The organism is Duganella sp. S19_KUP01_CR8 (assembly GCF_036688705.1).
Classification (GTDB): domain Bacteria; phylum Pseudomonadota; class Gammaproteobacteria; order Burkholderiales; family Burkholderiaceae_D; genus Rugamonas.
In genome coordinates, this window is sequence record NZ_JAQQPR010000006.1 from 1 (window position 1) to 227,809 (window position 227,809).

Sequence of the window (227,809 nt, forward strand, 5' to 3'; positions counted from 1 at the left end):
CATTTGAGCATGAGCTCGGCTACACAGCCGAGCTCATGCTCAAATGGGGGACCTGACCCCGGGTTGCTTTAAAGCCTGGAAGGCCGCTGTCTGGCACGGCACTTGCATCACATTGGGCTCTCCTCAACCACCGGAAAGCCCGTCATGGATCGCCACCAAGTCACCCAAAAAATCCTGTCCGTCAAAGTCGCCAAGCAGCTGCGCTGGGCCGAGCTCGCCGCCGAATTCGGCCAGAGCAAGGAGTGGACCACCGCCGCGCTGCTGGGCCAGATGACTTTCAGCCGCGTCCAGGCCGACAAGGCGCAGGCGCTGTTCGGCCTGACCGACGAAGAGGCGGCGTGGCTGCAGATCGTGCCGTACAAGGGCTCGCTGCCGACCGCGGTGCCGACCGACCCGCTGATCTACCGCTGGTACGAGATCGTCAGCGTCTACGGCACCACCATCAAGGAATTGATACACGAGGAGTTCGGCGACGGCATCATGAGCGCGATCGACTTCTCGATGGACATCCAGCGCGAAGCCGATCCCAAGGGCGACCGCGTGCAGGTGGTCCTGAGCGGCAAATTCCTGCCCTACAAATCATACTGACGGGCATTGCGGCGCGCGGCGTTAAAAACCGGTTTGCAGCGACAGATACAGGCCGTGCTGCTTTTTCGGATTGAAGACGGTGATGTCGCCCAGCTGCGCGTACGCCGCCGTCAGCGAGACATGCTTGTTCGGGAACCAGGCGACGAAGGCGTCGTAATACGCCTTCTCGTTGTCCACGCCCAGATTGTGCGGCTTGCGGCGGTACTCGGCGCCCAGCGCCAGCTTGCGGTTGACCAGGTAGGCCACCGACATTTCCGGCATCAATCGCATGCTGTCGCCCTTGTCCCCACCAAAGCCCAGCAACCCCATCTGATTGGCGCGGGTCGCCCGCAGCGTGCCGTTTAGCAGCAGGCTCTGCTCGAACAGGATCTTGGTGGCCGCCACGTAGTAGTCGTAGCCATGGTCGTCCTTGGCGCCCAGCTGCTTCACATTGGTCACGCCCAGCGCGCCCAGCCCGCCGATCCCCTTGTTGCGCTTGTACAGGATGCCGACCGCCACCTGCGGCATCCAGCTGTCCTGCTCGTAGACGGCGTCGCCCGCCACCTTCAGCTTCACGCCCAGGATGTCCTGCTTGATGTTGAGCTGGTTCAGCGGCGCCAGGCTGCCCTTGAATTCCTGCGTGGCCAGCGACAGCTCCAGCCGGTCGGCGATGCCCACCGCCACGCCGTAGCTGTTGAGCTTGTAGTCCTGGGTGTCGATGTAGGTGTAGTGCGCGTTGGCGCCCCAGCTGTCGCGCGTGCCATAGCCGCTGATCAGCGCCCACGGCGTGATGCCGCCGCCGCCAGCGCCTTCGACCTGGCTGACGCCGCCGGTGGCGAGGAACTTGCCCATCTCCGGCCTGGCCTGCGCGGCCGTGGTCGTGGTCACGATGGCGCGCTGCATCGGCGCCAGCTTGGCGATCAGCTTGTTCGATACGCTGCTGGGCACGTTGTTCCGCTCCATCGCGATCTGCAAGTCCTCGGTCAGCGCGTTGAACATCGCGTTGGTGATCTTCAAATCCTGGTGCACGGTGGCCATGTCGCGCACGGTGCCGACGCCGTCCATCGTCTTGTCGCGGTATTTGCCGGTGTACTTGCACGGGCCGCCGGCGAACTCGCAGAACTGCTCCTGCAGCCGCACGTTGAGCTGCGCCATGTCGAAGTCGGCAAAGTTGTCCTTGATGCGCGGATCGGCCAGCACCATGGGGATGAAGGTATCGACGATCCTCTTGATGCCCTCCTTGCCGCCGAGGCCGACGTAGGTGGCGTCATCGGTGTAAGGCGTTTGCGCGGCGGCCAGCGACGAGGCCAATAGCAGGCCGAGCACGGCCATCCTGGAGAATGTCATCATCTCGGGTCCTTAAGCGTGTATGCCCAACGCCAATTTAGCAGTTATTTCGGGTACAGAACCATCTGTGTGCAGCGGAACAACGCTATCGTCTTACCAGTCGCCTTGTTGGTGACGATGGCGTCCCACACCTGCGTGGTGCGGCCCAGGTGCACCACCTTCGCGGTCGCGACCACGACGCCGTCGCGCGCCGTGCCCAGGTGGTTCGATTTCAATTCGATGGTGGTGAAACTGTTCGCGCCTTCCGGCAGGTGCGAGAAGCAGGCGTAGCCGCAGGCGGTGTCGGCCAGGGTCACCACGCTGCCGGCGTGCAGGAAGCCGTTCGGCGCCAGGTGTTGCGGCGTGACGGCGAACTCGGCGACGATCTCGCCTTCGCCCACGCCGGTGATGACGATGCCCAGGTGATCGGGCAGCGTGCCCTTGCCGAACTGGTTGAAGTATTCCGGGTTGAACTTGCTGGCGTCCATGACTGCCTTTCGCGAATGGGGCTCACGCCCGACATCCGCGATGATAGCAACTTTCCCCCTACATCACCCGGACCCAGTTGCCCTTGTACAGGATCGGTCCGGTCGGCCCCTTGGGATCCGGCGAGCCGCCCTTCGGCTCCAGCGTGACCGCCAGCAGCGCCACGTCGTCGCCGACGGCCTTGCTGGTCATCGCCAGCTTGACCTCGCCACGCTCGTTCAGCAAGCCCAGCGAGCGCGGATTGCCCGACTTCGGCACCGCCCACAGTTCCAGCGATTTGTCGCCCGGCACCGCCGCCGCGCCGACCACCCGCACCGTCATCGCCTGGTGGCGGCTGTCGCCGGTCAGCAGCAGCGCGGTCTGCGCCTTGTCGTCGGTCAGCGTGGCCACGTAGTCGAGCTGCGGCGCCTGCAAGGTGCGCACGCCGATCGTCACCACCAGCAAGGCCGCGACGGCGGTCGACACCACGCCCAGCGAACGCCAGAACGTCAGCGAGTCGTTGCGCCAGAACTGCCACGCCGCATGCGCGCGCGGCAGGTTCAGGCGGCGCTCGATGCCCAGCCACACCTGCTTGCGCGGCTGCCGTGCGGTGGAGAACTCGGCCAGCGGCACCAGCCGGTCCTGCCATTCGACCACGATGCGGCGCAGCGCGGCGTCGTTGTGCATCTGTCCTTCGAAGCGGCGGCGCGCGCCGCCCTTGAGCGTGCCCAGCACGTATTCCGCCGCCAGCTTGTCGCGCAGCGGAGCGTTGTCGCGGAGGTTCATGCGCGCTCTCCCTTGGCCAGGCAAGTCTTCAGCTTGTCGAGGCTGCGGCGTATCCAGGTCTTGACGGTGCCGATCGGCAGCGCCATCTGCTGCGCCACTTCGCTGTGCGACAGGTCATGGAAAAAAGCCAGGCCCAACACCTGCCGGTGCAGCCCTTCCAGCGCCGACATGCAATAGGCCAGCGCCTTGGCGTCGCGGCTCATTTCCAGCGCCTCGATGGGCGTGGCTCCGGGATCGTGCAGTGCATTGATAACCTCGCTGTCAAACTGTTCGCCGTCGATTTCGGTGGTCACATCGCTGCGGCGCAGCAGATCGAAAGCCTTGTTGCGGACGATGGTCGTCATCCAGGTCATGGGTGCGGCCAAATGGCTTTGATAGGTGCCGGCGTTGTTCCAGATCGCGACGAAACTTTCTTGCAGCACCTCTTCGGCCAGTTCGCGCTTGACCAATATACGCAGCGCGAAGCCAAACAGTTTCGCTGAAGTCGCATCGTAGAGCGAACGAAATGCGACGGCGTCGCGTTTGGCCGCACCTTGCAGCCAGATGCGCAGCTGCTGGGGATCGAGAGTATTCGCGTCTGACACTGCGGGCCTTGGGGAAGTGGAGAAAAGTAGCAAGCGTGAGAAAAATACCATATCGCGCATGCGCGCGACCACTTATTTATTTTGAATCCGACCGCCACGCCGCTGCGTACATGGCTCATCGAAAACGCAACGCGGGAGCATAGTGATGATCAAGAGCGGTATCGCCGGACTGGTCACCGCCATCGCGGCCGGCGCCTGCGCCGCCGAAACGAGCGGTGACGGCGCGCCGGCCGCGCGCGTCGTCGTGCTGGCGCACTACGACAACGCGGTCGGCACCTCGGACGCGGCCAGCCAGGGCACGGTCACGTCCAGCCTGATCGCCAGCCGGCCGGCGCTGCGCACCGGCGAGCTGCTGGAATTCGTGCCCGGCATGATCGTCACCCAGCACAGCGGCGACGGCAAGGCCAACCAGTACTTCCTGCGCGGCTTCAACCTCGACCACGGCACCGACTTCGCCACCTACGTCGACGCCATGCCGGTCAATATGCGCAGCAACGCCCACGGCCAGGGCTATTCGGACCTGAACTTCCTGATCCCGGAGCTGGTGCAGCGCATCGACTACAAGAAGGGCAGCTACTTCGCCGACGAAGGCGATTTCTCATCGGCCGGCGCAGCCCACATCCGGCTCGCCGACCGGCTGGCGCAAGGTTCCGCCAGCCTGACGCTGGGCAGCTACGGCTACCAGCGCGGCGTGCTGGCAGACTCGCTGGCGGCGGCCGGCGGCACGCTGCTGTACGGCCTGGAACTGAGCCGCAACAACGGTCCGTGGCAGACGCCGGAACAGGTGCGCAAGGCCAGCGGCACGCTGCGCTACACGCGCGGCGACGCGCAGGACGGCTACAGCATCACCGCCATGGCCTACCGCAACCGCTGGAACGCCACCGACCAGCTGCCGCAGCGCGCCGTGGACGACGGCCGCCTGGACCGCTACGGCAGCGCCGATCCGAGCGACGGCGGCGACACCTCGCGCACCAGCCTTGCATGGGCTATGCACCAGCGCCGCGAGGGCAGCATCACCGAAGCGTCGGCCTATCTGGTGCGCTCCAGCCTGGACCTGTACAGCGACTTTACCTATCTGCTCAACGACCCGGTCAACGGCGACCAGTTCCAGCAAAGCGAGCGCCGCACGATGGCCGGCTTCAATGCGAGCCAAACCTGGGTCAGCCAGCTAGCCGGTGTGAACATGCGCAACAAATTCGGCGTGCAGACGCGCAACGACCACATCGCGCCGCTCGGCCTGTACCGCACGGTCGCGCGCCGGCCCATCGCCACCGTCAGCGAAGACCGCGTCAACCAGGCCAGCGCCGGCCTGTATTGGGAAAACACCAGCTACTGGTCGCCGGCTTTCCGCAGCATCGCCGGGCTGCGCTATGACGCCTACCGTTTCAACGTCAACGGCAGCCGCGCCGAAGCGCACAAGGCGTCGCCCAAGCTGTCGCTGATCTTCGGCCCGTGGAACCGGACCGAGTACTTCGTCAACTACGGCGCCGGCTTCCACAGCAACGACGCACGCGGCGTGCTCAAGGCCGCCGATCCGGCCACGCCGCTGGTGGGCACGCGCGGCGCCGAGCTGGGCTTGCGCAGCGAGTGGTTGCCCGGCCTGCAAAGTTCCATGTCGCTGTGGACGCTCGATATCGATTCCGAACTGGTGTTCGCCGGCGACAGCGGCGACACCGAGGCCAGCCGCCCCAGCCGCCGCCGCGGCATCGAGTGGAGCAACCACTACGTCGCCGCGCCATGGCTGCTGTTCGATCTCGACCTGTCGGCCTCGCGCGCGCGCTATCGCCGCAACGACCCGGCCGGCAACTACGTGCCGGAGGCGCTGGACAAGGTGGCGTCGTTCGGCGTGACGGTCAAGGACATCGGCCGCTGGTCCGGCGGCTTCGAGCTGCGCTACTTCGGTCCGCGTCCGCTGATCGAGGACAACAGCGTGCGCTCGGCCGCCACCACGCTGGCCTACGGCCGCATCAGCTACCAGCTGGACCGCAAGACCAGGCTGACGCTGGACGGCTTCAACCTGTTCAACCGCCGCGCCAGCGACATCGATTACTACTACGCGTCGCGCTTGCCGGGCGAGCCGGCAGAAGGCGTCAGCGGCGTGCACGTCCATCCGGTCGAGCCGCGCACGCTGCGGCTGACATTGAGCAGGAATTTTTAAGCGATAAATCTTATCTAATTTGAATCCGGCGCGCGGCCAGCACCGTATATCAAGACGCAGTACCTGGCAAATCAACCTATTGGGGGAGAAAACGAAATGCAAACTATCGTCAAACACGCGATGCGCGCGGCCGTCATCGGCGCCGTGGCAAGCGCATTCGCACCAGCGGCCATGGCGTCCAGCCACCGCGAAGCGCCGTTCGTCGCGCAGAGTCCTAAGGTCGACGGCACCGATTTCTACATGTTCCGCAGCTATGAAAGCGGCCGCGCCGGCTTCGTCACCCTGATCGCCAACTACATCCCGCTGCAGGATGCCTACGGCGGCCCGAACTACTTCGCCATGGACCCGAACGCGCTGTACGAGATACACATCGACAACAACGGCGACGCCAAGGAAGACCTGACCTTCCAGTTCCGCTTCAACAACGCCAACAAGGACACCAAGCTCACCGTCGGCGGCAAGCAGGTATCGATACCGCTGGTGATCAACGGCGGCGCCATCGCCGGTCCCAACGCGGCCGGCGCCAACGTGCGCGAAACCTACACCGTGAGCGTGGTGCGCGGCGACCGCCGCACCGGCACCAAGGCCTACGTCAGCAACGCGGCCGACGGCGTCATCACCTTCGACAAGCCACTCGACAACATCGGCAACAAGTCGATACCGAACTACGCGGCCTATGCCGCCGCCCACATGTACAACATCAACATCCCCGGCTGCAGCACGCCGGCGCGCATGTTCGTCGGCCAGCGCAAGGACCCGTTCGTGGTCAACCTCGGCGAGACCTTCGACCTGGTGAACATCAAGGCCCCGGCCACCGAGTTCAACGCCAATGCCGAGAAGGCCGCCAGGGACGACCTGGACGACAAGAACGTCACCTCGATCGAACTGGAAGTCGCCGCCTCCTGCCTGACCGCGGCCGGCAGCACCGATCCCGTGATCGGCGGCTGGACCACGGCCAGCGTGCGCCAGGCGCGCCTGCTGAATCCGACGCCGAATGCCAGCTCGCCATCGAAGGAGGGCGGCGCCTGGACCCAGGTATCGCGCCTCGGCATGCCGCTGGTGAATGAAGTCGTCATCGGCCTGAAGGACAAGGACACCTTCAACAGCAGCAAGCCTTCCGGCGATGCGCAGTTCGCGACCTACGTCACCAATCCAACGCTGCCGGCGCTGATTGAAATCCTGTACGGCAGCGCCGGCGCCAAGGCGCCGACCAACTTCCCGCGCAACGACCTGGTGGCGACCTTCCTCACCGGCGTCAAAGGCCTGAACCAGCCGGCCACCGTGGTCGCTTCGGAGATGCTGCGCCTGAACACCTCGACGCCGGCCGTCGCGATGGGCGCGCAGAACCGCCTGGGCGTGATCGGCGGCGACAATGCCGGCTTCCCCAACGGCCGCCGTCCCGGCGACGACGTGGTCGATATCGCGCTGCGCGTGGTGATGGGCAAACTGTGCACGCTGAACCTGGGCTGCGCGCCCGCCGACGCGGCAGCCGGCGGCCTGCACTTCACCGACGGCGCCTACCTGGACGACAGCTTCTTCACCGCCGCCTTCCCGTACCTGAAGACGCCGATCGCCGGTTCGCCGCAAACCTCGGGCATCACGTCCGCCCGGAGCAAGCCATGAAGTACCTCGGCCTGATTGCGCTGCTGGTGCTCAGCGCATGCGGGGGCAGCACCCACTACGAAGACCACACGCCGGTCACGCCGCCGCCGCCACCGCCGCCGGTGGTGACGCTCGATGCGTTCTACACGGCGATACTGGCCATCATCGGCGATGGCAGCGAAACCTCCACCGAGCCGATGGCGACAGATAGCGTGGTCGCCACCGCGCCGGAGGATACGGAACCGGTCGCATACAAGTAAGCCATGCAGCACAAGGGCGGGCGCAATATGGTCCGCCCTTTCCGCCGTTTTGAGGTCATCATGAAGAAACCATTATTTGCGCTGCTGTTGTCGTGCTTCGCCGCTGCGGCGCAGGCGGCGCCATACATACCCGCCACCGGGCAGCAGGTCGTCGAGACGCTGCCGCGCCGTGGCGACCCGGTGCAGCAGGAACTGCGCCGCATGCGCAGTGAATTGAACGCGCGCCCCAACGATATGGCATTGGCCACCAGCCTAGCCACGCGCTACATCGGCCTTGCCCGCAGCGAGACCGATCCACGCTACCTCGGCTACGCACAGGCGGCGCTGGCGCCGTGGTGGTGGCTGTCGTCGCCGCCGGCGCCGGTGCGCCTGCTGCGCGCCACGCTGCTGCAAAGTACCCACCAGTTCAAGCCGGCGATGGACGATCTGAAGGCCGTGCTGGCGGCCGATCCGCACAATGCGCAGGCATGGCTGACACAGGCCACCGTGCAAACCGTGCAAGGCGACTACGCCGGCGCCACCGCCAGCTGCGCCCACCTGTCGGCGATGTCGATAGAACTGATCACCATCACCTGCATCGCCAACGTCGGTGCGGCGACCGGGCGCTCCTTGAAGAGCGAACAGCTGCTGGACCTGACGCTGGAACGCAGCAGCAACGCGCCGGCCGAGCTTCAGGTGTGGGCACTGACGCTGTTGGCGGAGATGGCGCAACGGCGCGGCGCGGCCGACATCGCCGAGGCGCGCTACCAACGCGCGCTGGCGCTCAGCCCGCGCGACAGCTACCTGCTGGGCGCCTATGCCGATTTCCTGCTGGAGCAGCGGCGCGCGAACGAAGCCGCCACGCTGCTGAAGGACCAGACCCGCATCGACGCGCTACTGCTGCGTCGCGCACTGGCGTTGCAGCAGCAGCAGCAGAGTAACGCCGCACGCGTAGCCCTGGCTTCGGACGTGAAGAAACTGGCGGCCCGCTTCGACGCCGCCGCCCAACGCGGCGACACCGTACATCAGCGCGAACAGGCGCGCTTCGAACTGATGCTGCGCCACGATCCGGCCGCCGCGCTGACGCTGGCGCGCAGGAACTGGGCGGTGCAAAAGGAAGCGGCCGACATCCGCATCTATCTGGAATCGGCGCTGCAGGCGCGCGACGCCAACGCCGCCAAGCCGGTGCTGGACTGGGTCGCGCTGAATCACACCGAGGACGTGGCCGCAACGCGCCTGATCCGCCAACTGCAAGCGGGGACATGATGAAACGCCTGCTGCTATTTTTTGCGCTGCTGTGCGGCGCGGCGCTGCCCGCCTATGCGCACAAGCCCAGCGACAGCTATCTGTCGCTGGAGGTGCAGGGTGAACGCATCACCGGCCAGTGGGACATCGCGCTGCGCGACCTGGATTTCGCCATCGGTCTAGACCAGGATGGCGACGGCAAGCTGACGTGGGACGAGATCCGCGCGCGGCACGCGACGATCGCGGCGTATGCGCTGGAGCGCTTGGGCATCGCCACCGACCAAGGCGCCTGCCGCATCGACACCGACCAGCAGCTGGTCGACGATCACACCGACGGCGCCTACAGCGTGCTGCGTTTTCATGCGGCCTGCCCCGGTCCGGTAACGGCGCTGATCATCAACTACCAGCTGTTCGCCGATCTCGATCCGCAGCACAAAGGCTTGCTGCGCTTGACGCGCGACGGCGCGACGTCCACCGCGATTTTCGATCCCGCGCATGCGCGCCAGACCTTGTCGCTGACATCGCCGGACCGCTGGCGGCAATTCGGCGCCTACGTGAAGGACGGCGTGTGGCATATCTGGATAGGCTACGACCACATCCTGTTCCTGCTGTCGCTGCTGCTGCCGGCGGTGATGCTGGGCGCGCGCGGCACGCCGTCGGCCAGCCTGCGCGAGTCCTTCATCGACGTGCTGAAAGTGGTGACGGCCTTCACGCTGGCGCACTCGCTGACCTTGACGCTGGCCAGCCTGTCGCTGATATCGCTGCCATCGCGCTGGGTGGAATCGGCGATTGCGGCGTCGGTGGTGCTGGCGGCGCTGAACAACATCTATCCGCTGTTCCGCGGCCGGCGGCCGGTGGCGGCGTTCGGGTTTGGGCTGATCCACGGCTTCGGCTTCGCCAGCGTGCTGATCGACCTGGGCCTGCCGCAGGGCGCCTTGCTGACCAGTTTATTCGGCTTCAACCTGGGCGTGGAGATCGGCCAGCTGTGCATCGTCGCCGCCTTCCTGCCACTGGCGTTCGCGCTGCGCGGCACCTGGTTCTACCGCCGCCTGCTGACCGGCGGCTCGGCGGTGATCGCGCTGGTGGCGGTGGTGTGGCTGGCCGAACGCGCGTTCGACCTGAAGCTGATCAGCGCCTGACTCACCGCCAGCAGCATGAGTCAGACCATCTCGACGAGATCGGAATAGCCCGCCAAAACGCGATCGGCGGTCAACAGTTTCATCGTTTCACACATGGCCTGGGCAACCAGCATGCGGTCAAAGGGGTCGTGATGAATGGTCGGGAAGCGGTGCGTCGAAATCCTCGGCGATCCAGATCTTCCCCTTCATAGAGCCGAATTTGCGGTGGGGGGTGGGTTTGTCGATAGCGACCAATCGCGCAACCGGGTTGCCGTTCTTAGCAAGGAGAATCTCTTCTCCATTCTTGGCAGCATCAATCAGATTTGCAAGTTGATTGCCCGCCAGATCAATTTCAATGGTTGGCATGTTCACCTCCAGAGGAATTTTTACTCTAGACCTGCTACACCTTGAAGGCAAGCGCTTGTTGTGAACTTCTTGAGCTAAAAAAAAAGGTAAGTCCTCTTTCAAGGACTTACCTTTCGCAATCTCAAGAACCTGTTGATTTCTTTATACAGCGGCGGCCAGCACGTTGTGCGCCTGCTCGTCCGCGTGGTAAGAGCTGCGGACCATGGCGCCGACGGCGGCGTGCTTGAAGCCCATTTTGTAGGCTTCCGCTTCGAACATCTTGAACACGTCCGGGTGCACGTAGCGGCGCACCGGCAGGTGGCTGTTCGACGGCGCCAGGTACTGGCCGATGGTCAGCATGTCGATGTTGTGCTCGCGCATGTCGCGCATCACTTGCAGGATCTCTTCGTCGGTCTCGCCCAGTCCGACCATGATGCCGGACTTGGTCTTCACCGCAGGGTACAGCTCCTTGAATTCCTTCAGCAGCTGCAAGGAGTGCATGTAGTCCGAACCCGGACGCGCTTCCTTGTACAGGCGCGGCACGGTTTCCAGGTTGTGGTTCATCACGTCCGGCAGGCCATCCTTGAAGATGTCCAGCGCCTTTTGCAGGCGGCCGCGGAAGTCCGGCACCAGCACTTCGATCTGGGTCTTCGGCGACAGCGCGCGGGTGTGCTGGATGCACTCGACGAAGTGGCCGGCGCCGCCGTCACGCAAGTCGTCGCGGTCGACCGAGGTGATCACCACGTAGCTCAAACGCAGCTCGGCGATGGTCTTCGACAGGTTGAACGGCTCTTCCTTGTCCAGCGGATCCGGACGGCCGTGGCCGACGTCGCAGAACGGGCAGCGGCGGGTGCACTTGTCGCCCATGATCATGAAGGTCGCGGTGCCCTTGCCGAAGCATTCGCCGATGTTCGGGCAGCTCGCTTCTTCGCACACGGTCACCAGCTTGTTCTCGCGCAGGATGTCCTTGATCTCGTAGAAACGAGTCGACGCCGAGGCCGCCTTAACGCGGATCCAGTCCGGCTTTTTCAGGCGCTCGACTTGCTCGATCGGCACGATCTTGATCGGGATGCGCGCGGTCTTGCTGGCGCCTTTTTGCTTTTCGCTTGGGTTGTAAGCCGGGGCAACGCTGGTGGTGGTTTCAGAAGTCATTTGGCTGCGTGCCCTCGCGGGCAAAGTTTGGTTATTCGTGTACTGCGGGTTCGGCCACATGCGCCAGCACGCTGATCAGCTCATCGGCCAGCTGCTGTTGCACGTCGGACAACACGGCGGTCGCGCCGACGGTGCGCATATCGGTCGTTTCCAACCCGGCATAGCCGCAAGGATTAATCCAGGAAAACGGGGCCAGATCCATCGCCACATTCAGCGACAGCCCATGATAGGTGCAACCGTTGCCGCGCACTTTCAAGCCGAGCGCGGCGATTTTGGCGCCTTGTTTCGGTCCGCCGGCCATGTAGATGCCCGGCGCGCCGTCAACGCGCTCACCGACGAGATTATACGCGCCTAAGACGTTGATGATCGCCTGCTCGATTTTATTGACGAATTGCCGGGCGTACAGCTTGCCGCCCGGCTTGTTGCGGCGCAGGTCCATCAGCATGTAGATCACCACTTGGCCGGGGCCGTGGAAGGTGACTTCGCCGCCGCGGTCGGTCTGCACCACCGGGATGGTATCCGCGCCCGCCAGCAGGTGGCCGCGGTCGGCGCCCAGGCCCAGTGTGAACACGGGCGGATGCTCGACGATCCACAGTTCGTCGCGGGTGTCCGGCGTGCGCGCGTCGGTGAAGGCGCGCATCGCGGCGAAAGTGCTGTCGTAGTCGGCGAGGCCGAGGTGGCGTATCAGCGCCGGCTCGGTTGGGGTAGGAGACGTCATGCCGCCATTATAAATCAGCCCGCCGATCGGGGCTGGAACCCGCAACCGGTCGGGGTCTGACCCCGCGGGGCCAGACCCCAGGCTGGCGGGGTTAGCCCGGCTGGTGACGCTCCAGCCACTGCTGGATGGACGGCCGCTGCCACTGGCCGGCGGCGTAGTCCTTGAGCTTTTGCGGCACCTCGTCGCCGTTCAGGATCAGGCGGTTCAGCATCAGCGTCAAGTCGACGTCGGCCAGCGACCAGCTGTCGAACAGGTTGGGGCGGCCTTCCTGCACCAGCTGGCTGGCGGCGTGGATCAGTTTGTCGGCGGCGGCCTGGCCGGCTGCCGTCAGCGGCTGGCAAGCCTTGCCAAAAAATACAGTTTCCGTGTCCCGCTCGGCGCGCACCGGCAGCAGGTCGCTGCGCAGCCAGGCCTGGATCTGCCGCGCCTGGGCGCGCTGGCGCCGGTCTTTCGGGTACAGCGCGATGTATTCCGGCGCCGGGAAGCTCTCTTCCAGGTATTCGGTGATGGCGGTCGACTCGGTCAACACAAAATCTCCCTCAACCAGCGCCGGCACGCGGGCGGTCAGCGCGCGCGCCGTGTAGGCGCTTTGTTTTTGCTGGCCGGCTTCCAGGTCCACGGTCTTGACGGTGAATGGCAAGCCTTTTTCGGTCAGCGCAACAAAGGCCGACAAAGCGTAAGGGCTGGTGAAAAGGCTGTCGACGTACAGTTCAAATGGCATGATGGCTCCGGCTAGAGTAGATTTATTCACATGGTAAGCCTTGCCGTAGCGCCTGTATAACGTTATATTTTCGTGATTCTAGCTAATTTTATTCACATAGTTATCCACAGCATGCCGACCTGATGAGCGCTAGCCGCCGCCTGCCCAATTTTTCCGCACTGCGCGCCTTCGAGGCGGCGGCACGCCACGAGAACTTCTCGCGGGCGGCGGAAGAGTTGCATCTGACGCATGGCGCGATCAGCCATCAGGTGCGCGCTTTGGAGGAGGAATTGGGCCGGCCGCTGTTCGTGCGCCACGGCCGACAGGTGAAAATAACTAGCGATGCGCTGAAATTTGCCCAGTTTTTAGGCAAATCCTTTGCCGATATCACCGCCGCGGCCGACGCCATGCGGGCTTCCAGCGTCAACCAGCGGCTGACCATTTCATCGATTCCATCGTTTGCCGCGCGCTGGCTGGCGCCCCGGCTGGGCCGGTTTATCGACCTGTATCCGGATATCGAGGTGGTGCTGCAATCGAGCGGCCAGTTGCAGGACCTGGCGCGCGACGGCATCGATGTCGGCATCCGCTTCGGGCGCGGCAACTACCCGGGGCTGGTGGTGCAGCGGCTGATGGGCGACGTCTACTATCCCGTAGTGAGTCCCCACTATCGCGGTGGGCAGCAACCGGCCTCACCGCATGAGTTGCGCCAGCACACGCTGCTGCGCTCGGTGGAGCCGTGGTCGCCATGGCTGCGCGCGGCCGGGGTCGACATGGCCGAACCGGCCGGCGGCTTGATGTTCGAGGATTTGTCGATGCTGATACGCTCCGCCGCCGACGGCAACGGGGTGGCGCTGGTGCGCCATGTGGTGGCGATGCAGGAGATCGCCTCCGGGCAACTGCTGCGGCTGTTCGATACCGCAACGCCGTGCCCGGACGAGTACTTTTTCGTGTCGCCGCCCGGCGCGGCCGGCAGGCCGCAGGTGCAGGCGTTCCGCGACTGGCTGCTGGAGGAGATCGCCGTCTTCCAGCGCCAGCAAGCCTGACGTCGTCATTCCCGCGCAGGCGGGAATCCATACTTAGCCGGCTAAGCCAGCGTTCTATGGGTTCCCGCCTGCGCGGGAAGTCGTTTCCCCCAGTGGGGGGAACGACGGCGTTCATTACATGACGATTTTGACCATCGGGTGAGCCGACAGCTCGTTATACAACGCGTCGAGCTGCTCGCGGCTGATGGCGCGGATGGTCACGGTCAGGCCGGTGTAATTGCCCTTGGGCGAAGGACGCACTTCCATTTTGCCTTCATGGAAATCCTTGTCGTGCTTTTGCACCACCAGCACGATGGTCGGGGCGAAATCGATATGAGTCGGGCCCATCACCTTGATCGGGAAGTCGCTCGGGTACTCGATGAGGGACTCTGACGGCGGGATCGCTTGCATATTCATTCCAATCAAAAAAGAAAACCGGCGGCGTCAACGCGACGCCACCGGCCTCTATTGTAGCCAATTCAGCGCAGGCTTACGCTTTGCCCAGCGCCAGAGTGGCCGCTTCCTGCGGCGCGGCCAGCTGCGCCGGCTGCTGGCCGGACAGCCGCTGCAAGCGCGCCAGCGCCGATTCGTTGGCGACGCCAGGCTGGCCGACCGACTTGCGGATCGCCTCCAGCTCGGCGGCCTGCTCGTACGGACGCTGGCCGATGTCGGTGACGATCTTCATGCCGGCCGCCTCGTTGCTGATGGCCTGGGCGCGGCGGGTCAGCGCGTTCAGCGCGCTGGAATTGCCGCGCATGCCGGACAGGCCGGCCAGCTGGCTCTGGCGCTCGGCGCGCAGGTTCTGCAGATCCTGCTGGGCGCGGGCCGAGGCCAAGGCCTGCATCGCCTTCTTCGCCGCCGAATCGAACTCGGCCAGCTGCCTGGACAGCGCATCGACGATGGTTTGCAGTTCGTCCATGTACTGGCGGGCGTCGGCTTCCTCCTGCAATTCCTGCGGCATGCGCGCCTTGTTGCCTTCCAGCTCGTCGCAGAACAGGGTGATGGTCGCCTCCGAGATCTTGCCGGCGGCCAGGCGGTCGGCCAGGGTGCCGGCCGCCTGCTCGTCGGTGGCGATCAGCTGGCGCAGCTTGACCACGTCGGCCGCTTCCTTGTCGAAGGAGCTGCGGGCGGCGGCCAGTTTTTGCGCGGTCTGGCGCAGGCTGTCGGCCAGCCGGTCGCGGTCGGCCTCGGTGGCCGTTTCCGGATCAAAATTGGCGATCGCTTCGGAAACACGGTCGCCCAGCGCGCCAAAATGTTTGGAAATCAAGCGCGCGGTCAAACCCCAGCCATTCAAGTTGCTCATGTCAGTCGTCCTTAAAAAGTTGCGCGTCATTGAATAACGACGCGTTGCTGCTCAACCGGGATACCAATGACGAAGTCGACATGGATCCCGCGTTTTGATGCATCGCCGTTCACGCTGTTGATGATTTCAGTCGTGATCAGCAAATATTCGTTGCCGCCGCTGCGCAGCTGGCGCACATACGGCATGAAGTACATTTCCTGGCGCAGGCCGGTGCGGCCGCTGGCGTCGTCCAGCCGGGTCTCGGTGCCGGAGAACGGCGTGACGAACTCGGCGTTCGGGTCGCCGGCGTCGCGCCAGTAGTCGACGCCGTCGCGCTCGCCGAACACCAGGTCGAGATCGGCCTCGTCCAGCCCGACATCGCCCAGCTGCTCGCGCCACAGCGTGTAGCTGCGGTCGCCCAGGCCGGCGCCGGCCAGGCCCATGTAGGCTTCCTGGTCTTCCACCGTTTCCGGGATTACCCGGGCCAGCTGGGTGCAATACATCACTTCGGCCACCTGGCCCTGCGCGTCCTGGTACACCTGCAGGAACTTCTCTTTCGACTCCCGGTCACCGGTGTCCAGGTAATAGCGGTACAGGCCGCCGTTCTGCTTGAGCCGGATCTGCGACACCGCCACGATGCGGTTGTCGCCTTCGTCCGGCAGGGCGATCAGCGAGCCTTCACCGGCGGCGCGCAGCAGCGGCGATTGCTGCAACTGGATCACGCTGCCGATGCGCGCGCCCAGCGGCAAGCCCTGGTCCGTGCGCGGCGCCTCGGCCCCGCCCAGCTTGGCAGCGCCATTGCGCAGGTAGTTGTATGCATCCGACCAGCCCATCTCAATTCCTTTCAAATGAATAATTCGTCGCGTTTCCGGACCGCAGGCGGCGCAGCTTGCGCACCGTGTACACCAGCGCCCACGCCATCACGCTCAGCACGCCCAGCCAGACCAGCCAGCGCGCCACCGTGGCCAGGAAGGACGGCGCAGGGGCTGGCGCTTGGGCGGCCGGGACCGGATCACCCAGTCCCGGCATGCCGTTGACCATGCCGGCCTGGACGGCGGCGTTGTCTGCCGGGGCCGGGGCCGGGCTGCCGGCGGCGGGCGCCGTTGTGGTCGGGTACGACACCGGCTGATGGCTCTGGCTCATCGCCCGTCCCAGCATGAAGCCCAGCACGCCATGCATCAGGCCGTTACTTGGCTGCTGCACGATGACCGGCGCCTGCTGGTACACCGGCGGCGCCTGATACACCGGCGACGGCTGCGACCGCGAAACCGTATCGCTTAGTGGCGGCGGCGGCGGCGTGGTCGGCGCGGCGGCGGCGGCCCGGCGCGCGTCCAGCGTTTTCAGGGCGTTGGCCTGGGCCGCGCTCTGGTCCAGGTCGCGCGAGGCGGCCGAGGTGTTGCGCGGCGTGGCCGAGGCCGGCGAGCCTGGCGCCTTGCCGAAGGCGCCGGGACCGCTCTGGCGATTGGCCGGCGGCGCGACCGGCGAGCTCCGCGTGGAGTTGTTCTTTTGTGAAGAAAATCCACTTTTATACGACGACGATGTGCCAGAATGTGAAGACGGACGCGCCTCCGCCAGCCCATCGGTGCCTAGCGCAAGGCACAGCGTCAGTAACAGCGCAGTATGGAAGGACTTCATGATGTCGTTTCGTAAAGAAGTTGAATGAAAATCAGCATAGCGCCGCGCGTCGGCGACTGCATCGGTAATAAAAGGCTAGCTTCACCATGACACGCAAATATCTGGACATGAATCAACACGACGCGCTCTACAAAGTGGCGCGCAGCTATCCCGGCGGCATCGACGCGCTGGCGCAGGCGATGGGCATCTCGGTCAACGTCCTGCGCAACAAGCTGGCGCCGACCATCGCCTCGCACTACCCTTCGTTCGAGGAAGTCTCGGCGGTGGTGGACCTGTGCCACCAGGCCGGCGTGGCCGACGCCCACCTGCCGCTGCACGCGCTGCTGGTGCGCCACGGCATGGCGGCCTTCGTCGTGCCGTCTCCGGAAAAGATCGGCGACGACGACCTGTCGCAGACCGTGTGCAAGGTGATGAGCCAGGTGGGGGCGGTGGCGGAAGCGGTATCGACCGCGCTGCTGGACGGCAAGGTCACGGCGGCCGAGGCCGACCTGATCGAACGCGAATTCCAGGGCGCGCTGTCGGCGCTGGGCGAATGGCGGGCGCGGCTGCGCCTGAAGGCGGAGCAGGGCTAAGCCGCCGCGCCAAAAAAAAGCCAGCCCGAGGGCTGGCGAAAAACTATTCTCTGATCGGAAATTGGGAAAAATCCGGAAAATAGTTGGGGCAAAGGGGAACAGTCTCGATGGTCCTGCGTGGCGGATGCTGCCATCCTTGTTCTCACGCTTCCCACCGGGTTTATCAATAATGCAACATTATACATTGCAACAGATAAAGTCCATCCGAATGTGATGAACTGCTGTTTTGGCTCCCTGAACGACCTATTTCCCGGATCAGACGGTTACTCGCGGTTTTGATGCCGGCTGTCGCCGCGGTCCTTTCCTTCCTCCTTGCGGCGTTCCTGCTGCTTGTCGCGGCCGCTGTCGCGGTTGTCACGTGGTTGCGGCTGAGCCTGCGGCTGAGGTTGCGGCTGCGGACGTTGCTGGACCTGCTGCTGGATCGGCTGCTGCACCTGCGGCTGGATTTGCGGCTGCGGACGCTGCGGCTGGATCGGCTGCTGTGGTTGTTGCGGCATTTGCGGCTGCACCTGCTGCTGAGGTTGCTGCACCTGATGCCGCTCTTCCTGCTGCCGGTACGGACGGCGATTGTCATCCCTATCGCGCTCGTAGCGCTCACGGTTGGCCGGGAACGGCGTCGGCACGGTGGGCGCCGCCACCGGCGCCGCCGTGATCGGCGGATTGGGTTTCTGGATATTCGGCGTCACCGTGATCGGCGGATTGGCCTGCTGGATCGTCGGCGCCGGCGCCAGCACCGGATTGGCTTGCTGGATATACGGCGTGCCCGGCGTCTGGTTCGGCCGGCCGTGCGTCCGCACATCGATGCGTACATCGCCCGGCTGGATGGTTTGCGGCGGCGCGTCGGGATGGCCGAACTGGCCAGGCGCCAGCGTCGTGGTCTGCGTCCGGCCCGGCAGCACGGACGCCGGCTGCGGCACCGACGGCGCAGTCAACACCCGCGCCGGACGATCCGGGCGGCCATCATGGTCGCGGTCTTGCCAGCCACGGCGGTTGGTGTCCAGCGTGCGCGCGATGGACGGTTGCGGCGGCGCCACCGGCGCGGCGGTCGCCGCCAGACTGGCCGCCGGTATCACCTGCTGGCCACGCGGCACCTGCACGCTGCGGTGACGGCCTTCAAACTGATCGCGCGGCAGCACGGTCAGGCCGTCGCGCCGCTCCACCTGGCCGGGCACGCTTGTGCGCGGCTCGAAAGGCTTGCCGTTGTGGGTCCAGCCCAGGCGCCGCTCGTGATCGGACGACACCCGGTAATTCGGCACGTAACGCTCGCGCGGCGACAGCGGGAACCAGCCCAGGCCGGGACGATGGTCGCGCGAGAAATGCTCGCCGCCGACCCAGCCCACCAGCGCCGGCGCCCACACCGGACGCCCGGCAGGCCGTCCCGGCGCCCAGCACCAGCGGCGGTTGACCATCACCCAGCGCCCGTAGTGCGAGGGTGCATAGCCCCAGGGCGCGTTGTCGACCCAGGTCCAGCCCCACGGCGCCAGCCAGATCCAGCGGCCGTCGCGATAGGGCGCCCAGTCGATCGCCACATTGCGCGGGGTCCACAGCGCGCCGTATTCGACGTTCTCGGTCCAGCTGCCGTTGCGGTCCAGTTCCTCGTAGCCGGTCATGCCGGTGGAAACAAAGCGGCTGCTCACCACGGCCTCGGCGGCGCGGTCGCGCTCGTCGGACCAGACATCGAAGCCGTCGCGCCGGGCCACGCTGGTGCTGACATCCACGCTGCTGACGTCGACATGGCGGCCGGGGCTGACCGTCACCGACGAGCCGGCGCCGTCCACCCGCGCGCTGCCGGCCAGCACGCTGATCTGGCTGGTGTCGGCGACGCGCTCGGCGTCGATCCGCACCAGGCCGGGTTCGAGCAGGGTGATGCGCGCCTGCGGCGTGCTCAATTCAAAATCGCGCAGCAGCTCCGGGCTGCGCACGCGGATGCTGACGCTGCCATAATTCAGGCGCAGGTGCAGCAGGTCGTCGTCCAGGTCGATGATTTCCAGGTCGGAGTCGCCATCCAGCCGCACCGCCGTCGAGCCGACGCGGAATTCGGTGCGGGCGCCGCTGGCCGTGGTCAGGTGGCTGGCGCCGGTGACCGGCCAGTTCAGCGACGCGGCCATGGGCTCGTCGTCGCCGACCAGCGTGACCTGGCCCTGCACTGCGGAAATGCGGCCGACCATGGCGGGCGGGTCCGCCAGTGCGAACGAACTGAAGCCGGCCAGGGCGGCCAGCACGGCGATTTGGATCAACTTGCGACTCATGACGGCGTCTCCTTGTTTATTTATTATTTAACGCTGCGGCAAGGAATTCGACTACCGGGCTTACACCGCGTTACACATCTCAGGCAAATCAGGCACTTGCGCCGCCCCGCTTGACGAAGAACAAGGCCGCGCCGACCGCCATCAGCAAGCCGCCGAACACCCGGTTCTGCTTCTTGACGGCGCCGGCGTCGCGGAAATAGCGCTGCATGGACGAGGCCAGGAAGGCGTAGCTGTGCATTACCACCAGGTCGATGCAGCACATGGTGGCCGCCAGGATCAGCAGTTGCGGCAACAGCGGCGCGCCCTGGGTTATAAACTGCGGCAACACCGCCACCATGAAAATAATGCCCTTGGGATTGGTGGCATTGGTCAGGAAGCCGGTCAGGAAGCGTTTTTTGGCGCTCGGCACCATCACTTCCGCGCGGTCCTGCTCGGCGCTGATGCTGACCTTGGCGCGCCACTGGCTCAGGCCCAGGTAAATCAGGTACAACGCGCCCACCGTCTTGACCACGCTGAACGCCACTTCCGAAGCCAGCAGCAAGGAGCCGACGCCGGCGCCGGCGATGAAGAAAATCATCATCAAGCCGCTCTGCAGGCCGAGGATGGTGGCGGTGGTGCGGCGCACGCCGAACGACAGGCCGTGCGACATCGACAGCACCGCGCCCGAGCCGGGCGAGACGGCGATGATGCAGGCGGCGATGAAAAAGGTGATCCAGGTGGCAAAGCTCATGATTATCCCGTGCGGTCAGCCGCAGCACCGTGCTGCGGGGCAGAATACATTGTAGCGGCGTTGGCGGCTCGCCGCCCGGCCCGTCATCGGTTAATATTGCTTATCAACCAAGGAATCCATATGACCCAACCTCCGCAGGAGCACCGCTAATGGCCGGTACCAGTCTGCTGGCGCTGATCGACGACATCGCCACCATCCTCGACGACGTCGCCCTGATGAGCAAGATGGCGGCCAAGAAAACCGCCGGCGTGCTCGGCGACGACCTGGCCCTGAACGCCCAGCAAGTGGCCGGCGTGCGCGCCGACCGCGAACTGCCGGTGGTGTGGGCGGTGGCGGTCGGCTCGCTGAAAAACAAGGCCATCCTGGTGCCGGCCGCGCTGGCGATCAGCGCTTTCGCGCCGTGGGGCATCACGCCGCTGCTGATGATCGGCGGCCTGTACCTGTGCTTCGAAGGCTTCGAGAAAATCGCCCACAACGTGCTGCACAAGGGCGAGGAAGACCAGCACCTGGGCGAACTGGCCGACGCCGTCAGCGATCCCGACGTCGACCTGGTGGCGCTGGAAAAGGACAAGATCCAGGGCGCGATCCGCACCGACTTCATCCTCTCGGCCGAGATCATCGTCATCGCGCTGGGCACGGTGGCCGAGGCCAGCTTCCTGCAACAGGTGACGGTGGTGGTCGGCATCGCGCTGGTGATGACGGTGGGCGTGTACGGCATCGTGGCCGGCATCGTCAAGATGGACGATGCCGGCCTCTACCTGAGCCAGCGCGGCGGCAGCGCGGTGCGCGCGCTGGGCCGCGTGCTGCTGGCGGCGGCGCCCAAGCTGATGAAGCTGTTGTCGGTGGTGGGCACGGCGGCCATGTTCATGGTCGGCGGCGGCATCCTGACCCACGGCCTGCCCGGCGCCCACGACCTGATCCACCACGCCGCCGAAGCGGTCGCCACGGTGCCGACGGTGGGACCGCTGCTGGCCTGGGCCACGCCGGTCACGCTGGACGCGCTGGCCGGCATCGTCGCCGGCGCGCTGGCGCTGGCGCTGGTGATGCTGGGCGGAAAACTATTAAAACTATTTAAACAGAAAAAATAAGTCGCCCAGCACGGAACTCCCTGCCACCTTTTCGCTCAAACAGCGAAGGAGGACAAGCATGGAACAAATGCAGCGACATCTGCGCATGGCGCTGGACGCCGCGCGCATGATGATCTGGGATTCCGAGCTGTCGGACGGCAAGGTCATCGACAGCTCGGTCAAGTGGTTTGGCGACGGCACCAGTCTGCTGGGCCTGCCGGTCGGCGACCAGACGCAGTCGTTCTCCAATTTTCTGCAATGCGTCCATCCCGAAGACCGCAGCCAGCTGCTCGAGACCATGCAGGACGCGGTCGACCAGGGCACCGGCTATGAAGTCGAGTACCGGGTGCTGTGGCCGGACGGCAGCCGCCACTGGCTGGCCGCCAAGGCCCATGTGTTCTGCGACGAGCAGCAGCGGCCGGTCGGCACGCTGGGCATCGTCTGGGACATCACCGAGCGCAAGGAAAACGAACAGGCCACGTCGCGCCAGCGCGAGCTGGCCGCCGTCACGCTGCGCTCGATCGGCGAGGGCGTGATCACCACCAACGCCGAGGGCGAAACCGACTACCTGAACTACATCGCCGAACAGCTGACCGGCTGGACGCTGGACCAGGCGCGCGGCCTGCACATCGCCGCCACGCTCAAGCTGATCGACGACGCCGGCGCGCCCATCCCGGAACACGTGGCGCTGCAATGCCTGCGGCTCAGGCAGGCGATCGGCATGTCGTCGCAAAACCAGCTGGTCACGCGCGAGGGACGCCACATCGCGGTGGAGGAATCGGCCGCGCCGATCTGGTCCGACAGCGGCGAATTGCTGGGCGCGGTGGTGGTGTTTCGCGACGTCAGCCACGAGCGCAAGCTCAGCAAGCAGCTGTCGTGGAACGCCAGCCACGACACGCTCACCGGCCTGATCAACCGGCGTGAATTCGAAGTGCAGATCGCCGCCGTGCTGCACAACGCCAAGGAGGAAAACCATGTGCACGCGCTGCTGTACATGGACCTGGACCAGTTCAAGATCGTCAACGACACCTGCGGCCACACCGCCGGCGACCTGCTACTGCAACTGCTGGCCAAGATGCTGCAAACGCAGATGCGCGACAGCGACATCCTGGCCCGCCTCGGCGGCGACGAACTGGGCGTGCTGCTGCCGCACTGCCCGCCCGACCAGGCGCTGCTGATCGCCGACCAGCTGCGCCAATCGATCAAGAACTTCCGCTTCGTGTGGGACCACCACACCTTCGAGCTGGGCGTCAGCATCGGTCTGGTCGAAATCAACCACCACAGCAAGTCCATGACCGAGCTGCTGATCGCCGCCGACCAGGCCTGCTACCTGGCCAAGGAGCGCGGCCGCAACCGCGTGCACCTGTACCAGGACTCGGACTTGCGGCTGGCCCGCCGCCAGGGCGAGATGCAGTGGGTGTCGCGCCTGAACGAAGCCTTCGAGCACCAGTACTTCCGGCTGTACGCCCAGCCCATCGTCGGCCTCGGCCAGCATCAAGAGACGCACGACGAAGTGCTGATCCGCATCCAGCCCGCCAGGGGCGAGCTGATCCTGCCGGGCGCCTTCATCCCCGCCGCCGAGCGCTACGACATGATGACGGCGATCGACCGCTGGGTGATACGCGCCGTCTGCCGCTACGTGCAACGCACGCGCAGCAGCGCGGGCGAACAGCCGCCGGCGCCGGCCCAGTACTCGGTCAACCTGTCGGGCAGCTCGCTGAGCGACGAGGGTCTGCACGACTACATCATCGAGCAGTTCGCCGAGCACGGCATCGCGCCCGAGCAGATCTGCTTTGAAATCACCGAGACCGCCGTGATCGCCAACCTGATCAAGGCGCAGGATTTCATGGCCGGGCTGAAGGCGCTGGGCTGCCGCTTTTCGCTGGACGACTTCGGCAGCGGCCTGTCCTCGTTCGCCTACCTGAAGGCGCTGCCGGTGGACTTCCTCAAGATCGACGGCGTGTTCATCCGCGACATCGCCAACAACGCCATCAACCGCGCCATGGTCAAGGCCATCAACGAGGTCGGCCACGTGATGGGCATCTGCACCGTGGCTGAATACGTCGAGGACGAGCCGACCCTGGCCGTGGTGCGCGAGCTGGGTCTGGACTATGCCCAGGGCTACGCGGTCGGCACGCTGCGGCCGTTGACGGCCTAGGCGTCTACACCGCCAGCTCGGCCTGCAGTGGCGTGCCCAAAGCGCGCAGCGCGATATTGAAATCATCCAGGCCCAGCTCGGCACTGGCGGTGGCCACGCAGCGCGTGCGGCCGCCACCGGCGCTGGTGTGCGGCGCCAGTTCGGCCAGCACGCTGTCGGCCGGATCGAGGAATTGCACATCCGGCGCGGCCGCCACGAAGAAGGGCTTGAGCCACGGCAGGTGGGTGGACGACATCGTCATCACATCCACCTGCGGATGGGCGGCGCGCAGCTCGGCGATGAAACCGCTGATGGTGGCCTGGGTTTCCTGGAGCCTGTGGACAAAGGCGAAGTTTTCCACAAGCTCCACCAGCGCCGAGGCGTTCACCAGCAGCACCTCGCCATCGCCGCGATGGGCGTCCGCATAGGCCTGCATGGCGGCGCTCTCCACCATCGAACGCACGCCCAGCACCGCCACCCGGCCGCTGGCCGAGCGCCGCACCGCCTCCGCCACCGGCGGGAAGATGCCAATCACCGGCACCGACACCGCCGCCCGCAACGGCTCCAGCACCACCACGCTGGGCGCGTTGGACGCCAGCACCACCGCCACGCAACCCTGCGCCTGCAAATATTCGGTAGCACTTTGCACCACGTTCAGCAACTGCTGCGGCGTTTTCGCGCCGTAGGGGAAACTGGCGCGGTCGGCGAAATACACGATGTCCTGCGCCGGGAAGGCCGCCCGCACGCGTTCGACGATGGCGTAGCTGCCGATGCCGGCGTCAAAAATTCCTATAGGGCGTTGCAGTTCCATGATTTCCTTTGCTATCCCAATCTGGGGAATTTTGATCCACATCAATAAAATTGCGCGTCGGACTACGTAAACTGGTCGGGTCAATTGCGATAGAGCAATAATTCGATCGGAGTCCCAACATGCGCAACAACCAGCCCGTCAGCAACCGTGAAGTGGAAGTCCTGGACGACCAGGCCATCGTCTCAAAAACTGACTTAAATGGCAATATTGTCTATGTAAATCCCTACTTCACGCAAATCAGCGGATTCAGCGAGGCGGAGCTGCTGGGCGCGCCGCAAAACATCGTGCGCCATCCCGACATGCCGACCGAAGCCTTCGCCGACCTGTGGGACTCGATCAAGGGCGGCACGCCGTGGACCGGCATCGTCAAGAACCGCTGCAAAAACGGCGACTACTACTGGGTGCGCGCCAACGTCACGCCGATCCGCGAAAGCGGCAAGACCACCGGCTATATGTCGGTGCGGGTCAAGCCCGAGCGCGGCCAAATCGAAAAAGCCGAACAGGCCTACCGCGCCATCCGCGAAGGCGGCAAGCACGGCATCCGCATCAAGAACGGCCAGCTGATCCGCTCCGGCGCCGGCACGCTATTGTCGCGCCTGGGCCATGTGTCGCTGGCGATGCGCATCTGGCTGGCCACCAGCGTGGTCAACGTGCTGCAAGTGATCGTCTGCGCGGCCGCGCTGATGGGCGGCGGCGGCAACAGCTACGGCATCTTCGGCGCCACCTTCGTCGGCCTGCTGATCAACGTCTTCCTGTGGTACACCATGCGTTCCTCGGTGCTGCAACCGCTGGAGCGCGCACTGCACGGCGCCCGCGCCATCGCCGCCGGCGACCTGTCCTGCTCGTTCGAGACCGAGTCCACCGACGAAGTGGGCCAGCTGCTGCGCGCCCTGCAGCAAATGAACAGCAACCTGATCGCCACCATCCGCGACGTCCGCAACAACGTCGAGACCATGGCCGTGGCCACCCGCCAGATCGCCGCCGGCAATGCCGACCTGTCCGGCCGCACCGAGGCGCAGGCCGCCAGCCTGGAGGAGACCGCCTCCAGCGTCGAGCAGTTCTCGGCCACCGTCAAGCAGAACGCCGACAACTCGGCGCAGGCCAACCAGCTGGCGCAGAACGCCTCCAACGTCGCGGTGCAGGGCGGCGAGATCGTCGCCGACGTCATCGCCACCATGGACGAGATCAACAGCTCCTCGCGCAAGATCGTCGACATCATCGGCCTGATCGAAGGGATCGCCTTCCAGACCAACATCCTGGCGCTGAACGCGGCGGTCGAAGCGGCCCGCGCCGGCGAGCAGGGACGCGGTTTCGCGGTGGTCGCCGGCGAGGTGCGCAACCTGGCCCAGCGCAGCGCCACCGCCGCCAAGGACATCAAGAACCTGATCAACGTTTCGGTCGGCAAGGTCAGCGACGGCATGGTGCAGGTCGACCGCGCCGGCGCCACCATGAAGGAAGTGGTGGCCTCGGTGCAGCAGGTGACGGCCATCATGCACGATATCTCGGTGGCCTCGCACGAGCAGAGCATCGGCGTCGACCAGGTCAACGCCGCCATCGCCCACATGGACCAGGTCACGCAGCAGAATGCCGCGCTGGTCGAGGAAGCGGCCGCCGCCACCGCCAGCCTGGCGCTGGAGGCGGGCGGCCTGACGCAGGCGGTCAGCCTGTTCAAATTCGGCAGCACCCGCAAGGTGCGCGCGCTGCGCGCGCCGGCCCGTCAACCCCAAACCATGAAACGCCTCGCGGCCTGACAATGAATACCACTGAGAACCACACCGGCGGCGCATTCCCCAACGTCGAATTCGACGCCGCCATCATCGGCAAGCTGAGCCAATCCGGCCCGCGCTACACCTCGTACCCAACGGCCGACCGCTTCCAGCAAGACTTCGGCTACGGCCAGTTCCTGGAGGCGGTGGCAGGCTTGCGCATGCGCCGCAGCCGGCGGCCCTTGTCCTTGTACATCCACATCCCGTTCTGCGACACCATCTGCTACTACTGCGGCTGCAACAAGATCGTCACCAAGGACCACGGCAAGGCCGCCACCTACCTCGGCTACCTGAAGCAGGAAATCGACATGCAGGGCCGCCTGTTCGCCGGCATGGGCCAGATCGAACAGTTGCACTTCGGCGGCGGCACGCCAACCTACCTGAGCGACCGCCAGATGGGCGACCTGATGGCGCACTTGCACGCCAACTTCCAGTTCGCGCCGGACGCCCAGGGCGAGTATTCGATCGAGATCGATCCGCGCACCGTCAGCGTCGAACGGGTGCATTCGCTGCGCGCGCAGGGCTTCAACCGCATCAGCCTGGGCGTGCAGGATTTCGATCCGGAGGTGCAGAAGGCCGTCAACCGCATCCAGCCGGAGGCGGAAACCCGTGCCGTGATGGACGCCGCGCGCGATGCCGGCTTCCGCTCCATCAGCATCGACCTGATCTACGGCCTGCCGAAGCAAAGCATGGCCAGCATGGAGCAAACGCTGGACAAGGTGATCGCCGCCGATCCCGACCGCATCGCGCTGTACAACTACGCGCACATGCCGCACCTGTTCAAGCCGCAGCGCCGCATTGCCGACGCCGACCTGCCGACGCCGGCCGTCAAGCTGGACTTGCTGGCCTTGTGCATCCGCCGCTTGTGCGCGGCCGGCTACGTCTACATCGGCATGGACCATTTCGCCAAGCCGGAAGACGAGCTGGCGGTGGCGCAGCGCCAGGGCCGTTTGCAGCGCAACTTCCAGGGCTATTCGACGCGCGCCGAGGCCGAGCTGATTTCCTGCGGCGTGTCGGCCATCAGCGCGGTCGGCGCCACCTACAGCCAGAACGAGAAAACGCTGGAGGCGTACTACGAAAAACTCGACGAAGGCAAGCTGCCGGTCACGCGCGGCATCAAGCTCGATACCGACGACCTGCTGCGCCGCATCGTGATCCAGAAGCTGATGTGCAATTTCGAACTGTCGATCGCCTCGATCGAGCAGGCTTACCCGATCCGCTTCCCGCAGTACTTCGCCGCCGAGCTGGAAAAATTGAAAGCCTTCGAGGACGACGGCCTGGTGGAGATCGACCCGGAATGGATTTCCGTGACGCCGAAAGGCCGCCTGCTGATACGCAATATCTGCATGGTGTTCGACCGCTACCTGAGCCTGCCGCGCGCCGACGGCCCGCAGCCGCTGCGCTATTCGAAAACGATATGAACGCCTTGCAGTTATTGCCGGTGATGGTGGTGGGGCTGGCAGGCAGCGTCCACTGCATCGGCATGTGCGGCGGCATCGTCGGCGCGCTGTCGGTGAGCACAGCGCCACCGCTGCGCAATGTGATACCGATCGCCGCCGTCCGCGGCAGCGCCTTGCCGCGCGTGCTGTCGTACAACGCCGGCCGCATCGCCAGCTACATGGCGGCCGGCGCGCTGGCGGGCGGCCTGGCCGGCGGTGCGCGCAGCATCGCCTCGCTGGCGGGCCTGCAACTGGGCTTCTATTGGCTGGCCAACCTGATGTTGGTGGCGCTGGGCCTGTACCTGATGGACGCCTGGCGTGGCCTGGCCTTGCTGGAGCAGGGCGGGCGCGTGCTGTGGCAGCGTGCGCAGCCGGTGATCGCGCCGATGATGAAATCGCTGATGCCGGCCAACCGTCCGCACCAGGCTTTCGCGCTGGGCCTGCTGTGGGGCTGGCTGCCGTGCGGCATGGTCTACAGCGTGCTGCTGACCGCGATGCTGAGCGGCTCGGCCAGCGACGGCGCCGCCGTCATGCTGGCCTTCGGCCTGGGCACGCTGCCGATGCTGACAGGCCTCGGACTGCTAGGCGCCCGCCTGCAACGCGCGCTGCAACAACGCCGCGTGCGCATCGCCTGCGGCCTGCTGGTGCTGGCCTTTGGCCTGCTGGGCTTGGCGCGCGCGGCCGGCGGCATCGCTCCCGACTGGATGGATACTTTATGCCTGACTCCACATCAATAAGCCGCACATTACTCGCGAGCGACAGCGTCTGCTACCACTGCGGCCTGCCGCTGCCGGCCACCGTCAATCCAGCGTGGACCGTGCACATCGCCGGCGCCGCGCACACCATGTGCTGCCCTGGCTGCGCGGCGGTGGCGCAAACCATTGTCGACCTGGGCCAGGAGTCCTACTACCGCGAACGCTCCGCCTTTGCGGCCAGCGCCGAGGGCGCGGAGATGCTGCCGCCGGAACTGCGCCTGTACGACAACGCCGACCCGCGCTTCGCTCTCGATGAAGACAGCCGCGAAACCACGCTGGCGGTCGAAGGCATCCGCTGCGCCGCCTGCGTGTGGCTGATCGAACAGCGGCTGGCCAAGCTGCCCGGCGTCGACAGCGCCCAGCTCAACGTCGCCACCGAGCGCCTGTACGTGCGCTGGCGCCAGGACGCCTGCCAGCCCGGCGACATCCTGGCCGCGCTGCACGCGATCGGCTATGCCGCTTATCCCTACGACGCCCAGCGCCACGGCGAGCAGCAGCGCAAGGCCGCCAAAACGCTGGGCCGCCAGCTGTTCGTGGCCGGCCTGTCGATGATGCAGGTGATGATGTACGTGGCGCCGGCCTACCTGGCCGAGTCCGGCACGCTGGACGACAGCATGGCCGCGCTGATGCGCTGGGCCAGCCTGTTGCTGACCTTGCCGGCCATCTGCTACTCGGCGCAGCCGTTCTGGCGCGGCGCCTGGGCCAGCCTGCGGGCGCGCGCGCCGGGCATGGACGTGCCGGTGGCGCTGGGCATCGCCGCCGCGTTCGGCGGCAGCGTCGGGGCCACCGTGCGCGGCCAGGGCGAAGTGTATTTCGATTCGGTGACGATGTTCATCTTCCTGCTGCTGTGCAGCCGCTACCTGGAGCTGCGCGCGCGCCGCAAGGCCGGCGCCGCGCTGGAGCGCCTGCAGCACGCGTTGCCGGCCTCGGCCACGCTGCTGGCGGATTACCCGGACAGCCACGCGGCCACCCTGGTCAAGGCCGCCGCGCTGGCGGTGGACGACGTCATCATGATCAAGCCGGGCGAGGCGGTGGCGGCCGACTGCGTCATCGTCGACGGCCGTACCGTGCTCGACCTGTCGCTGCTCAGCGGCGAGAGCGCGCCGGTGGCCAAGGACGTCGGCGACGCGCTGCCGGGCGGCGCCATCAACGCCGGTGCGGTGATCCTGGCGCGCGTGAGCCGGCTGGCGCTGGACAGCACCATGTCCCAGCTGGTCAAGCTGATCGACCGCGCTGGCCGCGACAAGCCGCGCATCGCGCAATGGGCCGACCAGGTGGCCGGCTGGTTCGTGCTGGCGCTGCTGCTGCTGGCGCTGGCCACCTTCGGGTTCTGGTACTGGCTGGACGGCGACAGCGCCGCGCGCGCCTGGCCGATCGCGATCGCTGTGCTGGTGGTGTCCTGCCCGTGCGCGCTGTCGCTGGCCACGCCGACCGCGCTGGCCGCCGCCACCGACCGCCTGCTGCGGCAAGGCGTCCTGATCACCGGCCCGCAAACGCTGGAGACCTTGCACCGCGCCACCCACGTGGTGTTCGACAAGACCGGCACGCTGACCTACGGCCGGCCGATGCTGCAAGAGATCCAGCAACTGGGCTTGATGCAGCCCGACTTCTGCCTGCAGGTGGCGGCCGCGCTGGACGCCGGCAGCGCCCATCCGCTGGCGCGCGCCATCGTCAACGCGGCGGCGGCGGCCCACGACGGCGCGCGCGCCGACTGGCAGCCGGTGGTGGCGGTCGAAGCGCCCGGCCGCGGCATCGAAGGCGTGCTGCACAACCGCCTGTACCGGCTGGGCAATGCCGGCTTCGTGGCCGAACTCAGCGGCACGGCGCCGCCGCACGACGCCGGCAGCGGCGTGACCCCGGTCTACCTCGGCGTCGACGGCCAGTGGCTGGCCTGCTTCCACCTGCTCGACGGCCTGCGGCCGGACGCCCAGGCCACGGTCGATTATTTCCGCCAGGCCGGCAAGACCGTGGTGCTGCTCAGCGGCGACCACGACCGGCTGGCGCGCGAGGTCGGCGACCGGCTCGGCATCCATACCACCATCGGCGGCTACCTGCCCGATGAAAAACTGGCCTTCGTCAAGCGCCTGCAACAGAAGGGCGCGGTGGTGGCGATGGTGGGCGACGGCATCAACGACGCCGCCGTGCTCAGCGCGGCCGACGTCTCGTTCGCGATGGGCGCCGGCGCCGCGCTGGCGCAAGCCCATGCGGACGCGGTGCTGCTGTGCGGCCGCCTGGACGCGGTGGCCGACAGCGCCCGCGTGGCGGCCCGCACCATGCGCGTGATCCGCCAGAACCTGGCCTGGGCCAGCGTCTACAACGCGGTGGCGATCCCGGCGGCGGCGCTGGGCTGGCTCAACCCGTGGCTGTCCGGCGTCGGCATGGCGCTCAGCTCGGCCGTGGTGGTGGCCAACGCGCTGCGCCTCAGAAGGGGAACATGATGGAAGCGCTCTACCTGCTCATTCCGCTCAGCGTGCTGCTGGTGTTCGCCGCACTGTGGATTTTCTTTTCCGCCTCGGACGGCGGCCAGTTCGACGATCTGGTCGGCCCGGCGCTGCGCGTGCTGCAGGACGACGACAAGCCGCCAGTGGAATGAGCTGATCCGGGAAATTTTGATTCACATCAAGGATTTTTGAGTCTCGCAAACGTAACCTTTGATACACATCATCAAAGCGTTCTTGGGAGAACTTCAAGTGGACCTTGCACAGAACTACAACTACAAGATTGTGAAACAATTCGCAATCGCCACCGTGGTCTGGGGTATCGTCGGCATGCTGGTAGGCGTCATCATCGCCGCCCAGCTGGCATGGCCGGCGCTGAACCTGGACATTCCATGGTTGACCTATGGCCGCCTGCGGCCCCTGCATACCAATGCCGTCATCTTTGCGTTCGGCATCAGCGGACTGTTCGCCACCTCGTACTACGTTGTGCAGCGCACCTGCCAGGTGCGGCTGTTCTCGGACAAGCTGGCCGCCTTCACCTTCTGGGGCTGGCAGGCGGTGATCCTCAGCGCCGTCGTCACGCTGCCGATGGGCCTGACGCGCGGCAAGGAATACGCCGAGCTGGAATGGCCGATCGCGCTGCTGATCGCGGTGGTGTGGATCGCCTACGCGGTGGTGTTCTTCGGCACTCTTTTAACGCGCAAGGTCAAGCACGTCTACGTCGCCAACTGGTTCTTCGCCGGCTACATCATCGCCGTCACCATCCTGCACGTGGTCAACGCCGCCGCCATGCCGGCCACGCTGTTCAAATCGTACTCCGCCTATTCGGGCGTGCAGGACGCCATGATCCAGTGGTGGTACGGCCACAACGCGGTCGGCTTCATCCTGACCGCCGGCTACCTGGGCATGGTGTACTACTTCATTCCGAAGCAGGCCGAGCGTCCGGTGTACTCGTACCGCCTGTCGATCGTGCACTTCTGGGCGCTGATCTTCACCTATATGTGGGCCGGCCCGCACCACCTGCACTACACCGCGCTGCCGGACTGGACGCAATCGATCGGCATGGTGTTCTCGCTGATCCTGCTGGCGCCTAGCTGGGGCGGCATGATCAACGGCATCATGACGTTGTCGGGCGCCTGGCACAAGCTGCGCACCGACCCGATTTTGAAATTCATGATCGTCTCGCTGTCGTTCTACGGCATGGCCACCTTCGAAGGCCCGATGATGTCGATCAAGACCGTCAACGCACTGTCGCACTACACCGACTGGGGTATCGCCCACGTCCACGGCGGCGCGCTGGGCTGGGTCGGCTTCATCACCATGGGCTCGATCTACTACCTGCTGCCGCGCCTGGCCGGCCAGCAAAAAATGTATAGCACCAAGCTGATCGACCTGCACTTCTGGGTCGCCACCATCGGCATCGTGCTGTACATCGCCGCGATGTGGATCGCCGGCGTGATGCAGGGCTTGATGTGGCGCGCGGTCAATCCGGACGGCACGCTGACCTACACCTTTGTCGAAGGCGTCAAAGCCACCTATCCGTACTACGTGGTGCGCTTCTTCGGCGGCCTGCTGTACCTGAGCGGCATGTGCGTGATGGGCTACAACACCTGGATGACCTTGCGTAACCGCGAAACCGCCGTGGCGCGCATTCCCGCGCTTGCCGCCGGCCACGCCTGATATCGGAGCTGAGCATGAAATTTTCACATGATTGGATTGAAAGAAACCCCTGGCTGCTGATCGCGCTGGTGACGCTGGTGGTCAGCGTCGGCGGTGCCGTCGAGATCGTGCCGCTGTTCTTCCAGAAGTCCACCACCGAGCCGATCGCCGGCCTGAAACCGTACTCGCCGCTGCGCCTGGCCGGCCGCGACATCTACGTGCGCGAAGGCTGCTACAACTGCCACTCGCAGATGATACGGCCGTTCCGCGCCGAGACTGAACGCTACGGCCACTACTCGGTCGCCGGCGAGTTCGTCTACGACCGGCCGTTCCAGTGGGGCTCCAAGCGCACCGGGCCCGACCTGGCGCGCGTGGGCGGCCGCTACAGCGACGAATGGCACCGCACCCACCTGGCCAATCCGCGCGACGTGGTACCGGAATCGAATATGCCGAACTACCCGTGGCTGGCGCAGACCGCGCTGGCGCCGGAAGGCATCGTGCCGAAGATGAAGGCTCTGAAGCGCCTCGGCGATCCCTACACCGACGCCGAGATCGCCGCCGCCCCGGCCGAGTTGAAAGACAAGACCGAAGAAGACGCCCTGATCGCCTACCTGCAAGGCCTGGGCACATTAATCAAGACGAGGAACTAGCATGGCTATCGAGAACCTGTTTGACCGCGCCAGCAGCGTGATGACGGTGATTTCCTTCATCACTTTCGCCGGCATCCTGTGGTGGGCTTTCATCAGCAACAAGGAAGCCGATTTCGCCGAGGCGGCACAGCTGCCGTTCGACGACGAGGAGAACCGTCATGGCTGATTTCACCAACGGCTTCTGGGACATGTACATCGTGGTGCTGACCCTGCTCGGCATCGCCGGCTGCGGCATCCTGCTGTACTCGCAATCCAAGATCAAGGGCAAGGCCGGCGAAACCACCGGCCACGTCTGGGACGAAGACTTGAGCGAGCTGAACACGCCGATGCCGCGCTGGTGGATGTGGCTGTTCTACATCACCATCGTGTTCGCGCTGGTCTACCTGGTGCTGTATCCGGGCCTGGGCAGCTACGCCGGCAAGCTGGGCTGGAAATCCTCGGGCCAGTACCAGGCCGAGCTGAAGCAGGCCGACACCGACTACGGTCCGCTGTTCGCGCAATACCAGAAGCAGGACCTGAAGGCGGTGGCGGCCGATCCCAAGGCGCACGCCATCGGCGAACGCCTGTTCCTGACCTACTGCGCGCAGTGCCACGGCTCGGACGCGCGCGGCAACAAGGGCTTCCCCAACCTGACCGACAAGGACTGGCTGTTCGGCGGCACTCCCGAGACCATCAAGGAAACCATCCTGCACGGCCGCACCGGCGTGATGCCGGCCATGGGCGCCGCGCTGGGCTCGGACAAGGAAGTGGAGAACGTCGCCCATTACGTGCTGAGCCTGTCCGGCGCGACCGCCGATCCGATCAAGGCGGTGTTCGGCAAGGACAAGTTCGGCGCCTGCATGGCTTGCCACAGCGCCGGCGGCACCGGCAACCAGGCCATCGGCGCGCCCAACCTGACCGACAAGATCTGGCTGTTCGGCGGCAGCGCCGAGACCATCATGGAAACCATCCGCAAGGGTCGCAGCACCACCATGCCGGCGTTCGACGACTTCCTCGGCGACGCCAAGGTGCATGTGCTGGCCGCCTACGTGTGGAGCTTGTCGAACGACGTCAAGCAGGTTGAAACAGCACCGGTCACGGCAGCAAAATGAACGATCCTGCACCACAAGTCATCAAGATGTATGCGGCGCGCGAGGAGATCTATCCGCGTGAAACCTCGGGCCGCTACGCCCGCCTGCGCTGGCTGTGTGTCTGGCTGACGCAACTGGCGTTCTACTGCACCCCGTGGATGCAGTGGAACGGCCGCCAGGCCCTGCTGTTCGACCTGGTGGCGCGCAAGTTCTACATCTTCGGCCTGGTCTTGTGGCCGCAGGACTTCATCTACCTGGCGGCGCTGCTGATCATCTGCGCCTACCTGCTGTTCCTGGCCACCGCGGTGGCCGGGCGGGTGTGGTGCGGCTTCGCCTGCCCGCAAACGGTTTATACCGAAATCTTCCTGTGGATAGAACGCCAGATCGAAGGCAAGCGCAGCGCCCGCATCGCGCTGGACCGGCAGCCGCCGTCGGCCGCCAAGTTTGCCAAAAAGGGCGCCAAGCACCTGGCCTGGGGCACGGTGGCGTTGTGGACCGGCTTCACTTTTGTTGGCTACTTCACGCCGATCAAATTCCTCGGCAACGAGGTGCTGACCTTGAGCTTCGGACCGTGGGAATGGTTCTGGGTGCTGTTCTACAGCCTGGCCACCTACGGCAACGCCGGCTGGCTGCGCGAGCAGGTGTGCAAGTACATGTGCCCGTACGCCCGCTTCCAGAGCTCGATGTTCGACCGCGACACGCTGATCATCACCTACGACACCGAGCGCGGCGAACCGCGCGTGCCGCTGTCGAAGCGCGAGGAAGTCAACGGCGGTTCCTGCATCGATTGCAGCCTGTGCGTGCAGGTCTGCCCGACCGGCATCGACATCCGCAAGGGCCTGCAGTACGAGTGCATCGGCTGCGCCGCCTGCGTCGACGCCTGCAACGGCGTGATGGACAAGATCGGCCAGCCGCACGGCCTGATCCGCTACAGCACCGAGCGCGCGCTGCTGATGCATTACACGCCGACCGAGATCCGCCAGCGCACGCTGCGCCCCCGGGTGAAGATCTACGCCGCCATCCTGGCGCTGATCGTGGTGGCGGTCGGCACGGCGCTGTGGCTGCGCACGCCGCTCAAGCTGGACGTGATCCGCGACCGCGGCGCCATGGGGCGCGAGGTGGAAGAGGGCATGATCGAAAACGTCTACCGCTTGCAGATCATGAACACCACCGAGCAGGCGCACACCTACCGCATCCAGGTCAGCGGCATGGCCACGCTGGCGCAGGTGACGCCCGACCTGGTGCGGCTGGAGGGCACCGAGACCAAGGCTTATCCGATCCGCCTGCGCAGCGCGCACGGCGCCGGCAACCCGGGCTCGAACAAGATCGAGATTGAACTGACCGCAGTCGACCAGCCGTCGCTGCACGTGAAGGAACATGCGGTGTTTTTCGTGCCGCGCTAAGGGGACGCAGATGAGTGTATCGATGATGACGCAGGCGCCGTGGTGGAAGCAGCGCTGGCCGTGGCTGTTGATGCTGGGCCCGGCCGTGGTGGTGGTGGCCGGTACCTACACCGGCTGGCTGGCCTACTCGCGCCAGGACGCGCTGGTGGTGGGCGACTACTACAAGCAGGGCAAGGCCATCAACCAGGACTTGCGGCGCGACCGCCTGGCTTCGTCACTGGGCTTGTCGGCGGAGATAGGCTATGACGCCACGCAGGGCACGCTGAACGGCCAGCTGCGCCGCACCGTCAGCGACCAGGGCAAGACCGAACGGCTGTTCGTGCACCTGTCGCATGCGACGCAGCCGGAAAAGGATATCCAGCTGGTGGTGCAGCCGGATGAGTTCGGCGTATTCCAGATCAACCTGCCGATGCTGGAGCGCAGCCGCTGGGTGGTGCTGGTCGAGGGCGAGAAGCGCGACTGGCGGCTGGCCGGCACTTGGAGCTGGCCGGCGCAACGCCAGGTGACGCTGCAGGCGGACTTGCCCACGCCGGCCGATAATTAGTCATTCCCGCGCAGGCGGGAATCCATACGCCGCATGCGCCGCCAACTCAGCATGGGTTCCGCATCGGCGGACCGCCGCCTGCGCGGGAACGACATGTTTCAGGCGCAGGTCTGGGTGCCGGCGGTGATCGCCTTCAGCGTCGCCGGTTGCAGCAGCTCGATCTCGCGGTTACTCACGCGCAGCAAGCCTTCCTTCTTGAACCTGGACAGCAAGCGGCTGATGCTCTCGATCGTCAGGCCGAGATAGTTGCCGATCTCCTCGCGCGACATGCGCAGCTGGAAGGTGTGCGGCGAATAGCCGCGCGTCTCGTAGCGCGACGACAGGTTGACCAGGAAGGCGGCAAAACGCTGGGTCGCCTGCATATTCCCCAACAACAGCATCACGCTTTGCTCGCGCGTGATTTCCTGGCTCATCATGCGGTGGAAGTGGCGCAGCAAGGTTGGCATATCGGCCAGCAGCTGCTGCAGGCTGTCGAAGGGAATCTCGCACACTTCGCTGTCTTCCAGCGCCACGGCGGTGCAATGGTGCAGGTCGGTGCTGATGGCGTCCATGCCCAGCAATTCGCCGGCCATCTGGAAGCCGGTGATCTGCTCGACGCCGTCGCGGTTGACCTGGTAGGTCTTGAAATGGCCCAGCCGTATCGCAAACAGGCTCTGGAAAGCGTCGCCGACGCGGAACAGCGGGGCGCCGCGCGCCACCTTGCGGCGGCGGCCGATGATCTGGTCCAGCCGGTCCATATCGTTGTTGTCCAGCCCCATCGGCAAGCACAACTGGTGCATGCTGCACGTCGCGCAACTGGCCTTGAGGTTTTCGATGCTGGCGCCGGGCAGGACCAGCGACGGAAGTTCTCGTATCATGGCGCCATTGTAGACCTTTGGCCGTCATTTCCGGCCAATGCCGCAGTTAGCCGATCAGGTATTCGCGCGCCATTTTGCGCGCCCGGTGCAGCCGGCTCTTGACGGCGGCGCTGCTCTGGCCGACGTCGGCGGCGATCTCGGCGATCGACATTTCTGCGAAATCGCGCAACAGCACCACCTGCAGATAATCGGCCGGCAAGGACTCCAGCGCGTTGACCAGTTCCAGCCGCAGGCCGGCCGTGTCCTGGCTGGCCAGCCATTGCTCGGCGCGCTCGTCGTCCCAGGGGTCGTGGCCGAGCGCGGCGCGCCCCAGGCGGTGGCACTCGCGCTTGACGACCTGGAACAGCCAGCCGGAAAACGCCGCCAGCATGCGCACCGACGACAGCCGCCGCGACAGCACCAGCAAGGCCTCCTGCACGGCGTCGTCGACGTCGCCGACCAGGCAGTTGCGCTGGGCGTAGCGGCGGATGTCGGGCTGGCACAGCCGCAGCAGCTGCGCCAGCGCCGCCGGATCGCCGCGATGGGCGGCGTCAAGCACCGGTAAGTGTTGTGTTGCCAGGCTCATAGTCCCCCAGATTGTTTGGCCGCCTGAGCCTTATCGAGCCGGCGGCCGACCAGCGCGCACATCGGGCAAAAGCCGAACAGGCCGGAGGCGACGATGCCCGACGCCGACGCCGCCAGCACCAGCCCCCACAGTCCGCCCAGCATGGCGATGCCGGCCCAGGCCGCGATCACGCCGGCCGCCACGCGCAGCGCGCGTTCCCAGTTCGGTACGTTTTTGACATAAAACATAGTGCACTCCAATTCGTCGCAGAGGAAGTCCCTCGCCAGCTAAGAGGCGGGAAGCGGCCGTTTGGATTCGCGCAGCGGTCGAATTATCACAAATTATTTAAAATATTTATCTTGCACACGATTAAATTGCGAGCTATAGTTCAACACATCAAGTAGCACACTACTTGATCGCTAACTACTCAACCACAAGGACATCATCATGAAACGCACTCTGATCGCTACCGCTCTGCTGGCCTCCGCACTGGGCGCCCACGCCGCCGCCCCTGCTACCGACACCACCGTCGTACTGGTACACGGCGCCTTCGCCGACGGTTCCAGCTGGGACAAGATCATCCCGCTGCTGCAAGCCAAGGGCCTGAAGGTCGTAGCCGTGCAGAACCCGCTGACCTCGCTGGCCGACGACGTCGCCGCGACCCAGCGCGTGGTCGATGCGCAGACCGGCAACGTCGTGCTGGTGGGCCACTCGTGGGGCGGCACCGTCATCACCCAGGCCGGCACCAGCGACAAAATCAAGGCGCTGGTGTATGTGGCGGCGTTCGCGCCGTCCGAAGGCGAAGCCTCGGCCAACCTGGGCAAGGATTACGCCGTGCCACCAGGCATCGCCACCCTGCAGGCCGACGCCGCCGGCTACCTGTGGCTGCCGACCGACTCGGTCGCCAGGAACTTCGCCCAGGACGTGCCGCCGGCCACCGCCGCGCTGATCGCCGCCACCCAGGGCCCGATCAATTCCAAGGCATTCGGCGACGTCACCACCGTGGCGGCCTGGAAAACCAAGCCCAACTACTACATCGCCGCCGCCAACGACCGCATGATCGCGCCGGCGCTGCAACAGGCGTTTGCCAGGAAGCTGAACGCCACCACCGTCACGCTGAAAACCAGCCACGTGCCGATGTTGTCGCAGCCGGCCAAGGTGGCGGAAGTGATCATTGCTGCTGCCCAGCGTTAATCCTGTTGCCAAGGCCGGGCTTTGATAGGAGAATTTGCTGTCTATTTGGCATTTCTCCGATTCCCTGCCCGACCTCGCCTCCAAGGACGAAATGAAGTCTCCCGGCATCAAGGCTAAAGTTGCGCTGGCCACCAGTATCACCTCGGTCCTGATGATCGCGCTGGTGACCGTGGTGCAGACCCACCGCATGCAGGACGACTTCACCAAAGTGCTGTTCACGCAGCAGACGGCACTGATCAACCGCACCGCCGAAGAACTGGACGACAAGCTGCTGATGCTGCTCGATATCATCAGCGTGTCGGCACGCAACCAACCGCCCGCCATCGCCCGCTCCGCCAGCCAGCTGCGCGCCTACTACCAGGACCGCGCGGTGCTGGCGCTGTTCGACGACCTGCTGGTGCTCAGCCCGCAAGGCATGATCATTGCCGACCTGCCGGAAGTGCCAAACCGGGTCGGCATCGACGCCGCCGACCGCGACTACTTCAAGACGGTGATGCGCACCCGCAAGCCACTGATCACCGAACCGCTGCTCGGCCGCGCCGGCAAGCAACCCATCGTGCAGATGGTGGCGCCGGTGCTGGACGCGCGCGGCGAGGTGGTGTGCGTGCTGGTGGGCGTGCTGCGCCTGTACAAGGACAATCTGCTGGGCCACCTGCGCAACGCCAAGGTCGGCCGCACCGGCTACTACTTCGCGCTGACCCGCGGCCCGACGCCGGTGTATGTGCTGCATCCCGACCTGAGCCGCATACTGCAGCCGCGCCAGCCCCACGCCAACGCCGCCACCACGCGCGCGCTGGAGCAGGATTTCGAAGGCACGGTCGACAGCGTCAACGGCGCCGGCAAGCGCACCCTCAACAGCTACAAGACGCTGAAATCGGTGGACTGGGTGCTGGCGGCGTCGTTGCCGGCCGAGGAAGCGTTCGAACCCTTCAACGGCGTGCTGTACCGGCTGGCGCTGTGGAGCGCCCTGGCCTCGCTGGCGGCCGCCGCGCTGATCGGCTGGGTCACCTTGCGGTTGCTGGCGCCGCTGATCAAGCTGCGCGACGCCATCGTCGCGCTGCGCGACAACCCCAGCCGCTTCACGCCGCTGCCCACCCACGCGCAGGACGAGGTCGGCCAGCTGACCAGCGCCTTCAACGACCTGATGCGCGAACGGCTGGCGGCCGACGCCCGCCTGCAAAGCCTGGTGGAGTTCGCGCCCAACGCCATCGTGGTGGTCGGCGTCGACGGCCGCATCGAAACCTTCAACCGCGAAGGCGAGCGCTGCTTCGGCTACGAGCGCGCGGCGGTGCTGGGCCAGCCGCTGGAGATGCTGGTGCCGGAGCGCCTGCGCGGCCAGCATGCGGCCCACCGCGTCAAGTTCTTTGCCGACCGCCTCAGCGCCGAGCCGGTGCGCATGGGCGACGGCACGGTGCTGTACGGCCTGCGCCGGGACGGCAGCGAATTCCCGATCGAAGTCAACCTGAGCGCGGTGCGCACCGACCAGGGCACCAAGGTGCTGGCGGTGATTTCCGACATCACCGAGCGCCACCGGCTGCGGCTGGAGGTGGAGGCGCGCGCCGCCGAGCTGGAGAGCGAACGCGACCGCGCCGAGGCCGCCAACCGCGCCAAGAGCGAGTTCGTGGCCAATATGAGCCACGAAATCCGCACGCCGATGAACGCGGTGCTGGGCATGGTCTACCTGCTCGGCAATACGCCGCTGACGCCGCAGCAGCGCAAATACCTGAGCATGGTGCGGGTGTCGGGCCAGTCGCTGCTGGGCATCCTCAACGACGTGCTGGATTTTTCCAAGATCGAGGCGCGCCACATGGAGCTGTCGCCGGTGGAATTCGCGCTGGACGACACCATGAACTCGCTGGCCACCTTGATGACCATGAACGCCGGCGACAAGGAGCTGGAGCTGGCAATCAGCGTCGACCCGGCGGTGCCGCGCCAGCTGCGCGGCGACGCCATGCGCCTGCAGCAAATCCTGGTCAACCTGGCCGGCAACGCGATCAAGTTCACCGAGCACGGCGAGGTGGTGGTCAGCATCGAGCTCAGCGCGCGCGACGCCGACCACGCGCTGCTGCGCTTCGAGGTGCGCGACACCGGCATGGGCATGACCGAATCCCAGCTGGCGCAGCTGTTCCAGGCCTTCTCGCAGGGCGACCAGAGCATTACGCGGCGCTTCGGCGGCACCGGCCTGGGGCTGGCCATCACCAAGCGCCTGATCGAGCTGATGGGCGGACAGATCGCCGTCCACAGCGAGCAGGGCCAGGGCACCCGGTTCTGGTTCAGCCTGCCGTTCGAGGTGCTGCCAGAGCTGCCGGACGAGCGCCGCAAGCCGGCGCTGGGCAATCTGCGCCTGCTGGTGGCCGACGACAACCGCACCAGCCGCGAAGTGATCGCCAAGCTGATCCGGGCTTGGGGCTGGCATGCCGACGAGGTCGATTCCGGCGCGGCCGCGCTACACCGCTACCGCCAGAGCCAGCAGGCCAACCAGGTCTACGACGTGGTGTTGGCCGACTGGCACATGCCCGGCATGGACGGCCTGGCCACGGCCAAGGGCATCCGCGAGGCGGCCGGCGGCGGCAAGCAGCCTATCGTGGTGATGGTCAACGCCTTCGCCCGCGACCATGCGGAGGAAATCTCCAACGCGCCGGAAGCCGACGTGGTGCTGGTCAAGCCGATCACCAGCTCCAACCTGTTCGACGCGCTGCACCAGGCGCTGGCGGCCAAGAGCGACGGCCTGCCGCAGCCGGTGGCCGATCCGGGCATCGCCGGCAGCCTGGCCGGCAGCCATTTCCTGCTGGTGGAAGATAATGCGCTAAATCAAGTTGTGGCGCGCGGCATCCTCGAACACGCGGGCGCGACGCTGGATGTGGTGGGCGACGGCCGCCAGGCGGTCGAGCTGTTGCGCGCCGGCGCCAGCCACTACGACCTGGTGCTGATGGACATGCAGATGCCGGTGATGGACGGTTTTACCGCCACCCGCATCCTGCGCCAGCAGCTGGGCCTGACGCTGCCCATCATTGCCATGACGGCCGGCGTGCTCGGCTCGGAGCGCCATCGCAGCGAGGAGGCCGGCATCACCGATTTCATTCCCAAGCCGATCGAGGTCGACGAAATGCTGGCGGTGCTGCTGCGCCACCTGCCGGGCCAGGCGCCAGCGGCGCCGCCGGCCACCGACGATTTGCTGGCCGCCATGGCCGCCGCCGCACCTGCACCTGCACCTGCACCTGCGCCGGCGCCGGCGTCGGCGCCGTCGATTCTCGAGCCGGCTCCCGAGCCGATACGGGTCCCAACGCCGCCGACGCCGGTCCCGGCCGCCGCCATGCCGGCCGGCGAGGCCGCCATCTTCAATATGGACAGCCTGATGCGCGTGATGGGCAAGGACGCCAAGGGCCGCGCCGTGATGCTCAAGATGGTGCGCGGCGCCATCGACACCGGCATGGAACCGGCCGACCAGGCCGGCCAGGCGCTGCAGGAAGGGCGGCTGCGCGACGCCGCCCGCCTGTTCCACAGCCTGCGCGGCGCGGTCGGCGTGCTGGGCGCCAAGCGCCTGATCCAGGCCACCGTCGAGGCGGAAAACGCCATCAACGAGCAGCGCGACGACGAACTCGAGCAGCGCTATCAAACCGTCCGCGCCGAGCTGGAGCAGACGCTGGCCCGCGCCCGCGCCTGGCTGGACGCCGAACAGTCCTAGACTCCCGCCGCTTCACATTGGTAACAATTTGCGTCCCCAGCCCAGCCCGGGGCGCCGCAGCTTTTCGCATAGCGAAACGCTATTGATAATAATTCGCATTTACATACGTTCACTTCATTGTTACAATCCTCCGCATGAAATCGCCATGATCCGGCAGCCAGACGCAAGAAAGCAGCAGCCCAGCGCAGCCAGCCGCCTACATTCTCGGAAGAAAGATGCAAATGATTAAGAGTCGCAAACACGCGCAATCGCGCTTCAATCAACAGATGAGCGCGGCATTGGCCGTGATGCTGCTGCCAGTCGCCGCCCATGCGGCCGACGCCGGCACCGACCCGGTGATCGTGGCCGGCAGCAACCAGACCTTGCAGGAAGTGCGCGTCAAGGGCGACGTCATCAACGACTTCAAGGCCGACAAGGCTACCTCCGCCAAGTACACCGAGAAACTGGTCGACACCGCCCAGTCGCTGACCGTCATCAAGAAAGAGCTGATCGAACAGCAGGGCGCCGTAACGCTGACCGAAGCGCTGCGCAACACCCCGGGCGTGGGCGCCTTCTTCCTGGGCGAGAACGGCAGCACCACCACCGGCGACGGCATCTACATGCGCGGCTTCGACGCCTCCGGCAGCATCTACGTGGACGGCGTGCGCGACGTCGGCTCGATCTCGCGCGACACCTTCAACATCGAACAGATCGACGTGCTCAAGGGCCCGGCCGGCACCGACAACGGCCGCAGCTCGCCGACCGGCGCCATCAACCTGGTCAGCAAGAAGCCCCTGCTGGAAGACGCCTACATGGGCTCGGTCACGGTCGGCAGCGGCAGCCAGAAGCGCGTCAGCGCCGACCTGAACAAGGTGATCAACGCCGACACCGGCACCGCCTTCCGCCTGAACCTGCTCGACCAGGACAGCGGCAATCCGGCGCGCGACGTGGTCAACAACAAGCGCTGGGCGATCGCGCCGTCGGTGGCCTTCGGCCTGAACGGCCCGACCCGCGTCTACCTGAACTACCTGCACGTCGACCAGAACAACATCCCCGACGGCGGCGTGCTGACCATCGGCCTGCCGGGCTGGACCCCGCCGGCGCCGGTCGTCATCAAGGCGGCCACCGCCACCACCCCGGCCGTGCTGGGTCCGAGCTTCGACTTCATGGCCGGCGCCAAGCCGGTCGATCCGAAGAACTTCTACGGTTCGGTGCTGGACTTCGACAAGGTCAAGGCCGACATGTTCACCGCCCGCATCGAGCATGACTTCGCCGGCGGCGCCAAGCTGCAAAGCACCACCCGCTATGGCCGCACCAAGCAGGACTACCTGCTGACCTCGTTCATGTCGACCGGCGCCAACCTGCGCAACGTCGTGGCCGGCTCCAATCCGGACAGCTGGATGATGGCGCGCACCAACCTGAACTACAAAGACCAGCTGAACGAAATCATCACCAACCAGACCACCGTCACCGCCGACTTCGACGGCGGCGCGCTCAAGCACACCGTGGTGGCTGGCCTGGAACTGATCAACGAGAAGCAGGTCAACTACACCAACGTCAACGCGCCGGGCGCGACCGGCCTGCCGCTGGTCAGCATCTACCATCCGGATTCCAGCCAGCCGGTCACGGCCTCGCAGGTCAGCCTGGTGCGCAACGGCGCCCGCGGCGACGGCAGCACCACCACCGAAAGCGTGTACCTGTTCGACACCGCCAAGCTGGGCGACAAGTGGATCTTCAACGCCGGCGTGCGTCTCGACCACTACAACACCAGCTACAACGGCGTGACGGTGCAGGCCGCGGCCACGCCGCAGACCATCCCGGTCGGCACCTTGCTGGCCAACTCGCTGACGGCCTCGGACAACCTGCTCAACGGCAAACTGTCGGCGCTGTACAAGCCGACCGCCGACAGCAGCGTCTACGCGCTGGTGGCGACCTCGAAAGCGCCGCCGGGCGGCACCAACTTCACCTTGAGCTCGGCCGCCAACAGCTCGGCCAACCCGAACTACGATCCGCAAATCACCACCAACTACGAGTTCGGCACCAAGTGGGACCTGCTGAAGCAGAAGCTGTCGCTGTCGGCCGCGGCCTACCGCACCGACGTGCGCAACGAGATCGAAGTCGACCCGAACAACGCGGCCAACTTCTTCCAGACCGGCAAGAAGCGCGTGCAGGGTATCGAGCTGGGCGTGACCGGCGAACTCATGCGCAGCTGGCTGATCAGCGCGGGCTACACCCGCATGTCGACCCAGGTGGTGTCCGGCAAGGTGGTGACCGCCTCCGGCGACAACCTGCTGAGCTACACGCCTAAACAGGCGTTCACGCTGTGGACCTCGTACACGCTGCCGATGGGCCTGCAGATCGGCGGTGGCGCCCGCTTCAGCGACAAGCTGATGCGCGGCACCGACGGCGCGGTCGGCACCCCGGCCTACGCCGATTCGTACTGGGTGTATGACGCCATGGCTTCGTATCCGGTCAACAAGCATGTCGACCTGCGCCTGAACGTCTACAACCTGGCCGACAAGCAGTATGTGCAGGCGATCAACAAGTCGGGCTACCGCTACACCCCGGGCGCGCCGCGCTCGGCCAGCCTGACCGCCAACTTCAAGTTCTAAGCGCCAACGCCGGCATCCGGCATCGCGCACAGGCCCCGCCCATTCCGGCGGGGCCTTTTTTTTGAGGAGAGTTTTCCATGATGCTGCACATCCCCGGCGTATTGAGCCGCGAACAAGTGGCCGCCATGCGGCGCCGGCTGGACCAGACCGACTGGGTCGACGGCCGTACCACGGTCGGTGCCCAGGGCGCGCTGGTCAAGCAGAACCGCCAGCTGGCCGAGGGCTCGGCGCTGGCGCAGGAACTGGGCGCGGAAGTGCTGGCGGCGCTGGCGGCCAGTCCGCTGTTCTTTGCGGCCGCGCTGCCGCTGCGCACCTGTCCGCCGCTGTTCAACAGCTACGCCGGCGGCGAGCACTACGGCGCCCATGTCGATGGCGCGCTGCGGCGCGTGGCCGCCACCGGGCAATGGCTGCGCACCGACGTGTCGTCGACCTTGTTCCTCAGCGATCCCGAGGACTACGACGGCGGCGAGCTGATCGTCACCGACGCGTATGGCGAACATGAAGTCAAGCTGCCGGCCGGGGACTTGATCGTGTATCCGTCAACCAGCGTGCACCGGGTCGAGCCGGTCACGCGCGGGGCGCGGGTCTGTTCCTTCTTCTGGACCCAGAGCATGGTGCGCGACGATATGCGGCGCAGCCTGCTGCTGGAGCTGGACCAGAACATCCAGAGCCTGCGCGCGCGCCTGGGCGACTGCCCGGAACTGGTCGGCCTGACCGGGCACTACCACAACCTGCTGCGGCAGTGGAGCGAGGTCTAGGCCGGGCTCAAGCGGCGGCGGCGGCCTGGGCTTGCGCCTTGGCCTCGGCCAGCGCGTAATGGCGCTCGATGCGCGCGCCCAGCGGGCGCATCAGGGACATCAGCAGGAAGACAAAGTTGGCCTTGCCCGGCGCCGCATAGCTGATGACGACGGCCAGCGCGGCGATCAGCATCACGCCCCAGCTGCGCGCCATGGTGGCGCGATACACGCCCAGCGACATCGGATGCGCGCACAAGCCGGGATGGCGGTAAATGTAGCGCGCCAGCAGCAGCGTGGACACGCTGAGCCAGATCATCACGCCGGAATACAGCGCCTGCCCGGTGGTCGACGCGAACTGGCCGTTGACCGCCGATGCGAACGGCAGCAACGCGGCGCTGGCCAGGCCGAGGATGGTCATCCACAACAAGCCCTGGTCGGCGTGGCGCACGTAGCTGAACAGGCGGTGGTTGGCGATCCAGAATATCGCCAACACGAAAAAGCTGATCAGCCACGAGATCAGGTTGGGGATCAGGCCCACCAGCGCGCCTTGCAGCGCCGCTTCGCTGTTCAGGTGGGCATGTTCGGGCAGGCGCAACTCGATCACCAGCAAGGTCATGGCGACGGCGAAAATGCCGTCCACCAGGGCTTCGATACGGTGTTTGCTCAGCTGCGGCTGGCCGTCATGGCTCAGATCTGTCATCGGTGATCCCGTTGTGAATTGAACAGCGGCCATTTTTGCCGCGAAATGCGGAAATTGCAACCTTCAGCGCTTGGCCAGGCGGGTCGCGTGGTAGCGGTCGATCCGCCAGGCGTCGCCTTCACGCTTGAAGACCGCCGTTTCCAGAGAGCCGTACGGGGTTTGCGCGCCATCGCTGGCGATCCAGACGGCGTCGTTGCTGACCGTGGTCCAGGCGACATCGCCCTGGGCCTGGGTGCGGAAGCCGTGCAGGCCGGCCCGTTGCCGGCCCAGCGCGGCGCTGGACCTCAGCAGCGCCATGACAGCGGCCTTGTCCAGGATACGGTCCTGCTCGATCATCAGGAATTCCGCCGTCAGCCCGGCATCGACCGCGCCCCAGTCGTGGAGCTCCAGCGCGCGATGCCAATCCGTCAGGGCCGCCTCGGCGGCGCGGGTGTCAGACTCCAGGGTATGCATGGTCATTCCTCTCTAGCAAATGGGGACGGCATAGTCGCGCTTGCGCTGAAAGGTTAGCATGGACACCAGCGTTCAGCTCGGTTATCGTGGTAAAAGATCAACATCCACTCCGAGGAAAACCATGCATATTTCGCAGACTGTGCGCTCCGCCTTGACCCTGCTTGCCACCCTGCTGTGCGCCGGCTGCGTCGCCATCGTGCCGCAGTCCGGCCCGGCGCCATCCAGCACCAACGCCAACGCCGGCGGCGCGCCGTTTTGCCAGGGCTCGACTGACGGCAAGTCGATCGCCTGCGGCAGCGCCGCCGCCTTCTGCCAGAAATCGTCCGACGGCAACGCGGTCGCCTGCGGCGGCAAGGCCAGTTTCTGCGAGACCTCGTCCGACGGCAAGCAGGTCGCCTGCGGCGGCGCGGCGCCGTTCTGCGCCAAATCGAAGGATGGCGGCAACGTGGCCTGCGGCGGCGCCGCGCCGTTCTGCGAAAAATCGGCGAATGGCCTGAACGTCGCCTGCGGCGGCAAGGCGCCGTTCTGCGAGACCTCGGCCGACGGCCACAAGGTTGCCTGCGGCGGCGCGGCGCCGTTCTGCCAGGTTTCGCGCGACGGTTCGTCGGTGGCTTGCGGCGGCCAGTAACGCCGCCATGGCGATTTGCCTGTGCGCCGGCGCGGCGAGAACCGCACTCGAAAAGAACGACTACGCGGCGGCAATCAGCGGCGATCAATCCGCCCGACACCTTCGACGACGATCCCATGTACGCAGCGATGCGCAAGTTCAAGGGCAGGACAAGAAGCAGGCGATCGTCGACATCCTCAACGCCAAAGACTTCGAACGCCTGCTGGCCGACCGCGGCTACCAACGGCCGCAATAACGGCGCCTTACGTCAGCAGGGCGGTCGCGTCGACGATCGCCAGGCCCGGCATTGACGAGTATGCGCGCACCCCGGCCTCCACTTGCGTAGCCGCCATGGGCCGGGCAAAGAAGTAGCCTTGTGCCTGATCGCAGCAGGTCGACCTCAGAAAATCAGCGTCGTCGCTGTCTTCAACGCCTTCAGCCACCGTTTCCATCCCCAGCTGCCTGGCCAATCCGAGGCTGGCCAGAAAAATGGCGCGCAGTGTTTCGTTATGGCGCGCGCCATGGACAAAGCCGCGGTCTATCTTCAGTTCGTCGAAAGGCAGATCACGCAACTGGGCCAGCGACGAGTGACCGGTGCCGAAATCGTCGATCGACAAGCGGAACCGCCTCAGGCGCAAGCGGGTCAGAATTTCAAGCGGCGCGCGCAGGTCTTTCATCAACTGGCTTTCCGTCACCTCCAATATGATGGATGCAGGTTGCAATCCCTTCAAGCGAGCCTGCTCTGAGACAAAATCGGGAAAGTCCAATGCCGTCAGGTTATCCATGGAGACATTGACGGCGACACTCAGCTCCAACCCCGCCGCACGCCAGGTTGCGGCGTCGGTGAAAGCCTGCACCAGCACGGCGCGTGTCAAGGCGTCAATCAGACCGTATGATTCCGCCTCGGGGATAAATTGTTCCGGGTAGACCAACCCGTCCAATGGGTGTCGCCAGCGAACCAGGGTTTCAACCCCAGTGACCTGACCGGTGGACAGAGATACCTTGGGCTGGTAATGATTAATCAGTTCGCCGTTTTGTATGCCCTGATGCAGTTCGACGGCGCCATAGCTCTTGCGGGCCGCCGGCCGCCAGGTGCTGTTGGCGGTGTCCGCCTTGTTCAGGGCGGCGTCGAGCAGGGCGGGTGAGACCGGTTTGCTAAAACTGCCCAGGACGTCAATCCGGTGCGCCTTGACCAGCGCATGGGCCGACTTCAGGGTGCGCTCGCTCTCTCCGCTGACCAAAATGAGGCGGCCTGTGTAACCACGATCCACAATCTCGCGCACGAACTCGACGCCATCCATGCCAGGCATATTGAGATCGACAAGTATCACCGACGGCGAGGTGCGGGCGTCATCCAGCGTGCCCAGGGCTTCCTGGCCGCTGGCGCAGGTCGCCACCTGTTGAAAGCCGAGGTTGGCCAGCACGGTCGCGTGCAGATTGCGCGTGAAAGCGTCATCGTCCAGCACAAGAATTTTGCAGGTGGTCCGGTCCATCGTGTCACTCCCCCGTTAAGCTTGCGGCGTTGATCATGAGGGTACCCTCAGCTGGCGTGTAGCGCTTTCGCTTCCACTCCCGTGGACAAACGCGAAACCTTGGAATACAGCCTGTCGCGGTCGAACGGTTTGACGGCAAAGTCAGCCGCCCCGGACTTGAGGCACTGCACCACCACCGCCCCCTCGCTCTTGGCCGACATCATCATGACCGGCACTCTGGCAAGCTGCGGTATGAAGCGTATGCGCTTCAGCGTCTCCAGACCGTCCATGTCCGGCATCATCACGTCCATCAGGATGAGGTCGGGCCGCTCCTTGCGCACACTGCTCAACGCTTCGGCGCCACTGGCGGCGAAAACCAGCCGGTAGCTCTGATTGCCCAGAATGTTGGCGATGATCTTGTGCTGGAAGTCGTCGTCGTCCACGACCAGCACGACCGGCTTGACCTTTTCCGCCATGGCCGAGAGCGCGCGCACCGATTCCAGCGGCGCCGCGCATTGACTGGTGAGGCTTTTGGTCCATTGGCCGATCGGTCGCACCGAGTCGCGCACGCTGTTGAAGCGCGCGGCGATGTCCTCTTCCTTGAAACGCGCCAGTTCCCGCTCCATGCTTTCCACCGTATCGACCGGCACCGCATGGGCAGTTGCCGCCTGGCTCAGTTGCCGGGACCAGCCGTCCACCACGGCATTGATCTCGCGCTCGGCGTGCTCGACCGCCTGCTCGGTGACGCTGACTTGATTCAAGCCGGCCGCCATGTACTGCTGCAGCAGACCTTCAAGCTCGCCCAGGCGCCGCGCCTGGGCGGCGAATTCCGCCAGCGAAGGACCGTCGTTGTTAAATTTGCTCAACTCGCGATACGCCAGGTGTATCGCCATGGACAGGCGCGGCGCGTCGTAGTTCATGGGCCAGAACAGCACGTAGTCGTCAAAATGCTGCTGCAGGCACAACTTGGCGACGCGATAAACATCGTCCTTGCCGCACAGGATGATGGTGCGGTGCGGTTGCAGGCTCAATCTGGCGCAGTGGCGGTAAAGGCCGAGGTAAAAACGCTCGGCCGATTCCAGTGTCTTGAAGGCCAGCACCAGGACGTCGGGCAGGTGTTGCTCGAAGTCGGCGGCGGCCTTTTCCTCCACGGTGGAAGTGCTGATCCGGCTGAAGTCCTTTGCCAGCAGCCGCTTCACGAGATCGGCATCGGAGGCGTTGTCGGAGGCGACCAGAATGCTAGGATTGATGGTATGCATGATTTTGAATGACATCAGGTTTGTGATTCATCGCCAGCCGCCAACACGCCGGCCAGATAGCTGTCCACCAGCTGCATTTCGGTCTGAAAACAACTCCATGCCCTGGCCAGATCGTCCGCGGCGTCGGCAGTACCTGCCCGTTCGATGTCCTCGCAATGGTCGGCCAGCCTGAGGGCGCCCACGCTGCGCGCCGACGACTTCAGGTTGTGGGCGCCGGCGGCGGCCTTGCACAGGTCGCCCTGCGCGCGGGCATCGCCAATCTCGCTGGCAATTTTGGTCGCGCTGGCGCGGAAATGATGCAGGAAATCCATGACAACCCCGGCGTCTGTCCCCACCATTTTGCGCAATACGTCAACGTCCACCGGAAGGGCGCTATCCTGCGGGAGGTCGGGGCCGGCCTGGACCGCCATGTGGCCATGCGCCTTGGGCAACCAGCTCTCCAGCATGGTCTGCAATTCGGCAAGGGGGGCGGGCTTGCTCATGAAGTCGTCCATGCCGGCCGCCTTACAGCGCTCGCGCTCGTCTTTCAGCGCGTTGGCCGTCAGCGCGATGATCGGGAAATGCCGCCCGGGGGATTCCGCAGCGCGTATGGCGGCTGTCAGTTGGTAACCGTTCATCGCGGGCATGTGCAGGTCGGTCAGCAGCAAGGAATAGTCACCACTTAGCCAGCGGGCCAGCGCTTGCTCCCCGTTGCGCGTCAAGTCGGCGGCAAAACCCAGCAGGGTGAGTTGTTGTTCGATGACCTTCTGGTTGATGTCGTTGTCCTCGGCAACCAGAATCAAGCGGCCCTCACGGCGCGCCTGTTCGCGTGTAGGCGCCTCGAGTGGCTCTGGCAACGGCGCCGGCGATGCGAGGCCGCCGTCGTCCTCGGCGGCGCGTCCGGCAGCGATGGCCACCGCGCGCAACAGACCGGCGCGGGTGAGGACATTGGCATCCACCGACACGCGGTCGGCGTCTATGCTCTGGGAATAGCGATTCGGACCGTGGCCGATGACCACGAAACGGACATCCACTTCAGGGCGGGTGCGCGCCACCGCCCGCAGCTGCTCCAGCGAGGTCGGCGCCTCCGCGGTCGTATTGACGATCCAGACCCACAGTCCGGCCGGCAGCGTGGGTAACAAGGCTTGCGCAGCCGCGAGGCCAGCCACCTGGCTGGTATCGGCGCCGGCATCGGTCAGATAGGCCCGGAAGCCGTCGGACAAGGCATCGCCATCGCCGATGAGCAGGCACGACAGCCCCGCCAGCGCATCTTGTCCGGCATGTTCGTCGGGATCCGGGCCCAACGCGAATGGCAGGCGCACGGAAAAGGTGGAGCCGTTGCCGGGCGCGCTGTGGACCGTGATGGCGCCGCCCATCAACTCCACCAGGCTATGGGCGATGGCCAGGCCCAGTCCGGAACCGCCGTAGCGCCGGGTGGTGGAGACATCGGCCTGGGTAAAGGCGGCGAACAGGCGGGACATGGTTTCCTGCGTCATGCCTATGCCGTTGTCCACCACCTGGAATTCGACGTCCACCCGCCCGGGCTCGCGCGCCACCAGCATGGCCCGCACCGCCACGTGGCCCGCGTTGACCGTACCGGCGGAAAATTTGATGGCGTTGTTGATCAGGTTGATCAGAACCTGGCGCAGCCGCAGCTGATCGCCCAGCACCTGGCGGGGAATGGCCGGATCGATGAACAAGGTCAGCTCCACCCGCTGCTTTTCCGCCAGGCAGTTGAGCATGGCGCAGACTTTTTCCACCACGTCGGCCACGGCGATGGGCTCGCTCTCGGTTTCCAGCCGCCCCGCTTCGATCTTGGAAAAATCGAGGATGTCGTCAATGACGCCCAGCAGCGAGAACGCCGACTCGCGGATCAGATCGACCATGGCCAGCTGGTGCGCCTTCAGCCTGGAGCGCGCCAGCAGATCGATCATGCAGATCACGCCATTCATCGGCGTGCGGATTTCATGGCTCATGGCGGCGAAAAAATCCGATTTGGCCTGGGCGGTGCGGCGCTCACGCAGGTCGTCCATGCAGACGTGGGCGAACGTCTCGCCGTCACTGTTGACCAGGCTGACGGAGACATCGACCGGAATCTCCTGACCATCGTTGTGGCGCACGCCGCTCTCGAAGCGCAGCGAACCGCGTTCGCGCAACTGCTGCCAGCGTTGAGGCCAGCGCGTCTCTTCGCTTTGGATGTCGAGGTCGCTCATGCACATCCGCAGCACCTGCCGGCGATCCAGGCCCAGCAGCCGACAGGCGGCTGCGTTGGCGTCGTGAAAGGCGCCGTCGGGCCCCACCAGGAATAGCGCATCGTTGGCCTGTTCGACGGCATGGCGGGTGAGCAGCAGTTGGCGCTGCGCCTGCTCGCGCTCGCTCACGTCGCAGGCAGAAGGGATCAGCCACTGCACGCGCCCGTCGGGGCCATGCAGCGGCTGCAGCGAAAAGTCCATGGCGAGCGTGTGGCCTTCGCTGGTGGTGATGCGGGCGTCGAAACGCACGGACTCGCCGCGCGACGCCGTTGCCAGCGCCTCTTGCAGTCTCCGCCGCGACGCCTCGCAGCCCTGCCACCAGGGCGTCGCGTCGAAGCGTTGGCCGAGCACCTGCTCCGGCGTGCTGCCGATGCTCCGCAGCGACGCATGGTTGGCGTAGCGCAGAACGCCGTCGGCGTCGAGCAGCCCGGCGAACACTGATGGCCCGAGTCGATCCAGCACGTCGCGCAGCGCGCGTTCGGCGACGGGTGGCACATCGCCGGGCGCGAGCAGGGGCTCCGAGGCATCGCGGCAAGGGATACGCTGATCTGTGGTGAGCTTTTCCATGCAGACAGTTTGCCCGGCAAACTGCGCCGTCTGCGTGAGCAGTTGCGGACCTGGATGACCGGATCAGATCGCCGGATGCGAGCCGGCATGGGCGCGCACCGCGTCGTCGACCAGCCGTGCCAGGGTGCGCGTGGCGCGCTCGATCGACGCGTCCCAGCGTTGACCGCAGGTCAGCCGGATGTGGCGCTGGAACTCGGCGCGCGCGGAAAACATGGGCCCAGGCGCTATGCTGATCCCTTGCGCCAGCGCGGCGCGGTACAGGGCCATGGCGTCTACCCCGATGGGCAATTCGACCCACAGGAAGTAGCCGCCGGCCGGGAGCACGACTTGAGTTCCGTCAGGAAAGTGCCGGGTAACGGCCTCGAACAGGCTGGCGCGCTGGGCCCGCAAGGACAGGCGCAGGCTACGCAGGTGGTGGTCATAACCGCCTTCCTGCAGGTACTCGGCCAGCGCGGCCTGAACCGGGATCGATCCCGACAGGCTGGTCATCACCTTCAGCCGCTGAACTTCGTGCGTCCACCGGCCGGGCACGGCCCAGCCGACCCGATAGCCCGGCGCCAGGCACTTCGAGAACGACGAACAGTGCAGCACCAGACCGCGGCGGTCGAACGCCTTGGCGGGCAGCGGCGCCACCTTGCCGTCGTAGAGCTCTGAATAGACGTCGTCTTCGATCAGCGGCAGGTCGTGGCGCGCGAGCAGTTCGACCAGGTCGCGCTTTTTCGCGTCGGGCATCAGGCTGCCGAGCGGATTCTGGAAGGTCGTCATCAGCCAGCACGCCTTCGGGCGATACAGCTCGATGACCTGCGCCAGGCGGCCGAGATCGATGCCCTCGCGCACATGGGTCGGCACCTCGATGGCATGCAGGCCCAAATGCTGGAGGGCTTGCAGCGCAATGTAAAAGGTGGGGGACTCGACCACCACCGCGTCGCCCGGCCGCGTCAGCGCGCCCAGGCAGAGGTTCAAGGCCTCCATCGCGCCGTTGGTCAGCACGACCTCGTCGGCGTCCACGGCCATGCCCTGGCGCAGGTAGCGCTTGGCGATCTCGCGCCTGAGCGACAGGTTGCCCGGCGGCAGGTCGTCGACCATGTTCCAGGGTTCAAGTCGGCGCGTGCTCGATATCAGCGCGCTCCGCAAGCGGTCGAGAGGGAACAGGGCCGGGTTCAGGAAAGCGGAACCGAATGGCACGATGTCGCGCGCGCGCGCAGAGCCGAGGATCGTGCAGATCAAGTCGTTGACCTCGACGGGCTGGATTCCAGGCTTGGGCTCGGAGGTTCGTGGCTCCGGCAGCGGCACGCCGTTGGCGCGCGCGGCGACGAAGTAGCCCGACCGTGGCACCGCGCGGATCAGGCCGCGGGACTCGAGCAGGTAGTAAGCCTGGAACACCGTGCTGGGGCTCATGCGCCGGCTGGCACAAGTCTGGCGAACGGAGGGCAAGCGGTCCCCCGGGCGCAGCACCCCGGCAGCGATTTGCTGCTGGAGTTCCTGAGCCAGAGTTTCGAACCTCGAAGAGGCGGCGGGTAGGTGGGTAGGCATGGGGTCTGCACCACGCCTCAGTCGACTGCCGGCTGGATAGAGGAGCACCGCCTCAGTCTACGGCATTCTTGTCGAAATGCAAGCTAGACTGGCGTTACCGGATGTAGATGAAAAATAGAAGCGTTTGTCGAATTTGCGAATATGCAGCTAAGTATTTGATTAAGTTACATTTTCACAAACTAAGAAGCGCTTTTATCGCCAGCAAGTACCTCTATTTTTTGCAAATTTCATTGTTTTTCGGTTGAGGGAAATAAAAGCGTTTCCGGCAGCATGACTAGCGCCTTCTCAGCCGGTTGCTCCCCTCGTGCACTCTAGCGCCTTTTCACATGCAAAATCCGTGTATCGCAATCGCTGCAGCGGCCAACCTTAGCCGTTCGGCTAATTCATTGACTCTGAGATAATTTGTTGGCATGTTCTCGCTACGGGACGAACCTCATTTGAGTTCGTCTACCTGGGACGTGACCTATAGCAAGAACAAAAATCTGTACGCCCCTGTTATCCCCTCAACATATCTCGCGAGGATTGGTTGGACAATTTATACGGCATCATCAAAGCAGTAAAACCGAGGCGTGTACTGCTGACGTCATATACCTTTTCGGCAAATTGGTTCGAATCAACGCTGTACCCGTTACTGAGACAAGACGACTGCGAAGCCATCGTCGTAATGATCGATTCTCGCGAGGCTTTGTACAGCATCGACAATACCAAAAGCCAGTTTGGTGGCAGTCGATATAGGGTGGTTAGTGCGACTGGAGCACCCGGCGGTATCTTTCATCCCAAATTGGCATACCTGGAAACCGCCGGAGGTGACATCTTGGTGGTCAATAGCGGAAATCTCACTGCCGCAGGCCAAGGCGGCCAATTGGAGGTGCTCGACGCAGTTAGCGCCACTACTGAGCCGGAGGTATTCGAAGAATTCAGCCAGTTTCTGGAACAAGTTGCTGAAGTCGCCAATTTGGCCAAGGGGACGGAGTACCAGGCAGTAACCTATTTTTCGAAGCGAGCGCTGACGCAGTCACAGGTTCACCCTCGTCAAGCAGGTACCACGCGTACGGCATATCTTGTGTCTAGCTTGGGTACAGCCGCTGGGGAGAAATTGATTCAGTTAGTCAAGAAGTTCGTTCCGGTGCCCGAAAAGTTGACGGTGCTGTCTCCTTATCATGACAAGGATGTAAATGCGACACGTAAGTTGCAGCGTGAGATTCGGGCTAAGACACTTCAATATGCTTTAGGTCAAACCATCAAGGGAGAATTCTTGGCCCCCTTCGCAAAGGATATTAAGTCGGACCCTCCGAAGCATTTTGTGACCCCAAGGCTCAAAGCCGACGAAGGCAATACGCGGCCATTGCACGCAAAGTGGTTCAATGTATGCAATAAAGCAGGTGCGAACGTTTCGATGACAGGTTCTGTCAATGCCACCTATCAAAGCCTTTGGCGCACGGCTAACGTTGAGCTGGCTCTTGCTCGCGTCAGCACGGAAGAGCACGCGCCAATATGGAAGGCCGCCAAAGGTAAGATTGTTTACGAACCATGTGAATTCCCTGCGCCGCTCGCATCCGCGGAAACAATCCTATGCAAGGCAAGCCTGAGCTCAAGTTCCAATCTGGAAATTGAATTCGGACCTCAGCCGGACGCTAAGCCGTTGCGCATTCGCCTATTCCAAGGACAGACGACACATTTTGAGGAAGGCCAAATTCCATATGTGAATGGAACCTTTCGGTTGCGATTGAACAGCAGCGTCATGAAATCGCTGAAAGACGGTGCACTATGGGTGGAGGTAACAGGAACGAATGTCGCAGGTGAACCATTCCTTTGCCAATCTTGGGTTAACGTCGAGCAGGAGCTAAAGTACCGGCCAGCAGACGTGGATGTGGAGAAAGCAGTCAATCGTTTGGAGCAAGGAGACGGCACGTACGATCCAGAGGATGAATATCTTGTGCTGGCTGCAGTTCATTTGGCGCTAACTGGGCGACGGCTCAGCAAGCAAGGCAGGCTCACGCGAAGAGGCGCTAAAGACATGGCGTCTGAAGACAGCGCTGAAATCACTAAATCGGAACTAGAGGAGAGCCATAATTCTCGCGGCAACCTCGGCGGCCATGAGGGAGACTCACGACTAACGCGGATGCTACTGGCACTATCAAAATTTATTAACGAAAAAGAGGTCGGGATTGATGTTGCGGGGGATGAAGATGGGCCGATACCTACCGAGGACGAGGAGAACGAGAACGTTGTAGACAACGATGCACCGGCCGAGACCCAAGTAGATAGACGAATAAAAAAGAACAGAGCCGATGCTCACGAAAGAGTACGGCTAGCCCATGAGTCATTAAAGGTAGTCATCGACAAAACCCTGAAGTCTGCGCTGCCGGACGCCAAGGCCAGGTGGCTACTTCCCTATTTGTTGGGGCTAGAGCTACGAAGGCATTTTCCAGAAAGGCATTCCAGCGTTATGGCTGCGGGCGCAAGTTCCGGTACCGTCTTGATTCAAGCTCTCCAACGGTACGCTGGGGTCCAATTAACGCAGGTAAGCAAACACGAACTGTTGCCGGCCTTTGCTTGCGCTGGTGCCGCCGCTTGCCTCGCTTTCGGTCGACACGGCATTGTTGCCCCATACCACACGATACTGAGCATTCTTGAAGAATTCGCTGGCCACACGATCACATTTACCGATTTACAAGCGTTTCATGCGCAAGATTTTCCAGGGAATGGCTATCTAATATTGAAGGCCTACGACTGGAGCGAATTGTTGCAGGAGATGCTCAAAATTGCGCAGGCGCCGCGGCTTGCTGACCGTATTGATGATTTGCTTCGTTATGGTCTAGGAGCTTTGAAAACGCCACCCACCGCGTTGACGCCGGCCGAAATTGACTTCATCACGGGATTAAAGGAAACGCCAAATGGTCAGTTCAAGAAGTATTCGATTGTTCACGAGCTCGACCTCACAGATATCCATTCTCCCGGGTGCCCACAATGCCACGTGATACTTGCTAAACAACAGGCAACTAGATTGAGAGACAAGCACATCGCGGTATGCGAAGCAATTTGCCGCCGCCCGATTATCGCCCGCACCAAGTTGACGGTCTCCCATCAATTTCACGAACAAAGCCACGCCTTCATTACGCCACAAAAACAGGGAGAAAATTAATGAAGGGCTTTGAATTTGTACGACCGACCTTCAACGCGGTGGTGAGTTCGACCCAAGCAGGCGATTTTCTGGGTATGAGTGCTGTAGGTGAGCGCCTGTATGGTCGAATTTTCCCTGGTCTGAACAATAACGTTCGGCATATACGCGCGTACTCGGCTATTTGCTGGACAGTTGACTACGCCGTTACGCAAGCCACGTCTGGCGGCAGGAAAGCGACCGTAGTTTCTGAGCTGGCCCATGCCACAACGATACTGCTGGACAAAGTACAGTTACTGTTGACTTGGCAAGCCTGGCGTGACCAAGTGAAGATGGTGCCGGGCCTAAGCGCGTTTGAGGACGACAAAAACAAATGGGACTTGACCCTTGACGGCTGGAGCGTCAAAACGACGTTTATGAACCCTCTGTACTACCTACCGGGGCTCGTGAACGGAATTGGGCTTATCGGACGTGGAGTGAAGGAAACGAAGGGCACGTTCTCGTGCACACCCGCAGGTAGGCTGCTGGCCAACGCCTTTGACAAAGAGACGAAAAAATTGGAGCCAGCCGTTTTGCGATGGCTCAAGTCGACTGACGACATTACCTGCACCAAAAAGAAACTGACCTCCTTAAGTGATGTTATGTCGCTCCACAAGCCATCCAACTCAGAGAAAGCAAATTTTCTCCACCTGTATCTGGACGGGTCGGTTGATGTAAAAAGTGCTGGTGACGACCCCAATAAAGCGCATCGACTTAGGAGTGCACGAAAGCGCAAGCAGAGCGTTGTATTAGCGCTGCGAGCCCTGGCGGCAATAGAGGCTACTCAAGCGGATACCCCCGGCTTTGTTTCCGTAGAGGCAATACGGCAAGTGATGGCAGCAGGATATGCCTCCAAACGGGAGAAGGTCAACCTGAACGGTGTCGAAGAAAGTTGGCGGGAATGGTATGTCCTACAAATTCGCCAGCTTCAGCGCCTCGGAATGGAAGCACTGTTGGGCTTGGTCGAGCGGATCATCCTCCGCAAGGAGCAAGCGAAGGAGCCGACCTTCAAGGCTGACATCTGCAGGGAGCTGCAGAAACTGATCTGTGAAACGGTCGTGGCTGATATCGCGCCGGGTGACACGATTGGTGCCGATATTGTTTGGTACAAGACGGAACAAAAGAACTATCCATCATTGCAGGCAGCCGGGGTATGTCGACCGAAGTACAAAGACTTTTTGAACATCGGCGCATTAAAAAAATACCTGCGTGGGTTTCCTATTGTTCTCCAACCGGATGATACTGAAGGCACGCTTGAGCAATGGGCGCTTACCGGCCAATTCGCCAGCAATGCACTAATCTATTGCGCAATTGAGATAGAAAATTTGAGAGCTCTGGTTCAAGACGACAAGAAGGCAAAGGCTCACATCGAGGATCTGTTGGCCTTTGACGATGACAAACTTTGCCTTGCCGAGTTGGCCGCAGTCGTCAACAAATATAGAGACGAACCACTTGCCGATTTCATTGCTGAAATGGTTAACCGTTACGTGATTGAGCAGCATCTGCGCACAGCAGGTTCGCGCTCAGCGATTGCAGGCGATGGTAAGAACCGGTTTATCTTCACGCAGGAGGGCCACGGATTATCTCGGTGGAGGGAAGGCCGCGCTAACAAGTTCGTCTTTGCCCAAGAGGCTCATGACATTTTGCTGAACGCGTTGCTGCTACTAGAAGACTGTGACTGCCTGGCGGTGAAGCTGGGGACCGGACCACAAGGCAGATATTATCGGGAGGCCACCTTTAAACTCTTGCCGGCAGGCCGCAAGCTTTTGGCGGATGCCTTAGCCAGACCGTAACGTGGCCTCGTAAAGTAGGCAAGAGAATCAGCTGCCAGAAAGTTCGTGTGGATACGGCTATTCGCTGTAACGAATCCTTCAAGCTGGGCGCATCGAAACTAACGATGTATAGGCGACGTAGCGAGCGGAGTCAGTATTCGGAATTTTCCCGTAACTCTCTCCCCCTACGATTCGCATCTCCAATTGCCTTAGCGGACATAAAGAATCACGGACACAAGCAGATGCTGCTTACAAAAGCCGAAGTATCACCGATGCATCTATTAGCCAAGGCTTGCGTCAGAGCGGCTCTTTAGAACGAGCCCAAGCTTCTCAAGGAATGACATCACATCTTCTTTCGGTACACCCCAGCCTTCTAGGATTTCAGCACATTCAAGCGGGTCGTCGGGACGACTGAGCGGCGAAATGCCCTGAAGCAGCGCCTCGAGGTAGATCGCATGCGCAGAGGCGGCTAAAAGAATGGCGGCTTCCTCGGCAATCGCATTCCATTTAGGCCAGCTCGCGCGCCATATCCACCGCGTTACCGCGGCAGGTGAGTGCTGTACAACTTTTGGGGGAACGGCGAGTTGGCTGTTAGGCGCTGTTCTCGTATGCTGAAGCCGCGGGGGCGGGGCCAGTTCGCCGTATACGACGATGTAGCCTTGGCTTTCATACGGATTGTACGGTAGCTTTTTCAAAAAGCCACATGCGCTAAGGTAGCCGAGATAACGCCTGATTTGAGCATCTACGACTTTGAGGGTGCTGCTTTCAGTTTCGAATCGCTCTATCACCCATTGGAGAACCGAAGCGTGTTTGAGTTCAAAACTGTTGTTTACCTTTTGGAATATGAAACGGCTGAAGAGTGCGGCCTGCCAAATCATTGCTCGCTCCGCGATAGCGCTTTCGCCATCGCTTTCCTTGCAAAGGTAATAAGGCCATCGAGCTACAATTCCTAAACGCTCGCGTAGGTCACGCTCTTTATCTTGTGTCGACATGTTCCGGTAACGTAGAGCAGCTTCCTGACGATGTTTTCGGTCATGCTCGAGTTGACGCTGTCGAGTGGCTTGCCGTTCCAGTTCGGCTGCTTGCTTCGTCCGGTGGTCGTTGTTAGCTTGCTCTATTCGATAGGCCAAACGCACCGATAGCCTCTGTCGCTCCAGCTCTTCATTAGGGAAAAAGAGCCAGGACTTATGGGTTGTCTCGTGCAAAACTCGTTCTGATATCGCGTCAAAACCTGTGACAGCATCGAGGTCTGAAAGATTCACCTCAATGGCCGGCAACTTTAGCTGACCAAGTGTGCTCCGCTTATCGTCGTCAACCTTGTGTCGAAAATACATTTCGACAAGAAACTGACGCTCCGCCCTGTAGCCAATAATGTCGGGACGGATACCACCAATATTGACCTCGGCGCAGGTGCGTTCAAAACGTACTATACGTTCCTCCGAAAGAAGGCTGGATTCCTCCATCATCAAACCAGATATCGTCTGACCAGAAACAACGACGCGCATGCTTGGCAAGCGGAGCCAGTTTTGTTCAAGCAGAACTTGTTTCGCGGCTGCATGAATTGCAGATTCTGCGCAGGACTCGCCGATCTCGACCTTGTGGTGAGCAAAATGCCATCGATTTTTTTCACCCTTCTTAGCAACCAATGCAGCACCACACCCAATACAAAGGCATCCGCAAGCTAACCCGGACGGGACGTCGGTAGGAGCACACATCCGACCATTCTTGAGGCCAAATGCGACTTGTGCTAATTCTGTCGTACGAGAACTCATAACTTAGTCAGCAGACCCTGCACGTTCCAATTGTTAAATCACTCCCTGCGCTTACGCAATGAGACCGGCGTCGCATTATCCACAACCACATCGCTTGCCAGAGCCACAGCATGCTTCACCAGCATTTCGCGCGGAATCTGCAAGCCCCAATGCAAGGCCGCCAATAAAGGCAAGAAAACCAGACGGCTCTCGTACCATGCTAGTGTTTCGATGGACTTCGTGCCTCGAAGTGGCTCAGCCATCGTCCGCAAAAAGTCCGCCGGGTCAGCAGGAATGCTCGCAATTGCCTCTCCAATACCTTGCTCATGAAGGGTACGAGGATCAGCAATGGCATCGTCGTAACCGGCATCCGAACTCCAAAAGTTCAATGTAGTTTTGGGAACAGCGGGAACGATTACTTCTCTGAGATGCCTATATGCCGGCGTCATCCCAAGAACCGCAGTCCAAAGGAGCAGAATGGGTAGTAAGGTGGACGTCGAAATAAAGTCGTCATTCATATCCTGATAGCCCCAGCGAATTGCCAACGCATCTTCAAATCGTGCGACCAGGGGCCAATACTTTCCACTTTGTGCTGCAGGACCAAGACGCTGAACCATCTGGTCCACCCACTGCCGAGCGCTATCCATCCTACGTCCAATCAGCAACAACAGCAGTGCCACATGAATATCTGCGGAATGGCGGTCGTATGCTGGCAATTGTGTACATGAATGGGACTCAAGAAGTGCAATTACACGATTCATGTACACCCCCGCCATCGCGTCCGCAACTGGTAGGTCAGCCGACGCGGCGTGAAACGCCCATATACAGCCTTGCAATCCCAAGCGTCCCAGTTCACAGAAAGCCGTTTCACTCACTAACAGTGGGTCATGACGTATGTATGCCAAGGCATCTTGCGTACGATAGTACGCCTGCATTCCCTCGTGGTAAGCTTCAGCAATGCGGGTGAGTTGAAACGACAATTCACCGAACTCCACCGCAAGCTTTGAGTTCTTCGCTATCTCTTCGTGAAGCCCGCCCCAGAAACAAAGGAGCGCATATTCTGCAAGGCGGTAAGCGGCCAGTTGATTCTGTTCACTTTGTCCCCAGACCTCTAGTACATGCAAGGCAATGCGAACCCCTCGTACGGCTACCAAACGCTGCTTTTCTTGTGCTGGTTCGGACTTAGCCGGTGCCTTTGCAGCCGCCAACAGCTCATTGAACAGTTGCCGACCGACGTCAATACTCAACTCGGGTGTACTGACGTTAGCTAACATGCGACGGAAAAGCGCTCGGCTGCTTGGCGGAAGAATATTTTCATCCAACAGGCTATGCTCGGTCCAAATTGCGAGCGTCGAGCCATTTACCGTTTCAACCTCCATTTTATTACTCGCGGACCACCCTGGGAAATAGGTTGAAAAGGTCTGCGCTAAGGTCTGGTTGAAGTCGCCGTTCGTTACAACCAATAGCTTCTTCGGTAGTCGTACATGCTGCGGCGCAATGTGTGTGCGCAGGTACGTGTCGCCGACCTCGTTCATCGACTGCCGAATGGACTGGGGACCAGTGTCCCAATCTGGTCGCCCAAGATTTCCTCGCTTAATTAGCCAAATGAACAACGTCTTCCTGCCGTCGGCATCCCGGCCCACAGTCACAACATCTGCGCCAAATTGCCGTGGCCCTTTCTGCGCGCGGTACACAATCTCGTGCCCTTTGGCTGACATGAGCAATGGGAGGTAAACATCAAGCTCTCCCTCCTCGCGCATAAGACCAAGATAGTCCTCGAGAAGCAAATGCAGGCTGGTCTTCATCGGCTGGCTTTCAACATTTGGGACCGCTTAAGCAGCCCGCGCATGGGATCAGCAGTTTCAGAAGATGGCAGCTCAAAGGAACCACCTATCGACTCCATACTCTGCACACCAGGTTCACCGAGACCATTATGGACGGCAAACCGCCGCCCTTGGGCAATACTCATTTTTGTAGTGATTGCAGAAAAGATGGATTTCTCTTCAGCTCCCCGAGCGATATCCCGGCTCATCCGCTGCCGAAGTGTTCGAAGGGCCTGCTTTTCCGAATCGGTCGGCCGAAGTTCATTAAGGAGCGGGAGCGACTTCAGAACTCGACGCCATCTCAGCGCATTAGCGAGAACGCCACGGTAGACGTGCGCGTACGGCCGCCCCTTCAACGCCGGCAGTGTCTTCAGCCGCAAAAAAGCTTCCGACGCTTCCGGATATTCGGAAAATACTTCGTTGAGCATTTCATTGGCCCATCGCAGCCCTCGCGGCTGCAGCACGTTGGACTCTGCGAAAATTGCAATAAATCTGCACAGCACAGTACCATCATAGGCCAATGCTAAAATCTGCCTGGCCGCGGAGACTTGGCGCTCTTCCGATGCTGCATTTAAAAGGTCCACGTCAAGTGCGACCGGCGCGTAACGACTAGAACACCGTAGCAGAAGGCCCCGAATAGAAACGGTCTTCGTACGTGAATCGAGAAGCCATTTAGTCAGAAGCCAGCCGAAGTCGGCAGCCCGGCTACTTACTGAGTCAATCGAATGAATAAAGATTTGGCCAACATCTTCGTTAATCCCTCCTAGCTCTGCAATACAAGGGATGACTAACGGACGCAGGGATTTGTGATGTAAAAGCGAAGCCACACAGCCATCCACATGACGCCGGACATCGTCATTGGACAGGGCTGCCACCAACAAATCAGTGATAACTTCTTCTAAAGGAATGGCGCTGACGCCTACTGTGGCATTTTGTGCCCCATACAGGGAATCAGCCAGAGCGATGGCTGCCTCCGGACCAGCACCCTTGACTGAGGCGAGTATTGTCCTAAGAGCTGCTGGCGAGAATTCAATGATGCGCGCCAACGCAAGCCATGCATCCAAACCCGCAATTCGTGTAGCTGCTAGGAGCGCTGCGGCTATTTCCGCCTCAAGCGGCGCCAGCGACGAAAGGATTTCCTCATGCTGCTTAGGTAGGAATTGGACAAGAGTCGTGAGCAGTAATGGATTTTGGTCCTTTCCTGATTCGACGAGCTCAAGAACATACGAGGCAGCTGCACCAGGCGCCGCACAGGCATAGGCAGCGGCCCAAACCCGCGCCTCCGCTCCGGTAAGCAATTCTTTGCTTCTTAGCGCTTCACCCAATTCGCGCCCCAAACTCGGAGACGCGGCGATATGTGGCTCAACTGGAGAGGAAACCGCGTGCCGATACGACGGCTCTACTTGAGCGGCGTACTGTAGGTAGCGTAGCGCATCGGAGATTGGTAACGCAGGCAGAACGCCTACAGTTGGGCTGAGTGTCTCAGCCGCGCTCCCTAAAAGATTCTTTGGCCATGCAAGGAGTCGTTCGAACAAGTCGAATTCGGTGCCGTGGCATAGAGCCAATCCTGACCAGGGAATATTAGGGTCATTCTCAGTGTAGGCCGCCCACACAAGCCGAATATATTCTTCCCATCGGCCCTCTCGTAGCGACGCGACCATTTCACTTATATCGACCTGCACAGTATCTCCATCCCTAAACCATATTTTTAGGTCCACACATCAGTCCTATTTCTACAGATGTGACATGTGCATGGCGTGCTCAAAATTCGTCAACCTGGTCCCGTCTAACCTTCTAGCTGCCATTATACGAGCCGTTAGCAATCTTCAGCTTGCAATAAACGCATCTTTCCGCAGTGCTGGCGACAAATTGACATGCGACCTCCCGTAAATGTCTGGGTTGTGGCAAAGTCTCTAATAATTTCAGTGCAAGACGATGCGCGCCAATTATCAATGAAGGCGATCCTTTCAACACAGGCTTAACAAAATTGATGCGCGATGACAGACGAAAAAAAAATGGAGCCACAGAGGCCTAATCCTGCCCTGTTTCTGAACATGAAGGCAGCAGAGGCCTCTGATTACGACCCTGTCATTGTTCCGACTGGGAACAGTTGGAACGATTTTGGATATCAGATTCAGGTACTTGTTGGGCTGCGAGTAAGCCTAAACCATGTTGAATGGCTGCACGCAAGAATGGCTATCTTTGACGTAAAAAAAATCGACCTTTTTTTTGCGGAGCGGCTTGCAGAGAAGCCGGATGGCCTGCCCTTGCGTGAACTTGGCGTAGCGTTTGCTACGTTACTTAGTGAGGCCAAAAATTATGGCATGGTTCGTAACCTAATTGGGGTAGAGCGTGGATACGACCTACTCCTTAGCCTCAATGATATCGCCTTGCTACAAGACCTAGGCCAGGATGTCCCGGACTGGGATGAGTTCTTCGCTTCAGCTGTGTTTAACTATGCAATGATTCGCTCCAGCCAAGGACACTTCGCCATGCGCAATGGCGCCAATGAACTTCTCGGTAGGGACTCATTTAGTACCGATGCATGTGAGCAGTTTGCAGCAACGCTCAAAAATGGTGGCCCTCCGTTTGCATTTGATTTCAAATTCAATAGGGCCAACCGCTTTCGCGGCAGAATTGCTGTTCTCGTAGGTAAAAATGGCTGCGGGAAGACGACTGCCCTTGCAAAACTCGCTCGTGCACTAGCCGACCGCAATAGTCGTCAAGCTAGCCTGAAGCCCCGCCCACAGGTCAATCAAGTCCTGGCTTTTGCACACTCTCAGTCGCTGAGCCTTTTCGTGCCGAGATCAAGCAGCCGAAGCGCTGCGCGTATTCGAACTTTTTCACTTGACAGTGCCGGTAGCCGGTCGCGCAAGCAAACTTCAAACACAATGTTGTTCGCAGAAATTTGTCGCAGCCACGATGAAAGCGGCATCCGTACTCTTAGCTATCTGAGTGAAATATTAGATGCGGAATTCTCAGACTTACGTTTATGGGGGCCAATAAAGGCATCCGGCCCAGACGGACAACCGAGCTTCGCTCCATTGAGCCATTGGATGGAAGCTTATGGGGAACAACGGCGTATTCAAGCGTTATCTGATATTGACCATACTAGAGACCTCGTATTCTATGCCGACGGCAACGTCGAGCGAAAACTCAGCCTCGGGCAAACTGCGTTCCTTCATTTCATATTATTTGCATTAGCAAATGCGGGGCCGTCCTCGGTCTTTGCGGTGGATGAGCCTGAGAATTTTCTCCATCCTAATCTTATATCCAGATTTATGCGGGTACTTAACCAAATTTTGCTGAGTACACGTTCAATCGCTATAGTCGCCACCCACTCGCCCTTTGTGGTACGAGAAGTTCAAAGCGCACAGATTCACGTTCTCCGTACCGACGAGGACGGTAAATTCGTTGTAGCAGGGCCGTTACTCCAAACGCTCGGGGCAAATGTTAGTGTCGTTTCAAATGAGGTCTTTGGCGATGATTTACACCACCACCTTTTCTTGGAAGTGGTTGACCGTGCAACTAATGACGGGATCACCTTTCATCAAGCACTGGATCAATACGCTGGCGAGTTAAGTTCAGATGCTCTCATGCTGATGCGGCAACGAATTGAGAGGGAAGAATGAGAAAGCTTCCAATACCAACTATAGAGGATGCGGATCGCATTGATGGCTTGGGAAAAGCAGGCAAGCACAAGCTTGCGGTTTCCCAGCGTGCCGCGCAAATTAAAGTTCGCTACGACGAATATCGCCACGTGCAAGGTAACCCTTGGAAGATTGCAGAAGACAACACCTTCGATGACCTACGCTTATCTTTAAACCATCTTTATAATTCGCCTCCCAAAGGTTTTGAATTCATTGGTGAAATGCGTCGGGAAGTCGTCGGCGCTTGTCCTGTTTGTGGGCGCGATAGCCTTGGAACACTTGACCATTATCTCCCCAAACAAAGTTACTCTGAGTTTTCCATCTTTTCGCTCAATCTAGTACCAGCATGCGACCGGTGCAACACCGTTAGAAAGACACTTGTCCGCGGAAACGTCCAAGACGAGCGGCCTATACATCCTTATTTCGATGATTTTTTAGACCAACGAATTATGACTGTCCTTGCCGAGCCTGATTGGAGTGCACCTCGATTACGTCCGATTCCATACAATGTCCAAGGTGAAACAGAACAAGTGGTCGCCTGGCATATTGAAAACATCATTTTGCCTGCTGGAATTGAGCCATATCTCATTAATCTATGGACCACTCTTGTCAGCAAACCTTCTCTTTATTTGGGAATTGTTGCTAACGAAGATCACGTACGCGCGCAACTAGAACGATTGGCTGAGATGGAGGCGACCTTATGCCATTCTCCTAATGCATGGCGCTCCAGTTTCTACCACGGGCTGCAACAAAATGATGGCGCCGTGGAATATCTCACAAATCTTATTGTTATCTAAAACAAAAAACAATCATCTTAGTTCAGGCTAGTTGCAATTAAGGTTAGCAGCGCCACCGAGCTTCCGACATCCGCTCATCAACTTTCTTAGGAGATTTCAAATTCTTCGAGCTGCTATCCCGCTATTGATAGTCCTCGACCGGAAGAACAATTGCCGGATCAAGACCCCGAACTGCGCGAACGACCTCACCTGTCGGAATGCCACAATAATGAGGTGAAAATGCTGACCACTTCGTATCATCTTCACACCTCGACTCATCTTTAGTCTTTTCATTCTTCCTCTTCTGTTTGACTGAACCACTCTCATTTTGTTTCGAAGGTTTATCGTCTAAAGTTACATCCTGTGAAACCAGTCCCAGGAACTGACCACTAGTTGATAAAATCGGACCACCACTATTCCCCGGTCGTGCAATCGCAGAAAATAAAAACAGGCGCTGGCTGAAGACCGTATATATTTCCGCACAAGTAACTTCGCCCTTCTGCAAAGTTAACGGTGCAGTTCTTGCAATTGGTATTTTTGGATATCCGAAAATTGCAACATTCATCCCGAGTTCTGGTTCAACAAAAGGAAGAGCACCGGTATTATTGTCAGCTTGTCCGTCCAGATAAATAAGGCCTACATCAATATCCTGATGAGTTACTTCCCTCTTTACCCGATGGGAAACCCCTCGTATGGTTAAAGCCTCATCAAGTTTCATGTCATTTATAACATGTGCACAAGTCAAGATAATGTTTTTGTCGATAAGGATACCTGTGCCAGCGTGAACGTCGCCTTTCAACGTCCCTGTGATATGTATAAGATTTGGCTCAATTAGTCTGTGCAAAAAATCAACGCCGAGAGGTTGCGCCAGCATATATAGGCCTCGCCCCTCAATGTTAGTCGCCTGCTTCATTGAGTAATACGTCTTAGGTAGCATGGTCGAATGGCTAACGCCCATAAAAGTAAGCCATCCAGCAGCTTCTAAGGCGTCCAAAAGTCGACCGATGATGTACTGGTATCTTCGAGCTTCCGGGAGGATGCCCTTCGCATCCAGATACGTCAGGAATTCGAATCCAGAAAGCGGCTGAATAGTATTGCCTTGCCGACTCTTCCCGAGAATACTATAAATTTCATTCGGGTCCTGCACTGAAAAAAAATTGGTCGCGGCCACTGCAATAGTCGTGCGCTGCTCCACTGTAAAGGGCGCTAATCTTACGAACTTTGTTTGCGACATAAATCTCCTAGTATGGAAGGTAGCCAGTGGATCACCAGGCGGATATATGAATCGTGCAACGCTCTAAGCAGCCTCTTTGCTCAAGACAAACTTTGCAATTTCCGAAGTCGAGTGCATTGGTCGACATCGGACGTCGACTTTATCAGCCTCTTCCTCGAGCTCAAGCGCGGCAGCATTCAGCGCGTTAATTTGGCGTTCGCTGTAAGACGGGTCATTGTTGTAAGGGCGATGCAGGAGCAGTTCAAAATCCATTATGCTATCTGTAGTAAAGAAGCCGTCCATAGCCCCTGACTTGAGTTGCTTAAGGTCCCACAATTTTGCTTTAGCGTTATTTACCAAAGGGGACAACTTACCTGGAACGAGGATACCAAAATTTGCGACAAGCTGATGCCCTGCGAAACCGATATATGCAGGGCGAGCCTTCTCAGACACCTTGAAACTCACTCCGAAGAACCTAGCCAATTCTGGTCGTGCGGCGATGACGATGTCTTTCACCATGGATTCAAGTCTTCCTGAAGACTCGGCGGCTTTGGCTTCAGGGTCTTGGCTTTCAGATTCTTCCGAGAGATGAATTGCGAGAGATGCACATTGCATCAGTGCGGTGCGAGCAACGTCTTCGAGGTTCTCCCCGGCGCCTTCGCGAATAGCCCCCACCTCAACCCCCTCCATAGGCCTCGACCAATCGCTGAGAAAGTTGATACCATTCTTCGACAGATGTCTTTGAATAGAACCGAGGGCGAGATTGCTTGCATTAACCAGTGCAGCTGCATGTTGCCCGTAGACGCAGGTCAATCTTTCAATGCTCGGCACCGGATAGACGATAGACCTTTGGCTGTCTACAACGGCGACAGCTATGCAAAGCCGTTCGCCAGAGCCTACGAGAGGCTCGAGATAGATAGGAGCCCACCGCGCATAGTGATTGCTGCGCCGCGGAGCAAATTGCAGGGTCTGCAGTAAGGTAGGTTCTTGCATAACTATTGAACCGGGAACAAATTGGGTATGTCTACGTGATTGGCGATCTTCGCCGGCAACAATTCGATTCTTTCACTAAGAAATCGTTTCAGCGCTTGCACATCTACGTCACTAAGCAAGTGGTTGACCCCGCTCGCATCAATAATTTCTGAAACCTGCAGTTGTTTGAATTTTCCCGCCAGATTATTGACATGTTTTCCTAGGGAATACTTTTCTTTGATCGTGACGCATCGTCCGACATGTTCTGCAACACGATTTTTTGTATATGCCCCCGAACGTAGCATGCAGCCCTGCCAATTGGGACCAGTGAACGCATGCGAGTGGTCGATGAGCCACACCTCGTTATCCGCACCTATCAAGAGATTTCCAACATTTCTATCGCAGTTGGCAATCCATTCATCGAAGACCACTGCGTCGCGCCACGTTGGCCAAAGTGGGAAAAGCCGCACAAAGGCATCAGCTTCGTCGTCATCATTGATAATGTGGAACTGCCTTGTAAAGCTCAGGGCATTAGCGTTTGTAGAGCCGTAAGCAATGGTCGAGAGCAACCGCTGTCCCTTAAGGAATTTAGACTCAGGGTAATCCTGCGCAGAAACGTGAACAAAATACCCTTTAGGGATTGGTAGGCCAGCGCCTCGACCAAGTAATGTGCTAACGACTTCGTTAGCTAATGTCGTATTGCCTACCAACTTCACATATGCGCTAACTTTACCGGTCGGCGTTTCGATAACGCCTCTGTATGTCTCAAAGAATCCGGTCTCATCTCCTTTGAGCAAGTAAGCTCCTGGCAATAGATAGGCTGTTTCAAGTGACACGATCCCCTCCTGCATTTTTTAGAGTTATTTGGCGTATCTCTACACTTAAAAATCTGGCTAAGGAACGAATCGGTGCAGTTTCAGCCTCCTGGAGGGGGAACCATCAAGGCCCTCAAATTGGCAAACCTGTCGGCCCGATTCATGGGTGCTCGATCAATTCTGATGTCAAAATCAGCGTCTAAATGTGCCGGCCAGCATCTCGAGGATAACATGTTGCCAAAGTGAAAAATCCTCACATTCTCACACTGGCTTCCATGTCTGACGCTTTCCCATGGATGAAGCATGATGTTCCCAAGTGCATTACCAACGCAATTAACCAACTTCTGTCGCCGGACGAAAAATTGCTGCCGAGCATCTTCCAGCCGCAAATGCTCCAGTGCTAGGATAAGGCATTGCATCCTCAAGAAAGTGTGCTATGACTAACAGCGACGGCCCGCTGCCTCCTAACCTCACAGAAAACCAGCACTTCGTCGCCCAGAAGATACAGAGCTTGAACGCTTCGCCGTCACGAAACGGAGAAATAAGTCATATTCATTCGTATAGTAGGGTCGGAGAGAACGCAATCGCTAGGGCAAGCAGAAACGGCATGCCAATTAGACACAATCTTGCTTTAAAGGATTTGTACACGTTTGATTTGACGGGGCAAATGCGGCGAAATTTTGAGGCCCTGTTCCACCGCTACGAAAGTGATGTTCCTAAACTCACTGTATCTCTTATTGAGAAAATCCGCGCAGGCCGACTCGACTTGCAGAGAGAAATTTTAGCTATTCTCAGTGCGAAATTCCTCGATTTCGCACGCAACCCATACACGATACGGAAATGCCTAGACACCTTTCCACCACTGGCTAACCACCACCCAACAGACCGGGAATCCTATAACACCTATAGACGCATTTGGGACGGCCATAACCCAAGACAGGCTCGGATTTGCGAGTTGCTAAGTGTCACTGAAGAGGAATACAGGCGCTGGCTAGTGACCTTGTTCATGCTGCTCTACCCGCACGTGGGCATGACAGAAACCTTTTTGGACCAAGTGATAAGCGGCCTGATAAATAACAAGGACAACTACACGAGCGCGCATGTTTTCGTATTCGACCAACCAATGGTGCTGCTATCAGATCGCTCTTTCAACGAGGTCTCTTCGTCGCCGCACTTAGCATTAGAATTTCACGCAAGCGCTGAAATGTTCATAACGTTCTCTTCAGCTCATCTCGATGCCATGGGATTCCCGAAAGATAGGCTGGAGCTTTTTAAAGTCACTCGAACGCCGCAGCTTGAGGTACCAATCGTTAAGAACAATTATGAGTTACTTGAGCGGTACAATCAGCGCTCGGTTACTCAATGCTTTAAGCATGTTTACGGTGCAGGTTCCGCGTTCCCTGGAGTAATTATCACCGGCGATTAGCGTTCAGCGTGGCACGCCGAGTGCAATTTTGCCGCTGCGATTCGTCTAAGGAATTGCTAGAGGCGTCCCATAGGAATGATGTCTACTGTACCCAGCGTTCTAAGGCAGTTCACACATCCCATGATTTAAGGATACTGCCGATGGTCGCTGTCACTTTCTCGCCAACCAATAAGGACGGAAGAACTCGTATGAACGATGAAGGCCCATTACTGCGAAGACTAGAAAAATCGTTTTTCGAGCACTTGCGCGGCATTGCACATGCGGAGCTAGAAAAGGGCGAAAAAGACTTTGATTCAATAGAGGCTGAAATTATGGAATCTATTCAGCCCGCTATGCTCGATCTCTTACCAGAACAGGTTCTTCAAAGTTTAATGTCCCGAGCTCCTCATATGTTGCGTGAACGGAGAGTGTCTGATCGAGGCTTTGAGCGACGAAATTTTAAGCGGTGGCGAAGGCCATTTGATGCGCTTGAAACGATGGTGGCAATAGCGGAGGAGGTAGGCGAAGCTTGTGATATAGAAGGGCGCGAACTAGCCGAAACTGAAAGCGATTATCGGTTCATAGCCCTGTGCCAGTTGTTTCCACGTGCGATCCTCGTTACTCGTGAAATTATTCACCTACTCAAAGGTGGCTTTCCTGATGCTGCACTCAGCCGATGGCGCTCATTACACGAATTGACTGTGACCGCCATGTTCATTAGCGAGAACGACGGAACCATTGCACTACGATATTTGGCGAGTTTTGACTTCCAAGCAAAGCGCGCAGCGAGGCAATATAACTTGCACGCCACCCGGGCAAATCTCGAGCCTTTCGGTGAGGAAGACTTGGCGGACCTTGACGCCAGATGTGCAGCTGCGATTGCGGTTATCGGAGGAGAAATCAAAGGCGACTGGGGATGGGCGGCTCCTGCCTTTACAAAGGAAAGCCCGACCTTCGCGGACATCGAAAAGGCGGTCCAGATGGATCATTGGCGGCCGCGGTACAAATGGGCTTCTCAGCATGTCCATAGCGGCCACAGGCCAAGTGATGCCCTTCTAGGAGTCAGCGAAGCTAAGCAGCCAGTGATGCTGGTTGGGCGCAGTAACTCCGGATTTACGGACCCATTGCATATGACGGCCGTCTCTTTATTTCAAATGACATCCACAATTTTGCTCGAAAATCCAAATATTGATCGAATTGTTTACGCAAGAATCCTCGCTACTTTATCTGATAACGTAGGACGCCTAGCGGTCGAGGCCGACTCTGCCGACAGTCCTCCCAGCTAGTTGATAGCTCGTAAATTCGAAACTAGCCCAAAAGCCTTTGCGCGACCGCAGCTAAGTCATCGAAGATGCTACACTCGGCCGGCAACAATAGAATGGGATTGATTGAACCGGTGGATGTTCAACACATAAAGCGACAACCGAGACAGATATCCGATTGCTGGACAGCGTAATCTATCACCAAGAAAAAAGTCGCCTGAGTGCGTCGGTCGCCCGCTGCCAAGTTTTCTGAATGTTGCCTCCGGGTGATGGCTTATTAACCCGTTTACTCTGCAAAGTAGTCTTGAGTGTTGGGGCCGGCTGGTTGTTCTGGGTTTTGACTGTTGCTGGTTTTCGCGCTTCCAGTTTCTCAGGCCATGAGTTTTCTGTCGGGCCGACCACCACCTGGTCTGTTGCAAGCGCAACTTTGATTGGCGTCGGCGATAGAGGTTTCACTGGAATGCCTGATGCTGGCTGACCGTCTGCTGAAGGCGGAGCAGTAGCCCTACGCAGTGCAGAAGGCTCTTCTTTCGATTGCTGCGGAAGCGCATGCGGCGAACCACCCCCCTTTGCTTCTGACACTCTGCTAGGCGGATAGGCCGGCAGGACGGCTTCGATTTGAGCCTCGAGCTCATCATCCTCATCAAGCGGCTCCATTTCCATTTCCTCGAACAAGTTTTTCAAGTTCTCGTGAAGCCAGCTTGTGTCCTTGGTCAAATCAAGAAAAATTGTTTCCGAAAACGCTAGGGGAATCTTGTAGGTCCCGATCATTGGTCGCGTTCTCGCCTGCTGCTTTGCAGAATTGACGCGGCCTAATTGAACTGGAAGGCGTGCTAGGCTACATTGCCCCGGGGTTAGCCATGTCGTTTTCAGCTCTGAGCGCAACGGTTTATCGATGACGAAACGGATGCGTTCTGGCATTCCAGCTTTAGGCCTCACTACAAAATCTGTAAGCGTTAGCAGAATATACGGCACAGCCCAAATTGGCATTTCCGCGTAATTCCAGATACCCAGTTTGTTTGCCTTGTTGAGCAACAACGCAAACACAGCACTAGACATGGCGCCTTTCCCAGTCAGATTAACGAGAAAGACGAATGCTCGTTGAAGGTTTTCCTTTTCGTAGAATTGACGCTTAAGAGCTTCCGCGCGTGCATCGACGGCCCCCTCCGGGGCCTCTGGTAGCCAGCTGTAACTAGGGTGATAAGGATATGAGAGGGGGCAATGCTCTTCGCCAAGCTGCCGCTTCCGGTGATTGAAGCTGGCGGTTTTTTTGACGCTAGCGGCCGCTGATACGAATAGGACTTCACCACAGCCAGGACACGACGCATGGTCATTTCTCGACTTCCGAATGCGCTGAAAAACCCCGACTGTTACTACTTTACTTTGATATAACGCTGTTTCCACGACGCCGCCCCTGCGAATGCTTATCTTGGACAGTTTGCACTGACAGTTCCTTTGAGGCAAGTAATTCCGTGAAAATCAATCATATTGCATTCTTGTAAATTTCGCCTGCGCACTGTTCCTGTACGTTCTCATACTCCGCAGGCCCCTTGCGCATGACCGACAAAATCAAAAGCTCAGCAATCACAGCTACTGGTTACAACTATCAGACCCGGCAAGGCATCAAGCTACTCTTCGACTGACATGATGCGCCGTCGCGCTACACTCGCGTTACGTTTGCATGTGATCATGAAGCAGATGCACCGAATGCTTTTTCCAATCGGTCGACTTTTCCCTATGGAATCATGTTCAGAATAGGAGTATCGTGACCTGCTTGATAACAATAATTTCACCGTCTACGCCCTGGCGGAATCCAATATATGGGAAACCAAATACTGACCGAGGGAGCGCCCCAAGTCCTGAGCTTGCTTGACTACATCGAGCAAGTTGAAAAGCTCAAGGCTAAACCCGCCTTCACGGTTCCAATCGACTACTACTGCGCCTATCAGCAAGACCTCCAAAGCCTGCCTGAGCTCCAATTCAACCTGCAGGTCGACGGCGATGACGTATGGCTTCGGCTGCCCCGCTTGCAGGAAATAGCACCGCCTGAGCTAGACGAGGCGCTCAAACCTTGGGTTCAGCTGCCGAAGACACCCGAGAAACGTCCAGAATTGCGCACCCAAATCGACGTGGTCGATAACAAGGTCGTCGTTAGCAAGCTGGAGCTTACGGACTATCCGGACATCAAAGAGCATTTCGAGTGGTACGTCGAATATCAATGGACCCCTTGGGCAACTGCCGAAAAGCCACGTCGAAAGGTCATTAGCCAATACCAGAAACTGCACTCCTTGCAGCAAGCCATCTCGACCGAGGGTGCTGAAACACCACTCGAACTAGCTTGGGGTATCGGTAACGCAGCGTGGAAGAAACCGGGTACGGCGGCGCCAATCAAACATCCGTTGCTTGTTCAAGTCTGCGAAGTAACCCTCAATGAGGACACGCTGGATTTAGAGGTTCGCCCGCGAGACATTTCTCCGAAGTTGGAGATTGACTGCTACGCCGCGTTGGAAATTCCCGGCGTTCACCAGGTAGAGGCATTCTGGAAGAGCTTTTCGGCGACCAACGCACAGAGGGTCAATCCTTTTGAATTGAGCAGCTTTGAAGGGGTGCTGACGGCATCAGTCGGCCACCTTGACCCCAAGGGCTCTTACCGCTCCCACAATGACGACCTGACTGCGCCAACGCCGGAAGAGCATCTGACCGTGTCCGACACTTGGGTCTTGTTTGGTCGCCGGCGCTCCGGGGACATCTTCTTGCAAGACATTGAACGTCTGAAAAAAGTCGTGGAGTCGGCTGAAAATCTGCCCAACGTAATTCGGAGCTTCGTTGAACACGGCGAATCGACGGTGCGGGTGCGGCCGGAAGTGCCTTTCCGCGGTCTCTCGTCCAGCGAGAGCACAGATGGAGCGTTGGAGCTTTATTTCCCGATGCCCTACAACGAAGAGCAACTCTCGATAGTCCGAAAGCTGGAGACCAACGATGGCGTTGTCGTCCAAGGCCCGCCGGGGACAGGAAAATCGCACACCATCGCGAACGTCGTGTGCCACTTCCTAGCGCAAGGTAAGCGCGTTCTTGTCACTGCCAAGGGCGAGTCAGCACTGGCCGTTTTACAAGAGAAGCTGCCCGAACAAATACGGCCCCTGAGTGTCGCTTTGCTATCCGACGAGCGGGATGGCATGAAACAGTTCGAACACTCAATCCAAACCATCGCGTCGAGTGTTTCCGCATACAACCCATCGCACGCCGCGTCGAAAATCGCCGGCTTGGAGCAGGACCTGAACCAGCTCCACGCTAAGATTGCCTATGTCGACCAATCGGCAGCAGCCCATGCAGCCAAGCACATGCGTAACTACTCGTTCCAGGGACGCGATATCTCGCCCGAGGAAATGGCAAAGATGGTTGTGGAGCAGATGGAGCAGCATTCGTGGTTCGACGACCTACCGCCGCCCTCACAAGATGGCACGCTCCCCTTTTCGGATGAAGACATTGTCGCCTTGCGACAAGCTCGCCTTATCGTGCGTGAAGACTTGTCCTATTGGAACTGCAGCTTGCCATTAGACGGCCGACTTCCAGAATGGTCGGACTTACTCGGGCTCCACCGTGACATCATTCGTGCCCGTAGAATCGAAGAAAGCGTGGCCCAAGGTAGTCTCTATCCCTTGGTTGATTCCCGTGCCGAGACTTACCAGCGAGCTCAGGACCTCTTGGAGTTTCTCAAAGGGCGCGCAGGCATCCAGAAGGCACTGGCGGAAGTTGGGCAAGCTTGGACTATCGTAGTCCAAGAACGGTTTGCAGACATGCAGGAATCGGACCCAGTTCTGAAAGGGTTACTTGATGTGTGCGATTCCATCCAAAAGCTGGAAGCCAACCGGCGCGATTTCGTGCCAAAGGCCATTGAAGTCCCAGTCAATGCAGAATTGAATTCCGATTTTCATACGGCGTTGGAGCGCTTGGTTGAGGGGAAGAGCGCATTTGGTCTGCCATTCGGGAAGAGCGAGGCACGAAAGGCAATATCCGCCGTCACTATCCTCGGAGCCGCTCCCGCAGGCACGGCGGAATGGGCTGAAGTTGCACATGTTGTCGAGTGGCGTGGCCACGTGCGCAAAGTGCTGGCAAGCTGGAACTCTCTGGGCCAAGAGTTTGGCTTGGAATCTGTTGGTTCAGATGTCGAAGCATCGTTTCGTCGGGCTGTTCAACTGCGGGGCCCAATTGAGCATGTACGTTCGCTAACCTTTGACTACGACGCTACGCTTTTTGAACGGTTGGATGAGGTCCTGGGACAAAGTGTCGCCGAAGGCATGTGGGAAGGCGGCGAAGCATACGTTACGTCTATTGCACAGAGCCTTCAGGCTCATCTCGATAAAGACCGGCTTGCGTATGCAATGACCCGCGTGCTCGACTTGCTTCAGTCGTTGGACAACCATACTGGCGGTATCGTCAATGAGCTGCACGCTTTCCTCAGCGAGTCTCTCGGACGCGCTTCCGCAGACGAGGCTGTTCTGCAGACCACCTGGCTCGCACTTCAGGCTGAGCTGGCGCGGCTCAACAAGCTTCTCCCTGCCTTGGGCACCATTGCGGCTGTAACGGAGCAGCTTGTCGCATCCGGCGCACCTCAGTGGGCAAACCGCCTACGCATCCAGCCCGCTAACACGGACCATGACTTACACACGCCGACTACTTGGCGTGACGCATGGAACTGGCGCCTCGCCGTGCAGTTCCTTGATAAGATTGACGGCCACGCACGGCTGAAGCGGTTGTTCGATGAGCGTCGTACCTTGACAGCCCAGTTGGCCCGGACCTATCAGGAGCTGATCGCCGAGAAGACGTGGCTAGGCGTCTTCAATAACTCGCCTACAAGCGTACGCCAGGCCCTGCAGGCATATCTAAATGCCATCCACGCGATGGGGGCGGGCACTGGCGTGCGCGCCGTTCGTCACAGGAAGAATGCGCGAGACGCCATGTTGCGCGCCTATAAAGCAGTGCCGTGCTGGGTCTTGCCACAATGGCGCGTCTCCGAAACGATACCTGCCGAAATCGGGCTATTCGACCTGGTGGTCATTGATGAAGCATCCCAATCGGATATCTGGGCGTTGCCCGCTCTCTTGCGCGGCAAGAAAGTCCTAGTCGTGGGGGACCACAAACAGGTATCGCCGTCCGCTGTCGGTACTGCTGAGGCCAAGATTCAGGAACTTGCTGCGCGCTTCCTACGAGACCAGCCGCATGGCTCCGAGATGACCCCCGACAAGTCCATATACGACTTGGCGCGCGTCGTCTTCGCCGGTAACTCGGTCATGCTTCGGGAGCACTTCCGGTGCGTCCCTGCGATCATAGAATTCTCTAATCGGGAATTCTATGAGGGGGACATCAAGCCGCTGCGCGTGCCCAAGGCAAACGAACGATTGGACCCGCCGCTCGTAGACGTATTGGTCAAAGGCGGCTATCGCCATGGTGACGTGAACGAGCCTGAGGCGAAAGCTATCGTGGAAGAGCTCAAAGCTATCCTAGAGGATGACTCGCTGCAAGGTCGCAGCATTGGCGTGGTGACTCTGCTTGGTACCGCACAGGCCGCCCTGATTCACAACATGGTTCATATGCAGATTTCGCCGGCGGACATCGTCGCCCGCAAGATTGCAGTCGGGCCGCCGCCAGTCTTCCAGGGCCGCGAGCGCGACATTATGCTCATCTCAATGGTGGCGGGCCCCGGGGACCGCGACACGGCCAATCGCGCCGACATGCACCAACGGTTCAATGTAGCACTGTCCCGTGCCCGTGACCGCATGTACCTGTTCCGGTCAAAGACCGAAGCCGAAATGAAAGAGGATTCGTTGAACGGTCGCGTGCTGCGTCACTTCCGCCAACCCTTCACCCAAGATGCCCACAAGGTCGAGATGCTTCGCGAACGGTGTGAATCTGGCTTTGAGCTGGAGATGTTCGACGAACTGGTCAAGCGCGGCTTTCGCGTCGAACCCCAAGTTCCTTGTGGCGGGTACCGTATTGACTTTGTCGTTGAAGGTGCTGAAGGGCGTCGGCTGGCCATTGAGTGTGACGGCGACAGATTCCATGGTCCCGGCCAATGGCAGGACGATATGGCGCGTCAACGGGTGTTGGAGCGCGCTGGCTGGACGTTCTGGCGCTGCTTTGCATCCACGTTCGTCCGGCGACGTGAGGAAACGCTGGCAGACCTGCTGAAGAGCCTTGGTGACTTGGGTATCGAACCGCTCGGCGCGGAGTCTGTGGACAATACTATCTGGGTTCACGCGAAGGAAGTGGACCCGTATGGCGTATCTGATTCCGAACTTGAGGAGGCCTTGTAAACATGGCAGACCGCCCCTTGATGCAGCGAACCATTGTAGACCTCGAAGCGATGTTTTCGAGTTCTCCCACGGACGAAAATGTACTCGTTCAACTCGCGGCTGAGCTGAAACATAGAAACGTGCCCAGGGCGCTGGCATTGGATCAGAAGGTCCAGAAGGCCCTCAATACTGCCAACAACTCAGGGAGCCAGCAAGCAGCAGAAGAGCCCAGCGAAAGTGTAAGCAGGCTTAAAGCGATTTTGGCCAAGGCCCGAGCAAAACAAGCAGAAGATCAGCAAGGCGAGCTTTGGAGCGAGGCGCAATCTGCCACTGCATCATCGGTTGCGAACGATGCGACAACCGCGTCGCCAACACGCACACCCAAACCAGATGCGCTGCTGCCTCAGCACCAGCCACCTGCATCAAGCGAGCATTCCATGAGTGTAGAGGATGCCTGTCGCATCTTAAGAGCGAAGCCCGGAGCCACATGGGGAGATTTGGAAATGACGCGAAGGCAGATGGTTCAAACGTCAAGCCCAGCCAACACAACGCTATTAAGTTCTACCGAGCGTTCAAAGCTCTTATCGGATGCCCGTCGCGTAAACCTAGCCTACGCCACTTTATGTGACGCGAGCAGAACGTTCATCGGTTAGCCATTTCTTCTGTCTCGTTAGACCATAGGCGATATGAAAAATCCTGCACCAAAAACAACAGATATGGAACAACGAATTTCAGTTGAATATTCCAACGTTCTGAACGAAGTTCGGACACGCATCAACAGTTTCCAGACAATCATCCATGGCACTGCGTCCCTACCGGAGTGGCTAACGGCCGAACTTTTGTATCTCCAACTAAGAATGCTTTGCGAGCTCGTAGCAGTAGGCTGTCTCGTAGCGCATGGGGAGATCGAGAAGGAGAAATTAGGCCAAGTGCTAAAGCGTCACGAACCGGGTGTGATGCTCAAAAAATTGGAGTCGCTTCATCCTGACTTCTTTCCCAAGCCGATTAAAGTCACCAGCACCTCGGGCTCACATCACATTGACTTCATCGAAGACGGATTTTTAACGAAAAGCCAATTCTTTGAGCTATATGTTGAGTGCCATCAGCATCTACACCGAGGTAGTGTTTCACATATCTATAGCTTGACCAACCCTAAGCAACCGCCTCGAGTCGAAGATGCCGTAGAGTGGGCAAAGCGACTGCTCGCCTTGCTGAATACTCACCACATAGTATCGTCCGTGAAGGGGAAGATGCTCGTGTGCTGGCTAGCTCACGAACAGGTCGGAGGAAATTCATTTGTGGTGATCGCCAAAGCCCCAGGATGTGAAAAATGACACTGATTGCGGGTTACATCAAGAATTCCTGCCCAGTGCTGCTCGGTGACGTTCTTTTGTCAATTCCGAAGGGAAAAGGAGCGAGCATTTCAACACCATCTTGGCATCACGTGGAAGAGGCTCAGCAAGAGCCTCTCCAAATCGTTAACATGGTTCAGAAAGTGAACATCGTACATGACCATGCGTGTTTTGCATGGGCTGGAAGTTATGTGCAAGCGAGGGTGTTTGCAACTGCATTGCGAACCCACCTACAAGCGAATGATCTTGATGACGCGAAGATGATGGAGTTCTTCAAGACCTTTGATAAGGAAGACTATGACGGGTTAGATTGCATCATCTACACAGTCCATAACGGAATTCTCAAACGCTTTCACCGAAACGCCGACGAGTATGAGTTAGACGGCTTAATGGTTCAGACTGGTGGTTCCGGTCAAGGACACTTCATCAAATCTGTGGAGTATTTTCATAAGGCCGCGGCCGACGGCGACATGCGAGAGGAGACGGTGGTGGCACCTGGCCTTTCGTATATTGCAAGCGCATTTGGAGAGCAGCTATTCACGGGAGACGGACTACAAGATGGCTGGGGTGGGGCGTTTGAATTAGCCTACTTCGCTAATGGAAAATTTCAGAAATTGGATGATGTGCTGTATGTGTTTTGGACCGCTGAACAAAATGAGCGAGGTGAGTTCACACTCAAACCGTTTCCTTACCTGGTCAAAACCAACTACTTCGGTGACACGTTCACGGTCATGGTGCAGGACAACAGCGAGCAAGATGCGCAAACGCGAATCTATAACATCTGCCCGCTCGGTCAGCGCGACACCGAACGGCACACCCCGCCGCTGACCTTTACCTACCTCATCAATTACATTTTGATGGAAAAACTTGAGGGGCCGGCCATGTCGTGTACCAGCCTGATGACCAATGCTAGCGCCTGCGGATTCTCAATCAATCGAGCAAATGGGACCACGTGTCTTGAGTTCTCCAGGGAATTCATCGAGAAGCTGTGTAAGGATGCGTTCGGCCCAGGGAACATCCTCCATAACGTCTAGCCGCGTCAGCTGTTGAGCCAATGGCATTAATCCGCCAGCGTTAGCACTACCCAGGTCGGCTAACCTGTTTATATCAGATGGTAGGCCGCCCCCGGCCTTTAGCCGAAGCGAACGTTGCGCCAGCAGCTTAGCTTACTTCATAGAGAACAATTGTGCATGATAACTATAGACTTGCAGAGCGCGGCAGACCGATTCGCCGATGAGGTAGCTGATTACCTCCGGCCATATCAGGACCGGTTAGAGCGCTACAGCTGGCCGATGAACGAGCGTGCCTTGCTAGGAGCTGAGCGCCTGGCACTGCCATTTAAGCAGGTAGATGGGGGCGTGGCCGACACCCATGCGCTTCGCGCTGTTGTCGCACAGAGAGCTCGCGAGATTCATCTAATCCCTGAACCTAACCGCACTTCTCAGCTCAATGAGCTCTGCGAGTTCGTCATCTGCGAGTGGGGGGCACTCGACAATAACGGGCAGCAAACCATCGCGGGGTATGCCCGTAAATTCACGAGTGCCCGCATCCCAGACCTGTCTCAAGTTAAATCCTGGGAAGATTTGAAAGACCGCGCGGGGTGCAAGTTCACCTTTTCGGGCATTTCGAGCTGGTCCAAATGGTTGAATTTCGTTTGGAATGACTGGGCGTTAATCTACGATGCACGCACTGCATTTAGCCTGAACGCCATCCACTTCCTGCGCAGTATCGACGCACCTGTCTTCCCTGTTCCGCAAGGACGCGGAAGATTGCTTAGCTCCTTTGACTCACAATCGATGGCCTCTCTGAGATACCTTAAAGCACGTGGCAACAGACCGCCTGATCCGAAAGATTCCAATGAGGACTTCGTGGCCTGGCTAGACGGTGCCGCCGTTCCGAAGAATGCGGCGTATGTCTATTACTTGCAAGTGATGCGCGGTACAAGTAAGCGACTCGGGCACTGCGGTGAGCACGCGCTTGTCGAGACCGAAATGCTGCTCTTCGATCTATCCATCCGGGAACTCGTCCGAGACTTCATCACGTCGTTGAACAATCTTATTGTTGTGACTCATACCTAACCGACAGCTTTTCGTCCGAATTCGGCTACACTGGCACTGGGTATTCTTACGTTAGGAGCTGGATAGGACGGTTCAAGTGACTTTGACAGCTAAGGGCCAAATTACACTGCCAAAAGCCTTCCGAAAGAGTCTCGGTCTCACCCCAGGGACCAGGGTTACATTTTCTCAACTCCTTGACGGCACTGTCGTTATGCGGATCAAACAACGAAAATTGTCCGACCTGGGAGGCATTCTGACCCGAGAAGGACAACCAACCATTACGATTAAGAGAATGCGGCGCTAAATGTCATGAGGCCTATCAACCCGATATGGCGAGTCTTTGCGCCGCTGCTTGCAGGCCGTCGAAGATGCAGTCTGCCAAGTGGTGAGGGAAATCGCCAGGCAGCTGCTTGCTTACGACCTGCACCACCCTCGGCGTTCGCTCGATAAGTTCGTCGATGATAGCGCAGACACCTCGCACATCAGGTGTGCAAATCCCATAGGCCGTCCCTACGGCATCCCAGTGTCGTCGCAAAACATCACGTATCTTCCAATGCACGTTCTTCGAACGCATAGCCATCGCCATTTTTACCTTGTGCGGCGAAATCTGATTGGGCCCGCCGCCGAGCACCGGATAGGCAGACAGTACGTCATACAATTGGGTAAGCTCATACCGACCACCTGTGTGCAAAACTAGGCTGAAGTTTTTCGCATGGCCATCGGTAGCAGCCAACATCCAGAATAAGACCTGAGCCTGGAAAAAAATTCGTCGGTCACGCTCAATCGAAGCAGAGCCCTCCAACACCCTCATGACTTGCCCCATTCCCGGGCCCCCATCCGCTTCGTATTTAAGTGATGGCGGCGTTCCTGTCGCTTGACACAAGTCCTCCTGGGCCAGCCGGCTAACCCACGGCTTACCATCGCTGTTGTACTCCCATTGACGGTCGAAGCGCACCACCGAAAGCACTTTCACTTCTTCAAACTGCATCGGGCTAGCCTGTGCAACAGGCAAACCGAACTCTCTAAGGATTAACGAGCATAGCCACTCGTTTTCCACCGATGCGCTCATGTCGGCGCGCATGTTCCCCACCAGGCCCATGGGCAGTTTGAGGATGTGTGTGGTTGGCGTCGAGCCATGAGGCTTGCACCATCTTCCGTCAGCGAACAATAGAGCAGTTTTCTCCTGGGCGCCGGCAATGCAGATTCGGAAGTCATCAGCATCCCGGGGCCCGTTGGGATGCACGCCCGGAGCTACAGCGTTTCGCAGTAGCTCCGCCACTTCACCCTCCGTCAAAGGGGTGGCATCTACCGATCTCACATTCAGTGGCACGACACCATCAGGTAGTATCTGCAGCGCGCCTACACAGTCCCTACCAATCTGCGCCAGAAGCTCAAACGCACTTACCGGGTCGACCTGATATCGGCTAGCGATGCGCTGACGAATATCCCAGCTGTCGGGCAACAGATTCTCGAAAAATGTCCGAACAATTTTGCCTTGATAATTCGGATTCCTCGGAAAAAATGGTAGCGTCAACGAAAGAGGGATGCCCTCGCTGGAGTTGATCCATTTTTCGTCATACATGAGCGCATCATCCTTAGTCCACGCTCCCACATAGACGCCGTTCATCCAAAGGCCTAACGAGCTCGATTGTGGACCTTGCTTCATTCCTCCTCCCATTTGAATCGGACACATATTTTGTGGCGGTCTACCACCCATGCAGTAGCATCGCTCTTCGAGCCGAACTCGATTAGCCAACTTCCGTCAAAGCAGAATCGGGGACTGGCCACCCCAATATCGCGGCAGTGCGGCGAATGACCCATCTCATTTCCGCGTCAGTCCCCCAACCAGTTTTCAGCAAACGCAAACAATACTGATCAAGTATTTCTTTTTCATCCATGTGAGCCCTCTTACCTGCCTTGGATTCCAGCGATTTTTGCACGAGCTGTTGCGCCAGGTCTTCACATGTGTCCCAACGGTGATGTATCTCTGGAGGGGTGCAGCCTGGAGCGTAAAACCGTCCCTGGAACCTTGCGAGCAACAACTTGGGGTGAGCGCCAGCCACCATGCCTGGCGTTTCGGAACGAGGAAAATCGTCAGGCACACTGAAGTCTGAATCATTCATGGATACACTCCTTCAAGTTATCAAAAAATGAAACTCTCAACCGCTACATGTCTATGAACAGGTCCTGCTCGTCATTGATTGAACCCACATGCTCGTCGAAACCGATGATCGGCTTAGATCGGTCGGCGTCAGCAACGGGAACCGCACAAAAATCAGAAATCACTGCTTCCACATTTTCGCGCTCGTGATATTTTCTTGCCTGGGTTCGAGCTGAAACATCTTCGGTCGCATCAACCTGCCGCTCAGCCTTCGCATTCCGTTCGACCCGCGCGATCTTCGCCTGCTTCGCATTCGATACAACACTAGGGGGCGTGGTCCTAGATTCACTATCTGCCAGATTGTTCTTTCGACGAGCAGCTATTCTCATCTCTGAGACCAAGTGATTCTTGTAGCTGTTTTGGAAATCAATCGAGAATTCAAATCCTTCATCCTCGAAGAACTTCCTCGTAGACTCAGTGGCCTCAAGAAGACCTAGTCCCCCTTCGGGAAGCTCCCACAGGAGAAGAAACGGCGCGTTCGGAACTACATAAACCCTGATTTTGGCAGACGCGCCGGCATGCATCTTCGCGTGCGTGCTTGCATAGTGCCAAAGCTCCGACGAACTAAATTCACGCTTGTCGAGCGTCACGATTCCCTTTGGTACCTTTTTCATGACTGAGACACACAGCCTTTTGAAGACATCTTCTGGTGCCAAATCCCAAGCGGCGTCGCCGCGCCGCCGACGTTTGTTGTACTCAAATATTTCGGCGGGACAGGGAAGCACATCGGCCTTTACCATCGCCGGTGTCAGCAAGTGACTGGCATCCAACTCCAAGTTTCGGCGGCTTATCGCCTTGAGCAAGGCCTTCATGAATACAGCCATAGTGATAGCACCCTTTCTGGCGTGCTTTCGTCTTTTCTGGTCTTCGTCCTTATCCCCCGTCTCAAAGGTTGAGCCCGGCAGATTCGCTATTTCCTTCTGAAAATACAACATCACTTGCTCGGCATGTCCTTTAGCTGCAGGGGCGCCGGGTTCTGCCATCTTGACCGCGTGACGAAACTCTTTGACCAATGAAGTTTGCGTCTTTAGAGAGATGCCAGGGCCACGGTCGATAAAGACTTCGCTCGTACAACCATGAACGAACCCCTTGAGATGCGGCACATCCCATCTATGAAGATCACGAGTCTTGTCTATGCTCGCTGAGAAAACACAGTTCAGGTAAGCATCGCCATTCTCCGCGCCAAAGCTTACGTACCAACCAACTATCGCCAAGCTTGCACGGTCCACGGCGAGTAGAACTGTAGGCTTCCCTTCGCCTGCCAGGCGATAGTGCTTATCGCCAAAGAGAACGAAATTCGGCGCAACCGTGCCGTCGATGTCTAGCACTGGCAGTTGGTCGTGCACAATATCCTGAGCACTACCACCGTTGTTCCCGGGCCGGGGACGCTTTTCCCGATCCTTTTGGACTCTATGTGCCTTAAATAACTGGCGGCCGATTCGCCTCATGTTAGAGTCACCGGGAAGTTTTTTAGGATCAATGGGAAACGACCTGAGTTCTCCATTTTCGTCGCGATTAAAAGCTATTTGGCTTTCAATCCAGCGCTCGTAAACCAGGGGAAACTTATCGTTATTGTTGTAGGCTTGATCCCTGATGAATTTGTCGTATCTCGCAAGCAGGCGTGGCAACACCCGCATTCTCTTATGGCCATTCTTGAACGCCTTTTCACTGTCGGTTCGCCGCCCCAACTTTGCAGGCTTTCCATTGACGTCTAGCAACCCCCTTCGGCTAACGCCTGGCGCCCCTTTCAACCAGTTATGCTCTACGAGCGCGTTCTCGTGCCGGCCGTAGTAAAGGTGCGTTTCCAACCATTTCCGCGCGGAGTTCAGAGATACGTCAAAACGGTCTGCAGCAGTCTGGACTGCGTTTACCCGCGCGGCACTGTCCTCCAAAATGCGGTCACCCCAATTTTGGTCGATGTAAGCCACAACATTCCGACGCAAGTCCAAGTTGGAATTCGTCCCTGGGGCGAGGCTCACCTGGCTCATTTGAACGGGAATGCCGTGCTCAGCGACACGAGCAATCCTTCCGCTTGCGAAAGAATTAGCCATGTAGCTTCGCGACCAAGTAAGCCTGTTTCGAACAGATTTCGACGGCCGCCCAGGGGTAAAGATTCTCACCTTTCGACCATCTTTATGGGTAGTCTTCGCCGTCCCAAGTTCCACTACAAACACCAGAAGGTCATTGTAACCAAGCACTCGAAAGATACGTTCTCGCCCCCGCCCCTCAACTAAGGATACGTTGCTGTTTTGGACGATTTCATGAGCTTCGGACATTTTCAATGTCCTCAGAAATCACGAGCGCTCGCTGCGCCTGACCTATCCGTTCCTTCAATAATGGGACTTTTCTTATCGAGTAAAACCAGCGGACAGTCAGGAAGGATTTCGTATTTGTGGTCAACCTCAAGGTAGCCCAAAAAGTTCGCAACGGCGAAAACTCGATAGCCTTCATTGAGGCTCAATCCAATTTTCTCCGCCGCAGCTTTTATACGCTGATCGCAGGTTCCTCGCGTCTTCTGACTTAGCAAAGAATTGGCCATATGCAGAGCTGAATCTCGAAGTACACCGATGTCGTCTACGTAGCGCATGTAATCAAAAAGTCGATTGCAGTTAGTGCCATGCCTTCTGGTAATCGAGTGCTCTGTCATGATTTGATGCGTGCAGCCCCAGCGGCTCAGCAAATCAAACTCTCGCTGATGCCGCCTTTGAACTGCAGGATCAGTTAATTGTCCGTGCGGCTTACTTGACACAGCGTGATAACGGAGAGCGGCCTCACCAGGTATTTTGAGCGTCAACACGAAATCGATTGTGATGAGTCCCCGTTTTGGCATATTCAGCCCGAGGCTCTCGTGCAAACGATATGAATTCCTATCCCACTCAGGATATTGAGCTCGAATTTCAACGATGTGGGGGTTCATCTCAAAGTAGCTAAGATGGCGCCGCTCCAAAGCTGAGTGACAGGGCACTAGGCCGCGGCCTTTAAAACTAGGATAGTTACCTGCAATTCCAATCCGACTTTCCTGGGCTTTTTTCCAGTGTTCAAATCTCGGAGCCGAGTAATGACCGCGAGGATCAATGTCCGGCAACTCTCGGGGCCACTCGAGAACGGCCCCCCCCTTAATGTCTTCTATGTAGAAGTTTGACAGACTCTCCGGGCGCAGGAATGACGGTAAGGCATCAAGCTGCCCAATTCGGGCAATGCGCTGAGCGTCGGCCGGCGTGAAGGGCAATGGACGACTGTCAAAAGCCTCACGCGTACGATATGTCATTGTTTTCTCCGGCATGCGCGCTCTTATGGGAGCCCTGGGCGGTCTTGTGATCGTCAATACTGAGTGCGGGATCAATCGAGTTTTCGCAGCAGGATTTTCTCGAGCGCTCACGGTGCTCATCACCTGCCTGAACGTATGCTGCGAGCAGTTCTTGCACCTCTTCACTTCGGATCGCTCGACTCCCTCTGGATTCGCAACGGACGTTAGACAGTAAGTAGGTTTTGGTAACACGTCTCATTGGATTCTTCGTAGTTGATTGTTCGTATTGCTGGTGAATATGCTCAGTCAGCCGCTGAATCTCTTGAATAAGCCGCAGTTCTTCTTCGACTCTGGGCATTTTTGAACGTGATGGCAATTGGAGGTCATACCAGCCTGAATCGATGTGCATTAAATGCCTTAGGGCTGCTTTTTTTCCAGGAAATCGCCACAGATCGCTTCGTTGAATCCCTGGGTTGTCGATCATCAATTTCAATAGCCATTCTCGGTATCTGAACTTGAGCTTCCACTTCTCGCCGGGAGAAAGTGCATCAACCCGCGCTATGTAATGTTCAATAGGCTGCTCGGATTTCTTGCGGGGATTTCCTGTGCGAGCAACAACGTTCGTATATCTTTGTAGGGCTAAGCATCCTGCGTTCGACTGGCTTGCGCGAAGGCTTGCGAGGAACCCGTTAAAGCCGCCAAAGACCGCATGTACGGCGGCGAGATTTTGAATAGGATTTCGGACGTAGCCCAACCCATTTGAGAAGCGTCCCAAGCGCTTAATTGTCACGGCGCCAAACCCCAACCGATGAATGGCGCTTTCTCCAATCTTCTGCTGAAGGGCCTCAGCCAATAGCTCACGTTGTTGATATGAGCCCTCTACAGACCCAAAGGAATGCCTAATGGCTTGACATACCGTTGCGTTAGACAGCTCGGCCGGGGCTGTTCCATTCAGAATCTCAATAGCCATCTTCGCGATACCAATAGCACTTTCGAGCCCCTGCGCATCGAGTTCTGCAACTACCTGCAAGCTGTCACCGCAAGAGCAGCGCTCGGTTGGCCACCAGTTACTACGATTGCGCCGATGCCCAGCTTCACACGTGTTGCAAAAAGTAAGGAGCAACCTTTCGTGTGCAGGACATGCGAACACTCCTGGTGTCAAGAAGAGCCTTCGCCAAAACGCATAGCCGTTCTCCCTGATGTCGATAGCCATACAGTCTGGGCACATAGCCATGCGTCCCCTAGAACTGTGACACACGCCAACAAACCCGGCGATACCGTTCATGGCGTGTCCAGCATGATGCTCGCGTAATACATCTGATTCGGCCGGTGACAGAAATCGAGAGAAAAGCGGAAATCGAGTGTGGCGGTCGATTACAGTGGGGAGCTGAGGCAAGTCATCCTGAAGTGTCTCAACCAGCGGCCGAAGGCCTGAGGGGAAAACCCATCCTGGTCGCTTGGTAGAAATGGCTATCGTATCTGGTCTCATCAAAACTCTTCCTTGGTTTCGTTCAAATGACTGCCTAACTACGAATCCGGTGATATCTTCCTCAGGCTGAATGGCCATGGTGAACAGGTGTGAATTTCCATGCTTTACTGACAAGTGCTAGTCCTTCCAAAAAGTTTCATTTGTGCTTTTTCGTTTTCAATACTTTGCGAACACTTTCTTCGCGTAGCCCGACCTCTTTGGCGAAACCGCTAGGCCTTCTCGCAAACGATTCCTCGAGAGACGACGCCTTGAATTCGCCCCGCTTTATTGGCCTTCCAGTAAGGCGGAGGATTCGCGCTAGGTAGAATTTCCGGCGATCCTCCTCACGTTTGTCTACCAGCTTTTTTTGTTCGCACTTCTGTAGAGCGAACGGTGTGACTCTGCTGAGTTTCTGGAGACGGTATTGCGAGATGTTGACGCGCTTGTTTTCGGGCGAGGTGCAGACGTGCGCCGCGTCTGCCAATGCCTCATTGAGACAGAGAATCAAACTAGCTGGTAGAGATGTCTGCGAACGAACGGCATGAGCAATGCGGGCTGGCTTATTGGATTCGAGCCATGCCTTATCGCCACGATATAGGCGCATGTATACCGAGCCATCCATTTTACGAAGCGCTGTCGTAGAAGCGCCTGGGTTACTGCGAATCATACTTAGCCATTGTTGCTTAGCTATCGCGACATGTTTGGCCTGTACTTCTTCAGGTGAAGGCGGGATGCTTTTTGAAATCACTCGTTGCCGCCATGCTGTCGATATCGACACATCGCACTCTTTAGCCACCTCAGTTAGACTTTTCCCATTCTCCAAGGCCGCTTTGATCTGAGCTAAAAGCTTTGGGCGAAGTTTTTTTGTCCTCCTGCTGACAGGTATATCAAACCGCCCGCACAACGTTGTGAGGGTCGCTGTTGCGATGCCCAAAGCTGCGGCCGCCTCAGTAAGGGTGCGGCGCTTTCCAATCTCAATTTCAACAGCGTTTTTTCCTGGCAGTGAGCTTCGGACAACCAACTGCTTAGGCATCAGATTTGAAGACTCAAGCGGTTTCTTCGATAGCTGACGCGGGCCAGGATTGTGTTCTGCAAACCAGGTGAAGAGGACACACCATTCCGGATGAAGTGCTCTTTCAAATCGAAGCAGCGCGCGGGCGGCGTGTCCAATATATCGCTCAGACTGGCAAAGAACTTCAAGACGAATATCGGCAAACGCCCCAGCGAAATATTTCGCAAATTCTGTGCAGAACTTGATCTCGCAGAATCGGCCGTCATCACCAATCCATCCTGAGGTCTTGAGTAATCGGATGACACTATCCTTGTGATACTTGGACTGAGCCGCTGGTTTCTCCATGCACTGCTCGATTCGCTCGCCGAGCTCTATGGTCATACCCTTCTGGTAATCGTTAGGACTCATTTGGCATTTTGCGTCGTAGAGCCACTCCTGGCCGCTACTGGGTCTCAGTTTGATGCCATGGATCGGACAAACGTTGACGAAGGGGGCCCCATGTCGACGGTGGATGAACGTGAACCCGAACTCTCTCATTTGCTCTCTTTCGCATTCGGGGCATTGCAGATATCTGTTCTCGCTGACGCTAAAGAGCAAAGGCAGACGGCACAGTCGAACCGGCCCAGAATGAGCCTCTATCAGCCTAGCTCGCTGAGCAGCGATCCTTCCTTGCGGTAGACCGCACGCGAAGAAATTGAACTCCGTATGCTTGTTGATAAGCGTCTCTAAGTCTCCGTAAAGATAGCCAAGCTCCTGGTGAAACCTGCCGAGGTAACTCGGCATGCCATCCAGACCTGGTTTTCTGCGCAGAAGCTGGCGACACACTTTCGCCAACGAGGCAGAGCCCCCGTAGCGCAGGACACGGATCAGAAATGCGTTTACGATTTCTCCATCGGGGAATGGCGGTGCCACAACGATATTGGGATTCATAATCATCAAACCCTTTTCAAGATTGCTTCGTCGAGCCAATCTTCGACTTGCGCATAGCTGAAATCGGCGGTGGAACAATGATCGAGGTTCTTCAAGAATTGCAGCTTGCCTTTGCCCGTAGGCCCTCCCTCCATTAGGGAGATGGCGATTCGCGCTCCGTTGTGTAGTTGTAGAGTCGCATTGAAGATGTGTTTGACAAGGGATTCTGTAAGAACTCCAGGTTTCTGCAGTTCTGCGTTGCTCAGGAGCGCGATGTGCAATGCTTTGAATCCTTGGACCAGCCATCTGAACCTCCCCATCGAGGCTTCGTAGAGCCATTCGGGAAGTCCGGCCGGCATTTCGCAATTCTTAGGAAGAAAACCTTCCTTCCAAAGCCAACTGACCATCTGCGTCCAGACACCCTGAGATTTCGGAACGGAACCGTCATCGTCTTTTTTTACAGGCGGTTTGGGTGGCCCGATATGTAATCCAGGTCCATTGAAGAGATTCGTCGCGATATTTCCCATGTAGCTGGCAGAGTGCATAAACGCACTGGTCCCCGATACCAGCACGGGTACTCCGCTGAATTGTCTCAACTTCAAAAGGAAGCTGAAAATTCTTTGAGTGTGCCCATTGACACAGTTCCAGCCGGCGCCGTCCACAACCACCAACCCGACATTGAGTAAAGTGCAAAGCGCTATCGCCGCTTCCTCATCATCTCGCTCCAAGTCGGAGAGAGCATTGCTATCGGTAGCATGGGTTCCGATGTCTGCAAGGACGCGCATTCGCATATCCCGCAACAATCCGGCCCGAGTTCCGCAGGTCGGATAGGTCAAGAAGAGAATTGGCGTTATCCACATCCGACGAGGCGCCGGGTGGTTCCCTTCAACCATGAAAGGCTTACCAAGGATTTCGGCGAGCCGCTTCAAAGTTGCGGTCCGTCCCATCCCTGACGGACCGGTTAGCCAAAATCCTGTTTCGGAAATCGTGGCGACGCATGAAGGTACCGGCGGCAATCGGCCGCCACTCATCACTTTGGACATCGCGTGGAAGTACAAGCGAAATTCTTCACTGCCAAAATTCTTGGCGCGATAGACCTGACGAATTTTGGCTAGAACCTGGGCAGCGAAAGTAACAGTCTCGCCCAAAGGCAGATAGGCCTCGCCGAACTCAGACAGCCCTTGAATCTGTGAATCGAAGTCTGCTGTCCTCAAGTCGCCAGAGCATGCACGTTTCCGCATCTTCGACCTCAACTCCGACGAACTGATTACGCGCATGATTTCAGCCATCCGATCACTTTTAAGATCGCTGACTGCAATCGAACGAGCTGCGGAAGGAAGGCTATCTGGCTCCAGCAGAGGCGACGTGGCGCCGGCGATTGCTAATTCGCTTTGCATGATGGAACCCTTGAGCACGCTGACTGCTGGCCGGGCGCGATATGGCACCTTCGATCAGCGAATAGTTGCAAAACGGGTCCAGGTCTCTGACGAGCTGATGGAGGAAAATAGGAGAGGAGCTGAAGCCAGCCACGCGGGCGGCCGCCATCCTTGACGCGGATTGTCATAATTGGTCTCTTTTAGTCGATTTACCTTGCGGAAACTTTTCGCGCAAGGGTTGACCCGATACGCCACATGTGAGACCATCCGCGCGTAGGTTTGGTGGGCGTCACATGTGGCGTACCAGCAATATATGGAGAACTCGGGTTGCAGCCCTAGTTCTCCATTTTCTTTTGTGGCCTGCCAGTCTTTGGTCTCACTACATGTCTTTTCTCCAGAAAAATCACAGCATTTTTCTTTGCGGCGATGATGTTGTTAATATTTTAATACCACTGTTGGCAAATTACGCAATCTACGCTATATTCGTCTATCTTGCGGCTAACTAGCATCATCTTGAAGTATCATTGCGGAGTCGGATGGTAGCTCATCTCTAAAATCGCTGCAAGTAAATGTTCGCTATACGCGACCATCCGGCACGATATAGGTCCTTCATGGTTCGCGTGAATGCAAGTACCAAGCGCTATTCGAAGCAATCCGCCGGCGTACAGCGTCGATTTCGCTAGCGGAACTCCTCCTTGGGCTCAGAATGCGTAATACTTGCACCATTACGTTTTATCATCTTATGCCTTTCTTTCATTCAAAAATGTTGGTATTTACCACGGTTTACGATAGCCCATCCACGACCAAATTCAAGGTAATTTTGTGAGTAAAGAAGAGATAGCGTGGAGCGACTTGGCGGCAAGAGTTGTTCGGGTCGTACTTGCCCGCAAAAATGTCGGCTATAGTCAATTAGCAGAGAGGCTCTCGGCCTTTGGGGTAACTGAAGGAGAAAAGGCGCTAGCTTCAAGAGTCTCGCTCGGACGAGTTCGGCTCTCGCTGTTACTACAGATTCTGCAAGTAACAGATTCAAACGTCCCGGCGCTGTGGAAGCCCGCGTTGTCGTTGTCCGGCACTTGGGAGCAACGTGCAAGCGCCGTCGTTTTAAGCGAGATTGAGTTGATTCCGCCTATGGATATTGAGGAGTTAGTTCAAAGGCTTGTCTTACTGGGGGCTGGATTTACACCGAAGACACTAGCAGCGCAAATTTCTTCGGGCACCCTGTCACTACCTGTCTTCTTGCGTTGCCTCGTTACATTGCGAAGCACCAGCCTGGACTTCTGCATCGACTACAAGGATTTGGTTACTGCGGCTAGGTCAGTAACGAAAGCTGAGTGAATAGAGGCGGCCGGTTGTTGATACCCATGTCTAAATGAGTAAAATAAAGTAGGTTATTATCTACTTTATTCCCAACGCCCTGGGAACGGCACCGGCGGACTTGCGGATCGCGGAGATGAGGCCGATAGCCAGTTCATAGCTTTGTAAACGCAGAATTTTGCCATTCGAGGTGGCAGCATAAGCAACTCTAGCTATGCTGAAAAGTTGAGAGCTCCCAGGGGCTTCACGAACGCACAATACGCGGGTCAATCAACGGAGAAATAAAAGCGTTTGCTACCGCGCTCCATGCGGCTTTCCGAGGGAATCTTCCCCCGGAAAATAGCGCTTTCATTCCCCGTCTAAGGCACGCTTTTATTTGCCGCTCACACCGGCCAGACTAGCGGCTTGCGAATTACTCGACCGTGACGGACTTTGCCAGGTTACGCGGCTTGTCCACATCGGTGCCGCGTGCCAGCGCCGAGTGGTAGGCCAGCAGCTGCAATGACACCACGTGCAGGATCGGCGACAGCAAACCATAGTGTTCCGGCAGACGGATCACGTGCACGCCTTCGCCCGAGGTGATGCGCGAATCGACGTCGGCAAACACGTACAGCTGGCCGCCGCGTGCGCGCACTTCCTGCATGTTCGACTTCAGCTTTTCGATCAACGCATCGTTCGGGGCGATGGTGACGACCGGCATTTCTTCCGTCACCAGCGCCAGCGGGCCGTGCTTCAGTTCGCCCGCTGGATACGCTTCAGCGTGGATGTAGGAAATCTCTTTCAGCTTCAGCGCGCCTTCCAGCGCGATCGGGTAGTGCATGCCGCGGCCCAGGAACAGCGCGTTTTCCTTGCGGGCGAAATCTTCCGACCAGGCGATGATCTGCGGCTCCAGCGCCAGCACGGCGGAGATCGCTACCGGCAGGTGGCGCATGGCTTTCAGGTGCTGCTCTTCTTCCTCTTCGGTCAGGCGGCCGTTGACTTGGGCCAGCGACAGGGTCAGCAGGAACAGCGCGGCCAGCTGCGTGGTGAAGGCCTTGGTCGAGGCCACGCCCACTTCGACGCCGGCGCGGGTGATGTAGGCCAGTTTGCATTCGCGCACCATGGCGCTGGTGGAAACGTTGCAGATCGTCAGCGTATGTTCCATGCCCAGGCTGCGCGCGTGCTTCAGCGCGGCCAGGGTGTCGGCGGTTTCGCCGCTTTGCGAAATCGTCACCACCAGCGTGTTCGGGTGCGGCACGCTGTCGCGGTAGCGGTATTCGCTGGCGATCTCGACGTTGACCGGGATCTTGGCCACCGATTCGATCCAGTACTTGGCGGTCAGGCCGGAATAGTAGCTGGTGCCGCAGGCCAGGATCAGCACGCGGTCGATCTGCTTGAAGACGGCGTAGGCGCCGTCGCCGAACAGTTCCGGCATGATGCCGGTGACGCCTTCGAGCGTGTCGCCGATGACGCGCGGCTGCTCGAAGATTTCCTTCTGCATGTAATGGCGGTATGGGCCCAGCTCGGCCGCGCCGGTGTGCGCCTGCACGGTCTTGACTTCGCGCGTGACCGGCTTGCCGTCGACGTCGACGATCCAGGTGCGGCCCAGTTGCAGGTCGACCACGTCGCCTTCTTCCAGGTAGATGATCTGGTCGGTGGTGCCGGCCAGCGCCATCGCGTCCGAGGCGACGAAGTTTTCACCCTGGCCCAGGCCGACGATCAGCGGCGAGCCCTGGCGCGCGGCGACCACGCGGTGCGGTTCTTCGCGCGAGAACACGGCGATCGCATACGCGCCATGCAGGCGCTTGACGGCTTGCTGGACGGTGTCGAACAGGTCGCCGTTATACATATGGTCGACCAGGTGGGCGATCACTTCAGTGTCGGTCTGGCTCTGGAAGACGTAGCCGAGCGCGGTCAGTTCGGCGCGCAGTTCGTCGTGGTTTTCAATGATGCCGTTGTGAACCAGGGCGATGCGTGCCTGTTCGGTGGTCGGCGAGAAGTGCGGGTGGGCATTGTGCGAGGCGGGCGCGCCGTGCGTGGCCCAGCGGGTGTGGGCGATGCCGGTGAAACCTTGCAGGCCGCCTTCGGCGATCTGCTTTTCCAGGTCGGCCACGCGCGAGGTGCTGCGCGAACGCTGCAACTGGCCATCCACGTGCAGGGCGACGCCGCAGGAGTCGTAGCCGCGGTATTCCAGGCGCTTCAGGCCTTCGATCAGGATGGGGGTGATGTTGCGTTGCGCTACCGCGCCGACGATGCCACACATAGAAAACCTCGCTAAAAATAAGTGTAGCCATGCTAGAGCAGTACTTCTGAAATATGCTTTCTAAATCCTGTATATTTTGGAATATTCTTTCATCATGCCTAAAGCGTGAAATATTATTTCATTTTCGAGGATTATTTTTATGGATGAGATAGATCGTCGCATTTTGAATGCGCTGCAAGTTGATTCGTCGCAAACAAACAGCGAGCTGGCGCTGGCGGTCCATGTTTCCGCGCCGACTTGTTTGCGCCGGGTCAAGCATCTGACCGAGAGCGGGGTGATCCAGCGCCAGGTGGCCATCGTGGCGCCGGAGAAGGTCGGCCCCAGCCTGACGGCGATTGTGGAAATCTCGCTGGATGTCCAGGCCGCCGAGCGCATGGCCGAGTTCGAGGCCCATGTGGCGGCCGACGACGCCGTATTGCAGTGCTACCGGGTGGCGCCGGGGCCGGACTTCGTGCTGATCGTCCAGGTGGCAGACATGCCGGCCTATCACGCGCTGGCGCACCGCCTGTTCGCCACGCAGACCAATGTGCGCAATGTCAAAGCCTACTTTTCCACCTTCCGCAGCAAATTCGAAACGCGGATCGCGGTTTAGCCAGTTATCCCTGCCTTGTTCAGGCGCTTTTGCACAGGCTTATCCACACCGGCTAAAACGCGGGAAATGTTTTCCCGCGTTTTCCACGGCTTTTCCAAGGGCTTTACACTGGCTTATACCCAAGTTTATCCACAGTAAAAAGTTATCCTGATTTACTCACATGATTTCCCACAGGCTTATCCACAGCTCGGGCGAAATCATGGCTGCATGCCGTGGCGAGGGGTCACTTTTCTGATGCAAGGGGAGTTGTCCAGCACTTTTCCCTGGCTTATACGCCGCTTCTTCAGGGCTTATAAGCAGGCTTCTCCACATTGTTATCCACAAATGAAAAAACCGGGACGCATCCCGGTTTTGTGTGGAGTGTGGTGCTATTACTTCGGCTTTTTGACTGGACGGCTCCAGCCATCCAGGGTGATCTGGCGCGCGCGGGAAATCGTCAGCTTGCCGGCCGGCGCATCCTTGGTCAGCGTGGTGCCTGCGCCCAACGTGGCGCCCTTGCCGACGGTTACTGGTGCAACCAACTGGCTGTCGCTGCCGATGAAGGCATCGTCCTCGATCACGGTGCGGAACTTGTTGACGCCGTCGTAGTTGCAGGTGATGGTGCCGGCGCCGATGTTGACGCGCGAGCCGATCGTCGCATCGCCGATGTAGGCCAGGTGGTTGGCCTTGCTGTGCGCGGCGACCTGGCCGTTCTTGATTTCGACGAAGTTACCCACATGCACATCCTCCGCCAGCACGGTGCCGGGACGCAGGCGCGCATACGGGCCGATGATGGAAACTTCACCCACCACCGCCTCTTCGATATGGCAGAACGGCTTGATGTGGGCGCCGGCCAGGATGCGGGAGTTGATGATCACACTGTGCGGTCCGACGCGCACGCCGTCAGCCAGCTCGACCTTGCCTTCGAACACGCAGCCGACGTCGATGGTGACGTCGCGGCCGCAGATCAGCTCGCCGCGCACGTCGATGCGGGCAGGGTCCATCAGCGTCACGCCCTGTTCCAGCAATTTCAAGGCGATATTGCCTTGGTGGATGCGTTCCAGCTCGGCCAATTGCACCTTGCTGTTCACGCCGGCCACTTCCCACTGTGCCGAAGGCTGGGCCGAAACGACCGGCACGCCGTCCGCCACCGCCATGGCGACGATATCGGTCAGGTAGTACTCGCCTTGGGCATTGTTGTTCTTCAGCGCGGCCAGCCATTGCTTCAGGCGCGCGGTCGGCACCACCAGAATGCCACTGTTGATCTCTTTAATCGCACGTTCGGCTTCGTTCGCATCTTTTTGCTCGACGATACGCACAATTTCGCCATTTTCACGGATGATGCGGCCGAGTCCGGTCGGGTCGTCCTGCACCACGGTCAGGATGCCCAGCTTGTCGTTGCCGGCCACGTCCACCAGCGCTTGCAGCGAAGCGGAGGTGGTCAGCGGCACGTCGCCGTACAGGATCAGGGTGGCGGCGCTGTCGTCCAGTTCAGGCAAGGCCTGCATGACGGCGTGGCCGGTGCCCAGCTGCGGTTCTTGCAGTGCGGTGGCGACCTTTTCCGGCTGCTTGGCCAGCATCTCCAGCACCGCAGCGCCCCCATGTCCGTAAATCACGCATAATTGGCTGGCAGACAGGCTGCGCGCCGTATCCAGCACATGCGACAACAGCGGCTTGCCCGCCAGCGGATGCAACACTTTCGGCAACGCGGATTGCATGCGTTTGCCCATGCCGGCTGCGAGGATAACTACGTTCATAGGTGCCAAATCGAGAGTTAATTAAAGCGAAAGTTTAACATGCCAGATATCCACAACCGCGCACTGCGCCGCCTTTTCCTGATCGTCCTGTTGGCGGTCCTGGCCGGATGCAGCTCGCTGCGCCTGGCCTACAACCACGGCGATACACTGCTGTACTGGTGGCTGGACGCTTACGTCGACTTCAACGCCGATCAAAAGGGCTGGGTCAAGAAGGACATCGACGATCTGTTCCACTGGCATCGGAAGACCCAGCTGCACGACTACGTGCAAGTCCTGCAAACGGGACAGCGCCAGCTGGCCGGCAACCCGACGGCGGCCGACCTGATGAACGACTACGACGACGTCAAGAGCCGCACGCAGTTGCTGCTGTTCAAGGCGCTGCCGGAATTGTCGGACCTGGTGCGCTCGCTGCAACCCGAGCAGATCGCCGCGCTGGACAAGAAGTTCACCGCCAACAACGCCGAGTTCCGCAAGAAGAACATGAAGGGTGACAAGGAAGCGCAGCAAAAGTTCCGGTATAAAAAATCGATGGAGCAGTTCGAGCTCTGGTTCGGCAGCTTCAGCGCCGAGCAGGAAGCGCAGATCCGCAAGGCTTCCGACGCCCGCCCGCTGGACAACGAGATCTGGCTGGACGAGCGCATGCGCCGGCAGAAAAACATCCTGACGCTGGTGCAGAAGGTCCAGCGCGAAAAGCTGGGCAAGGACGCCACGATGGCGCTGATCCATACGCTGATCAAGGACAGCTTCGAGCGCCTCGAACGTTCCGAGCGCAAGCAGTTCTTCGACACCTACAATGAGTCCACCGTGCAGCTGGTCTTGACCGTCGTCAAGATCGCCACGCCTGCCCAGAAAGCCCACGCGCAGAAGCGCATGCAAGGCTGGATCGACGACTTCAACAGCCTGGCGGCGGAACCCCGTTAAGGCCCATATGGTATAGTGGCCCCTGTTGAATCAATGACTTAGAACACAGCCACATGCCAAAAAAGCCCGCCAGCAAGGCCGCCAAAACCAACAAGCCAGCCAAAGTACCGGTCCACGGTCCCCAGCACAGCAACCAGGTGCGCATCATCGGCGGCGCCTGGAAGCGCACGCCGTTGCCGGTGCTGAGCGCCTCCGGCCTGCGGCCGACGCCGGACCGCGTGCGCGAAACCGTGTTTAACTGGATCAATCACCAGCGCGACGGCAATTGGGCCGATGCGCAGGTGCTGGACTTGTTCGCCGGCAGCGGCGCCTTGGGTTTCGAGGCGGCCAGCCGCGGCGCGCAATCGGTGACGATGATCGACACCGTGGTGCCGGTGGTGCGCCAGCTGGAAGACATCAAGGCCAAGCTCAAAGCCGAGAACGTGCAGATCATGCGCGCCGACGCCCTGGCCGTGGCCCAGTCGGCCGCCATGCGCGGCCAGAAATACGACCTGATCTTCCTTGATCCGCCGTACCAGCAGGAGTTCCTCGAACGCTGCCTGCCGCTGTGCACGCGCATCTTGAAAGAGGGCGGCCTGATCTACGCCGAATCCGGCCTGGCGCTGGAGTTCGAAGAGGGCGATGCGCCGGAGTGGATGGCGCCGTGGGAAGTGCTGCGGGCTGACAAGGCCGGGATGGTGTTCTATCATTTGTTAAAGCACAAGCAAACGGCAGCCTGAACGGCCCGCATTTGCCGCTAAAAGGGCTGCAAGCAGCCCCAAATTAAGGCAAACAGGGATTTTCAGGCATAATGCGCGTTCTATATTGGTGCACTGCAAGGAGCCGCGATGGTAGTAGCCGTTTATCCAGGAACTTTTGATCCGTTGACCCGTGGTCACGAAGATCTGGTGCGTCGCGCATCCGGTCTGTTCGACACGCTGGTGGTGGGTGTTGCCGACAGCAAGAACAAGAAACCGTTCTTCTCGCTGGAAGAGCGCCTGACCATCGCCAACGAAGTCCTGGGCCACTATCCCAACGTCAAGGTCCAGAGTTTCTCCGGCCTGCTGAAGGATTTCGTGCGCGAGCATGACGCCCGCGTCATCGTGCGCGGCCTGCGCGCCGTGTCCGACTTCGAATACGAGTTCCAGATGGCGGGCATGAACCGCTACCTGCTGCCGGATGTCGAAACCCTGTTCCTGACCCCGTCCGACCAATACCAGTTCATCTCCGGCACCATCGTGCGCGAGATCGCGGTGCTGGGCGGCGACGTATCGAAGTTTGTTTTCCCATCGGTCGACCGCTGGTTGCAAAAGAAAATTGCCGCCAACAACGCCGCCGAGCAGCAATAAGCGAGTTCCATCATGGCCTTGATGATCACCGACGACTGTATCAATTGCGACGTTTGCGAGCCTGAGTGCCCGAACGACGCGATCTACATGGGCGCCGAAATTTACGAAATCAATCCGGACAAGTGCACCGAGTGCGTCGGCCATTTCAATGAGCCGCAATGCCAGCAGGTGTGCCCGGTCAGCTGCATCCCCTTCAATCCCGCCTGGCGCGAGACCGAAGAGCAATTGCGCGACAAATTCGACCGTCTGCAAGCCGCCAGCAAGGCCTGACAGCCAGAAAAAGCATGACCGTGCGGCCAATTTGCGCCGCCACGCGTTTTTGCGCGACTCCCGGTGGTATATTCCAGCAACGCCTACATCGCGGGCGAGATGCGGGCATCTATCATCCTCGGAGACAACTCATGAATCGCAGAAATATCATCAAGAGCCTGATGGCGGCCGCCTTCCTGGCCGGCAGCTTCAGCCTGCCCGCCTTTGCCGCCGTGGAAGTGGCCGGCGTTAAATTCGACGACACCATCAACGTTGCCGGTAAAGAACTGAAGCTGAACGGCGCCGGTCTGCGCACCAAGGTCTTCTTCAAGGTCTACGCCGCCGGCCTGTACCTGACCGAAAAGAAAACCTCCGTGCCGGACGTGCTGGCCACCCAGGGCCCGCGCCGCGTGTCGATCACGATGCTGCGCGAAGTGAGCTCGGAAGACTTCGGCAAGGCCTTCCTGGAAGGCCTGAACAACAATACCGACAAGAATGACCGCAGCAAGATCGCGCCGCAAACGATGAAGTTCGGCGAAGTGTTCGCGCAGATCCAGGCACTGAAAAAGGGCGACCAGATGCTGCTGGACTGGACCCCGGGCGAGGGCACGCAGTGCTATCTGAACGGTAAGAAGATCGGGGAATTGATGCCGGACATGGCGTTCTACAACGCCGTGCTGCGCATCTGGCTGGGCGACCATCCGGTCGACAGCTCGCTGAAACCTGCCCTGCTGGGCGAGAAGTAATGTTGCGACGCGGTACCGGCGGGGTGATCCCCTCGGTACCGCTGCGTATTATTTAGGCACGTGCGGCCATGGCGCGCAGTTCGGCCGCATGGCTGGGATCGCGTTCCATCGCATTGAGCATGCGCTTGAGCATCATTGCATCGCGCATCTGGCGGCGCTGCAACTGCTCTTCCTTGCTGCGCTTTGGCTTGATGACCAGCATGGCGGCACGCGCCAGGCCGCGCAGCAGCGGTTTGAACAGGACGGCCAGCGCGCATACCGCGCCGCTGACCAGCGCCAGCTCACCGGCGGCCAGCAAGGAAAAATTTTGTACGACTGAGATGATGGTAGACATGTTGTAGCACTGCATTTAGAATCAAGTGTAACTATAGTGCAGCGCAACATAAGTATCCAATTTACTTCCCCGATAACAATTATTCGTTTGGTGAATGGGGTGCTTGCCATTGACGTGAAATCCATATTTCTCGATACTGTACCGACCCCAACCCCACATCCCGAGCCAACATGAGCTTTTTGACGCTGGACTTGAATTTGTTACGCGTCTTCGACGCCGTGATGACAGAGCAGAACCTGACACGCGCCGCCGGCCACCTGGCCATGACCCAACCCGCTGTTTCCAACGCCATCAAGCGCCTGCGCGAGAGCCTGGGCGACGAATTGCTGATCCGCACCGCCTACGGCGTCAAGCCGACCCCACGCGCCGAGGCGCTGTGGCCGTCGGTGCGCAGCGCGCTGGCCAGCCTGGAAGCGGCGGTGGCGCCGGAAACCTTCGACGTCTCGGCCGCCCACGCCACCTTCCGCATGGCGATGGCCGATGCGACCGCCGCCTTCTGGCTGCCGTCGCTGATGCGCTCGATCGAAAGCGAAGCGCCGGGCGTCAACGTGCGCATGGTGCCGCTGACCACGCGCGAGCCGCGGCCGATGCTGCTGCGCGGCGATATCGACCTGGCAGTGGGCTTCTTCCCCGGCGTGGCGGCGCAGCTGTCGTACGAGACCGGCTCGCCGATCCGCCATGAGCGGCTGTATTCGGGACATTATGTGTGCGTGATGCGGCGCGACCATCCGCTGTCCAAGGTCGACCTGACGCTGGACAACTATTGCAAGGCCAACCACTTGCTGGTGAGCTTTTCCGGCCGCGCGCACGGCCTGGTGGACGAGGCGCTGGCACAGATCCAGCGCGAGCGCCGCATCCTGCTGACGGTGAACCAGTTCTTCACCGCCGGCCGCGTGGTGGCCAATTCGGACCTGATCACCGTGCTGCCGCGCCACCTGATCGCCTCGACCGGTATGACCGACGCGCTGGTTTCCAAGGAATTGCCGTTCACACTGCCGGCCGTGCACCTGGACATGTTGTGGCACGAGCGCGATGCCCGCAGCCCGGCCCACAAGTGGCTGCGCATGCATCTGGAAGGCATGAACACCGTGGCCCAGCGCACCGCGCCGGGCACGGCGCCCAAAAACGATACGTACTAGCGTCATTCCCGCGCAGGCGGGAATCTATAGAACGCTGGCAATAGACACGATGTATGGATTCCCGCCTACGCGGGAATGACGGCTATGTGTGGCTGGAGCGGTAGCCGATGCGGAAACCGCCCCAGTGCTTGCCGTTCACATAAATCGGCGCCGACAGGTCGTGCATCACTTCGCCGGTATCGCGCTTGTAGGTTTGCAGCAGGAAGGGCTTGGTGTTCGAGCCGCAGCGCTTGCCGGTGCGGTCGCTGAAGATGCGCTTGGTGCGGTTATTGACGATATCGACATCGTAATTGCCCGTCAGCGGCTGCGAAAACTTCTTGTTGTGGGTGGGGAAATATCCATTGTTATCCACAGCACCGGCATAAGCCAGCTGCGGCATGGCCGCCAGCAAACCCTCCTGCAACTGCGGTAGCGCCCGGTCGGTGAAATCGTCGAAGCGGGTCTTGTGCTTGGGCGGATCGGTATTCGGGATCGGCGTGTAGGTGCGGTCGAACAGCGCATCGCGCGTGATCTTGCCGGAAGAGATAGCCGCCTCGAATATCCGTCCCACCTGTTCGGCCGTCTGCTGCGCGGCGATGCGGATCGCATCGTGCGAGGTTACTATCGACGATTCCCCCAGCGCGCCGGTGATGACCTCGGCCCGCTCCGCCAGCGCCATCGCCGAACTGGCGGCGCGCGGCAATTCCTTCTCTGTGGATAACAAGCTGTCGCGGATGCTGGCGATGGCCGTGGCGATTTCTTCCGTCGTGGCGACGTGTTCGCGCGAAGCCCGGGCGATCTCGCCGATCTCTTCCTCCGACACGCCGGACGAACGCTCGATATTGCCCAGCAAACCATGCACCGTTTCCACATTGCCGGCCGCGTCGCTGACCTTCAGCGCCAGCGAATTCATGCCGGTGGCCGCCTGTTCGGCCTGCTGATTAATCTCGCGCACCATGGTGCTGATTTCGTCGGTGGCTTCCTTGGTGCGCAGCGCCAGCTGGCGCACCTCGCTGGCGACCACGGCGAAACCACGCCCCTGTTCGCCGGCGCGCGCCGCCTCGATGGCGGCATTCAGCGCCAGCAGGTTGGTGCGGGCCGAGATTTCGCTGATGGCCTCGGTAAAACTGTAGATTTTGCGGGAATTCGTTTGCAGGCTGGCCATGACGGCCGCCGCGGTCTGCGCATCCTGGCGCGCCGTGTTGATGCGCTGCAGGCCGTGATCGGCCTCGGTGCGGCCTGCCACCGTCTCGCCGCGCACCTGGGCGGCGATCTTGGCGGCGCGCTCGGCGTTGGCGGCAATGACGGCGGTGGCCTGCGCATTGTGGGCCGCGCTGCGGACGATCACCCCGGCCGTGCCCACGTCCAGTTCGATTTTCTTTTTGACGGAATCGACGAAATACGAGGTTTCCGCCGCGCCGATCATGATGGCGTCGATTTCGTCGCCGACCACCTGGGCGAAGCGGCGTACGCCGCCCTCGTCCTTATTGCGGCCGGCAGCCCAGCGGGCCAGCAAAGCCCCGGTCAGCGCCGCCGGCGCCGCCGTATAGACCAGCGCGGCGCCGTCACCGGTCGCCAGCTTGAACAAATATGCAAGGCAGGTACCGCCAGCCGTCGCGCCCAATAACCATAATCCACGTTGCACCAGCTTGTGCTGCAAAAGCTTCATCTGTCCCCCGTTTTACCAGGCGCCTTGGGCGTCTCGACTAATTTATTTCCCTGATGCTATTTTATGGGCAACTTGGTGGTATTCTTCACCTCTTCCATGACGGCGTAGGTATGCGTTTCGCGTACGCCCTTCTGGAGCAGGGTTTTACCCAGGAATTCGCGGTAGGCCGCCATGTCCTTGACGCGGGCTTTGACCAGATAGTCGAAGCCGCCGGCAACCATGTGGCACTCCAGCACTTCCGGTATCACCTGCACGCTATGTTTGAAGGCGTCGAACACTTCGGGTGTCGTGCGATCGAGCACCACTTCGATGAAGACGAGCAGGGACACATCCAGCAACTGCGGGTTCAATTGGGCAGTGTAGCCCATGATGTAGCCGGATTCGTGCAACTTGCGCACGCGTTCCAGGCAAGCGGCTGGTGACAGGTTCACCCGCGCCGCCAGTTCCACATTGCTGATGCGGCCATCGCTCTGCAATTCCATCAAGATTTTTTTGCTGATCTTGTCTAACATTTCCGGGAACTCCCAAATAAATATTATTTGGTTAAATTGTCGCACTAAAAACAATCTATTGCTAGCCCCCTGTAATACCAGAATTAATCCAGAAGAAATCCCACTACAATCGAATCATCAGCAGTTGACCCAGATTCACGCTCTCCAGCACTCGCAGGTAGGGCGTTTTTTTGTAATCAGCTGCGCCCAAATTTTCCTTCTGAGAGTATTCAATGCAAGCAGCAGCAGCCACCGGTTTTACCCCTTTCGCCGCCATGCAGGCCGAAATCCTGCGCGACCCGATTCCCCTGCGCGTAGCAGTGACGGCGGCCTATCGCCGCGATGAAGTCAGCGCCGTTCAATGGCTGTTGGAACAAATCAAAAACAACGACGCCGGCACCCTGCAACAGGCCCAGCAACTGGCGCATAAACTGGTCAGCTCGGTGCGCGAACAGCGCACCCGCGCTTCCGGCGTCGACGCCCTGATGCACGAGTTTTCGCTGTCCTCGGAAGAGGGTGTGGCGCTGATGTGCCTGGCCGAAGCACTGTTGCGTATTCCCGACAACGCCACCGCCGACCGCTTGATCGCCGACAAAATCAGCAAAGGCGACTGGCGCAAGCACCTGGGCGAATCGCCTTCGCTGTTCGTCAACGCCGCCACCTGGGGTCTGCTGATCACCGGCAAGCTGGTCTCCACCAGCAGCGAAACCGGCCTGGGCTCGGCGTTGACCAAGCTCATTTCCAAAGGCGGCGAACCGCTGATCCGCAAAGGCGTGGACCTGGCGATGCGCATGCTGGGCAACCAGTTCGTCACCGGCCAGACCATCGACGAGGCGATCAAGAACGGCCAGTCCAACGAGGCGCGCGGCTATCGCTACTCCTACGACATGCTGGGCGAAGCGGCGCTGACCGAGGCCGACGCCAAAAAGTACTACGCCTCCTACGAAACCGCGATCCACGCGATCGGCAAGGCTTCGAATGGCCGCGGCATCAAGAACGGCCCCGGCATTTCGGTCAAACTGTCGGCGCTGCACCCGCGCTACAGCCGCGCCCAGCGCAGCCGCGTGATGGAAGAACTGCTGCCGCGCGTGCGCGAACTGATGCTGCTGGCCAAGCACTACGACATCGGCCTGAACATCGATGCGGAAGAGGCCGACCGCCTGGAACTGTCGCTGGACCTGGTCGAAGCGCTGGCCTACGACCCTGAACTGGCCGGTTTCGAAGGCATCGGCATCGTCGTCCAGGCTTACCAGAAGCGTTGCCCATTCGTCATCGACTACCTGATCGATCTGGCCAAGCGCAGCGGCCGCAAGTTCATGGTGCGCCTGGTCAAGGGCGCGTATTGGGACGCCGAGATCAAGCGCGCCCAGGTCGACGGCATGAGCGGCTATCCGGTCTACACCCGCAAGGTCTACACCGACGTGTCCTACCTGGTGTGCGCGCAAAAGCTGCTGGGCTCGACCGGCGTGATCTATCCGCAGTTCGCCACCCACAACGCGCAAACCCTGTCGACGATCTACACCTGGGCCAAGCGCGACGGCGTGACCGACTACGAATTCCAGTGCCTGCACGGCATGGGCGAATCGCTGTACGACCAGGTGGTCGGCAAAGACAACCTGGACAAGCCTTGCCGCATCTACGCCCCGGTCGGCACCCACGAAACGCTGCTGGCCTACCTGGTGCGCCGCCTGCTGGAAAACGGCGCCAACTCGTCCTTCGTCAACCAGATCGTCGACGAAGCGATTCCGGTCGATTCGCTGGTCAAGGACCCGGTCGCCCAGGCGCGCGAACAGGGCGGCCTGCCGCATACCGGCATCGCCCTGCCGCTGAACATGTTCGGCGACCGCAAGAACTCGGCCGGTTTCGACCTGGCCAATGAAGACGTGCTGCGTCATATTTCGGCAGCACTGGCCGTGCCGCGCAGCTGGCACGCCGCGCCTTTGCTGGCGGGCGGCCTGAGCGCCGGCCAGCCGACGCAGGATGTGACCAATCCGGCGCAACGCAGCGACATCGTCGGCCAGCTGGTGGAAGCCAATGCCGCCGACGTTGAAACCGCGCTGACCAGCGCCAGCAATTTCGCCATGGATTGGCAGACCACCGAACCGTCGCTGCGCGCCGATGCCCTGAACCGCGCCGCCGACCTGTTCGAAGCCAACGCCATGGAACTGATGACCTTGGCGATCCGCGAAGCCGGCAAATCGCTGCCGAACGCCATCGCCGAACTGCGCGAAGCGGTCGATTTCCTGCGCTACTACGCCGGCGAAGTGCACGGCTCGACCAATACCCTGGCGCTGGGTCCGGTAACTTGCATCAGCCCGTGGAACTTCCCGCTGGCGATCTTCACCGGCCAGGTGGCGGCCTCGCTGGCGGCCGGCAACGTGGTGCTGGCCAAGCCGGCCGAGCAGACCCCGCTGATCGCCCACCGCGCCGTCGAGCTGCTGCACGAAGCGGGCATTCCGCGCGCCGCGCTGCAATTCCTGCCGGGCCGCGGCGAAGTGGTCGGCGCCGCGCTGACCGCCGATGCGCGCGTCAAAGGCGTGATCTTCACCGGCTCGACCGAAGTGGCGCAGCTGATCAACCGCACCCTGGCCAAGCGCGCCGTCGCCGAGAACGCCGACATTCCGCTGATCGCCGAGACCGGCGGCCAGAACGCCATGATCGTCGATTCGTCGGCGCTGCCCGAGCAAGTGGTGCAGGATGCGATTTCATCGGCCTTCGACAGCGCCGGCCAGCGTTGCTCGGCGCTGCGCGTGCTGTTCTTGCAGGAAGATATCGCCGACAAGACCATCAAAATGCTCAAAGGCGCGATGCAGGAGCTGAAAGTCGGCTGCCCGGACCGCCTGGTGACCGATATCGGCCCGGTGATCGACGCCGAAGCCCAGCAGAACCTGCTGGCCCACATCAACAAGCTGAAGGCGACCGCGCTGAACTACTTCTCGCTGGATCTGCCTTCCAGCGTGACGGCGGCCGGCACCTTCGTGCCGCCTACCGTGCTGGAGATCCGCTCGCTGTCCGAACTGACGCAGGAAGTGTTCGGCCCGGTCCTGCACGTGATTCGCTACAAGCGCGCCGATCTGCCGAAGCTGATCGAGCAGATCAACGAAAGCGGCTACGGCCTGACCCTGGGCGTGCACTCGCGCATCGATGAAACCATCGACTACATCACCTCGCGCGCGCATGTCGGCAACATCTACGTCAACCGCAACATCGTCGGCGCGGTGGTCGGTGTGCAGCCATTCGGCGGCGAAGGCAAATCCGGCACCGGCCCGAAAGCCGGCGGTCCGTTGTACCTGAAGCGTCTGCAGCGCGGCGCCATCGCCAGCGCCCAGCACGAGAGCCAGGCAACGCCGGGCCTGGATGCATTGGCGGTCTGGTCGAAAATGCACGGCCACGAACGCGCCGCCACCTTGGCCGAGCAATACAGCCGCACCACGATGCTGGGCAGCGTGACCGTATTGCCTGGCCCGACGGGTGAACGCAACACGCTGGCGCTGGTCGCACGCGGCTCCGTGGTGTGCGCGGCCGGAACCCAAGCTGGCCTGCTGAACCAGATCGCGGCGACGCTGGCCACCGGCAATATCGCGCTGCTGACGGCGGAATCGTCCAAATTGCTGCCTGCGGACCTGCCGGCGGCGGTCAAGGACCGCATCCAGGTGGTTGGCCCCCTGGAGAGCTTCACTGGCGACTTCCAGATCGCACTGGTGGAGACGATGCTGGTCGCCGGCCTGCGCACCTCGCTGGCGGCCCGTAGCGGGGCGCTGGTGGGCTTGATCGACACCAACGAGGATGGCGCCATCCCCCTGTGGCGTTTGCTCGCTGAGCGCGCTCTGTGCGTGAATACGACCGCGGCCGGCGGCAACGCCAGCCTGATGACGCTGGACGCATAACTGTAACGATCACCTGTTGTTGTTTTGAGGGCCGGGATAAAACCCGGCCCTTTTTTTACGCCTGCGATCTGACGACCCGGAATCCGAGATCGTCGATGGCGTAGGTGGGATGGCTGCGGCGGCGGTTCGTCGCCAGGCAGCCGCGTTCGGCGTCCGACCAGCCGCCACCCCGGAATACCCGATACAAGCCATAGACCTCGGGATCGTATTGGTCTTCGCACCATTCCCAGACATTGCCCAGCATATCGTGCAATCCCCACAGATTGGGCTGCTTCTGGCCGACCACGCAGGAACGGCCGCCGGAATTCTCCCGGTACCAGGCGATGTCGTCGAGATTGCCATAGCGCGGGCCGTTGGTGCCGGCGCGGCATGCATATTCCCATTCCGCCTCGGAGGGCAGGCGATAGCCGTCGCTGCCGGGGATGCGGGTGGCGCTGTCTTCATGAAGTTCGTAGCACGCGCTTAATCCTGCGCTAGCCGACAAGCTGTTGCAGAACCGGACAGAATCGATCCAGGAGACGTTTTCCACCGGGCTATGCGGGGAATCGTGGGATGCCGGCCATGCGCCGCTGACTGTCGCATATTCGGCCTGGGTGACCGGATAGCGGCCGATCGCAAACGATGGAAGTTCAACTACCCATGCGCGACCGGTTCGGTCATCCCTCATTGCGATGGTCCCAGCGGGGATGATGACCATTTCTATGCCTTGCAAAAGTTTTCAATCACCTCAAAAGCGTAACGCGAAGCCACGGTTTTGATGAAATGCATGAAATCGACGGCTGCCTCGTCGTTGGCGTTGTCCGAGATCGTGCGGATGACGGCAAACGGGATGCCCAGCTCAAAACACACTTGCGCGACCGCTGCGCCTTCCATCTCCACTGCCAATAAATCAGGAAAAGCAGCTTTCAAGGCCTGAATCTGGGTCAGTTTGCCTATAAATTGATCACCACTGGCGATCAATCCCCGGTGTACCCGCGTGGTTTGTGCTGCGGCGGTAGCCAATCGCTGGGTCAAGGCGGTATCGGTCGCGAAGCGCGACAAGCCTGTCAGCGGGATCTCAAACTGTGGAAAAAGCGGGCTGGCATCGAAATCATGCTGAACCAGTTCTTCAGCGACGACGATATCCCCGACTTGTACATTTTTATCCCCACTTCCAGCGACGCCGGTGAAGACGATGTGGGTAACTCCGAACTTTTCCACAAGGATGGAAGCTGTCATAGCCGCTGCAACCTTGCCTATACGCGACAGAACGCACACAGCGTCGATTTCCCAGAGTTTCCCGCCCGTGTACTCCCGCATGCCATGGACGAGCTTGTAGGGGCTCTCAAGGGCTTCTATCAGCCCGTGCTGTTCTTCAGCCAAAGCGCTGATGATGCCTAAACGCATAGTTTTCCTTGGTTTGTAGAGGTGGAGGCTGTGGATTTCGAGCTGCTTTTCCACAGCAGTTTACAAAAAACGATCGATTTTAAGGCGTTTTTTGTGGTCTGGAGTGTTTTCAAAGCGCGAGCAGGCCTTCAGATTCGCGTTTTACGGGTTTAGTAGTTTACAAAAGATTTATATAAAAATAGTAGTAATAGTAAACGACCAAAAGCCTGTGGATAAGTCATGTATACGTTTACAAATCATTCGTTTACGAGAAAGATAAGCGCTTGCATAAACGCTGTACCAGTTCAGGAGCAATTCTGTATAAAATGGCGGCCCTTGGACAACTTGGTCCTTACTCACAAGTCGTCCTGTGGATATCCAGCGAGTTATTCACAGGTGCTTGCTCGTTTTTGATCTGTTTTTCCAGTTCTTCGCCTGAAATCGGCTTGGAAATCAGATATCCCTGCCCTAAATCGCATCCAGCGGCTGTCAGAGCCGCCAGTTGTTGAGGTGTTTCGATGCCTTCGGCGATCACTTTGATGTTCAACTTGTGCGCCATGGCGATAATTGCCTCGCAAAGCACGATGCCGTCGGTGCCGCTGGACAGATTTGAGACAAAAGTTGGATCGATTTTGATGTAATCGATATCGAAACGCTTTAAAAACGCCACCGAGCAGTAGCCAGTGCCGAAATCATCGAGCGAAATCTGCATATGCGCATGCTGGAAAGCCAACATTCGTTCCGAAACCGAGTTGGCGGTGTCCAAAAGCAGGTTTTCCGTCACCTCGATGATGATGCTGTTGGCATTCAGGTGCAGTTCCTGGAGAAAATCCAGCCATTGCTGGTAGTTGCTGCCGTCGTCACGGAACTGCCAGGCCGATTTGTTCACGCTGACCTGGAAATCGGGCAATCCCAGCGCCTGCAATTTTTGCACTTCCTGTGCCGCCTGCTTGAAAACCCAGTCGCCGATGCCGACGATCATGCCGCTGCTTTCCGCGATGCTGATAAATTCAGCAGGATTCAGCAGTCCACGCACCGGATGCTGCCAACGTACCAGCGCTTCCGCCTTGCAAATCTTGCCGCTGGCCAGGTCGATGATCGGCTGGAACAAGATCCGCAATTCGTTGTGATTGACCGCTTCGCGCAATTCGTTGACCAGGGTCATGCGTACGCGCGTGGCTTCCTGCATGAACGGAGCGAAATAATTGAAGCGATTGCGGCCCTGTTGCTTGGCCGCGTACATGGCCTGGTCGGCGTTTTTGATTAAAGTTTCAGCATCGGCGCCGTCTTCAGGGTAGAGCGTGATGCCGATGCTGCTTGAAATACGGGCAATATGCTTGTCGCCGTCGTTGCCCAGGTTGAACGGCGTGCTCATTTGCTTGAGAATTTCCTGGGCTGTGCGCACCACATCGCCGGCGTTATGCAACTCGCTGAGGATGATGGTGAATTCGTCGCCGCCCAATCGGGCCACGGTATCGGTGCCGCGCACGGTGCTGGACAAGCGGCTTGCCACTTCTTTGAGCAGCAAATCGCCTTTATCGTGGCCCAGGGTGTCGTTAATTTCCTTGAAGTGGTCAAGATCCATGAAAACCAGCGCCATCGGCAGATGGGAGCGGTCGGTCTTTTTCATTTCCTGGCGCAGATGCTCGTGGAACATGCGCCGGTTCGGCAAGCCGGTCAGCGCATCGAAATTGGCCTGGCGCCAGATCAATTCTTCCGATGCTTTCTTTTTCGTGATGTCGCTCAGCAGCGCAACGTAGCGGAAGGGATTACCCATCTCATCGTAGACGGTGTTGAAGCGCATCGCGACCAGGTATTCATCGCCGTCTTTATGCTGATGCCAGAGTTCGCCTTCCCATTGTCCGGTTTGGGCGATCGATTCGTACATGCGGGTGAAGAAGTTGATGTCTTGCCGGCTGGTCGTCAGTTCATAGCCGCGGTGGCCGATGACTTCTTTTTCCGTATAGCCGCTCAGCAGGGAGAAGGCAGGATTCACGGTCAATATGCGTCCATCGGCGTCGGTGACCATCATGCCTTCGCCGCTGTTTTGGAAAAGCAGGGCAGCCAGCTTCATGGATTCTTCGTTTTTCTTGCGTTCTTCTTCGTTGGCCAGCAGCTTTTGCTCCATTTCACGACTGGCGGCGTACAAGGCGCGGAAGCGCAGTTCGCGTTCTTCCTGCTTGGTGTAGGTGCGCAGCGAAAAATGACCTGCACCTGCCATCAGTATCAACAACATGATCAAACCAGCGCCGGCAATCAAGTAGTTTTGCTGGAGCAGCCTGGCCGATTCCAAATCGTTGCTGCCGACGACGATGATCAAGGGAAGGTTTTCAAACACTCGATAACTGAACACGCGGGTCAGGTTGTCGGTATTGCTGACAGTTTTGAAAGTCCCCGAACTGGCGCGGCGTACGTTGTCGAACAGGTCGGTCGGTCCCTGATCGCGGGCGAATGATTGTTCGAAATTGGGCACGCCGGCGATCACCTTGCCGCCGCTGTGTATCAGCGTGATCGAGATATCGGAGCTGAAACGCGAATTTTCAAACACCGTGACGTAGCGGTTGACGTTGAGCGGCGCGACGATCACTCCCAGGAATTCGCCTCTGGCGCTTTCGACGCGACGGCTGAGAAAAAACAGCCTTTGATTGCTGCGTCGTCCTATTGACGGTTCACCAATAAATAATTTGCCACGCATGGCGACATCTTGAAGCGCTTTGAAGTAGTCGCGATCACTGTATCGGGTGCCGGATATGTTATTGCCAGTGGAGGTGGCGATCGCTTCGCCTTTCGAGTCCAGAAAACTGATCCAGTACTCACTGTTGAAACCTGAACCGCGCGAGGACAACAACTCCGACATCATTTCCGGCGAGCGCCGTTGTTGAGCTGTCAGAACTTTGATGGCGTTGGCAAATCCAATCAGTGACAAGTCGACCGATTGTATCGAGTACAGCACATGCGCTTCCATCGCTTTGACGTAGTGCTCGGTCTGGGTTTTGACCGCGAGTTCGCGTTCGACGTAGGCGGTGCGGAATTGAGAAACGACAACGGCAATGGCAAGCGCAGCCATGAGGAAAAGGCCGGTGATCAGACGTCGCCGAAAGCGCAGATAAGCCGGCGACCGCAGATTTTTGCGCTGTGAGGACAAAATGTCTCCGCCAGGGGCTGTTTGTTTGCGAATTCAGTATAGGGGAAAGCAGATGTTGGCGAAATCTTATTTCCGTTTCAGTGGGGTATCAGGCCGTTCCGGCGCAGCCGCCTGTGGTTTTTGGGTTTATGGTTTACTCTAAAGATGTATATATAAAAATAGTAGTAGTTGTTAACGCAGACACTTTTCTGTGGATAAGTGTTCATTTTGGATTAAAATCAGGCGTTTACGGGCTGCATAAGCGGGCGAGAAAGCCGTGTATGAGCAAAGAACTGTTTTGGGATAAGAAAAAGCGTCCCCCAAAATTTTTTGTTTACTCACATTTCGTGCCTGTGGATATCCATAGACTTATCCACATGTCGTAAACGCCACTTTATGCGAGAAATCAGATGAATTTGGCATCAATTTTTCTTCATCCCATCATCCAGGGACCTACTGCCGGCGGCAACAACACGCCCGCGCAAGTGGCCGCGGTCTCCAATGCCGGCGGACTGGGTTCGCTGGCTTGCTCCTTACTTTCGCCGGACACCATCCGCACCCAGACTGCGCAAATCCGCGCCCTGACCGACAAGCCGTTTTGCCTGAATTTCTTCGTGTTGGAGACGCCCAAGCCGGATCCGGACGAAGTGGCCCGCGCCAAGGAATGGCTGAAGCCGATCGCGTCGTCGCTGGGCTGGACCGAAGTGCCGACGCCGGCCAAGTGGTGCGAAGACTTTGCCGCCCAGTTCGAGGCGCTGATCGAATTGCGTCCCGCCGTGGCCAGTTTTACCTTCGGTATCCTCAGCACGGAGCAGATCCGCCGCCTGCATGACGCCGGCATCGTCGTCATCGGCACCATCACCCACGCCGACGAAGCGCTGGCCTGGCAAAGCAGGGGCGGCGATGCGGTGATCGCTTCCGGCACCGAGTCCGGCGGCCATCGCGGCACCTTTATCGGCGCGCAGGAAGACGCCAAGCTGACCACTTTCGAGCTGCTGCCGACCATCGTCGAGGCGGTGCATATTCCCGTGATCGCCGCCGGCGGCATCATGGATGGCGCCGATATCAAGCGCGCGCTGGATGGCGGCGCCCAGGCGGTGCAGATGGGCACGGCGTTCCTGGTGTGCGACGAATCGTCCATCAATCCGATCTACAAGCAGCGCTTGCTGACGGCCGGCGATCATCCGACCCGGCTGACGCGCACGTTTTCCGGTCGCTATGCGCGCGGCCTGGAGAACCGGTTCATGCTTGAAATGGCTGCGGTGGAAAAACAAATCCCCGCCTATCCGATACAAAACGCATTGACCGGCGCCATCCGGGTGGAAGCGGGCAAGCGCGGCGAGACGGAATTGATGTCGCTGTGGTGCGGTAGCGGCGTCGCGCGCGCGCGGCCGATGCCGGCGGCAAAACTGATTGAAACATTGCTGGCGGAGATAGCAGCCGCCTGACCGAAACAGTACTCTTGGAGGAGAAGTTTTTGGAATCAGCAGGCATTTACGATTACATCATTATTGGTGCAGGCTCGGCGGGCTGCGTATTGGCAAACCGGTTGAGCGCGAACAGAAACGCGAATGTCCTGCTGATCGAGGCGGGTGGTAGAGACGATTATGTGTGGATCCATATTCCTGTTGGTTATCTGCATTGCATAGATAATCCGCGGACCGACTGGATGTTCCGCACCGAAGCCGATCCGGGCCTGGGCGGGCGCAGCTTGCTCTACCCGCGCGGCAAGGTGCTGGGCGGCAGTTCTTCCATCAACGGCATGATCTATATGCGCGGCCAGGGCAGCGACTACGACCGCTGGGCCGAGCTGACCGGCGACGACAGCTGGCGCTGGCAGTCGGTGCTGCCGCTGTTTAAAAAGAGCGAGGATTATCACGGCGGCGCTTCAGAATTGCATGGCGCCGGTGGTCCGTGGCGCGTGGAAAAACAGCGTTTGTCGTGGCAGATTCTTGACGCGTTCCGCGATGCGGCGGAGCAGGTCGGCATCCAGAAAGTAGACGACTTCAATCGCGGCGACAACGCCGGCTGTGGCTATTTCGACGTCAATCAAAAACGCGGCATCCGCTGGAATACGTCGAAGGCGTTTTTGAAACCGGTGTCGATGCGGCCCAACCTGACCATCATGACGGGCTGCCACGTGGAACGTTTGCAGATCGAAATGAGCGATCGCGGACCGGTGTGCAAAGGTGTGATTTTCACCGGAGGCGGCACGCAGTTCACGGCGACCGCCGACAAAGAAACCCTGCTGGCTGCTGGCGCCGTTGGTTCTCCACAAATTCTGCAATGCTCCGGCATCGGCGCGGCCGACAGCTTGCGCCAGCATGGCATCGAGCCGCTGGCCGATCTTTCCGGCGTCGGTGAAAACCTGCAAGACCATCTGCAACTGCGCATGATCTACAAACTCGGCGGCGGCGCGCGCACGCTGAACACGATGGCCGCCAGCTGGTACGGCAAGATGAAAATCGGCCTCGAATATGCGATGTTCCAGAGCGGGCCGATGTCGATGGCGCCTTCGCAGCTGGGCGCCTTTGCGCGTTCGGATGCCGGGCAAGCCACGCCGAATCTGCAGTACCACGTGCAGCCGCTGTCGCTGGAAAAATTCGGCGAACCATTGCACGCCTTTCCGGCATTCACGGCCAGCGTTTGCAATCTGCGTCCGACCTCGCGCGGCCATGTGCGCATTGCCAGCGCCGATTCGTATGCGCCGCCGAAAATTTCGCCGATGTATTTGAGCACGCCGGAAGACCGCAAAGTCGCCGCCGCCGCCTTGACATTGACGCGCCAGATCGTCGCTGCGCCGGCCTTGCAGCGCTACGCGCCGGAAGAATACAAGCCCGGCATTCAATACCGCACCGAGGAAGAATTGGCCCAGGCGGCAGGCGCGATCGGCACCACTATTTTCCATCCGGTAGGCACCTGCAAGATGGGCCGCGCCGACGATCCGAGCGCCGTGGTGGACAGTGCGCTGCGTGTAATTGGCATACAAGGACTGCGCGTGGTGGACGCGTCCGTCATGCCGTTCATAACCTCGGGAAATACCAATTCCCCGACCATCATGATTGCAGAGAAAGCTTCAGAGCTGATCCGTTCAGAGTGGAAATGAAACCCTGTACCCGCTAGGCCTAGATCAAAAGCGGACCGTAGTTATACTGTATTGTTAGCCAATTTGTTACTGTGTATGATCTAAAAAAATTTAGTAGTTTGAAAAGAATAACAAGGAGACAGGATGTCCGGCGTTATCTTGGAAACAAAGCATCTGACCAAGGAATTCAAGGGATTCACCGCGGTCAATGATGTGAACTTAAAAGTGCAGCGCGGCCACATCCACGCGCTGATCGGTCCCAATGGCGCCGGTAAAACCACGTGCTTCAATCTGCTCACCAAGTTTCTGGTGCCCACCTCGGGCCAGATCCTCTTCAACGGCAAGGACATCACCGCGGCCAAGCCGGCGCAGATCGCCCGCATGGGCGTGATCCGGTCGTTCCAGATTTCCGCCGTATTCCCGCACCTGACGGTGCTGCAAAACGTCCGCATCGGATTGCAGCGCCAGCTCGGCACCAGCTTCAATTTCTGGCAGAGCGAACGGTCGTTGAGCAAGTTGAACGACCGCGCCATGCAGCTGCTGGCCGAGGTCGACCTGACCGAATTCGCCGACACCGTCACCGTCGATATGCCCTATGGCCGCAAGCGCGCTTTGGAAATCGCCACCACGCTGGCGATGGAGCCGGAGCTGATGTTGCTGGACGAACCGACCCAGGGCATGGGCCACGAAGACGTGCACCGCGTGACGGAATTGATTAAGAAAGTTTCAGCCGGCCGCACGATCCTGATGGTCGAACACAATATGAAAGTGGTGTCCGGCATCTGCGACAAGATCTCCGTTTTGCAGCGCGGCGCGATGCTGGCCGAAGGCACTTACGCCGAAGTTTCAAGTAATCCACAAGTGATGGAAGCCTACATGGGTACCGAAGCCGCAGTACTGGAAGGAGCCCACTGATGACGGCCGCTCTGGAAATCTCCAACCTGCAAACCTGGTACGGCGAATCGCATATTTTGCACGACGTGAATCTGACGGTGCAGCCCGGCGAAGTGGTCACGCTGCTGGGCCGCAACGGCGCCGGCCGCACCACCACGCTGCGCGCGATCATGGGCCTGACCGGCGCCCGCAAGGGTTCGATCAAGGTCAACGGCGAGGAAGCGATCGGCATGCCGACCCATAAAATCGCCCACCTCGGCATCGGCTATTGCCCGGAAGAGCGCGGCATTTTCTCGTCGCTGTCGACCGAGGAAAACCTGATGCTGCCGCCGCAGCTGGCCACAGGGCAGAAGGGCATGTCGGTCGAGGAAATCTACGCGATGTTCCCCAACCTGGAAGAGCGCAAGCACAGCCAGGGCACGCGCCTGTCGGGCGGCGAGCAACAGATGCTGGCGGTGGCACGCATCCTGCGCACCGGCGCGCGCCTGCTGCTGCTGGATGAAATCTCCGAAGGCCTGGCGCCGGTCATCGTGCAAGGCCTGGCCCGGATGATCACCACGCTCAAGGCCAAGGGCTACACCATCGTCATGGTGGAACAGAATTTCCGGTTTGCCGCTCCGCTGGCGGACCGGTTTTATGTGATGGAACACGGTCAGATCGTCGAGACCTTTGTTGCATCGGAATTGAGCGCCAAGATGCCGGTCCTGACCGAACTTCTTGGTGTCTAAAGGGTTGGAAATAAGTGTACAAAAATAAGTAAACACTACTTCTTGAAAACGGAGACAAAATGAAACTTAAAGCCATCACCATCGCAGCCACCGCCGTGTGCGCACTCGGCCTGTCCTTTGCTGCCCAAGCCCAGGTTTCCGGCGACACCATCAAGATCGGCCTGATCACCGATATGTCCGGGCTGTACACGGACATCGACGGCGCCGGCGGTGCCGAGGCCATCAAGATGGCGATTGCCGACGCCGGCGTGGTCCTCGCTGGTAAAAAGGTCGAGTTCATCTCCGCCGACCACCAGAACAAGGCCGATATCGCCGCCTCCAAGGCGCGCGAATGGTTCGACCAGCAGGGCGTCGACATGCTGATCGGCGGCACCAACTCGGGCGCCAACCTGGCCATGGCCAAGGTCGCGGCCGAGAAGAAGAAAGTCTTCATTTCGATCGGTGCCGGCTCGGCCCGCTTGACCAACGAGGAATGCACGCCGTACACGATTCACTATGCCTACGACACCATCGCGCTGGCGCGCGGCACCGGCGGCGCCATCGTCAAGCAGGGCGGCAAGAGCTGGTACTTCATGACCGCCGACTACGCCTTCGGCCAGTCGCTGGAAAAAGATACGGCCGAGGTGGTGAAAGCCAACGGCGGCAAGGTGCTGGGCGCGGTCAAGCATCCGCTGTCGGCGTCGGACTTCTCGTCCTTCCTGTTGCAGGCGCAGTCGTCGGGCGCGCAGATCCTGGGCCTGGCCAATGCCGGCGGCGACGCGATCAACTCGATCAAGGCCGCCAACGAGTTCGGCATCACCAAGAAAATGAAACTGGCCGGCCTGCTGATCTTCATCAACGACGTACACTCGCTGGGCCTGAACCTGACCCAGGGCATGTACCTGACCGACGGCTGGTACTGGGATGCGAACGCCGACACCCGCGCCTGGTCGAAGCGCTACTTCGAGAAGATGAAGAAGGAACCGTCGATGCTGCAAGCGGCCGATTACTCGGCGGCGGCCAACTACCTGAAGGCGGTCAAGGCCGTCGGCAGCGACGACACCGACAAGGTCATGGCCTACTTGAAGGCAAACAAGATCAACGACATGTTCGCCAAGAACGGCGTGATCCGTCCGGACGGCCGCATGGTCCACGACATGTACCTGATGGAAGTGAAGAAGCCGTCGGAATCGAAATACCCATGGGATTACTACAAGGTCCTCGCCACCATTCCGGGCGACCAGGCTTACGCCACCAAGGCGGAAACCAAATGCTCCCTGTGGAAATAAGCTGAGTTGTACACAGGCCGCGCCAGCGCGCGCGGCCTTTTTCTGGTGCCACGCCTGCCCGTCCGGGACGGCGATCTTTATATTGTGATCTCATGGAAATATTCGGCTACCCCTTGCCCATGATTATGAGCCAGCTGATGCTGGGCCTGGTCAACGGCTCCTTCTATGCCATGCTGTCGCTCGGCCTGGCGGTGATCTTCGGCTTGCTGAACGTGATTAATTTCTCGCACGGTGCGCTGTACATGATGGGCGCGTTTGTCGCCTGGATGGGCATGGCCTACCTCGGCCTGAACTACTGGGTGATGCTGGTGCTGGCGCCGCTGGTGGTCGGCGTGTTCGGCATCATCATCGAAAAGACCATGTTGCGCTGGCTCTACAAGCTGGACCATCTTTACGGCCTGCTGCTGACCTTCGGCATCACGCTGCTGGTCGAAGGCGTGTTCCGCTCGTTCTACGGCGTGTCCGGCCAACCGTTCCAGGTGCCGGAGGCGCTGGCCGGGGCGACCGACCTCGGCTTCATGGTGCTGCCGAATTACCGCGCCTGGGTGGTGGTGGCGTCGGTGGCGGTGTGCCTGTCGACCTGGTTCGTCATCGAGAAGACCAAACTGGGCGCCTACTTGCGCGCCGGTACCGAGAATCCCAAGCTGGTCGAAGCCTTCGGCATCAACGTCCCGCTGATGGTCACGCTGACCTATGGCTTCGGCGTCGCTTTGGCGGGCTTTGCAGGGGTGCTGGCGGCCCCGGTGATCCAGGTGCAGCCCCTGATGGGTCAGAACCTGATTATCGTCGTATTCGCCGTTGTAGTGATCGGTGGCATGGGTTCGATCATGGGCTCCATCCTCACCGGCCTCGGCCTGGGCATCATCGAAGGCCTGACCAAGGTGTTCTACCCCGAGTTTTCGTCGACGGTGGTGTTCCTGGTGATGGTCATCGTGTTGCTGATCCGTCCTGCCGGCTTGTTCGGCAAAGAAAAATAAGAGGCCGCACATGAATAAGAACTTAGGTTATCTCGTCGCTTTCGCCATCGCGCTGGCGGCGCCGTTTGTCGGCTATCCGATCTTCCTGGCCAAGCTGTTGTGTTTTGCGCTGTTCGCCAGCGCCTTCAACCTGCTGATCGGCTTCACCGGTTTGCTGTCGTTCGGCCACGCGGCCTTCTTCGGCGCCGCCGGCTACGTGGCCGGCAACGCGATGAAGGTGTGGGGCTTGCCGGTCGAGCTGGGCCTGCTGGCCGGCGTCGCGGCCGGCGCGCTGGTCGGCCTGGTGATGGGCGCGCTGGCGATCCGGCGCCAGGGCATCTACTTCTCGATGATCACGTTGGCGCTGGCGCAGATGGTGTACTTCGGCGCGCTGCGCGCCGGCGAGTTCACCGGCGGCGAAGACGGCTTGCAAGGTGTTCCACGTGGAAAATTGCTGGGCCTGGTCGACCTGTCCAACGATACCGCGCTGTACTTCTTCGTGCTGGGCATCGCCGTGCTGGCCTTCATGCTGATCGTGCGCACCGTGCATTCGCCGTTCGGCCAGGTGCTGAAGGCGATCAAGGAAAACGAGCCGCGCGCGATTTCGCTGGGCTACGATGTGGACAAGTACAAGCTGCTGGCCTTCGTGCTGTCGGCCGCGCTGACCGGCCTGGCCGGCGCCTCCAACATGCTGGTGCAGGGTTTCGAAACGCTGACCGACGTGCACTGGAGCATGTCGGGCCTGGTGATCCTGATGACCTTGGTCGGCGGCATGGGCACGTTTGCCGGTCCGATGCTGGGCGCCATCCTGATCATCGCGCTGGAAAACAAGCTGGGCGATTTCGGCATCTTCATGGTCTCGCATACCGGCATCGAATGGTTCAACACCATCGGCGAGGCGGTCAACATGGTGATCGGCTTTATCTTCATCGTTTGCGTGTTGTTGTTCCGGCGCGGCATAGTCGGCGAGATCGTCGCCAAGTTTGCCTTCAACAGCGGCAAAAAAACAGCTTGATGTAGCGCACACGCCGGACGTTCTGTCCGGCGTTTTTTTTTCATCGGTAGTAAATTTTCGTCTGGCCACAGGCCGGAGTGGGAGTAGTCCGTCCGTAACTTTTATCGACATAGAGGATGACAATGTATATCAACAAAATTACGCTGGCGCTGGTCGGCATTGGGTTGGCCGCTTGCGGCGCCAACGAGCACAACTCGACCGAGGATTTGAACGTGCTGCCGACGTACCTGGGCACCATCAGCAGTAAGACCTACGACGGCACCACCGACGATTTGCTGACCGCCGGCCTGGGTGCGACCGGCCTGGCCGGCGCCACGCCCGCGTATGCCGACCCGGCCAATCCCACTGCCGCCGAGCTGCGCCGCAACGCCATCCACGCCAACTACCGCGCCGTGCTCGACATCAACGTCAACAGCGGCTACGGCACCTTGTACGGCCCGAATGTGGATGCCAAGGGCGCGATCGGATCGGGGCAGGGCATGATCGCCGGCACCGAGTACATCGCCTACTCCGACGACGGCACCGGCAACCAGAACGTGACGCTGATGGTGCAGGTGCCGAACGGCTTCGACATCAACAACCCCTGCATCGTCACCGGCACCTCGAGCGGATCGCGCGGCGTGTACGGCGCCATCGGCAGCGCCGGCGAATGGGGCCTGAAGAACAACTGCGCCGTGGCCTATGCCGACAAGGGCAGCGGCAACGGCCTCTACACGTTTGACGACGACAGCGTGAACCAGCAAAACGGCGTGCGCGCCACTCGCACCGCGGCCGGCAAGAACGCCATCTTCGCACCGGCGCTGAGCGATGCCGACCGCACCGCGTTCGCCTCGTCGTCGCCGGCGCGCATCGCCTTCAAGCACGCACACTCGCAGCAGAACCCGGAAAAGGATTGGGGCAAGGTCACGCTGCAATCGCTGGAATTCGCCTTCTATGTGCTCAATGAAAAGTACGGCGTGCTGGCCAAGGACAACAAAAGCCACATCGTGCGCCTGACGCCGAAGAACACGGTGACGATCGCCTCCAGCATTTCCAACGGCGCCGGCTCGGCTCTGCTGGCTGCGGAACAGGACACCAAGGGCCTTATCGGCGGCGTGGCGGCCACCGAGCCGCAGGTGCAGCCCAAGGCCGCCACCGGCTACACGGTGCGCCAGGGCGGCGTCAACGTGACGGGGCAGGGCAAGGCGCTGTTCGACTACTCGACCTATGCCGCGCTGTACCAGCCGTGCATCGCATCGACCGCCGCCGCACCGGGACGCTGCACCGCGCTGGCCGCCAAAGGCTTGCTGACCGGCGCCGACCTGCCATCGCAGCAGGCCGATGCCAAGGCCCGCCTGAAGGCCTACGGCTGGCTGGTGGATTCCGATATTCTGCAGGCGGCCCACTCCGGCACCAACATCCTGGTGGCGGTGACGTATGCCAACGCCTACGGCAAGTTCTCGGTGACGGACAAGGTGTGCGGATTCTCGTTCGCCGCGACCGATGTGACGGGTTCGCCGGTGGCCTTCACGGCGGCGCAAAAGGCCAGCAGCTTCGCGACGCAAAGCGGCATCATCGGCAGCGTGGTCTATGAGAATTCGGTAGGCGGCGCCAAGGCCTACAACTTCGGCGTGTCGCCGAGCAGCACGCTGGCGGACCAGTCGCTGGACGGCTTCCTGTGCCTGCGCTCGCTGGCGACGGGTGTCGATCCTGTCACCGGCGGCGCCCTGGGCGCGACGCTGGCGGCACAGAGCGCACGCGTGAAGGCGGGCATGGCCGAGGTCGCGGCGACCGGCAATCTGCACGGCAAGCCGGCCATCATCGTTCAGGGACGCAGCGACACGCTGATCCCGGTCAACTTTGCTTCGCGTTCCTATGTGGGCTTGAATGCATCGGTGGAGGGTGGGGCGAGCAAGCTGCGCTACATCGAAGTGACCAACGCCAATCACTTCGACTCGTTCACCAACGCGCTGCCGGCCAATATCGTGCCGCTGCACGTCTACCTGTTCCGCGCGCTGGATGCGATGCTGGCCAACCTGCGCAGCTCGGCCGTGGCCTTGCCGCCGTCGCAGGTGGTGCGCACCGTGCCACGCGTCGATAATACGACGCTGATCACCGTGGCCAATGTACCGCCGATCGCCGCCGCGCCTGGCGCCAACGCCATCACGGTCACCGGCACCACGGTCGATGTGCCCAACTGACGTAACCCGTAAAGCCTGGGGTCTGACCCCGTACGGGGTCAGACCCCTTCGGAGCGCCGTGCGGGGTTATAGCGCCGCAGCGTAGATCGCCCTCGCATCGTCGCGCGTGACGGTGCGGGGGTTATTCCCCAACAAGCGGGTCTGGAGCATGGCGTCATCCGCCAGCCGGTCCAGATCCGTTTCCTTGATCCCCACCTGCTGCAAAGTCCGTTCTATCCCCGTGATGGTGGCGATTTGTTGCATCGCAACAACCAGCGCCTCCGCCCTCGCCTCGGCGCTGCCGCTGGCCTGAGGCACGACGATCTCCGCCAGTTCCGCATACAGCGTGGCCGCCTCCGGCGCATTGAAGCGCAGCACGTGCGGCAGCACCAGTGAGTTCGACAGCCCATGTGGCACGTGGAATATGCCCCCTATCGGATACGCCAGCGCATGCACCGCCGCCACCGGCGCGTTGGAAAATGCCTGTCCCGCCAGCATCGCGCCGAGCAGCATGGCCTGCCGCGCCGCCAGGTCGCGGCCGTTTTCGCAAGCGCGGATCAGGTTGGTGGAAAGCAGGCCCAGCGCCTTGCGCGCAAAGATATCGGACAGCGGGTTCTTTTTATGGCGGCTGGTGTAGGCCTCGATGGCATGCACCATCGCGTCGATGCCGGTCGCGGCGGTGACCAAGGGCGGCAGGCCGATGGTTAGTTCGGCATCCAGCAATGCCAGATCGGCATAGAGTTGCGGCGCGACCACGCCCATTTTCGTGGTAGTGCCGGTGGTAACGATGGCGATGTTGGTGACCTCGGAGCCGGTGCCGGCGGTAGTGGGAATCTGCACCAAAGGCAGCCGCGCACCCTGCACGTTGCCGATGCCGTAGATGGCGCTCAGCGGCTGGTCGCTGCCGGCCAGCACGGCGATCAGCTTCGCCACGTCCATCGAGCTGCCGCCGCCGAGGCCGATGACGAGATCGGTGCGGTGCTTGCGGGCGGCGGCCACGGCGTCCAGTACCACCTGCTCCGGCGGGTCCGCCACGACCTTGGAATAGATCTCCACCGCCACCCCGGCGGCGCGCAGGCTGGCGGCCGGAGTCTCGACCAGGCCGGTTGCCAGGAAGCCGGGATCGGTGACGAGCAGGGCGCGCCGGGCCGCAGGGAAGCGCTGGACGATATGCTCGCCCAATCGCCCGGCTGCGCCGAGCTCGGAAACGATGTGGGCGACGGTGCTGAATGCGAACGCTGGGAATTCGGTCATGGCGGTTCCAGGATGAGTGATTTCACGTGAAGCTTACCTCATGCGAGGGCCTCGTGCCTGTCGCCGTCCATGCAGGATGTGCATGAGCCGCTTCGAATTTCTTCCGTACAATGTAGCCTTCGCAAGCGTTAAGGATGGCAAGGTGATGGTCGATTATCTGGTGTTGGGAGTGGCTGCGTTCGGTGCGGGTCTGGTGGATGCGGTGGTCGGGGGCGGGGGACTGATACAACTGCCGGCGATGTTCTCGGTGTTTCCCAACATGGCGCCCGCCACGCTGATCGGCACCAACAAGCTGGCCAGCATCTTCGGCACCAGCGTGGCGGCGGTCAGCTACGCGCGCCGTGTTGCCATCGCCTGGTCGGTCGCTACCCCTGCCGCGCTGGCGGCGCTGGTCTTCGCCTTCCTCGGCGCGTACACGGTGACCAAGGTGTCGGCCGAGTTCATGCGCCTGTTGCTGCCGGTGGTGCTGGTGGCGGTCGCCATCTACACCTTCGCCAAGAAGGATTTCGGCAGCGTGCATGCGCCCATCCACTCGGGTGCGAGGGAGCAGACGCTGGCGCTGCTGATCGGCGCCGGCATCGGCTTCTACGACGGCTTCTTCGGCCCCGGCACCGGCAGCTTCCTGGTGTTCCTGTTTGTGCGCATCTTCGGCTTCGACTTCCTCGGCGCTTCGGCCGTGGCCAAGGTCGTCAATGTGGCCTGTAACTTTGCCGCGCTGATCTGGTTCGGCTACAGCGGCCACCTCATTTGGCAGCTGGGCGCGACGATGGCGGTGGCGCAGATCGCCGGCTCCATCATCGGCTCGCGCATGGCGATGAAGCATGGCAGCGGATTCGTCCGCAAGTTGTTCCTGGTCGTGGTCACGATACTTATCCTGAAAACTGGCTACGATGCATGGTTGCGTTGGTGACACTGTTTCACGTGGAACCAAAAAAGGGCGCTTATTGGGAACGATAAGCGCCCTTTTTCAATGTTTCACGTGGAACAATTTGGTGATATTTTTTTGCTTAAAAAAGTCGCAGCAGCAAAAAGACTCTATAATCTGACCTTGATCCCTTCGCTTTAACCAATTCCAACATGCTATTTCCTACAAAATTCGACGTCATCGTCGTCGGTGGTGGTCACGCCGGCACCGAGGCGGCCCTCGCTTCGGCCCGCATGGGCCAGAAGACCTTGCTGCTCACGCATAACATTGAGACGCTGGGCCAGATGTCGTGCAACCCATCCATCGGCGGCATCGGCAAAGGCCATCTGGTCAAAGAAGTCGACGCCATGGGCGGCGCCATGGCCATCGCCACCGATGAGTCGGGCATCCAGTTCCGCATCCTGAACTCGTCCAAAGGCCCTGCCGTGCGCGCTACCCGCGCCCAGGCCGACCGCATCCTGTACAAGCAAGCCATCCGTTCGCGCCTGGAAAACCAGCCCAACCTGTGGCTGTTCCAGCAGGCTGTCGACGACCTGATGGTGGAGGGCGACCGCGTGATCGGCGCCGTCACCCAGATCGGCCTGAAGTTCTTGGCGCCGGCCGTGGTGCTGACCGCCGGTACTTTCCTCGACGGGAAGATCCACGTCGGCCTGCAGAACTACTCGGCCGGCCGCGCCGGCGATCCACCGGCGATCTCGCTGTCGGCCCGCCTGAAGGAACTGAAGCTGCCGCAAGGCCGCCTGAAGACCGGCACGCCGCCGCGCATCGACGGCCGCAGCATCGACTTCTCGCTGATGACCGAACAGCCTGGCGACCTCGATCCGGTGCCGGTATTCTCGGTGATGGGCAATGCCGCCATGCACCCCGCGCAGATGCCGTGCTGGGTCACGCACACCAACACCCAGACCCACGACATCATTCGTGCCGGCCTGGATCGCAGCCCGATGTACACCGGCGTCATCGAAGGTGTCGGCCCGCGCTACTGCCCGTCGATCGAAGACAAGATCCACCGCTTCTCGGCCAAGGAATCGCACCAGATCTTCCTGGAACCGGAAGGCCTGACGACCAACGAATTCTATCCAAACGGCATCTCCACCAGCCTGCCATTCGACGTGCAGATCGCCCTGGTGCGCTCGATGAAGGGCATGGAAAACGCCCACATCCTGCGTCCCGGCTACGCCATCGAATACGATTATTTCGACCCGCGCGGCCTTAAAGCTTCGTTGGAAACCAAGGCGGTTGGCGGCTTGTACTTCGCCGGCCAGATCAACGGCACCACCGGCTACGAAGAAGCGGCGGCGCAGGGCATGCTGGCCGGTATCAACGCCGCGCTGCAAACCCAGGGCCGTGAAGCCTGGACGCCGGCTCGTTCGGAAGCCTATCTGGGCGTGATGGTCGACGACCTGGTCACGCAAGGCGTAATGGAACCGTACCGCATGTTCACCAGCCGCGCCGAGTATCGCCTGAGCCTGCGTGAGGATAATGCCGACATGCGCCTGACCGAAATCGGCCGCAAACTGGGCGTGGTTGGCGATGCGCAGTGGCAGGCATTCGAGACCAAACGCGAAGCCGTCGCGCGCGAACTGGAGCGTTTGCGCTCCACGTGGGTCAATCCGCGCATCCTGGAAGCGGCTGAATCCGAGCGCGTTATTGGCCAGGCGATCGAGCGCGAGTACTCGCTGGCGAACCTGCTGGCCCGTCCCGGCGTCGACTACGACAAGCTGATGAGCCTGTCCGGCATCGACGGCCGCGAGCTGGCCGGTCCTGGCGTGGCTGACGAAGCAGTGCGCGAACAGGTCGAAATCCAGCTCAAATATTCGGGCTATATCGACCGCCAGACCAAGGAAGTCGAGCGCCACGAGCACTACGAAAACCTGAAATTGCCGGAAGGTTTCAACTACCTGGACATCACCGCGCTGTCGGTGGAAGTGCGCCAGAAGCTGCACGCGCAGCGTCCGGAAACGCTGGGACAGGCATCGCGCATCTCCGGCGTGACGCCGGCGGCGATTTCGCTGCTGCTGGTGCACCTGAAGAAAGCCGGTTTCGGCGGGTTTGTTAGTCCAGATAATGCTCAAAAAGATGAGGTTGTTCAATGAAGGTGTTTGACCGTGTAGCAATTGCGGATGTTTTAAAACAAGGCATCAACAGTCTGAAGCTGGGCCTCGGCGACGACCAGGTGGAAAAATTGCTGGACTACCTGGCGCTGCTGAACAAGTGGAATTCGGTGTACAACCTGACCTCGGTGCGCGATCCGATGCAGATGGTCACCTTGCATGTGCTGGACTCGCTGGCGGCGGTACCTGCCTTCGCCGGCGCGCAGAATGTGCTGGACGTGGGAGCAGGGGGCGGCTTGCCGGGCATGGTGCTGGCGATCAGCCGCCCGGACATGAAAGTGTCGATGATCGATACGGTGCACAAGAAGACCGCGTTCCTGAACCAGGTGAAGGCGGAGCTGGGCCTGGCCAACGTGACGGTGTACACCAAGCGCGTGGAGCAGCTGGAAGTGAAGACGAAATTCGACGTCATCACCTCGCGGGCTTTTGCCGACCTTTCCGACTTCGTCAACTGGTCGGGGCACCTGCTGCAAGAGGGCGGGCGATTCATAGCCCTGAAAGGAACGGCGCCGGCAGAGGAGCGAGAGCGACTGCCAGAGCCATGGAAAGTGCAGAAACTGGAGCCTTTAGAAGTACCGGGGCTGGACGCGGAGCGCCACCTGGTTTTCATCCAAGCCGAAACTAAGTAAATGATTTATACGGTATAAACGGTTTATACAGTTTATTTTGTATAAACAGTATAAATCGTTTATATCGTTTTAATAGTATAAATAATTAAGAAGCACAACCCAAAGAAATACATGGCGAAAATTTTTTGCGTAGCGAATCAAAAGGGTGGCGTAGGTAAGACTACCACGACGGTCAACCTGGCCGCCGGATTGGCAAAGCTGAACCAGCGAGTGTTGCTGGTCGACCTGGACCCACAAGGCAATGCCACGATGGGCGCAGGCATCAACAAGGCGGGGCTGCCTGCATCGACCTATGAGGTGATGCTGGGCGAATCCGACGTGGCCACCGCGCGCCAGCGTTCGGAGCCGGGCCAGTTCGACGTGCTGCCTTCCAACCGCGAGCTGGCCGGCGCCGAAGTCGAGATGGTCTCGCTGGAAAACCGCGAGCGCCGCCTGAAGGACGCGCTGGCCCTGGTCGACAGCGAGTACGACTTCATCCTGATCGACTGCCCGCCGGCGTTGTCGATGCTGACCTTGAACGGCCTGTGCGCCGCGCACGGCGTCATCATCCCTATGCAGTGCGAGTACTACGCGCTGGAAGGTTTGTCCGACCTGGTCAACACGATCAAGAAGGTGCACGCCAACCTGAACCCGGACCTGAAGATCATCGGCCTGCTGCGCGTGATGTTCGATCCGCGCATGACGCTGTCGCAGCAAGTGTCGGCCCAGCTGGAGCAGCACTTCGGCGACAAGGTCTTCAAAACCATCATCCCCCGCAACGTACGCCTGGCCGAAGCGCCGTCCTACGGCCTGCCGGGCGTCACCTTCGATCCATCCTCCAAGGGTGCGCAGGCGTATATCGCCTTCGGCGCCGAGATGGTCAAGCGCATCAAGAAAATGTAAGGCAATAAAATGGCAACCAAAAAACTCAAAGGCCTGGGTCGCGGCCTGGAAGCGCTGCTCGGCGGCGACGGCGACATCACCACCCCGGACGCCAACACGCCGTCCGAACTCCCGGTCACGCAAATGCAGGCTGGTAAATATCAGCCACGTACCCGTATGGATGAGGGCGGCTTGCAGGAGCTGGCCGCGTCGATCAAGACCCAGGGCATCATGCAGCCCATCCTGGTCCGTCCGGTCGGCAGCGACAAGCTGACCGGCGCCATCAAGTACGAGATCATCGCCGGCGAACGCCGTTTCCGCGCCGCGCAAATCGCCGGCCTGGAAGTGCTGCCGGTTTTGGTGCGCGATGTGGACGACCAGGCCGCCGCCGCGATGGCCCTGATCGAGAACATGCAGCGCGAGGATTTGAATCCGCTGGAAGAGGCGCAGGGCATACACCGCCTGATCACCGATTTCAGTTTCACGCACGAGCAGGCGGCCACGGCCGTTGGTCGTTCGCGCAGCGCCGTGTCCAACCTGCTGCGTTTGATGAACCTGGCCAATCCGGTGCAGACCATGCTGATGGCCGGCGACATCGACATGGGCCACGCCCGCGCGTTGTTGTCGGTGGATGCGGCGACGCAGATCAACCTGGCCAATATGGTCATCGCCAAACGGTTGTCGGTACGTGAAACTGAAAAGTTGGTGGCAAAAACGCTGGAAGATCAAAAAGCCTCGCCGACCGAAGCGCGCCAGAAAGAAAAGTCCGGCGACATTGTCCGCCTGGAGGAAGAGCTGTCCGACAAGCTGGCCACGCCGGTGGTGTTCAAGATGGGCACCAAGGGACGCGGCCAGATGATCATCGACTTCGCCGACCTCGACATCCTCGACGGCGTCCTCGCCCGCCTGCGCGCCTAAACCCGGGGTCAGGTCCCCCATTAGAGCATGAGCCCGGCTGCGCCAGCCGAGCTCATGCTCTAATGGGGGACCTGACCCCGACGTTGTGACCCCACGTTGCAACAGAGGCAATAAAAAACGAAAACGCTTAACTGGTTCCAACTTGGTGCAACCGGCTTGGAAATGTTTATAAAAGCGTCGCTTTCGTGCACCAATTGCTCTGCTGCGGTGCAGCAATGTTTGACGTGATACAGTAAAGACACATATAATCCCGTGTCTTTGGGTTTTATCGGCTTTTCAGGGGGCTCGCCAGATGAATGATTCGACGAGTATTTCCAAGCCGGTGTTTAAAGTCGTCGCCCTCCAGTTAGCCATCGCAACTGGATTCGCCTTGCTCGCCTGGAACTTGGGTGGAGTGCTCAAAGCTTGGTCGGCCGCCTATGGCGGAGCAATCGCAGTCATCGGGAGTCTGATGTACGCGATGATTGTTGCGGGCGGAACAAATGACGCCAAAAAAGCTTTCCGGTCGCATGTACGCGCCGAAGTTGTAAAAATATTTATCACGGTAGTGCTGTTTGTTTTGGCACTGGCGCTGTTTCAGTCGGCCTCTTGGTTATGGCTGATCTTGGGTTTCGCGGTGGCAACCTTAGCTTATTGGTTTTCACTGCTCGCAATTTAATCACCAAAATCTAATACTTTTATGACCACAGAAAACGCTGTAGGGGCACACGATGCGCCCACCAACATTGAGTATATTCAGCACCACCTGTCGCACCTGAAGTCTGCCGACGGCGCTTATAACCTGGACACGTTCTGGGTTTCGGCCGTTCTGGGCATGATTTTCCTCGGTGTGTTCTACCTGGCGTCGCGTCGCGCGACCGCCGGCGTACCGGGCAAGCTGCAAAACTTCGTCGAAGCCGTCATGGAGCTGGTCAACGAAGTCGTCAATTCCGCATTCCACGCCAAGAGCAAGGTCATCGCACCGCTGGCTATCACGATCTTCTGCTGGGTTTGGCTGATGAACGCGATGGACTTCCTGCCGGTCGATCTGCTGCCTAAGCTGCTTGGCTACGCTGGCGTCCACAAACTGCGTGTCGTGCCGACCGCGGACGTCAACCACACTTTCGGCATGTCGTTCGGCGTCATGCTGTGCATTATTGGTTTCTCGATCAAAGCCAAAGGTCTCGGCGGCTGGGGTAAAGAATTGCTGACCGCTCCGTTCCATGCGCATGGCTTCATGGCTATCGTGCTGGCTCCGGTCAACTTCGCCTTCCAGATGATCGAGTTGCTGGCTAAGCCACTGTCGCTGTCGCTGCGACTCTTCGGCAATATGTACGCCGGCGAGCTGCTGTTCATTCTGATCGCTCTGCTGCCATGGTGGGCGCAGTGGCTGCTGGGTGGTCCTTGGGTTATCTTCCACATCCTGGTGGTGACCCTGCAAGCGTTTGTGTTTATGGCGTTGACTGTCGTGTACCTGAGCCTCGCGGTTGAGAAGCACTAAGCAACTTAGTTTTAACTTTTTAGTATCTGTAGTCTTTTTTAAAATCTTAGGAGAAATTCAATGCAAGCTCTGATCGCACAAGTACAAAGCATGACCGTTCTGGCCGCAGCAATCATCATCGGCCTGGCCGCTATCGGCACCGCACTCGGTTTCGCAATTCTGGGCGGCAAATTCCTGGAAGCTTCGGCTCGTCAACCAGAACTGATGCCACAACTGCAAACCAAACTGTTCGTTATCGCTGGTCTGCTGGATGCGATCTCGATGATCGGCGTCGGCGTTGCTCTGCTGTACACCTTCAGCAACCCATTCCTGGCAGCTGTTCTGGCGGCACATTAATTCGCTCCCTTCTAGGAGAAACTTTTAGTTAGGAGCAAAGGTATGGACATCAATATGTCTCTCATCGGTCAGATGATCACCTTCGCGGTGTTGGTCTGGGTTTCGATGAAGTTCGTATTTCCATCGCTGAATGCAGCGTTGGATGAGCGTGCCAAGCGTATCGCTGACGGTCTGGCTGCGGCCGACCAAGGCCAGCAAGCGATGGTAGTGGCTGAGAAGCGCGCCAGCGAAGCGCTGGCAGGTGCACGCGAAGAAGCTTCGCAACGCGTTGCCGACGCTGAAAAGCGCGCGCAACTGGTGGCAGAAGAAATCAAAGCAAATGCACAAGCCGAAGCGGACCGCATCATTGCGCAAGCCAAGGCCGACGCCGATCAGCAACTGGCCAAAGCGCGCGACACGCTGCGCGCTCAGGTGGCTGACCTGGCTGTGAAGGGCGCCGAGCAAATCCTCAAGCGCGAAGTCAACGCGTCGGCCCACGCCGATTTGTTGTCGCGCCTGTCTGTCGAGCTGTAATCATGGCAGAAAACGCAACCGTCGCCCGTCCCTACGCGGAAGCTTTGTTCCGCGTAGCCCAAGCAGGTAAGGAATCGTTCAACCTCGCGGCGTGGTCCGAACTGGTGGCCGAACTGGCCCAGATCGGTGCCCACCCCGAGGTGCAAGCATTCGCCCGCAACCCGAAAGCTTCGGCTAGCGATGTGAGCGCCGCCATTACGGCACTGGTCAAGTCGCCGTTGAACACGGAAGCGAAAAACTTCCTGGCGATGCTGGTCGAGAATGGCCGCATCAGTCTGCTGCCGGAAATCGGCGCGCAATTCCAGGCGTTGAAAAACGCCACGGAAGGTGCGGCAGACGCCGACATCACCAGCGCGTTCGACCTGAGCGCGGCTCAAGTGAGCGAGCTGATCGCCACGCTGGAGAAGAAATTCAGCCGCAAGCTGAACCCGGTCGTGACCGTGGATCCAGCGTTGATCGGTGGCGTGCGCGTCGTTGTTGGCGATCAGGTGCTGGACACGTCGGTCCGCGCCAAGTTGCAGCAATTGCATGTTGCGCTGGTCGCGTAAGCGCCGCTTAGAACAGATTCTTCCCCTCGCGCAAGCTGAGAGAAACACTTTTAGGAGTTAGTATGCAACTCAACCCATCTGAAATCAGCGAGCTGATCAAGAGCCGTATCCAAGGCCTTGATGGCGGCGCTGAAGTACGCAACCAAGGCACGGTTATTTCCGTCGCCGACGGTATCGTCCGCATCCACGGCCTGTCGGACGTGATGCAGGGCGAAATGCTGGAATTCCCTGGTAACACCTTTGGTCTGGCGATGAACCTGGAGCGTGACTCCGTCGGCGCCGTGATTCTGGGTGCTTACGAGCACATCTCCGAAGGCGACACGGTCAAGTGCACCGGCCGCATTCTGGAAGTGCCGGTCGGTCCTGAACTGCGTGGCCGTGTGGTCAACGCCCTGGGCCAGCCGATCGACGGCAAAGGCGCCATCGACGCCAAGCTGACCTCGCCAATCGAAAAGATCGCTCCAGGCGTTATCGCCCGTGAGTCCGTCTCGCAGCCTATGCAGACCGGTCTGAAATCGATCGACGCGATGGTACCAATTGGCCGTGGCCAGCGCGAGCTGATCATTGGCGACCGTCAAACCGGTAAGTCCGCCGTAGCGGTTGATGCGATCATCAACCAAAAAGGCCAGGGCATGACCTGCATCTACGTGGCTATCGGTCAGAAAGCCTCGACGATCAAAAACATCGTGCGTTCGCTGGAAGCGCATGGCGCGATGGAGTACACCATCGTCGTCGCCGCCACCGCGTCGGAATCGGCAGCGATGCAGTACATCTCGGCCTACTCCGGCTGCACCATGGGCGAATACTTCCGCGACCGCGGTGAAGACGCGCTGATCGTGTACGATGACCTGTCGAAGCAAGCAGTTGCCTACCGTCAGATCTCGCTGCTGCTGCGCCGTCCACCAGGCCGCGAAGCTTACCCTGGCGACGTGTTCTACCTGCACAGCCGTCTGCTGGAACGCGCAGCACGCGTCAACGCCGACTACGTCGAAGCCTTCACCGGTGGCGCAGTCAAAGGCAAGACCGGCTCGCTGACCGCACTGCCGATCATTGAAACCCAGGCTGGCGACGTTTCGGCGTTCGTGCCAACCAACGTGATTTCGATTACCGACGGCCAGATCTTCCTGGAAACCTCGCTGTTCAACGCCGGTATCCGTCCTGCGATTAACGCCGGTATCTCGGTGTCGCGCGTTGGTGGCGCCGCCCAGACCAAGGTCATCAAAAACCTGTCCGGCGGTATCCGTACCGACTTGGCGCAGTACCGTGAACTGGCTGCGTTCGCGCAGTTCGCTTCCGACCTGGACGAATCGACCCGCAAGCAGCTGGACCGCGGTGCCCGCGTGACCGAACTGCTCAAGCAGGCTCAGTACTCGCCACTGTCGATCTCCCTGATGGCCGCTTCGCTGTTCGCAGTGAACAAGGGCTTCCTGGATGATGTCTCGGTCAAGCAAGTGCTGTCGTTCGAAGCTGGCCTGCACGGCTACCTGAAGACCAAGCAAGCTGACCTGCTGTCCAAGATTGAAGCATCGAAGCAACTGGACAAAGACGGCGAAGCAGCGCTGTCGGCCGCCATTGCCGACTTCAAGAAATCCGGCGCATATTAAGCTAAACGGCGGTCCAGGTTGAACCCTGGGTCGCCTGCAGCGCAGAAGGAGTAAGGACTCATGGCAGCAGGCAAAGAGATACGTGGCAAGATCAAAAGCGTAGAAAATACGAAGAAGATCACCAAGGCGATGGAAATGGTCGCCGCATCGAAAATGCGCAAAGCGCAGGATCGCATGCGCGCCGCCCGTCCCTACAGTGAGAAGATTCGCAATATCGCCGCTAATCTGGCTACCGCAAATCCGGAATACACCCACCCGTTCCTGGCTGAAGAGCAAAAGGAACAGGCGAAGGCAATTGGCTTCATCGTCGTCACCACGGACAAAGGTCTGTGCGGCGGTATGAACACCAACGTGCTGCGCATGGTGACGGCGAAAACCCGTGAGCTGGAAACAGCCGGCAACAAGATTGCCGCGGTAGCTATCGGTAACAAAGGTTTGGGTTTTTTGAATCGCGTGGGCATTCCTGTCGTTGCGCAAGTAACGCAGATCGGCGACACGCCGCACCTGGAAAAACTGATCGGACCCGTCAAGGTCATGCTCGAGAAGTTCCAGAACGGCGAAGTCGACGCAGTCTACCTGTGCTACACCAAGTTCATTAACACGATGAAGCAAGAGCCGGTAGTGGAGCAGTTGCTGCCACTGCCAGCCGCGAAGACGCAGGCCGACGCGGGTAATCACAACTGGGATTACATCTACGAGCCGGATGCTGCGACCGTGATTGATGAGCTGCTGGAGCGCTATGTTGAAGCGCTGGTGTACCAGTCGGTGGCGGAAAACCTGGCGTCCGAGCAATCGGCGCGTATGGTGGCGATGAAGGCTGCGAGCGACAACGCTGGCAGCGTGATCGGCGAGTTGAAGCTGATCTACAACAAAACCCGCCAAGCTGCGATTACCAAAGAACTTTCCGAAATCGTCGCCGGTGCGGCTGCGGTTTAAACGAATTAAACTATATAGAAGGAACGAACATGGCTGATGGCAAAATCGTTCAGTGTATCGGCGCTGTGGTGGACGTAGAGTTTCCACGCAACGCGATGCCTAAGGTATTCGATGCCTTGAAAATGGCTGGCTCCGAGCTGACCCTGGAAGTACAACAACAGCTGGGCGACGGCGTGGTCCGTACCATTGCTCTGGGTTCGTCCGACGGCCTGCGCCGCGGCATGATGATCCAGAACACCGGCAAACCAATCATGGTGCCAGTGGGCAAAGCGACCCTGGGTCGCATCATGGACGTGCTGGGCAACCCGATCGACGAATGCGGCCCGGTGTCGCACGAGCAGACCGCGTCGATCCACCGCGCTCCTCCTGCGTACGACGAACTGTCGCCATCGCAAGAGCTGCTGGAAACCGGCATCAAGGTGATCGACCTGGTGTGCCCGTTCGCCAAAGGCGGTAAAGTCGGCCTGTTCGGCGGCGCCGGCGTCGGCAAGACCGTGAACATGATGGAACTGATCAACAACATCGCCAAGGCGCACTCGGGTGTTTCCGTGTTTGCCGGCGTGGGCGAGCGTACCCGCGAAGGTAACGACTTCTACCACGAGATGGCCGATGCCAAGGTGGTCGATCTGGAAAATCCAGAGAACTCCAAAGTGGCGATGGTCTACGGCCAGATGAATGAACCACCAGGCAACCGTCTGCGCGTCGCGCTGACCGGTCTGACCATGGCGGAATCGTTCCGTGACGAAGGCAAGGACGTTCTGTTCTTCGTCGATAACATCTACCGCTTCACCCTGGCCGGTACCGAAGTATCCGCACTGCTGGGCCGTATGCCTTCCGCAGTGGGTTACCAGCCTACCCTGGCCGAAGAGATGGGCCGTCTGCAAGAGCGCATCACCTCGACCAAGACCGGTTCGATCACCTCGATCCAGGCCGTCTACGTTCCAGCGGATGATTACACCGATCCTTCGCCTGCAACCACCTTCGGTCACCTGGATTCGACCGTTGCCCTGTCGCGTGACATCGCCTCGCTGGGTATCTACCCTGCGGTCGATCCACTGGACTCGACTTCGCGCCAGCTGGACCCGCTGGTCGTCGGTCAAGAGCACTACGACACCGCCCGCGCAGTACAGATGACCCTGCAGCGCTACAAAGAACTGCGCGACATCATCGCGATTCTGGGTATGGACGAACTGGCGCCGGAAGACAAACTGCTGGTGGCACGCGCACGTAAGATGCAGCGTTTCCTGTCGCAGCCGTTCCACGTTGCTGAAGTGTTTACCGGTTCGCCAGGTAAATACGTTTCGCTGAAAGACACGATCAAGGGCTTCAAAATGATCGCTTCCGGCGAACTCGATCACCTGCCAGAACAAGCGTTCTACATGGTCGGCACGATCGACGAAGCTATCGAAAAAGCCAAGAAGCTCAACTAATCATTGAGTTTCGATTGCGGCCCCGCGCGAGCGGGGCCGCATCACACCGACAGGACACACATGGCAAACACTATACACGTGGACGTGGTTTCCGCCGAGGAGTTGATCTACTCGGGCGAAGCCGAATTCGTCGCGTTGCCGGGCGAGCAGGGCGAGCTGGGGATCTACCCTAAGCACACGCCTTTGATCACCCGCATCCGTCCGGGCGCGGTGCGCATCCAGGTACCAGGTCAAGCCGAGGAAGAATTTGTCTTCGTCGCGGGCGGCCTGCTGGAAGTGCAGCCGGGCGCCGTGACGGTGCTGGCGGATACCGCGATTCGCGGCAAGGATCTGGACGAAGCCAAAGCGGCAGCGGCCAAGAAACGTGCCGAAGAAGCGCTGGCGAACAACTCCTCCGGTATCGACTACGCGAAAGCGCAAGCCGAACTGGCGGCGGCCATCGGCCAGCTGGCGGCGATCGCCAAACTGCGCGCGAAGCACTAAGCAACGCACAGCATCACAGCAAAAAGGCAGCCTCGGCTGCCTTTTTTATTGGCCGGAACATGAAAATAGAAACTTTCATCGGGCGCTATATCAAAGCCGACGTTGCCTGGAGGGCCGCGGTGGTGCTGCCACCGCTGTTGTTCGCGCTGTATTTTGGATGGTTGATGTTTTCGTCGCCGTTTTCCCGCGCGGACTTCGATCAGCAGGCTTGGGCCGCCCTTACCGCCGCCAACGACAACAGCTGCGAGCGCGGTGCGATGCTCGACAGCCTGCTGAAAAAACACGTCCAGATCGGCATGCAGAAGAGCAAACTCGTCGCGCTGCTCGGCAAGCCGGATAAGGACAACGGTGGCGTAGTCTTTTATTATCTGGGCTATTGCCAAACCTTTACCGACGAGGATACCCTGGATTTCTACTTCGATAGCCAAGGCGCCTTAACGAAACACGCCATCACGACTCACTAAGCCGTGAACTAACCAGAAAACTGCCATGTCGCTGTATCTTAAGATTGAAGCAGCCTGTGTGTCAGCACTGACGCTGCTATTGGTGTATCTCGGATGGATGATGTTTTCCTCGCCGTTTTCCCATGCGGACTTTGACCTGCGAGCCTGGGCGCTGGCCGCCCACGACGGCACCCACTGCACGCGTGGCGCGATGGTTGACAGCCTGCTGAAAAAACACGTCAAGCCCGGCATGGAGAAGACCGAACTCGTTGCGTTGCTCGGCAAGCCCGATAAGGAATTCGGCGACGAGTCCTCTTACTATCTGGGCGCTTGCCAGATCTTCAGCGACATGGATAGCTTGGACTTTTATTTCGATCGCCAAGGCACCCTCACACGGCACGTAATCGATGGTCACTAAGCAGGCGGTGCTGCCGCTGTTGTTATTGTGACAGCGGGCACAGCCTGAGAAGCCTGACGCCAATACAATGCTCGTTTACTTCGTGAAAGCATCGATGAACCGAGCACTGTTGACTATCCTTTCCACCGTTGTCCTGAGCGCCATCGGCATTGGCCTGACCATGCCCATCATTCCGCAACTGATGCGCGATGTCGGCCATACGTCCGAGCTGGGCTGGCGCTTCGGCGCCTTCACCGGGCTGTACGCGCTGATGCAGTTCATCTTCTCGCCGATACTCGGCGTGCTGAGCGATCGCATCGGACGCCGGCCGGTGCTGCTGCTGTCGCTGGCGGGCACCGTGGTCGACTACCTGTTCATGGCGATGGCGCCGTCGCTGGCCTTGCTGTTCGTCGGCCGCGCGATTGCCGGCATCACCGGCGCCAGCATGGCCGTCACTTCTGCCTACATCGCCGACGTCACGCCGGAAGACCAGCGTTCGCGCCGCTACGGCCAGCTGGGCGCCTGCTTCGGCATCGGCTTCATCATCGGCCCTGTGATCGGCGGCATGCTGGGTGCGTGGTGGGTGAGGGTGCCGTTCCTGGCGGCTGCGGCGATGAACGCCGTCAATCTGATACTGACCTTGCTGGTGGTGCGCGAGTCGCACACGCCGCGCGCGGCCGACGCCGCGCCTGCCGAACGCATGTCCTTCAATCCGCTGGCCAATCTGCGCTGGGCGGCCAGCTTCAAGTCGCTGCTGCCGCTGATCGGCGCTTCGGGCGTGCTGGTGTTGGTTGGTGAAATCGGCGGTACGGTCTGGGTGCTGTACGGCGAAGACAAGTTTGCCTGGGATTCGCTGACCATCGGCATCTCGCTGGCGGGTTTTGGCGCGTTTCACGCGCTGGCGCAGGCCTTCGTGGTCGGACCGATCGCGGAGCGCTGGGGCGAACGCCGCGCGCTGCTGGTCGGCATAGCGGCCGACAGTACGGCCTACATCTTGATTGCGCTGGCCAGCCAGGGCTGGATGGCGTTCGCGCTGATGCCCTTGTTCTGCCTTGGCGGCATCGGCGCGCCGGCGTTGCAGTCGCTGGTGTCGGCCAGCGTTGGCCCGGAACAGCAGGGAAAACTGCAAGGCGTACTGGCCAGCACCGCCAGCCTGGCGACCGTGATCGGGCCGGTGGCGATCAGCACCATCTACTTCATGTCGCGCTGCAGCTTCCCCGGCCTGGTCTGGCTGATCGGCGCCGGCTTGTACGTGCTGTGCCTGCCGGTGTTGATGCGCGGGCCGCTAACAAGCAGGGCATTACCAAAATTTAATGATTGATTTTATTTTAATCAGGTAGCATGTCCTTACTTCCCTCACTAAGCTATGGCACAAAAGCTGATGTCCCTTGATGAATTGAACGCCAATCTAGCGCTTCTGATCCGCACCTATGTTCCCTCGGGGGAGCAGCGCAGCCTGCTTGAGCAGGCTGAGCAGGTGTCCAGCAATGGTGCAGGGGTCAAAGGACTATTGGCGCGCTTGGAGCCATTGCTGGCTGGAGCCACGACGCCGGAGCATGCGGCCTTGGTGAAAGGTATCTATTTTTGTTATTGCTGAGATTGAGGCATTTATTGATGCGTTTGGATATAGACGGCAAGGCCAGTGTCGAGAGTGTCACTGAAAAAAAGATACGCAGTGTCATCACGGCATTGCGTAGCTACGGGCCGTCATCGTTTGCCTCGCTGGTCGATACCGACGGCAACTATATCCAGGTAGCCGGCGGTGTCATCACCTGCGCGCTGGAGCGACGCGAGGCTGCTACCGGCCGGCATTTCCGGGCATACCATGACACGCCCAGCAAGATCTATCCTGACGGAACGTCCCTGATGTTCGGTGGCGGCGCCGTTAAACTGAATGCAAACGAATGGTTCACCTGTGCTGTGGCGGCGGACGCATTTTGCGCCTTTCTGCGCGGCGAGGACTGGCCCGCTTCCGTTCAGTGGCGCGACATCAGCGAGATGCTTGCATAGAGTTCCATCCAATGGGGTGACCATACTCCGGTCGCGGTCCTGCAGTATCGGTAAGGGGGCTTTGCTTTTGTCCGCTGAAAATGCCGCCGGCCTCATCTTAGCCGACGGCGGCGCAGTCTCGTTTATCGCTTGCTGAGCTTGTCCTTCGAGCGCGCCACGGCGGCGCGTTGCATCACTTTCCATTTTGCGACTTGGGCGATGCGGTCCAGCGGTGTCTGCTGGCTGCGGCGCGCTTCGCGCATCAGCTTGTGGTAGTTCAGCAGGCGATCCTCATCCACCGCGCCGCGCACCGCACAACCTGGTTCGCCGGCGTGGTGGCAGTCGCGGAACTGACATTGCGCCGCCAGCGCGTCGATGTCCTCGAAGGCGGCAGTCAGGCTGGCCTCATCGGCATCGGGCTGCCAACTGCGCAGGCCGGGCGTGTCGATGATGCAGGCGCCGCCGTCGCACAGGTGCAGCGAGCGCGACGTGGTCGTGTGCCTGCCGCGTCCATCACCCTTGCGCACGCCGCCGGTTTGCTGACCGGCCTGCGTCAGCGTATTGGTCAGCGTGGATTTTCCTGCGCCCGAGGAGCCCAGCAACACCAGCGTCTGTCCCACTCCCAGCCACGGCGCCAGTTGCCGCGCGGCGTCGTCGCTGAGCGTGTTCACGGCCAGCAGCGGAATGCTGGCGGGCAGGCGCTGCCGCAGCAGCTCCATGCGCTGCTCCACCTCGTCGCCGATGTCGGCCTTGCTCATCACCACCACCGGCTCCACGCCCGCCGTTTTCACGATGGCGAGGTAGCGTTCCAGCCGGCGCGGATTGAAGTCGTGATCCAGGCCCATTACCAGCAGCGCCGTATCGACGTTGCTGACCAGGCTGTGATGGCGGCCATCGTTGCCGCGCCGGGCGATGTGGGTGGTGGGCGGCAACAGCGTGTTGAGCCAGCGTTCGTCGTGCGCCAGCGTGGTGCTGAGCACCCAGTCGCCGACGGCCAGCGCCTCGTCGTGCAGCGCCGGCAGCACGCGCGCGCGGAACTCGGCCTGGCCGTCGTGGACGGTGAGCCAGTCGCGCTGGATTTCGGTGATGCGGACCAGGCTGGCGTTGGCCGGTGCGTCGTGCAGTTGGTAGAGCTGGCTGGCGATGGTTTGCGTTAAGCCGATAAGGCGCAGCGATTCAAAATCGATGTCGATCATGGTGTATGTGTTTCCTGATTCCGGTAAGGCGAGCAATACCCTTCGCGGCAAAGCGAATAGGTGGCGAATACGGGAAGTCAGCTGCGCGAGAACGCGCGGATCAATACACTACGGTGGGGATTCCGACGTAATCAGGCAGCCGACAGGAGGGCAGTATCTACTTGGTACATTTTATGGTCTCCTGTGGTTGGGGTAAGGCGCACAGTGTCTCATCAGGATGACGGGCGGTCAATGGTTCTTCATGACGCCGTCGATAACAGTGACGACTTGCCCGCCTATCCACGGTTCGCCATCGAGGTAGGTGACGGTCACGCGGCCGTCGCGCCCCAACGCCGTGCCCTGGCGCGTGGTGTAGTCCGGGCCACCGGTCAGCAGGCGGGCGATGCAGGCGTTGGCGCTGCCTGTGACCGGGTCTTCGATCATCACGCCGTTTTCCACGCACATCGCGCGCACCTCGTAGTCCGCCGGGCCGTCGGACGGATGCGGGCCGTAGACCGCCACGCCGTCGCTGCCGGCGCGCCGCACCAGTTCAGCTATCGCCGTTGCGTTGAACTTAGCGGCCATGCAATCGGCCGCCGTATCGAGCCGCACGACCAGCCAGCGTATGCCGATATTCACCACGACCGGAGGCTGGCCTTCGGTCAGCGCATCGGTGCCGAGCGCGGTATGCAATAGAGGCATCAGGCCTGCATCTAACGAGGCGAGTGTGGCTGGTGGTGCGCGAAACGCCAGGCCGCCGTCAGTGTCGATACGCACCGGCACCAGGCCGACGCCGCATTCCTGCACCAATACGCCCGGCGTCTTGGGCCGCAATCCGGCCTCCAGCAGCGCGTAGGCGGTGCCCAGCGTCGGATGGCCGGCAAACGGAAACTCTTCCGCTGTGGTGAAGATGCGCACCCGGTAATCGGCGGCCGGATCGGTGGCCGGCAGCACGAAGGTGGTCTCGGATAAATTGGTCCAGCGGGCGATGGTTTGCATCTGCTGGTCGCTGAGTCCTTCCGCATCCAGGATCACCGCCAGCGGGTTGCCCATGAACGGCGTGGTGGTGAAGACATCGACCTGCTTGAAACGACGACTCATGCTTGCTCCTTGCAACTGCGGCGGTAATCGGCGGGCGGCTTGCCGACCAGCTTTTCAAAATCGGTGGTGAAGTGGGCCTGGTCGTAATAGCCCAGCGCCAGCGCCAGCGAGGCCAGGTCGATCTCGCTGCCGTGTGACAGCTGGTCCGCCGCGTCCAGCAGGCGGTTGCGGCGGATGACCCATTTCGGCGTCGCGCCCACATATTCCTTGAACAGGATTTGCAGGCGGCGCACGCTGATGCCGGTATGGTCCGCCAACTGCTGCACTTGGGTGATCTCGGGATGGTGCTGGATCGCGTCCAGGATCTCGGCGATGCGCGCGGTCTGCGCATCGGGAACGGGCAGGGCGCTGCGCAGGATGGCGCTGGCCGCCTCCACCATGCCGGCATCGTCGGCCGCCGTCAGCACGTTGCGTTCGGCTTCCGCGTCGTCGCAATCGAACAGCGCCGACAGCGGCAGTTCGCGGTCCGTCACCGACTGCACCGGTTGCTTCAGGAAGCTGCGGAAGGCGCCCGGCAAAAAGCGCACGCCCAGGATGCGGCCGCTGTTTTTCAGCGTATATTCGAAAGCACCCGTCATCACGCCGAACACCGCCGTGCGGCCGGCGTCGAACGCCAGGTGGATACAGGGCGAGGGCAGGGTGCGCTGCACGTGGACTACGCCGTCCGGCAACTGCCACGCCACCAGCCAGAAATGCTCGATGAACGGCGCCAGGTCCGGCGGCGGCAGGTAGCGTTCCAGGCGGAAGATTTTTTCCGCTGCGGCGGGATTGACCACGCCCTTGGGCCGGCTCGTCACGGTTTGCATAAGTGTTCGCGTTTTTACAAGACCATCATCATAGCAAGAGTTATCGTGACGTTTCTTCACCACCGACAGGAGACCTGACATGGCACCACTGCTGACTTTGTACCACTGCCCGTATTCCCGCTCCACCGGCGTCATGACTTTGCTGGAAGAGCTGCATGCGCCCTACGATCTGCATGTGATGAACATGAAAAAAGGCGAGAACCGCGAAGCCGCCTACCTAGCCGTCAACCCGATGGGCAAGGTGCCGGCGATCCGCCACGGCGACGCCGTCATCACCGAGCAGGTGGCGATCTACCTGTACCTGGCCGACCTGTTCCCGGACGCCAAGCTGGCGCCGCCGCTGGGCGATCCGCTGCGCGGGCCGTATCTGCGCTGGATGGCTTTCTACGGCAGCTGCTTCGAGCCGGCCATCGTCGACAAGTGGATGAAAAACACGCCGGCCGATAAAACATCCTGCCACTACGGCGACTTCGACACCATGTTCAATACGCTGATCGAACAGTTGTCCAAGGGCCCGTACCTGCTGGGCGAGCAGTTCAGCGCGCTGGACGTGCTGTGGGCTTCATCGATGGGCTGGATGGGCGCCTACGAGCTGCTGCCCAAGCTGCCGGTGATCGAGCAATACGTGGCGCGCGTCATGAGCCGGCCCGCTTTTGCCGCAGCCAACGCCAAGGACGGCGAACTGGCGGCCTCCCAGGCCGCCGCCGCTTAGCGCTTTCAACATCCCCAACCTGTTGCCAGAAGTCATTTTATTTTTCTAAAGTGATAATTTGTTAGTTTTGGGCTGGCAACAGGCGGTTATTGTGCTTGGGCTTTTGTCATAGGCAAAAGTACAAAAACATAATCCATTAGGGGGAATACATGAAAAGAATACTTGCCTTGCTGGGCGTCGTGGCAGTGACCGGTTGCGCATCGGTTGCTGGTGAAAAGATGCAGCCGGTGTCCGTGACCACGATTTTCGATAACAAGGAAGTCGCCGGCCTGGGTTGCACCTTGACCAACGATGCCGGCAGCTGGTTCCTGACCAGCCCGGCAAGCGTGGTGGTCCACAAGAGCACGGGCGACCTGGCGATCGACTGCAAGAAAGATTCGTACGCTGGCACCGCCACGGCCGTTTCCAAGTCGAACGGAGCGGTGTGGGGCAATATCCTGCTGGGCGGCGGCATCGGCTACATTGTCGACCGCAACACCGGCGCTGGCTTTGACTATCCGCCAACCATCGTTGTTACCCTGCGTCAGCTCGACACCGCCGGCATTCCTGCCAATGCACCGCTGAAGCCTATGTCGGCCAACGACAGCGCCCCCAAGGCGAACTGATCAGCGTTTTTCTTCCATCACGGCCAGCAGGTGGCCGTCCGGGTCGCGGAAAAAGCCCATCCACAGTTCGTGGTCGGGCATTTTCGCCACCAGGTGCGGCGCTGCTTCGAACACCACGCCCTTCGCTTGCAGCGCGGCGGCGGCCGCCTCGATCTGCTCGACCTTGAAATAGTGGCACACGCCGGTGCCGGCCTGCACCGGCGCCTTGCCCGCTCCATCCAGCATCAGGCGCACGCCGCCGCAATCGAAAAACACCAACTCGCCATAGCGGAACAGCTTGGGCAGCCCCAGGCTGTCGCCGTAAAACCGCTCGGAGCGGTCGGCATCGGAAACCGGCAGGGCGATTTGCCCCAGGCAGGAAAGCGTCATGGTGCACACCTTTGAAAATTGCAGATTGTCATCTTCTATTTCCTGAGTGATAATTTGATGGACACTTCGTCCATCAGGGAAAATACATGAAGAGCATACTCGCTTTGTCGGCCGTCTTGGCAATGACCGGTTGCGCATCGGTGATCGGTGAAAAGATGCAGCCGGTGTTGGTGACGACGGTTTTCGAAAGCAAGGAAGTGGCCGGCTTTGGCTGCACCCTGAGCAACGACGCCGGCAGCTGGTTTCTGACCAGCCCGGCAAGCGTGGTGGTCCACAAGAGCACGGGCGACCTGGCGATCGACTGCAAGAAGGATGCTTATGCCGGCAATGCCTCGGCGGTATCCAAGGCCAACGGCGCAGTGTGGGGCAACATCCTGTTGGGCGGCGGCATCGGCTACATCGTCGACCGCAGCACCGGCGCCGGTTTCAATTACCCGTCGAACATTGTCGTGACCGTGCGCCCGCTCGCCACGCCAGCCATGGCAGCCAGCGTGCCGCTGGAGGAAGTACCGCTGAAGCTGATGTCGCCCAGCCAGAGCGCAGCCCGGGTCAACTGATCGCGGGAGGTGCTCGTCGCACCGTGTTGATGCGGCTGGAGGCAGGCTGCAAGGCCGTTTTGATGATGGTGAGCGCTAACTCAGGCTGCGCGTTGCCGCACATGAAGATGTCGGCGGCGGCAAAGCCGCATTCGGGCCAGGTGTGGATCGAGATGTGCGATTCCGCCAGCAGCACGACGCCGGTCACGCCCTGACCTTCGCCAAATCCGTGAAAATGACTGAACAGCACGCGTGCATGCGCAGCCTCGGCGGCCGAGCGCAGCAGCGCATCCAGCTCGGCGCAATTGCCCAGTTTTTCAGCAGCGATGCCGCTCAGGTCCGCCAGCAGATGCGTGCCGGTCGGCTGGTGGACCACCGGCTGCGCCGGGGCCGGAAGTGTTTCGCGTTTCACTTGTGGCCTCCGCCGCCGGAGCCGCCGCCGTAACTGCCGCCGCCGCCGCCGGTGTTCGAGCTCCAGGTGCTGCCCCGGTAGCCGCTGCTGTAGTTGCTGCTGCCGCTCACGGCGCGCATCCAGCTGCTGCCCGAGGTGACCACCGAAACGATGATCGCGTAGATGAAGAATTTGCTCATGATTTGTCTTCGTTATCCATAAACCAGGCGGGCAGGTAGATCGCCGCCGCGCCGACCAGGCTGAGGAACCAGGTTCCGGAGAAATTCATCAGCAACGGAATCGCATTAATCGCCAGCATGAACCAGATGATGTATTTGGCCGTGTCGCGGTAGCGGCGCTTGCCGCCCTTGGCCGCCGCAGGCCCGCCCACGCGGCCCTTGAACTTGTCGCCGAACCAGGCCTTGAGCTGGTTGGCCGATACCGGCGAGGAGCGCGACCACGTCATCTCCTGGTCCGTGGTTTCGGACGCCAGCCGGATCTGGCCAGCCGAGAATTCCTCCACCCGCGTGCGGTCGCCCGCCGCCACCCGCCAGTTGAAGGCGCCGGCGGCGAAGGTCACCACCGAGCCGTAATCGTAGAGGCGGGAAAACTGCGACTTATCCACAGTCACCGTCGGCGCGCCGGGCGCGTACCATGCCGGCCATTCGGGCATCACGTTGGAACCGGACCAGCCTTCGTCGGTCTCCACCAGCCACGAGAAGCCCGCGCGGGTGCCGTACATCAGGTACTCGTTCCACTGCGTGCCTTCATCGTCGGCGCGGCGCATCATGCCGATGATGGTGAAGTCCTGGTTGTTGATTTTGGCGGTAGCGCCCAGTTCTATCGTCATCGGCACGGCGGCCACGCGCTCGCCTGCGGCCAGCACTTCCGCCTTCGGACTGGCGGCGTCGATCTGCGCCTGGCAGGCCGGGCACACCAGCGTCGCCGTCACGCCGGGGATGTATTTGATCGCGCTGCCGCAGGACGGGCAATCGAGCGCATCGAGCTTGCCGCGATAACGGCCGGCCGCGCGCTGGATGGTGTCGTCGTCGCGCAGCAGCTGGCATTGCATGCTCTCCAGCGTCACCGCCACGCCGGTATAGACCACGGGACGCGGCGAATCCGAGTAATCGAGCGTGATGAATTCGCCGCCGCGGCGGAAGTCCGCCACCTTGGCCTGGTAGCCTTCGCCGACCTTGAACGGCAGCTCGCCCTGGCCGCCTATGCAATCGGCGGTGCGGATTTCGGCGGCGGTGTAGGGCGCGCCGTTGATGGCGTAGTTCTGGCCGGGCTGCAGCTGCTCGAAGGCCGGCAGCTCGCCTTCGCCCTTGTACTGCGCGGTGACGGTGTACATGCCGGACGAATCGCCCAGCCATGAGGTGACGCCGTCGTCGAACAGCAGATACCACTCGTTCCACATGCCGGCCGAATAGCGCAGCTGGATGCGGCCGACCACCGTGAACTGGCGCTTGCCCAGCACGCCGGAGGTGCCGATCTGGATAGGCGAATAGTCCTCCAGCACGGACGACATCTTGCCCAGGTCCTTGACCGAGTCGGCGTCTTTGAGCACGCTGGTGCTGCAATATTCGCAGACAGCCATAACCGAGGCGTGCGAGCGGAATTTGACTTCCGCGCCGCAGCTGGGACAGGAAACGATTTGCATGTAGTGCGCTTAACCGAGCAGTTTTTTCAGCAGCTCGGCCTTGGTGCTGTCGTAGTCGGTAGCCGTGATCAAGCCCTTGTCGAGCAGACCCTTAAGTTTTTCCAGCCGCGCCTCGATCGAGTCCTCGGCCGGTGCCGCAGCCGCCTGCGGCGCCAGGGTCGCACCGAGCGCCTGGCCCATCACCTGGCCCAGCTGCACGCCCGCGCCCAGGCCGACGCCGATGCCGGCCATGCCGCCCTCGTTCTGCGCCGCCAGCGGAATCGCGCTGGCCACCTGGTACTTGGTGAAGCCGGCCATCTTGTCGGCGCTCATGCCGCCCTTCATGCCGGCGGAGATGCGCTCGTCCAGCGCGGCCTGCAATTCTTCCGGCAGGCTGACGCTGGCGACGTTGAATTCATCGAGGCCGATGCCGTAGCGGCTGAACGCCGTGGCCAGGTCGCCCTTGACCTGCTGCGCCATCAGCGCCTGGTTGGCCGCCATGTCGAGGAAGGGCACTTGCGCGCTGCCCAGCGAGCTGGCCATGGTCGCCATCAGGATGCCGCGCAGCTGGTCTTCCACCTCGTCGCGGGTGTAGGCCTCGCGGGTGCCGCTGATCTCCTTGAAGAACAGACGAGGATCGGCCACGCGGTACGAGTACATGCCGAAGGCGCGCACGCGCACCATGTCGAAGTCCTTGTCGCGGATGGTGATCGGCTGCTGCGTGCCCCATTTGCGACCGGTCTGCACGCGGGTGCTGAAATAGTAGACATCCGACTTGAACGGCGAATCGAACAGCTTGTCCCAGTTTTTCAGGTTGGTCAGCACCGGCAGGGTTTGCGTGCTCAGCTTGTGGGTGCCGGGGCCGAACACGTCGGCGATCTGGCCCTCGTTGACGAACACCGCCATCTGCGATTCACGCACCACCAGCACGCCGCCGTTCTGGATCTCCTGGTCCTGCATCGGATAACGCCAGGCCAGTACGCCGTCGACTTCCTCGTTCCACTGAAGTACGTCTATAAACTGCTTCTTGATAAAGCTGCCTAAGCCCATGATGGTCCTCGCTGAAAAATATTAGGAAATGCAGGCGCCGTTGATGGCGCCGATGGAAATGGAAATGGCGCCCAGCAGGCCGCCGAAGGCCGCGTTGTTGCCTTCGATCTGGTCCTTCGACATGTTCAGCACACGCGTGGTGATGGCATAGGCCAGCATCTGCACCACCATCGCGCCGAGAGCCCAGGCGGAGAACTCCCGGTAATCGGCAGTATGCACCAGCGCCGAGGCGATGGTGATGGAAAAACCTATCAAGGCCCCGCCCAGCGATAGCGCCGCGGCGAAATTCCCCTGTCGTATCAGCAGCACCTCGTTGAAAGGCGTCATCCACGTGTAGGCTTTGAAAAATACGGCCAGCAGCACGGCGGCCAGCAAAAGATGGATCAGGTAGTTTAGGATGGCGGGCACGGCGCACCTTGGGTTAAAGTGGTTAACTTGCTAACGCTGAAACATATTAGAGCAAAAAGAGCTAAATGACCAAAAAGATTCTCATCCTGTCCGTCTTCGTCGTCGCTTCCTGCGGCCTGGCCTACGAACTGATCGCCGGCGCCCTGTCCAGCTACCTGCTGGGCGATTCCATCCTGCAGTTCTCCACCATCATCGGCTGCTATCTGTTTGCGATGGGCGTGGGCGCGCACTTTTCCAAGTATGTCAGGGATGAGGATGTGCTGTCGCGCTTTGTGGATATCGAAGTGGCGGTCGGCCTGGTGGGCGGTTTGTCGGCGGCGGTGCTGTTCCTGACCTTCTCGTGGATGGCGGCGCCGTTCCGCACGCTGCTGTATGTGATGGTGTTCCTGATCGGCGCCTTCGTCGGCATGGAAGTGCCGCTGGTGATGCGCGCGCTGAACGAGCGCAAGACCGAATTCAATGAACTGGTCAGCCGCGTGCTGACCTTCGATTACCTGGGCGCGCTGGCCGTATCTCTGCTGTTCCCGCTGGTGCTGGCGCCGTATCTGGGCCTGGTGCGCACCGGCTTTTTGTTCGGCATGCTCAATGTGGGCGTCGCCCTGTGGACAATTACGGCGTTTCGCACAGAACTGAAGAACGTCACCGGCCGCATGCTGCGCGCCGCCAGCGTCATGTGCGTGCTGATCTTCGGCTTCGCCTTCGCCGACAAGATGACCTACTGGGGCGAGCATGGCCTGTTCGGCGATGAGATCGTATACGCCACCACCACGCCGTACCAGCGGTTGGTGATCACGCGCTGGAAGGACGACCTGCGCCTGTACATCAACGGCAACCTGCAATTCTCCTCGCGTGACGAGTACCGCTATCACGAAGCGCTGGTGCATCCGGTGCTGCAACCGTTGCCGTGGGCGCGGCGCGTGCTGGTGCTGGGCGGCGGCGACGGCCTGGCGCTGCGCGAGATCCTGCGTTATCCGAACATCGAGCAGGTCACGCTGGTCGACCTGGATCCTGCAATGACGGGCGCCTTCACCAAGCGCGAAGAGCTGGTCAAGCTGAATCACGGCTCCTTCAGCGACAAGCGCGTGCGCGTCATCAACGCCGACGCGGCGATCTGGCTGCAGCACAGCGACGACATGTTCGACGCCGTCATCGTCGATTTCCCCGATCCGTCCAGTTTCGCCTTGGGCAAACTGTATTCGGTGCCGTTCTACGGCATGGTGAAGAAGCACCTGGCCGCCAATGGGCTGATGGTGGTGCAATCGACGTCGCCGTTCTTCGCGCCGCACGCCTACTGGACCATCGACGCCACGCTGCGCGAAGTCGGCCTGAAGACCTATCCGTACCACGCCTACGTGCCGTCGTTCGGCGAATGGGGCTTCATACTCGCCACGCCACAGGCGGACTACAAGCCGCCCACCGAATACCGCCTGCCAATGCGCTACCTGAACGCCGACACCACGCGCGAGATGTTCATCTTCCCGCCGGATATGAAGCCGCTGCCGATGGAGCCCAACCGCCTCAACACGCAGTCGTTGGTGCACGAGTTCGAACAGGACTGGCGCAGGGTGATACGCTGATGCTGCGCCGCTCCTTCCTCGTATGGGCCGGCGCCAGCGGCGCGGTGGCGGCGGGCAGCGTGGCCGGCTTCCAGCGCTGGCAGGAGATCACGCCAACGGTCCGCTATCCGGGCCGCGACGAGGGGCACTTCCTGCGCGACCGGCGCGCCTTGCCGCCGCCATCGCAAGTTATCCACACCGACGTCGCCATCCTCGGCTCCGGCGTGGCCGGCCTGACCGCCGCGTGGAAGCTCAATAAACTCGGCAAGACCGACATGCTGATGATCGACGGCCCTCAGCCACACGGCAACGCCGCCGGCGGCGCCTTTGGCGAGTACGAGTATCCGACCGGCGCGCATTACCTGCCGCTGCCGTCGCCGGAGTCGGTGCACGTGCGCGAAATCCTGGCCGACCTGGGCATCATCCAGAAACACCCGTTCGCGGAGAAGCCCTACTACGACGAGCGCTTCATCCTGCACGGGCCGGAGGAGAGGCTGCTGTTCAACGGCCACTGGCAGGACGGCTTCATCCCCACCGACGGCGTGCCGCAATGGGAACGTGACGAGCACACGCGCTTCTTCGCCGAGGTAACGCGGCTGCGCCAGACCCACGGCGCCGACGGCCGCCGCGTGTTCGTGTTCCCGACCGTGATGTCGTCGGAAGACCCGCAGTGGCAGGCGCTGGACCGCATCACCCTCAAGCAGTGGCTGGAGCAGAACGGCTACAAGTCGCCGACGCTGCATTGGTACCTGAACTACTGCTGCCGCGACGACTACGGCACGCGCTACGACCAGGTCTCGGCCTGGGCCGGCCTGCACTACTATTGCAGCCGCTGGGGCCAGGCCGCCAACGCCGGCAACGGCGCCTGGCTTACCTGGCCGGGCGGCTTGCAGCCGCTGGCTTCCGGCATCGAGCGCGCGGCCGGCGTGCAGCGCAAGGCCGGCACCGTGGTATCGCTGAAAACCACGGCGGACGGTGTCGAGGCGCTGTGCTTCAAGCTGGAAAACGGCAAGCCGTCCACCTACATGGTCCGCGCCCGCAAGGCGATCTGCGCGATGCCCACCTACGTGGCGGCGCGGGTTGTGGATAACATCGCCGCCTACGGTTTTGATCCGTCCAGGCACATCCCCGAATACGCGCCGTGGATGGTGGCGAACTTCCTGCTCAAACGCTTCCCGGACGAGCGTCCGAGCCAGCCGCTGTCGTGGGACAACGTGGTGTACAGCGAGCCGGGACTGGGCTTCGTCGTCTCCACCCATCAGGACATCCGCGTGCGGCCGCCGGAGAAGACCGTCTTCAGCGCCTACGTCGCCCTGTCGGACCGCAAGCCCGCCGCCGCGCGCCGCTGGCTGGAGGCGGCCAGGCCGGAGGAGCTGCTGGCGCTGGCCAGCGCAGACCTGAACGAAGCCTATGGATCGCAGTTCGCCTCCTGCGTCGAGCGGGTCGACATCACGCTGCGCGGCCACGCGATGGCGTCGCCGGCCCCCAACTTCCGCAGCAACGCCGGCATGAAGGCGCTGCGCGAGGTCGATGGTCCCATCCTGTTCGCGCATGCAGACCTGTCGGGCTTCTCGGTGTTCGAGGAGGCCGCGTGGTGGGGCTATCGCGCCGCAACCCTTGCCGCAAAGTGATAAGCTGATCTCATGACACATAACGCCCGCCAGCGCTTCGGCGCCTCCCCCAAGCTCAAACTGCACGAAAAATATGCAGACGATGCGGCTTTTTCCAGCCGCTCCGCCAACCCGGAACTAAGCAAGTCCAAGGCCAAGATTCTGGACCGCAAGCGCATCGCCGCGCTGATCGACCGCATCGGCGCCTTGCAGGACAAGCTGTATGCACAGCACAATCAGAAGGTATTGCTGATCCTGCAGGGTATGGATACCGCCGGCAAGGACGGCACGATACGCGTCATGTTCAGTGGCATCAGCCCGATGGGAGTGCGCGCGGCCGCCTTCAAGGCGCCGACCGACAACGAACTGGCGCACGACTACCTGTGGCGCGTGCACCAGCAAGTGCCGGTCAAGGGCGAGATCGCGATCTTCAACCGCAGCCACTACGAAGACGTGTTGATCACCAAGGTGCAGGGCATGATCGACGGCGAGGAATGCCAGCGCCGTTATGCGCAGATCCGCGATTTCGAGCGCATGCTGGCGGAGACTGGTACGGTGATCGTCAAGGTGTTCCTGCACATCTCGAAGGAAGAGCAGCGCCAGCGCTTGCAGGAGCGGCTGGACGATCCCGACAAGCAGTGGAAATTCAATCCGGCCGACGTCGAGCAGCGCAAGAAGTGGGGCGAGTACCAGCGCGCTTACGAACAGGCCATCCGCGAGACCAACGCGCCGCATGCGCCGTGGTACGTGGTGCCGGCCAATTCCAAGACCCACCGCAACCTGGTGGTCGCCAGCCTGCTGCTGGAGACCTTGGAAGGCATGGACCTGGCGTATCCCGAGCCGCATCCCGATTTGTCCTCGTTCACCGTGGAGTAAAGGAGCTACCCAATGCTGCAACTTAAAGATCCCGGCCTGCTGCGCCAGCAGGCCTACATCAACGGCGAGTGGAGCGATGCCGACAACGGCGCCACGCTGGCCGTTACCAATCCCGCCACCGGCGAGCAACTTGGCACCGTGCCGCTGATGGGCACCGCCGAGACGCGCCGCGCCATCGTCGCCGCCAACGCGGCCTGGCCGGCCTGGCGCAAGAAAAGCGCCAAGGAGCGCGCCGTCATTCTGCGCAAGTGGAATGACCTGATCCTGGAAAACACCGAAGACCTGGCGCAGCTGATGACGGCCGAACAGGGCAAGCCGCTGGCCGAGTCGCGTGGTGAGGTGACGTACGGCGCATCGTTCATCGAATGGTTCGGCGAGGAAGCCAAGCGCGTGTCCGGCGAAACGCTGGCGTCGCCGTGGCCGGACCGCCGCCTGGTCGTGACCAAGGAGCCGATCGGCGTCTGCGCCGCCATCACGCCATGGAACTTCCCGATCGCGATGATCACCCGCAAGGCCGGCCCGGCGCTGGCCGCCGGCTGTCCGATGGTGCTCAAGCCGGCCGAATCGACGCCTTACTGCGCGCTGGCGCTGGCGGTATTGGCCGAACGCGCTGGCGTGCCGGCCGGGGTGTTCAGCGTGGTGACCGGCACGCCGAAGGACATCGGCGCGGAGATGACGTCCAACCCGACCGTGCGCAAGCTGACCTTCACCGGCTCGACGGCGGTGGGACGTCTGCTGATGGAGCAGAGCGCCAAGACCATCAAGAAGCTGTCGCTGGAACTGGGTGGCAACGCGCCGTTCATCGTGTTCGATGACGCCGATCTCGATGCGGCAGTGGAGGGCGCGTTGGCCTCCAAGTACCGCAACGCCGGCCAGACTTGCGTCTGCGCCAATCGCATCTACGTGCAGGAGGGCGTGTACGAGCAGTTCGCTGAAAAGCTGGTGGCCGCCGTGGCCAAGCTCAAGGTCGGCAACGGCGCCGATGATGGCGTCACCCAGGGGCCGCTGATCGACGAGAAGGCCGTGCAGAAGGTCGAACAGCACGTGGCCGACGCGCTGGCCAAGGGCGGCCGCCTGCTGGCCGGCGGCAAACGGCACGCGCTGGGCCACAGCTTCTTCCAGCCGACCGTGATCGCCGACGTCACCAGCGACATGATCGTCGCCACCGAAGAAACCTTCGGCCCGCTGGCGCCGCTGTTCCGCTTCACGACTGACGAGGAGGCCGTGGAACTGGCCAACAACACCGAGTTTGGCCTGGCCAGCTACTTCTATTCGCGCGACATCGGCCGCATCTGGCGCGTGGCGGAAGGGCTGGAGAGCGGCATGGTCGGCGTCAACACCGGCCTGATCTCCAACGAAATCGCGCCGTTCGGCGGCGTCAAACAATCGGGCCTGGGGCGCGAAGGCTCGCACTACGGGCTGGACGACTACCTGGTCATCAAATACATCTGCCTCGGCGGCATCTAGTCATGCGCGCCTAGCCGCACCAGCACGGTGGCCGGCGCCACGCCGGTCAGCCGGTCGACCATGCGCTTGACGGCCGCCATCTGGTGGCCGGATTTCTGCGCAAAGCGCGGATCGTCGTAGGAAAACCAGTCCCAGCACGCGTTGGGATTGGTGTACGGGTAGATCGCCGACGCCTGCGGATACAGCACCACGATCTTGTTGCTGTCGGCCCAGGCGTTGTAGCCGGCGTGTTCGACGAAAGTGGTGCCGATGTTGTCCAGGTCTTGCAGGCAGCCGTGGAAAGCCACGTGCAGTTTGCAGCCGGCGCCGCTGTTGCCGTCGCAGGCCTTGGGCACGAACAGGTAACCGGTGCCGGCCATGCCGTGCCAGCCCGGCAACGGCAGGAAATCCGACTGGTCGAAGGCGATCAGGCGGCCGCCCAGCGTGCCGTTGTTGCGCGGCGTAAGCGGGCCGTAGATCCAGCGCAGCAGCTCGCCCGCCGCATCGTAGCCGCAGTTGTTGATGTAGGGCGTGCCCAGCGTGCTGCAGGTATTGCCGAACTGGTCGGTCGGCATTGCATGCTCGGCCGGTAGGTTGCGGGTGTAGGAGATGTGGTCGGCGTCGACATAGTGGCGATAGTAGAAGTACAGGTCGGTCATCACCGCCTGCGGCACGATGGAATCGGCGCTGCCGGACAGCATCCAGATATGGTGGCCGGCCAAGGCGGCCGTGGGGTCGATGCTACCGGCGCCGGCGAACCAGTCGGTGAAGGCGATCAGGTCGTTGATGCGGGTGGCGCCGGGGCGCACGCGACAGCCGAACAGCTCGCTCGTGCAGCTGCAACTGGTGGTGGCGGTGAACACGCTGCCCTGCGAGCAGAAGTACGGCCCGCCGGCGATGACGCCGGCGCCCCGCACCGTCTCCGAGAAGGCCACCTCGAATTGCACCGCCATATAGGCGCCGGAGGAGAGGCCGGAAACGGTGACCTGGGTGGTCGTCATATTCGGCAGAGTCACCACCTGTGGCGCCTGCGCCCGGGCCACGCCGCCCATAGCCATTAGCAGCCACAGCAAACACAGTATTCTCATCACGGCCTCCTCGCGTCGGATCTGGAGTCGAGTGTGGGGCAGGGGAGTGCTGTTTGCTTAATTTCGCTCAATCGTGCGCGGGGCATGAAATTGTTATTCACAGCCTCGGCAAGCAGGGTATTGGCGTTTGGCATAGAATGGTTTTTTCCCATTTTCGGCCGATCACCATGTCCAAGACCTTTGCCCAGTTATGCCTGCTTTCCTCGCTGACTTTGCTGGCCAGCGCGTCCGCGTTTGCGCAGGCGCCCGCCGCCGCGCCAACGGCGGCCCCGGCCGCTGCGGCGGGCAGTTGCCCGGCCATCCTCAAGCAGACCTTCAAGCGCTTGCAGGACGAGTCGCCGCAGGACCTGTGCCAGTACGCCGGCAAGGTGATCCTGGTGGTCAACACGGCCAGCTACTGCGGCTTCACCAACCAGTACGAAGGCCTGGAGGCGATGTACGCCAAATATGGCAGCAAGGGCCTGGTGGTGCTGGGCTTCCCGTCGAACGACTTCGGCCAGCAGGAGCCGGGCAGCAGCAAGGAAATCGCCGATTTCTGCTACAACACCTACGGCGTGAAGTTCCCGATGTTCGCCAAGTCGGTGGTGTCGGGCAAGGAGCCGAATCCGCTGTTCGCCAACCTGATCAAAATCACCGGCAAGGCGCCGGCCTGGAACTTCCACAAATACCTGATCGACCGCAACGGCAAGGTAGTGGAAAACTTCGGCAGCAAAGTCACGCCTAGCGACAAGCAACTGGTCGGTGCGGTGGAAAAAGCGCTGGCGCTGTAAGTTGTGCTGAACTTTTGAGCAGCGCCGGGGTCTACCAATAATGGCTGCCCCGGCGGCTTAACCGCCAGTGCAGGAGGAAGCTATGGCGCGTAACAGAAAGATGCAGATAGTAGTTCCGCCGGTTGTAGAGGATGCCGATCTGCGAGACAGCCGTCGTGTAGCCAAGGCCTTACCTGTGGCAGTAGCCGCTTTGCCTGCTGAGCTGAGCCTGCGCTTCAAGAGCGATACACCGCTGTTTTCCGCCGATCCCTCCGATCCAACGATCGTCATCAGCAAACTCAAACGAAAAACCTCTCGTGGCCGCTTCGTTGGCGGCAAGTTTGTCGAAATAAAGTGAACCTATTGTGCGCGTGGTACGCACAGTTCGCGGCGCGGTCCGCATGGCACTGCCGCAGGAGAGCAGGCAATTGGCCATTGTCCTCTGCGGGCATAATGGATCGGGGAAGTCGACCTTATGGTACGAGTTTCTTGCTGATCATTTCAAAATTCCACTGCTAAATGCAGATCGGATGTTGCTTTCGTTGTTGCCTGAACAGCATGACGGCCGTCTTTGGCCGGCGTGGGCGCAAAGATTTCGCGATCAAAATTCCTTATGGATGGGTATCTCCCAACGTGGTGTCGCTGGCTTGATGAACGAGGCCATTGCCAGCCAAGCCACTTTTGCCTTTGAGACCGTGTTTTCGTATTGGCAGCCAATGCCAGACGGGACTGTTCGCAGCAAGATAGACCTGATACAGCGACTTCGCAGCGCCGGGTATTTTGTAGTGTTGTTGTTCGTTGGCCTGGCTGATGTGGGCCTTTCCATCGGACGAGTACTGACGCGAGTACATGAGGGTGGGCACAACGTTGCGCACCGCAAGTTGATCGAGCGCTTTCCACGTACCCAGCAGGCGGTTGCGCATGCGCTGGGCGTCGTGGATGCTGCGATTCTGTTCGATAACAGCGGCACGCTTCGGCAGACTTACATTCCGGTTCATGTGCGAACAAACAAAGAGATTTTGTTCGATATCCGCGAAATGGGATCTCCTGCGGATGCCATCACTCGGTGGCTGGATGTGGTTGCGCCGTTGTCGTGAACTTTTGAGCAGGACCGGGGTCTATCAATAATGGCTGCCCCGGCGGCTCAATCGTCAGTCTGGAGGCGCCATGTTTGATATCTCGGTTGGCAGTATTACGATCCGGACGAAACCGTCGACGGTTCTGCAATTGGTACGAGCGCGCAACATCGGCAAGCGCGCCGTGATTGCGCTAGCCGATGTGCTCGCCGAGCCGGGCACGCCCATTTTTAGTACCGATCCGCAAGATTCCAATCTGGTCATCCGCGAACTTGATGGGCGGGTGGCGAGAGGGTATTTTAAGGCCGGGAAGTTTGTCGAGGTCCCCTGACCTTACGCTGTCGCCAACGCAAACCCCTCATCCACCCAACCAGTAATCCCACCAGGCATCAGTTTGACCGGACGGCCCAGTTGCGCCAGGCGGACGGCGGCGCGGGCGGCGCCGTTGCAGTGGGGGCCGGCGCAGTACACCACGAACAGCGTGTCGGCCGGGAACTCGGCCAGCTTGGAGCCGATGATCTTGCGGTGCGCCAGGTCCAGCGCGCCCGGTACGTGGCCGGCCGCGTATTTCTCCGTGCCGCGCACGTCCAGCAGAACGAAATCCTGCGGGCCGTTGGTCAGCGCATCGTGCACGTCCCAGCAGTCGGTTTCATAGCTGAAGCTGGCTTCAAAGCGGGCCAGCGCATCGCTGCTGGCGGCGGCGGGAATGGCGGCGACGAGGGACTTGGCGGACATCGTGATCTCCTTCAATGAGTGGACAGTGACGCCATTGTGCGACGTCGCCGCCATCGCCGGCAGTGGCGCACAAGCCATTCTGCGTTAAGATTACGCCATGAAAAAACATCTGGTTGTCGCATTGGCCTACGACCGCCTGTGCACCTTCGAGTTCGGCTGCACGGTCGAATTGTTCGCGCTGGAGCGCCCCGAGCTGGAGGTGGACTGGTACGACTTCGCCGTCTGCGCCGTCGAACCCGGCCCGATCCGCGCGGCCGGCGGCATCACCGTGCAGGCGCCGTACACGCCCGAGCTGCTGGAACGGGCCGACACCATCGTCATCCCAGGCTGGCGCGACGCCGACGAGCTGCCGCCGCCGGCTGTGCTGGACATGATCCGCGCCGCCCACCGGCGTGGCGCCCGCCTGTGCTCGATCTGCTCCGGCGTGTTCGTGCTGGCCGCCGCCGGCGTGCTGGACGGCCAGCGCGCCACCACCCACTGGCGCTACGCCGACCGCCTGGCGCAACGTTATCCACAGATCCAGGTCCAGCCCGACGACCTGTACGTGGACAACGGCCAGATCATCACCGCCGCCGGTTCGGCCGCCGGACTCGACATGCTGCTGCATCTGGTGCGCAGGGATTACGGCGCCAAGGTCGGCAACATGGTGGCGCAGCGGCTGGTGGTGGCGCCGCATCGCGAAGGCGGCCAGGCGCAGTTCCTGCCGCGGCCGATGGCGCAGGGCGAGCAGGGCCGTCTGTCGCGCCTGATGGACTGGCTGCGCAGCCACCCGGAACAGCCGCACACCGTCAACAGCATGGCCGAACGCGCCGCCATGAGTCCGCGTACCTTGCAGCGCCAGTTCCAGCAGGCCACCGGCCTGGGCCCGGTCGAATGGCTGATCCGCGAGCGCGTCGCCATCGTCAAGGATATGCTGGAAGTGCCGGATGTGCCGCTGGCGCAGATCGCCGAGCGCGCCGGCTTCGGTTCGGAGGAATCGCTGCGCCACCATTTCCGCCGCCTGGCCGCGACCACGCCGGGCGCCTACCGCCGCCGTTTCGCCCACACGATTTAAGCGCCGCTAGTCGAATTTGTAGCGTTTTTGCAGCGCCTTCAGATCGCCGGAGGCTTCCAGCTTGTGCATGCCGTCGGCGAGCGCGCGGATCCAGGTTTCGGCGCGTATGTCTTGGGTCGCGAAGCCGATGGTCAGGGGCAGTTCATGTTCCAGGCAGCCCGCCTGGCGGATGCGGTCGGCCACGTCGAGCCGCTTGCTCAATTGCGCCATGACGGCGGTATGTTCCAGCATCACACGATAGCGTCCGCCTAGCAGCTTCTGCACATTGGTGGTGCCGGCCGATGCGCCGAAGGCGAGCGCGATGAGGGAAGGCTTGCGCCGGTTTTCGGCAATATAGGCATCCATCGGCCCGTCGTCGTAGCCGTAGTCGTCGATCACGCCAACCGCCAATGTTTTGAGCGACTTGATGGATTGAAAAGTCCAGTCGTCGCCGGCCCGTGTGTAGAAGCAGGCCCGCGAATGTGCCAAGGGCGCGCTCAGGCGCAGGCGCCGGTCGATCGGCGGCGCGTACACCCCTTCGATATCGCCATGCGCCGTTTGCGTGATGGCGCGATTGAGCGGCATGAGCACCGGTTCCGCCCGATACCCTTCCGGCGCCATCGCCATCGCGGCCAGTTCCACCAGATAGCCACCGGGCGGCTTGCCGTCGACCGCGCACACGAACGGACACCAATCGTCCGAGCCCAGGCGGATCAGCGGGGCAGCCCGTGCCAGTCCTGATGATGCCAGCATGCTAGCGAGTAGCGCAGCAGCAAGCAGTCGGCCCGCGTTGATCGTCATGCAGCACTCCCGCTATTTTGGTGTCCAAGCTTACCCCATTCAACGGCGCGCACGGCACTGCTTGTCAAATCGGCCATATTTGGCTACCCTGAATTTCCATACTGAGAAGGAGGCAGCCATGTCCTATGTAGACGGTTTTGTGATTCCGGTGCCGAAGGAAAACGTTGAGGCGTACAAGAAAATGTCGCTTGAATGCGGCAAGGTCTGGAAGGAATTCGGCGCGCTCGAATTCCGCGAGTGCATAGGCGACGATGTCCCGCCCGGCAAGGTGACGTCATTCCCGCTCAGCGTCGATTTGAAGGACGGCGAGTCCGTGGTGTTTTCATGGATCGTCTACGCCTCCCGCGCCGCGCGCGACGACATCAACGAGAAGGTGATGAAAGACCCGCGCATCGCCCACTACATGGATCCGAAGAACATGCCGTTCGACGGCAAGCGCATGGTCTGGGGCGGCTTCGAAATGATGATCGACCTGTGATGCTGGCGCGCCGATCCAGCCAGCCCGAGGACGAGGCCTTCCTGCGCAGCGTGTACGCCTCCACCCGCGCGAACGAAATCGGCTTGTTCGGCTGGCATTCCAGCCAGGCGGAGATTTTCCTGCGCATGCAGTTCGACGCGCAGGACCGCCACTACCGCTCGACCTATCCCGATGGGCAGTTCGATATCGTCGAACTGGATGGCGCGGCGATAGGCCGCCTGTACGTCGCGCAGCGGCCGCAGGTCACGCACGTGATCGACATCACGCTGCTGCCGCCGTGGCAAGGCCAAGGCATCGGCACGCAACTGCTGCAAGGCTTGCAGCAGGATGTCGCGCGCGATGGCGGCAGCATCAGCATGCACGTGGAGGGCAGCAATCCGGCGCAGCGTTTATATGATCGCCTGGGATTTCGCGTGACCGGCGACGCCGGCCCGTACAAGATGCTGGAGTGGCGTTCCTAGCTTGTCAACACGGCCCGCATGGCGCCGCGCAGCGCGTTGCAGACGATGATTTCATCGGCCGCCGCCAGCATCGCGCGCGTGATGACGGCTTCGCTGGCCTGCCATTGCGGATCGTCCAGCATCACGCCGCGCATCACGCCGGGCAGTACGCCGCTGTCCAGGGGCGGCGTCAGCCAGCGGCCGTCCACAAGCACGAAGACGTTGGTGCGGCCGCCTTCAGTCAGCTCGCCGCGTTCGTTGAAGAACAGCGTATCGAAGGCGCCTTGCGCCTCGGCTTCGCGCCAGGCGGCGTCGTAGCGGCTGCGGATGCTGGTTTTATGGCGCAGGAACAGGTCGCCCGATTCGGTGGCGTCCGGCGCCAGCAGCACGCGTACCGGCTCCGCCAACGGCGTCACCGGCGCATGCTGCACCGAGAACGCGCCCGCCGGGCCGAGCGCCAATCGCAGTCGGTAATCGACGCCGGCATCCAGCATCGCGCAGGCGGTGTCCAGGTAGGCGTTGGCCGCCGCCTCGTCCCAGGCGTAGCCGAAGCAGGCCGCCGATGCCGCCAGCCGCTTCAGATGGCGATCGCGATGGCGCACGCCGCCGGCCCGCGTGGCGCGCATGGTCTCGAAAATCTCGAAGTCGTTTTTCAGGCCGGTGAGGAAGCGCGCCTTGAGCTGGCACTCGGCGTACTCCTCCTGCGCGTCGCTGTCGAAGACGATGCCGGCGCCCACGCCCATCTCGCCGCGGCGCGCGCCGTTCGGGCTGGCCGGTGCTTGCAGCGTCAGTGTGCGGATCGGCACCGACATGCAGAAGTCGCCCACTTTGCCATCCTTGCGCGGATCGAACCAGCCAATGGCGCCGGTGTAGATGCCGCGCGGGTCCGGCTCCAGTTCGCGGATGATCTCCATCGTGCGCCGTTTGGGCGCGCCGGTGATCGAGCCGCACGGGTAGAGCGCGTTGAAGATGTCGGCCAGCGTGGCGTCGTCGCGCAGTCTGGCGGTGATGGTGGAGGTCATTTGCAGCACGCTGCTGTAGCGGTGCACCTCGAACAGCGCAGGCACCGCCACGCTGCCGGTTTGCGCGATGCGGGCGATGTCGTTGCGCAGCAGGTCGACGATCATCAGGTTTTCGGCGCGGTTCTTCGGATCGGCGGCCAGCGTGGTGGCGCGCAGGATGTTCTCGGCCGGCTGCGATGGCGGCGCGGCGGGCGCGGTGCCCTTCATTGGCCGCGCCGTCAGCACGCCGTTCTCGTGGCGCACGAACAGCTCGGGCGACAGCGACAGGATGGCCGTGCCGTCCTCCAGCCTCACCAGCGCGCCGTAGGGTACCGGCTGGCGGCCGCGCAGGCGGGCATACAGCGCGTGGATGCTGCCGAAAGCGTCAAACCGCAGCCTGTAGGTGTAATTGACCTGGTAGGTGTCGCCGGCCTCGATGTAGTCGTGGATGCGCGCCAGGGCGCCGCTAAAGGCTTCCTGGCCGATGTTGGCGCGGATGTTGGCGATGCCGGACGGACTGTCGACCGGGAAGGAGCGCGCAGCCAGCCAGTCGCCCACTTCGTCCGACGACAGCTGGGCGCAGTGCGAGAACAGCAGGATCTGCGCCAGCGGCGGAGCATCCGCAGCGCGGGCGGCGGCGGCGCCCAGCTCCAACAGCTCCGCTCCCAGCTCGTAGCTGCATACGGTGACGGCATATTCGCCGCGCGTCAGCGCCGCCTGCATCTGCTCTAGCAGCTGCGGCCACTGGTCGATGTCGTCGCAGCGCAGCGTGCCGGTGTGGCCTGTGTACAGGCGCGAACGCGCACCCGGAGTTTGCGTACCTTCCGGGCTGGCGTCATCCAGCAGTGCAAAGCATTCGGCGTTCATCTATTCAGCGTTCATCTTCTACGTAAGGCAGCAACAGGGCTATTTGCAGCGGCGCGTCCTGCGCCGGGTTGTTCTTGAATCCACTCTTGGCGTAACGGTGCCAGCGGCCGATGACGAAACTCACCAGCATGCCGGCGCGCGCGGCCACTTCCGTTTCGTGCGCCTGGCCTTCGGTCACGGCCAGGCGCAAGGCCTGCTTCAGCGCCAGGTCGACGCGGTCGTAGAACTGATTCATGCGCAGTTGCAGGCGCTCGTCCTCGTTGACCAGCGCCTCGCCGGTTAGCACCCGCGTCATGCCGGGATTCTGGCTGGCGAAGTTGAGCAGCATGCCGAGGATGTCGCGCGCCTGCGCCAGGCCGTCGCTCTGGCGTTCGGCGATCTGGTTGATCAAGCCGAACACCGACGACTCGATAAACTCGATCAGCCCCTCGAACATCTGCGCCTTGCTGGCGAAATGCCGGTACAGCGCGGCCTCGGAAAACTCCAGCTTGCGCGCCAGCGCAGCGGTGGTGATCTTCTCGCCCTTGGGTTGTTCCAGCATCTCCGCCAGCGCCTGCAAAATTTGCATGCGGCGCTGGCCCGGCGGGTTGCTTGCCATGTGATCTCGCGGATAAGTGAATGGATGTGTATTTTTTGTTCAGCGCAGGTGATGCAGGCGTGCCGGCAAATTCCTGACAGATTTTACTTTGACATCGACATAAGCGGGGCGAATTAACCTTTTTTGCGGATGCGCCAGGCCGACCGCGTCGCCCACTGCCAGGTACTGCGTGACCCATGCGGTGCGCATGCCCAGCGCGTGGGCGCTGCGCAGGTTGGCCAGCGTATCCTCGACCAGCACGCAGCGGCCGGGCGTCAGCCCGTGGCTGCGCATCAGCTTACGCAACAGCAGCTTGGACGGCTTGGGCCGCATCTGCCGGTGCACCGTCATCGACTCGACCGAAATGTGGTGGCTGAAGTGGCGCTGCAAGCCCAGGTGGCGCAGCACCTGCGTCGAATAGCGGTGCGGCGCGTTGGTCAGCAGGATTTTACGGCCGGGCAGGCGGCGCAGCAGCTGGCGCAGTCCGCGTTCGGCGCGGATCATGTCGGCCAGGCGGTCGAAGTTGTGGGTTTCGTCGAGAAAGTGCGCGGCTTTTACGCCATGGTGCTTCACCAGTCCCAGCATGGTCGCGCCGTAGCGCCGCCAGTACAGCGTGCGCGCGGCGTTGACCGCGTCCTCGCCGGCGGGCGTGACGCCGTCGCCCAGCACATTGGCGATGTAGGCGTTCATGTTGGCCATGAGCGTCGGGAAGATCGCGTGGGAGGCGTTGTGCAGCGTGTTATCCAGATCGAATAGCCACACCGGGGCGTTGCGAGTAATAATGTTCACTTCAAGTCAGTCATCCAAGGAAGCCATGCGGGTAGCCATACAGCGCCAGATTATAGTGATGTTCTGGACTTTGTTCTCATTGTCCTCCCTGATGTTCACGCCGGCGTGGGCCGCCGACAAGGTGCAGGCCCCCAACCACGGCGCCTTGTTCAAGGTGCAGCAGGGCGGACATACACTGTACCTGTTCGGCACCATCCACGTCGGCGCGGCCGATTTCTATCCGCTGGAGCCGCGCATCACCGCCGCGTTGAAGAAGGCGCCGGTGCTGGCGCTGGAGATCGATCCGCTGGGTGACCAGCAGCCGCTGATGCGCGCCGTGCAGCGCCACGGCATGCTGACCAGGGGCGGCCCGGCCGGCCCGGAACTGTCGGCCGACTGGCGGCAGCGGCTGGACCGCCTGCTCAAGCAGTACAACATCGAACCGGAGACCGTGGCGGCGATGAAGCCCTGGTTGCTGGCCAGCCTGCTGACGGTGAGCGAGTTCTCGGCCCAGGGCTACGAGGCGGCGCTGGCGGTGGACGCCCATTTGTCCCGGCAGGCGCACGGGCGTGGCCAGAAAGTGATCGAGCTGGAATCGGCCGAGAGCCAGATGGCGCTGTTCGACCAGATGAGCGCCGCCGAGCAGCTGATCTTCCTGCAGGAGGCCATCGCCGGCATCGAGGACAAGGAGCAGGCCAACCAGGCGCGCGAGATCGCCGACGCCTGGCGCAAGGCCGATGTCATTGCGCTGGACGCGCTGGCGCTCAAGGCAGAGATGGACGACAGCTTTTCCGGCCGTTTCGTGCAGAAGGTGCTGCTGGATGGGCGCAATCCGACGCTGGCGGACGGCATGGCCAAGCTGATGGCGCGCGAGAACAATAGCGTGGCGGCGATCGGCATACTGCATTTGATCGGTAAGGGAAGCGTGCCGGAACTGCTGCGCAAACGCGGCATGACGGTGGAACGGATTTACTGAGGGGGGAGGGTGCTGCGGGAAGAATGGTGCCCTTTACGTGGATTGAACACGTGGCCTCTCCCTTACCAAGGGAGTGCTCTACCACTGAGCTAAAAGGGCGTACTGGTATGACGATGCACTTGAAATCGCGGCTAAAAGTGCATCGCCGTTTTTTCAGTGAGACCGGATCATAGTGCCAAAAGCCTGTTCGGTCAACACCTCGAGCAATAAACTGTGTTCAATTCGCCCGTCGATGATGTGCACCGTGTTGACGCCCGACTTGGCCGCGTCCAAAGCTGATGAAATTTTAGGCAGCATGCCGCCCGAAATCGTCCCGTCGGCGAACATCTCGTCGATCTCGCGCGCCGACAAATCGGTCACCAGATTGCCCTGCTTGTCCTGCACGCCGGCGATATTGGTCATCATGATCAGCTTTTCAGCCTTCAGGATCTCGGCGATCTTGCCGGCGACGACGTCGGCGTTGATGTTGTACGCCTGGCCATCCTGGCCGAAGCCGATCGGCGAAATGATCGGGATGAAGGCGTCGTCCTGCAGCGCCTTGACCACGGCCGGGTTGATCGCGTCGATCTCGCCGACGAAGCCGATGTCGAGGAACTGGCCCGGATTGTCCCGGTCCGGCATGGCCATCTTCTTGGCGCGTATCAGGCCGCCGTCCTTGCCGGTCAGGCCCACTGCCTGGCCGCCGTAGTGATTAATCAGCATCACGATGTCCTGCTGGACTTCGCCGCCCAGCACCCACTCCACCACTTCCATGGTTTCTTCGTCGGTGATGCGCATGCCCTGCACGAAAGTGCCTTGCTTGCCGATTTTTTTCAGCGCGTTGTCGATCTGCGGACCGCCGCCGTGCACCACGACCGGGTTCATGCCCACCAGTTTGAGCAAAATGACATCGCGGGCGAAGCCGTGTTTCAGGCGCTCGTCGGTCATCGCGTTGCCGCCGTATTTGATGACAATGGTCTTGCCATGGAAATTACGGATGTAGGGCAGGGCTTCAGCCAGGATCTGCGCCTTGATCTGCGGCGCCACCGCGGTCAAGTCGTCAGTCATGCCTAAGTTAAGGTTGCTTAGTTGGGTCATGGCGAGTCCGGTTAGAAAATTTTGTGCAATTTTACAGCCTGATGCTGCAATCAACTATGCATTATAGGGCTATCCGGTTGTATTTTCAGAGATCATCCGATACGCTGGCCGTCATATGAGCCCTACCGATACCCTTCACCGCCAGTTGGAAGTCATGCGCCCCCTGCTTGTTCGATTTGCACAATTGCAAATACGGAATCAGGCCCTGGCCGAAGATGCGGTCCAGGACGCGCTGATCGCCGTGCTGGAAAAGCCCGAACGCTTCAATGGACAGTCCTCCCTGCGCACCTATGTCACGGGCATCCTGAAGTTCAAGATCATCGACTGCCTGCGCGCCAGCTCGCGCGAGCGCCAGATCGACACCGCCGAGGACCAGTCCGAGGACGACGCCATCGACGCGCTGTTCAAGGCCGACGGCCATACCCGCGAGCAGCCGATGGCCTGGGGCGACCCGGATGCGACGCTGGAGCAGAAGGATTTCTTCAAGGTGCTGGAGGTTTGCCTGGAAAAGCTGCCCGCCAAGACCGCCCGTATTTTCATGATGCGGGAATGGCTGGAGCTGGAAACCGACGAAATTTGTAAGGAACTGGCGATTACAACGTCTAATGCCTGGGTGCTCTTGTACCGGGCCCGCATGCGTCTGCGCGAATGCCTGGACTTGAATTGGTTTGGCAACCGCCAGGCCACGTGACCGCGCCACTTACTGTCCCACTTATTGTCTGCGACCATGGAACCACATAAAACCGGCTTGAAACCGACCTGCCGCGAAGTGCACCGGCTGGTGTCGGAGGGGATGGACCGCGATTTGTCCTTCATCGAACGCACCCGCATGCGGCTGCACCTGATGGTATGCGACGCCTGCACCCGCTTCAACGGCCAGATGTCGCTGCTGCGCACCGCCATGCATCGCTTCCCCGACGACAGCCCGCCGCCGCTGGACGACGACGAGCCGGCGAAACATCCCCACCCGTAAGCGCGCGCCATGAGCACCTGTTCGCGCTGCGGCGCCCAATTCAGCTGCGCCATGGTGGACGCCGATCCGGCGGCGCCGGCGCAGCCCTGCTGGTGCACGTATTTGCCGGCATCGCTGCCGGTGCCGTCCGCGCCGGGCGCCAGCTGCTGGTGTCCGGATTGTTTGAAACAGCATATTGTCGACCATCCCAAGCCGGCCGGCTAACCTGAAGGAAGCATGATGCGCCGTTTTAGCGACATGGGTATCCGCGCGCGCATCAGCAGCGGCTACATCATCCTGATCCTGCTGCTGATCGGCGTGATCCTGGTCGGCGTGAGCCGCATCTACGCGATCCGCGCCGAGAGCGACCATATCCTGCACCAGGACTGGGCCGCCAGCGCCGCCATCAACGCCATCGACACGCAGTCGCGCGAGGCGGCCACCCGCATCGTCACGCTGATCATCCAGAAGGACCAGAAGCACCGCGTCGACAGCTACAGCCGCATCGACCGCATCAAGCTCGATATCGACGCCCAGCTGGATCTGCTGGGCACACTGGACGCCACGCCGGAAGCGCGGGCGCAGATCGAAAAGGTCAAGCAGGCGCGCGCCGCCTACTACAACAGCTTCATCGCCGTGGCCGACATGGTGGAAGCCGAAGACCGCGACCAGGCCGAAGAAAAAATGAACGCGATGGCGCTGCCGGCGCTGGATCATCTGCTGGAGCAGATCAAACTGCTGGACCAACTGCAGCAAAGCCAGGTGATGGCCAGCGCCGCGCGCGCGCGCGCCGACATCAATTTTTCGCTGATGCTGATTTCGCTGATGGGCGGCGCGGCGGTGCTGGTGGGGATAGGTTTCGGCTTTTCCGCGCGCTCGATCACCCGGCCGCTGGAGGCGGCGATCGGCATCGCCAAGCGCGTCGGCCAGGGCGACCTGAGTTCCGTGATCGAAGTGACTTCGCAGGACGAGACGGGCGAACTGCTGCACGCCCTGAAGCTGATGACGGCCAGCCTGGCGGCCGAACAGCAGCTGCGCCACGCGGTGACGGTGGCCGAGGACGCGACCAAGATGAAGTCCGACTTCCTGGCCAATATGTCGCACGAGATCCGCACGCCGATGAACGGCATCATCGGCATGACCCACCTGGCGCTGCAAACCGACCTCACGCCCAAGCAGCGCAACTACCTGGAGAAAGTGGAAGGCGCGGCCAAGAACCTGCTGGGCATCATCAACGACATCCTGGACTTTTCGAAGATCGAGGCCGGCAAGCTGGCCTTCGAGCAGGTCGATTTCTACGTCGAGGACGTGATGGCGAATATCGCCGACCTGTCCGTCATGCGGGCGCAGGACAAGGGCCTGGAGCTGCTGTTCGATGTGGCGCCGGACGTGCCGCAGGCGCTGGTCGGCGATCCGCTGCGCTTCGGCCAGGTGATGATCAACCTGACCAACAACGCCATCAAGTTCACCCAGCAGGGTGAGATCGTGGTGACGATCCATGTGCAGGAACGGCTGCCGGCGGAGTTGGACCAGCAGCGCGTGCGTTTGCGCGTCGAGGTACGCGACACCGGCCCTGGCCTGACGCCGGAGCAGCAGGCGCGCCTGTTCCAGGCCTTCTCGCAGGCCGACACCTCCACCACGCGCCATCATGGCGGTACCGGCCTTGGCCTGACCATCAGCAAGCGCCTGGTCGAGCTGATGGACGGTGAGATCGGGCTGGAAAGCCAGCCTGGCGTCGGCAGCACCTTCTACTTCACGGCGGTATTCGGCGTCGCCACCGTCGAGGCGCCGCAGCCGCTGCCGGACATCTCCGGCCTGCGCGCGCTGGTGGTGGACGACAACGCCAGCGCCCGTGAAATCTTCATGGGCATGCTGGCGACCATGCAGTTCAACGCTTCCTGCGCCGACGGCGGCCAGCGCGCCGTCGACATGGCGGCGCAGGCCCGCAGCGAAGGCCGGCCGTTCAATATCGTGCTGCTGGACTGGCAAATGCCCGGCATGAACGGCCTGGAGACGCTGCAGGCGATACGCGAGCAGGCCGTGGCCGCAGGCGCCGAATCGCCGGCCTTCATCATGGTCACCGCCTACAACCGCGATGTGCTGATGGACGAGGCGCGCGGCATCGCCATCGACGCCATGCTGAACAAGCCGGTCAGCGCGTCCACGCTGCTCGATTCGATTTCCACCGTGTTCGGCAAGGACCTGAGCCGCTGCCGCAGCACGCGCCGCCGCGCCGACTACATGGCGGCCGAAGAGGCCATGCGCGGCGCCTACCTGCTGCTGGTGGAGGACAACGAAGTCAATCAGGAAGTGGCGCAGCAGATCCTCAGCGACGCCGGCATCCGCGTCGACATCGCCGTCAACGGCGCGATGGCGCTGGCGAAAATCGCCGTGGCCGACTACGACGGCGTGCTGATGGACTGCCAGATGCCGGTCATGGACGGCTACGACGCTACCCGCAAGCTGCGCGAGGATGCGCGCCACGCCAGCCTGCCGGTGATCGCCATGACCGCCAACGCCATGGTCGGCGACAAGGAGAAGTGCCTGGCCGCCGGCATGAACGACTTCATCGCCAAGCCTATCGACGTGGCGCAGCTGTTCACGACGCTGGCGCGCTGGGTCACGGTGAAGAATCCATTGGCGCCCGAAGCGGAGGCCGAAACGCCGCCCGGCGCGACCCGTGACGAAGCGTTGCCGGTGGTCGCCGGCCTGCGCATGGAAGCCGCGCTGCAGCGGGTGGGTGGGAATGTTAAGCTGATGCGCAAGCTGTTGTCGCGCTTTGTCGAAACCCAGATCGACGCCATGCAGCGCATCGCCACCGCCATCGAGAACAACGATTTGTCCGGGGCGACGCGCGAGGCGCATACTGTCAAGGGCTTGGCCGGCAATATCGGCGCCGGTGGCATGGCCGATGCGGCCGGCAAGGTGGAGCAGATGCTGGCGATGGGCGCGACCAAGGGCCGCGACGAAGCCATCGCCGAGATGGCGGGCGAATTGAACGACCTGGTGGCGCGCATTGCGATGGCGATGGCTATGGATGACAAGCCGGCCGCCGAAGATGCCGCACCGGCCGCGCAGGTCGTCGACAAGGATGAACTGGCGGCGCTGGCGCACGAGATGGCGCGCCTGCTGGCGCAGGACGACGGCGCCGCCGTCAAGCTGCTGGACCGCCTGTGCGGCGCGCTGACCGCCGCCGGACAGGCAGAACATGCGCGCCAGATGCGGCGCATGCTGGGACAATATGATTTTGAAGGCGCGCTGGACGAACTGAAGGCCGCCGCCGATGCACTGAACATCGCCTTGTGAAGAGAGTACGCCGATGAACGCAAAACCAACGATCCTCGTGGTCGACGATATCCCGGACAACATCGATCTGCTGTGCGCCGTGCTGGAAGACGACTACCGCACCAAGATCGCCGTCAACGGCGAGCGCGCCCTGAAGATCGCCAACGGCGAATCCAAGCCGGACCTGATCCTGCTGGATGTGATGATGCCGGGAATGAGCGGCTATGATGTTTGCAAGGCGCTCAAGGCCAATCCCGCCACGCGCGACATTCCGGTGATTTTCGTCACCGCCATGAGCGAGGCGGTGGACGAGCAGCTTGGCCTGAGCCTGGGCGCGGCGGACTACATCACCAAGCCGATCTCCGCACCGATCGTGCAGGCGCGCATCAAGACCCAGCTGTCGATGAAGCGGGTGCACGACTTCCTGCGCGACCAGAACAACTTCCTCGAAACGGAAATCGAAAAGCGCACGCGTGAAATCGTCGCCTTGCAGGACGTGACCATCCACACCATGGCCTCGCTGGCCGAAACCCGCGACAGCGAAACCGGCAACCATATCCGCCGCACCGCGCACTACGTCAAGACACTGGCGGAAAAGCTGCGCACCAATCCGCGCTTCAGCGATTTTTTGACCGATAAAAACATCGAGCTGCTGTTCAAGTCCGCGCCGCTGCACGACATCGGCAAGGTCGGCATCCCGGACCGCATCCTGCTCAAGCCCGGCCGCTTCGAGGGCAACGAGTTCGAGATCATGAAAACCCATACCACGCTGGGCCGCGACGCGATCCGCCAGGCCGAGCGCGAGCTGGGGCTGGAGGTGGACTTCCTCAAGTTCGCCAAGGAGATCGCCTACGGCCACCAGGAGAAGTGGGACGGCAGCGGCTATCCCGAAGGCCTGAGCGGCGACAACATCCCGATCTCGGCGCGCCTGATGGCGGTGGCCGACGTGTACGACGCGCTGATCAGCCGCCGCGTCTACAAGGCCGGCATGTCGCATGAGGCGGCGGTGGCCATCATCGTCGAGGGACGCGGACAGCACTTCGATCCCGACATGGTCGACGCCTTCCTGGAACTGCAACAGGAATTCATCGACATCGCCAAGCGCTACGCGGATTCCGATCACGACATGGAACAGAACCGCGAGAAGATCGAGCGCTTTACTGGTTGACCGACTGCGCGGCTGATCAGCTGACGGTGCGGAAGAAGCGCAGCATCTCGCGGCTGGCGTCCGGGCCTTTGGCGTCGGTGTAGGTGCCGCTGCCGTTGCCGCCGAACCAGGCATGGCCGGCGCCGTGCACCACCCAGTGTTCGCCGATCGGCGTGCCGTCCGCCTTGGTGTGCTTGGTCTGCGTGTAGCGGTGGCCATTCGGCACACTGCCCGATTGCACCGACGGCTTGCCCTGTTGGCTGTGCAGCAGCTGTTCTATCACCTGTTCGCCATTGCGCGGATGGACGGTACTGTCGCTGTCGCCGTGGAAGACGATGATGGGCTGCGAGCCGTCGCCGGCCTTGCGCGGCGAAGCAACGCCGCGCTTCATGGCCGCCAGCGCCGACGGCAGGTCCTGCGCCGAGGCGAACGGCAACCCCGAATGCACGCCCACCGCCGCAAACAGTTCCGGATACAACGTGCCGACGATGACCGCCATCGCGCCGCCCGCCGACAGCCCGGCGATGTACACCTGGCGCTCGTTGACCGGATAGTCGTCGATGATCTGCTGGGCGATGCCGGCGATGATGGACGGTTCGCCCTGGCCGCGTTGCTGGTCGATGGCGCTGAACCAGTTCCAGCACTTGCTCTGATTGGCGTTGGGCGTCTGCTCCGGGTAGACCACGAAGCATTGCTTTTCCTCGGCCAGCTGGTTCATTTGCGTGCCGACGGCGAAATCGTCCGGGTTCTGCGTGCAGCCGTGCAGCATCACCAGCAGCGGCATGGCCTGGCCGTGATAGCTGGCCGGGATGTACAGCTTGTAGTTGCGGGTGCCGGCGTGGTTGGTGTAGCTGCTCTTGATGAACTGCGCGCCGTCCGGCAGCGGCACTTCCGGCGCCGGATGCATGATGGCGCCGACATCGATGGCGCGGTCGATATTGGCTTGCAGGTCGACCTTGATGCCCATGCGGCTCAGCATATCCTGCGCGAACTCGGCCGGATGCGTGGCCGGATTCGGCCTGGCGCCATTTGCATTTGGCGGCGGCGCGGCCGTACCCGTATCGGGCGCAGCCTTGGCCGTGACTTCGGGCGCTGCTTCCGCGGTGGGCCGTGGCGGCGGATTGATGTCGCGCATGGTGGGTTGCGAAGGTTGCGACGGAGCGGCCGGCCGCATGGACGGATGGCCGCGCAGGCTGTCCATCGCTTGCTGGACGGTGGCCGTCGCGTTTATGCTCATCAGCTTTTGTGCCGCTTCGCGCATGTGCGCAAACAGTGGTAATTTCATGATATTCCTTTAATGGATGCGGTTTGCCAGCGCAGTTTTGAGCACCGCGCTGGCGTGCAGCGATCCCAATACAAAAATGGATTCGATCGTTGCCAGTGCCAGTTCGACGGAAACGTCGCTGGCGATGCTGGCCAACCCCAGTACCTGGATTTGCAGCCGCTGTCCCGCCGCCTGCGTGGCTTCGAGGTCGGCGCGGGAATAGTGCTGCATCCCCAGTACCAGGCTTTTGCGCGCCACCGTCTGTTTCACGACGTCGGCGTGCTGGTTCAACTGATTGCGGATCGCGGTTCGTATCAAGTCGGTGCGGTTGGAATAAAACCCCTCCTGCACCAACAGGTCAATTTGTCCCAGGTCGATAGGACCGAGGTTGATCGTGATCTTTTCCGATTCAGCGGTCTTCAGTTTTAATTCTTGCTTTGCCATGAGTCTCCATCCGGTTACCATCTACATGGATGGTAGTATAGACCTGAAAATCACCAAGTCAAGCGCGTTCGCGGGCATAATGGCGGCATGAGTGAACCAGCTAACTTAATTCCCCCCGGTGCGCCGGAATTGGCCACACCGGTGCCGTCGCCCTGCGTCAGCCTGTGCAAGATGGACGCCGACCGCCTGTATTGCATGGGCTGCATGCGCACGATCCCGGAGATCATCGCTTGGTCCAAGGCGGACGACGACTACAAGCGCGGCGTGTGGGCGGAAATCCGCCGCCGTGAACAATTAATCAACTTCGACGACGAATGAACGCGCTGCCCGACTCGATCCAGGTATTTGAACGGGGTTGGCTGTCGTCCAACAACGTGATGCTGCTGGGCCGCCACGACACGGCCATCATCGACACCGGTTACCTGAGCCACGCGCCGCAAACGCTGGCGATGGTGCGCCATGCGCTGCACGGCCGCCATCTCGACCAGATCGTCAACACCCATCTGCACTCCGACCATTGCGGCGGCAACGCCACCTTGCAGGCGCATTTCGGCAGCCGCACCTCGATCCCGGTCGCCGAGGCGGACAAGGTGCGGCGCTGGGACGTGGAGGCGCTCAGCTTCAAGGCCACCGGCCAGCGCTGCGAGCGGTTCACCTTCGACGCCACCATCGCCCCCGGCGATGTGCTGAAATTGGCGGACATGGAATGGCAGGCGCTGGGCGCGCCCGGCCACGATCCGCATTCGCTGATCTTCTACTGCCCGCAGGAGCGGCTGCTGATTTCGGCGGACGCGCTGTGGGAAAACGGCTTCGGCATCATCTTCCCGGAGCTGGACGGCCAGTCCGGCTTCGCCGAGGAGCGCGCCACGCTGGACGTGATCGAGGGGCTGGATGTGCGGCTGGTGATCCCCGGCCACGGCAAGCCGTTCAACGACGTCGCCGGCGCGCTGGCGCGGGCCCGTTCGCGGCTGGACTACCTGGAGGCCGATCCGCTGCGCAACGCGCAGAACGCGCTGAAGGTGCTGCTCAAGTTCCTGCTGCTGGAGCGTCAGCGCATTCCGCTGGCGGACGTGCCGCAGTTGCTGATGGCGATGCCGGTGTTTGAAAAGGCCAACACCAACTTCCTTAAGCAGACGCCGGAGCAGGTTGCCACCTGGGCGGTCGGCCAGCTGGTGCGCGCCGCTGCGGCCCGCGTCGAGGGTGAGTACTTACTTAATGAGTAGTTGAGCGAGTAGTTAAGCGAGTAGTTAAGCGAGTAGTTAAGCGAGTAGTCGCCAGGAAATATAGAGGGAGCCTCCTAGTTTAGGCACGGTCGTACTATTTTCGATCTATAATCGATTTTCCTTAACTCACCGACAGCGAGTTCGCCATGGCCCTGCCAGCAGCGTTGCAAAACCTTTCCCTCCCAGTTATCGCATCCCCGATGTTCATCGCCAGCGGCCCGGCCCTGGTTGCGGCGCAGTGCAAGGCCGGCATCGTCGGCTCCTTCCCGGCGCTGAACGCCCGCCCGGCGGAACTGCTGGACGTGTGGCTGACCGATTTGCAGAAAGAGCTGGCCGAATTCCAGGCCGCCAATCCGGGCAAGCGTGTCGGCCCGATCGCCGTCAACCAGATCGTGCACCAGTCGAACGACCGCCTGGCGCATGACGTGGAAGTCTGCGTCAAGCACCAGATCCCGATCATCATCTCCTCGCTGCGCGCGCCGCCGAAAGAGATGCTGGACGCGATCCACAGCTACGGCGGAATCGTCCTGCATGACGTGGTCTCGATCCGCCACGCCGAGAAGGCGCTGGAAGCGGGCGTCGATGGCCTGATCCTGGTGGCCAGCGGCGCCGGCGGCCATGCCGGTACCCTGTCGCCGTTCGCGCTGGTCGGTGAAATCCGCAAATTCTTCAAGGGCCCGATCGCGCTGTCCGGCTCCATCGCCACCGGCGATGCGATCCTGGCGGCTCAGGCGATGGGCGCGGACTTCGCGTACATCGGCTCGCGCTGGCTGGCGACGCAGGAATCGAACGTCAGCGACGACTACCGTAATGCGATCGTGGAATCGACCGCGGCGGACATCGTGTATTCGAACCTGTTCACCGGCGTGCATGGCAACTACCTGAAAAAATCCATCGTCGCCGCCGGCCTGGATCCGGAAGCGCTGCCGCAGGCCGACAAGAGCTCGATGAACTTCGGCTCCGCCAGCGCCAAGGCCTGGCGCGACATCTGGGGCGCAGGCCAGGGCGTGGGCCTGATGGACGACGTGCCGACCACCGCCGACATGGTGGCGCGCCTGAAGCAGGAATACGACGCGGCCCGCGCGCGCCTGGCCCTGTAAAAACCCCGGGGTCAGGTCCCCCATTAGAGCATGAGCCCGGTTGCATCAGCCGGGCTCATGCTCTAATGGGGGACCTGACCCCGGATTTATTTGACCGACAGGCTGCCGCGCGCAGCCTGTTTACCACGTATCCAGACGGTGTCGATGTTGTCGTAGGCGCGGATATCGGCCAGCGGCGACATCTTCATCAGCACCAGGTTCGCGACCTTGCCCGCTTCGATGGTGCCCACTTGCGCATCGATCCTGAAGGTGCGGGCGTTGTTGATGGTGGCCGCCTTGAACAGCTGCGCCAGCGACAGGCCGGCCTTGTGCAGGTCCTGCATCTCCAGGTAGCCGTTCAGGCCGGGGATGTTGCCGTAGGTCGGCGACGACGGCGTATCGGTGCCGAACACGAAGTTGGCGTCCTTGCCGGCCAGGTAGGCCACCACCTGCTGCTGGCGGCGCAGCGGCGCTTCCATACCCTTCAATACCGCCGCATCGGTTTCATCTTCCGCCAGCTCCTGCTTGAACCATTGGCCTTCGGGCGTCTTGAGCCAGGCCAGCATGGCCGGCGGCAGCAGCTTGGCCAGCGCCGGGTTGTTCAGGTAGGACGGATCGAAGTAGGCGTTCAGGCCATACAGCACCTGCATCGTCGCCTGGTAGCCGATCTTGCGTTCGGCGATCTGGTCCAGCAGCTGCTTGATCTCGGCCGGCAGTTCCTTTTCCTTGTCCATCGCGCCCCAGTGCCACATGCCGTGCGCCAGCACGTCGACGCCGCCGTTGACGGCGAAGGTCTGCGCCTCGAACGAATTGCCATGGGTGACCAGCACCATGCCGTCCTTGCTGGCGGCCGTCCGTACTTCCGAGTACACGGCGGGGCTCATCACCGGCAGGTTGTGCATGGTGCCGAAGCCGTGTTCGAAGTGGGTTTTGACGCAGATGGCGTGGTCGGCCTTGACCCGCGCCACGCCCTTGGCCGGGGTGTAGTCCTCCGGCTTGAAGCGGGCGGGGATCTTGTCGGCCTGCGCCGGGTCGTAGATAAAGTTGGAGAACATCTCGAAGCGCGTCTCCGGCGGCGCGTAGGACGAGGGATAGCCGTTGGCGAACACCAGCGGCGCGCCGCAGTCGTAGACGTCCGGATGCAGCGGCGTGGCCTTCACGCGGTCGATGAATTCGCGGCTGCCGGCGGCCAGGTCGATCACCGTGGTGTAGCCGTAGTAGAGGAAGGAGCGCGGCATCTGCGCGAAGTACTCGGCGGCCATGGTCTTTTTCTGGTCGGCCTGCTCGAAGCTCATGCCGGGGACGGAGTACAGGTGGACGTGCGAGTCGATCAGGCCGGGTGTGAGGAACTGGCCTTTGCCGTCGATGCGGCGGGCGCCGGCCGGCGCTTTCTTGCCGGCGCCGCGTTCGACGCGGACGATGCGCTCGTCCTCGATCAACACGCTGCCGGTCTCGATGCGGTCCAGTTTTTCCGGCGACACCAGCTTGACGTTGGTGATCCAGGTCTGCTGGCCGGCCCAGGCTTGGGCGCAGAGAAGGAGGGAAAGGCTTGCCAGAATGCGGGTGGTTTTCATGTGGAGCTCCGTGTTGTGAGGAGCCCAGTGTGCCGCCGCAGACCGCGTTTTGCGTCTCAAATGATGATTTGGCACCTGCTACGCGGGTGTTTTGGCCTGGTCGCGGAATTCGCCCGGCGTCATGCCGGTCTGCTTCTTAAATGCGCGGTTCATCGCGCTTTTGCTGTTAAATCCGGCCAGTATCGCCAGATCCAGGATGCTGGCGCTGGCTTGCGTGGGGTCTTGCAAGGCCTGTTTCAGGGCTTCGACGCGGTGGCGATTGAGGAAATCGGCGAAATTGGCGCCGCAGTTCTCGTTGATCAGCTGGGACAGTTCGTGCGGCGTCATCGCCACCTGCGCGGCCAGGTCTTCCAGCTTCAATTCGCCGTTGCGGTAGGGCTGGTCCTGTTCCATGCAGGCGTTCAGCCGGGCGAGGAAGGCGTCGCGGTCGGCTGTGGATAACTGCTTGCTGGCGTAGCGCTGTTTGGGCGGCGGGGGCGGCGGCAACGCGCGCGGGCGATAACCCAGCGGCAGCCGCATCGCCGTGAAGGCGGTCGCGAACACGAACAGCATCAGCGAAATGCCGTCCATCGCGTCGGCGGACACCGGCTGTTCCACGTCCAGCACCGCCATCGCCAGCGCCACGATGCTCAGCGCCGCGCTCACCAGCCACATCCCCATCAGGCGCCGCAGGTCGCGCACCAGGTCGGAATCGGCCGGCACCCGGCCCACCAGCCGATAGGTGGCGCGGATGTAGGTCAGCAGGATGGCCAGCTTGGCCAGCCCCGCCACGGTCAGGTACCACGGCCAGCCGGTCCATTGATGCATCCATGCCAGCTTCTCTTCGGCCGAGCGCAGGTAGAACGGCGTCATCGCCAGCGTCGCGACGGTAAAGGGTATGAAATGCAGCAGCGCGCGCTGGCCCAGAGGCTGGTCCGACAGCATCGCATGCAGGTACAGATATTGGAGCGGTCCGACCACCAGTCCCAAGGTGACGATGGCCAGCGCGCTGTGCGGATACTGCTGATAGAGGTGGTTGAGACCCAGCCAGTTATGGCCGATGATGGCCGCGAACACCAGCAGCAGCGCGGACAGCAGCCGGTTGGCGGTGCGCATTTCCAGCTGGCGGACGCTGAGCAGCGTCGCCGTCATCAGGAAGGACTGGCCTATCGCCAGCAGGAACAGCCACGAAAGCATCGCATTGAACATGCCTACGATGCCTGCGGCCGTCAGGTTTAGTTCTCGGTCTGGATGGCCCACAGGCCTGGCAGGTTGCGCCAGTAGCCGTAAGCGTCCATGCCGAAGCCCACCACGAAGCGGTTGGGAATGGTGATGCCGACGATGTCGGCCTTGCATGGCTTGGCTTTGCCGATCGCCTTGTCGGCGAAGACGGCCAGCACCACTTCGGCGGCGCCCATGTCCAGCAGGCGCTGTTTGACGTGGGCCAGCGTTTCGCCTTCGTCCAGGATATCGTCCAGCACGATGACCACGCGGCCGGCCACGTTCGAGCGCGGCACCACTTTCCAGACCACTTGTCCGCCCTTGTCGTCGTCGCCGTAGCGGCTGACGTGGATGTAGTCGAATTCGAGCGGGAAGGTCAGTTGCGGCAGCAGGTTGCCCGTGAAGACCACGGCGCCGCCCATCACGCCCAGCACCAGCGGGAAGGAATCGCTGTCCGGTCGGTCGAAACGGGCGTTGAGGGTGTCGGCCATCGCGGTGACGGCTTGGTCGACGTCTGCTTTGCTGAACAGTTCTTCCGCGTTCTCCAGCAGGGCGCGGGCACGGGTGTGGTGGAAGTCTTGCATGATCTTCGTCGGCTTCTAAAAACAGGTGGTAAGTTCGCTATTATCCGCCATATCCCGTCCCGCCGCATGCCGTTGGTTTTCCACCACAATAGGCGCAGCCTATGTGTAGTCGCGCACGTCGTCGATCACCTTGCCGTCGTTGGGCAGGCTGCCGACGGTGGCAAACCGCACTTCGCCCCGCAATTTGGTCAGGTCGCGTATCGATTCGGTGATGGCGACGGCGCTGGAGGCGCTGGACGGATCGGCCACTTCGCAGTGCAGCGTCATCACGTCCTGCGCCATGTGGCCAGACACCACCAGCCGCGCCTTGACGATTTCCGGATGGCGTCGGGTGACGTCGTGCACCTGCGACGGATGCACGAACATCGCGCGCACCTTGGTGGTCTGGTCGGCGCGGCCCATCCAGCCTTTGATGCGGGTGTTGGTGCGGCCGCAAGGCGAAGGCGGCACATCGGTCAGGACCGCCGACAGGTCGCCGGTGGCGAAGCGGATCAGCGGGTAGTCCGGATTGAAGAGGGTGACCACCACTTCGCCGATTTCGCCGTCGGGCACGGGATCGCCGCTGCCGGGGCGGACGATTTCCAGTATCAGGTCCTCGTCCAGCACCATGCCCGGGTCGCGCACGCCGCCGCTCTGGGTTTCGTAGGCGATGCTGCCGATATCGGCCGACGCATAGCATTGCAGCACGTGCGGCACGCCGTGTTCGATGAACCAGCTGCGCAGCGATTCCGGCAGCGCCTCGGCGGACATCAAGGCCTGCCGGATGCTGCTGATATCCGCGCCCAGCTCCTGCGCTTTTTCGACGATGATCTTCAGGAAGGACGGCGTGCCGATGTAGGTATCGGGCCGCAAGTGGCTGATGGCCTGCACCTGCATCTCGGTCTGGCCGGCGCCGGCCGGTATCACGGCGCAGCCTATGCGCGCGGCGCCGCCTTCGACCATGAACGCCGCCGGTGTAAAGTGATACGAGAAGCAGTTCTGCAGCAGGCCGCCGGGACGCACGCCGGCCGCATACATCGGCCGGGCGAAACGCCACCAGTCCTGGCCGCGTCCTTCAGGATCGAAAATCGGGCCGGGCGACATGAACACCCGCGACAGCTGGCCGACCGGCGTGGTATTGAGGCCGCCGAACGGCGCCTGCTGCTTCTGCAAGGCGTGCAGCTCGGACTTGCGCGTCACCGGCAGCGTTGCCAGCGCGGCGCGGCTGTTGATGTCGGTGGCGTTGACGTCGTGCAGGATGCGCGACCAGCCGGCGGCGGCTTTGGCGCGCGCCACCAGCTGCGGCAGGCGTGACATCAGCTCGCGTTCGCGTTGTTCTGGCGAGCGCGTTTCGAGACTGTCGTAGGTATCGGCCATGATTGTTTATCCTTGTATCTCGCGTTGCAGCTTCTTGGTCAGTTTGCCGAACACCAGTTCATAAGAACGCGTCAGCAGTTCTTTGGCTTCGGCGTCGCTGAGGGTTTTCAAATCCTCGACATATACCCACTTCACCCGCGCCAGGTAGGGCGCGGGGATGAAGCCGGGGCGGTCGGTCAGTTCCAGGAAACGGTCGTCGTCCACCTTGAAACTGATGCCCTTGGCCTTGTCATCCAGCTCGGTGACGGCGAACATCTTCGTCCCGACGGAGAACACGAGATCCGCGCCCCACTTGGTATCCTCGGTCGCGCCGGGGAAGGTGCGGCACAGGGCCTTGGCCTGCTTGATATTCATGCGGTGTGGTCCTCTGTTCCTCAGGCCAGCCAGCGTTTGCGGCGGCGGTAAAATTTCATGTCGCGGAAGCTCTTGCGGCCGGCGCCGGAAACGCCGAGGTAGAACTCCTTGACGTCTTCATTGCTGGCCAGCTCGGAGGCCGCGCCCTCCATCACCACGCGGCCGTTCTCCAGGATGTAGCCGAAGTCCGCGTAGCGCAGTGCGATGCTGGTGTTCTGCTCGGCCAGCAGGAAGGAGACGTTCTCCTTGCTGTTCAAGTCCTTGACGATGCCGAAGATCTCGTCGACGATCTGCGGTGCGATGCCCATCGACGGCTCGTCCAGCAGGATCATCGACGGCTTGGCCATCAGCGCGCGGCCGATGGCGCACATCTGCTGCTCGCCGCCGGAGGTATATCCGGCCTGGCTGCCGCGCCGCTCGCGCAGGCGCGGGAAGTAGTGGTAGACCTTTTCCAGCGACTCCTTCAGCTCCGCCCGCGATGCGCTGCGGGTGTAGGCGCCGGTGAGCAGGTTCTCTTCGATGGTCAGGTGGCCGAAGCAGTGGCGGCCCTCCATCACCTGCGACAGGCCGCGCCGCACCAGTTCATTGGGCGTCAGCTGGTCGATGCGCTCGCCCTTGAACTGGACTTCGCCCTTGGTGACGTCGCCCCGTTCGCCGCGCAGCAGCGTGGAGATGGTTTTCAGCGTGGTGGACTTGCCGGCGCCGTTGGCGCCCAGCAGGGCCACGATCTTCCCCTGCGGGACTTGCAGGGACACGCCCTTGAGCACCAGGATCACGTGGTCGTAGATCACTTCCACGTTGTTCACGGACAGGTAGGGCGCTGCCGCCGGAGCGGCTGCTGTGCTGGCGGCCGTCATCATTTTGCGCAGGCCGGGGTGATTTTTTTCTCGGCCGCGTAGCTTGCGGAGCTATCTTCCAGCAGCTTGCGGGTCAGCGCCTTGTCGCCGACGATCCAGTTCGGCGTGATGGCGTTCCACTTCTTGCCGTCCCATTGCTGGACCTTGACCGCGCCCGAGCCTTCATGGTCGTCGCAGCTGGTCTTCACCACCGGCAGCATGCCGAAGGCGCCGATGGCTTTCTGGCGCGCTTCGTCGACGTTCAGGTGTTCCAGGCCCCAGCGCATCTGTTCGCCGTTGACCGGCTTGCCCTTGCCGAATTTTTCCTGCGCGGTGCGCATCGCTTCCACCCACAGGATGGCCGCGCTGACGCCGCGCATGTGGTACACGGAGCCGATGCGGCTACGGTCGGCCAGGTTGCCCTTGCCGGCGTCGTAGAGTTTTTTGTGGATCTCGTCCATCACCGGGTAGTTGCCCGGCGTGTTGAAGGTCATCGCGCTGTAGCCCTTGGCGGCGTCGCCGGCCGGCACGGTGTCTTCTTCGGAGCCGGCCCACCACACGCCCAGCATTTTCTCGCGCGGGATGCCGTTGCGCTGCGCGGTCTTGATGGCGACCGCGTTCATCGCACCCCAACCCCACAGGATCACGTGGTCGGGATTGGCCTGGCGGATCTGCAGCCATTGCGATTGCTGCTCGGTGCCCGGCGGCGTGACCGGGATCTTGATCAGGTCGAAGCCGTACTGCTTGGACAAGGCGTCCAGCACCGGCAAGGGTTCCTTGCCGAATGCCGAGTCGTGGTACAGGTAGGCGATCTTCTTGCCTTTCAGCTTGTCCATGCCGCCGTTTTTGTCGCCGAGGTATTTGATCATCGCGGCGGCCTGGTTCCAGTAGCTGGTAATCAGCGGGAACACATAGGGGAAGACCTTGCCGTTGGCGGCGTCCGAGCGGCCGTAGCCTATCATCGTCATCGGAATTTTATCGGTCGGCAGGCGATCGAGCACGCCGTAGGCGACGCCGGTGGACAGCGGCTCAACCAGCGTGGCGCCGCCGTTCTTGGTCTTCAGGCGTTCGTAGCATTCGACGCCGCGCGAAGGGTTGTATTCGGTTTCGCATTCTTCCCACGAGATCTTCACGCCGTTGACGCCGCCCGCCAGGTTGACCAGGTTGAAGTAGTCGATGATGCCGCCGTAAAAGCCGGAACCGCCCGCCGCATAAGGGCCTACGCGATACGAGGGCAGGGCGACGTATTGGTCGGCCACCGCCGGTTGTGCCCATGCCGGAAGGGATGATGCCAGTGTGAGTCCAAGTACCAGGGATGCGATGCGCTTCATTTGTCTTCTCCTCCAGGTTATTGTTTTTTATGCGCTCAGTGCGGGAATGGCCACAGACGCAGTTTCTCTTTACCGATTTGCCATAAACGCGCCAGACCGTGTGGTTCCACGATCAGGAAAAATATGATCAGGGCGCCGAACACCATCAGCTCCAGGTTGGACGCCACGCTGGTCGGCAGCGCCAGGCTGTGCGCGAAAATATTCAGGAACACCGGCAGCAGCACGATGAACGCCGCGCCGAGGAAGGAGCCAAGCACCGAACCGACGCCGCCGATGATCACCATGAACAGGATGCGGAACGACAGGTCGAGGTTGTAGGCTTCCGGTTCCACCGTGCCGAGGTAGGCGTAGGCGTACAGCGCGCCGGCCACGCCGCAGTAGAAAGAGCTGACGGCGAAGGCCAGCAGCTTGGTGCGCATCAGGCGGAAGCCGATCACCTCGGCCGCCACGTCCATGTCGCGCACCGCCATCCACGAGCGGCCGACGTTGGAGCGGATCATGTTCTTGGCCAGCAGCGCCATGAAGGCCACCACGCCCAGCACCAGCAGGTACTTGCGGCCCGGCGTATCGAACTGGTAGCCGAGGATGGCGATTTTCTGCGCGGTGATCACGCCGGAGCTGCTGTAGTTGGTCAGGTAGGGGATCTTGGTCAGGCACCATACAACGAAGAACTGCGTGGCCAGCGTGGAGGCGGCCAAATAGAAGCCGCGTATCCGCAGCGACGGCAGGCCGAAGGCGATGCCGACCATCGCCGCGCTCAAGCCGCCCAGCACGAAGGCCAGCAGCACCGGCAGGCCTGGCAGCCGCGCCAGGAAGTTATACGAGGCGAAGGCGCCGACCGCCATGAAGGCCGCCGTGCCCAGCGACAGCTGGCCCGCGTAGCCGGTCAGGATGTTCAGTCCCAGCGCGGCCAGCGAGAAAATCAGGAAGGGGATCAGGATCGCCGACAAGGTGTACGGCGATGCGAACAGCGGCACCACCACGATCGCCACGGCCAGCAGCGCGAACAGCGCGATGCGGTCCTGGAGTATCGGGAAGATCTGGCTGTCGGCCTGATAGCTGGTCTTAAATTGTCCTGCTTCGCGGTAGAGCATCGTTTTTACCTTTACTCTCTCAGATTCTGCGGATGATTTTTTCGCCGAACAGGCCTTCCGGCCGCACCAGCAGGAACAACAACGCCAGCACATACGGGAACCAGCCTTCGATGCCGCCGCCGACCAGCGGGCCGATATACACCTCGGCCATTTTTTCGGAGGCGCCGATAATCAGGCCGCCGACGATCGCGCCCGGCATCGACGTGAAGCCGCCAAGGATCAGCACCGGCAGCGCCTTCAGCGCCACGAAGGTCAGCGCGAACTGCACGCCGTTGCGGGCGCCCCACAGCAGGCCGGCCACCAGCGCGACCAGCCCGGCCACCGCCCACAGCACCGCCCAGATGCGTTGCAGCGGGATGCCGACGGCCAGCGCGGCCTGGTGATCGTCCGCCACCGCGCGCAGTGCGCGGCCCACCTTGGTCTTGGAGAACAGCAGTGCCAGCGCGGTCACCAGCAGGCCGCAGACGGCGGCCGCCATGATGTCGAACTGCGAGACCAGGATGTTAAATTTGTTCATCAGGTATTCGGACGGCACGTCCTCGATCGGCAGCTCCAGTTTGTGCACCTGCGAGCCCCACATCAACTGCGCCAGGCCTTCGATGAAGAAGGCCAGGCCGATGGTGGCCATGAACAGCGTGATTTCCGGCTGGTTCACCAACGGCCGCAGCACCACGCGCTCGATGGCGATGCCGAGCAGGATCATGACGACGATGGTCAGCGGGATCGCCACCCACAGCGACACGCCGAACTTGTCGACGATGCCGACGCAGGTCAGCGCGGCGAAGAACACCATCGCGCCCTGGGCGAAGTTGAACACGCCGGAGGCCTTGTAGATCAGCACAAAGCCGATCGCCACCAGCGCGTACATCACGCCCGACAGCAGGCCGCCGATCAGCACTTCAAAGAAAAAGTTCATTCGCAGGCCTTTCCTAAATACGCGTTGATCACATCCTGGTTGCAGCGGATGTCGTCGGGCGTGCCGTCGCCGATTTTCTTGCCGTAGTCGAGCACCACCACGCGGTCCGAGATGTCCATCACCACGCCCATGTCATGCTCGATCAGCACGATGGTGGTGCCGAATTGGTCGTTCACGTCGAGGATGAAACGGCACATGTCCTGTTTCTCTTCGACGTTCATGCCGGCCATGGGTTCATCGAGCAGCAGGATTTCCGGCTCGGCGGCCAGCGCCCGGCCCAGTTCCACGCGCTTTTGCAGCCCGTATGGCAGGCGGCCCACCGGCGTCTTGCGGATCGCCTGGATCTCCAGGAAGTCGATGATCTCCTCCGCCTTGACGCGGTGGGCGATTTCCTCGCGCCGCGCCGGGCCCCAGTACAGGGCCTGCATCAGGAAGTTGGACTTCATCTTCAGGTTACGGCCGGTCATGATGTTGTCGAGGACCGTCATGCCCTTGAACAGCGCGATATTCTGGAAGGTGCGGGCGATGCCGGATTTGGCGGCCGCGTGGCAGTCCATATTCTTGCGGTGTTCGCCGCGGTAGATGATCTCCCCCTGCTGCGGGCGGTACACGCCGTTGATCACGTTGAGCATCGAGCTTTTGCCGGCGCCGTTGGGACCGATGATGGCGCGGATCTCGTGCTGCTTGACGTCGAAGGAGATGTCGGTCAGCGCCTTCACCCCGCCGAACGACAGCGAGATATTTTTCAGGTCGAGGATCACCGGGCCGATTTTTCGGCGGCTGGGATCCGCGTCCGCCCCGAAGTGGGTGTCTGGTTCGTTCATTTGCATGGTGGCCTCCTCGATCATGCCGCTGCTTTGATGGCAGGGAAAGTCTTGCTGGACTCGATCTTCAGGTCCGCCGCCACCAGCCCGCTGCGTCCATCCTCGAACTTGACTTGCGTTTCGATGAATTGCGACTGCTTGCCGCTGTAGAGCGCCTCGATCAGCACCGCGTACTTCTCGGCGATGAACTTGCGGCGCACCTTGCGGGTGCGGGTCAGCTCATCGTCGTCGGGATCGAGCTCCTTGTGCAGCACCAGGTAGCGGTGGATCTGCGTGTCGCTCATCATCGGCTCGGCGGCCAGGTCGGCGTTGACCTGCTCGATACAGTCGCGCACCAGGCCATACACCTGCGGGTGCGCGGCCAGGTCGGTGTAGCCGGAATAGGCGATGCTGCGGCGTTCGGCCCAGTTGCCCACGGCTTCCATGTCGATATTGATGAAGGCGCAGACCTCGTCGCGTTTGTCGCCGAACACCACCGCCTCTTTGATGAAGGGGAAGAACTTGAGTTTGTTCTCCACATAATTGGGCGCGAAGATGGCGCCGCCGTTCATCTTGCCGACGTCCGCCGCGCGGTCGATGATCTTCAGGTGGCCTTCGTGGTCGAACAGGCCGGCGTCGCCGGTGTGGAAGTAGCCTTCGGCGTCGATCGCTTCGCTGGTGGCGTCGGGGCGCTTGTAGTAGCAGTCCATCAATGTTGGTGACCTGACCAATACCTCGCCGTTATCGGCCAGCTTGACCTCGACCCCGGGCGCCGGCAGGCCGACGCTGTCGAACTTGATCTGGCCGTCCGGTTGCAGACATATATAAGCGCAGGTTTCGGTGGAGCCGTAGAACTGCTTCAGGTTGACGCCGATGGAGCGGTAGAAGCGGAACAGGTCCGGGCCGATCGCGGCGCCGGCCGTGTAGGCGACCCGTACGCGCGACAGTCCGAGCACGTTTTTCAGCGGGCCGTAGACCAGCACCTGGCCGACCGCGTAGGCCAGGCGGTCGGACAGCGGCACCGGTTTGCCGTCCAGGATGGCGGCGCCGCTGCGGCGCGCCACCGCCATGAAGTGATGGAACATGCGGCGCTTGATGGCGCCGGCGTCCTCCATCCGTATCATCACGGTGGTGAGCATGTTCTCGAACACGCGCGGCGGGGCGAAGTAATAAGTAGGGCCGATTTCGCGCATATCGGTCATGACGGTGTCGCCGGATTCGGGGCAGTTGACGGTGAAGCCGGCCGTCATCGCCTGCGCGAAGGAGAACAGGCAGTCGCCCACCCAGGCCATCGGCAGGTAGGACAGGATGTCTTCCTCGTCGGTGAGGTTCTCGAAACCGACGCCGCCGGTGCCGGCCGCGATCAGCGCGCTGTGGGTCTGGCACACGCCTTTTGGTTTGCCGGTGGTGCCGGAGGTGTACAGGATGATGGCGTTGTCGCCGCCCTTGCCGGCTTGGACGGCGGCGTCGAACATGCCGGGATTGGCCTTGTCCCAGTCGCGGCCCAGTTCTTGCAGGCGGGCGAAGGACAGCAGGCCTTGCTGGCGGTAGTGGCGCATGCCGCGCTCGTCGTCGTAGGCCACGTGCGCGACATGGGGGTACAGGCTTTGCAATTCCGTCAACTTGTCGACCTGTTCCTGGTCTTCGACGATGGCGTAGCGGATTTCGGCGTTTTCCAGCACGTAGGCCATGTCGGCGGCCGGGGCGTCCTGGTACAGCGGCACCGGCACGCCGCCCAGGCATTGCGCGGCCAGCATCGACCAGTAGAGGCGGGGGCGGTTGTCGCCGATGATGGCCAGGTTCATGCCGCGCTGGAAGCCGATGGCGGCCAGGCCGCAGGCCAGCGCGCGCACTTCGTCGTTGACCTGGGCCCAGGTCCAGCTTTGCCAGATGCCCAGGTATTTTTCCCGGAATGCGGGTTTGCCCGGACGGAGCCGACCATGGGTCAGCAGCCAACGCGGGAACGTCTCGTTCTGTGTATGCACCAGTGTCTCCTGTTGCTGTTTGCTCGTACTTGTTAAACTTCTGATACGGCAGCCTTTTTATGTGATGATATTAGCCTGCCGCCGGGAGTCAGGTTGTCTTTTCGGCGACATTTGACCGAACTTTCCATATTGCGTTGCAATAATGCCTAATCGACATCAAATTACTCTCAAGGAATCATTGCGCACGGCGATCTGGGCCCAGGGTCTGACGCCTGAACAAATGGCGCGCGTGGAGGCCGAGACCTTTGAAACTTTCGTTCCGAAGGGTGGTTATGTTTGCCGCAAGGGTGAAATGGTCGAGCATTGGCTGGGGATTATGGAGGGCATGGTCAAGATGACTAATTTCTCGGCGGCCGGTAAAAGCGTGTCATTTACCGGCGTGCCACCCGGCGGCTGGTTTGGCGAGGGTTCGATATTAAAGCGGGAGATATTGAAATACGATGCGATGACATTGCGCGATAGCCGTATCGCCCGCATGCCGATGTCCACTTTTCACTGGTTGCTGGACACCAGTTTGCCATTCACGCGGTTTTTATTGATGCAGTTGAATGAGCGGTTGGGGCAGTTTATCGGCATGGTGGAAAATGACCGTTTATTAAATCCCGATACCCGCGTGGCGCGCTGTCTGGTTTCCATGTTCAATTCCCATCTTTATCCGGGCTTGGAGAAACTGGTGCAGATATCGCAGGAGGAATTGGGCCTGCTGTCCGGCGCTTCGCGCCAGCGCGCCAATCAGGCGTTACAGCTGCTGGAGAAACAAGGCTTATTAAGTCTTGATTACGGCGGCATCCGCATACTCGATCTCGAAGGCCTGCGCCGCTACGAGGCGTGAATTCGCGGAGCCCCAACTTCTTGGGGTGAGCTCCCACCTCAATCCCCCGTCCAGTTGTGCCCATCAATACTGAAAGGCGCAGCCACGCCCGTTGTCCATGCTAATTATTGGCGTGTTTGCGCCAAATTCCAGCTTTTATCCGTTGCCGAGCACAGGTTCGCCTCGTGAAAATTTAGAAAATAGATTTAAAAATTAATTCGCGAGAATAAATTAAATCTTATGGAAGACTCGAATAACAGCTAAATCGTCATTCCCGCGAAAGCGGGAATCCATACTCCGGTACGCAGGATACTGGGCATGGGTTCCCGCTTTCGCGGGAACGACCGTTGTTTCGAGATTCGCTGATGGTTGGCTGCACACCAGTTGCCACTCGCGCAGATTATTGGGAAACAGGCTGAGCGATTAAAACCATTTGATCTGTCGCTTGTTCGAGGGTAAATCAAAGTTCTAAACCTATGCGTCAGACAATCGCGGTATCATAGCGACAAGCTATGCCGCATCGGCGGCGCACCGGAAATTGACCTCAGCCATGCATATTCCAGATACTTCCCACGTCGTCGAGCGCCTGGCGTTGTTGCGCGCGGCGATGCGTCAACAGCAGATCGACGCGCTGATCGTGCCGTCCGCCGATCCCCATTTGTCCGAATATCTGCCGTCGCGCTGGCAGGGCCGTGAATGGTTGTCGGGTTTCACCGGCTCGGTTGGCACATTTATTATCACGCCCGAATTCGCCGGCATCTGGACCGACGCCCGTTATTGGACCCAGGCCGACCAGCAACTGGCCAATACCGGCATCCAGCTGATGAAGCTGACCTCCGGCGCCAGCGTGCAATATGTCGACTGGCTGGCCGCCCATTTGAAACCAGGCCAGACGGCGGCCGTCGATGGCGCCGTGCTCGGCCTGTCCATCGCCCGCCTGCTGGAACAGGCGCTGCAGGCCAAGGATGTTGCGCTGCGCACCGATCTTGACCTGCTCGGCCAGGTCTGGACCGACCGCCCCGCGCTCCCGGCCGCGCCGGTGTACGAACACCTGCCGCCCTACGCCTCCAAGACCCGCATCGGCAAACTGGCTGATTTGCGCATTGCAATGAAGCAACTTGGGGCGCAGCGCCACCTGATTTCGACGCTGGACGACATCGCCTACCTGTTCAACCTGCGCGGCGCCGACGTCAACTACAACCCGATTTTCCTGTCCCACGCGCTGATCGGCCCGGCCCGCGCCACGCTGTTTGTCGCCGACGGCAAGGTTGCGCCGGAGCTGCGCGCCACTTTGGCGGAGGATGGCGTCGATGTCGTGCCTTACCAAGCGGCGGCCGCCGCGCTGGCCGAGCTGCCTGCCGACAGTACATTGCTGATCGATCCGCGCCGCCTCACCTACGGCACGCGCCAGTGGATACCGGCCACGGTCCGGGTGATCGAGGCGATCAACCCGACCACCTTCGCCAAATCGAAGAAAAGCGAGGCCGATGCGGCGCACGTGCGCGCCACGATGGAGCAGGACGGCGCCGCCCTGTGCGAATTCTTCACCTGGCTGGAGCAAACGCTGGCCGATCCGCAGCGCCCGGCGCTGACCGAACTGGCCATCGACCGTGAAATCACGGCCGCGCGCGGACGCCGTCCGGGCTTCGTCAGCCCCAGCTTCTCCACCATCGCCGGCTTCCGCTCCAACGGCGCGATCATGCATTACCGCGCCACCGAAGCCCAGCACGCCGTCATCGAAGGCGACGGCCTGCTGCTGATCGACTCCGGCGGCCAGTACGTGGGCGGCACCACCGACATCACCCGCGTGGTCGGCGTCGGCGCCATCACCGGCGAGCACAAACGCGATTTCACGCTGGTGCTCAAGGGCGTGATCGCCCTGTCCTCGGCGCGCTTCCCGCGCGGGACCAAATCACCGATGCTCGACGCCATCGCCCGCGCGCCGCTGTGGGCCGAAGGCCTGGACTTCGGCCACGGCACCGGCCACGGCGTCGGCTACTTCCTCAACGTGCACGAAGGCCCGCAGTCGATTTCGCAATCGGCGATGCCGGAGCCGCACACCGCCATGGAACCAGGCATGATTACATCGATAGAACCGGGCTTGTACCGCCCCGGCAAGTGGGGCATCCGGATTGAAAACCTGGTGCTCAACCGTCCCGCGGGCCAGACCGAATTCGGCGAGTTCCTCGATTTCGAGACGCTGACCCTGTGTCCGATCGACACCCGCTGCATCGAGCCCTCGCTGCTGCGGGACGACGAGAAACGTTGGCTGAACGACTATCACGCGACAGTGCGCCAGCGTCTGCGCCCGCTGCTGTCCGGCGCCGCGCTGGCGTGGCTGGAAACCCGCACGGAGGCGCTGTGAGCGGCCGCGCAACCCGGGCCACGACGGCCGTCGACCGTCTCAAGGTTCGTAGTGGAAATGCCAAGTATTCGATGTCGCGCACCGGCAGCGGCCATTTCTTCCTGACCGAAGGCCCCGGCCAGCCGCCGCTGTGCGCGCCGCTGGAGCTCGACGACTTCGTCGCCTTCGTCAACGGCATTTCGCCGGGGCCGCCCCGGCGCGTCAGCAAGCTCGATGTCGCGTTCGAAAAACAGCTCGTTAAAAAAACACCGTAGCGCCACCACTGAAAGAGACCACGCATGCCACCGATCGAGTTCCTGTTTGCTTACTGGTCTGCCCATGAAATCGCCACCAACGGCGTAATCTTGCTGAATCTGGTCGGCGCGTTGCTGCTCGGCCTGATGGTCGGTTACGAGCGTTCGTATCATGGTCGAGCGGCAGGCATGCGCACTTACGGGCTGGTATGCATGGCGTCCGCCGCGCTGACGGTGATCGGCGGCTATCCCAGCGAGTGGTTCGGCGGCCATGCCGGCCACACCATCCTGACCTCCGACCCGACCCGCATCGTGCAAGGCATCGTCACCGGCATCGGCTTCCTCGGGGCCGGCGTCATCATGCGCGAAGGCTTTAATATCAGCGGCCTGACGACGGCGGCCTCGATCTGGGCCTCGTCGGTGATCGGCGTGATGGTCGGTATCGGTTTCTACCTGGGCGCGATGGGGCTGGCGGTGCTGTGCGCCGGCGCGATGATCCTGCTGACCAGGGTCGAGGCCTGGCTGCCGTCGCGGCATGCGATCGCGATCACCATGCGCTTCAAGGCCGGCTATCTGCCGCAGGAGCCGGCGCTGCGCGCGATGGCGCTGCAACGCGGCTACGAAATCGCCGGCGGCTCGATGATGATAGGCAGCGACGGCGGCATGCAGGAATGGCGCTTCGTCGCGATCGCGCTGAGCAAGCGTAGCGGCGCGCCGATGTCGGTGCTGTCGGCCGAATTGGCGCAATTCGACGGCATCCACAGCTTCCAACTCTCGCACGCACGCAACTAACATGAGCATGAACGAACAAGCCAGGGCAGTATTCGATTTCTGGTTCCAGCCCTCCCCAAGGCAGGCCGCCGACGCGACGCGCCGCGAGTGGTTCCAGAAGAACGACGATTTCGACCGCGAGATCGCCAGCCGTTTCGGCGCGCTGATCGAGCAGGCGCTGGCCGGCGGCCTGCATGCGTGGGATGCGGAAGGCCCGCAGTCCGCGCTGGCGCGCATCCTGGTGCTGGACCAGTTCTGCCGCAACGTCCACCGCGGCACGCCGCTGGCCTTTGCCGGCGACCCGCAAGCCTTGCAGGCGGCGCTCAATATGGTCGAGGCCGGACAAGACCTGGCGCTGCCGTCCTTGCAGCGCGCTTTTGTTTACCTGCCGTTCGAGCACGCGGAGGATATGGCGATGCAGGAGCAGTCCGTGGCCCTGTACACCCGCATGGCGGACGCCGGGCGCGACACGATGCCGCCAGCCACCAGCCAGGCCATCGCCGGCATGCTCGATTTCGCCCATCGCCACCGGGAGGTGATACGCCGCTTCGGCCGCTTCCCGCACCGTAACGCCATCCTTGGCCGCGCGTCGACGCCGGAAGAACAGGCGTTTTTGCAGCAGCCGGGGTCCGGTTTCTGATGGCGACCCTCAACCTGATCGGCGCCGGCCATGTCGGTCGCGTGTTGGGACGTTTGCTGGCGACACATGGCGGTTTCCAGGTGCAGCAGGTGCTGACGCGCTCCGCCGCCTCGGCCCAGGCGGGCGTGGATTTCGTCGGCAGCGGCGCGCCGGTGGAGCGCTACGATCAATTGCAGCCGGCCGATATCCATGTGCTGGCCGTCGGCGACGACCAGATCGCCGGCGCCTGCGCCGCGCTGGCGCAGGCGGTACCGCTGCAAGGCAGCATCGTGTTCCATTGCAGCGGCGCGCTGGCGTCCGGCCAGTTGCAGGCGGCGCGCGATGCGGGCGCGCTGGTCGCCAGCGTCCATCCGATCCGCAGCTTTGCCGATCCGGCGGCGGTGGCTGCCCAATTTTCAGGCACCTTCTGCGGCATCGAGGGTGACGCCGCCGCGCTGGCCGTGCTGACGCCGGCCTTGCAGGCGATCGGCGCGCAGCCGGTGCCGATCGACGCCTCGGCCAAGACCGTGTACCACGCCGCCGCCGTCTTCGCCAGCAACTACCTGGTGACGGTGCTGGACGCCGCCCTGCGCGCCTACATGGCGGCCGGCATCCCGGAGGCGGTGGCGCGCCAGATGGCGCAGCCGCTGGCCAGCGAGTCGATGGCCAATGTGTTCCGGCTCGGCGCCGCCGCCGCGCTCAGCGGCCCGATCGCGCGCGGCGACATGGTGACTGTGGATCGCCAACAACGGGCGGTCGATCAGTGGGACAGATCAACTGGCGAACTTTACCGGGCGCTGGTGGCGCCTACCGCCGATCTGGCGCGCCGAAAACGGCAGAAATAGCCCGCCATGACGACTACGCCTCTTATCTCCTTGCAAATTACTACTTAACAACTATATTTTAAGTAGGTGTATGCTTTTCCCGTGAGCGAGCGTTGCAGTTTTATTGGTACGAATTCACAAATAAGTGGCGGGATTAGTCGACAAACCTCGGAATTAGCAATAAGCTTGTTTCTTAGAATGTTTTCTTGAAGAATCTAGCAATAAGCCGGCGCACCAATAGGATAGGGGTAAGAACATGTTATTTCTGAAGAGTACGACCGTCACGAAAGCGCCAGGGATTTACGACGTAGATATCGCCGCTAAACCACCCGGCAAGACTTTTGGTGTGTTCATGGCCACCGATCCGGACAATCCTCCGGCCGAAGTGCTGGCGGCGCTGGCGGCGATGGGTTTCAAGAACACCTACAGCGGCGGCTACACCCACAAGGACCGCGGCAAGGTGCTGGACCTGCACTTCCAGAAAGACGGCACCGACTTGTTCCAGGGCTGGAAAGCCGAAGAGATGGAAGCCAATATGGCCGCCATCACCGCGCTGTTCAGCGGCATCGGCATCACCATTGCGCCACGCGTGATGACCCTGGCCGAAGCCTACGCCTAAAAGTTGCCGTAAAAAGACCGCAGCGTCGTTGTAGCTCCTAGCCGTGCTTGCGCACTGTCTTCGTCGCTACGCCTAGCTGCGCTCATTTTACGGCAACTTTTTTAAGCCTGCACCTCGATGTGATACAAGGCCCACGGGCAGGAACCGAACCGTTCTGCGAGCGGTTTGGCCGCCATCTCGGGGACCTTGTCGGCATCGTAAATCGCCCATAGCGGACCCAGTCCGCCCAGCGCCATCGCCGCGCCATCCAGATGGGTGGCGACGATGGTGCGCTGCGCGCGCGCCTGCGCCACAGTGACCGTGGCCGCATAACCATCCACCGCACGCAACACCAGCTTGCCGCCATCGCCCAGCGATGCGCCGGCCGCCTTCATCACGTCCAGCAGCAGCGGGCCGCGCAGCGTGTGCACCTTGCCGTCGTATTCCAGCGTCGGCTGGATGGTGATGGCCGGCAGCGCGGCCAGCGCGGCGAAGTCGAAGGCGTGCGCCTTGTCGAAGCTGAGTTTTTGCTTGAACATCATCTGGTCGCGCACCGGATCGAAGCGGCCGCGGTTGACCTTGCCGACGGCGCCGGTCACGGTCAGCAGCGCCGGCCCGGCGTTGTTCGCGGTGGCTGCGGCTTGCGCGGCGGGCAGGGTGGCGGCGGCCATGCCGGCCAACGCGGCGCGGCCCAGAAACTGGCGTTTTTTCATATGAGATATCCTGGCTGACGTAGTGCCGGTATCATACCGCGCATGGACTTATTTGCCGACGACAGCGACTTGATGCCGATCCCGATCGAGGATGGCGAACTGTGGTTCCAGCAGCGGCTGGCGCTGGACCTGGCGCCGGCCGAGGCCATGCAGCGTCTGCTCGACGAAACCGACTGGCGCGAGGAACAGATCCAGGTCTGGGGCAAGCTGCACATGCAGCCGCGCCTGAGCGCCTGGCATGGCGACGCCCGCTACCGATATTCCGGCAAGCTGTTCCATCCGCTGCCCTTCACGCCTTTGCAGCTGCACATCAAGCAGGCAGTGGAACTGGCCACCGGCCGCCAGTTCAACAGCCTGCTGCTGAACTACTACCGAGACGAACGCGACCGCATGGGCTTCCATGCCGACAACGAGCCGACGCTGGGGCCGAATCCCGCCATCGCCTCGGTCAGCTTCGGCGCGGCGCGCACCTTCATCCTCAAGCACCGTACCCTGCCGAAGACCGTCAAGCTGGCGCTGGGCGACGGCTGCCTGTTGCTGATGGCGGGCAGCTTGCAGCATCACTGGCTGCACGGCATCAACAAGGAACGCGGACCCAAGGGACCGCGCATCAACCTCACTTTCCGCAATATTCTGCGCGAACCTTAAGTCTCTCTTAAGTTTGGAAGAAGCTGATTTAAGCCATCTATAATTTGGCTTACATCCTGTCACACTTCTTACTAAATCGGTGCGGACAGGTATTGGCGTGAGTGCTATCTTGGTTCCATCGCAATTCAGAGAACTGCGATCCCAAGCAAGTCCAACACTCATTTTGCTGAAAGATCCAATACCATGAAAAAAATTCTGTTCGCATTAGTTGCTTCCGCTGCCGCCCTGGCCGGCACCTCCGCTTACGCCGCCGATGACGCTGGCACCGCCTACATCGGCGCCGGTGTCGTGGGCAGCCACTACAAGTTCGACGTGCCTGGCGCAACCAGCACCTCCGACCGCAGCGGCGACAAGGCGACCGGCAAGATCTTCGCCGGCTACAACATCGACAAGACCTGGGCGGTCGAAGGCGGTTATACCGACTTTGGCAAGAAAGGTTATGACTACACGGTAGGCGGTGCGCCTGGCCACGTGCAGACCAAGGCAAGCTCGTTCTACGTTGCGGGCAAGGGCACCTACACGGTGAATGACCAGGTCGCCCTGTTCGGCAAGCTGGGCGTGGCGCGTAACCACAACGACGTCACCACCACCGGCATCGCCTCCGTCAGTGGCGACGCCAACAAGAGCGCGCTGTACGCTTCGGTTGGCGCCGAGTACGCGATCAACAAGAACGTGAAGGTCTCGCTGGAGTATGAAAACTACGGCAAGAACAACATCGACCTGGGCCGCAAAAACAGCGCGATCACCGCCGGCGTGCGCTACAACTTCTAACCCGCAAGCTTGGGGTCAGACCCCGTACGGGGTCTGACCCCGCCACGGTTCGGGGTTCGCCTCCTAGCCATAAAAAAGGCCACCTCACGGTGGCCTTCGTCGTTTACACGGTCAGTGGCTTGTAGCGGATACGCTTAGGCTTGGCGCCTTCTTCACCCAGGCGCTTCTTCTTGTCGGCTTCGTATTCCTGATAGTTACCGTCGAAGAAGGTGACCTGCGAGTTGCCTTCGAACGCCAGGATGTGGGTGGCGATACGGTCCAGGAACCAGCGATCGTGGGAGATCACCAGCACGGAACCGGCGAACTCCAGCAGCGCATCTTCCAGCGCGCGCAGGGTTTCCACGTCCAGATCGTTCGACGGTTCATCCAGCAGCAACACGTTGCCGCCCTTGAGCAGCGTCTTGGCCAGGTGCAGGCGGCCGCGTTCACCGCCGGACAGGTTGCCGACGATCTTCTGCTGGTCCGAACCCTTGAAGTTGAAGCGGCCCAGGTAGGCGCGCGACGGCATGTCGAAACGGCCGACGCTGAGCATGTCGGCGCCGCCGGACACGTCCTCGAACACGCTCTTGCTGTCGCTCAGCGTATCGCGGCTCTGGTCCACCAGCGAGATGCGGGCGGTCTGGCCGATCACCACTTCGCCGCTGTCCGGCTTGTCGAGGCCGGCGATCATCTTGAACAGCGTCGATTTACCGGCGCCGTTCGGGCCGATGATGCCGACGATGGCGCCCGGCGGAATCGTGAACGACACATTGTCGATCAGCAGGCGGTCGCCAAACGCTTTCGAGACGTTCTTGAACTCGATCACTTCGTTACCCAGACGCTCGGCCACAGGGATGAAGATCTCCTGGGTCTCGTTGCGTTTCTGGTATTCGTACTCGCTCAGCTCGTTGAAGCGGGCCAGGCGGGCCTTGGACTTGGCCTGGCGCGCCTTAGGATTCTGGCGCGACCATTCCAATTCCTTCTGCAGCGCTTTCTGGCGCGCGGATTCGGTCGATTCTTCCTGCTTCAGGCGGTTGGACTTCTGGTCCAGCCACGACGAGTAGTTGCCCTTCCATGGAATGCCATGGCCGCGGTCCAGTTCCAGGATCCATTCGGCGGCGTTGTCGAGGAAGTAGCGATCGTGGGTGATGCCGACCACGGTGCCCGGGAAGCGCAGCAGGAATTGTTCGAGCCAATCGACGGACTCGGCGTCCAAGTGGTTGGTCGGTTCGTCGAGCAGCAGCATGTCCGGCTTGGACAGCAGCAGCTTGCACAGCGCCACGCGGCGCTTTTCACCACCGGACAGCACGCCGATCTTGGCGTCCCAAGGCGGCAGGCGCAGCGCGTCGGCGGCCATTTCCAGTTGCAGGTTCAGGTTGCCGCCGTCGGAGGTCGAGATGATCGCTTCCAGACGTGCCTGCTCGGTGGCGAGGGCGTCGAAGTCGGCGTCTTCCTCGGCGTAGGCGGCGTACACGGCTTCCAGCTTGGCTTGCGCCTCAAACACTTCGCCCAGGCCCGATTCGACTTCCTCGCGCACGGTTTTTTCGGGATCCAGCTGCGGTTCCTGCGGCAGGTAGCCGATGTTCAGGCCCGGCATCGGCACGGCTTCGCCCTGGATGTCGGTATCGATGCCTGCCATAATTTTCAGCAAGGTCGACTTACCGGAGCCGTTCAGGCCCAGCACGCCGATCTTTGCGCCCGGGAAGAAGGACAGCGAAATATCTTTCAGAATCTGGCGCTTGGGCGGGACGATTTTGCCCACCTTGTTCATGGTATAGACGTAATTTGCCATTGAGAATCTCAGTAAGAATTTTTTAATTGCGTAGAAATGCAAGGAAGGACGACAGGATACGATAAATCCCGCCGTCCGCCCACTATTTAGCGCGTTTGCCGGCCCACAGCCCCTCGGCCACATACAACGCCAGCGCGGTCCAGATGATGGCGAAGCCGATCAGCCGCGCCGCCGGGAAGCTTTCATGGAACACCCACACGCCCAGCAGCGCCTGCATGGTGGGCGACAGGTATTGCAGCAGGCCCAGCACCGACATCGGGATCTTGCGCGCGCCGGCCGCGAACATCACCAGCGGTATCGCGGTGATCGGCCCGGCCGCCGCCAGCAGCCAGCGGGTGCTATCGTACGGGGTGTTGATGAAGGTGTTGTGGCCGTTCAGCGTCAGCCACACCACATACACCAGCGCCAGCGGGAACAGCAACATGGTTTCCAGCGACAGGCCTTCCAGCGCCGCCAGCGCGGCGGTCTTGCGCAGCAGGCCGTAGCCGCCGAAGGTCAGGCCTAAAATCAAGGCAATCCACGGCACCTGGCCGGCCGACCAGGTCAGCCACAGCACGCCGCTGGCCGCCACGCCGATGGCGATCCACTGGCCGCGGCGCAGTTTTTCCTTCAGCACCAACAGTCCCAGCAGCACATTGATCAGCGGATTGATGAAGTAGCCCAGGCTGGCGTCGATCACGTGGCCGTTGTTGACCGACCAGATGTAGACGAACCAGTTGGCCGTCAGCAGCAGCGCCGAGGCGACAAAGCTGGCCAGCACGCGCGGATTGCGCAGCACCTTCGGCAGCCACTTCCATTGCTGGCGCGCGGTCAGCACCAGGCCCAGGAACAACAGCGACCACAGCATGCGGTGCGCCAGGATTTCCATCGCCGGCACCTCGCCGATGGCGTGGAAATACAGCGGGAACAAGCCCCAGCAAAAGAACGCGAATGTGGCGTAAACAATACCTATGTTCATGGGGAGCGACGGCGGGGCGGAGGGCAAGGTCTGCCATTATCGCCTAAATGGCGCGCCGCCGCTGCCGGGCCAGTCGCCGCGCCTGCCGCCGAACTCGCGCTTCAGCCCGCACCAGCGTACACTGGCGATATTGAATTTTTGGAATGCCCTTCCATGCGAAAATCTCCTTGCCTTTTGCAAATACTTATCCTATTGTGCAATGCACCAAAACAACAACAGGTGCAATCTTGACCGAGCAACATAAGAAAAGCAGCCTCGTCGCCCTGACGCTGGCTGCGGTAGGCATCGTCTACGGCGACATCGGTACCAGTCCCCTCTACACCCTCAAAACCATCTTCGATCCCGAGCACGGCCTGGCGCTGAGCGAGTTCAACCTGCTGGGCATCATCTCGCTGATTTTCTGGGGCCTGACGATGATCGTCTCGCTCAAATACGTCACGCTGGTGCTGCGCGCCGACAACCGCGGCGAGGGCGGCATCATGGCGCTGATGGCGCTGGTGCTCAATTCGGTCAGCAAGGCCGCGCCGCGCTGGCACTATCCGCTGATGCTGCTGGGCGTGTTCGGCGCCACCATGTTCTACGGCGACAGCGTCATCACGCCGGCCATCTCGGTGCTGAGCGCGATGGAGGGCCTGGAAGTGGCCGCGCCGGGGCTGGAACAGTACATCGTGCCGCTGACCATCATCGTGCTGGTCACGCTGTACGCGGTGCAGCGCCATGGCACGGCCGGCATCGGCCGCCTGTTCGGCCCGGTGATGATGGTGTGGTTCGCCGCGCTGGCGGTCATGGGCCTGGTCAACATCGTCGAAGCGCCGCAGATCCTGTGGGCGCTCAATCCGTGGAACGCCTTCCGCTTCATGATCCAGAACCGCATGATCGCCTTCGTCGCGCTGGGCGCGGTGGTGCTGGCCTTCACCGGCGCCGAGGCGCTGTACGCCGACATGGGCCACTTCGGCAAGAAGCCGATCCGCGCCGCCTGGTTCCTGGTGGTGTTCCCCGCGCTGGCGCTGAACTACCTGGGCCAGGGCGCGCTGCTGCTGGTCCACCCGGAAGCCATCACCAATCCCTTCTTCCAGCAGCTCGGCGCGTGGAGCGTCTACCCGCTGGTGGTGCTGTCGACGATGGCGACCGTGATCGCCTCGCAGGCCACCATCTCCGGCACCTTCTCGATGACCAAGCAGGCCATCGCCCTCGGCCTGCTGCCGCGCATGCGCGTGGTGCACACCTCCGAGCGTGAAATCGGCCAGATCTACATCCCGGCCGTCAACTGGCTGCAACTGGCGGTGGTGCTGCTGGCGGTGATCGGTTTTGGTTCGTCGGACAAGCTGGCCGGCGCCTACGGCATCGCGGTGACGGCGACCATGCTGGCCACCACCTTCCTGACCTTCTTCGTCACCCGCTACCGCTGGCACATGCCGCTGGCGCTGTGCCTGGCCGCCACCGGCTTCTTCATCATCATGGACATCATGCTGTTCTCGGCCAGCACGCTCAAGCTGTTCCACGGCGGCTGGTTCCCGCTGCTGCTGGGCGCCGTGCTGTTCACCGTGATGCTGACCTGGAAGCGCGGCCGCGAGCTGGTGTTCCAGAACTTGCAGAAGCACGCGATCCCGCTGGAAGACTTCCTGGCTTCGTTGTTCGTGGCGCCGCCGACGCGGGTCTACGGCACCGCCATCTTCCTGCGCGGCGAAAGCGACGGCGTGCCGCACGCGCTGCTGCACAACCTGTCGCACAACAAGGTGCTGCATGAACGCGTGGTGTTCTTCACGGTGCACGTGGTGGAAGAGCCATTCGTGCCGGAGGCCGAGCAGGTCAAGGTGGTGGACCTGGGCCACCAGTGCTACCAGGTGAACGTCCACTACGGCTTCAAGGACGAACCGGATATCCCGAAAGCGCTGGCCCTGTGCGATTGCCTCGGCCTGCCGTTCGAGATGATGGAGACCTCCTTCTTCATCGCCCGCCAGACGGTGATCTCGACCCCCGGCGCTGGCATGTCGACCTGGCGCGAGCACCTGTTCGTGGCGATGTCGCGCAACGCCCGCGGCGCCGCCGACTACTACCAGATTCCCACCAACCGCGTGATCGAACTTGGCACGCAAGTGGAAATTTAAGCACACTCACGGCGCTAAAAGATGTAACCGAATGTAGCGCCCGGAGCGGAGGCGGCATGGTCTGCTAAACTTCTGCTCCGAATGTGGGACCAATACGAATACTCATCAAAGGTAATCATGAAATCGATGTTTCAATATATTGCTGCCGTTGCCTGCGTAGCGGCCCTGACGGCCTGCGGCGGCGGATCGAAAGCTCCGGTGGCGGTGGTGGTGGTGCAGCCGGCGTTCAAACTGACCGATACCGTGATCGGTACCGGCGCCGCACCGAAGGCGGGCGACATTGTGGTGATCAACTTCACCGGTTACCTGTATGACTCGACCAAGGCCGATAACGGTTTCAGGGGCGCCAAAGTGGAAAGCTCGGTCGACACCGGCAAGCCGGCCCCGCCGTTCACGGTGGGCCTGGGCGCGGTGGTGGCGGGCTGGGACCAGACCGTCCTCGGCGTAGCTCCTGTCGCCGCCATGAAAATAGGCGGCAAGCGCACCGCGATCCTGCCGGCCAACCTGGTGTACGGCGCGGCCGCTCACGCTGTGCCGAGTCCTAATCCCTACGGCTACGTGGCGATTCCCGCCAATTCGCCGATGGTCTACGATTTTGAGCTGGTCGACGTCGTCCCGGGCACCGTGATCCCCAACGTGCCGCCGCCGACGACGCTGAAAATAGTCGACAACGTGACCGGTACCGGCGCTATTGCAGCCACCGGCAAGACCGTGACTGTGCGTTATACCGGTTGGGTGTATGACGGCACCCGTGCGGACTTCAAGGGTCCGCAGTTCGATACCAGCGTGGGTAAAGCCGATTTGTCGGTGGTCCTGGGCGGCAATGGCGTGATCAAAGGTTTCAATGACGGTATCATCGGCATGGCCATTGGCGGTACGCGAACCGTGACCATACCGCCTGACCAAGGTTATGGCGCAGCGGGTAGCGGCTCCATCCCCCCCAATGCGACGCTGATCTTCCAGATACAACTCATCACGGTCAACTAATCTGATCGGATGCAAATGAAAAAGGCCGGTTCCCCTGTTGAGGAAACCGGCCTTTTTTTTTGGTGCGGGCGCCTAGTCGCGCAGCGCCTGCGCCGGTGCGATGCGCATCGCCGCCAGCGTGTGGCGGGCGGTGGCCAGCGCCACGATCAGCAGCGCAAACGCCAGCGCCGCCGCCGGCGCCCAGCCGCCCAGCGGCGTGCGCGCTGCGAACCCCGCCAGATAGCGCTCGATGGCCAGCCAGGCCAGCGGTAGCCCGACCGCGGCGGCGGCCATCGTCAGCAGCAGGAACTCGCGGCTGACCAGCATCGCGATCGCCTTGCGGCCGGCGCCGTGCAGCTTGCGCAGCACGATCTCGCGCGCGCGGCGCTGCACGCTGTGCGCCGCCAGCACATAGATGCCGAAGGCGGCCAGCGCGAACACCACCGCCGTGGCGCAGGCCAGCAGCCTGGCCATGCGCACGTCGTCGGCATAGGCCTGTGCGTAGTAGCTGCCGGCCCGGCGTATCACCGGCTCGCTGGCAGGGAAGTAGCGGCTCCAGGCTGCGGCGATGTCCTGCTCCAGCACGGCGCGGCCTTGGGCATCCGGCGCGGCGCGCATGCGCACCGTCAGCAGCTGATTGTCCTGGGTGATCTGGTACATGGTCGGACGCACCGGGTCGCGCAGTGTTTCCCAGCGCAGGTCGGGCGCCACGCCGGCGATGCGGAACTGGCTGTCATTGATGCGCTGTCCCACCGCCTGCTGCGAGGACGACCAACCCAACGCCTGCACCGCCGCCTGGTTGACCACGACGTTTTGCTCGCCGTCGCTGGCCGCGCCTTCTATGCGCGGATCGAACAGGCGTCCGGCCAAGGCTTTCAGGCCATAGACGTTGAAGAAATCCGGCCCGACAAAATGCACCGATAGCGCTGTGCTGCTGCCGTCCACGCGCTTGACCGTGGTGCTGCCGTGGGTGCCGGTATGGTCGTCGCGGCCCGGTACGTCGCGGGTGTCGGCCACGCCGGCCACGCCGGGCAGTCGCGCGATGGCGTCGCGCAGCGAACGGGCGGCGGGACTGTCGCGCAGGTTCTCGCGCATCTCCACCACCAGCAGCGGTTCGGCATCGAAGCCCGGCGGCGCCGCTGCGGCGAACTGCGTCTGCCACAAGATCGCCAGCGCCACGCTGCCCATGCTCATCGCCGCGCCGAACTGCACCGCCGTCAAGACGCGCCGCAGCCACGCGCCGCTTGCGGTCTCGCCGCTGCGGTGCGCCAGCGTGATGCCCATGTCGACGCCGCGCGCCAACCAGCCCGGATAGACGCCAGCTGCCGCGCCGACCAGTGCTCCGGCCAGCAGGCACACGCCGATCGCCGCCGGCGTGAACATGCCATCCAGGCGTCTCTCCAGCAGGTCGGAGGCCAGCGGCAGCAGCAGCCACGCCAGCAGCACGCCCAGCGCGGCGGCGGCCATCGACAGCAACATCGACTCGGCCATGAACTGCGCCAGCAGCTGGCGTGTGCTGGCGCCCAGCACGCGGCGCACGGCGATCTCGCTCTGGCGGCGCAAGGTGCGCACCGTCGCCAGGTTGACGTAGTTGATCACGGCCAGCAGCAGTATCAGCAGGCCGGTGGCGCCGAGCGCCAGCACCACGCGCAAGTCGCCGCGTGGGCCGGTGCCCATGGTGTTGGCGACGCTGCGGTCGAAGTAGGCGTCGGCCAGCGGACCGAGGCCGACATCGACCAGCTTGCGCTGGCCCAGCGCCGCCTTCAATTCAGGCGTCGCCATGCTGGCCCACGGAGCACGGTCGATGACGTCCTGCAGCGCACGCTGCAGGGCTTGCGGATTGACGCCCTGGCCGGTCTTGACGTAAATGCGGCCTGATATGCCCATCCAGTTGGACAGCGCATCCTGGCGCTCCTTCTCCGGCCACAGCGCGCTGCCCACGCCGACCAGCGCGTTGAATTGCAGCGTGCTGTTGGCCGGACGGTCCGCCAGCACGGCGCGCACTTGCAGCGCCTGGCGATTGATCTCGATGGTGCGTCCCAGCGCCTGCGTGGTGCCGAACAGGCGCAGTGCGGTCTGCTGCGTCACGGCCAGGCCGTCGGGCCGGGTCAGCGCCGCGCGCAGGTCGCCGGCCAGCGCGGGCAGGCCGCTGATGGACTGGAACGCCGGGTCGACCGCCGTGACCTCCAGCTGCTGCATGCGTCCGTGCAGTTGCAGCGTGGCCTGGCGCGGCCACCAGGCGCTGGCCTCCAGCGGCACGCCGCTGCGCAGCGCCACCTCGCGCAGCGCGAACGGCGTGTACTCCATCCATTGCGGCTGCGGGATGAAGTTCAGCCGGTGCTTGATGACGAACACGCGCTCGCGCTGCGGCACGTCCCTGTCGTAGCTGAAGGAGTAGGCCACAAATCCCAGCAGCAGGAAGCAGACGGCGAAGCCGATCGCCAGCCCGAGTATCTCCACGGCGGAGTGTAGAGGATGGCGCAGCAGCAGACGCCAGCCGATGCGAAAGTCGCTAGTTTTCATTCCAGTCTCCGGTTCAGTCGCGCAGCGCCAACGCGGGCGACATGCGCAATGCCGTCACCGTGTGGCGGGTGGTGGCCAGCAGCGCCACCAGCAGCGCCATCGCCAGCGCCGCCGCCAGCGTCCAGACGCCGATGGGCGCGTGCTCGGTGTAGACGGCCAGGTAGCGCTGGATGGCCACCGCCGCCAGCGGCAGGCCGATCAGCGCACCGGCTCCCACCAGCGCCGAAAATTCGCGCCCCATCATCAGCGCGATGTCGATGCGGCCGGCGCCGTGCAGCTTGCGCATCACGATCTCGCGCCGGCTGCGCTGCACGCTGTAGGCCGACAGCACGTAGATGCCGAAGGCCGCCAGTGCGATGGCGATCACGCTGGTGGCCGCCAGTATCCGTATCAGCCGCGCTTCAGTGGCGTAGCGTTCTTCGAGCACGGCCTGCTGCGTCTTCATCTCCATGATGGCGTTGGGGAAGTGGCGGCGCCATAGCGGTTCGATCTCGCTGTACGCCGTCTCCAGGTTGTCGCTGGTGCGTATCATCAGCACGCCGCCGGGACGGACGAAATAGACGATCGCCTTCGATGGCTGGTGCAGTCCCTGGAAGCGCACGTCGGGCGCAACGCCGACGATCTCCATGCCGTTCGCCGCAACCTGTCCGACTGCGTCCTGCGGCGCCGCATACCCCAGCGCCAGCGCGGCGGCGGTGTTGACCACGACGCGCGGGGATTTACTGTAGTCGACATCCTGCGCCGCGTTGTACAGGCGTCCGTGCAGCGCGTTCAGGCGGTTCAGCTCAAACCAGTTGGCGCTGATGTTCTTGGCCTCCAATGGGATTTCGCGGCCGTCCCGGGTCGTCACGGTATTAATCAGCTTCATGCCGTCGCGGCCCACCGCCTCCGAAATGGACGACACGCCTTCGACGCGCGGCAGCCGGGCCAGTTGCTCCATGAAGGCGACAGCTCCCTGTTTGCCCTCCGCGTCGGACGGCAGGTCCAACACCAGCAGATGCGCGGCATCGAATCCCGGCGAGGCATGCATGGCGAACCAGGTCTGCCAGCCGACCGCCAGCGCCGTCGCCGACAGCGCCATCGCGCTGGAAAACTGAAGCACCGTCAGCACGCGCCGCACCCACAGGCCAGCCGCGGTTTCGCCGTTACCGCGCCCTGCCAGCGCGGGCCCCGGCAACGCGTGCTGCGCCAGCCACGCCGGATAGGCGCCTGCGCATCCGCCGATGAACATGCCGAAGACCAGCGCGACCAGGCAGCGCAAGGGCGTGAACATGCCGGCCAGCGGACGGTTCACCAGTTCGGAGAACGTCGGCAGCAGCAGCCAGGCCAATACCAGGCCGGCGATGGCAGCCAGCACGGAGGTCAGCACCGCCTCGCTGAGGAACTGGCGCACCAGGCGCATCGAACTGGCGCCCAACAGCTTGCGGATGCCGATTTCGCGCTGGCGGCGCAAGGTGCGCACCGTCGCCAGGTTGATGTAGTTGATCGCGGCCAGCAGCAGGATCAGGAAACCCGCCGCCGCCAGTCCGAACACGCTGCTGCGCTGGCCGTACTGCTCGCCCGCGCGGCTGTTGGCCAGGCCTTCGTCGAAATAGGCGTCGCGCAGCGGCAGCAGGCCGATATCGGCGACGTTGCGGCCGTTCAGGCCTTTGCCCATGGCGCTGGTTTTCACCCGCTGGTTGATCGGCGATTTTTCGCTGGCTTCCTGCAGCAGCGCCGTCAACGCCGCCATCGACGCACCGGGCTTGAGTTTCATGTAGACGGTGCCGCGTCCCCATTTGCTGATCGCGGTCTCGCGCTCCGGCCAGGCGCTGCTGCCGGTGCCGACCAGCGCCTCGTACTGCTGGCTGCTGTTGGTTGGTGGATTGGGCATCAGCGCCCGCACTTGCAATACCGTGCCGTCGATCCTGACGGTCTGGCCGAGTGCAGGGGCGTCGCCGAACAGTTTTTGCGCGCCGGCGCGCGTCACTGCAAGGCCGTCCGGCTGGGTCAGCGCCGCCGCGAGATCGCCCTGCAAAGCGACGATGCCGAACATGGTGCGGAAATCGGGATCGACCACTTGCAGCGCCAGCGCGCGCAACGCGTTACCGGTGCGAATCGGCGAGTCGATGGAGGCAGCGATGCTCGCTTCGGACACCATGCCGCTGCCGAGGGCGACGTCGCGCAAGGGGAAGAACGCCCTGGTTTGCCATTCCGGACGCGGGAAGACATTGATGCGCTGCTTGACCACGAGCACGCGGTCGTTGTCGGGTATGGCGCTGTTGAAGTTCAGGCAGAATTCGACAAAGCCGAACAGCAGGAAGCAGGCCGCAAAGCCGATGGCGAGACCGCCGATGACCACGGCGGAGTAGGCCGGCTGTTGCAGCAGCAGCCGCCAGCCTATGCGAAAGTCGCGCAGGTTCATGAAGGTGATCCTGACGCTTTAAGCGGCTTGCAGGACATCGACCATGATGCGGCCGTCCAGCAGATTCAGTGTGCGCGACGCCTGTGCGGCGTGGTCCGGCGAGTGCGTGACCATCACCACGGTGGTGCCTTCGGCGTTAATTTCGCGCAGCAGGCGCATGACTTCATCGCCGTGCGCGGTGTCCAGGTTGCCGGTCGGTTCATCGGCCAGCAGGACGGCGGGGCCGGCCACCAGCGCGCGCGCGATCGCAACCCGCTGCTGCTGGCCGCCCGACAGTTGCGAAGGACGGTGCGAGGCGCGGTGGCCCACGCCCAGTTTGTTGAGCATCGCCGTCACGCGTTCGCGCCGTTCGCGCGCCGGCGTGCCGTTGTATTCCAGCGCCAGTTCGACGTTCTCGAACACGGTCAGCTCTTCGATCAGGTTGAAGCTCTGGAAGATGAAGCCGATGCGGCCGCGCCGCAGCTGGTTCAGTTTCGATTCGCTCCAGCCGGCCACGTTCTGGCCCTCGAACCAGTATTCGCCGTGGTTAGGCACGTCCAGCAAGCCCAGTATGCCCAGCATGGTCGACTTGCCGCAGCCGGACGGTCCGGTGATGGCGACGTATTCGCCCGCTTCGATTTCCAGGTCGATGCGATCCAGCGCGGTGGTCTGGATTTCGCCTGCCTGGTGGATTTTGCTGATGCCGACGAGTTTGAGCATGGGGTTTGCCTTTAGTGATAGTTATGGGAATTTACTGCGTTATCTGCAGCCGTGGTGAATTTCCGTAGGCCGCATAGCTGGACAGGATCACCTTGTCGCCGGCGGCCAGGCCTTCCAGCACTTCGAGCTGGCTGTTGTTGCGGCGGCCGACGCGTACCGCGCGCCGCTGCGCCGTGCGGCCGCCGGCGTCCAGCACATAGACCCAGGCGCCGCCGCTGTCGTTGATGAAGGCGCCGTTCGGCAGCAGCAGCGCCTTGGCCGGCTCGCCCAGCGTGATGCGCGCGTCCAGGCTCTGGCCGGGATTGAGCACCGGCGGCTGGCCGCCGGTGAACACCAGCTCCACCATGAAGCGGCCTTCCTTGATCTGCGGGTAGATGGCGCGGATGTCGACCGCGTAGCTGCGCTCGTCCTGCTTGACGCTGCCGTGGCGGCCGACGGCCATGCGGTTCAGGTAGTACTCGTCGACGCTGGCGGAGAGCTTGAAGCGTGCCGGATCGTCGATGCGGCCGATGTTCTTGCCGGTGCTGATCGATTCACCCACCTGCAGGCGGAAGTTGGTCAACCGGCCGTCGACCGGCGCCCGCACGGCCAGCGCATCGACCGTGGCGGAGACCAGCTTCAGGCCGGAGTTCAGGCCGCCGATCGCCGCTTCCAGCTGCGTTGCTGCGTTGCGACGCACGCTTTCCTCGGTGCCGGAGGCGCGTTCTTCCTGCGCCAGCAGGCGGCGCTGCTGCTGCAGCTTGTCGGCCGATTCCTCCAGCGCGACGGCGGAGATATAGCCCTGCGCCGCCAGCCGCACATTGCGTTCGTGCTGCTTGCGGACCTGTTCCAGCGCGTACTGGAGGTCTTCGCGTCGGCGCTGGTGGTCGCTGGCGCTGGCCTCCTGCGCCACCCGCAGGTTGGACAGGTTGAAGATGCTGACCGCGTGTTCCGACTGGCGCGCCAGCAGTTCCAGGTTGCGCTGCGGGTTGGAGATGCGGAACAGCAGCTGGCCCTTTTTCACCAGCGTGCCGTCGATGGCGAAGACTTCTTCGACGCGGCCCGATTCGACCGAATCGAGTATCACGGAATTGAGCGGCTCCGCATTGGCGCGCATGACGATTTCGTCGACGAAGATGCCGTGCGCAGCCTGGCCGATGCGCAGGTCGGCGCCGTCGATCTGCAGGCCGCGTGGCATCCACGACCACAGGGCGTAGCCGGCCGCTACGACGGCCAGCGTGGCCGCCAGCCCGAGGGCGATGGCCTTGCCACGTTTGCGCGGCACCACGACGTCCATCGCCGCGCCGCTGGATGGCAGGTTGGAAGCAGAGGGGCCGATATTTTTTTTGATGTGCATGACAGCGATACAGCAAACCCTGTGCCAAGGCCAAAAAGCCCGTATCGACGGCCTGTTTGGCCCTCATAGGCGTTCAATGGCCGCCCGGTGTCCGCTTATGAACAGCGGCCACTGTTCGGAACTGAACACTTGCGGCGCGCGCCGAAGGCCTGCGGCCGGAAGCCATGTCCGGCGCCCGTTGGCGGCTGCTAGAATGCCTGCATGAACGCCTATGTACTGATACTCGATGATGACGCCGACGTCGCCACTGCCGCGCAGTTGCTGCTGCGGCGACGCTATGGCAAGGTCGCCACGCTGTGCGATCCTATGGGCTTGCCGGCCTTGCTGGCGCAGGGCGTGCCGGATGTGGTGCTGCTGGACCTGAATTTCACGCCCGGCTTCATCGACGGCGCCGAAGGCCTGGCGCTGCTGGATCTGTTGCGATCACAGGCGCAGCCGCCGGCGGTGATCGCGATGACCGCCTATGCCGACGTGCCGCTGGCGGTGGAAGCGCTGAAGCGCGGCGCCGGCGATTTCATCACCAAGCCGTGGGACAACGCGCGGCTGGTGGCCGCCATCGACCAGGCGCTGGCCCGCCGCGCCGCCATGCGCGGGCCGACGGCGGCGACGCCTGACCTGATGGGCGAATCCGCGGCGATGCGCGAGTTGAAGGCCTTGATCGCCAGCGTGGCGCCGACCGAGGCGAACGTGATGGTGCTGGGCGAGAATGGCGTCGGCAAGGAGCTGGTGGCGCGCGCCATCCATGCGCTGTCGCGCCGCGCGGCCGGCACGCTGCTGGCGGTGGACATGGGCGCGCTGCCAGAATCCACCTTCGAGAGCGAGTTGTTCGGCCATCGCAAAGGTTCGTTCACGGACGCCAAGGCCGATCGGGCGGGGCGCTTCCAGGCCGCGCGCGGCGGCTCGCTGTTCCTCGACGAAATCGGCAACATGCCGCTGGCGGCGCAGGCCAAGCTGTTGACCGCGCTGGAGCGGCGCGAGGTGACGCCGATCGGCGCCGACAAGCCGGAAGCCATCGACGTGCGCATTATCAGCGCCACCAACCTGGACGAGGCGCGGCTGTTCGATCCCGCCGTGTTCCGGCCGGACTTGCTGTTCCGCCTGAATACCATCGTGATCCGCGTGCCGCCGCTGCGCGAGCGGCGCGAGGACATACCGCTGCTGCTGGCGCATTATCTGAACTTGTACGCCTTGCAGTACGACCGGCCGGTCCGCAACGTGAACGCGGTGGCGATGGACGGCCTGTTGCGCCACGACTGGCCGGGCAATGTGCGGGCGCTGCGCCACGCCTGCGAACGTGCTGTGATCCTGGGGCAGGGCGCTGAATTATCGCTGGGCGATTTCGGCCTTGGCGCCAGCGCTGCGGCGCTGGACGATGGCGAAGATTTCATCGCATCGCCGGGCGTCGCAGCCGCCGCTCTAGCGCGCGGCGCCGTCAGCGGCTCCGGCAGCGGCGCCTTTAACGGCGCCATCGCCGGCGACATGACGCTCGACACGCTGGAACGCGAAGCCATTGCCTCGGCGCTGGCCCAGTTCAACGGCAATATCAGCCACGCCGCGAAATCGCTGGGCGTCAGCCGCGCCGCGCTGTACCGCAAGCTGGGCAAGCATGGCATCTGAACGCCTCCTCAAGCTGGGCGCTGCTGCCAGTGTCGCCGGCTTGATGGCGCTGACCGCCGTTGCCGACGTCATGTCCGCCACGCCCGAGCCGCGCCGCATCGTGCTGTGCTGCCTGGCCGCGCTGGTGCCTGCCGCCGCGCTGTGGCAATGCCTGCGCCGCCTGGCGCCCCGCACCCCGCGCATGGAAGCGCACGACAGCGCGATGCACTACGCCGCACCCGCAGGCCGCGAACTGGCCGACACCATCCACGCGCTGGAAGCCCGGCTCGAACACGCGCCCATCGCACTGTTCAGCATCCGGAACGCGGCCGGCGCCGGCGCGGTGGCGCCGCTGAACGCCAGCGCGCGCCGCCTGCTCGCACCCGGCCGTGCCAGCGCGCCGCAGGACCTGCACCAGCTGCTGGCCGCGCAGACGGCAGGCCAGCGGCAGCTGATCAGTTTTGACACCGAGCGTGGCGTGGAGCGCGCGCTGGTCGCCGTCGCCGCGTTGACGATGCAGGGTACGGCCCAGCGCCTGGCCGCGTTGATGCCGGTGGAAAGCGAACTGGAAGCCGAAGCCCTGAACGCATGGCGCGAACTGGTGCAGGTGCTGACCCACGAGATCATGAATTCGCTGACCCCGGTGGCGTCCTTGTCGCGCACCGCCTGCGGCTTGCTGGACGAAGCGGCGGCCGGACTGCCTGCCGATATCCACGCCGACCTGGGCACCGCGCTGGACGCCATCTCGCGCCGCGCCGCCAGCCTGGTCGATTTTGTCGGCAGCTACCGCAGCCTGTCGACCGTGCCGCAGGCGCAGCCGCAGCGCGTGCTGCTGGAGGAATTGTTCGATCGCCTGTCCATGCTGATTGCGCCGCAATGGCAGGCCCTGGGCGGAAGGGTGTCGTTTTCGGTGGAGCCGGCGTCGCTGGCGGTGATGATCGATCCCGGCCAGCTGGAGCAGGCACTCATCAACCTGCTGAAGAACGCGTCCGAAGCCATCACCGGCAAGGCGCCGGAAGCGCAGGTGCGCGCGCGCTTCAGTCGCGGCGGCCGTCTGCGCATCGAGGTGATCGACAACGGGCCGGGCGTGCCGGAGGCGCTGGCAGCGCACATCTTCACGCCGTTCTTCTCGACCAAAAAACAGGGCAGGGGCATCGGCCTGGCGATGGTGCGGCACCTGGTGCACGCCAACGGCGGCACGGTGCGCTACGCGCGCTCGGTCAGCGCCGGCGCGCGCTTCATGCTGACTTTTTAACGCACCATGTCGATGTGCAGGATGCCGTCTTCGTCGTATGGTTCGGTCACTGTCTTGAAGCCGAAGCCGCTGTAGAATTTTTCCAGGTGCGCCTGCGCGCCGATACGGAAGCCGTGGCCGGGATGCAGCGCTTCTGCCAGCGGAATCGCCTTGGCCAGCAGCTCGCGGCCGATGCCGCTGCCGCGCGCGGCCTGCGTGGTCAGCACGCGGCCCAGCGACATTTCGTCATACTTAACACCGGGCGGCACGCAGCGCAGATACGCAACCAGCGTGCGCTTGCCGTCGATCTCGCGCCATGCCATCAGGTGATGGCACTGCGGATCGCAGCCGTCGATGTCCGGGTACAAACAGGTCTGCTCCAGGATGAACACCTGCTGGCGTTGCAGCAGCACTTCATACCAGTCCAGGCGGGGGATGTCGTCAAAGGCTAGCCATTGCCACTCAATCATTGCGTGTCCCGATGCGGTTCAAAACAACGATTGTATGTGAAAAAAGGCCGGCGCCTCGGAGGAGGGGCCGGCCTTTCATTCGGGGACCGTATCGATTAAACGATGGTCAGGGTGACGTCGATGTTGCCGCGGGTGGCGTTCGAGTATGGGCACACGATGTGGGCGGCGGCGACCAGTTTCTCGGCTTCTGCGCGGTCCAGGCCTGGCAGCGAGATTTTCAGTTCGACTTCGATGCCGAAACCGGTAGGGATAGGACCGATGCCGACGGTGCCTTCCACCGAAACGTCCGCTGGGACGGCGATCTTGTCGCGGCCGCCGACGAATTTCATCGCGCCCAGGAAGCAGGCCGAGTAGCCGGCAGCGAACAGTTGCTCAGGGTTGGTGCCGACGGCGCCGGCGCCGCCCAGTTCTTTCGGGGTGGTCAGTTTCGCGTCCAGCACGCCGTCGGAGGAAACAGCACGGCCTTCGCGGCCACCGGTTGCTTTTGCGTTTGCGCGGTACAGAACTTGTTGGATCGACATGATGATTTCCTTTGAGTGAGGGAGAATGTTTAATTAACTATCTAATCGCTAGCTACTTACTTCTACTACTATCCGGCGCTGTTTGCAGCGCCCATGAACACACTATAGATCGTGCGCTATTTAATAGCAAGCGATTTTTGAAAATATTTTTGCGCTGGATGCGCGGCCCGGCGGCGCCTGTCTAGCGCGTTGCCGGCGCGAGCTCGATGACTTCCGTGGTCGCCTTGTCGATCGCCGCGCGGCTGTACAGCATCGGGAAGTAGCCGCCCCGCGCCCACAGCGGCGCCAGGTCGCGGTAGTGCGCGCTGTCCGGGTTGCCCGACTGGCCCGGCGCATTGACGATGCGCGAACCGTCCCAGTTGCCGACATCAAGCACCATGCGCACCGAAGCGCCAAAGGTCAGTTCGAAGTCGCTGGCGCGGTAGGCGGCCGCCATCGGCGTGTAGGACGAGCCTCCCATCGGACCTGCCTCCACGTTCATGCGCCTGGCGGTGGCCGCGTCGTACAGCTGGTCCATCGGGTGGTGGAAGACCGCGTGGTGCAGGGCGCCCCATTGCCAGGTCTTGGTGTCGGGGCCGAGCAGGCGCGTCGTTTCCGCCATGGCGGCCTTGAGCGAACTGCCGAGCACCTCGTCGCGCTGCGCCGGCGTGAGCCAGCCGGACGGCGCCGCCAGTGCTTCGAGTACGCGCGCCTGGTCGCCCGGCGCGGCCAGGGCAGCCGCGTCTTTGCTTAGCATGGCGGCCAGCGCGGCCGGGCGCAGATATTTCGACATCCACACTTCGTACAGCGCCGCCGCCGCACTGTCGGCGGACTCGCTGCCATCCCAGCCGCGCAGCAGTGCCAGTGCCGCGTCGCGGACCGCATCGCCGTTGGCTGGCAGATCCTTGAGCAGCGCGACGGCCTGGCGCGCGGGCGTCGACACGACATCGTTCTGCCATGCCTGCGCCTGCGCCACGCTGACTTTGGGCTGGGCCGCCAGCAGGGGATTGAGCCGCCGCGCGCGCGCGTTGTCGCTCCACTCGTAGCCGATGCCCAGCTTCGCGGCCGGGTGGCCGGGCGGGATGCCGTTCTCGTTGGCTGTGACGACAAAACCGGCAGCCGGATTGAGCACCGTCGGCAACTGGTCCATCGAGCGGTAGCCGGCCCATTCGTAACGGCCGTCGCCGGGCACCGGCGTCAGCCCGTCCCAGTTGGGCCGGATGGGCGTCAGGCCGACCGGATGCCAGCCGATATTGCCGCGTCGGTCGGCGTACACCATGTTCAGGCCGGGGGCGCCCCAGCGATTCAGTGCGCCGTTGAATTGGTCCCAGGTGTGCGCGCGCATCATGGCGACCGCGCCGAAGTAAGGCGCCATGCCCACGTCCAGCCAGGCGGCACGCAGGGCAAAGGCACGGCCGTCCGCCGCGTGCAGCACCGGGCCGTGGCGCGTGTAGTCGATCGTGACTGTGCGTGGCGTGGCTTCTCCCTTGACGCTGATCGCTTCCGTCACACGCTGCATGGGTTCCCAGCGGCCCTGGTAGCGGTATTCGCGCGCGTCGGCCGGATTGGTTTCGTACACGTACAGGTCTTCCTGGTCGATATAGAAGCGCGTGAGGCCAAAGCCGGCCTCCTCGTTGTGGCCGAGCGAAATGCCGGGCAGGAAAGGCTCGCCCGCGCCGATCACCGACAGTCCCGGCGCGTCCAGGTGCACGATGTAGCGCAGCGACGGCGCACCGTGCGCGCGATGCGGGTCGTTGGCCAGGATAGGGCGGCCGGTGCTGGTGCGAGAAGGCGCAACCACCCAGCTGTTCGAGCCGGTGCTGCGCATGCTTTCGCCGTCGGCCGGCTCCAGCGCATACAGCTCGGCTGCTGCCGGCGTGCCAGCCAGTTGCGCCGTGAACGCCTCTTTCGGAAAGCGCGCCACCGCCGTGGCCAGGCCGTAGGCCTTCTCGATGGCTGCCACGGGAATGTCGCACGGGTCGAGACCTTGGGCCAGTTGCGGCGTCACGGGCGGGTCGAGCTCGCGCCGCAGCCAGTCGGCACGCTCGCCGTCGGCCTTGCCTTTGCAGCGGGCTTGCGCGCGCGTCGCCTCGCCGAGGAAGTTGAGGGTCAGGCCGTGGTGACGGATGCGCACGATATCGTCCGCCTTCCAGCTGCCGGGGCGATAATCGAGGCGCTTGAATTCCGGCGGCAGCAGCGCCGGATCGCGCTCGGTCAGGTGCACATAGGCGTTCACGCCGGCGACAAAGGCCTCGGCCACGCGTTTGGCGTCGTCGCCATAGGCGATCCATTCGCGGTACATATCGCCGCGAAACAGGACCGCGCGCGCCATGCGGTCGCCCTCGGCGTAGGCGGGACCGAAGTCCTTGGCCATTTCACCGAGACCGCGCTTGCGCCACAGGTCCATCTGCCACAGCCGGTCGCGCGCGGCCATGAAGCCCTGTGCGTAAAAAGCGTCATACAGGCGCACGGCGTAAATGTGCGGCACGCCCCAGGTGTCGACCTGTATGCGCACCGGCGCCTCGAGGCCTTCGAGCGAGTAGCGCATCGCGCGCGGCGCCTCGGCGTGGGCGCTCAGTGCTGAGCATAGGGTCAGGGCGAGTGCAATGCGGGTGCCGACGACAGCCATCGGGATACCTCTAGGAGTGGGGCCACACCGAATGGCGAGGCGTTGCATCGATGCTAACACCCGCAACCGTGGCAAACAAGACAATACTTTTCAGCTACTGTGACAGGCCACGTTACCCGCACGTATATTGACAGCTGTCGCATAGCCCGGACTAAGCTGGGCATCAGGGCGGTGCTACAATGATTTGCATCGGAGAGGTCATAATGCCTAAGCTCAGTACACGGAAATCTTCCACAGACCAGTTCCAGACGAAACGGTCGGCAACTGAAGAGTTGGCCACGTTTCGCGCAGTCGTGGCTACACTCAAGAGCCATCCAGAAAAACTACGAAGTGTTGTCACCAAAGCGGGGATCACTACCCCCGCTGGCAACTTGAAAAGAGCGTACAAAGGCTGATGACAGCCAGTTCCCGCTACGAACTTCTTCCGAGTTTCCTCATCGGATTCCACGGTACCGATCAGAAAACGGCAGAGAAGGTTTTGTCGGGGAAAAGTCATCTCACCGTAAGCGAGAACGATTATGACTGGCTTGGTCATGGGATTTATTTCTGGGAATACAGCCCGCTCAGAGCGGAGCAGTTTGTTCGCGAAAAATTCAAGTGGCAAGGGCGCAAGGAAAAAGTGGCCGTTGTCGGAGCAATCATCGATCCTGGACTGTGCTTGAATTTGCTGGATGCCAGGGGGCTGAGCTACCTCGAAGTCGGTTACGACGCATTGTTGACAGCGCGCGGCGGAGTGGAATTTTTACCGAAGAATGGCGAAGGTAAGGAACTCTGGATGCGTAAATTGGATTGCGCTGTCATTAACACGGTACATGAGCTCAGAGCGGTCACCCGTACCGTCGAATGGCAGGAAGCAAACCCAGAGATAGCCCCGCTTCAGTCATATGACACGGTAAGAGGAGCCTTTTGGGAAGGTGGCCCGATTTACCCGGGGGCACGGATAGAGAGGAAGAATCACGTCCAGATCTGTGTAAGAAATTCCGCAAGTATCATCGGTTACTTCCGACCTATCCCAGACAGCTAGCTTGATCCTACCGCCTCACACCGAGCCGCGCCACTAGTCTTGAAAGTCCTTGTGTCGGTGGTTCGATTCCGGCTCGGGGTCACTGAGAATAGTGTCAAACAAAAACGCCAACCCATGCATGAACTGAACCCCAAAAGTTGGTGTCCAACTTTTGGGGTTCAGTTCAGACAGCTGGCGTTTCTGTTCTAAATTTTTTTGTCTATTTCCCCGCAGCCTTGGCGGCTTTTTCGACCCAATCCCCGAGATTGGTATAGCCATCGTCAGTTTTCCAAAGGTAAAAATCATATCCGGTAGGAATCTGCCCGCACCGCTCTGTCGTGTTCCCCTGCAGGTCCTTGATTTTGCTGATATCGATACCCAACAAGCCATTCCCCCTGAGTTTGCTTTGCTCAATTTCGTAGGCAACCCATTCGCTCTCACATGTCTTTTCACCAACCAGTACAACGGTTACAGTGGTGCCTTCCAGTTGGCCGTCAATCCAATCCCTGATCGCTTGCTTTCCTTTCTTCTTCACCTCTTCGAAGTCAGCTTTGTCAATGAATCCGGCAGTGTCCTCACCTTTTGTGATTGCACTATTTCGAACAACCATTGCCCTCGAGACGTCCTCATACTTGAAACTAAAAAATACCTTCCTTGCCATATGTTTCTCCAAGTAGTAAACCCACTTTGATTCTATCGACATGCCCTAGTGAGTAATCAAGTAGGCCGACTTTGCTGCTACGAAATCTGGTCTCTCTTCTCGGTGCTAGCAATGCCTAACTCCTCATGGAAAAGGCGCGCGAAGTCGATGCGATCACCGACTTGTCCCAATTGGTCAGCTAAGGTAAGCGCAGCGCCTCCGGGGGAGCGAAGTGCCAGCATCTTGGCGGTCGGATGCATCTTCTGAAACATAGCGCTTTCTGCAATTACTCCGTCCATGCCGCCGATAAACACCGCCGCTTCAAACGGACCTGAGAGCATTTCGGTGCGCATGACGTGAAGACTTTTCTCAGAATCACCGTCAACCGCATTAACCAGCACCATGTTGCCGAACTGCGCGTTTTCAACCGGAAAGTAATCGGAAAATTGCTTACTCTGGTACAAAGTGACGGCCTTGGCATACTCAATCCCCAAACCCTCGCATACAGCCCAGACCATCGGTGTAATGGCCGGATGTCCACCCCACACAAGCATTCGTCGTCCAAGACAAACGGTCAGCAATTCACGGACCGCAAACTGGATCAAAAACGGATTTGCGGTAAGGTGATAGTCCCCCCGACCGGGCTGTGGGATACTTGCGGACAGGAATAACCGGCGCATCACATGGCCTCCCAACCGCCAAAGTCCCAAGCCGCATCTGTTTTTTTTATCCAACGGGCGCCGGGCACCTTTTGTGCCAGCCAATTCATGTGGGACTGCCAACTACGCTTCAACCCAAAATGATCGTAGACAACCGCACTTTCCTCTGCTCCGGCCCGTTCAAAAGTTTCCTGCAGGATGATAGACGTTGGAACACCAATGGTCGGCTGTACTAGCAGCTTTCGGCCAGAGCGTAAGGTCAGATACATTATCCGATTAGTTCCTATACCGTCGATTTTTCCCTCCACCTGCTGGATAGCATCCTGTACCGCAGTTACCATGCTTAGGTGTCGAGTGGCATGACTCAGACTACGTACATTTTCCAATTGCGTGCAAATTCTATCGATAGCAGATTGAGCTAATTGCCCCGCCATATCGAGTTCTTCTGGGACAACCTCGACCAGGCTCGCCGTACCAGTATGAATTGAGGGCGTAGTGTCAGGCCACTGAATACGCAAAACACCGATACCCTTTGCCAAAGCCCGCCCGTACTCAGCGCTTGTCCATCGGCTTTCGAAATAGGCCGGCGTCTCCAACATCACCAATACGTCAACGTCACATAGTTGATGCCACAAGGTTTCCTGAAAATCGACAGCCGGGCCTATACCTTGCGTATCCAGGAAGACTTCGAACTGCCGCGCCGACAACTCGGCAAAAAGCTGCACGGCGGCAGGCGTTGCCTCATTCCGCCGATAACTCAAGAAGACGCGCCGTTGCCTTGGTAGCAGGCCAACACATTCAAGTAACGCATGGAAAATACGCTCGGGCGATACTTTGTCCGCGAAAAGGCAATTCAGCCTGCGCAACGGCGGAGGAATTTCGGTGTTTACAGCGGCGTCGCTGGATGCAACCGGTAATATAGTCATCGTCTCGCAATCGATGACCTTGGCGATATCCACGTTGACAGAGTCAATCCCGCCGAAAAATATAGCCGCCGCTGCTGAACGGAAGCTAGGCCTAAATTCCTCTGGCTGAATCGTCAGCGTAATATCACGCCCCAGATCAAGTCCGAATTGCCTACATGCAGCGAGCAGCAATTCTTGCAGTGTACCAAGTTGCTCAGCGCTCGGAGTTCCCAAAACAGCGAGTTCATAAAGGGGCATGCGGTCTCCGATCAAGTTGAAATGGCTTCCAGATTAGCGGAGTCCATGTATGAAGAAACGGTGAATGGACTCGTCCGATAGCGAGCTCAATGCACGATTCGCTACAGGTTTCTGACGAAGTTCCCGCCGCTGGATTGGCCCGCAGGAAACAGCGCCAATCCACCAACACCGGCTGGTGTAATTTGCGGATACAACTGAAGATATTCGTTACCGTGGTGCCTTCCGGAGGCGTCTGCCGTAGGAATCACTGCGATACGCCCCGCAGGCTTTTTGCCGTCGGCATAACCGATTTCCCACGGACACCATTTCGATGCTGTGGAGTTTACCGTCGCAAGAAATAAAAACCAGTCTGCGGAAACTATGCGGTTTTGGATACGGCTGGCGGTCGAGCGATTAGGCGATGCTGGCATATCTGCATCCTGCCAGTCAATGTAGACCTCCCAGCCAGCCTCGTGCAGCATAGTCTGGAGTCCCTCCGCCATCGCACTATCCATGTGGGAATGGCACAGAAAGGCTGTAGGCTGTCCTGTACGCGCCAAGGCGCTTTTGCGGATCGTGCCGCGTGATGAGGCCCGAATTAACTCCGATTGCAAAATGGGCATAGAAGTCCGCTCAGTTATTTAAAAGAAAAATTTTATTAAAGTATAGCAACAACGCGATCTCACCTGCACCATGTAGTTGATGATGATGAACGGGGCAGCACAAATTGCCACTGACGACAACATCTCGTTTGACCCATCGCCACCTGAGCGCCACCAGTCACGCGATCCAAATGATCGACGGTATCTCCAAGCTCATCCCAATACGCCTGTCCGGCAATGAAGCGATCAACAGCCTGTTCGGCTATCAACTGACTGCCCAACGCCGTCTTGGCTGGCTGGTCGATTGGTCGATTCAGGCGGCAGTTGGCTGCTGCGGGCGGAGTGTGCGTTATACCGCCAACGCAACCACCAATTCGCAGGTTCCTGTCATCATAGTGATGAAATTCACCAACTTTTCAAATGGTCAGGATAATTCCATGAGTAAGGCGAAACAGCGATTCCTCTTCAAGACCGAGATCAACAGTTTCCACTATTTATATCAAGATGCTGAATACCTCCTCGCCACCGCTAGGCTATCAACGGTGAAGGGTACATTTCAGGAAACGCGGGTAGCGAGAAGCGCGTTATTGCTTTACATCCTCAGCTTGGAAGGCTTGATCAACCGCGCACTCGACCACTTCACTCCCACACCCATTCATGATTTTCTGATTGAACGAGAAGAAAAATTCAATACTGCCGATAAGTGGCGACTGCTGGCATTGGTTGCTGGAACACCGCTGAACGATCTGGATATGGGATGCTATCCTTGGAGCCATCTTTCTGAACTTATCAAAATTCGGAACGACTACGTGCATCCCAAGCATAATCGGATGGCCTACTACGAATATGTCTCTGCGACCACGTTCACGCATTTGGACTGGAAGTCCATTCCGGCGGAGTGCGGCATCAAAGAGAAAGATTTGGTGTATGGACAAACCAAACTGCCGAAAGATCCCTACGGTTTCAGCCTTGCACACTTGGAAAACGTAAAGAAAATCGTTGACGATACGGTTGCCGAACTGGACAAGGTATTGGCAGGAAAAATCAACAAAGATGATTGGATTCACAGCGATCAGATGAAGTTATTTCATCCACCGGGCACAACCATTGATGATATCGGACGCTGAAGCAAAGACGCTGTTTTGTCCATCAGATATAGTCCATGGAAAGATTGCCGGTCCCAGACCGTTCAGCTCAACTCCCATTGGCACGACACTTGGTTTGAAAATCCTTGTGTCGGTGTTTCAATTCCGCCCAGGGCCACCAAGAACTTCAGCAGTCCACTATCTCCAATTCACTTAGCAGCGCCAGGCAAGCCCGTGCTGCGGCATTGTCCAGGTCCTTTTCCTCGTGCCAGGCCGATACCGATACCGCGACGATGTCATGCCCGCGCAGCGAGCGGAATAGCGTCGCCATGTCGTCGTAGCTCGGCCCCGATTTGACGTGGTATTTCAGCGCCGGCATTTCAGCTTCCGCGTCCATCACGTCGCTGTCGAAATGCAGGTAGAGGCGTTCGCCCGGCTTCAGGTGCTCGCCGATCTGCGCGATGGTGCAGCAGGTAATGCCGGAGCTTCTCACCGCTTCCAGCTCGCCCGGGTCGAGGTCGCGCGCGTCGGACAGGACCACCTGCTGTTCGGGGAAAGGCGTGACGCCTATGGTCGCCAGCATCGAACCGATGCTGTCGCGGCTTTGCTTGCGGCGGTCTCCGCGCCCCACCAATATCGCCAACGGCATGCCGCCGAGATATTGGGTCTGCGTGGTTTCCCAGGTATGGAAATCGCCATGGGCGTCGAGCCACAGTATGCGATCCGGCGGCCGTCCGCTGCGTTGCAGGCCGCCCAGCATGCCGAGCGTGGACATGCAGTCGCCGGCGATGCTGACCGGAACCTGGCCCGCATCGACGATCCGGTGGACGCGTTCCGCCATCCCGGCGTAGATCCTGCCCATCCTGCGCAGCTTCTCATTGGGATCGCTCAGCGCGGTCTCGGTGAAATCGGCGACGTCGACGACATCCCAGTCATGGCGGTCGAGGTCGGTGACGCGGCGCAGGCCGTCGCGGCGTTGTCCGATCAGGAAGGGCACCAGCAAGTGATTGTTCATGTCCACGTCTCCGGATTCATCGTGTAACCCAGCTGCTCCATCATCGCCCGCACCGGTGGGCGCTGGCCCATGTCCAGCAAAGCCTGTTCGCGCTTGCGCCAGCGTAGCGCGCCGGGAGCGTCGGTGGCCATCGTCACGGGAAGCCGCGCGGGCAGCGACAGATTGGACAAGCCCAGCAACTCGCCGATGCGCTGCAACTGCGCCGCCGGATGTTCCATGAAGGCCTCGAACGCCACCCGCAGCGCCGGCACGCCGCTGGCAAGGACCGCTGCATTGGCTGCCAGCCATTGGTTCAGGCACACGTCGCCCAGGTCGGACTGAATGAACTGGCGCCAGTTGGGCGGCAGGTCGAATTTCCACCAGCGCTGGCCGAACGGCGTGGCGTCGGAGTAGCCGCCTACCCGCAACGCCATGCCGGCGCGCGCCATGTCATGCGCGAAGAAGCCCTTGGGCGACAACCAGCCGTCCATCAAGCCATTGACCGATTGCGCATAGCCCCGGGTGAGGTGGATGTATTGGATTTCCGCTTGCGGGAACAGCTGCTCATGCATGCCGATCCGGTAGGCGTCGCTCGGTGATTTGAACAGCAGGATCTTGCTGCCGGCGTCGTCGATGGTGAACGGGCGGCGATAGCTGCGCGGCAGCACGAAGGGCGGCTCTTCGATCTTCAACTGCTCGTCGTAGTAGCCGCTGGGCCCCAGGCCGAAATCGCGTAGCGACGACGGCGGCTGCCCGTCATAAAAATTCATGCGCCATGGCTGATCGCGAAACACGGACGCCAGGATCGTGCGTTGCAGCGCACTGTCCGGCGATTGCAGGGCTAAGTCCAGCGCAACGTTGAGCTGCCGCTGTTGCAGCGGGTCGATGAAGAGTAGCGGGAACTGCAGGAGCAGGCGCCGCCGCCAGCGCTCCTTTAATTGCTCCAACGGCGGCAGTACCGGACTGGGCACGCTGAGCTCGGCGAAGATGTTGTCGGCCAACAGGTCCGGCTGCGCCAGCATGCCGACGGCGTCGCTGTCGGCGTGGATGCCGAAGCTATTGCCCGTGAGCGCCAGATACGGCTCCATCTCCCCATCGAGCGAAGCGATGTCCGGATGTTCGGCCAGCACGTGCTTGACCAGGCTGGACCCCGCGCGCGAGTTGCAGAGTACCACCACCACACGCCGTACCAGAGGGCGCCACGGCGCGTGGGCCACCGCGCGCAAGCGGGCGATGGTATCGAACGCCGCGTTCATACGCGTGCGGTTTGAGGCAATCGCTTGATGAGGAACGCATAGAACTCTTTGGTCTCGTCGGCGCGCGCGCGCGCCACCATGCGCATGCTGTAGCCGTTGTCCTTGGCCAGCTTACGCACTTCCTTGACCGCGCCGAAATTGGAATGCGCAAAATAGATACGCCCATCCGGTTTCAGATATTTGCCGACCTGCTCGAAGAACTGGGTATTGGTTCGGAAGTCAGTATCCCATTGCGAACGCGCGACGACGTCGGGCGCCTCCTTGTTGCGGAAGGGTAGGTTGGCGGTGATGACGTCGAACTGCTCGTTGCCGATGCCGTCGAACAGGCAGGAGTAGCGCACTTCCATCGTTTCGCCGAAGCCATGCTCGGTGGCGTTGTGCTGGGCGCTCTTCAGCGCTGCGGGATTGATGTCGACCGCCAGTACGCGGGTGGCGCCGCCGTGGCAGGCGAAGACCGCGATGACGCCGGAGCCGGTGCCGACATCGAGCACGCTGTCCCCCGGCTTGACGCGCAGGCTGCTGACCAGCGGCTGGCTATCCGTGTAGGGCCAGAAGGTGTTGGGGAAAACGTGGAATTCCTTGCCCAGGTAGCGAAACGTCTTGCCGCCCTCGGGTACTATTTTGAAAGCCTTCTGGCGGTCCTTCTGCCAGCGATCGATGTGCGCCTGTTTGCCTGGGGAATTGTCCATTTCTATCACCTATCGGATGAAGGAAAGCAAAGTTGGATACTACACCGATAATTTATCGTTGGAAAAACAATTGAATATCGAGAGCGAAGTAGCCCCCGCCAGTGTTTTCGACTATATTCGCACGGACTATTTATTCGTCCCTTCCATGAAAAAACTAAGCCACTACCTAATCTTCGCCGGCATGGCCGTCGTCATCAACACCGCGCAGGCGCAGATGCGGATTGAAATCAGCGGCGTCGGCAGCAATCAGATTCCGGTTGCCGTGGCCGGCTTCGCCGATGAAATCCTGGCGCCGCAGCAGATCTCCGCCATCATCAAGGCCGACCTGGAACGCAGCGGTATGTTCAAGGTGATCGACGCCGGCGCCATCGCCGACGTCAACAACATCGACTACGCCGGCTGGAAGGCCAAGGGCGCCGATGCGCTGGTGGTGGGCACGGTGTCTGCGCTGGCCGACGGCCGCTACGATGTGCGCTACAAATTGTTCGACACCGTCAAGGCCAGCCAACTGTCGCGCCAGGACCAGTCGGTGTCCAGCCAGGCCGCGCGCCTGGCGGCGCACAAGATCGCCGACGATGTGTTCTTCAAGCTGACCGGCGTGCCCGGCGCGTTCGCGACCCGCGTGGCCTATATCAAGCAGGAGGGCCGCAACTACCAGCTGGCCGTGGCCGATATCGACGGCGAGGGCGAGCAGGCAGCGCGGCGTTCGAATGATCCCATCATCTCCCCGGTCTGGTCGCCGGACGGCAGCAAGGTCGCCTACGTGTCGTTCGAGCAGAAGAAGCCGGTGGTGTATGTGCAGAACCTGCTCACCCAGGCGCGCACCGTGGTCGCCAACGAAAAGGGCAGCAACTCGTCGCCGGCGTGGTCGCCGGATGGCGCCAGGCTGGCCGTCTCGCTGTCGAGGGATGGCCACACGCAGATCTACACCGTCAACGCCGATGGCAGCGATTTGCGCCGCGTGTCCGACGGCACCGGCGCCGCCATCGACACCGAGGCGCAATTCTCGGCCGACGGCCGCAGCATCTATTTCACCAGCGACCGCAGCGGCGCTCCGCAGATCTACCGCATGAACGTGGATGGCAGCGACGTCAAACGCATCACCTTTGCCGGCGGCTATAACATCAGCCCGCGCATCTCGCCCGACGGCATGACGCTGGCCTACATTTCTCGCCGCGACGGCAATTACCAGCTGTACGTGCTGGATCTGGCCACCGGCCAGGAGCAGCGCCTGTCCGACAGCACCGACGACCTGTCGCCCAGCTTCGCGCCGAACGGCAAGTACATCATCTACGCCACCGAAGCGGCCGGGCGCAAGTCGCTGATGGTGGTGTCGGTGGACGGTCGCGTGAAGCAGAAGCTCAGCGCCCAGGACGGCGATATCAGGCAGCCGACTTGGGGGCCTTTCCTGCGTTAGGCGCGCTGTCCGCCGTCAAGCTGCGTGCGGTGATTTGGTGGAGTTGCGCCAGCGTTTGCGCGTCTTCCGGCCAGCGGGCCAGGCCCAGCCTGGCGGGCACATGCCGTTCCGCGTTGAGGCGCGCCAGCAGGCGGTCGGCGATCTGCTGGCCCTGCACTTGCGACACCCACGGCACCAGCACGCAGTACCTGTCGTCGCCGAAGCGGAAGGCCCAGTCGCTGCCGCGGCACACTTCTTCGATCAGCCGGGCGGCCTCGATCAACCGGGCATCGTCGGTGCCGGGCGCCAGCGCCACCAGCATCATCGTCACCGATTGCGGCTTGCCGCGCTGGCTGCGCGTGAGCTGGCTGAAGATGGATTCCAGGTACAGGTGGTTGTGCAGGCCGGTCAGTGGATCGAGCGAGGCGGTGCGGCGCAATACGGCCATCAGCGCCGCGCGCCGCGCTTCGAACCAGTGCGACAGCAGGCCCACGCCCAGCACGGCGGCGGCGGTGCCCAGCAGCGCCTCGGTGGAGCTGCCCGGCCGCAGCACCAGCACGGCCATGCCCAGCACCGACCAGCCGATGCTGTACACCATGCCCATGTGCAGACCTAGCATCAGGTAGGAGGCCACCGGCACCACGCACAGCAGGCTGGCGAGTGGCGGCAGCAGATACACCGCCGCCAGCAGGGCGCTGAAGCAGCAAAACAGCACGGCGCACCACATGGTCAGTTGCGGCGTGTCGTCGGCCCAGGGCAGAGGTTTATTCATTGGTTTGTCAGAGCGCCGTCTCGTAACCTTCGAGGACGTTGACGACGTTGGTGCCCAGTTCCTTGACCGCGTAGCCGCCTTCGAAGATGAAGGCGGTGGGTACGTTCAGCCAGGCCAGGCGTTCGCCGATTTTCAGGTAGTCGGCGCTTTGCAGCGCGAAGCGCGACAGCGGATCGCCGACGAAGGTATCGACGCCCAGCGACACCACCAGCGCATCCGGCGCGAAGCTGCCCAGGCGGATGCAGGCCGTCTCCAGCGCCGCGAACCAGGCCTGCGGCGAGCTGCCCGCCGCCAGCGGCAGGTTCATGTTGTAGCCCAGCCCGGCGCCTTCGCCGCGCTCGTCGGCATGGCCCAGGTAGAACGGATACTCGTTGCGCGGATCGGCGTGGATGGAGATGAACAGCACGTCGTCGCGGTGGTAGAAGATGCTCTGCGTGCCGTTGCCGTGGTGGTAGTCGATGTCGATGATGGCGACCTTGCGGGCGCCGTCGTCCAGCATGTGCTGCGCGGCCAGCGCGGCGTTATTCAGGAAGCAGTAGCCACCGAAGAAATCCGCGCCCGCATGGTGGCCCGGCGGACGGCTCAACACGAAGGCGCCGCGCTCGCCCAGCCGCAGCGCGTGCGCGGCGTTGACCGCGCAATCGGCGCCGGTCTTGGCGGCGGTCCAGGTGCCGGCCGTCAGCGGCGTGCCGCTGTCCATTGAATACAGGCCCAGTTTGGCGCAGAAGTTGTCCGGCTCGATGTCGTCGCGCAGTGAGCGTATCGGCCAGACGGCGGGGAAGGCGTCCTTGCCGGCGTTGGCCGGATCGAGCGCCAGCCATTCGTTCCAGGCGCCGCGCAGGAACTGCAGGTAGCGCGGTGTGTGGATGCGCTCCAGCGACATCAGCGGCACGCCGTGCGGCGTGACGATCTTGCCCAGGCCGCGCCGGCCCAGCTCCGCCAGTACCGAATCGACCCGCTCCGGCTTTTCGAAGCACGGCACCATCTCGCCGCGGAAGATCTCGTAGCGGCCGCGATGCTGCGCGTGCAGTTCGTTGTAGAAGGTGAGCAAGGAGGCCCCTGGTTTTAGTCGCAATCCATACTGGAGTGGCACAGGTTGCTGGCGCGGTAGGCGGCGACGTAATCGTCGAAGCTTGATTGCGGCGCAGCTTCCATTTCCGCCTGCTCGGCCAGCGAGACGGCGGCCAGGCCGTCGAAGTAGGCCGCTTGTTCGGCGTCCGGCGCGTGGCTGCGGAAGTAGGCCGCGTGCCGCTTGCTTTGCTCCAGGCCGAAGGCGGCGAACGATTTGCCGTTGGCGCGCAGGGCCGCCAGCACCTTGGCCGACGGCGTCAGGTCGGCGTCGAGCAGCTTGGACGCCTGCTGCGCCATGGCGTCGGCGTGCACGGTGTCGCCGCGTTGGGCGTCGAGCAGGGCCGCCACCGGACGGATG

Annotated in this window: 210 protein-coding genes, 1 tRNA gene and 1 pseudogene (1 of these 212 cut by a window edge); 114 read left to right on the forward strand and 98 right to left on the reverse strand. The window is 61.2% G+C overall.

Features of this window, described 5'->3' with window-relative positions:
- Positions 1-144 precede the first annotated feature (144 nt).
- The gene (gene cynS, locus V6M89_RS07565; RefSeq protein ID WP_332852618.1) at positions 145-588 is read left to right on the forward strand and encodes a cyanase; all 444 of its coding nucleotides are present in this window, start codon (positions 145-147) and stop codon (positions 586-588) included.
- Positions 589-609: 21 nt separating this feature from the next.
- On the opposite strand, the gene V6M89_RS07570 is transcribed toward cynS, so the two are convergent.
- From V6M89_RS07570 to V6M89_RS07590, 5 genes and pseudogenes are all read right to left on the reverse strand, one after another.
- Positions 610-1,470, reverse strand: a complete 861-nt coding sequence (locus V6M89_RS07570; protein ID WP_332852819.1) for a DUF3034 family protein — start codon at positions 1,468-1,470, stop codon at positions 610-612.
- 45 nt (positions 1,471-1,515) lie between these two features.
- Positions 1,516-1,917, reverse strand: a pseudogene (locus tag V6M89_RS07575) (group I truncated hemoglobin); the annotation flags it as partial.
- Positions 1,918-1,958: 41 nt separating this feature from the next.
- Positions 1,959-2,381: a PaaI family thioesterase gene (locus V6M89_RS07580; protein WP_332852619.1), complete on the reverse strand. Its 423-nt coding sequence runs from the start codon at positions 2,379-2,381 to the stop codon at positions 1,959-1,961.
- 58 nt (positions 2,382-2,439) lie between these two features.
- Entirely contained in the window at positions 2,440-3,144 is a 705-nt protein-coding gene (locus tag V6M89_RS07585) for an anti-sigma factor (protein WP_332852620.1), read from the reverse strand.
- The gene (locus V6M89_RS07590) at positions 3,141-3,728 is read right to left on the reverse strand and encodes a sigma-70 family RNA polymerase sigma factor (RefSeq protein ID WP_332852621.1); all 588 of its coding nucleotides are present in this window, start codon (positions 3,726-3,728) and stop codon (positions 3,141-3,143) included. Before V6M89_RS07590 ends, V6M89_RS07585 begins: the two co-directional genes overlap by 4 nt.
- Before the next feature lie 145 nt (positions 3,729-3,873).
- On the opposite strand from V6M89_RS07590, the gene V6M89_RS07595 reads away from it, so the two are divergent.
- The 5 genes from V6M89_RS07595 to V6M89_RS07615 all read left to right on the forward strand — a co-directional run bounded on the left by V6M89_RS07595 (position 3,874) and on the right by V6M89_RS07615 (position 10,111).
- Positions 3,874-5,886, forward strand: coding sequence for a TonB-dependent receptor (locus V6M89_RS07595; RefSeq protein ID WP_332852622.1), 2,013 nt, complete (start codon positions 3,874-3,876; stop codon positions 5,884-5,886).
- Between the two features lie 96 nt (positions 5,887-5,982).
- Positions 5,983-7,509, forward strand: a complete 1,527-nt coding sequence (locus V6M89_RS07600) for a DUF4331 domain-containing protein (RefSeq protein WP_332852623.1) — start codon at positions 5,983-5,985, stop codon at positions 7,507-7,509.
- The gene (locus V6M89_RS07605; protein WP_332852624.1) at positions 7,506-7,748 is read left to right on the forward strand and encodes a hypothetical protein; all 243 of its coding nucleotides are present in this window, start codon (positions 7,506-7,508) and stop codon (positions 7,746-7,748) included. Before V6M89_RS07600 ends, V6M89_RS07605 begins: the two co-directional genes overlap by 4 nt.
- A 60-nt stretch (positions 7,749-7,808) precedes the next feature.
- Entirely contained in the window at positions 7,809-8,993 is a 1,185-nt protein-coding gene (locus V6M89_RS07610; protein WP_332852625.1) for a tetratricopeptide repeat protein, read from the forward strand.
- Entirely contained in the window at positions 8,990-10,111 is a 1,122-nt protein-coding gene (locus tag V6M89_RS07615) for a HupE/UreJ family protein (protein WP_332852626.1), read from the forward strand. The genes V6M89_RS07610 and V6M89_RS07615 overlap by 4 nt, the downstream gene beginning before the upstream one ends.
- Before the next feature lie 117 nt (positions 10,112-10,228).
- Here V6M89_RS07615 and V6M89_RS07620 read toward each other — a convergent pair whose 3' ends face one another.
- The 4 genes from V6M89_RS07620 to yfcF form a co-directional block, all read right to left on the reverse strand.
- The gene (locus V6M89_RS07620) at positions 10,229-10,456 is read right to left on the reverse strand and encodes a type II toxin-antitoxin system Phd/YefM family antitoxin (RefSeq protein WP_332852627.1); all 228 of its coding nucleotides are present in this window, start codon (positions 10,454-10,456) and stop codon (positions 10,229-10,231) included.
- 141 nt (positions 10,457-10,597) lie between these two features.
- Positions 10,598-11,587 carry a lipoyl synthase gene (gene lipA / locus V6M89_RS07625; protein WP_332852628.1) on the reverse strand — a complete coding sequence of 330 codons (990 nt, stop codon included), beginning with the start codon at positions 11,585-11,587 and terminating at the stop codon, positions 10,598-10,600.
- A 31-nt stretch (positions 11,588-11,618) separates the two neighbouring features.
- Complete coding sequence (lipB, locus tag V6M89_RS07630; protein ID WP_332852629.1) at positions 11,619-12,305, reverse strand: lipoyl(octanoyl) transferase LipB; 687 nt, start codon at positions 12,303-12,305, stop codon at positions 11,619-11,621.
- 91 nt (positions 12,306-12,396) lie between these two features.
- Positions 12,397-13,026: a glutathione transferase gene (yfcF, locus tag V6M89_RS07635; RefSeq protein WP_332852630.1), complete on the reverse strand. Its 630-nt coding sequence runs from the start codon at positions 13,024-13,026 to the stop codon at positions 12,397-12,399.
- Between the two features lie 122 nt (positions 13,027-13,148).
- On the opposite strand from yfcF, the gene V6M89_RS07640 reads away from it, so the two are divergent.
- Positions 13,149-14,048 (forward strand): transcriptional regulator GcvA, encoded by a 900-nt coding sequence (locus V6M89_RS07640; RefSeq protein ID WP_332852631.1) that lies wholly within the window; start codon positions 13,149-13,151, stop codon positions 14,046-14,048.
- 114 nt (positions 14,049-14,162) lie between these two features.
- Here the strand turns inward: V6M89_RS07640 and V6M89_RS07645 are convergent, their stop codons facing one another.
- From V6M89_RS07645 to V6M89_RS07660, 4 genes are all read right to left on the reverse strand, one after another.
- On the reverse strand, positions 14,163-14,438 hold the full coding sequence (locus tag V6M89_RS07645; RefSeq protein ID WP_332852632.1) for a DUF493 family protein: 276 nt from the start codon (positions 14,436-14,438) through the stop codon (positions 14,163-14,165).
- 79 nt (positions 14,439-14,517) lie between these two features.
- Positions 14,518-15,330, reverse strand: coding sequence for a hypothetical protein (locus V6M89_RS07650; RefSeq protein ID WP_332852633.1), 813 nt, complete (start codon positions 15,328-15,330; stop codon positions 14,518-14,520).
- A gap of 26 nt (positions 15,331-15,356) precedes the next feature.
- Complete coding sequence (locus V6M89_RS07655; protein ID WP_332852634.1) at positions 15,357-16,142, reverse strand: DUF2491 family protein; 786 nt, start codon at positions 16,140-16,142, stop codon at positions 15,357-15,359.
- A gap of 1 nt (position 16,143) precedes the next feature.
- Positions 16,144-16,944, reverse strand: a complete 801-nt coding sequence (locus tag V6M89_RS07660) for a hypothetical protein (RefSeq protein WP_332852635.1) — start codon at positions 16,942-16,944, stop codon at positions 16,144-16,146.
- An 86-nt stretch (positions 16,945-17,030) separates the two neighbouring features.
- Between V6M89_RS07660 and V6M89_RS07665 the strand changes: the two genes are divergently transcribed.
- On the forward strand, positions 17,031-17,516 hold the full coding sequence (locus V6M89_RS07665) for a phage regulatory CII family protein (protein ID WP_332852636.1): 486 nt from the start codon (positions 17,031-17,033) through the stop codon (positions 17,514-17,516).
- A gap of 263 nt (positions 17,517-17,779) precedes the next feature.
- Here V6M89_RS07665 and V6M89_RS07670 read toward each other — a convergent pair whose 3' ends face one another.
- Together V6M89_RS07670 and V6M89_RS07675 are read right to left on the reverse strand one after the other, a co-directional pair.
- Positions 17,780-19,765: a DUF6600 domain-containing protein gene (locus tag V6M89_RS07670; protein ID WP_332852637.1), complete on the reverse strand. Its 1,986-nt coding sequence runs from the start codon at positions 19,763-19,765 to the stop codon at positions 17,780-17,782.
- Positions 19,766-19,853: 88 nt separating this feature from the next.
- Positions 19,854-20,495, reverse strand: coding sequence for a LysE family transporter (locus V6M89_RS07675; RefSeq protein ID WP_332852638.1), 642 nt, complete (start codon positions 20,493-20,495; stop codon positions 19,854-19,856).
- A gap of 149 nt (positions 20,496-20,644) precedes the next feature.
- Between V6M89_RS07675 and V6M89_RS07680 the strand changes: the two genes are divergently transcribed.
- Together V6M89_RS07680 and V6M89_RS07685 are read left to right on the forward strand one after the other, a co-directional pair.
- Positions 20,645-21,583, forward strand: a complete 939-nt coding sequence (locus tag V6M89_RS07680) for a DUF808 domain-containing protein (protein ID WP_332852639.1) — start codon at positions 20,645-20,647, stop codon at positions 21,581-21,583.
- A gap of 58 nt (positions 21,584-21,641) precedes the next feature.
- Positions 21,642-23,720: an EAL domain-containing protein gene (locus V6M89_RS07685; protein ID WP_332852640.1), complete on the forward strand. Its 2,079-nt coding sequence runs from the start codon at positions 21,642-21,644 to the stop codon at positions 23,718-23,720.
- Between the two features lie 4 nt (positions 23,721-23,724).
- On the opposite strand, the gene V6M89_RS07690 is transcribed toward V6M89_RS07685, so the two are convergent.
- Positions 23,725-24,510: a glutamate racemase gene (locus V6M89_RS07690; protein ID WP_332852641.1), complete on the reverse strand. Its 786-nt coding sequence runs from the start codon at positions 24,508-24,510 to the stop codon at positions 23,725-23,727.
- A gap of 119 nt (positions 24,511-24,629) precedes the next feature.
- Here V6M89_RS07690 and V6M89_RS07695 point away from each other — a divergent pair, with 119 nt between their 5' ends.
- From V6M89_RS07695 to V6M89_RS07745, 11 genes are all read left to right on the forward strand, one after another.
- A complete protein-coding gene (locus tag V6M89_RS07695) occupies positions 24,630-26,261 on the forward strand; it encodes a methyl-accepting chemotaxis protein (RefSeq protein WP_332852642.1) in 1,632 nt (543 codons plus the stop codon).
- 2 nt (positions 26,262-26,263) lie between these two features.
- Entirely contained in the window at positions 26,264-27,697 is a 1,434-nt protein-coding gene (gene hemN / locus V6M89_RS07700) for an oxygen-independent coproporphyrinogen III oxidase (RefSeq protein ID WP_332852643.1), read from the forward strand.
- Positions 27,694-28,452 carry a sulfite exporter TauE/SafE family protein gene (locus V6M89_RS07705; protein ID WP_332852644.1) on the forward strand — a complete coding sequence of 253 codons (759 nt, stop codon included), beginning with the start codon at positions 27,694-27,696 and terminating at the stop codon, positions 28,450-28,452. The genes hemN and V6M89_RS07705 overlap by 4 nt, the downstream gene beginning before the upstream one ends.
- Positions 28,431-30,908 (forward strand): heavy metal translocating P-type ATPase, encoded by a 2,478-nt coding sequence (locus V6M89_RS07710; RefSeq protein WP_332852645.1) that lies wholly within the window; start codon positions 28,431-28,433, stop codon positions 30,906-30,908. Before V6M89_RS07705 ends, V6M89_RS07710 begins: the two co-directional genes overlap by 22 nt.
- Complete coding sequence (gene ccoS, locus V6M89_RS07715) at positions 30,908-31,063, forward strand: cbb3-type cytochrome oxidase assembly protein CcoS (protein WP_116991442.1); 156 nt, start codon at positions 30,908-30,910, stop codon at positions 31,061-31,063. Before V6M89_RS07710 ends, ccoS begins: the two co-directional genes overlap by 1 nt.
- A 97-nt stretch (positions 31,064-31,160) precedes the next feature.
- Positions 31,161-32,588, forward strand: a complete 1,428-nt coding sequence (gene ccoN, locus V6M89_RS07720; RefSeq protein WP_332852646.1) for a cytochrome-c oxidase, cbb3-type subunit I — start codon at positions 31,161-31,163, stop codon at positions 32,586-32,588.
- A gap of 14 nt (positions 32,589-32,602) precedes the next feature.
- A complete protein-coding gene (ccoO, locus tag V6M89_RS07725) occupies positions 32,603-33,217 on the forward strand; it encodes a cytochrome-c oxidase, cbb3-type subunit II (RefSeq protein ID WP_217941499.1) in 615 nt (204 codons plus the stop codon).
- A gap of 1 nt (position 33,218) precedes the next feature.
- Positions 33,219-33,383, forward strand: coding sequence for a cbb3-type cytochrome oxidase subunit 3 (locus V6M89_RS07730; RefSeq protein ID WP_332852647.1), 165 nt, complete (start codon positions 33,219-33,221; stop codon positions 33,381-33,383).
- Positions 33,376-34,308, forward strand: coding sequence for a cytochrome-c oxidase, cbb3-type subunit III (gene ccoP / locus V6M89_RS07735; protein WP_332852648.1), 933 nt, complete (start codon positions 33,376-33,378; stop codon positions 34,306-34,308). Before V6M89_RS07730 ends, ccoP begins: the two co-directional genes overlap by 8 nt.
- Positions 34,305-35,690 (forward strand): cytochrome c oxidase accessory protein CcoG, encoded by a 1,386-nt coding sequence (ccoG, locus tag V6M89_RS07740; RefSeq protein ID WP_332852649.1) that lies wholly within the window; start codon positions 34,305-34,307, stop codon positions 35,688-35,690. Before ccoP ends, ccoG begins: the two co-directional genes overlap by 4 nt.
- A 10-nt stretch (positions 35,691-35,700) precedes the next feature.
- Positions 35,701-36,234, forward strand: a complete 534-nt coding sequence (locus V6M89_RS07745) for a FixH family protein (RefSeq protein ID WP_332852650.1) — start codon at positions 35,701-35,703, stop codon at positions 36,232-36,234.
- A gap of 98 nt (positions 36,235-36,332) precedes the next feature.
- On the opposite strand, the gene fnr is transcribed toward V6M89_RS07745, so the two are convergent.
- From fnr to V6M89_RS07760, 3 genes are read right to left on the reverse strand one after another with little or no spacing between them, the layout of a single operon-like run.
- Positions 36,333-37,091 carry a fumarate/nitrate reduction transcriptional regulator Fnr gene (gene fnr / locus V6M89_RS07750; RefSeq protein ID WP_332852651.1) on the reverse strand — a complete coding sequence of 253 codons (759 nt, stop codon included), beginning with the start codon at positions 37,089-37,091 and terminating at the stop codon, positions 36,333-36,335.
- A gap of 46 nt (positions 37,092-37,137) precedes the next feature.
- Positions 37,138-37,656 carry an RNA polymerase sigma factor gene (locus V6M89_RS07755; protein WP_332852652.1) on the reverse strand — a complete coding sequence of 173 codons (519 nt, stop codon included), beginning with the start codon at positions 37,654-37,656 and terminating at the stop codon, positions 37,138-37,140.
- Positions 37,653-37,883 (reverse strand): YgaP family membrane protein, encoded by a 231-nt coding sequence (locus V6M89_RS07760; protein ID WP_332852653.1) that lies wholly within the window; start codon positions 37,881-37,883, stop codon positions 37,653-37,655. Before V6M89_RS07760 ends, V6M89_RS07755 begins: the two co-directional genes overlap by 4 nt.
- A gap of 199 nt (positions 37,884-38,082) precedes the next feature.
- Here V6M89_RS07760 and V6M89_RS07765 point away from each other — a divergent pair, with 199 nt between their 5' ends.
- The 4 genes from V6M89_RS07765 (at position 38,083) to V6M89_RS07780 (ending at position 45,863) form a co-directional block, all read left to right on the forward strand.
- Entirely contained in the window at positions 38,083-38,829 is a 747-nt protein-coding gene (locus V6M89_RS07765; protein ID WP_332852654.1) for an alpha/beta fold hydrolase, read from the forward strand.
- A 91-nt stretch (positions 38,830-38,920) separates the two neighbouring features.
- The gene (locus V6M89_RS07770) at positions 38,921-42,514 is read left to right on the forward strand and encodes a response regulator (RefSeq protein WP_332852820.1); all 3,594 of its coding nucleotides are present in this window, start codon (positions 38,921-38,923) and stop codon (positions 42,512-42,514) included.
- 215 nt (positions 42,515-42,729) lie between these two features.
- Positions 42,730-45,105, forward strand: a complete 2,376-nt coding sequence (locus V6M89_RS07775) for a catecholate siderophore receptor Fiu (RefSeq protein WP_332852655.1) — start codon at positions 42,730-42,732, stop codon at positions 45,103-45,105.
- 77 nt (positions 45,106-45,182) lie between these two features.
- On the forward strand, positions 45,183-45,863 hold the full coding sequence (locus V6M89_RS07780) for a Fe2+-dependent dioxygenase (protein ID WP_332852656.1): 681 nt from the start codon (positions 45,183-45,185) through the stop codon (positions 45,861-45,863).
- A gap of 7 nt (positions 45,864-45,870) precedes the next feature.
- On the opposite strand, the gene V6M89_RS07785 is transcribed toward V6M89_RS07780, so the two are convergent.
- Both V6M89_RS07785 and V6M89_RS07790 read right to left on the reverse strand, forming a co-directional pair.
- Positions 45,871-46,542, reverse strand: coding sequence for a TMEM175 family protein (locus tag V6M89_RS07785; RefSeq protein ID WP_332852657.1), 672 nt, complete (start codon positions 46,540-46,542; stop codon positions 45,871-45,873).
- A 63-nt stretch (positions 46,543-46,605) separates the two neighbouring features.
- Positions 46,606-47,001, reverse strand: a complete 396-nt coding sequence (locus tag V6M89_RS07790) for a YybH family protein (RefSeq protein WP_332852658.1) — start codon at positions 46,999-47,001, stop codon at positions 46,606-46,608.
- A gap of 115 nt (positions 47,002-47,116) precedes the next feature.
- On the opposite strand from V6M89_RS07790, the gene V6M89_RS07795 reads away from it, so the two are divergent.
- Both V6M89_RS07795 and V6M89_RS07800 read left to right on the forward strand, forming a co-directional pair.
- On the forward strand, positions 47,117-47,623 hold the full coding sequence (locus V6M89_RS07795) for a hypothetical protein (RefSeq protein ID WP_332852659.1): 507 nt from the start codon (positions 47,117-47,119) through the stop codon (positions 47,621-47,623).
- Positions 47,624-47,630: 7 nt separating this feature from the next.
- On the forward strand, positions 47,631-47,858 hold the full coding sequence (locus tag V6M89_RS07800; RefSeq protein WP_332852660.1) for a hypothetical protein: 228 nt from the start codon (positions 47,631-47,633) through the stop codon (positions 47,856-47,858).
- Between the two features lie 7 nt (positions 47,859-47,865).
- On the opposite strand, the gene V6M89_RS07805 is transcribed toward V6M89_RS07800, so the two are convergent.
- The 4 genes from V6M89_RS07805 to V6M89_RS07820 form a co-directional block, all read right to left on the reverse strand.
- Complete coding sequence (locus V6M89_RS07805) at positions 47,866-49,095, reverse strand: EAL domain-containing response regulator (RefSeq protein ID WP_332852661.1); 1,230 nt, start codon at positions 49,093-49,095, stop codon at positions 47,866-47,868.
- A 47-nt stretch (positions 49,096-49,142) separates the two neighbouring features.
- Positions 49,143-50,348 carry a response regulator gene (locus tag V6M89_RS07810; protein WP_332852662.1) on the reverse strand — a complete coding sequence of 402 codons (1,206 nt, stop codon included), beginning with the start codon at positions 50,346-50,348 and terminating at the stop codon, positions 49,143-49,145.
- Positions 50,348-53,131, reverse strand: coding sequence for an ATP-binding protein (locus V6M89_RS07815; protein ID WP_332852663.1), 2,784 nt, complete (start codon positions 53,129-53,131; stop codon positions 50,348-50,350). The genes V6M89_RS07810 and V6M89_RS07815 overlap by 1 nt, the downstream gene beginning before the upstream one ends.
- A gap of 63 nt (positions 53,132-53,194) precedes the next feature.
- Positions 53,195-54,664 carry an aminotransferase-like domain-containing protein gene (locus tag V6M89_RS07820; RefSeq protein WP_332852664.1) on the reverse strand — a complete coding sequence of 490 codons (1,470 nt, stop codon included), beginning with the start codon at positions 54,662-54,664 and terminating at the stop codon, positions 53,195-53,197.
- A gap of 526 nt (positions 54,665-55,190) precedes the next feature.
- Between V6M89_RS07820 and V6M89_RS07825 the strand changes: the two genes are divergently transcribed.
- Together V6M89_RS07825 and V6M89_RS07830 are read left to right on the forward strand one after the other, a co-directional pair.
- Positions 55,191-57,809, forward strand: a complete 2,619-nt coding sequence (locus tag V6M89_RS07825) for a hypothetical protein (protein ID WP_332852665.1) — start codon at positions 55,191-55,193, stop codon at positions 57,807-57,809.
- Positions 57,809-59,617 (forward strand): hypothetical protein, encoded by a 1,809-nt coding sequence (locus V6M89_RS07830; protein WP_332852666.1) that lies wholly within the window; start codon positions 57,809-57,811, stop codon positions 59,615-59,617. The genes V6M89_RS07825 and V6M89_RS07830 overlap by 1 nt, the downstream gene beginning before the upstream one ends.
- Positions 59,618-59,877: 260 nt before the next feature.
- Here V6M89_RS07830 and V6M89_RS07835 read toward each other — a convergent pair whose 3' ends face one another.
- The 3 genes from V6M89_RS07835 to V6M89_RS07845 all read right to left on the reverse strand — a co-directional run bounded on the left by V6M89_RS07835 (position 59,878) and on the right by V6M89_RS07845 (position 64,852).
- Positions 59,878-61,242: a hypothetical protein gene (locus V6M89_RS07835; protein ID WP_332852667.1), complete on the reverse strand. Its 1,365-nt coding sequence runs from the start codon at positions 61,240-61,242 to the stop codon at positions 59,878-59,880.
- 164 nt (positions 61,243-61,406) lie between these two features.
- The gene (locus V6M89_RS07840; RefSeq protein WP_332852668.1) at positions 61,407-63,152 is read right to left on the reverse strand and encodes a hypothetical protein; all 1,746 of its coding nucleotides are present in this window, start codon (positions 63,150-63,152) and stop codon (positions 61,407-61,409) included.
- Entirely contained in the window at positions 63,149-64,852 is a 1,704-nt protein-coding gene (locus V6M89_RS07845; RefSeq protein WP_332852669.1) for a hypothetical protein, read from the reverse strand. Before V6M89_RS07845 ends, V6M89_RS07840 begins: the two co-directional genes overlap by 4 nt.
- Positions 64,853-65,167: 315 nt before the next feature.
- On the opposite strand from V6M89_RS07845, the gene V6M89_RS07850 reads away from it, so the two are divergent.
- On the forward strand, positions 65,168-66,802 hold the full coding sequence (locus V6M89_RS07850; RefSeq protein WP_332852670.1) for an ATP-dependent nuclease: 1,635 nt from the start codon (positions 65,168-65,170) through the stop codon (positions 66,800-66,802).
- Entirely contained in the window at positions 66,799-67,617 is an 819-nt protein-coding gene (locus tag V6M89_RS07855) for a hypothetical protein (protein WP_332852671.1), read from the forward strand. The genes V6M89_RS07850 and V6M89_RS07855 overlap by 4 nt, the downstream gene beginning before the upstream one ends.
- A gap of 121 nt (positions 67,618-67,738) precedes the next feature.
- Here the strand turns inward: V6M89_RS07855 and V6M89_RS07860 are convergent, their stop codons facing one another.
- From V6M89_RS07860 to V6M89_RS07870, 3 genes are all read right to left on the reverse strand, one after another.
- Complete coding sequence (locus tag V6M89_RS07860) at positions 67,739-68,830, reverse strand: S1 family peptidase (protein WP_332852672.1); 1,092 nt, start codon at positions 68,828-68,830, stop codon at positions 67,739-67,741.
- 63 nt (positions 68,831-68,893) lie between these two features.
- Complete coding sequence (locus V6M89_RS07865; RefSeq protein ID WP_332852673.1) at positions 68,894-69,802, reverse strand: hypothetical protein; 909 nt, start codon at positions 69,800-69,802, stop codon at positions 68,894-68,896.
- A 2-nt stretch (positions 69,803-69,804) separates the two neighbouring features.
- Positions 69,805-70,617: a HipA family kinase gene (locus tag V6M89_RS07870; protein ID WP_332852674.1), complete on the reverse strand. Its 813-nt coding sequence runs from the start codon at positions 70,615-70,617 to the stop codon at positions 69,805-69,807.
- Between the two features lie 415 nt (positions 70,618-71,032).
- On the opposite strand from V6M89_RS07870, the gene V6M89_RS07875 reads away from it, so the two are divergent.
- Together V6M89_RS07875 and V6M89_RS07880 are read left to right on the forward strand one after the other, a co-directional pair.
- Complete coding sequence (locus tag V6M89_RS07875) at positions 71,033-72,022, forward strand: hypothetical protein (protein WP_332852675.1); 990 nt, start codon at positions 71,033-71,035, stop codon at positions 72,020-72,022.
- Positions 72,023-72,210: 188 nt separating this feature from the next.
- The gene (locus V6M89_RS07880; protein ID WP_332852676.1) at positions 72,211-73,287 is read left to right on the forward strand and encodes a DUF5677 domain-containing protein; all 1,077 of its coding nucleotides are present in this window, start codon (positions 72,211-72,213) and stop codon (positions 73,285-73,287) included.
- Between the two features lie 174 nt (positions 73,288-73,461).
- Here V6M89_RS07880 and V6M89_RS07885 read toward each other — a convergent pair whose 3' ends face one another.
- A complete protein-coding gene (locus tag V6M89_RS07885; protein WP_332852677.1) occupies positions 73,462-74,667 on the reverse strand; it encodes a hypothetical protein in 1,206 nt (401 codons plus the stop codon).
- A gap of 416 nt (positions 74,668-75,083) precedes the next feature.
- Between V6M89_RS07885 and V6M89_RS07890 the strand changes: the two genes are divergently transcribed.
- The 6 genes from V6M89_RS07890 to V6M89_RS07915 all read left to right on the forward strand — a co-directional run bounded on the left by V6M89_RS07890 (position 75,084) and on the right by V6M89_RS07915 (position 83,269).
- Complete coding sequence (locus tag V6M89_RS07890; protein WP_332852678.1) at positions 75,084-79,577, forward strand: AAA domain-containing protein; 4,494 nt, start codon at positions 75,084-75,086, stop codon at positions 79,575-79,577.
- A 2-nt stretch (positions 79,578-79,579) separates the two neighbouring features.
- Positions 79,580-80,209 carry a hypothetical protein gene (locus tag V6M89_RS07895; RefSeq protein WP_332852679.1) on the forward strand — a complete coding sequence of 210 codons (630 nt, stop codon included), beginning with the start codon at positions 79,580-79,582 and terminating at the stop codon, positions 80,207-80,209.
- Between the two features lie 33 nt (positions 80,210-80,242).
- Complete coding sequence (locus V6M89_RS07900) at positions 80,243-80,890, forward strand: hypothetical protein (protein ID WP_332852680.1); 648 nt, start codon at positions 80,243-80,245, stop codon at positions 80,888-80,890.
- Positions 80,887-81,942: a hypothetical protein gene (locus V6M89_RS07905; protein ID WP_332852681.1), complete on the forward strand. Its 1,056-nt coding sequence runs from the start codon at positions 80,887-80,889 to the stop codon at positions 81,940-81,942. Before V6M89_RS07900 ends, V6M89_RS07905 begins: the two co-directional genes overlap by 4 nt.
- 156 nt (positions 81,943-82,098) lie before the next feature.
- On the forward strand, positions 82,099-82,986 hold the full coding sequence (locus V6M89_RS07910) for a hypothetical protein (RefSeq protein WP_332852682.1): 888 nt from the start codon (positions 82,099-82,101) through the stop codon (positions 82,984-82,986).
- Between the two features lie 76 nt (positions 82,987-83,062).
- Positions 83,063-83,269 carry an AbrB/MazE/SpoVT family DNA-binding domain-containing protein gene (locus V6M89_RS07915; protein ID WP_332852683.1) on the forward strand — a complete coding sequence of 69 codons (207 nt, stop codon included), beginning with the start codon at positions 83,063-83,065 and terminating at the stop codon, positions 83,267-83,269.
- Between the two features lie 15 nt (positions 83,270-83,284).
- On the opposite strand, the gene V6M89_RS07920 is transcribed toward V6M89_RS07915, so the two are convergent.
- The 7 genes from V6M89_RS07920 to V6M89_RS07950 all read right to left on the reverse strand — a co-directional run bounded on the left by V6M89_RS07920 (position 83,285) and on the right by V6M89_RS07950 (position 93,159).
- Complete coding sequence (locus V6M89_RS07920; protein ID WP_332852684.1) at positions 83,285-84,631, reverse strand: type II toxin-antitoxin system HipA family toxin; 1,347 nt, start codon at positions 84,629-84,631, stop codon at positions 83,285-83,287.
- 82 nt (positions 84,632-84,713) lie between these two features.
- Positions 84,714-85,088 carry a hypothetical protein gene (locus tag V6M89_RS07925; RefSeq protein ID WP_332852685.1) on the reverse strand — a complete coding sequence of 125 codons (375 nt, stop codon included), beginning with the start codon at positions 85,086-85,088 and terminating at the stop codon, positions 84,714-84,716.
- A 43-nt stretch (positions 85,089-85,131) separates the two neighbouring features.
- Positions 85,132-87,402, reverse strand: a complete 2,271-nt coding sequence (locus tag V6M89_RS07930) for a hypothetical protein (protein ID WP_332852686.1) — start codon at positions 87,400-87,402, stop codon at positions 85,132-85,134.
- An 11-nt stretch (positions 87,403-87,413) separates the two neighbouring features.
- Positions 87,414-88,394 carry a hypothetical protein gene (locus V6M89_RS07935; RefSeq protein ID WP_332852687.1) on the reverse strand — a complete coding sequence of 327 codons (981 nt, stop codon included), beginning with the start codon at positions 88,392-88,394 and terminating at the stop codon, positions 87,414-87,416.
- Positions 88,375-89,940, reverse strand: a complete 1,566-nt coding sequence (locus V6M89_RS07940; RefSeq protein WP_332852821.1) for a TniQ family protein — start codon at positions 89,938-89,940, stop codon at positions 88,375-88,377. The genes V6M89_RS07935 and V6M89_RS07940 overlap by 20 nt, the downstream gene beginning before the upstream one ends.
- A gap of 58 nt (positions 89,941-89,998) precedes the next feature.
- Positions 89,999-91,789: a TnsD family Tn7-like transposition protein gene (locus tag V6M89_RS07945; protein ID WP_332852688.1), complete on the reverse strand. Its 1,791-nt coding sequence runs from the start codon at positions 91,787-91,789 to the stop codon at positions 89,999-90,001.
- The gene (locus tag V6M89_RS07950; protein WP_332852689.1) at positions 91,789-93,159 is read right to left on the reverse strand and encodes a hypothetical protein; all 1,371 of its coding nucleotides are present in this window, start codon (positions 93,157-93,159) and stop codon (positions 91,789-91,791) included. Before V6M89_RS07950 ends, V6M89_RS07945 begins: the two co-directional genes overlap by 1 nt.
- A gap of 801 nt (positions 93,160-93,960) precedes the next feature.
- Between V6M89_RS07950 and V6M89_RS07955 the strand changes: the two genes are divergently transcribed.
- Positions 93,961-94,473, forward strand: a complete 513-nt coding sequence (locus tag V6M89_RS07955) for a DUF6471 domain-containing protein (protein ID WP_332852690.1) — start codon at positions 93,961-93,963, stop codon at positions 94,471-94,473.
- A 391-nt stretch (positions 94,474-94,864) separates the two neighbouring features.
- On the opposite strand, the gene glmS is transcribed toward V6M89_RS07955, so the two are convergent.
- Positions 94,865-96,694: a glutamine--fructose-6-phosphate transaminase (isomerizing) gene (glmS, locus tag V6M89_RS07960; protein ID WP_332852691.1), complete on the reverse strand. Its 1,830-nt coding sequence runs from the start codon at positions 96,692-96,694 to the stop codon at positions 94,865-94,867.
- Between the two features lie 139 nt (positions 96,695-96,833).
- Between glmS and V6M89_RS07965 the strand changes: the two genes are divergently transcribed.
- Positions 96,834-97,286: an Lrp/AsnC family transcriptional regulator gene (locus V6M89_RS07965; RefSeq protein ID WP_332852692.1), complete on the forward strand. Its 453-nt coding sequence runs from the start codon at positions 96,834-96,836 to the stop codon at positions 97,284-97,286.
- 371 nt (positions 97,287-97,657) lie between these two features.
- Here the strand turns inward: V6M89_RS07965 and glmU are convergent, their stop codons facing one another.
- Positions 97,658-99,022, reverse strand: coding sequence for a bifunctional UDP-N-acetylglucosamine diphosphorylase/glucosamine-1-phosphate N-acetyltransferase GlmU (gene glmU / locus V6M89_RS07970; RefSeq protein ID WP_332852693.1), 1,365 nt, complete (start codon positions 99,020-99,022; stop codon positions 97,658-97,660).
- 39 nt (positions 99,023-99,061) lie between these two features.
- Between glmU and V6M89_RS07975 the strand changes: the two genes are divergently transcribed.
- The 5 genes from V6M89_RS07975 to V6M89_RS07995 all read left to right on the forward strand — a co-directional run bounded on the left by V6M89_RS07975 (position 99,062) and on the right by V6M89_RS07995 (position 102,266).
- Positions 99,062-99,943, forward strand: a complete 882-nt coding sequence (locus V6M89_RS07975) for a DUF6279 family lipoprotein (protein WP_332852694.1) — start codon at positions 99,062-99,064, stop codon at positions 99,941-99,943.
- Between the two features lie 53 nt (positions 99,944-99,996).
- Positions 99,997-100,662 (forward strand): 16S rRNA (guanine(966)-N(2))-methyltransferase RsmD, encoded by a 666-nt coding sequence (gene rsmD / locus V6M89_RS07980; RefSeq protein WP_332852695.1) that lies wholly within the window; start codon positions 99,997-99,999, stop codon positions 100,660-100,662.
- A gap of 108 nt (positions 100,663-100,770) precedes the next feature.
- The gene (coaD, locus tag V6M89_RS07985) at positions 100,771-101,271 is read left to right on the forward strand and encodes a pantetheine-phosphate adenylyltransferase (RefSeq protein ID WP_116991291.1); all 501 of its coding nucleotides are present in this window, start codon (positions 100,771-100,773) and stop codon (positions 101,269-101,271) included.
- Between the two features lie 12 nt (positions 101,272-101,283).
- A complete protein-coding gene (locus tag V6M89_RS07990) occupies positions 101,284-101,541 on the forward strand; it encodes a YfhL family 4Fe-4S dicluster ferredoxin (RefSeq protein ID WP_116991290.1) in 258 nt (85 codons plus the stop codon).
- Positions 101,542-101,672: 131 nt separating this feature from the next.
- On the forward strand, positions 101,673-102,266 hold the full coding sequence (locus V6M89_RS07995) for a chalcone isomerase family protein (RefSeq protein ID WP_332852696.1): 594 nt from the start codon (positions 101,673-101,675) through the stop codon (positions 102,264-102,266).
- Positions 102,267-102,318: 52 nt separating this feature from the next.
- Here V6M89_RS07995 and V6M89_RS08000 read toward each other — a convergent pair whose 3' ends face one another.
- Positions 102,319-102,600: a hypothetical protein gene (locus V6M89_RS08000; protein ID WP_332852697.1), complete on the reverse strand. Its 282-nt coding sequence runs from the start codon at positions 102,598-102,600 to the stop codon at positions 102,319-102,321.
- Between the two features lie 170 nt (positions 102,601-102,770).
- Here V6M89_RS08000 and V6M89_RS08005 point away from each other — a divergent pair, with 170 nt between their 5' ends.
- Positions 102,771-103,739: a LysR family transcriptional regulator gene (locus tag V6M89_RS08005; protein ID WP_217941477.1), complete on the forward strand. Its 969-nt coding sequence runs from the start codon at positions 102,771-102,773 to the stop codon at positions 103,737-103,739.
- Positions 103,740-103,821: 82 nt separating this feature from the next.
- On the opposite strand, the gene V6M89_RS08010 is transcribed toward V6M89_RS08005, so the two are convergent.
- Both V6M89_RS08010 and V6M89_RS08015 read right to left on the reverse strand, forming a co-directional pair.
- Positions 103,822-105,387, reverse strand: a complete 1,566-nt coding sequence (locus tag V6M89_RS08010) for a methyl-accepting chemotaxis protein (protein WP_332852698.1) — start codon at positions 105,385-105,387, stop codon at positions 103,822-103,824.
- A 56-nt stretch (positions 105,388-105,443) separates the two neighbouring features.
- On the reverse strand, positions 105,444-105,899 hold the full coding sequence (locus tag V6M89_RS08015) for an Lrp/AsnC ligand binding domain-containing protein (RefSeq protein ID WP_008443393.1): 456 nt from the start codon (positions 105,897-105,899) through the stop codon (positions 105,444-105,446).
- Between the two features lie 212 nt (positions 105,900-106,111).
- Here V6M89_RS08015 and putA point away from each other — a divergent pair, with 212 nt between their 5' ends.
- Positions 106,112-109,765 (forward strand): trifunctional transcriptional regulator/proline dehydrogenase/L-glutamate gamma-semialdehyde dehydrogenase, encoded by a 3,654-nt coding sequence (gene putA / locus V6M89_RS08020; protein ID WP_332852699.1) that lies wholly within the window; start codon positions 106,112-106,114, stop codon positions 109,763-109,765.
- A gap of 55 nt (positions 109,766-109,820) precedes the next feature.
- Here putA and V6M89_RS08025 read toward each other — a convergent pair whose 3' ends face one another.
- The 3 genes from V6M89_RS08025 to V6M89_RS08035 form a co-directional block, all read right to left on the reverse strand.
- The gene (locus tag V6M89_RS08025; protein WP_332852700.1) at positions 109,821-110,462 is read right to left on the reverse strand and encodes a formylglycine-generating enzyme family protein; all 642 of its coding nucleotides are present in this window, start codon (positions 110,460-110,462) and stop codon (positions 109,821-109,823) included.
- Positions 110,463-110,464: 2 nt separating this feature from the next.
- The gene (locus V6M89_RS08030; protein ID WP_332852701.1) at positions 110,465-111,151 is read right to left on the reverse strand and encodes a 5'-methylthioadenosine/adenosylhomocysteine nucleosidase; all 687 of its coding nucleotides are present in this window, start codon (positions 111,149-111,151) and stop codon (positions 110,465-110,467) included.
- Positions 111,152-111,482: 331 nt separating this feature from the next.
- Positions 111,483-114,275, reverse strand: a complete 2,793-nt coding sequence (locus V6M89_RS08035; protein ID WP_332852702.1) for a bifunctional diguanylate cyclase/phosphodiesterase — start codon at positions 114,273-114,275, stop codon at positions 111,483-111,485.
- A 389-nt stretch (positions 114,276-114,664) separates the two neighbouring features.
- On the opposite strand from V6M89_RS08035, the gene V6M89_RS08040 reads away from it, so the two are divergent.
- The 8 genes from V6M89_RS08040 (at position 114,665) to V6M89_RS08075 (ending at position 124,380) form a co-directional block, all read left to right on the forward strand.
- A complete protein-coding gene (locus tag V6M89_RS08040; RefSeq protein WP_332852703.1) occupies positions 114,665-115,702 on the forward strand; it encodes an NAD(P)H-dependent flavin oxidoreductase in 1,038 nt (345 codons plus the stop codon).
- Between the two features lie 29 nt (positions 115,703-115,731).
- A complete protein-coding gene (locus V6M89_RS08045; protein WP_332852704.1) occupies positions 115,732-117,360 on the forward strand; it encodes a GMC family oxidoreductase in 1,629 nt (542 codons plus the stop codon).
- A gap of 123 nt (positions 117,361-117,483) precedes the next feature.
- A complete protein-coding gene (locus V6M89_RS08050; RefSeq protein WP_332852705.1) occupies positions 117,484-118,254 on the forward strand; it encodes an ABC transporter ATP-binding protein in 771 nt (256 codons plus the stop codon).
- Positions 118,254-118,961 (forward strand): ABC transporter ATP-binding protein, encoded by a 708-nt coding sequence (locus V6M89_RS08055; RefSeq protein ID WP_217941470.1) that lies wholly within the window; start codon positions 118,254-118,256, stop codon positions 118,959-118,961. Before V6M89_RS08050 ends, V6M89_RS08055 begins: the two co-directional genes overlap by 1 nt.
- Positions 118,962-119,020: 59 nt before the next feature.
- Positions 119,021-120,229 carry an ABC transporter substrate-binding protein gene (locus tag V6M89_RS08060; protein ID WP_332852706.1) on the forward strand — a complete coding sequence of 403 codons (1,209 nt, stop codon included), beginning with the start codon at positions 119,021-119,023 and terminating at the stop codon, positions 120,227-120,229.
- 92 nt (positions 120,230-120,321) lie between these two features.
- A complete protein-coding gene (locus V6M89_RS08065) occupies positions 120,322-121,206 on the forward strand; it encodes a branched-chain amino acid ABC transporter permease (RefSeq protein WP_332852707.1) in 885 nt (294 codons plus the stop codon).
- A gap of 10 nt (positions 121,207-121,216) precedes the next feature.
- A complete protein-coding gene (locus V6M89_RS08070; RefSeq protein ID WP_332852708.1) occupies positions 121,217-122,200 on the forward strand; it encodes a branched-chain amino acid ABC transporter permease in 984 nt (327 codons plus the stop codon).
- A 122-nt stretch (positions 122,201-122,322) separates the two neighbouring features.
- Entirely contained in the window at positions 122,323-124,380 is a 2,058-nt protein-coding gene (locus tag V6M89_RS08075; RefSeq protein ID WP_332852709.1) for a 3-hydroxybutyrate oligomer hydrolase family protein, read from the forward strand.
- Between the two features lie 66 nt (positions 124,381-124,446).
- Here V6M89_RS08075 and V6M89_RS08080 read toward each other — a convergent pair whose 3' ends face one another.
- The gene (locus V6M89_RS08080; RefSeq protein ID WP_332852710.1) at positions 124,447-125,613 is read right to left on the reverse strand and encodes an iron-containing alcohol dehydrogenase; all 1,167 of its coding nucleotides are present in this window, start codon (positions 125,611-125,613) and stop codon (positions 124,447-124,449) included.
- A gap of 145 nt (positions 125,614-125,758) precedes the next feature.
- Between V6M89_RS08080 and V6M89_RS08085 the strand changes: the two genes are divergently transcribed.
- The 19 genes from V6M89_RS08085 to V6M89_RS08175 all read left to right on the forward strand — a co-directional run bounded on the left by V6M89_RS08085 (position 125,759) and on the right by V6M89_RS08175 (position 141,240).
- On the forward strand, positions 125,759-126,523 hold the full coding sequence (locus V6M89_RS08085; RefSeq protein ID WP_332852822.1) for a sulfite exporter TauE/SafE family protein: 765 nt from the start codon (positions 125,759-125,761) through the stop codon (positions 126,521-126,523).
- 167 nt (positions 126,524-126,690) lie between these two features.
- Positions 126,691-128,634: a tRNA uridine-5-carboxymethylaminomethyl(34) synthesis enzyme MnmG gene (gene mnmG, locus V6M89_RS08090; protein ID WP_332852711.1), complete on the forward strand. Its 1,944-nt coding sequence runs from the start codon at positions 126,691-126,693 to the stop codon at positions 128,632-128,634.
- The gene (rsmG, locus tag V6M89_RS08095) at positions 128,631-129,281 is read left to right on the forward strand and encodes a 16S rRNA (guanine(527)-N(7))-methyltransferase RsmG (RefSeq protein ID WP_217941463.1); all 651 of its coding nucleotides are present in this window, start codon (positions 128,631-128,633) and stop codon (positions 129,279-129,281) included. Before mnmG ends, rsmG begins: the two co-directional genes overlap by 4 nt.
- A gap of 111 nt (positions 129,282-129,392) precedes the next feature.
- Positions 129,393-130,163 carry a ParA family protein gene (locus V6M89_RS08100; RefSeq protein ID WP_332852712.1) on the forward strand — a complete coding sequence of 257 codons (771 nt, stop codon included), beginning with the start codon at positions 129,393-129,395 and terminating at the stop codon, positions 130,161-130,163.
- 9 nt (positions 130,164-130,172) lie between these two features.
- On the forward strand, positions 130,173-131,060 hold the full coding sequence (locus V6M89_RS08105; RefSeq protein WP_332852713.1) for a ParB/RepB/Spo0J family partition protein: 888 nt from the start codon (positions 130,173-130,175) through the stop codon (positions 131,058-131,060).
- 292 nt (positions 131,061-131,352) lie between these two features.
- Entirely contained in the window at positions 131,353-131,718 is a 366-nt protein-coding gene (locus V6M89_RS08110) for an ATP synthase subunit I (protein WP_036622994.1), read from the forward strand.
- Between the two features lie 21 nt (positions 131,719-131,739).
- A complete protein-coding gene (gene atpB, locus V6M89_RS08115; protein ID WP_332852714.1) occupies positions 131,740-132,540 on the forward strand; it encodes a F0F1 ATP synthase subunit A in 801 nt (266 codons plus the stop codon).
- 60 nt (positions 132,541-132,600) lie between these two features.
- Positions 132,601-132,876 (forward strand): F0F1 ATP synthase subunit C, encoded by a 276-nt coding sequence (gene atpE, locus V6M89_RS08120; RefSeq protein WP_008443432.1) that lies wholly within the window; start codon positions 132,601-132,603, stop codon positions 132,874-132,876.
- A gap of 42 nt (positions 132,877-132,918) precedes the next feature.
- Positions 132,919-133,389, forward strand: coding sequence for a F0F1 ATP synthase subunit B (locus V6M89_RS08125; RefSeq protein WP_116991267.1), 471 nt, complete (start codon positions 132,919-132,921; stop codon positions 133,387-133,389).
- 2 nt (positions 133,390-133,391) lie between these two features.
- A complete protein-coding gene (locus V6M89_RS08130) occupies positions 133,392-133,937 on the forward strand; it encodes a F0F1 ATP synthase subunit delta (protein ID WP_332852715.1) in 546 nt (181 codons plus the stop codon).
- Between the two features lie 62 nt (positions 133,938-133,999).
- The gene (atpA, locus tag V6M89_RS08135; protein WP_332852716.1) at positions 134,000-135,541 is read left to right on the forward strand and encodes a F0F1 ATP synthase subunit alpha; all 1,542 of its coding nucleotides are present in this window, start codon (positions 134,000-134,002) and stop codon (positions 135,539-135,541) included.
- A 60-nt stretch (positions 135,542-135,601) separates the two neighbouring features.
- Positions 135,602-136,477 (forward strand): F0F1 ATP synthase subunit gamma, encoded by an 876-nt coding sequence (gene atpG / locus V6M89_RS08140; protein ID WP_332852717.1) that lies wholly within the window; start codon positions 135,602-135,604, stop codon positions 136,475-136,477.
- 29 nt (positions 136,478-136,506) lie between these two features.
- Positions 136,507-137,907 carry a F0F1 ATP synthase subunit beta gene (atpD, locus tag V6M89_RS08145; RefSeq protein ID WP_026334776.1) on the forward strand — a complete coding sequence of 467 codons (1,401 nt, stop codon included), beginning with the start codon at positions 136,507-136,509 and terminating at the stop codon, positions 137,905-137,907.
- Between the two features lie 60 nt (positions 137,908-137,967).
- Positions 137,968-138,390, forward strand: a complete 423-nt coding sequence (locus V6M89_RS08150; RefSeq protein ID WP_332852718.1) for a F0F1 ATP synthase subunit epsilon — start codon at positions 137,968-137,970, stop codon at positions 138,388-138,390.
- A gap of 59 nt (positions 138,391-138,449) precedes the next feature.
- Positions 138,450-138,854, forward strand: coding sequence for a hypothetical protein (locus V6M89_RS08155; RefSeq protein ID WP_332852719.1), 405 nt, complete (start codon positions 138,450-138,452; stop codon positions 138,852-138,854).
- Between the two features lie 25 nt (positions 138,855-138,879).
- A complete protein-coding gene (locus tag V6M89_RS08160; protein ID WP_332852720.1) occupies positions 138,880-139,251 on the forward strand; it encodes a hypothetical protein in 372 nt (123 codons plus the stop codon).
- Positions 139,252-139,345: 94 nt separating this feature from the next.
- The gene (gene tet, locus V6M89_RS08165) at positions 139,346-140,551 is read left to right on the forward strand and encodes a Tet(A)/Tet(B)/Tet(C) family tetracycline efflux MFS transporter (protein WP_332852721.1); all 1,206 of its coding nucleotides are present in this window, start codon (positions 139,346-139,348) and stop codon (positions 140,549-140,551) included.
- Between the two features lie 45 nt (positions 140,552-140,596).
- On the forward strand, positions 140,597-140,827 hold the full coding sequence (locus tag V6M89_RS08170) for a hypothetical protein (protein WP_332852722.1): 231 nt from the start codon (positions 140,597-140,599) through the stop codon (positions 140,825-140,827).
- A gap of 17 nt (positions 140,828-140,844) precedes the next feature.
- Positions 140,845-141,240: a hypothetical protein gene (locus V6M89_RS08175; protein ID WP_332852723.1), complete on the forward strand. Its 396-nt coding sequence runs from the start codon at positions 140,845-140,847 to the stop codon at positions 141,238-141,240.
- 122 nt (positions 141,241-141,362) lie between these two features.
- On the opposite strand, the gene rsgA is transcribed toward V6M89_RS08175, so the two are convergent.
- The 3 genes from rsgA to V6M89_RS08190 all read right to left on the reverse strand — a co-directional run bounded on the left by rsgA (position 141,363) and on the right by V6M89_RS08190 (position 144,301).
- Positions 141,363-142,415 carry a ribosome small subunit-dependent GTPase A gene (gene rsgA / locus V6M89_RS08180; protein ID WP_332852724.1) on the reverse strand — a complete coding sequence of 351 codons (1,053 nt, stop codon included), beginning with the start codon at positions 142,413-142,415 and terminating at the stop codon, positions 141,363-141,365.
- A 228-nt stretch (positions 142,416-142,643) separates the two neighbouring features.
- The gene (locus V6M89_RS08185; protein WP_332852725.1) at positions 142,644-143,495 is read right to left on the reverse strand and encodes a PhzF family phenazine biosynthesis protein; all 852 of its coding nucleotides are present in this window, start codon (positions 143,493-143,495) and stop codon (positions 142,644-142,646) included.
- Positions 143,492-144,301 carry an AraC family transcriptional regulator gene (locus V6M89_RS08190; RefSeq protein WP_332852726.1) on the reverse strand — a complete coding sequence of 270 codons (810 nt, stop codon included), beginning with the start codon at positions 144,299-144,301 and terminating at the stop codon, positions 143,492-143,494. Before V6M89_RS08190 ends, V6M89_RS08185 begins: the two co-directional genes overlap by 4 nt.
- A gap of 79 nt (positions 144,302-144,380) precedes the next feature.
- On the opposite strand from V6M89_RS08190, the gene V6M89_RS08195 reads away from it, so the two are divergent.
- Together V6M89_RS08195 and V6M89_RS08200 are read left to right on the forward strand one after the other, a co-directional pair.
- A complete protein-coding gene (locus V6M89_RS08195) occupies positions 144,381-145,013 on the forward strand; it encodes a glutathione S-transferase family protein (RefSeq protein WP_332852727.1) in 633 nt (210 codons plus the stop codon).
- 149 nt (positions 145,014-145,162) lie between these two features.
- Positions 145,163-145,618 carry a hypothetical protein gene (locus V6M89_RS08200; protein ID WP_332852728.1) on the forward strand — a complete coding sequence of 152 codons (456 nt, stop codon included), beginning with the start codon at positions 145,163-145,165 and terminating at the stop codon, positions 145,616-145,618.
- Here the strand turns inward: V6M89_RS08200 and V6M89_RS08205 are convergent, their stop codons facing one another.
- Positions 145,619-145,987, reverse strand: a complete 369-nt coding sequence (locus V6M89_RS08205) for a VOC family protein (RefSeq protein WP_332852729.1) — start codon at positions 145,985-145,987, stop codon at positions 145,619-145,621.
- An 86-nt stretch (positions 145,988-146,073) separates the two neighbouring features.
- Here V6M89_RS08205 and V6M89_RS08210 point away from each other — a divergent pair, with 86 nt between their 5' ends.
- Positions 146,074-146,544, forward strand: coding sequence for a hypothetical protein (locus V6M89_RS08210; protein ID WP_332852730.1), 471 nt, complete (start codon positions 146,074-146,076; stop codon positions 146,542-146,544).
- Here the strand turns inward: V6M89_RS08210 and speD are convergent.
- From speD to V6M89_RS08235, 5 genes are read right to left on the reverse strand one after another with little or no spacing between them, the layout of a single operon-like run.
- On the reverse strand, positions 146,537-146,935 hold the full coding sequence (gene speD / locus V6M89_RS08215; protein ID WP_332852731.1) for an adenosylmethionine decarboxylase: 399 nt from the start codon (positions 146,933-146,935) through the stop codon (positions 146,537-146,539). The two genes, V6M89_RS08210 and speD, sit on opposite strands and share 8 nt — an antisense overlap.
- Positions 146,932-147,114 (reverse strand): hypothetical protein, encoded by a 183-nt coding sequence (locus tag V6M89_RS08220; protein ID WP_332852732.1) that lies wholly within the window; start codon positions 147,112-147,114, stop codon positions 146,932-146,934. Before V6M89_RS08220 ends, speD begins: the two co-directional genes overlap by 4 nt.
- On the reverse strand, positions 147,111-148,577 hold the full coding sequence (locus V6M89_RS08225) for a DUF4178 domain-containing protein (protein WP_332852733.1): 1,467 nt from the start codon (positions 148,575-148,577) through the stop codon (positions 147,111-147,113). Before V6M89_RS08225 ends, V6M89_RS08220 begins: the two co-directional genes overlap by 4 nt.
- Before the next feature lie 9 nt (positions 148,578-148,586).
- Positions 148,587-149,606, reverse strand: a complete 1,020-nt coding sequence (locus V6M89_RS08230) for an SPFH domain-containing protein (protein ID WP_332852734.1) — start codon at positions 149,604-149,606, stop codon at positions 148,587-148,589.
- Positions 149,607-149,627: 21 nt separating this feature from the next.
- Positions 149,628-150,014 carry a DUF350 domain-containing protein gene (locus V6M89_RS08235; RefSeq protein WP_332852735.1) on the reverse strand — a complete coding sequence of 129 codons (387 nt, stop codon included), beginning with the start codon at positions 150,012-150,014 and terminating at the stop codon, positions 149,628-149,630.
- A gap of 65 nt (positions 150,015-150,079) precedes the next feature.
- On the opposite strand from V6M89_RS08235, the gene V6M89_RS08240 reads away from it, so the two are divergent.
- From V6M89_RS08240 to V6M89_RS08255, 4 genes are read left to right on the forward strand one after another with little or no spacing between them, the layout of a single operon-like run.
- The gene (locus V6M89_RS08240) at positions 150,080-151,591 is read left to right on the forward strand and encodes a polyamine aminopropyltransferase (protein WP_332852736.1); all 1,512 of its coding nucleotides are present in this window, start codon (positions 150,080-150,082) and stop codon (positions 151,589-151,591) included.
- A complete protein-coding gene (locus V6M89_RS08245; protein ID WP_332852737.1) occupies positions 151,591-153,201 on the forward strand; it encodes an NAD(P)-binding protein in 1,611 nt (536 codons plus the stop codon). Before V6M89_RS08240 ends, V6M89_RS08245 begins: the two co-directional genes overlap by 1 nt.
- 12 nt (positions 153,202-153,213) lie before the next feature.
- Complete coding sequence (locus tag V6M89_RS08250; protein ID WP_332852738.1) at positions 153,214-154,056, forward strand: polyphosphate kinase 2 family protein; 843 nt, start codon at positions 153,214-153,216, stop codon at positions 154,054-154,056.
- 12 nt (positions 154,057-154,068) lie between these two features.
- Entirely contained in the window at positions 154,069-155,523 is a 1,455-nt protein-coding gene (locus tag V6M89_RS08255; protein WP_332852739.1) for an NAD-dependent succinate-semialdehyde dehydrogenase, read from the forward strand.
- On the opposite strand, the gene V6M89_RS08260 is transcribed toward V6M89_RS08255, so the two are convergent.
- Positions 155,520-156,590, reverse strand: a complete 1,071-nt coding sequence (locus V6M89_RS08260; protein WP_332852740.1) for an extracellular catalytic domain type 2 short-chain-length polyhydroxyalkanoate depolymerase — start codon at positions 156,588-156,590, stop codon at positions 155,520-155,522. The two genes, V6M89_RS08255 and V6M89_RS08260, sit on opposite strands and share 4 nt — an antisense overlap.
- A 167-nt stretch (positions 156,591-156,757) precedes the next feature.
- Here V6M89_RS08260 and V6M89_RS08265 point away from each other — a divergent pair, with 167 nt between their 5' ends.
- The 4 genes from V6M89_RS08265 (at position 156,758) to V6M89_RS08280 (ending at position 158,746) form a co-directional block, all read left to right on the forward strand.
- A complete protein-coding gene (locus V6M89_RS08265; protein ID WP_332852741.1) occupies positions 156,758-157,360 on the forward strand; it encodes a glutathione peroxidase in 603 nt (200 codons plus the stop codon).
- 82 nt (positions 157,361-157,442) lie between these two features.
- Positions 157,443-157,697, forward strand: a complete 255-nt coding sequence (locus V6M89_RS08270; RefSeq protein WP_332852742.1) for a hypothetical protein — start codon at positions 157,443-157,445, stop codon at positions 157,695-157,697.
- Between the two features lie 43 nt (positions 157,698-157,740).
- Positions 157,741-158,436: a toxin gene (locus V6M89_RS08275; protein WP_332852743.1), complete on the forward strand. Its 696-nt coding sequence runs from the start codon at positions 157,741-157,743 to the stop codon at positions 158,434-158,436.
- 70 nt (positions 158,437-158,506) lie between these two features.
- Positions 158,507-158,746, forward strand: a complete 240-nt coding sequence (locus V6M89_RS08280; protein WP_332852744.1) for a hypothetical protein — start codon at positions 158,507-158,509, stop codon at positions 158,744-158,746.
- 2 nt (positions 158,747-158,748) lie between these two features.
- Here V6M89_RS08280 and V6M89_RS08285 read toward each other — a convergent pair whose 3' ends face one another.
- Positions 158,749-159,150 carry a rhodanese-like domain-containing protein gene (locus tag V6M89_RS08285; RefSeq protein ID WP_332852745.1) on the reverse strand — a complete coding sequence of 134 codons (402 nt, stop codon included), beginning with the start codon at positions 159,148-159,150 and terminating at the stop codon, positions 158,749-158,751.
- 97 nt (positions 159,151-159,247) lie between these two features.
- Between V6M89_RS08285 and ftrA the strand changes: the two genes are divergently transcribed.
- On the forward strand, positions 159,248-160,204 hold the full coding sequence (gene ftrA / locus V6M89_RS08290; RefSeq protein WP_332852746.1) for a transcriptional regulator FtrA: 957 nt from the start codon (positions 159,248-159,250) through the stop codon (positions 160,202-160,204).
- A 6-nt stretch (positions 160,205-160,210) separates the two neighbouring features.
- Here ftrA and V6M89_RS08295 read toward each other — a convergent pair whose 3' ends face one another.
- Complete coding sequence (locus tag V6M89_RS08295) at positions 160,211-160,984, reverse strand: substrate-binding periplasmic protein (RefSeq protein WP_332852747.1); 774 nt, start codon at positions 160,982-160,984, stop codon at positions 160,211-160,213.
- 118 nt (positions 160,985-161,102) lie between these two features.
- Here V6M89_RS08295 and V6M89_RS08300 point away from each other — a divergent pair, with 118 nt between their 5' ends.
- Together V6M89_RS08300 and V6M89_RS08305 are read left to right on the forward strand one after the other, a co-directional pair.
- Entirely contained in the window at positions 161,103-161,462 is a 360-nt protein-coding gene (locus V6M89_RS08300) for a DUF1428 domain-containing protein (protein ID WP_332852748.1), read from the forward strand.
- Positions 161,462-161,923 carry a GNAT family N-acetyltransferase gene (locus tag V6M89_RS08305; protein WP_332852749.1) on the forward strand — a complete coding sequence of 154 codons (462 nt, stop codon included), beginning with the start codon at positions 161,462-161,464 and terminating at the stop codon, positions 161,921-161,923. The genes V6M89_RS08300 and V6M89_RS08305 overlap by 1 nt, the downstream gene beginning before the upstream one ends.
- Here the strand turns inward: V6M89_RS08305 and pabB are convergent.
- Genes pabB through V6M89_RS08320 form a run of 3 tightly spaced genes read right to left on the reverse strand, consistent with a single transcriptional unit; the run spans position 161,920 to position 165,136 of the window.
- Positions 161,920-163,770 (reverse strand): aminodeoxychorismate synthase component I, encoded by a 1,851-nt coding sequence (gene pabB, locus V6M89_RS08310; protein ID WP_332852750.1) that lies wholly within the window; start codon positions 163,768-163,770, stop codon positions 161,920-161,922. The genes V6M89_RS08305 and pabB overlap by 4 nt on opposite strands.
- Before the next feature lie 4 nt (positions 163,771-163,774).
- On the reverse strand, positions 163,775-164,368 hold the full coding sequence (slmA, locus tag V6M89_RS08315; RefSeq protein ID WP_332852751.1) for a nucleoid occlusion factor SlmA: 594 nt from the start codon (positions 164,366-164,368) through the stop codon (positions 163,775-163,777).
- A gap of 39 nt (positions 164,369-164,407) precedes the next feature.
- Positions 164,408-165,136, reverse strand: a complete 729-nt coding sequence (locus V6M89_RS08320) for a pyrimidine 5'-nucleotidase (protein ID WP_332852752.1) — start codon at positions 165,134-165,136, stop codon at positions 164,408-164,410.
- A gap of 25 nt (positions 165,137-165,161) precedes the next feature.
- Between V6M89_RS08320 and V6M89_RS08325 the strand changes: the two genes are divergently transcribed.
- A complete protein-coding gene (locus tag V6M89_RS08325) occupies positions 165,162-166,091 on the forward strand; it encodes a TraB/GumN family protein (RefSeq protein ID WP_332852753.1) in 930 nt (309 codons plus the stop codon).
- A gap of 24 nt (positions 166,092-166,115) precedes the next feature.
- Here the strand turns inward: V6M89_RS08325 and V6M89_RS08330 are convergent.
- Both V6M89_RS08330 and argB read right to left on the reverse strand, forming a co-directional pair.
- Positions 166,116-166,190 (reverse strand) — tRNA-Thr (locus V6M89_RS08330).
- Between the two features lie 54 nt (positions 166,191-166,244).
- The gene (gene argB, locus V6M89_RS08335; protein ID WP_332852754.1) at positions 166,245-167,138 is read right to left on the reverse strand and encodes an acetylglutamate kinase; all 894 of its coding nucleotides are present in this window, start codon (positions 167,136-167,138) and stop codon (positions 166,245-166,247) included.
- Positions 167,139-167,283: 145 nt separating this feature from the next.
- On the opposite strand from argB, the gene V6M89_RS08340 reads away from it, so the two are divergent.
- From V6M89_RS08340 to V6M89_RS08360, 5 genes are read left to right on the forward strand one after another with little or no spacing between them, the layout of a single operon-like run.
- Positions 167,284-167,859 (forward strand): sigma-70 family RNA polymerase sigma factor, encoded by a 576-nt coding sequence (locus V6M89_RS08340; RefSeq protein WP_332852755.1) that lies wholly within the window; start codon positions 167,284-167,286, stop codon positions 167,857-167,859.
- Positions 167,860-167,895: 36 nt separating this feature from the next.
- On the forward strand, positions 167,896-168,141 hold the full coding sequence (locus tag V6M89_RS08345; protein WP_332852756.1) for a zf-HC2 domain-containing protein: 246 nt from the start codon (positions 167,896-167,898) through the stop codon (positions 168,139-168,141).
- A gap of 9 nt (positions 168,142-168,150) precedes the next feature.
- Positions 168,151-168,345 (forward strand): cysteine-rich CWC family protein, encoded by a 195-nt coding sequence (locus tag V6M89_RS08350; RefSeq protein ID WP_332852757.1) that lies wholly within the window; start codon positions 168,151-168,153, stop codon positions 168,343-168,345.
- 12 nt (positions 168,346-168,357) lie between these two features.
- Positions 168,358-171,426 (forward strand): hybrid sensor histidine kinase/response regulator, encoded by a 3,069-nt coding sequence (locus V6M89_RS08355; RefSeq protein ID WP_332852758.1) that lies wholly within the window; start codon positions 168,358-168,360, stop codon positions 171,424-171,426.
- 13 nt (positions 171,427-171,439) lie between these two features.
- Entirely contained in the window at positions 171,440-172,573 is a 1,134-nt protein-coding gene (locus tag V6M89_RS08360) for a response regulator (protein WP_332852759.1), read from the forward strand.
- A 16-nt stretch (positions 172,574-172,589) separates the two neighbouring features.
- Here V6M89_RS08360 and V6M89_RS08365 read toward each other — a convergent pair whose 3' ends face one another.
- Positions 172,590-173,813, reverse strand: coding sequence for an extracellular catalytic domain type 1 short-chain-length polyhydroxyalkanoate depolymerase (locus V6M89_RS08365; protein WP_332852823.1), 1,224 nt, complete (start codon positions 173,811-173,813; stop codon positions 172,590-172,592).
- Positions 173,814-173,846: 33 nt separating this feature from the next.
- The gene (locus V6M89_RS08370; RefSeq protein ID WP_116991234.1) at positions 173,847-174,260 is read right to left on the reverse strand and encodes a CopG family transcriptional regulator; all 414 of its coding nucleotides are present in this window, start codon (positions 174,258-174,260) and stop codon (positions 173,847-173,849) included.
- A gap of 87 nt (positions 174,261-174,347) precedes the next feature.
- Between V6M89_RS08370 and V6M89_RS08375 the strand changes: the two genes are divergently transcribed.
- The 3 genes from V6M89_RS08375 (at position 174,348) to V6M89_RS08385 (ending at position 176,583) form a co-directional block, all read left to right on the forward strand.
- Complete coding sequence (locus V6M89_RS08375) at positions 174,348-174,578, forward strand: DUF1289 domain-containing protein (protein ID WP_116991233.1); 231 nt, start codon at positions 174,348-174,350, stop codon at positions 174,576-174,578.
- On the forward strand, positions 174,575-175,483 hold the full coding sequence (locus V6M89_RS08380; protein ID WP_332852760.1) for an MBL fold metallo-hydrolase: 909 nt from the start codon (positions 174,575-174,577) through the stop codon (positions 175,481-175,483). Before V6M89_RS08375 ends, V6M89_RS08380 begins: the two co-directional genes overlap by 4 nt.
- Before the next feature lie 146 nt (positions 175,484-175,629).
- Positions 175,630-176,583 carry an NAD(P)H-dependent flavin oxidoreductase gene (locus V6M89_RS08385; RefSeq protein ID WP_116991231.1) on the forward strand — a complete coding sequence of 318 codons (954 nt, stop codon included), beginning with the start codon at positions 175,630-175,632 and terminating at the stop codon, positions 176,581-176,583.
- Positions 176,584-176,669: 86 nt separating this feature from the next.
- Here the strand turns inward: V6M89_RS08385 and V6M89_RS08390 are convergent, their stop codons facing one another.
- The 11 genes from V6M89_RS08390 to V6M89_RS08440 all read right to left on the reverse strand — a co-directional run bounded on the left by V6M89_RS08390 (position 176,670) and on the right by V6M89_RS08440 (position 188,598).
- Complete coding sequence (locus V6M89_RS08390) at positions 176,670-178,136, reverse strand: amidohydrolase family protein (protein ID WP_332852761.1); 1,467 nt, start codon at positions 178,134-178,136, stop codon at positions 176,670-176,672.
- Positions 178,137-178,214: 78 nt separating this feature from the next.
- Positions 178,215-179,324 (reverse strand): AraC family transcriptional regulator, encoded by a 1,110-nt coding sequence (locus V6M89_RS08395; RefSeq protein ID WP_332852762.1) that lies wholly within the window; start codon positions 179,322-179,324, stop codon positions 178,215-178,217.
- Between the two features lie 26 nt (positions 179,325-179,350).
- On the reverse strand, positions 179,351-179,920 hold the full coding sequence (locus tag V6M89_RS08400; protein WP_332852763.1) for a hypoxanthine-guanine phosphoribosyltransferase: 570 nt from the start codon (positions 179,918-179,920) through the stop codon (positions 179,351-179,353).
- A gap of 99 nt (positions 179,921-180,019) precedes the next feature.
- Positions 180,020-181,276 carry a phenylacetate--CoA ligase family protein gene (locus tag V6M89_RS08405; RefSeq protein ID WP_332852764.1) on the reverse strand — a complete coding sequence of 419 codons (1,257 nt, stop codon included), beginning with the start codon at positions 181,274-181,276 and terminating at the stop codon, positions 180,020-180,022.
- A gap of 6 nt (positions 181,277-181,282) precedes the next feature.
- On the reverse strand, positions 181,283-181,630 hold the full coding sequence (locus tag V6M89_RS08410) for an MmcQ/YjbR family DNA-binding protein (RefSeq protein ID WP_332852765.1): 348 nt from the start codon (positions 181,628-181,630) through the stop codon (positions 181,283-181,285).
- 20 nt (positions 181,631-181,650) lie between these two features.
- Positions 181,651-182,490 carry an ABC transporter ATP-binding protein gene (locus V6M89_RS08415; RefSeq protein ID WP_332852766.1) on the reverse strand — a complete coding sequence of 280 codons (840 nt, stop codon included), beginning with the start codon at positions 182,488-182,490 and terminating at the stop codon, positions 181,651-181,653.
- Complete coding sequence (locus V6M89_RS08420; RefSeq protein WP_332852767.1) at positions 182,487-183,797, reverse strand: ABC transporter substrate-binding protein; 1,311 nt, start codon at positions 183,795-183,797, stop codon at positions 182,487-182,489. The genes V6M89_RS08415 and V6M89_RS08420 overlap by 4 nt, the downstream gene beginning before the upstream one ends.
- 35 nt (positions 183,798-183,832) lie before the next feature.
- Positions 183,833-184,891 carry a branched-chain amino acid ABC transporter permease gene (locus tag V6M89_RS08425; protein WP_332852768.1) on the reverse strand — a complete coding sequence of 353 codons (1,059 nt, stop codon included), beginning with the start codon at positions 184,889-184,891 and terminating at the stop codon, positions 183,833-183,835.
- Between the two features lie 19 nt (positions 184,892-184,910).
- Entirely contained in the window at positions 184,911-185,807 is an 897-nt protein-coding gene (locus V6M89_RS08430; RefSeq protein WP_332852769.1) for a branched-chain amino acid ABC transporter permease, read from the reverse strand.
- The gene (locus V6M89_RS08435; protein ID WP_332852770.1) at positions 185,804-186,637 is read right to left on the reverse strand and encodes an ABC transporter ATP-binding protein; all 834 of its coding nucleotides are present in this window, start codon (positions 186,635-186,637) and stop codon (positions 185,804-185,806) included. Before V6M89_RS08435 ends, V6M89_RS08430 begins: the two co-directional genes overlap by 4 nt.
- A 14-nt stretch (positions 186,638-186,651) precedes the next feature.
- A complete protein-coding gene (locus V6M89_RS08440) occupies positions 186,652-188,598 on the reverse strand; it encodes an AMP-binding protein (RefSeq protein ID WP_442881959.1) in 1,947 nt (648 codons plus the stop codon).
- 139 nt (positions 188,599-188,737) lie between these two features.
- Here V6M89_RS08440 and V6M89_RS08445 point away from each other — a divergent pair, with 139 nt between their 5' ends.
- The 7 genes from V6M89_RS08445 to V6M89_RS08475 all read left to right on the forward strand — a co-directional run bounded on the left by V6M89_RS08445 (position 188,738) and on the right by V6M89_RS08475 (position 194,837).
- A complete protein-coding gene (locus V6M89_RS08445) occupies positions 188,738-189,427 on the forward strand; it encodes a Crp/Fnr family transcriptional regulator (RefSeq protein ID WP_116991220.1) in 690 nt (229 codons plus the stop codon).
- 529 nt (positions 189,428-189,956) lie between these two features.
- Positions 189,957-191,771 carry an aminopeptidase P family protein gene (locus V6M89_RS08450; protein ID WP_332852772.1) on the forward strand — a complete coding sequence of 605 codons (1,815 nt, stop codon included), beginning with the start codon at positions 189,957-189,959 and terminating at the stop codon, positions 191,769-191,771.
- Positions 191,768-192,025 carry a hypothetical protein gene (locus V6M89_RS08455; RefSeq protein WP_116991218.1) on the forward strand — a complete coding sequence of 86 codons (258 nt, stop codon included), beginning with the start codon at positions 191,768-191,770 and terminating at the stop codon, positions 192,023-192,025. The genes V6M89_RS08450 and V6M89_RS08455 overlap by 4 nt, the downstream gene beginning before the upstream one ends.
- A gap of 24 nt (positions 192,026-192,049) precedes the next feature.
- Complete coding sequence (locus V6M89_RS08460) at positions 192,050-192,796, forward strand: MgtC/SapB family protein (protein WP_332852773.1); 747 nt, start codon at positions 192,050-192,052, stop codon at positions 192,794-192,796.
- A 1-nt stretch (position 192,797) separates the two neighbouring features.
- Positions 192,798-193,415, forward strand: coding sequence for a DUF924 family protein (locus V6M89_RS08465; protein WP_332852774.1), 618 nt, complete (start codon positions 192,798-192,800; stop codon positions 193,413-193,415).
- Positions 193,415-194,239: a Rossmann-like and DUF2520 domain-containing protein gene (locus V6M89_RS08470; protein ID WP_332852775.1), complete on the forward strand. Its 825-nt coding sequence runs from the start codon at positions 193,415-193,417 to the stop codon at positions 194,237-194,239. The genes V6M89_RS08465 and V6M89_RS08470 overlap by 1 nt, the downstream gene beginning before the upstream one ends.
- Positions 194,240-194,474: 235 nt before the next feature.
- Positions 194,475-194,837, forward strand: a complete 363-nt coding sequence (locus tag V6M89_RS08475) for a hypothetical protein (RefSeq protein WP_026334793.1) — start codon at positions 194,475-194,477, stop codon at positions 194,835-194,837.
- 101 nt (positions 194,838-194,938) lie between these two features.
- On the opposite strand, the gene V6M89_RS08480 is transcribed toward V6M89_RS08475, so the two are convergent.
- The gene (locus V6M89_RS08480; RefSeq protein ID WP_332852776.1) at positions 194,939-195,529 is read right to left on the reverse strand and encodes a molybdopterin-dependent oxidoreductase; all 591 of its coding nucleotides are present in this window, start codon (positions 195,527-195,529) and stop codon (positions 194,939-194,941) included.
- A gap of 42 nt (positions 195,530-195,571) precedes the next feature.
- Here V6M89_RS08480 and V6M89_RS08485 point away from each other — a divergent pair, with 42 nt between their 5' ends.
- On the forward strand, positions 195,572-196,177 hold the full coding sequence (locus V6M89_RS08485) for an alpha-ketoglutarate-dependent dioxygenase AlkB family protein (RefSeq protein ID WP_332852777.1): 606 nt from the start codon (positions 195,572-195,574) through the stop codon (positions 196,175-196,177).
- Between the two features lie 183 nt (positions 196,178-196,360).
- Positions 196,361-196,948, forward strand: a complete 588-nt coding sequence (locus V6M89_RS08490) for an outer membrane beta-barrel protein (RefSeq protein ID WP_332852778.1) — start codon at positions 196,361-196,363, stop codon at positions 196,946-196,948.
- A 103-nt stretch (positions 196,949-197,051) separates the two neighbouring features.
- Here the strand turns inward: V6M89_RS08490 and ettA are convergent, their stop codons facing one another.
- Positions 197,052-198,719: an energy-dependent translational throttle protein EttA gene (gene ettA, locus V6M89_RS08495; RefSeq protein ID WP_116991210.1), complete on the reverse strand. Its 1,668-nt coding sequence runs from the start codon at positions 198,717-198,719 to the stop codon at positions 197,052-197,054.
- 82 nt (positions 198,720-198,801) lie between these two features.
- Positions 198,802-199,677 (reverse strand): EamA family transporter RarD, encoded by an 876-nt coding sequence (gene rarD / locus V6M89_RS08500; protein ID WP_332852779.1) that lies wholly within the window; start codon positions 199,675-199,677, stop codon positions 198,802-198,804.
- A 227-nt stretch (positions 199,678-199,904) separates the two neighbouring features.
- Between rarD and V6M89_RS08505 the strand changes: the two genes are divergently transcribed.
- Positions 199,905-201,785 carry a potassium transporter Kup gene (locus V6M89_RS08505; protein WP_332852780.1) on the forward strand — a complete coding sequence of 627 codons (1,881 nt, stop codon included), beginning with the start codon at positions 199,905-199,907 and terminating at the stop codon, positions 201,783-201,785.
- A 126-nt stretch (positions 201,786-201,911) separates the two neighbouring features.
- The gene (locus tag V6M89_RS08510) at positions 201,912-202,772 is read left to right on the forward strand and encodes an FKBP-type peptidyl-prolyl cis-trans isomerase (protein ID WP_332852781.1); all 861 of its coding nucleotides are present in this window, start codon (positions 201,912-201,914) and stop codon (positions 202,770-202,772) included.
- A gap of 72 nt (positions 202,773-202,844) precedes the next feature.
- Here V6M89_RS08510 and V6M89_RS08515 read toward each other — a convergent pair whose 3' ends face one another.
- Genes V6M89_RS08515 through V6M89_RS08530 form a run of 4 tightly spaced genes read right to left on the reverse strand, consistent with a single transcriptional unit; the run spans position 202,845 to position 209,713 of the window.
- Positions 202,845-205,274: an ABC transporter permease gene (locus V6M89_RS08515; RefSeq protein WP_332852782.1), complete on the reverse strand. Its 2,430-nt coding sequence runs from the start codon at positions 205,272-205,274 to the stop codon at positions 202,845-202,847.
- Between the two features lie 13 nt (positions 205,275-205,287).
- On the reverse strand, positions 205,288-207,678 hold the full coding sequence (locus V6M89_RS08520; protein WP_332852783.1) for an ABC transporter permease: 2,391 nt from the start codon (positions 207,676-207,678) through the stop codon (positions 205,288-205,290).
- An 18-nt stretch (positions 207,679-207,696) separates the two neighbouring features.
- Positions 207,697-208,377, reverse strand: coding sequence for an ABC transporter ATP-binding protein (locus V6M89_RS08525; RefSeq protein ID WP_008443565.1), 681 nt, complete (start codon positions 208,375-208,377; stop codon positions 207,697-207,699).
- Between the two features lie 31 nt (positions 208,378-208,408).
- Positions 208,409-209,713, reverse strand: coding sequence for an efflux RND transporter periplasmic adaptor subunit (locus V6M89_RS08530; RefSeq protein WP_332852784.1), 1,305 nt, complete (start codon positions 209,711-209,713; stop codon positions 208,409-208,411).
- A 201-nt stretch (positions 209,714-209,914) separates the two neighbouring features.
- Between V6M89_RS08530 and V6M89_RS08535 the strand changes: the two genes are divergently transcribed.
- Together V6M89_RS08535 and V6M89_RS08540 are read left to right on the forward strand one after the other, a co-directional pair.
- Complete coding sequence (locus V6M89_RS08535) at positions 209,915-211,330, forward strand: sigma-54-dependent transcriptional regulator (RefSeq protein ID WP_332852785.1); 1,416 nt, start codon at positions 209,915-209,917, stop codon at positions 211,328-211,330.
- Positions 211,320-212,564 (forward strand): sensor histidine kinase, encoded by a 1,245-nt coding sequence (locus tag V6M89_RS08540; RefSeq protein WP_332852786.1) that lies wholly within the window; start codon positions 211,320-211,322, stop codon positions 212,562-212,564. The genes V6M89_RS08535 and V6M89_RS08540 overlap by 11 nt, the downstream gene beginning before the upstream one ends.
- On the opposite strand, the gene V6M89_RS08545 is transcribed toward V6M89_RS08540, so the two are convergent.
- The 3 genes from V6M89_RS08545 to V6M89_RS08555 all read right to left on the reverse strand — a co-directional run bounded on the left by V6M89_RS08545 (position 212,561) and on the right by V6M89_RS08555 (position 216,142).
- Positions 212,561-213,013: a GNAT family N-acetyltransferase gene (locus V6M89_RS08545; RefSeq protein WP_332852787.1), complete on the reverse strand. Its 453-nt coding sequence runs from the start codon at positions 213,011-213,013 to the stop codon at positions 212,561-212,563. The genes V6M89_RS08540 and V6M89_RS08545 overlap by 4 nt on opposite strands.
- Before the next feature lie 95 nt (positions 213,014-213,108).
- Positions 213,109-213,534: an organic hydroperoxide resistance protein gene (locus tag V6M89_RS08550; protein ID WP_008443571.1), complete on the reverse strand. Its 426-nt coding sequence runs from the start codon at positions 213,532-213,534 to the stop codon at positions 213,109-213,111.
- Between the two features lie 181 nt (positions 213,535-213,715).
- Positions 213,716-216,142 carry a penicillin acylase family protein gene (locus V6M89_RS08555; protein ID WP_332852788.1) on the reverse strand — a complete coding sequence of 809 codons (2,427 nt, stop codon included), beginning with the start codon at positions 216,140-216,142 and terminating at the stop codon, positions 213,716-213,718.
- A 394-nt stretch (positions 216,143-216,536) separates the two neighbouring features.
- Between V6M89_RS08555 and V6M89_RS08560 the strand changes: the two genes are divergently transcribed.
- Positions 216,537-217,166, forward strand: coding sequence for a hypothetical protein (locus tag V6M89_RS08560; protein WP_332852789.1), 630 nt, complete (start codon positions 216,537-216,539; stop codon positions 217,164-217,166).
- A gap of 199 nt (positions 217,167-217,365) precedes the next feature.
- Here the strand turns inward: V6M89_RS08560 and V6M89_RS08565 are convergent, their stop codons facing one another.
- From V6M89_RS08565 to V6M89_RS08580, 4 genes are all read right to left on the reverse strand, one after another.
- Complete coding sequence (locus V6M89_RS08565) at positions 217,366-217,806, reverse strand: TIR domain-containing protein (RefSeq protein ID WP_332852790.1); 441 nt, start codon at positions 217,804-217,806, stop codon at positions 217,366-217,368.
- 77 nt (positions 217,807-217,883) lie between these two features.
- Positions 217,884-218,465: an SLOG domain-containing protein gene (locus tag V6M89_RS08570; RefSeq protein ID WP_332852791.1), complete on the reverse strand. Its 582-nt coding sequence runs from the start codon at positions 218,463-218,465 to the stop codon at positions 217,884-217,886.
- Positions 218,465-219,607, reverse strand: coding sequence for a toll/interleukin-1 receptor domain-containing protein (locus V6M89_RS08575; protein WP_332852792.1), 1,143 nt, complete (start codon positions 219,605-219,607; stop codon positions 218,465-218,467). Before V6M89_RS08575 ends, V6M89_RS08570 begins: the two co-directional genes overlap by 1 nt.
- A gap of 101 nt (positions 219,608-219,708) precedes the next feature.
- Positions 219,709-220,209, reverse strand: coding sequence for a toll/interleukin-1 receptor domain-containing protein (locus tag V6M89_RS08580; protein WP_332852793.1), 501 nt, complete (start codon positions 220,207-220,209; stop codon positions 219,709-219,711).
- Between the two features lie 170 nt (positions 220,210-220,379).
- Here V6M89_RS08580 and V6M89_RS08585 point away from each other — a divergent pair, with 170 nt between their 5' ends.
- Positions 220,380-221,315: a hypothetical protein gene (locus V6M89_RS08585; protein ID WP_332852794.1), complete on the forward strand. Its 936-nt coding sequence runs from the start codon at positions 220,380-220,382 to the stop codon at positions 221,313-221,315.
- A gap of 145 nt (positions 221,316-221,460) precedes the next feature.
- Here the strand turns inward: V6M89_RS08585 and V6M89_RS08590 are convergent, their stop codons facing one another.
- Genes V6M89_RS08590 through V6M89_RS08600 form a run of 3 tightly spaced genes read right to left on the reverse strand, consistent with a single transcriptional unit; the run spans position 221,461 to position 224,212 of the window.
- Entirely contained in the window at positions 221,461-222,288 is an 828-nt protein-coding gene (locus tag V6M89_RS08590; RefSeq protein ID WP_332852795.1) for an arginase family protein, read from the reverse strand.
- A complete protein-coding gene (locus V6M89_RS08595) occupies positions 222,285-223,523 on the reverse strand; it encodes a hypothetical protein (RefSeq protein ID WP_332852796.1) in 1,239 nt (412 codons plus the stop codon). Before V6M89_RS08595 ends, V6M89_RS08590 begins: the two co-directional genes overlap by 4 nt.
- Positions 223,520-224,212: a methyltransferase gene (locus tag V6M89_RS08600; RefSeq protein WP_332852797.1), complete on the reverse strand. Its 693-nt coding sequence runs from the start codon at positions 224,210-224,212 to the stop codon at positions 223,520-223,522. The genes V6M89_RS08595 and V6M89_RS08600 overlap by 4 nt, the downstream gene beginning before the upstream one ends.
- A gap of 145 nt (positions 224,213-224,357) precedes the next feature.
- On the opposite strand from V6M89_RS08600, the gene tolB reads away from it, so the two are divergent.
- On the forward strand, positions 224,358-225,629 hold the full coding sequence (gene tolB / locus V6M89_RS08605; RefSeq protein ID WP_332852798.1) for a Tol-Pal system beta propeller repeat protein TolB: 1,272 nt from the start codon (positions 224,358-224,360) through the stop codon (positions 225,627-225,629).
- On the opposite strand, the gene V6M89_RS08610 is transcribed toward tolB, so the two are convergent.
- The 3 genes in view from V6M89_RS08610 to gshA are tightly spaced (at most 14 nt apart) and all read right to left on the reverse strand, a layout consistent with a single transcriptional unit that may run on beyond the window.
- Positions 225,595-226,380: a GGDEF domain-containing protein gene (locus V6M89_RS08610; RefSeq protein WP_332852799.1), complete on the reverse strand. Its 786-nt coding sequence runs from the start codon at positions 226,378-226,380 to the stop codon at positions 225,595-225,597. The two genes, tolB and V6M89_RS08610, sit on opposite strands and share 35 nt — an antisense overlap.
- A 7-nt stretch (positions 226,381-226,387) precedes the next feature.
- A complete protein-coding gene (locus tag V6M89_RS08615) occupies positions 226,388-227,431 on the reverse strand; it encodes a histone deacetylase family protein (protein WP_332852800.1) in 1,044 nt (347 codons plus the stop codon).
- Between the two features lie 14 nt (positions 227,432-227,445).
- On the reverse strand, positions 227,446-227,809 hold the final stretch of the coding sequence (gshA, locus tag V6M89_RS08620; RefSeq protein ID WP_332852801.1) for a glutamate--cysteine ligase. It continues 1,235 nt past the right edge of the window; only the last 364 of its 1,599 coding nucleotides appear in the window; its start codon lies off the right edge, out of view — the gene reads right to left on this strand; it ends in the stop codon at positions 227,446-227,448.

Coding starts and splice junctions, on each gene's coding strand:
- cynS (WP_332852618.1), top strand. CDS start 145: ATGGATCGCCACCAAGTCACCCAAAAAATCCTGTCCGTCAAAGTCGCC.
- V6M89_RS07570 (WP_332852819.1), bottom strand. CDS start 1,470: ATGCAGCGCGCCATCGTGACCACGACCACGGCCGCGCAGGCCAGGCCG.
- V6M89_RS07580 (WP_332852619.1), bottom strand. CDS start 2,381: ATGGACGCCAGCAAGTTCAACCCGGAATACTTCAACCAGTTCGGCAAG.
- V6M89_RS07585 (WP_332852620.1), bottom strand. CDS start 3,144: ATGAACCTCCGCGACAACGCTCCGCTGCGCGACAAGCTGGCGGCGGAA.
- V6M89_RS07595 (WP_332852622.1), top strand. CDS start 3,874: ATGATCAAGAGCGGTATCGCCGGACTGGTCACCGCCATCGCGGCCGGC.
- V6M89_RS07600 (WP_332852623.1), top strand. CDS start 5,983: ATGCAAACTATCGTCAAACACGCGATGCGCGCGGCCGTCATCGGCGCC.
- V6M89_RS07605 (WP_332852624.1), top strand. CDS start 7,506: ATGAAGTACCTCGGCCTGATTGCGCTGCTGGTGCTCAGCGCATGCGGG.
- V6M89_RS07610 (WP_332852625.1), top strand. CDS start 7,809: ATGAAGAAACCATTATTTGCGCTGCTGTTGTCGTGCTTCGCCGCTGCG.
- V6M89_RS07615 (WP_332852626.1), top strand. CDS start 8,990: ATGATGAAACGCCTGCTGCTATTTTTTGCGCTGCTGTGCGGCGCGGCG.
- V6M89_RS07620 (WP_332852627.1), bottom strand. CDS start 10,456: ATGCCAACCATTGAAATTGATCTGGCGGGCAATCAACTTGCAAATCTG.
- lipA (WP_332852628.1), bottom strand. CDS start 11,587: ATGACTTCTGAAACCACCACCAGCGTTGCCCCGGCTTACAACCCAAGC.
- lipB (WP_332852629.1), bottom strand. CDS start 12,305: ATGACGTCTCCTACCCCAACCGAGCCGGCGCTGATACGCCACCTCGGC.
- yfcF (WP_332852630.1), bottom strand. CDS start 13,026: ATGCCATTTGAACTGTACGTCGACAGCCTTTTCACCAGCCCTTACGCT.
- V6M89_RS07640 (WP_332852631.1), top strand. CDS start 13,149: ATGAGCGCTAGCCGCCGCCTGCCCAATTTTTCCGCACTGCGCGCCTTC.
- V6M89_RS07645 (WP_332852632.1), bottom strand. CDS start 14,438: ATGCAAGCGATCCCGCCGTCAGAGTCCCTCATCGAGTACCCGAGCGAC.
- V6M89_RS07650 (WP_332852633.1), bottom strand. CDS start 15,330: ATGAGCAACTTGAATGGCTGGGGTTTGACCGCGCGCTTGATTTCCAAA.
- V6M89_RS07655 (WP_332852634.1), bottom strand. CDS start 16,142: ATGGGCTGGTCGGATGCATACAACTACCTGCGCAATGGCGCTGCCAAG.
- V6M89_RS07660 (WP_332852635.1), bottom strand. CDS start 16,944: ATGAAGTCCTTCCATACTGCGCTGTTACTGACGCTGTGCCTTGCGCTA.
- V6M89_RS07665 (WP_332852636.1), top strand. CDS start 17,031: ATGACACGCAAATATCTGGACATGAATCAACACGACGCGCTCTACAAA.
- V6M89_RS07670 (WP_332852637.1), bottom strand. CDS start 19,765: ATGAGTCGCAAGTTGATCCAAATCGCCGTGCTGGCCGCCCTGGCCGGC.
- V6M89_RS07675 (WP_332852638.1), bottom strand. CDS start 20,495: ATGAGCTTTGCCACCTGGATCACCTTTTTCATCGCCGCCTGCATCATC.
- V6M89_RS07680 (WP_332852639.1), top strand. CDS start 20,645: ATGGCCGGTACCAGTCTGCTGGCGCTGATCGACGACATCGCCACCATC.
- V6M89_RS07685 (WP_332852640.1), top strand. CDS start 21,642: ATGGAACAAATGCAGCGACATCTGCGCATGGCGCTGGACGCCGCGCGC.
- V6M89_RS07690 (WP_332852641.1), bottom strand. CDS start 24,510: ATGGAACTGCAACGCCCTATAGGAATTTTTGACGCCGGCATCGGCAGC.
- V6M89_RS07695 (WP_332852642.1), top strand. CDS start 24,630: ATGCGCAACAACCAGCCCGTCAGCAACCGTGAAGTGGAAGTCCTGGAC.
- hemN (WP_332852643.1), top strand. CDS start 26,264: ATGAATACCACTGAGAACCACACCGGCGGCGCATTCCCCAACGTCGAA.
- V6M89_RS07705 (WP_332852644.1), top strand. CDS start 27,694: ATGAACGCCTTGCAGTTATTGCCGGTGATGGTGGTGGGGCTGGCAGGC.
- V6M89_RS07710 (WP_332852645.1), top strand. CDS start 28,431: ATGCCTGACTCCACATCAATAAGCCGCACATTACTCGCGAGCGACAGC.
- ccoS (WP_116991442.1), top strand. CDS start 30,908: ATGGAAGCGCTCTACCTGCTCATTCCGCTCAGCGTGCTGCTGGTGTTC.
- ccoO (WP_217941499.1), top strand. CDS start 32,603: ATGAAATTTTCACATGATTGGATTGAAAGAAACCCCTGGCTGCTGATC.
- V6M89_RS07730 (WP_332852647.1), top strand. CDS start 33,219: ATGGCTATCGAGAACCTGTTTGACCGCGCCAGCAGCGTGATGACGGTG.
- ccoP (WP_332852648.1), top strand. CDS start 33,376: ATGGCTGATTTCACCAACGGCTTCTGGGACATGTACATCGTGGTGCTG.
- ccoG (WP_332852649.1), top strand. CDS start 34,305: ATGAACGATCCTGCACCACAAGTCATCAAGATGTATGCGGCGCGCGAG.
- V6M89_RS07745 (WP_332852650.1), top strand. CDS start 35,701: ATGAGTGTATCGATGATGACGCAGGCGCCGTGGTGGAAGCAGCGCTGG.
- fnr (WP_332852651.1), bottom strand. CDS start 37,091: ATGATACGAGAACTTCCGTCGCTGGTCCTGCCCGGCGCCAGCATCGAA.
- V6M89_RS07755 (WP_332852652.1), bottom strand. CDS start 37,656: ATGAGCCTGGCAACACAACACTTACCGGTGCTTGACGCCGCCCATCGC.
- V6M89_RS07760 (WP_332852653.1), bottom strand. CDS start 37,883: ATGTTTTATGTCAAAAACGTACCGAACTGGGAACGCGCGCTGCGCGTG.
- V6M89_RS07765 (WP_332852654.1), top strand. CDS start 38,083: ATGAAACGCACTCTGATCGCTACCGCTCTGCTGGCCTCCGCACTGGGC.
- V6M89_RS07770 (WP_332852820.1), top strand. CDS start 38,921: ATGAAGTCTCCCGGCATCAAGGCTAAAGTTGCGCTGGCCACCAGTATC.
- V6M89_RS07775 (WP_332852655.1), top strand. CDS start 42,730: ATGCAAATGATTAAGAGTCGCAAACACGCGCAATCGCGCTTCAATCAA.
- V6M89_RS07780 (WP_332852656.1), top strand. CDS start 45,183: ATGATGCTGCACATCCCCGGCGTATTGAGCCGCGAACAAGTGGCCGCC.
- V6M89_RS07785 (WP_332852657.1), bottom strand. CDS start 46,542: ATGACAGATCTGAGCCATGACGGCCAGCCGCAGCTGAGCAAACACCGT.
- V6M89_RS07790 (WP_332852658.1), bottom strand. CDS start 47,001: ATGACCATGCATACCCTGGAGTCTGACACCCGCGCCGCCGAGGCGGCC.
- V6M89_RS07795 (WP_332852659.1), top strand. CDS start 47,117: ATGCATATTTCGCAGACTGTGCGCTCCGCCTTGACCCTGCTTGCCACC.
- V6M89_RS07800 (WP_332852660.1), top strand. CDS start 47,631: ATGGCGATTTGCCTGTGCGCCGGCGCGGCGAGAACCGCACTCGAAAAG.
- V6M89_RS07805 (WP_332852661.1), bottom strand. CDS start 49,095: ATGGACCGGACCACCTGCAAAATTCTTGTGCTGGACGATGACGCTTTC.
- V6M89_RS07810 (WP_332852662.1), bottom strand. CDS start 50,348: ATGTCATTCAAAATCATGCATACCATCAATCCTAGCATTCTGGTCGCC.
- V6M89_RS07815 (WP_332852663.1), bottom strand. CDS start 53,131: ATGGAAAAGCTCACCACAGATCAGCGTATCCCTTGCCGCGATGCCTCG.
- V6M89_RS07820 (WP_332852664.1), bottom strand. CDS start 54,664: ATGCCTACCCACCTACCCGCCGCCTCTTCGAGGTTCGAAACTCTGGCT.
- V6M89_RS07830 (WP_332852666.1), top strand. CDS start 57,809: ATGAAGGGCTTTGAATTTGTACGACCGACCTTCAACGCGGTGGTGAGT.
- V6M89_RS07840 (WP_332852668.1), bottom strand. CDS start 63,152: ATGAAGACCAGCCTGCATTTGCTTCTCGAGGACTATCTTGGTCTTATG.
- V6M89_RS07850 (WP_332852670.1), top strand. CDS start 65,168: ATGACAGACGAAAAAAAAATGGAGCCACAGAGGCCTAATCCTGCCCTG.
- V6M89_RS07855 (WP_332852671.1), top strand. CDS start 66,799: ATGAGAAAGCTTCCAATACCAACTATAGAGGATGCGGATCGCATTGAT.
- V6M89_RS07860 (WP_332852672.1), bottom strand. CDS start 68,830: ATGTCGCAAACAAAGTTCGTAAGATTAGCGCCCTTTACAGTGGAGCAG.
- V6M89_RS07865 (WP_332852673.1), bottom strand. CDS start 69,802: ATGCAAGAACCTACCTTACTGCAGACCCTGCAATTTGCTCCGCGGCGC.
- V6M89_RS07875 (WP_332852675.1), top strand. CDS start 71,033: ATGACTAACAGCGACGGCCCGCTGCCTCCTAACCTCACAGAAAACCAG.
- V6M89_RS07880 (WP_332852676.1), top strand. CDS start 72,211: ATGAACGATGAAGGCCCATTACTGCGAAGACTAGAAAAATCGTTTTTC.
- V6M89_RS07890 (WP_332852678.1), top strand. CDS start 75,084: ATGGGAAACCAAATACTGACCGAGGGAGCGCCCCAAGTCCTGAGCTTG.
- V6M89_RS07895 (WP_332852679.1), top strand. CDS start 79,580: ATGGCAGACCGCCCCTTGATGCAGCGAACCATTGTAGACCTCGAAGCG.
- V6M89_RS07900 (WP_332852680.1), top strand. CDS start 80,243: ATGAAAAATCCTGCACCAAAAACAACAGATATGGAACAACGAATTTCA.
- V6M89_RS07905 (WP_332852681.1), top strand. CDS start 80,887: ATGACACTGATTGCGGGTTACATCAAGAATTCCTGCCCAGTGCTGCTC.
- V6M89_RS07910 (WP_332852682.1), top strand. CDS start 82,099: ATGATAACTATAGACTTGCAGAGCGCGGCAGACCGATTCGCCGATGAG.
- V6M89_RS07920 (WP_332852684.1), bottom strand. CDS start 84,631: ATGAAGCAAGGTCCACAATCGAGCTCGTTAGGCCTTTGGATGAACGGC.
- V6M89_RS07925 (WP_332852685.1), bottom strand. CDS start 85,088: ATGAATGATTCAGACTTCAGTGTGCCTGACGATTTTCCTCGTTCCGAA.
- V6M89_RS07930 (WP_332852686.1), bottom strand. CDS start 87,402: ATGTCCGAAGCTCATGAAATCGTCCAAAACAGCAACGTATCCTTAGTT.
- V6M89_RS07935 (WP_332852687.1), bottom strand. CDS start 88,394: ATGACATATCGTACGCGTGAGGCTTTTGACAGTCGTCCATTGCCCTTC.
- V6M89_RS07940 (WP_332852821.1), bottom strand. CDS start 89,940: ATGGCCATTCAGCCTGAGGAAGATATCACCGGATTCGTAGTTAGGCAG.
- V6M89_RS07945 (WP_332852688.1), bottom strand. CDS start 91,789: ATGATTATGAATCCCAATATCGTTGTGGCACCGCCATTCCCCGATGGA.
- V6M89_RS07950 (WP_332852689.1), bottom strand. CDS start 93,159: ATGCAAAGCGAATTAGCAATCGCCGGCGCCACGTCGCCTCTGCTGGAG.
- glmS (WP_332852691.1), bottom strand. CDS start 96,694: ATGTGTGGCATCGTCGGCGCGGTAGCGCAACGCAACATCACCCCCATC.
- V6M89_RS07965 (WP_332852692.1), top strand. CDS start 96,834: ATGGATGAGATAGATCGTCGCATTTTGAATGCGCTGCAAGTTGATTCG.
- glmU (WP_332852693.1), bottom strand. CDS start 99,022: ATGAACGTAGTTATCCTCGCAGCCGGCATGGGCAAACGCATGCAATCC.
- V6M89_RS07975 (WP_332852694.1), top strand. CDS start 99,062: ATGCCAGATATCCACAACCGCGCACTGCGCCGCCTTTTCCTGATCGTC.
- rsmD (WP_332852695.1), top strand. CDS start 99,997: ATGCCAAAAAAGCCCGCCAGCAAGGCCGCCAAAACCAACAAGCCAGCC.
- coaD (WP_116991291.1), top strand. CDS start 100,771: ATGGTAGTAGCCGTTTATCCAGGAACTTTTGATCCGTTGACCCGTGGT.
- V6M89_RS07990 (WP_116991290.1), top strand. CDS start 101,284: ATGGCCTTGATGATCACCGACGACTGTATCAATTGCGACGTTTGCGAG.
- V6M89_RS07995 (WP_332852696.1), top strand. CDS start 101,673: ATGAATCGCAGAAATATCATCAAGAGCCTGATGGCGGCCGCCTTCCTG.
- V6M89_RS08000 (WP_332852697.1), bottom strand. CDS start 102,600: ATGTCTACCATCATCTCAGTCGTACAAAATTTTTCCTTGCTGGCCGCC.
- V6M89_RS08005 (WP_217941477.1), top strand. CDS start 102,771: ATGAGCTTTTTGACGCTGGACTTGAATTTGTTACGCGTCTTCGACGCC.
- V6M89_RS08010 (WP_332852698.1), bottom strand. CDS start 105,387: ATGAAGCTTTTGCAGCACAAGCTGGTGCAACGTGGATTATGGTTATTG.
- V6M89_RS08015 (WP_008443393.1), bottom strand. CDS start 105,899: ATGTTAGACAAGATCAGCAAAAAAATCTTGATGGAATTGCAGAGCGAT.
- putA (WP_332852699.1), top strand. CDS start 106,112: ATGCAAGCAGCAGCAGCCACCGGTTTTACCCCTTTCGCCGCCATGCAG.
- V6M89_RS08025 (WP_332852700.1), bottom strand. CDS start 110,462: ATGGTCATCATCCCCGCTGGGACCATCGCAATGAGGGATGACCGAACC.
- V6M89_RS08030 (WP_332852701.1), bottom strand. CDS start 111,151: ATGCGTTTAGGCATCATCAGCGCTTTGGCTGAAGAACAGCACGGGCTG.
- V6M89_RS08040 (WP_332852703.1), top strand. CDS start 114,665: ATGAATTTGGCATCAATTTTTCTTCATCCCATCATCCAGGGACCTACT.
- V6M89_RS08050 (WP_332852705.1), top strand. CDS start 117,484: ATGTCCGGCGTTATCTTGGAAACAAAGCATCTGACCAAGGAATTCAAG.
- V6M89_RS08055 (WP_217941470.1), top strand. CDS start 118,254: ATGACGGCCGCTCTGGAAATCTCCAACCTGCAAACCTGGTACGGCGAA.
- V6M89_RS08060 (WP_332852706.1), top strand. CDS start 119,021: ATGAAACTTAAAGCCATCACCATCGCAGCCACCGCCGTGTGCGCACTC.
- V6M89_RS08065 (WP_332852707.1), top strand. CDS start 120,322: ATGGAAATATTCGGCTACCCCTTGCCCATGATTATGAGCCAGCTGATG.
- V6M89_RS08070 (WP_332852708.1), top strand. CDS start 121,217: ATGAATAAGAACTTAGGTTATCTCGTCGCTTTCGCCATCGCGCTGGCG.
- V6M89_RS08075 (WP_332852709.1), top strand. CDS start 122,323: ATGTATATCAACAAAATTACGCTGGCGCTGGTCGGCATTGGGTTGGCC.
- V6M89_RS08080 (WP_332852710.1), bottom strand. CDS start 125,613: ATGACCGAATTCCCAGCGTTCGCATTCAGCACCGTCGCCCACATCGTT.
- V6M89_RS08085 (WP_332852822.1), top strand. CDS start 125,759: ATGGTCGATTATCTGGTGTTGGGAGTGGCTGCGTTCGGTGCGGGTCTG.
- mnmG (WP_332852711.1), top strand. CDS start 126,691: ATGCTATTTCCTACAAAATTCGACGTCATCGTCGTCGGTGGTGGTCAC.
- rsmG (WP_217941463.1), top strand. CDS start 128,631: ATGAAGGTGTTTGACCGTGTAGCAATTGCGGATGTTTTAAAACAAGGC.
- V6M89_RS08100 (WP_332852712.1), top strand. CDS start 129,393: ATGGCGAAAATTTTTTGCGTAGCGAATCAAAAGGGTGGCGTAGGTAAG.
- V6M89_RS08105 (WP_332852713.1), top strand. CDS start 130,173: ATGGCAACCAAAAAACTCAAAGGCCTGGGTCGCGGCCTGGAAGCGCTG.
- V6M89_RS08110 (WP_036622994.1), top strand. CDS start 131,353: ATGAATGATTCGACGAGTATTTCCAAGCCGGTGTTTAAAGTCGTCGCC.
- atpB (WP_332852714.1), top strand. CDS start 131,740: ATGACCACAGAAAACGCTGTAGGGGCACACGATGCGCCCACCAACATT.
- atpE (WP_008443432.1), top strand. CDS start 132,601: ATGCAAGCTCTGATCGCACAAGTACAAAGCATGACCGTTCTGGCCGCA.
- V6M89_RS08125 (WP_116991267.1), top strand. CDS start 132,919: ATGGACATCAATATGTCTCTCATCGGTCAGATGATCACCTTCGCGGTG.
- V6M89_RS08130 (WP_332852715.1), top strand. CDS start 133,392: ATGGCAGAAAACGCAACCGTCGCCCGTCCCTACGCGGAAGCTTTGTTC.
- atpA (WP_332852716.1), top strand. CDS start 134,000: ATGCAACTCAACCCATCTGAAATCAGCGAGCTGATCAAGAGCCGTATC.
- atpG (WP_332852717.1), top strand. CDS start 135,602: ATGGCAGCAGGCAAAGAGATACGTGGCAAGATCAAAAGCGTAGAAAAT.
- atpD (WP_026334776.1), top strand. CDS start 136,507: ATGGCTGATGGCAAAATCGTTCAGTGTATCGGCGCTGTGGTGGACGTA.
- V6M89_RS08150 (WP_332852718.1), top strand. CDS start 137,968: ATGGCAAACACTATACACGTGGACGTGGTTTCCGCCGAGGAGTTGATC.
- V6M89_RS08155 (WP_332852719.1), top strand. CDS start 138,450: ATGAAAATAGAAACTTTCATCGGGCGCTATATCAAAGCCGACGTTGCC.
- V6M89_RS08160 (WP_332852720.1), top strand. CDS start 138,880: ATGTCGCTGTATCTTAAGATTGAAGCAGCCTGTGTGTCAGCACTGACG.
- tet (WP_332852721.1), top strand. CDS start 139,346: ATGAACCGAGCACTGTTGACTATCCTTTCCACCGTTGTCCTGAGCGCC.
- V6M89_RS08170 (WP_332852722.1), top strand. CDS start 140,597: ATGGCACAAAAGCTGATGTCCCTTGATGAATTGAACGCCAATCTAGCG.
- V6M89_RS08175 (WP_332852723.1), top strand. CDS start 140,845: ATGCGTTTGGATATAGACGGCAAGGCCAGTGTCGAGAGTGTCACTGAA.
- rsgA (WP_332852724.1), bottom strand. CDS start 142,415: ATGATCGACATCGATTTTGAATCGCTGCGCCTTATCGGCTTAACGCAA.
- V6M89_RS08185 (WP_332852725.1), bottom strand. CDS start 143,495: ATGAGTCGTCGTTTCAAGCAGGTCGATGTCTTCACCACCACGCCGTTC.
- V6M89_RS08190 (WP_332852726.1), bottom strand. CDS start 144,301: ATGCAAACCGTGACGAGCCGGCCCAAGGGCGTGGTCAATCCCGCCGCA.
- V6M89_RS08195 (WP_332852727.1), top strand. CDS start 144,381: ATGGCACCACTGCTGACTTTGTACCACTGCCCGTATTCCCGCTCCACC.
- V6M89_RS08200 (WP_332852728.1), top strand. CDS start 145,163: ATGAAAAGAATACTTGCCTTGCTGGGCGTCGTGGCAGTGACCGGTTGC.
- V6M89_RS08205 (WP_332852729.1), bottom strand. CDS start 145,987: ATGACGCTTTCCTGCCTGGGGCAAATCGCCCTGCCGGTTTCCGATGCC.
- V6M89_RS08210 (WP_332852730.1), top strand. CDS start 146,074: ATGAAGAGCATACTCGCTTTGTCGGCCGTCTTGGCAATGACCGGTTGC.
- V6M89_RS08220 (WP_332852732.1), bottom strand. CDS start 147,114: ATGAGCAAATTCTTCATCTACGCGATCATCGTTTCGGTGGTCACCTCG.
- V6M89_RS08225 (WP_332852733.1), bottom strand. CDS start 148,577: ATGCAAATCGTTTCCTGTCCCAGCTGCGGCGCGGAAGTCAAATTCCGC.
- V6M89_RS08230 (WP_332852734.1), bottom strand. CDS start 149,606: ATGGGCTTAGGCAGCTTTATCAAGAAGCAGTTTATAGACGTACTTCAG.
- V6M89_RS08240 (WP_332852736.1), top strand. CDS start 150,080: ATGACCAAAAAGATTCTCATCCTGTCCGTCTTCGTCGTCGCTTCCTGC.
- V6M89_RS08245 (WP_332852737.1), top strand. CDS start 151,591: ATGCTGCGCCGCTCCTTCCTCGTATGGGCCGGCGCCAGCGGCGCGGTG.
- V6M89_RS08250 (WP_332852738.1), top strand. CDS start 153,214: ATGACACATAACGCCCGCCAGCGCTTCGGCGCCTCCCCCAAGCTCAAA.
- V6M89_RS08255 (WP_332852739.1), top strand. CDS start 154,069: ATGCTGCAACTTAAAGATCCCGGCCTGCTGCGCCAGCAGGCCTACATC.
- V6M89_RS08260 (WP_332852740.1), bottom strand. CDS start 156,590: ATGAGAATACTGTGTTTGCTGTGGCTGCTAATGGCTATGGGCGGCGTG.
- V6M89_RS08265 (WP_332852741.1), top strand. CDS start 156,758: ATGTCCAAGACCTTTGCCCAGTTATGCCTGCTTTCCTCGCTGACTTTG.
- V6M89_RS08270 (WP_332852742.1), top strand. CDS start 157,443: ATGGCGCGTAACAGAAAGATGCAGATAGTAGTTCCGCCGGTTGTAGAG.
- V6M89_RS08275 (WP_332852743.1), top strand. CDS start 157,741: ATGGCACTGCCGCAGGAGAGCAGGCAATTGGCCATTGTCCTCTGCGGG.
- V6M89_RS08280 (WP_332852744.1), top strand. CDS start 158,507: ATGTTTGATATCTCGGTTGGCAGTATTACGATCCGGACGAAACCGTCG.
- V6M89_RS08285 (WP_332852745.1), bottom strand. CDS start 159,150: ATGTCCGCCAAGTCCCTCGTCGCCGCCATTCCCGCCGCCGCCAGCAGC.
- ftrA (WP_332852746.1), top strand. CDS start 159,248: ATGAAAAAACATCTGGTTGTCGCATTGGCCTACGACCGCCTGTGCACC.
- V6M89_RS08295 (WP_332852747.1), bottom strand. CDS start 160,984: ATGACGATCAACGCGGGCCGACTGCTTGCTGCTGCGCTACTCGCTAGC.
- V6M89_RS08300 (WP_332852748.1), top strand. CDS start 161,103: ATGTCCTATGTAGACGGTTTTGTGATTCCGGTGCCGAAGGAAAACGTT.
- V6M89_RS08305 (WP_332852749.1), top strand. CDS start 161,462: ATGCTGGCGCGCCGATCCAGCCAGCCCGAGGACGAGGCCTTCCTGCGC.
- pabB (WP_332852750.1), bottom strand. CDS start 163,770: ATGAACGCCGAATGCTTTGCACTGCTGGATGACGCCAGCCCGGAAGGT.
- slmA (WP_332852751.1), bottom strand. CDS start 164,368: ATGGCAAGCAACCCGCCGGGCCAGCGCCGCATGCAAATTTTGCAGGCG.
- V6M89_RS08325 (WP_332852753.1), top strand. CDS start 165,162: ATGCGGGTAGCCATACAGCGCCAGATTATAGTGATGTTCTGGACTTTG.
- argB (WP_332852754.1), bottom strand. CDS start 167,138: ATGACTGACGACTTGACCGCGGTGGCGCCGCAGATCAAGGCGCAGATC.
- V6M89_RS08340 (WP_332852755.1), top strand. CDS start 167,284: ATGAGCCCTACCGATACCCTTCACCGCCAGTTGGAAGTCATGCGCCCC.
- V6M89_RS08345 (WP_332852756.1), top strand. CDS start 167,896: ATGGAACCACATAAAACCGGCTTGAAACCGACCTGCCGCGAAGTGCAC.
- V6M89_RS08350 (WP_332852757.1), top strand. CDS start 168,151: ATGAGCACCTGTTCGCGCTGCGGCGCCCAATTCAGCTGCGCCATGGTG.
- V6M89_RS08355 (WP_332852758.1), top strand. CDS start 168,358: ATGATGCGCCGTTTTAGCGACATGGGTATCCGCGCGCGCATCAGCAGC.
- V6M89_RS08360 (WP_332852759.1), top strand. CDS start 171,440: ATGAACGCAAAACCAACGATCCTCGTGGTCGACGATATCCCGGACAAC.
- V6M89_RS08365 (WP_332852823.1), bottom strand. CDS start 173,813: ATGCGCGAAGCGGCACAAAAGCTGATGAGCATAAACGCGACGGCCACC.
- V6M89_RS08370 (WP_116991234.1), bottom strand. CDS start 174,260: ATGGCAAAGCAAGAATTAAAACTGAAGACCGCTGAATCGGAAAAGATC.
- V6M89_RS08375 (WP_116991233.1), top strand. CDS start 174,348: ATGAGTGAACCAGCTAACTTAATTCCCCCCGGTGCGCCGGAATTGGCC.
- V6M89_RS08380 (WP_332852760.1), top strand. CDS start 174,575: ATGAACGCGCTGCCCGACTCGATCCAGGTATTTGAACGGGGTTGGCTG.
- V6M89_RS08385 (WP_116991231.1), top strand. CDS start 175,630: ATGGCCCTGCCAGCAGCGTTGCAAAACCTTTCCCTCCCAGTTATCGCA.
- V6M89_RS08390 (WP_332852761.1), bottom strand. CDS start 178,136: ATGAAAACCACCCGCATTCTGGCAAGCCTTTCCCTCCTTCTCTGCGCC.
- V6M89_RS08395 (WP_332852762.1), bottom strand. CDS start 179,324: ATGTTCAATGCGATGCTTTCGTGGCTGTTCCTGCTGGCGATAGGCCAG.
- V6M89_RS08400 (WP_332852763.1), bottom strand. CDS start 179,920: ATGCAAGACTTCCACCACACCCGTGCCCGCGCCCTGCTGGAGAACGCG.
- V6M89_RS08405 (WP_332852764.1), bottom strand. CDS start 181,276: ATGGCCGATACCTACGACAGTCTCGAAACGCGCTCGCCAGAACAACGC.
- V6M89_RS08410 (WP_332852765.1), bottom strand. CDS start 181,630: ATGAATATCAAGCAGGCCAAGGCCCTGTGCCGCACCTTCCCCGGCGCG.
- V6M89_RS08415 (WP_332852766.1), bottom strand. CDS start 182,490: ATGATGACGGCCGCCAGCACAGCAGCCGCTCCGGCGGCAGCGCCCTAC.
- V6M89_RS08420 (WP_332852767.1), bottom strand. CDS start 183,797: ATGAAGCGCATCGCATCCCTGGTACTTGGACTCACACTGGCATCATCC.
- V6M89_RS08425 (WP_332852768.1), bottom strand. CDS start 184,891: ATGCTCTACCGCGAAGCAGGACAATTTAAGACCAGCTATCAGGCCGAC.
- V6M89_RS08430 (WP_332852769.1), bottom strand. CDS start 185,807: ATGAACTTTTTCTTTGAAGTGCTGATCGGCGGCCTGCTGTCGGGCGTG.
- V6M89_RS08435 (WP_332852770.1), bottom strand. CDS start 186,637: ATGCAAATGAACGAACCAGACACCCACTTCGGGGCGGACGCGGATCCC.
- V6M89_RS08445 (WP_116991220.1), top strand. CDS start 188,738: ATGCCTAATCGACATCAAATTACTCTCAAGGAATCATTGCGCACGGCG.
- V6M89_RS08450 (WP_332852772.1), top strand. CDS start 189,957: ATGCATATTCCAGATACTTCCCACGTCGTCGAGCGCCTGGCGTTGTTG.
- V6M89_RS08460 (WP_332852773.1), top strand. CDS start 192,050: ATGCCACCGATCGAGTTCCTGTTTGCTTACTGGTCTGCCCATGAAATC.
- V6M89_RS08465 (WP_332852774.1), top strand. CDS start 192,798: ATGAGCATGAACGAACAAGCCAGGGCAGTATTCGATTTCTGGTTCCAG.
- V6M89_RS08470 (WP_332852775.1), top strand. CDS start 193,415: ATGGCGACCCTCAACCTGATCGGCGCCGGCCATGTCGGTCGCGTGTTG.
- V6M89_RS08475 (WP_026334793.1), top strand. CDS start 194,475: ATGTTATTTCTGAAGAGTACGACCGTCACGAAAGCGCCAGGGATTTAC.
- V6M89_RS08480 (WP_332852776.1), bottom strand. CDS start 195,529: ATGAAAAAACGCCAGTTTCTGGGCCGCGCCGCGTTGGCCGGCATGGCC.
- V6M89_RS08485 (WP_332852777.1), top strand. CDS start 195,572: ATGGACTTATTTGCCGACGACAGCGACTTGATGCCGATCCCGATCGAG.
- V6M89_RS08490 (WP_332852778.1), top strand. CDS start 196,361: ATGAAAAAAATTCTGTTCGCATTAGTTGCTTCCGCTGCCGCCCTGGCC.
- ettA (WP_116991210.1), bottom strand. CDS start 198,719: ATGGCAAATTACGTCTATACCATGAACAAGGTGGGCAAAATCGTCCCG.
- rarD (WP_332852779.1), bottom strand. CDS start 199,677: ATGAACATAGGTATTGTTTACGCCACATTCGCGTTCTTTTGCTGGGGC.
- V6M89_RS08510 (WP_332852781.1), top strand. CDS start 201,912: ATGTTTCAATATATTGCTGCCGTTGCCTGCGTAGCGGCCCTGACGGCC.
- V6M89_RS08515 (WP_332852782.1), bottom strand. CDS start 205,274: ATGAAAACTAGCGACTTTCGCATCGGCTGGCGTCTGCTGCTGCGCCAT.
- V6M89_RS08520 (WP_332852783.1), bottom strand. CDS start 207,678: ATGAACCTGCGCGACTTTCGCATAGGCTGGCGGCTGCTGCTGCAACAG.
- V6M89_RS08525 (WP_008443565.1), bottom strand. CDS start 208,377: ATGCTCAAACTCGTCGGCATCAGCAAAATCCACCAGGCAGGCGAAATC.
- V6M89_RS08530 (WP_332852784.1), bottom strand. CDS start 209,713: ATGCACATCAAAAAAAATATCGGCCCCTCTGCTTCCAACCTGCCATCC.
- V6M89_RS08535 (WP_332852785.1), top strand. CDS start 209,915: ATGAACGCCTATGTACTGATACTCGATGATGACGCCGACGTCGCCACT.
- V6M89_RS08540 (WP_332852786.1), top strand. CDS start 211,320: ATGGCATCTGAACGCCTCCTCAAGCTGGGCGCTGCTGCCAGTGTCGCC.
- V6M89_RS08545 (WP_332852787.1), bottom strand. CDS start 213,013: ATGATTGAGTGGCAATGGCTAGCCTTTGACGACATCCCCCGCCTGGAC.
- V6M89_RS08550 (WP_008443571.1), bottom strand. CDS start 213,534: ATGTCGATCCAACAAGTTCTGTACCGCGCAAACGCAAAAGCAACCGGT.
- V6M89_RS08555 (WP_332852788.1), bottom strand. CDS start 216,142: ATGGCTGTCGTCGGCACCCGCATTGCACTCGCCCTGACCCTATGCTCA.
- V6M89_RS08560 (WP_332852789.1), top strand. CDS start 216,537: ATGACAGCCAGTTCCCGCTACGAACTTCTTCCGAGTTTCCTCATCGGA.
- V6M89_RS08565 (WP_332852790.1), bottom strand. CDS start 217,806: ATGGCAAGGAAGGTATTTTTTAGTTTCAAGTATGAGGACGTCTCGAGG.
- V6M89_RS08570 (WP_332852791.1), bottom strand. CDS start 218,465: ATGCGCCGGTTATTCCTGTCCGCAAGTATCCCACAGCCCGGTCGGGGG.
- V6M89_RS08575 (WP_332852792.1), bottom strand. CDS start 219,607: ATGCCCCTTTATGAACTCGCTGTTTTGGGAACTCCGAGCGCTGAGCAA.
- V6M89_RS08580 (WP_332852793.1), bottom strand. CDS start 220,209: ATGCCCATTTTGCAATCGGAGTTAATTCGGGCCTCATCACGCGGCACG.
- V6M89_RS08585 (WP_332852794.1), top strand. CDS start 220,380: ATGATCGACGGTATCTCCAAGCTCATCCCAATACGCCTGTCCGGCAAT.
- V6M89_RS08590 (WP_332852795.1), bottom strand. CDS start 222,288: ATGAACAATCACTTGCTGGTGCCCTTCCTGATCGGACAACGCCGCGAC.
- V6M89_RS08595 (WP_332852796.1), bottom strand. CDS start 223,523: ATGAACGCGGCGTTCGATACCATCGCCCGCTTGCGCGCGGTGGCCCAC.
- V6M89_RS08600 (WP_332852797.1), bottom strand. CDS start 224,212: ATGGACAATTCCCCAGGCAAACAGGCGCACATCGATCGCTGGCAGAAG.
- tolB (WP_332852798.1), top strand. CDS start 224,358: ATGAAAAAACTAAGCCACTACCTAATCTTCGCCGGCATGGCCGTCGTC.
- V6M89_RS08610 (WP_332852799.1), bottom strand. CDS start 226,380: ATGAATAAACCTCTGCCCTGGGCCGACGACACGCCGCAACTGACCATG.